This window comes from Geothrix rubra (genome assembly GCF_030268065.1).
GTDB classification, from domain to species: Bacteria; Acidobacteriota; Holophagae; order Holophagales; family Holophagaceae; genus Geothrix; species Geothrix rubra.
On sequence record NZ_BSDD01000003.1, the window covers coordinates 329,255 to 551,522 of the forward strand.

The window sequence follows — 222,268 nt, forward strand, 5'->3', positions numbered from 1 at the left end:
GATGTGGTTGAAGTACGGGCTGCGATAGCGCACCGGGATCTCGGGGATCAGCCCCCACTTGGCCAGGGAGGCCTTCTCGAAGGCAGCCGTGTCGCGGGGCTTCGTGTCCGCCAGGGTGTGCCAGTCCATGTCCAGCAGGGCCGCGGCCATGTACTCGGTGGTGGCGAAGCCCTGGCCGTAGGTGCCCGCCCGCCGCAGCCTGGCCACCAGGTCGGCGGGGATGACCTCGCCCGTGTGGTAGTGGCGGGCGTAGACCTTCAGCACCTCGGGCTCCATGGCCCAGTTCTCCATCACCTGGCTGGGCAGCTCCACGAAGTCCCGGGGGGTGCCGGCGGTGCCCCGGTAGCGGCCCGCGTAGAAGAGGCCGTTGAGGGCGTGGCCGAACTCGTGGAAGAGGGTGCGCACCTCGTCGTCCGTGAGGAGCGCCGGCCGGTCCCCGGCGGGCCGGGTGAAGTTGCAGACGTTCACCACGACGGGATCCACCTTCCTCCCGTCCTTCACCCAGGGGCTTCGGTAGGCGCTCATCCAGGCCCCGCCGCGCTTGCCGGGCCGCGGGTGGTAGTCCACGTAGAGCAAGCCCAGGTGCCGGCCGTCCTTCTCCTTCACCTCGAAGGCCCGCACCTCGGGGTGGTAGACGGGCACATCCTTCTTCTCGGTGAAGGTGATGCCGTAGAGGCGTCCGGCCACGTAGAAGGCGCCCTCCCGCACCCGGTCGAGGGGGAAGTAGGGCTTCAGCGCCTCCTCGTCCAGGTCGTACTTCGCCAGCTTCACCTTCGTGGCGTAGTAGCGCCAGTCCCAGGGCTGGAGCGCCTCGCCGGGCAGATCCTTCGCCATCAGGGCCTGCAGGTCCGCCCGCTCCCGCTTCGCCACCGCCAGGGCCGGCTTCCACACCTGCTCCAGGAGGCCGTAGACCCCGGCGGGGGTCCTGGCCATGTTCTCCTCCAGACCGTAGTCGGCCCAGGTCCGGTACCCCAGCAGCTGGGCCTTCTCCGCCCGCAGGGCCGCCACGCGGCTGACGATGGTGTTCGTGTCCGTGTCGCCGCCCTGGTTGCAGCGCTCCAGGTAGGCCGTGAGCATGCGTTTCCGGAGTTCGCGGTTCTCCGCGTTCTCCAGGAAGGGCCAGAGGCTCGGCGCATCGAGGGTGAACAACCACTTCCCCTTCAGGCCGGCCTTCTCCGCGGCGGCGGCCGCGGCCAGCCGGGTGCCCTCGGGCAGGCCCGCGAGATCGGCGGGCGTGTCCAGCACCATCCGGAAGGCCTTCGTGGCCTTGAGCAGCCGATCGCCGAACTCGACCCCCAGCTTCGACAGCTCCGCGTTGAGGGCCCGCATGCGGACCTTCTGCTCCGGCGTCAGGGCGGCTCCGGCGCGGACGAAGCCCTTGTAGGTGCGCTCCAGCAGCCGGGCCTGCTCGCGGTCCAGCCTGCCTGCTTCGCGGGCGTCCCACACCGCCTTCACCCGCTGCCAGAGGCGGTCGTTCAGCTGCACGTCGTCCCGGTGGGCCGCCATGAGGGGTGCCACCTCGCGGTTCACGGCCTGCAGCTTCGGGTTCGTCTCCGCGCCCGTAAGGTTGTAGAAGACGGCTCCCACGCGCTCCAGGAACTGGCCCGAAGCGTCCAGGGCCTCGATGGTGTTGGCGAAGGTGGCGGGTTCCGCCGATCCAGCGATGGCCGCCACCTCGCGGTCGTGCTGGGCGATGCCCTCCCGGAAGGCGGGGAGGAAGTGTTCCTCCCGGATCTCCGCGAAGGGGGGCACGCCGAAGGGGGTCTTCCACTCCGAGAAGAAGGGGTTCACCGCCGCGGCGGGATCGGCGAGGACGGGCAGGGCCAGCAGGGCCGCGAAGGCGGGATGGGGGGTCATGGGCCGCTCCGGAAGAGGTCCGACCACCATAGCATCTTCATACGATGGTAGCGCGCAAACCCCTGCCAGGACTGGATCTAGCGAGTCTGCGTCTCAGGCGGCGCCCTGCGGGGTGGACGGCTTTCCCCCCCCACGGCCAGCGCGGGATCGCCAGCTTCCGGCGGTGGGGATCAGGCCCCCATCCGCTCCTCCTCATGGGTGTTGACCGGGGCGAACCGGTCCCTGAGCTTCTGGCCCAGGCCCTTGATGTCCCCCCGCAGCTCGGGCCCGGTCTTGGGCGTGGTCAGGGCGGCGACGGCCGCGCCCACGGCCGCGCCCGCCAGGAACACCAACAGGGACGTGCCAAACATGCCGCTTTCCTCACGCACGGGAACCCTCCTCCGGCGGCCCTGCCTTCCGGCCGCGGAGCAAATGTACGGCGCTTTGGATCCCTGTCAGGAGGGCTTCGAGGATTCGTCCGGTCGGCCGTCGCCGCACGAAGAACGCGGGCATTCCCCGGACGACCCCCGCCACCACCTGGGTCAGGGTGGAGGGAAGCTCGAAGACCCCGCGGGCGAGGTCGGCGACCTCCACCACCTTCAGGCGGAGCTCGTGCACATCGCCGGCCATCCGGTGGAGATCCTGGGCGGCGCTCTCGGCGAGCCGCTCCACCGAGGCGGCCGTGCGGCGCGCCTGGACCAGCAGCATCCCGAGCAGGATGGTGACGGTGACGATCGATAGGGAAAGGACGATCTGCAGCAGCATGGACATGGCCGCCTCCCTGGGTGTCCGCAGTATGGACGCGTTCCCGGCCGGGGGGTACCAAGCATCCGGGGCGGCGCTGGCGCCGCCCCGGATGTCGGACCGGATCGCCTAGAAGGAGAGGCGGGCGCCCAGCTGGACCTGGCGGGTGGGGAACAGCGTGTCGTCCACGTGGGTCAGGGTCGTGAAGTACTGCTTCAGGACCGGCGCGGCGTCCGTGCCGTTGTAGCCGATGCGGTAGTAGGTGTCCGCCCGGTTGAACAGGTTGAACACGTCCAGGGACAGGTCCAGCCGGGTGCGGGAGAGCTGCCATTCCCGGCTGATCCGGAGGTCCACATTGGTCTGGCTGGCCGTGCGCAGGCTGTTCCGGTCGGTGCCGATGGGACGATCCACGCGCATGGTGTCGCCGTTCAGGTCGTTGGAGAAGTACGGGGTGTAGGGCAGGCCCGAGTAGTAGCGGAAGGTCATCCCGACCTGGACCTTGGAGCGGGGGTCCAGGTAGGAGGCGTTCCCGACCACCACGTGGCGGCGGTCGTTGTCCCCGTAGCTCCAGTCCTCGTTCAGCCGCAGGGGGTTCTGGGTGCCCCAGCTGTTGTAGTTGCGCTCGTTGGAGTCATTGTCCTTGGCCTCGGACCAGGTGTAGTAGACCTGGGCGCTGAGGGGGGAATCCGTCTTCTGGTACTTGGCAGAGAGGGTCAGGGCCTTGTACTTCGACTCGGCGTCGCTGATATAGGCCTTGATGGCGCCGTAGTTGGGGTTGGGACGCGTGAGGAGCACCCGCCCTTGGGGATCCATGCCGGTCTCGGCCAGGTTCAGGTCGGTGATGCGCTCCAGGTGCTCCGTCTTGGCATAGGTGCCGGACAGCCCGAGGACCCACCCCAGGCGGAAGGCCCGTTCCACGCCCAGGTTGAAGCGGTTGGTGGAGGGGTTCTTGAAGTCGGGACCGAAGGTGGACACCTGCAGCGTCCCCGCGAGGGTGGCCAGCTGGGACGCGCTCAGCGTGGAAAGGGCCGCCGGGTCGATGGTGGCCGGGGCCGCGGGGTTGAAGGCCGCGCCGTACCCGATGCCGAGCTGCTGGGCCAGCGCCAGCTGGGCGGCGTTGTTGGCGTTGAAGGTGTAGGCCCCGACCCGGGCACCGTTCCCCGTGTAGACCTGGTAGAGGAAGATGGCGGGCGTGCGGCTCACGAAGCGGCCCGCGGAGGCCCGCACCACCGTGTTGCCCTTGTCGGCCTCGGGGGTCCAGACCAGGCTCAGCCGGGGGCTGATCGCATCGGAGGCGGGAATCTTCGCCGTGAGCGGGAGCGTGGCCGCCATGGGGTTGGACACGTCCAGGATGGGGAAGTCCGGGTGCTCCTGCTTGTCGTAGCGGAAGCCCAGGCCCAGCTTCACGGAGCTGGTCACGTGCCAGTCGGTCTGGAGGAAGAGGGCCAGGTCACGCTCCTTCTGGTCGAAGCGCCCCGCGTCATAGCCGGAGAGGCCGTTCAGGCCGAAGTTCTGCTGGTACGTGGTCCAGGTCCCGGCGCGGAAATTGGTCAGGCCCGGGGTGTTGAAGGTGTAGGCCCCCTCCACGAAGGGCGCGAACACCTCGAACACATCGTGGAGGATGAGGTCCACCCCGCCCTTCACCTGCATGGTGGGCGTGAAGTAGGTGACGGCCTCGGTGATCTGGGTCTTCTTCAGCTCGAAGGCGCGGGTGTAGGGCACCTTCCCGTAGGTGCCCACGGAGCTGATGGTCACCTGGGGACCGTAGCTCTCGGGCACGCGGGGCTGCTCGTCCTTGTTCCAGTTCAGCTTGAACTCGCTCAGCCAGTTCGCGCCGAGGGTCCAGTTCCACTGGAGCCCGAGGGCCGTGGTGTTGTACTCGTCGTGGGCGATGTTCTCCCGGGAGTTGGTGAGGCTGGCGTTGTAGATGCTCTTCACGCTCGACTTCGTCACCCGGAACTGGAGGGTGTGGTCGGTGCTGAGGTTCCAGTCGATCCGGGCGAAGAGGTTGTCGCCGTCGTTGGGTTTGGTGTACGAACCGGCCTTGGAGAGGAGCACGGCATCCGAGGCGTTGGCGGGGTCCAGGGCCACGGGGTTGCTGCCGCCCCAGACGAAGCTCTGGGGCCGGCTCTCCCGCTGGAAGTCGAAGGCCACGAAGTAGAAGAGCTTGTCCTTGATGATGGGGCCGCCGACGGAACCGCCGTACTGGATGGTCTTGAAGCTCACGATGGCGTTGGCCCCCGGCGCGCCGGAGACGTTGACCTCCTTCTCGACCCAGCTGCTGGGGCGGTAGTAGTAGAAGAGGCCGCCCGTGAGGTCATTGGACCCCGACTTGGTGATGGCGTTCAGGTAGCCGCCGCCCATGCGGCCGAACTCGGCGGAGGCGCCGTCCGTCACCACCTGGAATTCGCGCACCGCTTCGAGGGAGACGGAAAAGGGACTGCCGGCCACGGTGCTGGTGCCCGTCGCGCCCGCGAAGAAGGAGGAGTTGTAGTCGCCGCCGTCGATGTTGATGGAGGTGTTCACGCCCCGGGAGCCGGCGATCGCGACCTGCCCGCGGCCCGTGACGCTCACCTGGGGCGTCAGGCTCGAGTAGTCCAGCAGGCTGCGGCCCTTGATCGGGAGGTTCTCCAGGTCGGAGGGCGCCACGGTGGCGGCCACGGTCGACCGGTCACTGTCCACTCGGGACTCGCCGGCCACGATCTCCACGGTGGCGCCCGATTCGGGGGCGAGGCGGACGGTCAGGGGGGCCGCGTCACCCAGGTTCAGGCTCACCTTGACGTTGGCGGCCGACTGGAAGCCGGGCTTGGTCACGCCGACGGCATAGGGCCCCACCGGCAGGGCCAGGGCCAGGAAGCGCCCCCGCGCATCGGTGCGGACGGTGCGGATGAACCCGGTCTCCTCGTTGCGGATGGCCACGGTGGCGTCCGCCAGGGCCTGCCCCTGGGTGTCCAGGACCCGTCCGCTCAGCTGGGCGGACACCCCCTGGGCGCAGAGGGGGACGGCGGCCACCAGGAGCGCCAGGATGGTTGAACCGCGGTGGTGCTTTCGATGCATGAAAAGTTCCTCCTGAGACTCAGGATAGCCAACGAACCCGGCCTCCATGAAGCCCCAAGCTGAACGGAGCCCAAAAGTTACGAGACTCACCCGGATGTCACATCTGCGTCAGGGCGGGCCGGGGGCCACCCGGCGAGGCCTGGTCCAGCGCCTCGCCGGGGGTCGCAGGGACGGGGAGCCGAAAGCGGGTCCCACGTCCTGGGCGGGACTACTTCCCGGCCTTCCCGAAGACCAGGTTCCGCACCAGGTCCTCCGTCTTCCAGGGGGCGGCGCCGCCGCCCAGGTACTTCTGGAACCATTCGAGGTGGGCGTTGTAGTAGACGGGCATGGACTTCAGGGCATCGGGCCAGTGGCCGTCGTTCTTGAAGACGAGCAGGCGGCTGGGCACCCCCATCTCCTGCAGGTCCGTGAAGAACTCCAGGCTCTGGGTGTAGGGCACGCGGTAGTCCCGCTCGCCGGTGATGACGAGGCAGGGCGTCTTGAAGTCCTTCACGAACTGGTTGGGGCTCATCCGGTCGTAGGTGGCCGGGTTCGTCCAGGGCTGCCCCTTCAGGTCCCACTCGGGGAACCACAGCTCCTCGGTGGCGCCGTGCATGGCCCGTAGGTCGTACACGCCCATCATCGAGGCGATGGCCTTGAACCGGTGGGTGTGCCCCTCCAGCCACATCATGGCGTAGCCGCCCCAGCTCCAGCCCATGACGCCCATGCGGTCCTTGTCCACGTAGGGCAGGTTGGCGAGGGCATCCGTCACCTTGGCGATGTCGGTCATCACCTTGCCGTCCCAGTCGCCGGAGATGGCATCGGTGAAGGCCTGGCCGTAGCCCGTGGAGCCGTGGGGATTGGGGAAGGCCACCACGTAGCCCGCGCCGGGGTACACCTGCCAGTCGCCGCGCAGGGTGTCGGACCACATCATCTGGGGGCCGCCGTGCACGTTCATGATGAGCGGGTACTTCTTCGCGGGGTCGAAGCCGTGGGGCTTCACGATGAAGACCTCCACCTCGGCGCCGTCCGCGCCCTTCACCCACATGGTCTCAGCGGGGCGGATGTCCACCTCGTCGGCCACCTTCTGGTTGAAGGCCGTGAGCCGCTTCAGGGCCCTGGCGGCCACGTCGTAGCGCCAGATCTCCACGGGCTCGCCCACGGTGGTGCGGGTGAAGAGGACGGACGTCTGGTCGGGGCTCACCACGAACTCGCGGATGGACTGGCCGTCCAGCACCCGCTCGACCTTCCCGGTGGCCACGTCCACGCGGAAGAGGGGCCAGTGGCCCTTCTCCTCCACCGTGAACCAGAGGGCCTTGCCGTCGGCGGACCACTGGAAGCCGTCCACCCAGTTGTCGATGGCCTCCGTCAGCACACGGGTGGCGTGGGTGGCGCGGTCGTAGACGGCCAGGCGGAAGCGGTCGGACTCGAAGCCCGGCTTGGTCTGGAACCGGTAGGCGATCCACTTGCCGTCCGGCGAGTACTTGGGATCCACGTCCGCCGCCTTGTTGCCGGCGGTGATGTCGCGGGGCGTCCGGTCGCCGTCGAGGCCGATCAGGAAGAGGTCCTGGTTGGTGGAACGGGCCGGCACGGCGTCAGGATTGGTGACGACGCACAGCTCCTTCCCGTCGGGGCTCACGTCGTAGGTCTGCGCCATGGGCGTGGTGGCCGCGGCGGGGTAGTCCTGCTTCCCGGCGGTGAGGGCCTCCACCTTGCCGTCGAAGGTGGCGCGGAAGAGGTGGGTGTACTGGAAGTCCTGCCACTGGGTCCAGTGCCGGTAGAGCAGCGCATCCGCCAGGTGGGCCTGGACCGGGCCGTTCTCCAGCTTATCGGCCAGCTCCTTGTTCTTGGCGCCATCGGCCATGGCCTCGGGGAACACGGTGGCCTCGAACACCAGGGACCGGCCGTCCGGCAGGAGCCTCGGCGCATCCACGCCGGGTTCGAAGCCGGTGACCTTGCGGGCCTCGCCGCCGGCCGGGTCCATGGCCCAGAGCTGCTGCCCCCCCTCGCGACCGGAGAGGAAGGTGATCGTCTTCCCGTCCTTGGACCAGGCCGGCGAGCTGCAGGACTTGGGGCCGAAGGTGAGCTGCCGCGTGATGCCCGTGGCCAGATCGAGCATCCAGATCTCGGTATTCCGCGTGCTGGCCATCAGGTCCTGGCTGGACACGTCGAAGAGCAGCTTCGAGCCGTCCGGGCTGAGGGCGAGCTGCTGCACGCCCTTGAGGCGGTACAGATCCTCGATGGTGAAGGCCCGCTTCTCCGCCGCCATCACCGGCAGCGCGAGCAGAAGGGCGGGGACCAGGAGCCGGTTCAAGCCAGGCATGGGACCTCCAAAGGCGACCCCCAGGATCGCACGGAGGCCGCCCTCAGTCCCCCAGGGCCTCGCGGAGGGCGCCGAAATCGGCGCGGGAGGTGGCGTCCAGGCTGAGGGGGGTGACGGCCACCACGCGCTCGCGCACGAGGGCGTGGACGTCGGAATCGGGTTCGAGGGCCGCCTGATCCACCTGGACCGTGATGCGGCCGTCCCGGAGGCGGCTGTGGAGCCCGGGGTCGTCCAGCACCATCTCGAAGTAGCGCTGGCGGGACAGGCGGCTCAGGCGCCAGGGGGTCGCCGGGGTGGCGTCCTCGGGCACGTCCAGCTTCACCAGGTCCACGTCCTGGGGCAGTCGGGCGGCCAGGAGCTTCCGCGCGAAGAGCCGGAGGAAGTGCTCGGAGGCGCTCCAGTCCTGGGCCTCGTGGCGCATGAAATGGTCGGGGTGCATCTGCTGCGAGGCGGCCAGGGCGGGGATGCCCCGGGCGGCGGCCTCCATGGCGGCCCCCACGGTGCCCGAGGCGCCGATGCTGATGCCCACGTTCTCGCCGTAGTTGATGCCCGACACCAGCAGGTCCGGCCGGCGGTCGCGACAGAGCACCGAGAGGCCATGGCGCACCACGGAGGCCGGGGAGCCCTCGCAGGCATAGGCGCGGAGGGCGTGTCCGTCCACCTCGAAGGGCACCGGCTCGAGGGCCGCGTCGGGCCGCCCCGTGAAGCTCCGGCCCATGGCGGTCTGCTGCGTGGCCGGGGCCACCACCAGCACGTCGCCCAGGTCCCGCACCGCCCGCGCCGCGGCTCGCAGGCCCGGGGAGTGGATGCCGTCGTCGTTGGTAAGGAGGAACAGGGGGCGGTGCGTCATGCGCGGACTCCACCCTCCAGCCTGCGATGACCAGCCCGGGGCGTCCACCCACGATCCCGCGCCCCACCCGGCCGTCACGGCTCCGGCATGGCCCCTTGGTATGCTGCCAGGGACATGGACGACGCGAGCTCCCTCCCCACCCCGCCCCGCGGCCGCGGGATCTTCTGCAACCGGACGCTGAACCTGCGCTCCGTGAGGGCCGTCGGCTACGACATGGACTACACCCTGGTGGACTACCGGGTGGCGGCCTTCGAGCAGATGGTCTACGCCCAGGCCCGGGAGCGGCTGGCCTCCGAGGGCTGGCCCGTGGCCGACCTGGCCTTCGATCCGCGCATGGTGGCCCGGGGCCTGGTCATCGACACGGAGCTGGGCAACCTGGTGAAAGCCAACCGCTTCGGCTTCGTGAAGCGGGCCATGCATGGCACGCGGATGCTGGAGTTCGCCGAGCAGCGGGACGCCTACGCGGAGACCCTGGTGGACCTGGGCGATCCCCGCTGGGTCTTCCTCAACACGCTGTTCTCGCTCTCCGAGGGCTGCCTCTACGCCCAGGCCGTGGACCTGCTGGACCGGGGCGCCCTGCCCCGCCCCTTCGAGTACGCCAGCCTCTACCGCCATGTGCGGGCCCGGGTGGACGCCCAGCACCTGGAAGGCCACCTCAAGGCCGAGATCGCGGCCTCGCCCGAGAAGTACGTCGTGCTGGATCCCGAGGCCGCCCTGGCCCTGCTGGACCAGAAGGCCGCAGGCAAGAAGCTGCTGCTCATCACCAATTCCGAGTGGGGCTTCACGGCGAAGATGATGGCCTACGCCTACGACCGCTTCCTTCCCGAGGGCATGACCTGGCGCCAGCTCTTCGACCTGGTGATCGTCGCCGCCCGCAAACCCGCCTTCTTCACCGAGCGCAGCCCCTTCTTCCAGGTGGTCACGGAAGACGGCCTCCTGCGGCCCATGGACGGCCCGCTGGCGCCGGGCCAGGCCTACCTGGGCGGCAGCGCGGCCCAGGTGGAGCGGGACCTGGGCATCTCCGGCGACGAGATCCTCTACGTGGGCGACCACATGTTCGGCGACGTGCACGTGAGCAAGCGGGCCCTCAGCTGGCGGACGGCGCTGGTGCTGCGGGAGCTGGAGGGCGAGGTGGCGGCCCTGGAGGGATTCCAGGAGACCGAGCAGCGCCTGGTGGCCATGATGCGCGAGAAGGAGGCCATGGAGGCGCGGCTCTCCCGGACCCGCCTGGCCCTCCAGCGCCTCCGGGCGGGCTACGGCCCCGCCCCCACCGGGGACGCCGCGAGGCTGGAGGCCCGCATCCACGACCTCCGGGGCCAGCTCGTGGCCCTCGACGCGGAGATCGCCCCCCTGGCCAAGTCCGGCACGGAATTGGTGAACCCCCGCTGGGGCCTGCTCACCCGCGCCGGCAACGACAAGAGCCACCTCACGCGGCAGATCGAGCGCTACGCCGACATCTACACGTCCCGCGTGTCGAACTTCCTCTACGCCACCCCCTTCGCCTACTTCCGCTCGCCCCGCGGCAACCTGCCCCACGATCCGGGCCTCGCCGCCGCGGCGCCGGAACCCGGCACCTGAGGGCCGGATTCACGGAGTCCCCCATCCATTGAGTCCGGGGCCGAATTTGTCCCACCCGCCTTGCGCCGGGCCGCGGGCGACCCATCGTACCTCTGCCGTTCAAGGGAGGTCGCCATGCTGACCCTGCGTCCTGCCGTCGTCGCCGGCATGTTCTACCCGGAGGATCCCGAGCGCCTGCGGGAGGAGGTGGACCGTCTCCTCGACGCGGTGCGGGTGCCCCTCGACGAGCCCACCCCCAAGGCCCTGATCGTGCCCCACGCAGGCTACGCCTATTCCGGCCCCGTGGCCGCCAGCGGCTATGCGCGCCTCCTGCGCGAAGGTCCGAACCTGACGCGGGTGGTCCTCCTCGGCCCCAGCCACCACGCGGCCTTCCCGGGCCTGGCCCTGCCCGAGGCCGAAGCCTTCGAGACCCCCCTGGGTCCCCAGTCCATCGATGCGGGGGCCACCGCGCGGATCCCCTGGGTGCGCCACAGCGAGGCCATCCACCGCCCCGAGCATTCCCTGGAGGTCCAGGTGCCCTTCCTGCAGCGGGTGGCGCCCCAGGCTGAGCTCGTGCCCCTGGCCGTGGGCCAGGCCACGCCCTTCCAGGTGGCCGAGGTCCTCGAGGCCCTGTGGGGCGGTACCGAGACGGTGATCATCGTGAGTTCGGATCTCTCCCACTACCTGCCCTACCGCCTGGGTCGGGCCGTGGACGAGGAGACCAGCCGGATGATCCTCCGGCTGGACACCACCCTGGACTCCGAACGCGCCTGCGGCGCCGCGCCCGTGGCAGGCCTCCTGGAAGTCGCACGGCGCAAGCAGCTCCATCCCGCCCTCCTGGACCTCCGGAGTTCGGGCGACACGGCCGGAGGCCAGGAGGAGGTCGTCGGGTATGGCGCCTTCGCCTTCTTCGAAACCGGCGCCGGCCATCCCTGAGCGGGACGGCCTCCGCCTGGCCCAGCTGGCCCGCGGCGCCCTCGAGGCGGCCCTGGGCGGTCCCCCGTGCGGCCATCCCGAGGATTGCGGCGAGCCCGGCGCCAGCTTCGTGACCCTCACCCTGGACGGGGAGCTGCGCGGCTGCTTGGGCAGCCTCACCCCGAACGGTTCCCTCGTGGAGGACCTCCTCGATCACGCCCGGGCCGCGGCCTTCCACGATCCCCGGTTCGACCCCCTCCGCCGGGAGGAGCTGCCGCGTCTGGGCGTGGAAGTGTCCCTCCTCTCCCCTCTGCGTCCCCTGGCCTGGTCGGACGAGGCCGACCTCCTCCGCCAGCTCCGCCCGGGCGTGGACGGGCTCCTCCTGGAATGCGAGGGCCGCAACGTCACCTTCCTGCCCCAGGTCTGGGAGGAGCTGCCGGACCCGGCCGCCTTCCTCCTGGCCCTCAAGCGGAAGGCCGGGTGGCCCGCGGGCTTCTGGTCCCCGCACCTCCGGGCCTGGACCTACACCGTCGAATCCTGGCGGGATGAGCCCCGCCCCCGGCCCCCCACGGCCGCGGACCTCGCCGGCCCTGCGGGGGCGGGTTTCCTCTACCCGGCCCGCCACTGGCACAGGCTCGCCGACGGGCGCCTGCGCTGCGACGTCTGCCCCCACGGCTGCACCCTCCGGGAGGGCCAGGCCGGCCGCTGCGTCCTCCGCCGGCGGGAGGGGAACCGCCTCGTCCTCGCCGCCTACGGCCGCACCAGCGGCTTCTGCGTGGACCCCATCGAGAAGAAGCCGCTCCACCACTTCCTGCCCGGGTCGAGCGTCCTCTCCTTCGGCGCCGTGGGCTGCAACCTGTCCTGCCGGTTCTGCCAGAACTGGGACCTCTCCCGGTCCCGGGACCTGGACCGCCTCCGCGAACGGGCCGCCCCGGAGGAGGTCGCCGCCGCCGCCCGGCGCCTGGGCTGCCGCAGCGTCGCCTTCACCTACAACGAGCCCGCCATCTGCCTGGAGTACGTCTCCGACGTGGCGGAGGCCTGCCATGCGGCGGGGGTCGCCACCGTGGCGGTCACGGCGGGATACCTGGAGGCGGCCGCCCGGCGGGATTTCTTCACCCACATCGACGCGGCCAACGTGGACCTCAAGGCCTTCAGCGAGGACTTCTACCGGCGCGTCGCCGGCGGCAGCCTCCAGCCCGTGCTGGACACCCTCCGCCACCTCGTCCACGAGACCGACGTGTGGACGGAGATCACGACCCTGCTGATCCCCGGCCTCAACGACTCCGACGACGAACTCCGGCGGCTCACCGCCTGGATCGCCACCGAGCTGGGGCCGGAGGTCCCCCTCCACTTCAGCGCCTTCCATCCCGACCACCGCATGCTGGACCGGCCCGCCACACCGTTCACCACCCTGCGCCGCGCCCGCGGCCTCGCCCGGGAGGCGGGACTCCAGTTCGTCTACACGGGCAATGTGCGGGACCCCGACGGCGAGGCGACCCGCTGCCCCGGCTGCGGGGCGACGGTGATCCGCCGGGACGGCTACCGCCTGCTGGGCGAGGACCTGGACGCGGAGGGACGGTGCGGGCCGTGCGGCACCCGCCTCCCGGGCCGGTTCGCTCCCGACCTCGTTCTCCCCACCGCCCGGAGCCCGGGCAACCCGGCCTGAGCGCCCTTCGAGAACCCCCATGTCGCCCCATCCCACCCGCCAGGACCTGGAAGTCCAGCTCGAGGCCCTGAACCGGCGCCTGGAGCGCATGGACCCCGGCCCAGAGGCCCGGTTCCGGATCTGCCTGGAGACCCTCCTGGACGGCTTCGCCATCCTCTCGTCCGTGCGCAATGCCGCCGGGGAGATCGAGGATTTCCGCTACGACTACATCAACGACGCCGGGTGCCGCCTCAACCAGCGGTCCCGGGAGGAGACGCTGGGGCGGCGGCTGCTGGAGCTGCTGCCCGGCCACCAGGGGGACCTGCTGGAGGCCTACCGCCACGTCGTCGAAACGGGCGAGCCCCTGGCCCGGGAGACCCTGGTCTACGAGGACGTGTACGGCGGCCGGCGGCTGCAGCGTGCCTTCGATTTCCGGGCCACCCGGCTGGGGGACGGCTTCGCCGTCACCTGGCGCGACACCACGGAGCGGTGCCGCATGGAGTCCCAGCTCCGGGAGGAGGAGTTCCGCTTCCGGGCCATCTTCGAGAACAGCGCCGAGGCCATCCTGCTCACCTCGCCCGGGGGCGCGATCCTGGCCGCCAACCCCGCCGCCTGCCGGACCACCGGCTTGACGGAGGCCGAGATCTGCGCCCGGGGCCGGGAGGGGATGGTGGTCACCTCCGACCCACGGCTCCAGGCCTTCCTCGAGGAACGCCGGCGGACCGGCCATGCGCGGGGCGAGCTCGCCTACAGGCGGCGGGACGGGACCACCTATCCCGCCGAGACGGTGTCCACCGTCTTCACCAACCTGGCCGGCGAGCAGATGACCGTGATCCTCTTCCGGGACCTGTCGGAGCAGAAGCGGCTCGAGGCCCGCAGCCGCCGATTGACCGCCCTCGTGGAATCCACGGAGGACGCCATCTACACCGCGGACATGGACGGCACCATCACCGACTGGAACGCCGGGGCCGAGGCCCTCTATGGCTACCGCGCCGACGAGGCCATCGGGCAGCCGCCCTCCCTGATCGTACCCGAGGACCTGCTGCCCGCCTCCGGGGAACTCCTGGACGCCCTCCGCGAAGGCCGGCGCTTCCGCAACCACGAGACCCTGCGGCGCAGGAAGGACGGGGCCCTGATCCACGTCGCCCTCACGGCCTGCCCCGTCGTCCTCGGGGACGGCACCCTGTCGGGCATCTCCGTGATCGCGCGGGACATCACGGAGCGGGTCCGGGCCACGGAGGAGCGGGAGCGGCTGATCCAGGAGCTCCGGGCCGCCCTGGCGGAGGTGCAGACCCTCAGCGGCCTGGTGCCGATCTGCTCCTGGTGCAAGCGGATCCGGGACGACCAGGGCTACTGGACGCAGCTGGAGCACTACATCCAGGACCGTTCGTCGGCCCAGTTCACCCACGGCATCTGCCCCGAGTGCGCGGCGCGGTTCCACCCCGAGACGGCCATCCGGGGCGGAGAGGCCCCGTCCGACCCGGCGAAGCGGCGGGTCACTTGACCCCGTACACCGTGGCGCCGTAGTGCTCCGGGTCCCAGGGCCGGGCAGCGTTCCAGTCGCCGAAGGCGTGGGAGCCGTCCGTGCGGACCCGGAGGGTGTAGGTCCCCTTCGGCAGGGTGACCAGCTCGTCGACCTGGCGGTTCTTCGAGGCCCCGCCGGCGGGTTCGCTGCGCAGGGCGTCCAGGCGCCAGACGGTCTTTCCCGAGGCATCCTCGATCCAGGCCCCGTCGGCCATCTCGTCGCCATCCCGCTCGCCGATGGCGTAGACGCGCACGGCCTGATCGGCCTTCAGGACGAAGCCGGCCCGCAGGTCCTGGTCGTCCTTCACCCGCACCAGCTCGGCCAGCACGGGCCCGGGGGCCGGTTCCGGGATCAGGGACACGGCCGCGAGGTCCCCGTCGGCGGGGGTGGAGAGGGTCAGGCCGTACAGCCCGGGATCGCAGGGGGGCTGGGCGTTCCAGTCCGCGGGCGAGTGGGAGTCGTCGGTCACGAAGGTGGCGACATAGGTGCCGGCCGGGAGCTGGACCACCTCCACCTGCCGCCGGTTCTTCTCGGCGCCGCCCGCATACCGGGCCTTGTCCGGGGTCATCTCCCAGACGGCCTTCCGGGTGCGGGCGTCCTGGATCCAGCCCGTGTCCACCATCCGGCGGCCGCTGGCTTCGCCCTCGGCATAGACATGCACGGCGATGGGCCGGCGGACCAGGAAGGCCTGGCTCCAGCGGCCCCCGTCCCGGTCGGCGGCCAGGATCAGGAAACTGTTCTTCCAGCGCAGGGGGGCGGCGAAGGCCGCCACCGAGGCGGCCTCGGCGGAGGGCACGCTCACCTGCAGGCCGTACCGGCCCACCCGGCGGCGCCATTCCTGCGTGACGCCTTCCCGGCTCAGGCCGAGGGCTCCCAGGAGGCTGTGGCTCCCCCGCGGCCCGGTCCCGGGCCCCAGGTCCCGCCGGTCGATGTTGCGGATCCAGCCGGCGAAGAAGAGGTTCTCGCCGAAACCGTAGTCGGCGAAATAGGCCTCGTAGCGTCCCGCGGGCAGATCCAGGTACCGGTCTGCGACCCGGTCGGAGCCGTCCCGCCGGCTCGTGACGCCATCCATCTGCCAGACCACCTCCCGGGTGGCGGCGTCCAGGATCCAGCCCGAGGCGAAGAGCTGGGTCCCGGCGCGCCCCTCCCACCAGAAGCGAACGCCGGCCCCCCGGGCGAACACGTGGACCTTCATGGGGCGCGGCAGGGTGAAGCCCTGCTGGCGGACTTCGGCGGAGGCCAGGTCCCCCAGGGTGGCCACGGGCGTCTCCTGGGCCCTCAGGGCCGCGGGTCCGAGGCCCGTGGCCAGCAGGGCCAGGCAGACGGCCTGGAGGAGGCGGATGGGAAGGGCGGCGGACGGGGTGAGGGCCATGGGAGCTCCCGGAGGACGTTCCCAAGGTAGGCCGGAGGGACCCCCCGGAGGCGGGGAGACCGGCGAACGGCGGCCCCGCGCCGGCGGGTGGGTTCAGCGGTCCCGCGTGTAGAGGATCTCGGAGACCTTCACGGGCCGCCCGTCGATCCCCTGGCCCCACCAGGCCACGGCATGGTGGTCCGGGTCCCACCACGTGTCCGTCACCCGCCAGCCCGAGGCGGCGTGTCCGCCCACCGAACCGGCCGGGGACGGGCCCAGGAGGGTGAGCACATGGCCGGTGCCGTCGAAGGTGCCCTCCAGGGAGATGACACCGGTGCCGAAATCGTCGAGCCACTCGGCCACATAGGCGTTCCGCTGGCGGTCGAAGCCGGTGAGTCCCAGGCCGTGGAAGGGATGGCCGTCCAGGGTGGTGGCGTAGTCCTCCTGCAGGAAGCGCCCCCCCAGGACGAGCCGGCAGGTGGCGGTGCCGTCGGCCTCGTTCCACTTCTCCCCCGTGGGCAGCCAGTCCGTCTGCCGGGTGGTCCAGGCCCCCACGTAGGCCTTCAGCCGGGCGTGGGCCGCCGTGGGGGCGGCCGAGTCCAGCCAGGCCTGGAAGGCCTTGGGGTCCATGGCCGGGGCCTTGGGGGGGCCCGCGGCCAGCAGGACCGGGAGCATCAGGAGGGCTGCGGATCGGGAGTACAGAGGCATGGCGGACTCCGGGGCGGAATGCCGCTCCTGGGATGCCGCGGGGGCCTCCCATGTTCCATCCGGCTCTCCGCGGGCCCCCGTGCCATCCTGGAAGGCCTCGCGCCGAGCCCGCGAGCCTCTCCGGGAGTCCCCATGTCCCCGCGCCATCCCTGGAACGCGTCCCTCCTCGCCCTGGCCCTGGTGGCCGGACCCCTGGCCGCCGGCGCGCCCGCCGCCGCCCCGGCCAAGGCGGCCACCCCCGGCCTCGACCTCGCCGGCATGGACCGCACCGTGAAACCGGGCGACGACTTCTTCGCCTACACCAACGGAACCTGGTTCAAGCACACCGTCATCCCGCCGGACCGCAGCGCCGACGGCCCCTTCGCCCACCTCTTCGACCTCACGAACCGCCGCACCGGCGGGATCATCCTCGCCGCGGCGAAGGCCAAGGCCCCCGAGGGCACCGAGCTGCGGAAGATCGGCGACTACTACCGCGCCTTCCTGGACACCGCCGCCATCGAGCAGGCGGGCCTGAAGCCCATCCAGCCGCTCCTGGCGCAGGTCCAGGCCCTCGGCGACCGGAAGGCCCTCTCCGCCTTCCTGGGCGGCACCCTGCGGGCCGACGTGGACGCCATCAACGCCACGAACCTCTACACCGACAACCTGTTCGGCCTGTGGGTGGCCCAGGACCTGAACGATCCCAGCCACTACTCGGCCTTCCTGCTCCAGGGCGGCCTGGGCATGCCCGACCGGGACTACTACCTGGATCCCTCGCCCCGCATGCAGGCCGTCCGCGACCAGTACCGGGCCCACATCGCCCGGGTGCTGGCCCTGGCCGGCGAGAAGGACGCGGAAGCCAAGGCCGCCCGCGTCCTGGATCTGGAGCACCGCATCGCCGAGGCCCACGCCACCCGCGAGGACTCGGAGGAGGTGAAGAAGGGCGACAACCCCTGGAGCCGCGCGGACTTCACGACGAAGGCCCCGGGCATGGACTGGGAGGCCTTCTTCGCCGCCGCGGGCCTCGGGGCCCAGCAGACCTTCGTGGCCTGGCAGCCGGGTGCCGTCACCGGGCTCTCCGCCCTGGTGGCCGGCCAGCCCCTGGAGACCTGGAAGGACTACCTCGCCTTCCACGCCCTGGACCACCACGCCGCCGTGCTGCCCAAGGCCTTCGGCGACGAGGCCTTCGCCTTCTACGGCAAGGTCATCCAGGGCACGCCGCAGCAGCGGGACCGCCAGAAGCGGGCCGTGGACGCCACCAACGCCGCCCTGGGCGATGCCGTGGGCCGCCGCTACGCCGAGAAGTACTTCCCCGCCGCCGACAAGGCCCGGGCCCAGGCCATGGTGCAGAACATCCTGGCGGCCTTCCGGGCGCGCATCGACCAACTCGACTGGATGGCCCCCGAGACGAAGGCCAAGGCCAAGGCCAAGCTGGCCGTGCTGAAGGTGGGCGTGGGCTACCCCGACCGCTGGGAGGACTACGGCGCCCTCGAGATCAAGGCCGGGGACGCCTTCGGCAACGAGGACCGGGCCGAGCGGTTCCAGCTCCACCAGGCCGTCGCCAAGCTGGGCCGGCCCGTGGACCGCGGCGAGTGGGTGATGACGCCCCAGACCGTCAACGCCGTGAACCTGCCCGTGATGAACGCCCTGAACTTCCCGGCGGCCATCCTGCAGCCCCCCTTCTACGATCCGAAGCGGCCCGAGGCCATGAACTACGGCTCCATCGGCGCGGTCATCGGCCACGAGATCAGCCACAGCTTCGACAACCAGGGCGCCCTCTTCGACGACCAGGGCCGCCTGAAGAACTGGTGGACCGAGAAGGACTTCGCCCACTTCGAGGCCTCGGCGGACCAGCTGGCCCGGCAGTTCGACGCCTACCGGCCCTTCCCCGACGCCCACGTGAACGGCAAGCTCACCCTCGGCGAGAACATCGCCGACGTGGCGGGCCTCGCCGCCGCCCTGGACGCCTACCACCTGTCCCTGAAGGGCAAGGCTGCGCCGACGGTGGGCGGGTTCACCGGCGACCAGCAGTTCTTCATCGCCTTCGGCCAGAGCTGGCGCACCAAGATGCGCGAGGCCGCCCTGCGCCAGCGCCTGCTCGCCGACGGCCACGCCCCCGCCGAGTACCGCGCCGACACTGTGCGCAACCTCGATGCCTGGTACGCCGCCTTCGCCGTCAAGCCCGGCGAGAAGCTCTACCTGGCGCCCAAGGACCGCGTGAAGATCTGGTAGAGCCCCGCCGGAACCCCGTCCGCGCCTTCCGAGCCGGGAGGCGCGGACGCTTTCCGGCCCGGCGTCGCCTGCCCCACCACCGGGGCCCGCTCCCCCGGAAGGGCGGGTCAGGCCGGAGCGGCTACCGAGGCGAATCCCCTGATCAGACCCGGGGATCCTCCTGGCCTGGACTGCAAACCGGACGAGGTCTTCAAGCCATTGCAGGCAGGAAGATCTTGAAGGAGGCGCCGCTCCCCGGCTCGCTCCGCACGCAGATCCCGCCGCCGTGGCTGCTGAGGATGCCGATCACGGCGGCCAGGCCAAGGCCGCGGCCGGCGAACTTGGTCGAGAAGAAGGGGTCGAAGGCCCGCTCCGCCACCTCGGGGGTCATGCCCAGCCCCGTGTCCATCACCTCCACGGTGACATAGCGTCCCGGCGCCATGGGCAGGACCGATAGTCCGGACCGGGTGGTGGCCTCGACGATCGCCTCCGATCGCGTCAGGACGTTGATCACGCCCTCCCCGCCCTCCGGGATCGCCTCCAGGGCGTTCATGACCAGGTTCATCAGGATCTGGAAGATCTTGGTGGAGTCTCCCACCACGGAGGGAAGGCCCTCCCCCAGGTCACAGTCGATGCGCACATTCCCGGGGACGGAGGCCGAGATGATCTGGAGGATTTCGTTGACGACGACGTTGATGTCCACCTGCCGGGGGATGATCTTCTCGTTTCCCGCATAGGACAGGAGCTGCTGGGTGAGATCCGCGGCCTTCAGGGAGGCCTTCTCGATGGCCTCGAAGTAGGGTGCCAGCCGAGCCTCCGGGCCCGCCACCATGAGGGCCAGGTTCGCGTTGCCCAGGATGACCGTGAGGAGGTTGTTGAAATCATGGGCTACGCCTCCCGCGAGGAGGCCCACCGTCTTGAGCTTCTCGACCTGCTGAAGCTGCTCTTCGAGTTTGGCCTTCAATGCCTCCGCCGCCTTGCGCTCGGTGATGTCGCTCACCACGACCCGGTCCACGGGCGCCTGCTCGTCCTCCTGCCCATGGCCCGAGAACGAATCGCGGGCGGAGGTGGCCGCCAGATGCGCCCAGAAGACCGATCCGTCCGCCTTCACCATCCGCAGGTCGCACGCATAGGGTTTTCCCGTTTCGAGGAACCGCTTGCGCTGGAGGTAGTAGGTGTCCTGGTCCTCCTTGTGGATGAACCGCGTGATCGGCTGCTTGACGAGAGAGGCCCTGGGGACCCCCAGCAGGGCCACGGCGGTGAAGTTCGCTTCCACGATCAGCCCTTCCGTGGAGACGACAAAATAGCCCACGGGCGCCAGGTCATAGAGGTCGAAATAGCGCGCTCGGGCCGTGTCGAGCTCGGCCTGCACGCGATTCAGCTCCTCGTTCTGCATCTCCAGTTCGATCTGGTGCACGCGGAGTTCGTGGAGGCTCTGGCGCATGTCCCGTGGGGAGATCACCTCATGGTGGTCGTCCACCAGGACGCCCTTCCCGTTGGCGATCTCCTCGGCTCGCCAGCGCAGCTCAGCCATTTTCCGGGATGCTTCCTGCTTCCTTTTCATCGGGCACCTCCCTCGATTCCCTGCGACGTGCCGCCGCCGCCTGGGCGGACGATCCACCTGGCATGGGGTCCGGAATGCCCCTGCTCAGGCCGAACCACTTCACGATCTGCCCCGCGGGGTTGCGCAGGGGGGTCACGCGTGTGTCGAACCACTTGAAGTCCCCGCCGTGATGGCACAGGCGGAATTCGGCCGTGAAGGGCTCCCCCGTCGCCACGGCCGTGTCCCACGCCGCCTTCAGCGCGCCCCGGTCCTCCGGGTGGACCTGGTCCAGCCAGCTGGAACCCAGCCGATGGGACTCCGGAATCCCCGCGTACTCGATCCACTGGGGACTGAGGTAGTCGTAGAGGCCATCGGGTCGGCACATCCAGAGGAGCTGCGGCAGGGACCCGGCCAGCTCCCGGAAGAGGGATTCGCTCTCCTGCAGCGCCGCCCGGATCCCCTTCATGTCCGTGATGTCGACGAACGTGAGGACCGCTCCCTCGATCACGTTGTCCAGCGTCCGGTAGAGCTGGATGCGCATCGTGTACCACCTGCCGTCCAGCGTCTGGACTTCCCGCTCCTTCGTGACCAGCGTGTCCAGCACTTCCTGCACGTCCGCCACGAGCTGTTCGCACCCCACCAGGTTCGACACGATGTGGCCGACCGGGCGGCCCACATCGCCGAGGATCAGGTTGATGATCCGCGTGGCGGCGGGTGTGAAGCGCAGGATGCGCAGCTGGTGGTCCACGAAGATGGTGCCGATGCCAGTGCCGGCCAGCAGGTTGTTCATGTCGTTGTTGGCCCGGGTGAGGTCGGCCACCTTCATCTGCAGCTCCGAATTGACCGTCGCCAGCTCCTCGTTCACGGACTGCAGCTCCTCCTTCGAGGTCTCCAGCTCCTCGTTGGTCGATTGCAGCTCCTCGTTCACCGACTGCATCTCCTCGTTGGAGGACTTCAGCTCCTCGTTGGCCGTCTCCAGTTCCTCGTTCGAGGCCTTGAGGTACTCCTCCTTGGCCTGCAGCTCCTGCTTGAGGGCCTCGACCCGGGCCTCGGTCTCCGTCGAGGAGCCGCCGTCCCCCGGGGAAGGACCAAGTCCCGCAGCCTCCGCAGGCAGGGGCTCATCCAGGATGATCAGGTACAGGGGCACCCCGGACTTGGCGGCGGGTCCGTTCGTCACCGGGCTGGCCGTCAGGTTGACCCTGACGTGGCCGCCATTCGTCCTGATCGTGAGCCCCTGGCGGCGGACGACCGCATTCGAGCCCACCGCCTGATGGAGGGCGGTCGTCAGTTCCCGCCGCAACCCCTCCCGGGCCATCTTCAGGATGTTGTGGATCCCAGGCTCCCCGGGAGGAAGTTCCAGGTACTGGCCGGTGCGGCCGTGGAGGTAGAGGATGTCCCCCCGCCCGTTGACCAGCGCACCCGCGGGCACGGCCTGCCGGAGCAGCGCCTGTTCGGCCAGCTCCCGCAGGGGTTGCTTCCCGGAAGGACCGGCACTGCCCGCGATGTGCGGGAGGGGGGTGTCCATGCCGACGGCGGTCGGGTGGATCCGGGTCAGGGTCGCGAGGTGCCCGCCCTGGGCAGCATCCCTCCGCTGGTACAACTTGGCCTTGCGATCCAGCACGACGAACAGGTCGCCGAATTCTCCCACGGTCTCCGAGGTCCCCTGGAACAGGAATCCACCGGGATTCAGCGCGTAGTGGAAGAGGGGAATCAGCTTCTTCTGCAGCTCCCCTCCCATGTAGATGAGGAGGTTGCGGCAGCTGATCAGGTCGAGCTTCGAGAAGGGCGGGTCCTTGATCAGGTCCTGCTCGGAGAAGACCAGCATGTCCCGGATGGCCTTGTGGATGCGGTAGTAGCCGCCATCGGGCTCGGCCGTGAAGAAGCGCGACAGCCGCTCCGGCGTCAGGTCGGTGGCGATGCTGGCCGGGAACACGCCTGCCCGGGCCGAGGCGATCGACTGGCCGTCGAGGTCGGTGGCGAAGATCTGCACCGGGAAGCTCTGCTTCAGGGCATCCATCCCCTCCCGCAGCAGGATCGCGAGGGAATAGGCCTCCTCGCCGGTGGAGCAGCCCGCCGACCAGATGCGGACCGGGCTGCCCTCGGATTTGCCCGCCAGGATCCTGGGGATGACCTGTTCCCCGAGCGCCTTGAAGGCGGCTGGATCCCGGAAGAAGCTCGTCACCCCGATCAGCAGGTCGCGGAAGAGCGCCCCCCCTTCCGTTGGCGTGCTGTGGAGGTACTTCAGGTAGCCCTCCATGGTGTCGATCTGGTGGATGGCCATCCGCCGCTCGATGCGCCGCTGGATGGTGCTGGGCTTGTAGTTGGAGAAATCGTGGCCCGTCTGCGCCCGCAGCAGGACGAAGACCTTGTTCAGGGCGTTCTCCGACTTCGGCGGGGCCGCCGAAGCCGCGCGAGGGGGCTTGCCGAAGGCGTGGGCCACGTAGCCGATCAGCTGGGCGGCCATCTCGGCTGGCGGAAGTTCATAGTCCACCAGGCCCGTGCCGATGGCGCTTCGCGGCATGCCGTCGTACTCGGTGGAGCCGGGGTTCTGGGCCATGACCATGCCACCCTCGCCCTTGATGGCCCGGACGCCCATGGTGCCATCGCTGCCGGTGCCGGAGAGCACGATGCCGATGGCCCGCTCGCGCTGGTCCTGGGCCAGGGAGCGGAAGAAGAAGTCGATGGGCAGCCGCTGGCCGCGCGGAGCGCCCGGCTCCATCAACTGCAGGGTGCCATGCAGGAAGGCCATGTCCTTGTTGGGCGGGATGATGTAGATGCAGTTCGGCTTGACGGACATCCCGTCCTCGACCTCGAAGACCTGCATGCGGGTGCAGCGCCTGATGAGGTCGGTGAGGATGCTCGCATGGTCCGGGGCGAGGTGCTGGACCAGGACGAAGGCCATGCCTGGGTCGGTTTCAGCCGGCATGCCGGAGAAGAAGGCCTCGAAGGCGGCCAATCCCCCGGCCGAGGCCCCGATGCCGACAATGGGGAGCGGGACATCCCGCCTTCCGCCCGACCGTCGGCCCCGCTTGTCCAGGGCGGCAGGATCGGCTTCCGGAACAGCTCCCTGGGGCTCGGCCGCGTCGACCGCCGGCGCCTGGATCGCCTGTTCCTTGGGGTCCTTTCTCTTTCCTGCCATGGTGTCCGTCCCCTCCTCGATCCGAACGGCGCCTGTGCCGCTTCCCTTCCATGCCTCCGGTCCGGGTCACCCGCGACAACCGCCGCGCGGGTGCGAGCCGGGCGTCGCTCAGGGGGCGGGGGGTCTCCCCCTGAGGCTGGCTCCCAGCCGATGGGGCTGTTCCTCCGGAAGGTCGCGCCGCTCGGACATGAGGCTGACCTCGCATCCGTACTCGGCGAGGTGCCGTGCCACTTGCCCCGCCCGCTCACGCGGGGCCCCGCGGGGCACACCCGTCAGCTTCGATCCGATCTCATCTGGCTTGTGCATGGGGGCCTCGATTCGGGAGGGACTGGATGGCTCCGGCCCCGTACCTCCCGGGAGACGGCCCCCTGTCGGGGCCGACTCCCATGAAGGCAGAACGCTGTGGATCCCCGGGGCTGTGGGGGCCAGACCCGGGCAGGTTGGGAAGGATCACAGTCCCGGGGATCACGGTCAGTTCATCCGGATGGAGACTGAAACGGCGATGCGGTCCATGGGGTGCTGGTGGTTGTAGAGGTAGTAGCCATCCCCAGCGTAGTCGATATACACATCGTCGTCGTCGTACCAGGTGTCGGACCAGTATTCAGGCCAGGGATCCAGGACACTGAACCAGAACCCGCCGAACTGGAAGCGCGGGTGCCCCTCGAACACGATCAGGGGCTGGCTGTAGATGCGGAAGACACGGCTCGGACCGAAATGGGATCGATACCGATCCTCAGGAATGCGGTAGCCCTGGTATCCCCCGCGCTGCTGCCAGCTCCGGTGCTCGACGCGCCAGTCCAGTGCTCGATGTCCCTGCCAGATGCCCCGGCGCTCCGCCACGGGCCCACGGGGCTCCGGCCGAGGCGGCCGCTGGGCCCGGCGCTCGTGCCGCTGGTCCCGCTGGCGGGCGGCCTGCTGCTGCTGGTCCCGCTGCCGGTCGGCCTGCGCCCGCCTGGCATCCTCCTGCCGCTGGCGCGGCTGCTCCTGTGGGTTCCGGTCGGAAGGCTCCCTGGGTGGCCGCGCCGGCCGGGCCTCTTCTCTCTTCGCCTTCTGGGGCTTGTCCTCCCGTTCCTGCCGATCCCGCTGCCCATAGGCGGGAATGACCGCCCAGAGGAGCAGCGGCAGCATTCCCGCACGGATGAGCTCGACTCGTTTCATGTGAGATTCCTCCCTGACAGACCTTCCATGTGTCCCTCCCGGATGCCGCTCAGGTGCCGGTGACCAGGGCCTTCAGGGCCCGCTCCTCCAGGGCGTGCTGGCGCCGGATTTGGCGCTTCAGGAGGCTTCGGGGCGGCCCCGGGTCCTGGCGTCCCATGCTTCCGAGCCATGGGCGATCCCGATGGATATGGCGGCCATCATGGCCGATCCGCGCGGATGGCCGCTGTTCCGGGGTATGCCGGTGTTGCGCAGGCCTGCTGCAGAGGCACCCCGTCCATCGGCCGCCCCCACGCCCTCCCTGGCTCGGACGTCCCGGCCCGCCGTCGGGCTGGACACGGCGCGGGAGCCGGTGGCGGGAATGGCGGAAGAGGCTGACCCTGGGGGTACGCCCCAGGACGCGCCCGGCCGGCCCCGGCCCGCCCGGCGGCCGCCGGCGAAATCGGAACCGACGCGCGGGGACTCCGCGAGGTGCCTGCCTGCATCGCGGTGGGAATCGCAGATCCCGGTTGCGCTCGAGCAAGGTTCATCCTCCTTTGGATTCAGGCGACACGCCGACCAGCTCGGCGGGCTGGTCCTGGGTCGAATCGAAGGGGCCGGCATCCATCCCGGCCCCCGGCCTGGCCAGCCAGTCCCGCAACGCCTCGTTGAAGGCCTCCGGCTGCTCGAAGGCCACGAGATGACCAGCGCGAGGGATGAGCTTCAGCTGGGCGCCGGGGATGGCCTTCGCCAGGGCCTCGGATTCGAGGGTGGGGATGATGGCATCGTCCTCCCCCGCGATCACCAGGGTCGGCACCCGGATTCCCCCCAGCCACTCCCGCGCATCAGGCCGCTCGGCCATTCCCAGGAGGGCGCCGACGACCCCATCAGGCCGGGAGGATGCCATGAGATGCCGCACGGCCTGGGCCATGGCGGCGTCGGTGTTGGCGGCGGAAAGCATCTTCGGCGCCATGGCCTCCACCAGGCTCTGGGTGCCCTCGGTCCCGACCTTCGCCGCGGCCTCGCGGCGCGCGGCAGCAGCTTCAGGCGAGTCCGCACCGGCCTTCGTGCCCACCAGCACCAGCCCTCTGACGGCCTTGGGGAAGGCCCTCGCGAAAGCCAGGGCCACGTAGCCGCCCATGGAATGGCCCAGGAGGATGACGGAGGGCGCATTCAGCTGCTGGACCAGGGCCCCGAGATCCTCCGCGTAGCGGCTCATCGGCACGGGACCGGGCAAGGCCCCGCTCCTTCCGAACCCCCGCAGGTCCGGCACGATGACCCGACAATTCGACCGGAAGGCCCCCACCTGGCCGGCCCACGCACCGCCGTTCAGCGGGAATCCGTGGACGAACAGCAACGGGAGGCCCTTGCCCAGGTCCGTGTAGGCGATCTGGATTCCATTCAGGTTGGCACGCATGGCTGACCTCCACCTCCTTCCTGGACCATGGGCTTGTCAGGCATGGACAACCTCATGGGGTTTCGAGACTTCCTGGTGCGCCTGCAGCATCCAGAGCGCCTTGTCCATGGCGCGGCTGATGCTCGTATAGAGATCGGCCGTATCCGGATCGCCGAGCTCGCTGGCCTCCTGGACCGCATGCCGGGTGTGCCGCGTGTAGTTCCGGTAGCGGTCCACCATGGCCTCGACGTGCAGCCTGCTGTCCCGCGCGTCGAGGGGGTACTCGTCGAGGCGGGAGACCCGGGCCGCGGCCCGGATCGTTCCGAGGGCCTGGCCGCCCATGCTGACCGCGCGTTCCGCGAGGTCGTCCCCGAAGGCGGTCAGCTGCACGTACAGCGAGTCGAACAGCAGGTGCAGCCCATAGAAGTTCGGACCCTTCACGTTCCAGTGGGCCTGTTTGGTCTGGTACGCGAGATCCAGCGTGTCGGCCAGGGACTGGTTCAGCAGCTCGACCAGGTGCTTCGTCGTCTTGGAATCGAACATCATCTTGCTCATCAGGAGTTCCTCCAATAAGGGACGACCAGAGGCGAGTCAGATGACCATGACCCCCGCCACCGGCCAGACTTGGGCCCGGGCCTCCGCCCGTTCAGCCCCGCAGGTGGTCCGCCGCATCCGACAATCCGCGCGAGAGATCGCTCGAGGCCAGCACGGTGCGCTCCCGAAGACCGTCCCAGGCCGTTCCGGCCGCATCAGCCAGGTTTCCCGCCTCCCGCTTGGCGCGGCGCGCGAGATCCTTGAGGTCCCCACGGAGTTCGGGTCCTGATTTGGGAGTGGTCAGGGCGATGATGATCCCCCCGACAGCGGCGCCTGCGATGAAGGTCATCAGCATGGGCATCATGGAGGAAGGGTTTTCCTGGCTCATGGTCAGTACTCCTTTGGATGTTCCGGTTGGGATGCCCCGCGATCGGGGAAGGCCGGCACGATGCCGGTACCTGCGGGGTTGGCACTGGGATTCCACGGCGCCCGATCGGGGCCCCCGCGACCCTGCGGCCGGATGGGAAGGCCCCGTTCACCGGTTCGATGCCGGGGAGCAGGACTAGAGGGCCCGCCTGCCCTGGATGATCCGCACCAGGACAATGATGATGGCGAGCACGAGCAGCACATGGATGAAGCCGCCCAGGGTGTAGGCGCTGACGAGGCCCACTGCCCAGAGAACGATCAAGATCACCGCGATGGTCCATAACATAGAGCCCTCCTGGGCCAGGCCTGAGTACTTCCGAATGGATGGCGAATCATGGTTTTCCCGAAGATCCATGGAACATGCCCTCGATCTCGAGCCAGGACTGTTCGATCCCGGCCTTCAGGCTTTCCCATGTGTCGTCGCTGGCGACCTTCAGGCTGAGGAGGTGATTCTGGGCCTCGTCCCGTTTGCGCTGCAGGGCCTCCACAGCCAGGTCGGCCCCGGCCCCCGCAGCGACCTGTCCGGACTTGATGTTCGCCCTGAGGGCGTCGAGCTCGGCTGTCCGTCGCGCCAGTTCCGCTTCCAGCTTGTCTTCAAACGCTTTCCTGCTGTCCGGCATGGATCCCCCCTTGCGATGGCCTTCCGCACCTGGACGAGGCGCCCGGGAACGACGTGGGCGCGACGCCCAGCCGCGATGCGGATGTGGGTTCCCTTGCGCCTCGGCCGGCGTGCCGCAGCGACGGGGTCGCTGCGGGATTCCAGGCGCGGGTCCTCGGCTCGGGGCCCCTGTTCGATGCGGTCCCCGCCTGGACCCCTGGACGGGCCAGGGATCCAGGCGGGAAGGGCATCAGGACTTCGGGACGTACATCTTGTTGTTCACGTGCCTCACGCCCTTGATGTCCTCGGTGAGCTTGCCCACCAGGTCCTTCTCGGCGGCGTTCTGCGCCTCCCCGTGCAGGGTCACCACGCCATCCTTGGTGGTCACCTTCGTGGCCATGGCGTGGGTGGACTTGTGGAAGAGGAGGGTCGTCTTGACCTGGGCCGTGATGGAGGCGTCATCCACCTTCTCGGCCATGGTCTTGGGAGCCGGCTTGGCGGGCTTCTGCACGGTCATCTCGTTGCGGACCTGCATGACGCCGTCGATGTCGTTGACGTATTCGCTCGTCAGCTGCTTCTGCGCCTCGGAGTCCGCCTCTCCCCGGAGGGTGACGATGCCATCCTGGGTGGTCACCTCAGTCCCGGTGGCACTGACATTCCTGTGGAAGGCCAGTGCGGTCTTGACCTTCAGGGTGATCCAGCTGTCCGAATGTTCGGCGGGCTGTTCACCGGCCAGCGCGAGCTGGTTGTTCACGCTCTTCACCCCCGGCAGGCCGGCGACCGTCTCCTCCGCCAGGGTCTTGTGGTACTCCGTGGCCACGGTGCCCGTGAGCGTCACCACACCCTCCGAGGAAGCCACCTTGATGGCGTCATTCTTCAGGTAGGTCTTGAAGTTGTAGCTGTCCCTGGCCGTGGCCTCGATCCGGTCGTCCGGCTGGGAGGCCTGCACGATGCCTGCGCCCATGACCAGCGCGGCCGGGATCAGGATCGAGGCGTAGGAATTCAATTTGAAGGTTCGCATGGTTCATCCTCTTGTTCTGCCCCGTATGGGGCGACGTGGTGGGAGGGGATTGCAGCTGAACCCGCCCCGACCCGAGCCGGGCCAGGGAAGGCGTGGAAGCGATGGGCCATCCGGACACCGGGGGTTCCGAACACCCGGCGGCTCCGGATCGGCCGATCGCGACGGTTGAAACAGCGAAAGCGGGTCATGGGACGGATTCGCATGCTACTTCTTCATGGTTCGGGGATGGTGCAGCCCAGCCTTGGGCTGGTGCATCCCGGGCCGGGTCTCGTCCTCTTCGTCCGGTTTGGCGTCGCGCTTGGCAGCGTCAGCCCCGGTCTTCGGCAGGGCGTCCGTGGGCGGAGGGAGGTACAGGCCGGGCTTGGCCGTCTGCGGGTTCTGGGGCGGCCGGGCACCCTGGCTGGAAGGGGCGGGTTGGACCTCCCGGCCGGGCCTCGGGCTCAGCTCCGGCGTGGGACGCGGAAGCTCCGGATCCGGTTTGGGTTCCCCCACCGGGAGGGCGGGGTTGCGAACCTTGCCCATCTTCGGTTTCGGCTCAGGGTGGTGATGGATCGTCATGAAGGTCTCCTTTGCGGACGTGGCGAGGCCGCGACCGCGGATGGGCCCACGGCGTGGGCGTGAAAAGGAGCCGGGCTGGAGCCTGCCTGCAGGAGCATCCGGGGTGGACCCGCCGTCATCCGGGGGAGCCGCAGCCGTTCCAGGGATGCCGCGTCCTTCCGAAGGCGGGGAAGCGGCCTGGGGCCTCGATCGCCGGAAGGACTTCCCGGCTCGGGGACGGAAGGCGGCGTGACACCCACAGAAAAGCCACGCCGCGTGGCCAGCGTTCCTGCTCTCATGGTCGGGATCCTTTCCAGCACCTGGATGAAGCATTTTTTATTCCGAATCATAAATATATTTATTTTAATATATTTAAACGCAACCCGGCCGAGGACCGCCCTGGCTTTCCAGTCGGAATGACCTACCCTTCCATTCAGTTCGAAAGGAACGAGGCTCCGATTGGGAATTGATCAGCTGGATCATCGAGAGCTGCTGGAATTGGACTCGGAGGGCGGCTTGATCCGCTTCGCCGGGCAGCGTGCCCTGCTCATCGATGCCGTCGCGATGGGGCTTCTCCGGAAGTACCTGATCGAGAACTTCGGCCACACGGCCGCCCGCACCGTGCTCACCCAGTTCGGCTTCGCCCATGGCTGGCGCATGGCCGAGGCCATGCGCGCCGAGTTCAAGTGGGACAACGACCTGGAATGGCAGGAGGCCGGCATCCGGATCCACGCCCTCGAGGGCCTCTTCCGCGTCGATCCGCCAAACCAGGGCCCCCTCTCCAAGGAGGGCATGGTGGCCTTCGGGTCCTACGAGGCGGAGCAGCACCTCCTGCACTTCGGCCGATCGGACGTGCCGGTGTGCTGGACCCTCTGTGGGCTCCTCAGCGGGTACCAGAGCCGGAGCACGGGCCGGGAGATCTATGTCCTCGAGGACCGTTGCGTCTGCAAGGGACACGCCGCCTGCCATTTTTTCGGGAAGACGCGCGAGGAGTGGGGCGAGGAGAGGACCGCCGATCTCCGCTACTTCGTGCCCAGCCTCCTCAAGGAGTGCCTCGAAGTCTCGCTCCATCGGGTCACCGAATCCCTGAAGTCCTCCGAGCGGAAGCTCCGCGATCACCGGCGCATGCTCGTCCGGGTGGCGCGCGATGTCGAGGAACCGCTGGGGATCGTCGCCAGGAGTTCCAGGATGCGTCAGGTCGTGGACCTCGCCCGCCGGGTCGCCAAGGTCGATTCCACGGTCCTCATCACCGGCGAGAGCGGTTCCGGCAAGGAACGGGTGGCGCGGTTCATCCACGACGAGTCGATGCGCGCCTCAGGCCCCTTCATCGCCCTGAACTGCGGGGCCATCACCGAGACGCTGCTGGAGAGCGAACTCTTCGGGCATGCGCGGGGGGCCTTCTCCGGGGCGACCCAGGACCGGCCGGGCCTGTTCGAGGCGGCCAACCGCGGGACGCTGCTCCTCGACGAGGTCGGCGAGGTCTCCCCCGGCATGCAGGTCAAACTCCTGCGGGCCATCCAGGAACGGGAGATCCGGCGCGTCGGGGAGAACAAGAGCCGTCCGATCGATGTGCGGATCCTCGCCGCGACCAACCGGGACCTTGCCCTCGGCGTCACCTCGGGTGCCTTCCGGCAGGATCTCTACTACCGGCTCAAGGTCGTCGAGCTGCACGTGCCCCCCCTCCGCGAGCGCCTGGAGGACATCCTGCCGCTCGCCAGGGTCCTGCTCGCCGGCTCGGCCCTGGCCATGAAGCGCACCATCACGGGCATATCGCCGGTCGCGGCGGACCAGCTGATGCGCTACGCGTGGCCCGGCAACGTCCGCGAGCTCGAGAACACCATGGAACGCGCTGTCGCGCTGGCCCCTGGGGACCGGGTGGAACTCGAGGATCTTCCCGAGGAGATCCGCAACGCCTTCCCCATCCCTCTGCCCAGCATGGGCGCCGTGCGGCCACTCGATGAGATCGAGAAGGAGTACATCCTGTCCGCGCTCGATCTGAACGGCGGCAACCAGACCCGCACGGCCGAGCAGCTGCAGATCGGTTCGACGACGCTGTACCGCAGGCTCAAGAGCTATGGCGCAACCAGCGGAGAACGTGGAATCCGGAAGGTCCCCCTGCCGGAACCCGACCCGACGGCATCCCTCTAGGGCGCCCGCCCCGAAAAAAATGCAACCAGGGGGTTGCATCAATCTCCGAAGCGCTTAACATGCAACTCGGAGGTTGCCCATGACGGCATCAAGCACCGACAGCATCAGGAAGGAGATCCATCTCCGCGCCCCCCGGACCCGGGTCTGGAAGGCGCTGGCGGACGCGGACGAGTTCGGCACCTGGTTCGGGATGAAGCTGGAGGGGCGCTTCGTGCCCGGCCAGCCGGTCTTCGGGCGGATCACCCATCCGAACTACCAGCACATCCACCTGGAGATGCGGATCGAGCGCATGGAGCCCGAGTCCCTCTTCTCCTACCGGTGGCATCCCTACCCCATGGATGCGGCGAAGGACTATTCGCAGGAGCCCATGACCCTCGTGGAGTTCCGGCTCGAAGCGGCCGAGGGCGGCACCCTGCTCCGGGTGGTGGAGTCCGGCTTCGACCGGCTGCCGCCCGAGCGGCGCGACGAGGCCTTCCGCATGAACGAGGCCGGGTGGGCGGGCCAGCTGCCCCGGATCGAACGCCATGTCACGGCCTGAGGCCCTCTCCCCCGCGCGGCTGAAGGACGCGGCGCCGCTCTTCGCCGCGCTGGGGGACGCCACGCGCCTGGGCCTGCTCGTGAGCCTCTGCGCCAGCGGGCCGCTCACGGTCACTCGCCTGAGCGGCCAGTTCGACGTCTCCCGGCAGGCCATCACCAAGCACCTCGACGTGCTGGCCGAGGCGGGGCTCGTCACGAGCGCCCGCCAGGGACGGGAGCGCATCTGGACCTTCGAGCCCAAGCGCCTCGAGGACGCCCACCAGTACCTGGCGCGCCTCTCCCGGGAGTGGGACGTCGCCCTGGGCCGCCTCAAGGCCTTCGTCGAAGACTGATTCCCGACCGGCCCCGATGGCCCCGATAACCTGCACGAAGCGGGCGGAGCCCCGTCCGCCTTCCATCCCCAAACCGCGCCCCGGCGCCCCTCCCAAGGAGGATCCATGTCCCAGCCCTGGACCACGCTCTTCTCCCTCAACCGCCAGGTCCTGATGGCCCGGAACCTGGCCGACGTCACCCAGCGCCAGGCGGACCAGCCGCCGGCGCCCCACGTGAACAGCGTCACGTGGATCCTCACCCACCTGGTGGAGAACCGCCGCTGGCTCCTCGGGACCCTGAACCCGTCCGGCGAGCACCCGGCGGCGACCGGACCCCGGACGCTGGCGCAGCTCGAGGCGGCCATGGACGAGACGCAGGCGGCCCTGGCGGAGGCCTTCGACGCCGTCGCCGACTGGACCGAACCGCGGCTCCACCCCGCCATGCAGGCCGCCATGCCCCTGGACCAGATCGTGGGCACCTTCCTCATGGAGGAGGCCTACCACCTGGGCCAGATCGGCACGGCCCGGAAGCTCCTGGGCCTGCCCGGCGCGATGAAGGCGCCGGAGGCCGCCAAGGTCTAGCCGGAGGTCCCCGCCGCCGGCGCGGAGATGTCCCCGCCGATGCGGGCCACCCTTCCATCGACACGAGGAAAGAAGATATGACTCATCCCACGATTGGAATCATTGGCGCTGGGAGTATGGGAGGGGTCCTTGCGCACCACCTTGCCAAACTCGGCCATCCTGTCCTGATCGCGAACTCGAGGGGCCCTGAGAGCCTGGCGGCGTTCGCGGCCGATATCGGAGTGACGCCCGCTCCCGTGGCTGATGTCGCACATGCCGGAGACATCATCATCCTTGCGATTCCAACGAAGGCCGTCCCCAATCTTCCACCCGGGTTGTTTTCAGCTCTCCCTAGCAGCATTGTCGTCATCGATATCGGCAACTACCATCCCGAGCTCCGCGATGGCCGCATCCACGCGATAGACCAGGGGCTGCTCGACAGCCAGTGGGTCGCGCGGCAGATCGGCCATCCCGTGATCAAGGCATTCAACAATATCTTCGCCGGAAGCCTCGCCAGAAAGGGGGCTCCGAAGGGAACAAGGGGGCGGAAGGCCCTCTCGGTGTGCGGCGATTCTGCGGAAGCCAAGGCAACCGTACTCTGCCTCGTCGACGACCTCGGCTTCGATCCCGTCGATGGTGGCGCTCTGCACGACTCCTGGAGACAGCAGCCCGGAACGCCAGCCTACTGCAACGATCTTGACGCTGCCTCCCTCCGGCATGCACTCGCCGAGGCCGACCAGAGCCGAACCGTCCAATACCGCGCCGAACAGGAGGCTCGTATCAGGCGATCCTTGTCATGCAGCGAGGGATAACCGGACCGCTACGAACGGCGATCGCGGCGACAACCGGAAACGTCATCTGTTGACGCATCGGGCTTCGATGGGCCTCACTTCACCATCCCCGCCCACGCCGCCAGCACGCGTTGGGCCTGCATCACGGGGCCGCCTTCGCTGGGCGGCATGAGCAGGAGGACGGCGCCGTCGGGGTTGAGCTGGGCATCCTTCTGGGCGCGCACCCAGGCCATGAGCTTCGCGGGGTCCACCGGCGTCTGGGGGCTGAGGCGCAGCTTGAGCCGGCCCCTGTCCACGGTGACCTCGGAGACGGCCAGGGCCTGGGCCCGCAGCTTCACCTTGAGGATCTCGAAGAACCGCTGGGTGCCCTCGTCGTCCTCGGGCACGTGGCCGAAGCGGTCCTCCAGGTCCAGGCGGTAGAGCTCCAGGTCCTGCTCGCTGCGCAGGCGGGAGAGGCGCTTGTAGGCCACCAGGCGCTCGCTGGCCTGGTCGATCCAGCGGCGGCTGAGCTGCGCGCCGCCGGCGAGGCCGTCCAGCTTCACCTCGAAGGTGCCGCTGGGCTGGCCCTGCAGCTCCTGGAGCGTCTCCTCCAGCAGCTTCACGTAGAGCTCGAAGCCGATCTCGTGGATCTGCCCGCTCTGCTCGCCCCCCAGCAGGTTGCCTGCGCCGCGGAGTTCGAGGTCCATGGCCGCCACGCGGAAGCCCGAGCCCAGTTCGGAGAAGTCCTCCAGGGCCTGCAGCCGCTTGCGGGCGTCCTCGCTGATCTCGTGCTTGGCGGGGATCAGCAGGTAGGCGTAGGCGGGCACGTCGCTGCGGCCCACGCGGCCCCGGAGCTGGTAGAGCTGGCTGAGGCCGAAGGCGTCGGCCCGGTGAACGATGAGCGTGTTGGCGTTGGGCACGTCCAGGCCGTTCTCCACGATGGTGGTGGCCACCAGCACGTCGAGGCGGCCCTCCATGAAGGCCAGCATCACCTGCTCCAGGCCCTCGTCCGTCATCTGGCCGTGGCCCACCCCCACGCGGGCGTCGGGCACCAGCTCGCGCACCCGCGCGGCGATGGCCGTGATGGACTCCACCCGGTTGTGGACGAGGTACACCTGGCCGCCCCGGCGAAGCTCGAACTGGATGGCGGTCTGGATCAGCTCGTCCGACCACGGCGCCACCACGGTCTCGATGGCGAGCCGGTCCTTGGGCGGCGTCTCGATGAGGCTGATCTCCCGCAGGCCCGTGAGGCTCATGTGCAGGGTGCGGGGGATGGGCGTGGCGCTCATGGCCAGCTGGTCCACGTTGAGGCGCAGCTTCTTCAGCTTCTCCTTGTGGGCCACGCCGAAGCGCTGCTCCTCGTCCACCACCACCAGGCCCAGGTCCGCGAACTTCACCCGGGCGCCCAGCATCTGGTGGGTGCCGATGACGATCTCGATCTTGCCGTCGGCCAGCTCCTGCTGGATGCGCTTCACGTCCTCCTTGTCCACGAAGCGGTTCAGCATCTCGATCTTCACGGGGAAGCCGGCGAAGCGTTCCTTGAAGGTCCGGAAGTGCTGGAAGCAGAGGATGGTCGTGGGACAGAGCACGGCCACCTGGCGGCCCTCGAGGGCCACCTTGGCGGCGGCCCGCATGGCCACCTCCGTCTTGCCGAAGCCCACGTCGCCCACGAGCAGGCGGTCCATGGGCCGCGGCGACTCCAGGTCGGCCTTCACCGCCTCGCTGGCCTCGATCTGGTCCGGCGTGGGCGTGAAGGGGAAGCTGGCCTCGAAGGCCGCCATCTCCGGCCCGTCGGGCGGATAGGCGTGGCCCTGCTCCAGCTTGCGCTGGGCGTAGAGCTTCAGGAGTTCCTCGGCCATGTCGCGGATGGCCTTCTTGGCCCGGCGCTTCACCTTGGCCCAGGAGGCCCCGCCCAGCTTGTCCAGGGGCGGCAGGTGGCCCTCGGCGCCGGTGTAGCGCTGCAGGAGGTCCGCCCGCTCCAGGCTCACGCTCAGCTGGCCGCCGTCGGCATAGCGGAGCTGGAGCACCTCCTGCTCCTCGCCCCCCGCAGTGAGGGTGGCGAAGCCCACGAACTCGCCGATGCCGTGGTCCAGGTGCACCACCCGGTCGCCGGGCTTGAGGTCCCGCAGGTCGGAGAGGAAGGCGGCGCTGCGGGATTTCTTCGGCGCGGCCTGCACGGCCCGGCGCCCGAAGACCTCGCGCTCCGTGAGGAGCACCAGGCCGGGTTCCTTGAGGTGGACACCCGCGCTCAGGATCAGGTGGATGGCGCGACAGCCGCTATCGGTCCCCGTGGCCAGGGGCAGGTCGTGCTCCCGGAGGATCTCGGACAGCCGGTCCCGCATCCCCTGGGTGGAGCCCGCCAGGAAGACGCGGTGGCCCGTGAGGGCCAGGTCCTTCAGGTACTCCGCCAGCTCCCCGGCCCGCCCCTGGAACTCCCGCACGGGCTGCGCCGCCAGGGGCACCGTGGCCTCGCTCTGCCACTCGGTGAGGTGGAGGGTCGGGCGGCTGGGATCGGCGGGCAGGAAGCGGTCCTCGAAGTCCGGGCACACCACCCCGCCCCGCCGGAGCACCGCGAGGCCCTCCTCGATCCGGGCCCGCTCGGCCTCGCGCAGGGCCTCCTCCCAGGCGGGATCCAGGCGCAGGCGCAGGCAGGGCGGCACCCAGTGGACGAGCTGGCCCGCGGGCTGACCCGCCAGCTGCCCGGCCAGGGGATAGAACAGCTCCTCGCCCGGGAAGTGGCCGTGGGAGGCCAGCCGGGCGCGGCGGAAGGCCAGGTCGTCGCCAGGCTCCGAGGTGCGGTCGCCCCGGGCTTCCGTCGCCTCCAGCAGCAGCCGGCGCTCGGCCTCGTAGCGGGGGTAGAGCGTGAGTGCCTCCAGGGCTTCGCCCGTGCGGCGCTGGGTGTCGGGATCGAAGGGGCCCAGGCGCTCCAGCTCGTCCCCGAAGGTCTCCAGGCGCAGGGGCTGCTCCAGGTGATCCGGCCAGAGGTCCACCACCATGCCCCGGGCGCTGAACTCGCCCGGCGCCGAGGCCATCTCCGTGCGGCGGTAGCCCAGGGCCACGAGGGTCTCCAGCAGCAGCTCCCGGGGCACCTCCGCCCCGAGCCGCAGCTCCAGCTTCTGCCGCTGGAACCAGGTGGGATGGGGCAGCCGCTCGCAGGCCGCCAGGGGCCCGGTGACGAGCACCTGCACCCGTCGCTCCAGGAGCCCCACCAGGGCCGACAGGCGCTCCCGCAGCACCATGCCCGGCGGGCTGCTCTCGCCGCCGGCGTAGGGTGCGAAGCCCGGGAAGTGGGCCACGCCCACGCCCGGCAGCAGGGCCTGGAGGTCCGCCGCCAGGGTGCGGGCCTCGGCCTCGCTGGGGGCGTCCACCCACAGGGAGGTGCGCCGGCCGTCCCGGGTGATCCACCGGGCCAGCACCAGGGCCAGGGCCGGCGGCGAGGTCCAGCGGAGCTTCGCGCCCGGCGCGTCCAGGACTCCCGCCGGTACGTCGGCGAGGCGGAGGAGATCCTTCAGGTCTTGGGACAGCGCATCCATGGACCTTCCAGAGTGCCGCAATCGATGGCCGGAGACGAGGCCCAATCCGGAAGGTCAGGGCTTCAGAGCTCCCGCACGACCCAGTCCCGGGGCATGAGCACGCGGTCCCACCACACGCCCCTGTCGCTGCGCTTCCCCACGGCGAGGAACATGTTCACCTCGGCGCCACGGGGCAGGCCCAGCAGCTTCGCGGCACGCCAGGGGTCGAAGCCCTCCATGGGGCAGCTGTCGTAGCCCTCGGCGCGGAGGGCCAGCATGAAGGCGGCGGCGGCCAGGGCCGTGCTCTTGTGGGCCATGACGCGGATGTCGGAGCGGGACATGAAGTTCGGCGTGGGACGGAAGAGGGAGATCAGCCGGCTGACGCCCCGCTTCAGCGGCCCCAGGAGGCCGAAGGGGCCCGTGGTGTAGATCGCCGGGATGATCTTCCGGTAGTAGGCCGCCTGGCTCTTGCGGAGGGGCCCCCGCGATTCGAACACCCGCAGGATCTCGTCCCGGTTGCGCCGCCAGGTGTCCCGGTGCATCACCAGGGCCACCAGGACCGGCGCGGTCTTCGCCGGCAGCTGGTCCAGGCAGGCGGCGTTGGCCGCGCGCCGGGCCTCGGGATCCCGGATCACCACGAACTCCCAGGGCTGGAGGTTGCTGGAGCTGGGGGCGAGCCGGGCCGCGTCGAGGCAGCGGTCCAGCACGTCCCTCGGCACGGGGTCGGGCAGGAAGTCCCGCACGGTGCGCCGGGTTTCGACGGCCTCGAAGAACTCAGGCAATGGGGGCCTCCTCGACGGGGGCCTCAATGGCTGTTTCCTCGGGCCGACCCAGGCGGCGGCGGATCCAGGCCCAGCCCTTGGCGAGCGTCATGTCCTCGATGATCTCGAAGAACACGGGCACCACGATGAGGGTGAGCAGGGTGGAGGTGATGATGCCGCCCACCACGGCCCGGGCCATGGGGGCCCGCATCTCGGCGCCGGCGCCCAGGGCCAGGAAGAGGGGCAGCATGCCGCCGACCATGGCGAAGCTCGTCATGAGGATGGGGCGCAGCCGGACCATGCCCGCGCGGATGATGGCCTGGCGGCGGGGGATCCCCTCCTCGCGCTGCAGGTGCAGGGCGTGGTCCACCAGCAGGATGGCGTTCTTCGTCACCAGGCCCATGAGGAGGATCTGACCGATGCTCGTCATCATGGACATGGAATCGCCCGTGACCAGGAGCATGAGCACCATGCCCACCATGGAGAGCGGCAGGCTGGCCATGATGGCCACGGGGATCTTGAAACTCTCGAACTGGCTGGCCAGCACGAAGTAGATGAAGAACACCGCGAGGAGCAGGGCCTGGCCCATGAATCCGGCGGTCTCCTTGCTGTCCCGGGTCTGGCCCAGGAACTCCACCCGCACCCCCTCCGGGAGCTGGCCGCCGGCCTTGAGGGCGGCTACCTTGGCGGCGGCGGCGGCGCTGACCTCGCCCAGGGTGGACCCCTCGAAGTTGGCGTCCACCTCCACCTCCTCCATCAGGTCGTGGCGCTGGAGCTTGGCGGGGGCGATGCCCTCCTCGAAGCGCACCACCTGGTTGAGACGGACGAGGGGATGCTTGCCGCCACCCAGGTCCTTGGTGCTCTGCACGGTCATGTTCGCCAGCTGGGCCGCGAAGCGCCGCTCCTGGTCCGAGAGGCGGATCCGCACGTCGCGCTGCTCGCCGCCCTCGTCCTCGTACTTGGCCACCTTCTCGCCGTCCACGAGGGGACGCACCATGGAGGCCACCAGGGCCGGGCTCACGCCCAGGTCCGATGCGGCCTTGCGGTCCACCACCAAGCGCAGTTCGGGCTTGCCGCTGTCGAGGCTGGTGGTGACGTCCACCGCCCCCGGCACGCTGCGGAGGGCCTGCTTCACCAGGGGCACGGCCTGGATGACCGCGTCCCGGTCGGGACCCTGCACGGCCACCATGATCGGGTAGGCCACGCCCCAGTCGTTCACGGGACCCACCGCCGCATCCACGCCGGGCACCGAGCGGAAGGCCTCGCGGATCTGCCGCCGGATGGCGATCTGGCCGGGCCGACGACCGTCGGCGAGCTTCACGTAGATGCCGCCGGACTCCACGGTGCCGTTCAGGCCCGTGCCGATGGTGGTGTAGGTCAGCTGAACCCCCGGGACGGCGCGGATGGCCTTCTCCAGCTCGGCGGCCTTCTCCCGGGTGGTCTGGAGGCTGGAGCCGGGCTCGGTCTTGAAGTTCACCTGAAGGTCGCCCCGGTCGTAGTCGGGCATGAAGTTGTTGCCGAGCAGGCCCGAGAGGCCCATGGCCAGGATGAAGCTGCCGAAGCCCGCGATCATCACGGTCTTCCGGTGGGCCAGGGCCCACTCGATGGTCCGCTGGTAGAGGCCCTCCCAGCGGTCCAGCATCCGGCTGAAGGCCTCCACGGCCCGCATGATCGGGTTCCGCCCCTGGTAGTGGACGTGGCCGTCGGCGCTCTTCTCGTGCTCGGGATCGGGCCACACGGCGCTGAGCATGGGGTCGAGCGTGAAGCTCACGAACAGGGACACGGCCACGGCGAACGCCACGACGATGCCGAAGGGGAAGAAGAACTTCCCGACGATGCCGCCCATGAAGGCCACGGGCACGAACACCGCGAGGATGGACAGGGTGGTGGCGATGACGGCGGGGCCGATCTCGGCCGTGCCCTCCCGGGCCGCGGTGACGTGGTCCTTGCCCATCTCGGCGTGCCGGGTGATGTTCTCGCGCACCACGATGGCGTCGTCGATGAGGATGCCGATGGCCAGCGACAGGCCCATGAGCGTCATCACGTTCAGGGTGAAGTCCAGGGCCCGCATGATGATGAAGGTGGAGATCACCGACACCGGCAGGGTGAGGCTGGTGATGAGGGTGGAGCGCCAGCTCTTCAGGAAGAAGAAGACGATGAGCACTGTGAGCGCACCGCCCAGGTAGATGGAGAGGTTCACGTCCTCCACGTTCTGGGTGATGAACCGGGCGTTGTCCTTGGCGGTGACCACCGCCACGCCCTGCTGGGCGAGTTCAGGCTTCAGCTCCTCCAGGGCCGCCCGCACGGCCTCCACCATGGCCACGGTGTTGCCGCCGGTCTGCCGCTGGATCTCCAGGGCCACCACATCCTTCCCGTTGAGCCGGGCCAGGCTGCGCTGCTCCTTGATGCCGTCCACCACCGTCGCCACTTCCTGCAGCTCGATGGGACGCCCCTCCTTGTTGCCCACGATGACGTGCTGGAAGTCCGCCACGGCCTTGGCCTTCGCGTCCACCTTCACGGAGACCTCGCGGTCCCCCTGGAGCAGGTTGCCGCTGGGGATGGCCAGGGTGTCGTTGGCGAGGGCGCTCTTGACGGCCGTGAGCGAGAGCCCCATGGCCTCCAGCTTCTGGGGATCCACCTGGATCTCGATCTCGCGGGTGCTGCCGCCGGCCACGTCCACCTTTCCCACACCGGAGACGTTCTCGATGCGGCGCTTGAGGAAGTCCTCGGCGATGCGCGTCAGCTCGCGGGGGGTCATGCCCTGGTGCTTCGCATCGGGCACCAGCACCAGCGACAGCACGGGCAGCTGGGCCGGGTCGAACTTGGAGATGACCGGTTCCTCGATGTTGTCGGGCAGGTCCCGGCGGATCTGGCCGATGCGGGTGCGGACGTCGTTGAGCGCGTTGTCCACGTTGCGGCCCAGCTGGAACTGGATCACCAGGGTGCCGAGGCCCTCCTGGCTGGTGGAGCTGATCTCCTTGATCTTCTCGATGGGGTTGACCGCCTCCTCGATCTTCTTCACCACGTCCTGCTTCACGGCCTCGGGGCTGGCGCCCGGGTAGACCACGGACACGGTGACGGTGGGGATGTCGGTGTTGGGGTACTGGTCGATGCCCAGGTGCTTCACGGACACGAGGCCCAGCACCACCAGGGCGAGCATGATGCAGACCGTGAGGACGGGCCGCCGGATGGAGAGGTCGGACAGGAACATGGGTCACTTCCCTCCGGCCGGGGCGCCGCCCACCACGCGGAGGCGGGTGCCGTCGCTCACGAGATCCTTGCCCTCGTCCACCACCTGGGCGCCGGCAGCGAGGCCGTCCACGGGACGGAAGCCGTCCTGCTCGGGTCCGAGCACCACCTTGCGGCGGCGGGCGACGCCGCCCTCGTCCACGTAGAGCTCCGCGTCCCGGTCCTGGGCCTTCAGGAGCGTGGCCGGCAGGGCGGGCTTCTTCAGCTCCCCGTCCGCGAGGATCACGCCCTCCACGAAGAGGCCGCCCTTCAGCTGGCCGTCGGCGTTCGGCACTTCCATGCGGACCCGGAGGGTGCGGCCGTCCTGGGAGAGGCTGGGGCTGACCTGGGTGACCCGGCCCTCCACCAGATGATCCAGCCCCATGGCCCGGAAGGTGGCCTTCTGGCCGACCTTCACGCGGGTCATCACCTCGGCGGGCAGGTCGGCGTGGATCTCCAGCTTGCGGTTGTCCACCACCTCGAAGGCGGGCTGGCCGGGGGCCAGCATCTCGCCGGGCTGCACGAGCCGCTGGGAGACCTGCCCGGCGAAGGGGGACGTGAGCCGGGCCTTCCTCAGTCGCAGCCGGGCCATGCCCAGGTTGCTCGCGGCCGCCTGGGCGGCGGCCTGGGACGCGTTGAGGGCGGTCTCGGCCTGCTGCTCGGCCTGGCGGGTGATGCTGCGCTTCGACAGGAGCATCTCGGCCCGGTCGTAGTCCCGCTTGGCTTGGAGGGCCTGGGCCTGGGCCTGGGCCACCTGGGCCTCGGCCGCCTGCACCCCCAGGAGGTAGTCGTCCTCGTCGATGGCGCCCAGGAGGGCGCCGGCCGCCACGCTGTCGCCCTCGTGCACCAGCACGCGAGTGACGCGGCCGGTGATCTCGGCCTTCAGGGTGGCGCGGTTCACGGCCAGCAGGTTGCCCGTGAAGGCCACCGCCGGACGGAAGGTGCGTTCCTGCACGGGCACGAGGGTGACGGGCACCAGCCCCTCGGCCTTCACCTCGGCCTGGCGGTTCAGCTCGGCGTTGCGCTGGCCGCGGTGCCAGGTGGCGGCGCCGGCGATGACGAGCACCGGCACCAGGCTGTAGAGCAGCGTCTTCTTCTGCATGGGCTTCTTCCTTTCCCGGATCTCGGATTCGAAGGGGTTCACTGGGGGGGCAGGCCGAGGGACCGGCGCTGGTCGAAGAGGGCGGACCACACCCCCAGCTCGGCGCGCCGACGCTGGCTCTCGGCCTGCCGCTCGGAACGTTCCGTCTGGAGGAGGTCCAGGGAGGTGATGAGGCCTTGGTCGAAGGACTCGCGGCTCACGCGGAGGGCCTCGGCGGCGGCGTCATGGGCCTTCTGCGCGGCGTCGTTGAGGGCCACGGCCTTCTCCAACTCGCGATCCGCCGTGCGCATTTCCACGGCGACGGCTCGCTCCCGGTCGATGCGGGCCTGCCGCACCTGCTCCAGCTGCGCCTCGTTCTGGGCGCGCTTGCCGGCGCTGCGCAGGCCGTCGAAGAGCGGGAACTTCATGGTGACGTTCACGCGCCAGGTGTCGTACGGCTCCTTGAAGAGGAGGTCCGTCTTGCCGGCCTGGTAGCCGTAGCTGGCGTTGAAGTCGAACTTGGGCCGCAGGTCCGACTTGAGGATCTTGTCGTTCTCGCGGTACATCGCCTCCTCCTGCCGGAGCTGGGCGATCTCGGAGCGCTCGCGGCCCTCGGGGCGGGTCCCGAGGGGCGGCTGCCCCATGGGGGCCAGGGCCAGTGGGGTCTTCGGATCGAGGCCCAGCTGGCCGTCCAGCACCTCCACCGCGCGCTGCAGGTTGGCCTCGGCCTGGAGGTTCTCCGGCTCCACGGAGAGGAGCTCGCTCTGGGCCCGGAGCAGGTCCAGTTCCGTGGCGGACTGGGCGTCCAGCTTGGCCTTCACGTCCGCCAGGAAGGTCTCGGCGGCCTGCTTGCGCACCTTCACCACTTCCAGGTCGGCCTGGGCTCCGAGCACCGCGAGGTAGGCCTTGGCCACGCCATGGAGCACGTCCAGCTCGGCGGTGGTGTAGGCGTAGCGGGCCTCGCGTTCGCCCATCCTCGCCACCTTGATCGCGGTGCCCAGCTTGCCCCAGTAGAAGAGGGGCTGGGAGAAGGTGGCCTGGCTGGTCCAGACGTTGCGGGCACCCACCAGGGAGGCGGGGTTCAGCCCGAAGGCCGCGGCGGAATCGCCGAAGCCGCTGTTGAGGAGGGAGACGTCCCGCACGCGGGTGAAGTCGCCGACCAGCGCGATCTGGGGCAGGGCGTCGGCGCGGGTGCTGGTGATGAGGCCCTCCCGCTCCTGGACCCGGGCCTTGGCCGCGCGGATCTGCGGGTTCTCGGCCCGGGCCCGGGCCAGGGCCTGGGTCAGGTCGAAGGCGAGGGGCGCGGCCGGGGACGGCGCGGCCGTCGGCGCCGGCGCCTGGAGGGCGGGGGGAGCGAATGGAACCATGATCAGGGCCTCGTCTGCGGGAAGGCCTCGGGGACGCCCAGTCCCCGCAGGCTGAAGTCGGTGAAGTGCTGGATCAGGACCTCGAGGTCCTTCGGGAAATCCGGATCCCCGCTCAGGAGCCGGATGAAGCCCAGCGAATTCCGGAAGTGGAGGATCTGGCCCTGGATGCTGAGGGTCATGCGGAGGTGGGCGTCGGGGTCCAGATCGGGACGGAGCACCCGCAGCAGGGCCAGGACCCGCTCCATGTAGGGACGGGCGAACTCCAGCAGGACCGGTGCCGAGACCGGATGGGGCATCTGGATCTCGCGGCCGATGAGGGCCATGGCCGCCGCATCCACCTCGCTCTCCGCGGGACAGGACATCAGGTCCGTCACGAAGGCCCGGATGTAGGCCTTCATGCCCTGGAGGGCGACCTCGCGGGCCCCCGGGCTGCCCGGTTCCGGCGGCGGCGGCAGCGAAGCCACCTCCGAGGCCTTGCGGTCGCTGATGTGGTGGAGCGCCTCCCGGTAGAGCCCCTCCTTGCCCCCGAAGTGGTAGGTCACCAGGGCCGAGTTGGCCTGGGCCCGCTGGGCGATCTCCCGGATGCCGGCCCCGTCGTAGCCCTTCTCCGCGAAGGTCAGGATGGCGGCCTCGATCAGCCGGTGCCGGGTGTCCTGGGGGAGATCAGGGGGCGGAGGGGTCATGGGCGGGGCCTCAATCAATCGATTGACCAATATTAATCAATCGATTGATTCAGTCAAGCCAAATCCCCCCTCGAGCTCTGTTGATAAACGACTTGACGGTAGTAATTGAAATTCTAAATTCGGAATGCCGGTTCGGAGGTCCCATGACCGTGTCACGGAAGGACCTGGAGAGGCGCCAGCGGCGGGACCTGCTCCTGGAGGCCGCCAGCCGGGTCTTCGGACGGAAACCCTTCGACGAGGCCACCATGCAGGAGGTGGCGGCCGAGGCCCAGATCGGGATGCAGGGGCTCTACGAGCAGTTCCCCTCCAAGCAGGCCCTCTACGAGCAGGTGATCCTCGACCGCGCCCTGGCCTTCCAGGCCAAGATCCAGACCCTCCTCGATCGGGAGCTGCCGCCCCTGGAAGCCCTGCGGCGCCTGGCCCTGGCCTATGCGGACCAGTTCCGGGAGCGCCCCATGCACCTGCCCATGTTCATCCAGAACCGGGTGCACTTCGACTGGGGCTTCGATTCCCGCTTCGCCCCCCGGCTGCGCGAGATCTACGAGGAAGAGCGGACGCACCTCAGGGACCTCATGGTCCGCGCCATCCAGGCGGGCCTGGTCCGCGACCTCGAGCCGGATTTCCTGGCCCAGCTCTGCCTGGACGTCCTCCAGTCCTCCCTGCACCACGGCCATGTCAGGCACCCGGGGGAACCCTCCGAGGTCAGCGTGGATCGCGCCCTGGACTGCCTCCTGGAGGGCGTGGGGGTGGCGCCGTGAGACCTGCGGCCGCCCTCCTCCTCCTGGCCCTGCCCGCCCTCGCCGGCGAGCCCCTCACCCTCGTCCAGGCCCTCCGGCAGGCGGGATCCGCCTCCCTCCCCGCCGAGTCGGCCCGGCTGTCCCTGGCCGCCGCCCGGGAGGACGAGGCCCGCGCCCGGAGCCCCTACTGGCCGGACCTGCAGGTCCAGGGGGGCTACCGCCTGCTGGACGAGCGGCCGGGGCTGATCTCCCAGCCCATCTCGCTGGGCGCGATGCAGCTCGGCCCCTTCACCACGCCGCCCGTGGTGGTGCCGCCCCAGGTCTTCCCCACGGAGGACCGCCATGCCTGGCAGTACCGCATCTCGCTGCAGTACCTCGTCTGGGACTTCGGCCGTCGGGACCGGGCCCTGGCCGCCGCCCGGGCAGGCGTGGCCGGCACCGGCTTCCAGGGCGGGGCCGAGGTCCGGCGGGCCCAGGGGGAGGCGGCGGCCCGCTACGTCGCCCTCCTCGACCTGGAGGCCCAGCGCCGGGTGCTGCGCCAGCGGAAGACGGCCCTGGAGGGCCACCGGGCGGCGGTGCAGGCCCTCTTCGAGCACGGCGTCGTCGCCCGGAACGACCTCCTCCGCACCGAGGTGGCCCTGCGCCGGGTGGAGGACGCGGACCGGGCCCTGGACGCCGCCGGGGCCTCGGCCCGGGAGGCCCTGAACCTGGCCCTGGGCCGCCCTGCGGCGGAGCCCCTCGCCCTCCCCGGGGATCTCGCGGGCCCGCCGGAGCTGCCCTGGGACGAGGCCGCCTGCCGGGCGAAGGCCGCCGAAGCCAACGACTCGGTGCGGGCCCTGGCGGCCAGGGTCCGGGCCCTGGAGCAGCGGACCTCCGCCCTCCGGCGCGATCAGCTGCCCGTGGTGGTGGCCGAGGCCAGCCACACCTACGCCCAGAACCCCTATCTCGCCCATGAGCACGAGAACGCCCTCTTCCTCGGCCTCTCCTGGAAGGTCTTCGATGGCGGCGGCCGGCGGGCGCGGGCCGACCAGTCGGAAGCGGAGTCCGCCCGGGCCCGCCGGGAGCTGCTGGAGGCCCGCCGCCAGGCGGAGAGCGGCGCCGCGACGGCCTTCCGGGCCTACCGCCAGGCCCTGCGCGAGGCGGAGACGGCCGGGACCAATGCCCGCGCCGCCGAGGAGAACCTGCGCATCGTGAACGACCAGTACGCCGAGGGCCTCCTCCGCACCATCGACGTGCTGGACGCCGAATCCGTGCTGGCCGAGAGCCGCAGCGCCCAGGCCGAGCGCCGCTACCGCGCCTTCGCCCAGCAGGCGGCCCTCCTGGCCCTGCTCGGCGAGGACCTGCCCGCCTTCTACGAGCGGAAGCCTTCCGCACCGGAGCCCTGACATGGCCGCCCCCTCCCTCAAGAAGGGCCTCTCCCTCGCCGCGATCCTCGTGCTCGCCGCCGCCGGCGGGTTGTGGGGCCTCCTCCGCTGGCGCCACGCCCAGGTCTTCGTGGCCACGGACGATGCCTACGTGAGGGGATCCATCATCACCGTGGCCTCCCGCATCCCGGGCCCGCTCCAGGCGGTGGCCGTGCAGGAGAACCAGCCGGTGACGGCCGGCCAGGTCCTCGCCACGGTGGATCCGCGCGACTACGACGCGGCTGTGGCCCGGGCCCGGGCCTCCCTGGGGGAGGCGACCAGCGCCCTGGCCCTCAACGAGGCCCAGATCGCCCAGGCCCGCGCCCAGCTGCAGGCGGCGGAGAGCCAGCGGGAGCTGGCCGCCCTGGAGAAGGCGCGGCTGACGGCCCTCCACGCCCGGCAGTCCATCCCCGCCCAGAAGGTGGACCACGCCGTCACCGCCGACGCCGTGGCCGCCGCGCAGGTGGCGGCGGCCCGCAAGCAGGTGGCCGCGGCCCAGGGCCTGCTCGGCGTCAGCCGCAGCAAGGTGGGCGTGGCCCAGGCGGCCCTGGAGCAGGCCCGGCTGCAGCGTTCCTACTGCGACGTGACGGCCCCCGTGGACGGCGTGGTGAGCCGAAAGCTGGCCGAGAAGGGCATCGTGGTGGCCGCGGGCCAGCCGCTCCTGGCGGTGGTGCCGCTCGGGGCCGGGCAGCTCTGGGTGGAGGCGAACTTCAAGGAGACCCAGCTCCGTCGCGTGCGGCCCGGCCAGTCGGTGACCCTGCGGGCGGACCTGGACGACGGCCGCGAATTCCGCGGCACCGTGGAGAGCCTGGCGGCGGGGACCGGCTCGGTGTTCAGCCTGCTGCCCGCCGAGAACGCCACGGGGAACTGGGTGAAGGTGGTCCAGCGCTTGCCCGTGCGCATCCGCCTGGAACCGAACGCCGACCCGGAGCGCCGGCTGCGGGTGGGGCTGAGCGTCACGGCGGAGATCGACACCCGGGAGGCGAGGTGAGGCCGTGACCGCGCCGGGCCCGAACCCCTCCCTGAAATGGATCGTGGCCTTCACGACCATGCTGGGGACCTTCATGGAGGTGCTCGACACCTCGGTGGCGAATGTGGCCCTGCCCCACATGAAGGGCAGCTTCGCCGCCGGCACCGACGAGATCACCTGGGTCATCACCAGCTACCTGGTGGCCAACGCCATCATCCTGCCCATCACGGGCTGGCTGGGTGCGGCCTTCGGCCGCCGGCGCCTCTACCTCCTCTGCCTCGCCATCTTCACCCTCGCCTCCTTCGGGGCGGGCGCGGCGCCCACCCTGGGGTTCCTCATCCTCATGCGCGTGGTCCAGGGCCTCTCCGGCGGCGCCATGGTGCCCATGAGCCAGGCCATCACCCTGGAGGCCTTCCCGAAGGAGGAGCAGGGGATGGCCTCGGCCCTCTTCGGCATCGGCGTCATCTTCGGGCCCATCGTGGGACCCCTCGTGGGGGGCTGGATCACGGACCACTGGACCTGGCCCTGGATCTTCTGGATCAACCTGCCCGTGGGCGCCCTGGCCTACGCCCTGGCCACCGCCTTCGTGGAGGACCCGGACTACCTCAGGCCACCGGAGGGCCGGGCGGACCTGTGGAGCCTGCTCTTCATCGCGGTGGGCCTGGGCTGCCTGGAGATCTTCCTGAACCGGGGCGAGCGCCTGGACTGGCTGGCCAGCAACTCCATGAAGGTGGCCATGGGCCTGGCCATCCTGGGGCTGGCGCTCTTCGTGTGGCGCAGCCTCACCGCGGAGCATCCCCTGGTGGACCTCCGCATCTTCCGAATCCCCGAGTTCGCCTCGGGCATGCTGCTCATCTTCATGGTGAGCTTCGGGCTCTACGGGGCCTTCATCCTCCTGCCCCTCTTCGTCCAGCACCTGCTGGGCTTCACCCCCACCTGGGCCGGCATGATCCTCAGCCCGGGCGGCGTGGCCTCGATCCTCGCCATGATCCTCGTGGCCCTGCTCATGAAGCGGGTGGACGCCCGGATCTTCGTGGCCGCCGGGGTGGCCTCCATGGCCTACTCCGCCTGGCTGCTCACCCGCCTGAGCCTGGCCACGGACTTCTCCTACCTGGTGGTGGCCTGGATCTTCCACGGCATCGGCATCGGCTTCATCTTCGTGCCGGTGGCGACGGTGGCGGTCCGCCGCATCCCGCCGGAATCCATGGGCGTGGCCAGCGGCATGTTCAACCTCATGCGCAACGAGGGCGGCAGCGTGGGCATCGCCGTGGCCACGACGGTCCTGAGCCAGCGGGCCCAGTTCCACCACGCCCGCCTGGCGGAGCACATCAGCGCCACCAGCGGCCCGGTCCAGGAGGCCTACACCCGTCTGGGCCAGGGCCTCTTCCCCTGGGCCGGGCTGGATCCTGTCTCCGTGAAGGGCCTGGCCGCCGGGCTCATCGGGGCCGAGGTCACCCGGCAGTCCTTCGTCCTCGGATTCGTGGACGCCTTCGGGTTCCTGGTGGTGGTGTTCCTGGTCGCCCTGCCCTTCGTCCTGGCCCTGAAATCCCCCCCTGGAGGCGGAGGCCTCGTGCTGCATTGATCCGCCCTCCCCGAGGCCGCGGTCCGGCCTCACCCCTGAAAGGAGCTCCCATGACCCTCCGAACCCGCGTGGCCAGCCTCGACGACGCCTCGGGCGAACTGGCCCTCAGCCTCAGCAAACTGGAGATGGAGGCCGCCCGGGGGGTCCCCAGCAGGGAGGAGCAGATCGACTTCCTCCACGACCTCCACCGGGCCGTCGTCCGCAAGGAGATCCACCCCTGGCGCCTCCGGGCGCGCCACACGGCCGTGGGGGGCATCGTCCTCGGGGTGGCCTCGCTCCTGCTGCCGGCGGAGATGCCCTACCGGGAGGTGGCCTTCCCCGCGATCCTCGCCCTCGGGGCCCTCGCGCTGCTGGGGGCCGCCGCCGAGCTGGTCATCTACGTGCGGGCCCTCCGGAAGGAGCGGCAGTGGCTCCACCACGAGGAAGCCGCGGTCCTGAACGGCCGCCCGCTCCTGGGCGGGCGGTAGCGTTGTGACCCCCTGCCCGAATTCCGCCCGGGGGTCGCCGAATCGTGATAGGAAAGGAAGGCGAGGGTCCGTCCATGCTCTTCCTGGTCTTCTATTTCATCCTCAGCGCCGTCCTGGTCTTCCAGGGCCTGCACCTGGCCGCGGAAACCACCACCCCCCTGGGCACCCTGCCCGAGGAGGTGGCCCAGGACGGTCCCACCAGCCGGGGCTGGGGCGGCCTCCTCATGGCCTACGGCGCCTTCAGCGCCCTCATCGGGGCCCTCGGCTTCGCCTACCCGGACCTGGCCCCCGCCCGGCCCATCCTCTTCCTGCTGGGCTGGATCTTCCTGGCCCTCTTCGGCCTCTGGGTGCTCTTCCTGGGCCGCCAGGCGGAGTTCATGGGCAAGCCCACCCTCACGGACGACCACGGGCACCACTGAGTCCGCCTCGCCCTGAACACGAAAAAGGCGGCCGTTTCCGGCCGCCTTTCCGTTCTGCGGAAGCTGCTGGTTACAGCTTGACGACGTTGGTCGCCTGGGGGCCCTTCTGGCCCTGGGCGACTTCGAAGCTGACGCGCTGGTTCTCGTCGAGGGTGCGGAAGCCGCCGCCCTGGATCGCGGTGTGGTGGACGAAGAGATCCGAGCCGCCCTCGTCGGGGGTGATGAAGCCGAACCCCTTCTCAGCGTTGAACCACTTGACGGTGCCTTGAGCCATGATTGTTTCCTGCGTGTGTCTGGTGATGCTGATGCGATGACATCCCCCAGACAAGGCCGTCATAGCTTGGGCGTGGTACCTGCACTTCGCAGGCCACGCGCATCAGGATGACAGGATTATCCATTTGCAATCTATTTTTTTCGGGAGGTCAGAACCGGACCACCGCCCCGAATCCGGCGCCCTTCCGATCCAGCTTGAACTCCAGGTCATCCTTGATGGAGCCCTTGGGCACGTCGAAGGTGCCCCCCTCGTAGAACGCCCTGAGCCCCAGCCACTTCACGGGGAACACCCGGACGTCCAGGCCCAGCAGCGTGTACTTGGCCCCCTTGTAGGCCAGGTAGTGGAGGTAGGCCTTGGACTCCAGGACCCCATCGAAGGCCCGGGTCCCCCCCGAGAGGCCGACCTGGGGGATGGGCGCCGATACGGAGGTGCTGGCATAGGTCGCGGCGAGGGGGGACGGCGGGACGTCGTGGATGTCCATGTCGATCTTCCAGGCCTGCACGCCCAGGTCGAAGCCGACCCAGCCCTCGGGGTAGCTGAAGAACTTGATGGTCCAGGTACCGTCCACGCTGGCCAGCTTCACGTGGGACAGGACCCGGTCGGCGGCACTGTAGGTGGTCCCGTTCAGGGTGATGTTCCGGGTGAGGATCCGGTCGCCCCGGTACTCGGCGGAACCGGTGGAGACCTGGAACCCGAAGCGCGGCCCCTGGTAGTCCATGAAGAAACCGGGCGTGGTCTTGTCCTTGCCCAATCCCAGGTCCGAATCCAGGTCCAGGGCGATGGGCTGGCCGTTCTGGGTGCCCTGGAAGTGGCCCGTGAGGTCGGGGCCGTAGACCTGGCCGCCGACGGTGAAGGAGCGGTTCGAGGGGGCGGGGCCCTCCGTCCGGCCCATCTGGGCGAAGACAGGAGTGCCGCACAGGATCAGGGCCAGGGGCAGGGCGCGCATGGATCCTCCGGAATGAGCGATGCCCTGCTCTATCGGCAGACGCTCAGACCTTCATCAACTTCCGGTAGGCCTCGAGGAAGTCCTTGGGCTGGGGGAGGATCTCGTCCTCCAGGGCGGGCTGGTAGGCCACCCAGGTGTCCTTGGCCGCCACCCGGCGCACGGGGGCATCCAGGTGGAAGAACAGCTCGTCGGCGATGCGGGCGGCGAGCTCCGATCCGTAGCCCCAGCTGAGGGTGTCCTCGTGGGCCACGATCACCCGGTGGGTCTTCTTCACGGTGCGCTCGATGGCCGACCAGTCGTAGGGGTTCAGCGTGCGGAGGTCGAGGATCTCCACGGAGATGCCCTCCTTCTCCGCCTCCCGGGCCGCCTGCACGGCCCGATGCACCGTGTTGCCGTAGGTGATGACCGACAGGTCGCGGCCCTCGCGCACCGTCCGGGCCTTCCCGAAGGGGATCATGAACTCGGGGCCCGGGTCGTTGCCCTTGTTGTGGGTCTGCCGGTAGAGGTGCTTGGGCTCGAGGAAGAGCACCGGGTCCTCGCAGCGGATGGCCGTGCGCAGGAGGCCCGCGGCGTCCAGGGCCGAGCTGGGGCAGACCACGCGGAGGCCGGGAATGTGCGTGAAGGTGCTCTCGCCGCACTGGCTGTGGTAGGTGGCGCCGCCCATGAGGTAGCCCGCGATGGGCACCCGCACCACCACCGGCGCGGCGAAGGTCCCGTTGGACCGCCAGCGGATGTTGGCCAGCTCGTCGCGCAGCTGCTGCATGGCGGGCCAGATGTAGTCGAAGAACTGGATCTCCACCACGGGCTTGAAGCCCCGGGCGGCGAGGCCGATGGCCCGGCCCACGATGGTGGCCTCCGCCAGGGGCGAGTTGTAGACGCGGTGGCCGCCGAACTGCTTCTGCAGGCCGTGGGTGGCCTTGAAGACGCCGCCCTTGCCCTTCACCTCCTCGAGGATCTCGGCCCGGCTGGCGTCCGCCACGTCCTCGCCGAAGACGAGGATGCGGGGATCCCGCGCCATCTCGTGCTTCAGGGTGGCGTTGATGAGGTCGATCATGGTCTTCGCGCCGGTGGCCTGGTCGCCCGCTGCGTGCTCGGTGTCGAAGGCCGCCGAGGTGGGATCCACGTCCTCGCTGTAGAGGTGGCGGTAGAAGCTCCCGCTGGCCGGCGGCGCCGCGGCCTCGGCCTCGGCCCAGGCCGCATCGACCTCCGCCTGCACCTCGTCGCGGAGCATCTGGAGCTGGGCCTCGGTGAGGTCGCCCTGGGCCACCAGGCGCTCGGCGAAGGTCCGCACCGGATCTCGGCGGGCCTCCTCGTCGCGCTGGGCCTTGGACTTGTAGAGCTGCTCGTCGTCGGACAGGGAGTGGCTGTAGGGACGGATGACTCGCGCCCGCACCAGGGCCGGGCCCTTGCGCGACCGGGCGTGCGCCACGGCCGCCTGCAGGGCCGCGTGGCTGGCGACGGGATCGCACCCGTCCACGTCGTCCACGATGAGCAGCCCGTGGGCCTCGTAGCCCTTGAGGAGGGCGGCCACGTTGCCGCCGGGGTACTGCACCTCGCTGGGCACGCTGATGGCATAGCCGTTGTCCTCCACCAGGAAGACCACGGGCACCTTGAGGTTGACGGCGTTGCTGACGCCCTCCCAGAACTCGCCCTCGCTGCAGGTGCCGTCGCCGGTGGTCACCAGCACCACCTCGTCGGACTTGATTCCCAGCTGCTCCTGGAGGCCCCCCTGCTCAGCCCGCAGGATGGCCTCGGCGGCGCCCACCGCCTGGAGGAACTGGCTGCCCGTGGGGCTGGAGGTGGTGAAGATGTTGAGGGCCCGGTGCCCCCAGTGGCTGGGCATCTGGCGGCCGCCGCTGGCGGGATCGGCCTCGGCGCCCACGGAGCCCAGGAACATGTCCTTCGCCGTATAGCCCAGGCCGTAGGCCAGGGCCCGGTCGCGGTAGTAGAAGAAGAACCAGTCGTGGCCCGGCCGCAGGCACATCGCGGCGGCGGCCTGCAGGGCCTCGTGGCCCACCCCGTTGATCTGGAAGAACACCTTGTTCTGCCGCTTGCCCGTGATCTCCTTGTCGTCGATGCGGCGGGCGGCGTAGATCGTCCGGTACAGCGCCACGCGCTGCTCCCGGGTGAGGGGCTCGGCAGTCGCGGTCTGGGGGGGGGTGGCAGCCACGGTCACTCCTCGCGCCGGATGGCGTTCGAAGGGACAATCTAGCACGCCCGGAGGGGGGACTTCGGCTGTCTCCACAGCCGTCCGCAGACCACCTGCGACAGACCGGCCCCCTTGGCCTTTAGAAGGCGGCCCCCAGGCTCACGGTGGCCGACAGGCCCTCCCGGAAGGTCCGGCCCTGGGCATCCTGCAGGTCCCGGTTGAGACGGTCCTGCCGCACCTCGACCCGGGCGAAGGCCGGCCCATGCTTCTTCTCCACCCCGAGGCTCAGGGACCGGGCCACGAGATCGGCCCCGGTCCGCCCGGCGTAGGCGAGGCCACCGGCATCCAGCCCCAGGCTGGCCCGGATGGTGGAATCCAGGGACAAACGCACGCCCTGGTCGTCGCCGAGCCGCTCGGCCCGGGCCACCAGGCTGATGCCCCGCCCCAGGTCCCGCTTCAGGATCAGGCCGAGGCCCCGCCACCGCGCCCACTGGGTGTCCCGGGCGCCCAGGAGGCTCCCGGCGGCGAAGGACTCGCGCCCGAGGGACACCTCGCCCTGCAGGGTGGTCCGGCCCCAGACGCCCTGGCCCATGAGGCACACCCGCTCCCGGGGACGGCCCTCGGCACCCGTGCCGGAGGCCTCACCGAGCCCATCCTGCTCCGGCCCGCGGTAGGCGTGGAGGGATAGGTAGGTCTCGGCCGAACCGCCGGGATTCCAGGAGAGGCCCAAGCCCACGGTCTTCCCGTGGTTGTTGTCCTTCAGGCGGTCCTCCCCGTTGAAGACCCAGAGGTCACCGCTCCACGCGGGGCTGAAGGCGTGGTGCCAGTGGACGCCCACCTGGCCGAAGGGGTCCGAGAAGGTGAAGAGCAGGCCCCGGCTGGCCGTGAGGTTCTGGGCGCCGTCCAGGTACTCCATGCCGATGAAGGTGATCATCCGCCCGATCCGGAAGGTGTCCCGCTCTCCCGTCCAGACCAGCATGGCCTCCACGGCCGCGATGGTGCCCGTGTCGCCCGTGGTCGCCTGGATGGTCTTGCCCGTGTTCCCGGCCAGGAGCGTGGCCTTCGCGGACCAGCCCTGGGCGAAGGCGGCATCGACCCCCAGCATCAGGCCGTCCAGGGAGAACTGGCTCTGGCCCGCCTCCAGGGGACGGAAGACGAGGGACCCGTCCCGGGTCTCCCGGTCCTGGGTGACCGCCGAGGCCCAGAGGGACCCGTGCCACTTGAGCGTGGGCACGGGAACCTGGGCCGCCAGGGAGGCGGTGAGGAGACCGGCCAGGGGGATGGATTGCAGGCAACGCACATGGACCTCCGTCGCAGGGCCGCCCATCGGCCCCGCGGAACCGGTTGGAAGCCGGGTTCAGATCCCCTGGGGGTAGGCCTCTTCGCCGTGGAGTTCCGTGTCGAGGCCCTTCTCCTCGGCCATGGGGGCCACCCGGACCGGCGTGATGCGGTCGATGATCCAGAGCATCCCGTAGGTGAACCCGAAGGCCCACACGGAGGAGATGGCCACGGCGGCGCACTGCTTGCCGAAGAAGGCCACGTTCCCCAGGAGGAGGCCGTCGGAACCGGCGGGGTTCCAGGCCTTCGAGGCGAACACGCCGAGGAAGATCACACCGATGAAGCCGCCCACGCCGTGGACGCCCCAGACATCCAGCGCGTCGTCCCAGCCCAGCTTGTTCTTCAGGGCCACGGCGTAGTAGCAGATCACGCCGGCCAGGATGCCGATGAGCGCCGCCGTGCTCAGCGAGACGTAGCCGGCCGCCGGCGTGATGGTGGCCAGGCCCGCCACCGCGCCTGTGAGCAGGCCCACGAACTTGGGCTGCCGGGCGTTCATCCACTCCACCAGCAGCCAGGTGGCGGCGGCGAAGGAGGCGGCGATGTCGGTGTTCAGGAAGGCCGAGGCCGTGACGGAATCCACGCGCAGTTCGGAACCGGCGTTGAAGCCGTACCAGCCGAACCAGAGCAGCCCGGTGCCCAGGGCGATGAGCGGCACGTTGTGGGGCACGTTCTCCACCACCTTGCGGCGGCCCACATAGAGGATGGAGGCCAGGGCCGCCAGACCGGCCGTGTTGTGCACCACGATGCCGCCCGCGAAGTCCAGCACACCCCACCTGGCGAGGATGCCCTCGGGGCTCCACACCATGTGGACGAAGGGGAAGTAGACGAAGATCAGCCAGCCCGTGAGGAACAGGAAGTAGGCCTTGAAGGTCACGCGGTTCGCGAAGGCCCCCGTGATGAGCGCCGGCGTGATGATGGCGAACATCATCTGGTAGGCCACGTGGACCATGAGGGGGATGCCCGCGTCATTGCCCGTGAACATGCTGTGCAGGGTGATCCCCCGGAGGAAGGCGTAGTGCGTGGGATCGCCCACGATGCCGTGCCAGGTGGGGCCGAAGCACATCGAGTAGCCGAAGGCGAACCACAGCACCGTGGTCCAGCCCAGCGAGACGAAGCTCTGGGTCATGATCGTCAGCACGTTCTTCCGGCCCACGAGGCCACCATAGAAGAAGGCCAGGCCGGGGGTCATGAGCATGACGAGGCTGGCGCACAACAGCATGAAGGCCGTGTTGCCAACGTTGATGGGCATCGGGGACATAAAGACAACCTCCTCATCCGTAAACGACGAACGCCGGAAGTATGCGCGGGGGACGGCCGTCACGGATCGCCCGGACGCGACTTTTTACGCGGTTTTTATGCAGGGCCCCTGGGTACTCTGGAGCGCCCATGGACGCCTCCTCCCGTCCCATCCTGGTGGCCCTCGGCTCCGAGGCCCGCGCCCTCCGGCTCATCCAGGCCGCCTCCCGCATGGCGCGGGAACGGGGCGCCCCCTGGATCGCCGCGCACGTCCGGACGACTGCGGGCCCGGCCGCGGAGGACGAGGAGCAGGCCCAGGTCTGGCTGCAGGAGGCCCAGCGCCTCGGCGCGGAGGTCCGGGTGGTCCGCGCCCCGACCCTGGCGCAGGGGCTGGCGGACCTGGCCCGGACCAGCCACGCCCAGGCCCTGATCCTGGGCCGCTCCCGGGACCGCTGGCCCTGGGCCCGCCTGGGCCATGCCACCGCCGACGAACTGCAGCGCCGCGGACTGGACGCGCGCCTGGAGGTGCTGGACGATCCGCCGGGCGCGCTCTCCGAGCGGGCCCCGGGCACGTCCTTCGGCGCCACCGTCGGGACCTTCCTGGTCCTGGGCGCCTGTACGGGCCTGGCCTGGCTGGTGCCGCGGGAGGGGAACCTCTCGCTGGTGCTGCCCATCTACCTGCTGGGCGTGGCCGTCATCGCCCACCGCTGGGGCCAGGGCCTGGGGGTGCTGGCCTCCGCCCTGAGCGCCCTGCTCTACAACTTCCTCCTGGAGACGCCCCGCTTCAGCCAGGCGACCGGACACTGGCCCAACCTGCTCTTCTTCCTCGCCATGCTGCTGGCCGCCCAGCTGGTCATGGGCCTGCTGCGACGGCTGCGCCACCAGGCGCGGGAGGTCCAGCGCCGGGAGGTCCACACCGCGTCCCTGTACCTCCTGGGCCGCGCCCTGGCCCGGAGCCGGACGCCGGAGGAGGTGGCCACGGCGGCCGCGGAGCACATCGGGCGGGCCTTCAAGGCCACGGCCTGGCTCCTCCTGCCGGAAGGGGACGCCTGGCGTTCCCTTCCCACGCCGGTCGAGGACCCGGCCCTGCCCGCCCCGTCGGAGCTGGGGCCCGGCCTGGAGATCGGTGATCGCGAAGGCGACCCCCTCGAGCCGCTGCCGCGAGGCGGCGCGTTCTACCTCTCCCTGACCGGCACGGACCGGAGCGAGGGCGTGCTCCGGATCCTCCCCCGGGAGCCGGGGGGGCTGCCCCCGCGCACCTGGGAGCTGCTCAAGGCCTTCGCGGCCCAGATCGCCCTGGCCCTGGAGCGGCTCCGCTGGCTGGAGGAGGCGCGCCGGGCCCAGGTGGAGCGGGAGACCGAGCGCCTGCGGAGCACCCTGCTCGGCGCCATCGGCCACGACCTCCGCACGCCCCTGGCCGCCATCCACGGCGCCGCGGGCACCCTGCTGCTGCCGGGCGACCTCACGGAGGCCACGCGCCGCGACCTCCTGGCCATGATCCAGGACGAGAGCGAGCGGCTGGCGCACCTCCTGGGGAACCTCCTCGACCTCACGCGGCTGGAGAGCGGCGTCCTCCAGGTCCAGAAGGAGTGGCAGCCCCTGGAGGAGGTGGTGGGCGCGGCCCTGGGCCGGCTGGAACGCCGGGAGGGGGCCGTGCCCGTCCGGGTGGACCTCCCGCCGGACCTCCCCCTCGTGCCCCTCGATGCCGCCCTCATGGAGCAGGTCCTCATCAACCTCCTCGCCAACGCCCGGCGCCACGCCCCCGGCCGGGACGCAGACCTGCGGGCCTGGACCGAGCCCGGCCGCCTCTGCCTGGAGGTGGCCGACCGGGGGCCCGGGGTGCCGGAGGCCTTCCTCGAACGGATCTTCGACAAGTTCTTCCGCCTCTCGGAAGCCGGAGAAGGCGGCGTGGGCCTGGGACTCGCCATCTGCCGGGCCATCGTCCAGGCCCATGGGGGCGAGATCCGGGCCGAGGCCCGCCCGGGGGGCGGCACGGCCTTCCGCATCGGCCTCCCGCTCCCCGGCGATCCGCCGTCGCTGCCGGAGGGCGCGCCATGACGGCCCCTCCGGGCGGGGCCCATCCGCCCCGCATCCTGGTGGTGGAGGACGAGCCGGCCCTCCGCCGGTTCCTCGTGCCCACGCTGACGGGCCAGGGCTACCAGGTGCTCACGGCCGCCACCGCCACGGAGGGCCTGGCCCAGGCCCGCAGCCACAACCCCGACCTGGTGCTGCTGGACCTCGGGCTCCCCGACCTGGATGGGATGGAGGTGCTATGCCGGCTCCGCGCCTGGAGCCGCCGCCCCATCGTGATCCTCAGCGCCCGGAACCAGGAACACGACAAGGTGCGCGCCCTCGACCTGGGTGCCGACGACTACCTGGCCAAGCCCTTCGGCGCCGCCGAGCTGCTGGCGCGGCTGCGCGTGGCCCTGCGCCGGACGATCCCCACGGAGGCCGGGGACACGGTGGTGGCCGGAGGGGGGCTGCGGGTGGACCTCGGCCGCCGGGAAGTGAGCCTGGAGGGGCGTCCCGTCCACCTCACGGCCCTGGAGTACCGATTGCTGGAAGCCCTCGTCCGCCGGAACGGAAGGGTGGCCACCCATGCGCAGCTGCTGGCCGAGGTCTGGGGGCCCGGCGGCGAGGGAAACACGCACTACCTCCGCATCTACATGGCCATGCTGCGCCGCAAGCTGGAGGCCGACCCCACCCGGCCGAGACACTTCATCACCGAGCCCAACGTGGGCTATCGCCTGCACCTGGACGGGCCCGGCTGATTAATCGTCTTCTCCGGTACAATGGACGCTTTTCGGGAACGCCCATGCCCCTGTCCCCCGCCGAGATCCGCGACATCCACGACCTGCCGGTGCCCGAGCTGCTCTACCGGGCGGCCACGGCCCACCGCGCCCACTGGAACGCGGAGGAGATCCAGTTCTGCACGCTGGACTCCATCAAGACCGGGGCCTGCCCGGAGGACTGCGCCTACTGCCCCCAGAGCGCCCGCTACAACACCGCCCTGAAGGTGGAACCCCTCAAGGACGTGGAGAAGGTCCTGGCCGGCGCCGCCGAGGCCAAGGCGAACGGCTCGACGCGCTACTGCATGGGCGCGGCCTGGCGCGAGGTGAAGGACGACGCCAACTTCGACGCCGTGCTGGAGATGGTGCGGGGCGTCTCCGGCATGGGCATGGAGGTCTGCGTCACCCTCGGCATGCTCGACGAGGCCCAGGCGAAGCGCCTGAAGGCGGCCGGCTGCCAGGTCTACAACCACAACATCGACAGCAGCCGCGACTTCTACGAGACCATCATCCACACCCGCACGTTCGACGAGCGGCTGGAGACCATCGCCGCCGTGCGTGCCGCGGGCCTGGAGGTCTGCTCCGGCGGCATCGTGGGCATGGGCGAAACGGTGGATCAGCGCATCCACTTCCTGCAGGAATTGACCGAGCTGGAGCCCGCCCCCGAAAGCATCCCCATCAACCAGTTCGTGGCCGTGGACGGCACGCCCCTGGCCGGCGTCCCGCCCCTGCCCCCGCTGGAGCTGGTGCGCATGATCGCCACGGCCCGCATCCTCTTCCCGAAGAGCCGCATCCGCCTCAGCGCCGGCCGCACCCAGATGAGCGACGAGCTGCAGGCCCTCTGCTTCTTCGCAGGCGCCAACAGCATCTTCACCGGCGAGAAGCTGCTCACCACCCCCAACCCCGGCGGCAACCACGACCACTGGCTGCTGGACGCCCTGGGCATGCGGGTGGAGGGCGCCCCGGCCCGCGTCTGACCCCCATGCAGCTCCTCGACGACCTCCGCCGCGAGCACGACCTCATCGACCAGGTGCTGGGCTCCCTGCGGGCCTTCGTGACGGCCCGGCTCGCGGGACAGGGCGACCCCGCCGACGGCGCGCGGTTCCTGGCCTTCTTCCGGGACTTCGCGGGCACCTTCCACCACGACAAGGAGGAGGCCGTCCTCTTTCGGGCCCTCGTGGAGAAGGCCGAACTGCCCGCGGACCGCGGCCCCGTGGCGGCCATCACCGGCGAGCACCAGCGCATGGCCGGCCTGCTGGAGGCCCTGGCCGGGCTCCTGGGTAGTCCCCTGGCCACTGAAACCGATCGGGCGCGCCTCCAGGAACTGGCCGTGGCCTACAGCCACGCCCTCTGGCGTCACATCGACGCCGAGAACTCCGTCCTCTTCCCCGAGGGCGAGGAGCGCCTGCGCCGGGCCCATGTCCGCGAGCTGCCCTCCCGCCCCATGACCGACGCCGAGCATGCCGCCCGCGAGACCGGGCTGGCCCTGCTGACGGCCTATCCGCCCCAGCCCGATCCCCAGGCCCCGCGCGGCGACGGCTGCGTCAACTGCGCCTCCTTCGGGACCACCTGCGAAGGCCTCGAGGCCGAGTGGTGGACCGACCTGGAGTGGGAAGACCACTGGGACCGCATGCAGAGCGACTAGGCCACCGGCTTCCCCCTCGCCGCCTCCAGCAGCCCGAACCAGGCCTCGCGGTCGAGGATGCAGGCCATCGCGGCCACGGCCTCGCGGAGCCGGTCGAGGCGTCCCGTCCCCACCACGGGCAGGAGGCCCGAGGGATGCCGGGCCAGCCAGGCCAGCGCCACCTGGGCGGGCGTCAACCCGAGGGCCTCGCCCAGCTTCGCCAGGGCCAGGGCCAGCGCCGCGGAGGGAGCCCGCCCGCCGCCGAGGGGCGACCAGGCCATGACCTGCATCCCGCGGACCTGCGCGTGGTCGAGGGTGCCATCCAGCAGGGGCTCCGGGCGCCAGAGGGAGGCTTCGATCTGGTGTGCGGCGAGGGGGAGGGTCAGCCGGGCCTGGAGCAGGTCCGCCTGGGCCGGGAGGAAGTTGGAGACGCCCAGGGCCAGGACCTTCCCCTCGGCCACGAGCTCCCCGAGCGTGACCGCCAGGCCGTGGGCGTCCATGAGGGGATCGGGCCGGTGGATGAGCAGCAGGTCCAGGCGGTCCGTGCCCAGGGCCCGGAGCGAGCCCTCCACCGCCGCCCGGACATGCGACCGGGAGGTGTCGTAGTGCTTCACCGCCACCCGGGGCGAGGCCTCCGACACCAGCCGGATGCCGCACTTCCCCACGATCCGGAAGCGGTCCCGCAGGCCCGGCGCCGCCCGGAAGGCCGCACCGAGGGCCGGCTCCACGGCCCCGGCACCGTAGATGTCGGCGCTGTCCAACACGGCGAGACCCAGATCGGCCGCCTGGGCGAGGAAGGCCGCCAGCTCACCGGGGCTGCGTCCCCCATCCAGGAGGCGCATGGTGCCGAGGGCCAGGCGCGACGAGCCCTCGGGCACCAGGGTGGGAACGGGGGCGGAGGCCATCCCCGGATCCTGACAGATTCCCGGGTCCCTGGCCCCCGCCGGGACCGGACCGGGGGGCGACATCCATCCCGCGGTCCGCGGTGTATCTATCCGTGGAGGGCCCTCTCCCGGCCCCCGAAGGAGCCGCCATGTGCGCGTCCATGGATCGCAAGGCCTTCCTCACGCTGCTGGGCCTGGGAGGGGTGGCCGTCGCCTCCCGGCTGAGCGGGTTCGCCGCGCCCCTGGGCGTCCTGGCCCCCGGGAAGCCGGCCCCGTCCGACTTCCACTTCGTCCAGCTGAGCGACACCCACTGGGGCTACCACGGACCGGCCAACCCGGACGCGGCCGGCACCCTGCCCCGGGCCATCGAGGCCGTGAACGGGCTGGCCCACCCGCCGGATTTCATCGTCTTCACGGGGGACCTCACCCACGACACGGACGATCCGAAGGAGCGGCGGGCCCGGATGGCCCGTTTCAAGGAGCTGGTGGCGGGCCTTGCGGTGAAGCGGCGCTACTTCCTCCCGGGCGAGCACGACGCCGGCGCGGACCAGGGCGAGGCCTTCCGAGAGCTTTTCGGACCCACCCACTACACCTTCGACCACGGGGGCTTCCACTTCATCGCCCTGGACAACGTCTCGGCCCCGGGCTCGAAGCTCGGGGCGGCCCAGCTCAGCTGGCTGGCGGAGGACCTGGCGCGGCTGGACCACGGCCAGCCCCTCGTGGTCTTCGCCCACCGCCCCCTCTTCGACCTCTACCCCGACTGGGACTGGGCCACGCTGGACGGCGCCGACGCCCTGGCCCTGCTCCAGCCCTTCCGGTACGTGACGGTGTTCTACGGGCACATCCACCAGCAGCACCACGTCATGACCGGACACATCGCCCACCACGCCGCCGCGTCGCTCATCTTCCCCCTGCCCGCGCCCGGCTCCCAGCCGAAGCGCGCCCCGGTCCCCTGGGATCCGGCGGCGCCGTACCGCGGCCTGGGCCTCCGCGACCTCGATGCCCGGGCCGGCTCGAAGGCCCGGCCCGCGGCCGAGGTCCCGTTCACCGACCTCCCCCTGGTGCAGCCATGAGCCCCGGAGACGCCAGGCCCGGGGCCCTCCCCGGTCCCGACCGCCGGACCTTCGTCCAGGGCCTGCTCGGCGTGCTGGCCGCCCTCGCCGTGTCCCCGCGCGCGGCCGCGGCCGGGGACCCGCCGCCACCTGACGCGGCGCCCATCCTGACCCCCGAGACCCGGGCCTCCCTGGCGGCCGGCCAGGTCCGGGACTACCGGAAGCAGGGCGACCTCTTCCTCCTGGCCGACGCCGGAGGCATCTACGCCCTGACCTCCATCTGCACCCACCGGGGCTGCAGCGTGCGGTGGTCAGGGGAAGGGTTCACCTGCCCCTGCCACGGCAGCGAGTACGACCGGCTGGGGGCCGTGACCCACGGCCCGGCCCGGCTTCCCCTGCGTCACCTGGCCGTCCAGGAGGTGGAGCCGGGCGGCCCCCTCCGGGTGGACCCCGCCGTGACCGTCCCCCCCGGGACCCGCCTGTGAGTCTCGGCTTGCGGGACCCGGGGGGCCGGGCGCACCCTTCCTGCGAGGTCCCGGTACCCGTGTCCGAACCACTCCTGGCCCAGCTCTCCGACGAGGCCCTCATGGGCCGGGTGGCGGCCGGGGACGCGGAGGCCCTTCAAGTCCTCCACCAGCGCCATGCCCCCATGGTCTTCCACCGGGCCCGCCGCAGCCTGGACCGGTCCGCCGCGGAGGAGATCACCCAGGAGGCCTTCCTCGCGCTCTGGACCAAGGCCCCCACCTACGATCCCGCCCGGGGGCCCCTCCGGCCCTGGCTTCTCCAGATCACCCACCACCTCATCGCCAACGAGCTGCGGGCCCGGTCCCGCCGGCCCCAGGCCGGGCCCGACCTGGTGGAGGACCTCTCCGATCTGTCCGCCTCCCCGGAGGAGGAGGTGTGGCGGGAGTACCGGCGGACGGCCATCCGGGAGGCCCTGCGCGTGCTCCCGCCCTCCCAACGGCAGGCCCTCTCCCTGGCCTTCTTCGATGAGCTGTCCCACGAGGAGGTCGCCCATCGCCTGCGGGTGCCCCTCGGCACCGCCAAGACCCGCATCCGCGCCGGGCTCCAGAAGCTGAACGCCCGCCTCGCCGTGCTGGTGGCCGTGGGGCTGGGCCTGCTGCTGGCCGTACCCGGAGCCTTCGCGCTCCGGCGCGCGGGCCGGCAGGATCGCGCCCTCCGCATGCTCACCAGCAGCCACGCGAAGGTCCTGAGGATGGAGCCGTCGCCGCCCGCGGCCGATCCCGAGCAGGCCCTCCACGCCGCCTGGCGGAGCGAACCCGGGAACTCCACGGTGGTCCTCACCCTGGCCCACTTCCCGCCGGCCCCCGCGGGCCACCGCTATGCCGTGTGGATGGCCCAGGACGGGGCCTGGCGGCGGATCGGCACCCTCGCCCCCGATGCCGACGGTCGGGCCCGCGTCATCCTCGAGGATCCCCGCTTCGCCCGGGCGCCCGAGGGCCTGTGCCTCACCCGGGACGACGCGAAGGGCCCCGAGCCCGCCGTCGTCGCCTGGCCCCGGCGGGACCCCCGCTGATCCGCCGGAACTGGCCGGGGCCCGGCCGCCATGCAAAAATGGATCCCTGGACACCAAGGCCCCTCAGCCTGGCTCGGCTGGTCTTGGTGTCCTGGTGTTTTCGGCTCCCTGTTCCGGGTGACCCATGCGCGAGATGGACAAGGCTTTCGATTTCCGGACCGCCCAGACGCGGTGGTACGAGGTGTGGGAGGCCGCCCGGGCCTTCGAGGCCGCGCCGGACAGTGGCAAGGAGCCCTGGTCCATCGTCATCCCGCCGCCCAACATCACGGGCAACCTGCACATGGGCCACGCCCTGGTGAACACCCTCCACGACGTGCTCACGCGGTTCAAGCGGGCCCAGGGCTACGACGCGCTGTGGGTGCCGGGCACGGACCACGCCGGCATCGCCACCCAGATGATGGTGGAGCGCCAGCTCAAGGCCGAGGGCACCGATCGCCACAAGCTCGGCCGGGACGCCTTCGAGCGGCGCATCTGGGACTGGAAGGAGAAGAACCAGGGCGCCATCGAGCACCAGCTCAAGCGCCTGGGCTGCTCCGTGGACTGGACCCGCAACCGCTTCACCCTGGACCCCTCCCTCAACAAAGCCGTGCGCAAGGTCTTCGTGGAGAGCTACAAGGCCGGCCGCATCTACCGCGGCCCCCGCATGATCCAGTGGGATCCAGCCCTCCAGACGGCCCTCAGCGACCTGGAAGTGAAATACGAGGAGCGCAGGGGCAAGCTCTGGTATCTGCGCTACCCCATGTCTGACGGGCACGGCGAAGTGGTGGTGGCCACCACCCGGCCCGAGACCATGCTGGGCGATACGGCGGTGGCCGTGCATCCGGAGGACGCGCGCTACCAGCACCTCATCGGCAGGACCGTGGACCTGCCCCTCACGGGCCGGAAGATTCCCGTGGTGGCCGACAGCTTCGTGGATCCCACCTTCGGCACGGGCTGCGTGAAGGTGACCCCCGCCCACGATCCCAACGACTTCGCCGCGGGCCAGCGCCTGAAGCTGGACAGCATCACCATCCTCGGCTTCGACGCGAAGATGACCGCCGCGGCCGGCGCCTACGCGGGCCTGGACCGCTTCGAGGCCCGCAAGCGCGTGGTGGCCGACCTGGAGGCGCAGGGCTTCCTCGTGAAGGTGGAGGACTACGTCCACAAGATCAGCCTCAGCGACCGCAGCGGCGCCGTGCTGGAACCCCTCGTCAGCGAGCAGTGGTTCATGGACGTGAAGGAGGCCGCCGCGAAGGCCCTGGCCGCCGTGCAGGACGGCCGCATCGCGTTCACGCCCGAGCACCACGCGGCCGTGTGGCAGCACTGGCTCACCAACATCCAGGACTGGTGCATCAGCCGGCAGCTGGTGTGGGGCCACCGCATCCCCGCCTGGACCTGCGCGGCGTGCGGGGGGCTCCATGTGGAGATGGAGGCGCCCTCCGCCTGCGGCGCCTGCGGAGATAAAAAACTGATCCAGGATCCGGACACGCTGGACACCTGGTTCTCCTCGGCCCTGTGGCCCTTCAGCGTCTTCGGCTGGCCCGACGAGACCGCGGACCTGAAGCGCTACTACCCCACCAGCGTCCTCATCACCGGCTACGACATCCTGTTCTTCTGGGTGGCCCGCATGGCCATGGCCGGCCTCACCTGGATGGGCGACGTGCCCTTCCGGAAGGTCTACTTCAACAGCCTGGTGCGCGACGCCAGCGGCCAGAAGATGTCGAAGACCAAGGGCAACGTCATCGATCCGCTGGAGGTGATGGAGGAGTACGGCACGGATGCCCTGCGCTTCGCCCTGGCCATCATGGCCGCACCCGGCACGGACATCGCCATGAGCCCCGCCCGCCTCGAGGCCAGCCGCAACTTCTGCAACAAGCTGTGGAACGCCTCGCGCTTCGTGCAGATGAACCTGGACGCCTCGATCACGCTGGAGACCGAGCCGGTCTTCGGCGAGGCCGAGTACTGGCTGATCGGGCGGCTCCGGGACGAGCTGGGCGCCATCACCGACGCCCTCGAGGCCTTCCGCTTCCACGATGCCGCCGACCGCCTCTACCACCTGGTCTACGACGACTTCTGCGCCACCTACATCGAGCTGGCCAAGGTGCAGCTCCAGAGCGGCACGCAGGCCCAGAAGGCGGCCATCCTCCACTTCCTGGACATCCTGCTCCGGGCCCTGCACCCCTTCGTGCCCTTCCTGACCGAGGAGATCCACGAGGACGTCATGGCGGAGCGCCTGCCCGCCGGCGAGCCCACCCTGCTGGCCCTGCGGTCCTGGCCCATCGGCGAATGGATCCTCCGGGCCAGGGGCGGCGACGCCGCCCTCATCCCCCGCTTCCAGGAGGTGCTCTCCGCCTTCCTGCGCCTCAAGGCCGAGCAGGGCGTGGATCCGGCGAAGCGGGTGGCCGCCTTCTGCTCCCTGTTGGAGCTGGAACCCTTCGCCGAGGCCCTGAAGGCCATCGCGCGGCTGGAGTCCGTCACCTTCACCTCGGCCGACCTCGCCTCGCCCACCCGCGCCGTGGCCGTGGTGGCGGGGGGTGCCGTGGCACTCGAACTCGCGGGCCTCAAGGATCCCGCCGCCGAGAAGGCCAAGCTGGAGAAGGAGCTGGCCAAGCTGGAGAAGGAGCTGGAGCCCCTCCGCGCGCGCCTCGCCGACGACAGCTTCGTCACCAAGGCCCCCGAGGCCGCCGTGGCCAAGCTCCGCGGCCAGGCCGAGGAGCGCGAGCAGCGCCTCGCCCAGGTGAAGGCCCTGCTGGGATGAGCCGCCGCGCCGGCGCGATCCTCGTCCTGGTGATCCTGGGCGCCGCCGGGACCCTGGCCTGGCGGCACCGGAGGATGCGGCGCCCTGCCCCGGCCCCCCTGGCCGTGGCGGCGGTCTTGGCCGAGGCGGCCGCCCACCCGGAGCGTCCCCAGGCGGCGGACCCGCTGCTGGAGGGCCTGCGCTCGGAACTGCGGCTGCATCGCCAGCTCCTCGTGCTCTTCGCCGACGAGGCCGGGATGCAGGGGTCCCGGCGGGAGGCGGCCCTGGCCGTGGGCCACCGGCTCCATCACGAGGAGCGGGACCTGACCCACCAGCTCAACGGGGAGCTCACCCGCCTGGCCGCCACGCCCTCCCCGCAGCGGGCTCCGGTGATCCTGGCCCTGCTCGCGTGGATGGACACCGATCCCGACCTGCTGGAGCCCGATCGCCTGGCCTTCCGCGACCCGCTGCGGGTGCTGAAGCGCGCCCTGGCCCACGACGCCTCGCCCGAGGGCGCCGACCTGAGGACCCGGCTCGCCGCCCACCTGGCCGAGGTGGACCGGGTGGAGGCCTGGGTCGAGGCGGAATACCGCCAGGCCCGGGGTGGCCGGCGGCCCCGCTGGGAGGCCTACCTGGCGGAACTCCAGAGGCGCATCCCCCTCGACCAGCTGCTGGGTGCACCGGGCATCCCCGCGCCCTCGCCAGGGGCGGCGGAGGGCGAGATCTCCGGCGCCGCCTTCCCCGAGAAGGTGCTGGTGCTGAGCTTCGACGACGGCCCGCACTGGATCTACACGGAGGAGATCAAGGCCCTCCTCCAGACCGAGAAGGTCCCAGCGCTCTTCTTCGAGGTGGGGCGCAACCTGGGCACCGTGGACGCCTCCGGCCAGGCCCGCCTCGGCCCCATGGCCGCGTTCACGGAGGACCTGGTGAAGGCCGGGTTCGTGGTGGGCAACCACAGCTACACCCACGCCCAGCTCAGCAAGGAGACGGGCGCCCCGCTGGACCTCGAGATCCGCGAGACGGACCAGCTGCTGCAGGCCATCCCCGGGGCCCACAGCCACCTCTTCCGCTTCCCCTACGGCGCCCGTACGCCTGTGCAGATGGCCGCGCTCCAGCCCTACCACCTCCGGTCCGTCCTGTGGACCATCGACAGCCTGGACTGGGCCGATCCCGTCCCCAGCTCCGTGGCCGACCGTGTGCTGAAGGCCGTGGCCCGGGAGAAGCGGGGCATCCTCCTCTTCCACGACATCCACGACCGGGCCGGCAAGGTGCTGCCGATGATCCTTCCGAAGCTGCGGGCCGAAGGCTACGTGTTCGCGGGCCTGAACCGCGAGGGGCGGCTGGTCCTTCCGTAGGCCTGCGGGAGGGCACGAACACGGGGACGGGCCCCGGAAGGCCCGTCCCCCCTCCTTGCGACGACTCAGTCCCCGCCGCCGGAACCGCCGCGGGCCTTCCACTGGAACTGGTGGGGCCACTTGGCCTGCTGGGGGTCCAGGAACCCGGTGTGGCAGACGTTGCAGGCCGAGGCCTTGCCGCCGGTGCCGTGCTCGTGGGCCCACTCGCTGAAGCCCTCGCCCCGGTTGGAGCTGTGGCAGGCGGCGCAGCTGGCGATGGCCTTGGCCTTGCCCTGGTACTGGATGGCCTGGGCGTTGTCGGAGGCCTGCCGGGTGGGCACCATCGCGTGCGGGCTTCCGTGGCAGGCCGAGCAGTAGAGGTTGCCGTGGCCGCGGGCATTCCGGTAGAGCGCGGTGCCCGTGTCCACACCGGCCACGCCCGTGTGGCAGGTCGCGCACTTCGGCTCGTTGGCCCAGGGCACGCGGGTGCCGTTCTTGATGGTGGCCGCCACATTGGCCATGTCGCCGTGGCAGGCCGTGCAGTTCCCGTCGGCGGCGGTGTGGGCCAGGCTGCGGCTGCACTGGGTGGTGGGGCCGGGGTGGCAGTCGTAGCAGGAGGCGCCCCGGGTGGCGTGGAAGCCGTGCACGGCCTGGGAGAGGTACATCCTCGAGGAGCCGGGGCCGGTGGCGCCCAGGGCCGGGCTCCCGTGGCAGCTGGCGCAGAGCACGGGCTTGCTGGCGAAGAGCTGGGTGCCGTGGGCCGCATCATGCTTCTTCAGCACGTCGTTCAGGGCGTCCTTCCCGTGGCACTTCGAGCAGTTGATCTCGTCGGAGGTGGGCACCGTGGTCGTGGTCTTCGCCACCACCTTGCCGCTGGCGTCCTTCACCGTGATCTCGCCCACCTGGTAGGGGTTCCACACGCCCTTGTCGTCGATGGGCGTGAGGGGGATGCCCGAGGCCAGGAAGTGGTCGCCCTTGGCCAGCATGGTGCCCGACAGGCCGTTGTTCACGGCGGGGTCGTCCAGGTTCAGGCCCTTGTCCAGGGGCAGCGTGACGCCGAAGAGCTTCTGCACGTTCACCCAGAACTGGCCGAAGGTCCCCTTGGTCGAGGACTTGGTGTTGTTGAGGATGCGGTAGCTCACGGTGAGCCCCGAGGTGACGGGCTGGGGCGGGTTGCCGCGCTTGACCACCTGGGCCACCACCGTGTTGTAGGGCGGGAGGATGACCGCCGCGTCGTAGCTGGGGTTCAGGCAGTGCATGCCGAGGTCGTTCCAGGCCAGCACCACGTAGCTGGACGAGGTGGTGGCGCTCGGCAGGCTCCCCGGCTCCGCGGGCAGGGGGGGCGTTCCCGTGGTGGAGGCCGCGGCCGCCTCCGTCTTCGAACCGCCCCCGCAGGCGGCGAGCAGTCCGGCGAGCGCCAGGGCGCTGGCGGCGCCGGCAAGGGTCCTGGGGGCATGGCGTGTCATGGGGCCTCCGTGAGGGTGGGGGTGGCGGGTGGGGGACGGCCGGGGCCTGACAACCGACGTCCAGGTGATTGAAGGTGCGACCTCCGTCACGGGTTTGCAATATGACTTAAATCACATATTATCATATAGTTAATAATATCTGCCCTCGCCTACACCCATCGGCCTACGGTCCGCTCCGACGGAGGGTCCCCCCGGGCCAGCCCAGAGCCTGGACAGCGTCCGGTTCCACGGACGGGTGCTAGGCTGGTGGGATGAGCAAGATCTACTACGCCGGCCAGGATGTGGACGCGCCCTGTGGGCGCTGCGGAGGGGAAACCCGGCACCAGATCCTGACGGTCACGAATGGCGTGCCCGACAAGCTGATCTGCGGGAACTGCCGCTCCGTCCACAAGTTCCGCGCCGCCAGGCCGGCCCCCGAGCCCCGGGCGCCGCGGATTCCCGCCACGGCCAAGGCCGGCGGGCCCCCGCGGTCCGGCGGTTCCACCTCGCTCTACCAGCAGCTGGTGGCCCAGGAGCAGGGCGGCGGTCAGTCCCGGCCCTACGCGGTGTCCGAGCGCTGGGAGGAGGGGGCCTGGATGGACCACCCCTCCTTCGGCCTGGGCCGCGTCCAGCGCCGGCTGGGACGGAAGGTGGACGTGCTGTTCAAGGACGGGCTCAAGACCCTGGTCAGCGCATGACCGACGGCCCCCTGCTGGAGTCCCCCTCGCCCGGCCTGCGGGAACTGCGGTTCGCGGTGCTGGACCTGGAGACCACGGGAGGCAGCCCCAAGGCCCGCTGGACCCGGGATGGGCGCTTCAGCCCCGCCTCCGAGATCACCGAAGTGGGCCTGGTGCGCCTGGCCGGCACCGTGGTGGAGGACCGCTGGTCCAGCCTGGCCGCCATCGAGGGGTTCCTCCCCGAGGAGATCCAGCGGCTCACGGGCATCAGCCTGCCCATGCTGGCCGGCGCACCGCCCTGGGAACGGGTGGCACTCCAGCTGGCGCCCCGCCTCGAGGGCCGCGTGTGGGTGGCCCACCACGCCCCCTTCGACGGAAGCTTCCTCAAGGCCTGGCTGCCCGAGGGCGTCTGGCGCCGGCATCGGCTCGTCTGCACCCGCCTGCTGGCCAAGAGGCTCATCCCCGAGCTGCCCCGCCGCAGCCTGGCGGAGCTGTGCGAGTTCCTGGGCATCGTCAACACCCGGGCCCACCGCGCCCTCCAGGACGCCGAGGCCACCGCCGAGGCCCTCCAGCACCTGCTCCAGCGCGCCGAGGCCCAGGGCCTGGACGGCGAGGCCTTCCTCGCCGCCGGCGAGGTGCCCTGGTCGAAGGTGTAGCCGGTCGCGAGGGTGGCCATCCCCGGACTGCGGGCTCCTCCCGAGCCGATTCGTTCCGTTGAACCTTCCCGACCGGGGCGAAGGGTTGGGGTCGGAACCGGGGCCCCCCGAGCCTATGGAGCCGCCCTCCGGTTCGCCCTCCGTTCACGAACGCCAGGCGTGGTTCTCAAAGGTGAAGGCAGGCGGGATCTTCATGACAGCTTCCCGGGAGGTCCGCGGAGGGTTGAACCGCCGGACCTGGAAGACTGTCCAGACAACCTGTCCCTCGGAGCATGCATGCTATTCGAGATCCGGAAGATCTCCTTCCACACGGTCCAGGAGTTCGGGCAGGAATACCTGATGATCGCCGTGGGCATCCTCGCGGCGCTGGGCCTGGAGCACCTGGTCACCCATCACCTGCGCATCCGGGCGGCCGAGCAGGCCAGGCAGAAAGGCATCGAGCAGCTTGCCGACACCCTGAAACGGGACATCCGGGCTGGGAAGTCCCGGGCCACCCTCGGCCGCGAGGGCTGGGACGTGGCCGTGGCCAACCAGTCCGCCGCAGACATCGCCTCGGCGGTGCCTCGGCGCTTTTCCGCCGCCCATGCGGCCAAGCGGGAGTCCAGCGCCCTGGGTGCCCAGGGCAGCCTCTTCATCCTGGACGCCCCCGGGGTGCTGGATGCCATGGCGGATGTGGATCTCCCGCGGGCAGATCCAGTGGAAACCCTCAAGGCGCTGAGGAACATCGCCCGGGGCAACCCTGACCCTCATCCCGGTCAAGGTGGGACTCAGGACCTCGACCGCGGCATCCCTCCTGGGCCGCCGGCGCCTCCTGCTAGACCCATGGATGCTTGCGCGTCAGCAGGTGGAGGATGGGCGTGGTCATCAACGTGGTCGTCAAGGCCATGATGACGAGCATGGCGAAGAGGGTGGGCGAGATCACGCCAAGGTCCAAGCCGATGTTCAGGGCGATCAGCTCGACCAGGCCGCGCGTGTTCATGAGGATGCCGAGGGAGGAGGCGTCGCGCCAGTTCAGGCCGACGAGCTTCGAGGCGATCGCCGATCCGCCGAATTTGCCGGCACAAGCGCACAACACGATCAAGCCGCAGACGGCCCACGCCTGCGCGCCGCTGATGAGGGCCACCTGGGTTCGCATGCCGGTGAACGCGAAGAAAGCAGGCAGGAACAGGACGGAAATCACGTCGTGCAGGCGATGGGTCAACCCGGCCGTGACCTTGCTGTCATGGGGAATGACGGTACCGAGAAGGAAGGCGCCGAATATCGCGTGAATACCGATGAATTCCGTGGCCATGGATGACATCAGCATCGCCACGAAGATCACGGCCATGCCGGTGCGGGTCAATTCCGGCGTCTTTTCCAGCCAGGGGATGCCCCGGCGGACCAGTGGGCCGAGCAGGATGAACACGAAGGCAATGTACCCGGCCGTCAACCCCCAGGTGACCAGCGCACTCGAGACGTTGGCTTTCGCGAGGCTGATGACCAGCGCGAGCAGGCACCACGCGGTGACATCGTCCACGGCGGCACAGGCCAGGGCGATGGACCCCATGCGGGTTTTGCTGACGCCGCGGTCCGTGAGGATGCGGGCCAGCACGGGAAACGCGGTGATGGACATCGAGATGCCCAGGAACAGCGCGAACATGGTGAAGCTGACGTGACCCTCGGCCATGATCGGGTAGATTCCCAGCGCCACCAACGCGCCGAGCAGGAACGGTACGAGGATGCTGGCGTGGGAGATTGCTAAAGCGGCATGCCCGCTGCGGGTGACGACCTTCAGATCCAGTTCCATCCCCACCAGGAACATGTAGAGGATCACGCCCAACTGAGCGATGACGTTGAGGAACGGAGCGACCGAATGCGGAAGGAGGTAGCGGAACATTTCCGGAGCGATGCGGCCGAGCAGGGAAGGCCCAAGCAGGATGCCTCCGATCACTTCGCCGACCACGGGCGGCTGCTGGAACCACGCGAACAGGTTTCCGATGGTCCGCGTGGTAAGGATGATGACCGCCAGCGCGAGCAGCACATGAAGGACGATGGGGATTTCTGCCTTGAGGTGGGCCGGCGCGGCTGTGCCGGAAGAATGGAGCGCCACCGCACGCACGCCCCAGTAGTCGATCAAAAGGAACAGGCCGATGGCGATCCCGATCATGCCCAGGTAGAACGCCAATACCCGCAGCCGGTTGGGTTTCGCCAAAGTCGAACTGGAGGGGGGAACCTCTGGCGATAACATCTCTCCAGCGAAACCAACCACGGGGCACCTCCAAGAGGACACGGGGCCGAGACGGCACCTGGAAGGAAGGTCGGACCCCTGACGGGGTGAAGGTCGATCCCAATTCAGTCGAGATGTGGCTGGACAACCTGCTTTCCGGACTTTGGATTCAACCTGGGGCGAAGGGGGGGGGGCAGGATCGCCCCAGAAAAGGAGTGGGCCCGCAGTCAGACGTCGGCTGCCTCGCGGCGCTCTCAGCGCTGAAACCTGGTGATGAAGCGGCCGTACTGGATTTCGGCCAATCCAGCCTCTGCGAACAAATGGAATGGAAGTTGCTTATCCAACATGGGCGCCTCCATTGCAGCAGAGTCTAGGTCGCAGAGCGGCCCTCGCCAATCGCAAATCCCCCGCGAGAACCTAAAGCTCGTGTTCCTTCGATCAGATCGTTGCCAGGTCCAGTCCGGCCCCCAAACGGGGCATGTCTGGCTGCAAACCGCCTGATGGGGGCAGGTACACTCCCCTCATGGATCTCGCCCGCTTCCTCGAACTCGTGCATACCCAGGGCTGGCAGGGCTGGGCCCTGTGGCTGGTGCTGGTGGCCCAGGCCCTGCTCTGGGTGGGGCTGGTGCGCCTGCACCTGGCCCTGCGCCGGGAGGAGGCGCCCTGGGAGGAGTGCGTGGGGAAGATCCGCAGCGCCTTCCTCCGCAAGCTGAACGGCGAGGAGGAGATCCAGGAGCTCAAGGTCCACCGCTACGCGCCCCTGGTGGACCAGCTGGTGGCCTTGCACTTCGCGGAGGAGAAGAGCGACCGCTTCGACCGCTGGCTCCTGCTCCGCTGGAAGGCCAAGGAGGGCCTGCGTCCCTACTGGATCCGCTGGGGGCACCTCATCATCGGCTTCGGCGTGGTGGTCTGGTTCCTCCAGGGCCTCCGCCTGGACATCGGCACGGAGGTGCTGAAGCGGACCCCCGCCGACCCGCGCCTGCTCTGGGTCTGGCTGGGCTACGCCATGGTCCTTGCCTGGAAGCAGGTGCGGCTCCACGGCAACCTCGAGCGCGTGCAGCGCAGCCTGCTGCTGCCGAGGCGGGACGAGTAGCCCCCCATGGCCTTCCGCATCCAGCCCTTCCGGCCGGGCCTCGAGAGGCAGGTGCTCGACCTGATCCTGCCCATCCAGCAGGTCGAATTCGGGGTGCCCATCACGGCCGGGGACCAGCCGGACCTGGTGCGGATCCCCGAGGTCTACCAGGCCGGTCGGGGCGGGTTCTGGGTCGGCCTCGACGGCGACCGGGTGGTCGGCACCCTGGGCCTCCTGGCCTTCGGCCAGGCCCCCGGCGGCGGGGGCGCCCTGCGGAAGATGTTCCTCCACCGCGACGCCCGGGGCGGCGGCCTGGCCCAGGCGCTGCTGGACACCGCGCTGGACCATGCGCAGCAGCAGGACCTCCCGGGCCTCTGGCTCGGCACCCTGCCCCAGATGGGCGCCGCCCACCGCTTCTACGAGCGCAACGGGTTCCGACGGATCGGGGCCGAGGCACTTCCCCCGGCATTCCCCCGCATGGCCGTGGACACGGTCTTCTACGCCCTGGAGCTGCCCCGTGTCGCGGCGCGGTGAGGCCGCCCGCCGCCTGGGGGCCCGCACGGAGCGGCTGACGCTCTGGCTGCTCTGGCTCCGGGGCTGGGACCTGGTGGCGTGGCGCCAGAAGCTCGGCCGCTGGGAGCTGGACCTGCTGGTGAGCCGGGGACCCGAACTCCGCGTGGTGGAGGTCAAGGCCCGCCGCCCGGGCGCCTGGACCGGCGCCGACACCGCCCTGGCCCCCGACCAGCGCCTCCGGCTCCAGCGGGCCCTCCGGAGCTGGCTGGACCGGGTCCCCTGGCCGGGCGCCGTCACCTTCCAGCGGGTGAGCTGGGCCGGCTGGCGCTGCCGGTTCCACCCGCCGGAACGGTGGGATTCGCTGAAGATCCCGAGGTAGGAGCGCCTTTCCCCGCGCACCGCCGGCGGTTGGCATACCCCTCGCCCCGCACCCACCGGGTGTCGGTATGTTGACCTTCCTGGACCGTCTGCTTCCGTATATGGGCCGCCTGGCCAAGCGGTCGGACCTGGCTGCGCCCCTGTTCGTGCTGATCGTCCTGGTGGTGATGATCCTGCCCCTGCCGGCCTTCGCCGTCGACCTGCTCATCGTCCTGAACATCACCCTCAGCCTGCTGATCCTCATGGTGGGCATGTATGTGCCCCGGCCCAAGGAGTTCAGCTCCTACCCATCGGTCCTGCTGGTGGTGACGCTTTTCCGTCTCTCCATCAACGTGGCCACCACCCGGCGGATCCTGCTCTATGCCGGGGACCAGGGACCGGCCGCCGCCGGCCACATGGTGCAGTCCTTCGGCCAGTTCGTGGTGGGCGGCAGCTACGTCATCGGCCTGGTGGTGTTCCTGGTGCTGCTGGCCATCCAGTTCCTGGTCATCAACCACGGCGCGGGCCGCATCGCCGAGGTGACGGCCCGGTTCACCCTGGATGCCATGCCCGGCAAGCAGATGGCCATCGACGCCGACCTGAACGCGGGCTACATCGACGAGCAGGAAGCCCGCCGCCGCCGCAAGGACCTCCAGGAGGAGGCGGGCTTCTACGGCGCCATGGACGGCGCCGTGAAGTTCACCCAGCGGGATGCCGTGGCCTCCCTGATCATCCTGGCCGTCAACATCGTGGCCGGCATCATCCTCGGGGTGGTGCAGTACAACCTGCCCGTCATGCAGGCTTTGCAGACCTACACCCTCCTGACCGTGGGCGACGGCCTGGTGACGGTCATCCCCAGCCTGCTGGTCAGCGTGGGCGGCGCCATCCTCACCACCCGCACGGGCGCCGACTCGGGCGGCCTGGGCAGCGAGGTCCTGGGCCAGCTCGGCGCCGACCCCCGCCCCCTGGCCATCGCGGCCTCGGCCCTGTTCCTCTTCGGGGCCATCCCCGGCCTGCCCCTGTTCCCGTTCTGGGCCATGGGCTCGATCTTCGGGATCATGGCCTACGCGGCCTGGAAGCTGCCCAAGCCCACCCCGGCCGCCCTGGCCGCCGAGGCGGCCGCCGCGGAAAAGGCCAAGGCCGCCGCGGAGGCCGGCGAGAAGGTGGAGGGCCTCCTCAAGGTGGATCCCCTGGGCCTGGAGGTGGGCTACGGCCTCATCCCCATGCTCGACGTGAACCAGGGCGGCACGGTGCTGGAGCGCATCAAGGCCGTCCGACGCCAGATGGCCCAGGAGCTGGGCATCGTGGTGCCTCCCGTACGCATCCGCGACAACCTGCAGCTTCCGCCGAACACCTACCGCATCCTGCTCCGGGGCGAGGAGATCGCCCGGGCGGACCTCCAGCCCACCCAGTTCCTGGCCATGAACCCGGGCACCGCCACGGAGGAGCTCGCCGGCGTCCCCACCAAGGAGCCCGCCTTCGGCCTGCCCGCCTACTGGATCGGCGAGGGCCTGAAGGACCGGGCCCAGATGATCGGCTACACCGTGGTGGAACCCGCGACGGTGCTGACCACCCACCTCTCGGAGCTCATCAAGCAGCACGCCCCGGAGCTGCTGGGCCGGGTGGAGGTCCAGCACCTCCTGGACACCCTCAAGGAATCCAGCCCGCGGCTGGTGGACGACCTCATCCCCAACGTGATCACCGTGGGCGTCCTCCAGAAGGTCATGCAGAACCTCCTGCGGGAGCGGGTGCCCGTGCGGGACCTGGGCCGCATCCTGGAGGCCACCGCCGACACCGCGACCATGACCAAGGACGTGGGGATCATCACCGAGTACGTCCGGCAGGCGCTGGGGCGGGTGCTGACCGGCCCGCACCTCTCCGACAACGGGGAGCTGGGCGTGCTGGTGCTGGATCCGCAGATCGAGCAGACCCTCCAGGGCGGCATCGAGCACACGGACCGGGGCAGCTTCCTGGCCCTGGAGCCCGTCCGCAGCCAGGAACTGCTGGCCCGCATCGCCAACGGCATCGCCGCCATGCTCCCGGGGGCCCAGCCCGTCCTGCTCACCAGCCCCGTGGTGCGTCCGCACCTGCGGCGCCTCCTGGAGCGGGCCCTGCCCCACCTGGTGGTGCTGAGCCACAGCGAGATCCCCGCGGACATCCGCGTGGTGAACCTGGGAACCGTTTCATGAAGGGTGACCCATGCGCGTGAAGACCTTCGAAGCCGCCTCCATGCAGGAAGCCCTGGACATCGTGAAGAAGGAGATGGGCGAGGAGGCCTTCATCCTCTCCACCCGCACCCGCCGGCGACCGGCCGCCCTGGGCCTGGGGGAGGAGACTGTCATCGAGGTCACCGCCGCCGTGGACGAGGCCGCCCAGGCCCCGGTGGCCCGGGAGCAGGCCGTCGGCGCTCCGCCCCTCACCTACGGGCTCCGGCCGCCCCTGGAAACCCCCGCCCCGAAACCCGCCGCCCGGCCCGCCCGCGAAGCCAGCCGGCCCCAGGGCGCCCCCCCGCCCCCGCCCGTGGACCTGCAGCCCCTGCGCCGGGAGCTGCTGGAGATCAAGGGCGCCGTGGCGGCCCTGAAGGACAACGATTCCCGCAACGCCTCCATCCTGGAGGAGCTGGACCACCTGAAGTCCATGCTCAACCGCCTCCAGCGCCAGGGCATGCCCCCCGCCCAGCTGCAGCTGCCCCCCAGCCTGCTGGACCTCTACGGCGACCTGGCGGCCAACGACGTGGAGCCCATGATCGCCCTGCGGCTCTGCGAATACGCCCAGCGCGCCCTCACGGAGCAGGACGGCGACACCGCCTCGGGCAACGTGGATCCCGAGCGGGCCCGGCTCTTCCTCCGGCGGGTCATCGCGGATTTCATCCCCGTGGCGCCGCCCATCCAGCTCGACCCCGGGAAGATGCGCGTGGCGGCCCTCGTGGGCCCCACGGGCGTGGGCAAGACCACCACCCTGGCCAAGCTGGCGGCCTACGCCCAGCTCAAGCTCAAGCAGAAGGTGGCCCTCCTCACCCTGGACACCTACCGCCTGGCGGCGGTGGACCAGCTCCAGCAGTACGCCCAGATCCTGCAGGTGCCCATGCACGTGGCGCTCACGGTGGAGGACCTCCGCAGCGCCTTCCGCTTCTACCAGGACCGGGCCCTGGTGCTCATCGACACGCCCGGCCACAGCCCCAAGGACACGGAGGTGCTGGGCCAGCTCCGGAACCTGCTGGACGAGCTGCCCGAAGTGGAGACCCACCTGGTGCTCTCCGCCACCACCAAGCCCCGTGATCTCTCGGAGATCGCGGCCCGGTACGAGCCCCTGCGCCCCACCCGGCTGCTCTTCACCAAGCTGGACGAGACCTCCACCTATGGACCCATCCTCAGCACCCTGGTGCGGGTAAAGCGGCCCCTCAGCTACCTCGGCACGGGCCAGGAGGTGCCGGAGGCCCTGGAGCTGGCCACCAGCCGGCGGGTGGCCGATCTCATCCTCCCCGGCGTCAAGGAGGTCCAATGAGCGACCAGGCCGCCCGGCTCCGCAGCATGGCCCAGGGCCAGCGCGCGGAAGCCCCCCTCTTCGCGGCCCGCGTGCTGGCCATCACCTCCGGCAAGGGCGGGGTGGGCAAGACCAACGTCGTGGCGGGCCTGGCCCAGGCCCTGGCCCAGCAGGGCCAGCGGGTCGTCGTCATGGACGCGGACTTCGGCCTCGCCAACCTCGACATCCTGCTGGGGCTGACCCCCAAGTTCACCCTGGAGCATGTCCTCCGGGGCGAGAAGGTGCTGGAGGAGATCCTTGTGGAGAGCCCCTTCGGGGTGCGGATCATCCCCGCCAGCAGCGGCATCCAGGAGCTCACCCGCCTGGATACCACCTCGGAGCTGCGCCTGGTGCAGGGCCTCCAGCGCGTGGCGGAGACCGCCGACTGGCTGCTCATCGACACCGCCGCCGGCATCCACGATTCCGTCCTGAAGCTCCTCATGGCGGCCCAGGAGGTGGTGCTGGTCACCACGCCGGAGCCCACCAGCCTGGTGGACGCCTACGCCATGGTGAAGGTCCTCCATCTGCGGGACGCCGCGAAGCCCCTCTGGCTGCTGGTGAACAACGGGCAGAGCCTGGAGGAGGCCCAGGAGACCGTGGACCAGCTCCAGGCGGCCACGGAGCGGTTCCTGGGCAAGCAGGTCCGGGTGCTCGGCATGATCCCGTCGGATCCCCACATCCTGCAGGCCGTGCGCCAGCAGAAGGGGGTGGTGGACCTCTTCCCGAGGAGCCCCGCGGCCCAGACCTTCCAGGCCCTGGCCGGCCATCTGCTCGGGCAGGTTTCCTTGCAGCCCGGCGGCTTTGCGGCATTCTGGAGGCAGCTCGCCTCCGACGACGCCCCCTAGGAGCCCGGATGCCCCCGACTCCGAACCAGCCTGCCGATCCCGGCCAGCCGCTGAGCGGCGAGGACCTGCGTGCCGCCGTGGAGGCCGCCCCCGCCGCCCTCCGGCCCTGGGCCGCCCTGGCCGCCGCCAAGGCCTACGGCAAGGGACTGCCCCTTCCCCTGCCCCTGCCCGTTCCCCAGGGACCGGCCGCCGGCCAGCCCCCCGCGCCGGCCGGTGAACCCGCCGAGGCGCCGGAGCCCTTCGACCGGGAGAACCGCGAACAGATCATCAAGGACTACGTCCCCCTGGTGAAGTTCGTGGCGCACCGCATCTCCTCCCGCCTGCCCTCCCATGTGGAGCTGGACGACCTCATCCACAGCGGCATCCTGGGCCTCATGGACGCCATCGAGAAGTTCGAGCCGGCGCGGAACATCAAGTTCAAGACCTACGCCGAGCTGCGCATCAAGGGCGCCATCCTGGACGGCCTCCGGGACCTGGACTGGGTGCCCCGCAGCCTGCGCCGCAAGAAGAAGGACATCGAGAACGCCTACCACCTGCTGGAGCAGCAGATGGGCCGGGCCGCCACGGACGAGGAGGTGGCCGTCCACCTGGGCATCCCCCTGGACGAGCTGCACAAGAACCTGGACGAGCTGAAGGGCGTCACCCTGGGCACCTTCGTGGAGGTGGGCGAGGACGGCGAGGGCGAGAGCATCATCAGCTTCGTGCCGGATCCGGACGCCGAGGATCCCCACCACACCTTCCAGGCCGCCGAGCTGAAGGAGATCCTCCAGGTGGCCATGGATGTGCTGCCCAAGAAGGAGAAGTTCGTGGTCCAGCTCTACTACTTCGACGAGCTGACCATGAAGGAGATCGGGACCCTCCTGAACATCACCGAGTCCCGGGTATCGCAATTGCATACCAAGGCCATGCTGCGGCTCCGGGGCAAGCTCCTGGAACAGCGCATCGAAGGGTAGTCCATGGCCAAGATACTGAGTCAGGAAGAGGTTGATGCGCTGCTGAAGTCCCACAGCCGGGGCGGGGCCAAGGCCCCGGCCGGGGGGGCGCCGGAGCGGGGGGCGGCCCCGGCCCCGGCAAAAAAAGCCCAGGTCCAGCGCAAGGTCACCCTCTACAACTTCCGCCGGCCCGACCGGGTGAGCCGGGAGCAGATGCGCTCCCTGCACTTCATGCACGACCGCTTCGCCCGGAATTTCTCCAGCTCCCTCAGCGCCTACCTGCGGACCATCACCGAGGTGAACCTGGTCTCCGTGGAACAGCTCAGCTACCAGGAGTTCCTGCTCTCGGTGCCGGACCCCACCTGCTTCAACGCCATCTCCATCAAGCCGCTGGAAGGGGCCCTGGCCCTGGAGGTGAACCCCACCCTGGTGTTCCCCATCATCGACAAGATGCTCGGCGGACCCGGCGAACCCCTGAAGCAGCTCCGCACCATGACGGACATCGAGCAGAGCATCTTCGACGGCGTCCTCAAGCTGGTGCTGGAGGACATGCGCGAGGCCTGGCGGGGCATCATCGACCTCGATTTCCGCATCCAGGCCCGGGAGACCAGCCCCCAGCTCATCCAGATCGTGGCCCCCAACGAGGTGGTGCTGCTGGTGGTGTTCGAGGTGAAGATGGGCCCCGTGAGCGGGATGATCAACCTCGCCATCCCCAGCATCATCCTCGAGCCCATCTCCACCAAGTTCGACCAGGAGATGTTCACGGGCTACAAGAAGTCCTCCACCTTCGAGGAGGCCCGCCTGCTCATGGCCAGCCTGAAGCGCTGCCCCATGGAGGCCGCCGCGGAGATCCGCGGCACCAGCCTTCGCATGGAGGAGGTGCTGCAGCTCAAGCCCGGCGACGTCATCCCCCTCACCAAGCGCTTCGACGCCGAGCTGGACCTGGTGGTGGACGGCTTCCCCCGCTACACGGGCTTCGTGGCCCTCGACTCCAACGAGAAACGCGTCTTTCAAGTGACCGGCAGCCGGTCCGAAGGGTGAACCATGGATGCCCGCGACACCGAGTTCTACCAGAAAGTGGGCGGCGCCTTCTCGGAGAGCATGGCCTCCGTGTTCTCCATGCTCACGGGCCGCGACTTCCAGATGAGCGCCGCCCCCGGAGAGCTGCTCCAGCTCCCCGGGATCGCCGCCCTGCACGGGGGCCCGACCATCGTCGTGAAGGCCCACTACCAGAAGGGGCTCAGTGGCGCCCTGGCCTTCACCCTGCCCCTCCCGGAGGGGACCATGCTGGTGGATCTCATGCTGGGCGGCGACGGCGCCCCGGCCGATGAGCTGGTGGGCGACTCCAAGGACGCCCTGGCGGAGACCTTCAACCAGGTCATGGGCAGCGCCAACCAGACCCTCTCCGACCTGGCCGGCGAGACCTTCGCCATCGCCAACGTGGAGATCAGCGCCGTGGCGCCCGAGGCCGGCCCCCTGGGCGAGCTGCTGGGCACGGGCGGCTTCCAGGATGTGGCCCTGGCCACCTCCCAGGACACCCTGAAGACCACCATCCACATGCTCCTCCCCGACATGCTGCTCCAGCAGATGAAGCGCAAGCTCGGCCTCGCGGAGGCCCCCGCCGCCCCAGCGGAGCCCCCTCCGGCCTCCTCCGTCGCCGCGGCCCTGACGGCGCCCCCGCGCCAGGCGCCCGCCGCGACCGGGCCCGTGGTGGATGCCGGCAACCTGGACCTGCTGCTGGACATCCAGCTGCCGGTGGTCGTGCGCATGGGCCAGACGGAGATGCAGATGGGCGAGCTCCTGAAGCTCACCCCGGGCTCCATCCTGGAGCTGAACCGCAGCGCCGACGCCCCCGTGGAGCTGCTGGTGAACGGCAAGCTCATCGCCAAGGGCGAGGTGGTGGTGGTGGACGGCAACTTCGCCTTCCGCATCACGGAGATCGAGAGCCGGGCCAACCGGATCCGCAGCCTCGGCTGAATCCAGGAAGGATTAAACCGTTCCCCCGCTGGGGGCATCTCATCCTGAAGCCCATCATCTCCTGGAGGATGAAGTGTCCCAGCCCCGCCCGACCCGTCTCTGGCTCCTCGCAGGAGCGGCTGTCCTCGCCCTGGCCTGCGGCGGCGGAGGCTCCTCCAGCGGCTCCACCGGCACCCCGGCATCCGATCCCTGGGCGCCCGTCACCGGCGCCATCCAGGCGGCCCAGTCCCAGTTCCCCAATGGCCTCTGCGTGGAGGTGGCCACACCGGCCGGGGTCGTGTACTCCCACGGCTTCGGGGGCTTCACCAACCAGGATGCGGTGCTGGTGGCCTCCGCCTCGAAATGGGTGACCAGCACCGTCATCCTCCGCCTGGTGAACGCCGGGGCCTTCCCCCACGGCCTGGACACGCAGGCGAAGGAACTGCTGGTGGACGCCGGCGGGAGCCCCTGGACCGGCAACATGGGCGACATCACCCTGCGCCAGCTGCTCAGCTTCACCTCCGGCATCAGCGGGGACGACAGCGCCTCCGAGAACGTGTTCATCACCCTCAAGGCGGCGGTGGACCAGATCTACGCCGACGACGCCGCCACGGCCTCCGTGCCCGGCAGCTATTTCTACTACGGCAGCACCCACATGCGGATCGCCGCCCGCATGGCCGAAGTGGCCACGGGCAAGACGTGGGCGCAGCTCTTCGCGGAGCAGCTGCACGATCCGATGGGCTGGTCGGCCACGAGCATCTACAGCGGCGGCGGTCCCAACCCCAATCCGGCCGGGGGCCTGAAGTGCACGGGGCTGGAGTACATGCGGTTCCTGATGATGCAGCTCCGCGGCGGCCTGGACGGCACCCGGACCTTCCTGCCCGCGGCGATGATCACGGCCCAGCGCACGGACGGCTACGGTCCCGCCACGACGCTCTCGTACAGCCCGTACTACGACCGGATCGGGAAAACCTACCACTACGCCCTGGGCAACTGGCTGGAGACCGCCGGGGGCGGCGGGCCCACCGCCTCCGACCCCGTCATCCGGTATTCCAGCACCGGCACCTTCGGGTGGGCCCCCTGGGTCACGGCGGATGGCGTCTACGGCGGGATCCTCATGACCCAGCAGTCCACCCAGGGCGACACGATCCCCTCCGAAAACCTGAAGGCCCAGCTGGATCCCCTCATCCGGGCCGCCCTGGCCCAGAATCCTCCGGTGATCCGCGCCGTGCCCTGAGCATGGACGCCCCCGCCCTGCGGCCGGTACACTGAGCTCATGTCGCTGAGCCTCCTCCTGATCGGTCTGCTTGTCGGCTTCGCGGGGGGGCTCTTCGGCAAGGGGGGCAGCGCGGTGGCCACGCCCCTGCTCCAGCTGGCGGGCGTTCCCGCCTTCTTCGCCGTGGCCTCGCCCCTGCCCGCCACCATCCCCGGCACCCTGGTGGCCAGCCTGGCCTACCTGAAGGAGGGGCTCTACGACCGCCAGGTGGTGCTCTGGAGCGTGATCGTGGGGGTTCCCGCCACGGTGGCCGGGGCCCTGGCCAGCCACTGGGTGGGGGGAACGGCCCTGCTGCTGCTCAGCAACCTCGTCATTGCCGGCCTGGGCCTGTCCTTCCTCCTGCATCCCACCACGGCCCGGATCGAGGAGGCGCCCCTCGCCCCCGGGAGGAAGCGCACGCTGAGCGCCGCGGTGGGCCTCGTCGTCGGCTTCCTGTCCGGCCTCCTGGCCAACGCCGGCGGCTTCCTGCTGGCGCCCCTCTACGCCCGGATCCTCCGCCTGCCCCTCAAGACCGCCTTCGCCTGCTCCCTGGTGGCCTCCGCCGCCCTGGCCGTGCCGGGAACCATCGTCCACGTGGCCCTGGGCCACGTGTCCTGGCACATCGTCCTCGTCTTCGGGCTGGGCTCGATCCCCCTGTCCTACCTCGGGGCCCGCACTGCCGTCCGCATGAACATCAAGGTGCTGGAGCCCATCTTCGGCGTCGTCCTGCTGGTCATCGGCGCCCTGGGCGCGGCCGACAGCCTGGGCTGGCGGATCCACCTATAGCCGCACCGCCGTCGCGTAGGTCACCTCGAAGCGAAGGTACGAGCCCGGCGCGCGGCCCGTGTAGGCATCCCCGGGGCTGAGCCGCTCGTACACCACGTGGCCCTTCCAGTGGTCATCCAGGGTCACGTCTCCGCGGAACTCCCACAGGTCGCCGCGGCGGGTGCCCGCCCCGAAAAGGGGGCCTGCAGCCGCCGGCGCTCGGAGGGCCGCCATGCGGTACCAGGTGGCGCGGAGGTCCAGATGCTTCAGAGGCGCCAGCCGGGCCTCGGCTTCCCACAGGCCCAGGTTCGTGGCGTAGGCCACGCCCCGCTCCGGCACCTGAGAGTAGATGTAGAGCTCGCTCCACTTCGGCCAGCGGGAGAAGAGGGGGTCCCAGCCCTCGATGCGCCGCGTGCGGGGATCGTCGCCCGAGAGGCCGATGTAGCCCAGCGACAGGGAGGGCCTTCCTGCGGTCTCGAAGGCCTTGCGGAGCCGGGCGTAGCCGCCCCAGGCTGCGATGGGCCGGTCGCCCTCGGAGGTTCCCGGCGCAGGGTCCTGCGAGCCCCACTGTCCGGCGGCTTCCGCCATGGCCGTCCATCCGCGGCCCAGGTCCCGGACCCCGCGGCCGCCCAGGGTCCACACCCGCCGATCCGGCTGGAACTGCGGGTTCGAGACCGGCCGGCTGTCGTGGGTTTCCGTCTTGAAGAAGCCATAGGCCTCCAGGGTGCCGCCCTCCCACTCGCGCATCGTGGCGTAGACCCCCAGGGCCCGTTCGTCCCACTCGTTCAGGCGCTGCACCTCCGCCGGAGAGGCCGCCTCGTTGAGTCGCGGCAGGTACTGGTCCTTGCCCGGGTCCGAGATGGCCAGGAACTCCACGGTGGACTTCCCCGGGGACCAGGCCAGGTCCACGGCGTTGAAGTAGGCCGAGCGGGAGCCGTCCAGCGCGCTGCCGTCGAAGAGGACGAAGCCCTCGCCCCGCATGAGGTTCTGGCGGCCCACCTTCAGGGACCAGCGGGGGGCCAGGCGCCAGTCGGCGTAGAGGGTCTCCACGAAGACCTCGCGGCCGTTCGCGGCCACATCCGGGTGGGTGATCTTCTTGTTCTCGTTGGCCACGCCCGCCACGATCCGCAGGTCCTCGGAGGCCCTCCAGTCGGCCCAGAGCCGGCTGCGGAACCGGACCTGGGTCCGCGCATCCTCCCGGGCGGCGTCGTGGTCGAGGATGTCGTTCCACCGCTCGGAGCGGATCCGCTCCTCGAAGCCCACCGTCAGGGTGCCCGGGGCGGGCGCCTGGGCCCGCAGGGCCCCGGGGGCGAGGGTCAGCAGCAGCGCGGCGGGAGCGCGCCGGATCAGGGGGTTCATGCCGTCTCCAGGGACCGTCCCGGCCGGAGACGGCCGGAGGAATCTCCCAGCCTCCCAGGATCGGCCCGTGATCTAGGACAAGCTTCGCGGACTCAGTCCCCGGGCGGATTCCACCAGACGGGCCCCTTGCCCTCGATGGCCGCGGCGGCGGCCCGGCGGGTGGCGGCCAGTTCCGCCTCCCCCTGGGGCCGGAAGGCCTCGGCCGCGGCGAAGGCGGCCTCCTGCTCGTTCTCGAAGGAGAGCCCCAGCAGGGCCACGTCCGGATCCCGGGTCAGGGTGTAGTGCAGGCAGTCGGCCACCGTCAGCCGCGGCAGGCGGGGTTCGGCCCCGTCCGCGCCGCCGGAGGACACCTTGCCCCGCGGCCGCGCGGCCAGGGGCCGGCCGTAGCCCTCGGTGTCTCCCAGCAGCTTGCCGGCGCCGAAGGTCTTGAAGCAGACCGTGCCCACGCCCAGCGCCTTCGCCCGGGGCAGGATCTCCGCCTCGTAGCGGGGATCGGCGAAGGGCCCGACGGGGAACATCACCACGTCGCAGAGGCCCGAATCCAGGGCCGCCGCCAGCACCTCGGGATGATGGCTGGAGATGCCGCGGAACCGGGCCCGTCCGCGCAGGATCTCGTCCGCCAGCTCCCCCATGCCGCCGTCCGGCGCCGCCAGCCGCTGCCAGTCCGCCAGCGCCGACACTCCGTGGAAGACGAGCAGATCCACCGCGGGCAGGCCGAGGCGCGCCAGGCTCCCGTCGAGCTGGGGCGCGACGGGACGGTCCAGGTAGTCGATCTTGTCGATGAGGAACACGCCCTCGCGGCGGCCCCGGAGGGCCTCGCCCACGATCTCCTCGGAGTAGCCGTCCTCGTAGGCGGGCGCCGTGTCCACCACGTTGAGCCCCGCCTCCAGGGCCCGGCGGAGGGTGCCCACGCAGGATTCCTTCGGCACACTCCGGTCGGCCAGGTCCCCCTGGCCCAGGCGCGTGGCCAGGAATCCGGTGCGTCCGAGGGGTCGTCGAGGCTGGAAGCGGGCCATGCGGCCCAGTCTAGCCCCCTGCCGCGGTGGAATCGCCACAGGCTGTGGCAGGCCCCTCGCCGCAGGCCGTGGCCCTTCCACCACATTGGCCCCCGGCCCGGCCCCCGCTACCTTGGAACAAACCTGGATCGGAGGTCGGCATGTGCGGCATCGTGGGATACATCGGCCAGCAGGGCGCGGCCTCCATCCTGGTGAACGGCCTCCGCAGCCTGGAATACCGCGGCTACGACAGCGCCGGCCTCGCCCTCGCCGGGGACGGGGGCCCCCTCCGGGTGGTGCGCGCCTCCGGCAAGCTCGCCAACCTGGCCGGGAAGGTGGACCTTTCCGATCCCGCGCCCCTGGGCATCGGCCACACCCGCTGGGCCACCCACGGCCGGCCCACTGAGGAGAACGCCCACCCCCACCGGAGCGGGGATGGCCGGGTGGTGGCCGTCCACAACGGCATCTTCGAGAACTTCCTCGAACTCCGGCAGGAGCTCAAGGCGGCGGGGGAGACTTTCCAGTCCGAGACGGACACGGAATGCTTCCCGGTGATGGTGGCCCACCTGATGAAGCAGGGCCGGCCCTTCCCCGCGGCCTTCCGGGAGGCCGTGGGCCGCATGCGGGGCATCTACGCCCTGGCCTGCCTCCACGCGGAGGACCCCGACCGCATCCTGGCCGCCCGCAGCGGCCCGCCCCTGGTCATCGGCCTCGGCGACGGCGAGACCTTCCTGGCCTCGGACGTGGTGCCCCTGCTGCCCCACACCCGCCGCGTCATCTTCCTGGAGGACGGCGACCTGGCGGAGCTGACGCGGGAGGGGGCGCAGATCACCGACCTCGAGGGGAACCCCGTCGAACGGGCGGTCCACACCATCCCGTACGACCCCGTGGCCGCGGAGAAGGGCGGCTACAAGCACTTCATGCAGAAGGAGATCTTCGAGCAGCCCCAGGCCCTCTCGAACACGCTGCTGAACCGCCTGCCCCTGGATGCCGAATCCATCCCCCTCGACCTGCCCTTCAGCGACGCGGACCTCCGCGGCCTCAGCCGCATCCACATCGTGGCCTGCGGCACCAGCTGGCACGCGGGGCTCGTGGGCAAGTTCCTCATCGAGCAGCTCAGCCGCGTGGCCGTGGAGGTCGACTACGCCAGCGAGTACCGGTACCGGGAGCCCGTGATCCAGCCGGGCACCCTGCTCATCGGCATCACGCAGAGCGGCGAGACCGCCGACACCCTGGCCGCCATGAAGGAGGCCGCGGCGCGGGGTGCCCGCACCCTGGCCATCTGCAACGTCATGGGCTCCACCGCCACCCGCCAGGCCGAGGCCACCCTCCTCACCCACGCCGGGCCCGAGATCGGCGTGGCCTCCACCAAGGCCTTCACCACGCAGCTGGCGGTGCTCACGCTCCTGGCCCTCAAGCTGGGCGAGGTCAGGGGCACCCTGGATCCCGATCTCAAGGCCGGGCTGCTGCAGGGACTCCGCGAGCTGCCCGCCCACCTGGAGCGCATGAACGCCCTGGAACCGCGGATCCTCCAGTGGGCCCAGCGCTGGAAGGACGCCGACGACTTCCTCTACCTGGGCCGGGGCCCCTGCTATCCCATCGCCCTGGAAGGCGCCCTGAAGCTCAAGGAGATCTCGTACATCCATGCCGAGGGCTACCCCGCGGGGGAGATGAAGCACGGGCCCATCGCCCTCATCGACAAGAACCTCCCGGTGGTGGCGCTCATGCCCCACGACGCCCACCGGGAGAAGACCCTCAGCAACCTCCAGGAGGCCGCCGCCCGGGACGGCCGCATCCTGGCCCTGGTGACCGAGGGCGATACCGGCCTGGCCGCCATCGCGGAGGACGTCCTGGAGATCCCCGCCGTCCACCCCTGGCTGGCCCCCATCCTCTACACCGTGCCCCTGCAGCTGCTGGCCTACCACATCGCGGTACTGAGGGGCTGCGACGTGGACCAGCCCAGGAACCTCGCCAAGAGCGTGACCGTCGAGTGAGGGTGATGGCCCTCCTCGCCGGGGTCCGGCGCCGCAGGCTCCCCCGGAGCCTGCTCTGCCACCCGGCGGTCGGTCCGGCTGCGACGTGGACCAGCCCAGGAACCTCGCCAAGAGCGTGACCGTCGAACAGGCCCGAAAAGTCGCAGGAAGTCCACGGCGGCCCCCCTCCCGCCGGCCCAAGCTGGTACCGGGAGATCTCCCGACCGGAGGCGCCCATGGCCGCCGCCCTCCTCCTCCATGGCCGATCCCTCGCCACGACCAGAAGCCCCGTCCTCGACTGGCTCCTGGCCCTGCTGGGCGCCGCCCTCGCCTGCCTGCTCTCGCCCGGGACCGTCGACTAGGCCCGCCCGCCCCCTCCTAGCCGCTCGACAGACGCCCCCGATCCGCTAGAATGGATCTTCGCGCTGGCGCGTAGCTCAGGGGTAGAGCACTACCTTGACACGGTAGGGGTCGGCGGTTCGAGACCGCCCGCGCCAACCAAGACCGGCCGCCGAAAGGCGGCCTTTTGATGTACCTAACTCCGGTCGATCTCGGACCGCCGAGAATGTCCGACGGGCAAGTAGGGGCCCGGCGGAGGCGCTCCAGTGGAGCGCCGGAGATGATAAGGCCCCATGCCCAGCCGGACGCATGCTGACTCAGGGCTCCGCCCTTCGCCCCTCCGGGGCCGCCTCCTCAAGTCCGCCTGTCGCGATCGTCCTCCCATGGTCGACCTCACCAACGGGTCGGGAACAGGCCAGGGAACCCTGGAAAATCCCACGGACATTTCCTGTCCAAAGGCCTGTGGCAGGATGAACGGGAACCGAGCCCGTCCTTGAGATGCCTGCATGAGCTACGACCCCTTTGATGGTGTGCTGCTGGACGACCCCCGACCGCCTGTCTCGGGTGCCGTCAGCCTCATGCTGCACCTGCGGGTGGCCCGGAGGCTGGCCAGGGCCCAGGGGCGCCCCGCAGGCCCCAGCCTGGAGGCGCTGAAGGCACGCGCCCAGGCCTGCCGGGAACTGCTGGCGCAGGGCCTTCTGCCGGCCACCTTGCGGGCGCTGCAGCATCATGGGCTGGAGCTGGGCCGTCCAAACGCCGCCCACAGCCTGGCCAGCGTGCTGGCCCACCTCGAGGCCTACCTCAAAGAGGTGGAAGGGGGCGGCTACCTGGAGCCTGACCAGGCCCTCTGGCAGGCCGTGGACCTGGAGCTGGCCGGGAAGCGGGGGCTCTGGATCGAACGGAGCGAAGTCGATGGACCGCTCGAGGCCGGGCTGCGCGACCTGGTGCCCTCGCGCCTGCGGGCCCTGGCCTGCGTGCCGGGCCTGGGGGGCGCCACGTTCAGGCTTGCAGCCCAGAAGGGCGGCGAGGCCTCCGGCCTCTTCGGCAGTGCCCAGCCCCTGGTGGCATGGTTCCTCGATGGGCTCGAAGCCCACGGCGAGGCGCTCCCCAATGAGCTCGCCCTCGCGGAGCCGGAGGGCTGGGGTTCGGCACCCTGGTCCCCCGCCCTGGAATCGCTGTTCGAGGGACCGCTGGATCTCAGGGATCACGCCGACACGTTCCAGCGGGGCCTCGTCGAAGGCCCACTCGACCTGCTGCGCCATGCCGTCGAACAGGTCTGCGCCTGGCTCGACGCCGGGATCCCCCCGGCCGACATCACCCTCATCCATCCCGAGCCGCAGGCTGTGGCCGCCTTCCTCGCGCCCCTGCTCGCGGAGGAGGGCGTGGCCCTCCATGTGCGCGGCGGCCTGCGGCCCCTCCTCGCCAGCGAGGCCTGGAGCCCGCTCTGGACCCTGCTCGTGGGCGTGCAGCGGCTGGACCCCTGCGCCGTGTCCGCCGGGCTCCGCGCCTCGAGGCGCGACGATTTGCGCCACTGGGCGGATGCGCTGGCGCTTGCCGACCAGAGTGGGGCGCCCGCGTTCGAAGGCAGCTTCATGCACCTGAGGGACCGCGTGAAGGAGTACGCCCAGGGCATCTGGCTGGAGCTGGCCGCCCTGCGGGAAACCACCCAGGCCGCCCACCGGTGGGCCGAGCGTCTGGAATCCCTGGCCACCACCCTGCGGCTGCCCATGGATCCCGACGATTTCTATGCGCCGCTGGGCCTGCTCAAGGAAGCCTGGGGGCGCGAGTCCTGGACCTTCGCCGACATGCTCCTGGCGCTGGAGGCCTTTCTGGAAGCGGCCCGCAGCAGCGAGATCCCCCGGGCCGTCGAGGGCCTTCGCCTCGTGACCCCCGGCACGGTCCTCGAGGACTGGAACGGCGCCCGCGCCACCCTGATCCTCGACCTCTCCGAGGGGGCCTGGCCCAGCCGCCCCGCCGAGAACCCCGACCTGGACAACGACCGGAAGGCCGCCCTCAACCGCGCGCTGCTCGCCTGGAGCCAGGCGGAGCCGAGGGCGGCCTTCCCTCCGGCCCTGCAGCGTTTCTGGCTGCCCCGCAGCGAACAGGGCGACCAGATCCCCCGCGCCTTCCAGCGGGACGCCTACGCCTTCAACAAGGTGCTGGCCATGACCCGCGAGCGCCTGGTGGTGCTCAGCCCCGCCCAGGATGAGCATGGCCGCCTGAAGTCCCAGGGGCCCTTCTGGACGGCGCTGGAAGGTGCGGCGCCCTGGCGTCCTGAGGCCGCGCTGCACAGCCGCCTGCGCTGGCGCTGGGAGGGCCACGACCCGTCCCCTCGCCCTCAAGCCCGGGCCGCCGCCGCCCAGGCCCGCCCGGCCAGCGAGGCGCTGCTGGCGGCGGCGCCCACCTTCGACCTGGCGCCGGGGCTCCGGGCCGCCTGGCTCAAGGGCCAGGAAAGCGCCAGCCCCACGGCGCTCGAGGGCCTCGCCAAGTGCCCCTTCCGCTCCCTCGCGGAGCGGGTGTGGGGCCTGCAGTCCTTCGATGCACGCACCCGGATGTCCATGGCCGTGGGCATCCTCGTCCACCACCTCCTGGAGGAGGCCCTGGCGCCCTTCGTGGGGGTGGAGGACTGGCCTGCCGCCTTCCAGACGGCCCTCGCGCTGGGGGCCGAGGCCGGGGCCGAGGACCTCATCCCCCACCTGCAGGCCCTCTGGCTGGCGAACCAGGATCGGTGGCTGGAGGAACTGGACCGCCACATCCCGCAGGAGCAGTGGCCCCAGGCCGTGCTCCGCCTGGAATCCCTGCTGCCGAATCTGGCCGCGGCCCTGCTGCAGGATGTCGGGGCCGAATCCCCCGAGAAGGGGGAACTCGCGCTGCTCGACCCTGCGCGTCTCCCGGTTCCGAAGGCCAAGAAGCAGGCAGCCCCCCCGCCCGAGACCTGGCGAAGGACCCTCCTGGCCCTCGAAGGCACCCTGGGTCCGGTGGCCCTGGAGCTGGGCGGAGGACGCACCCTCGCCGTGAGCGGCAACGTCGATCGCATCGAGCGCTGGACCAGCGACAGCCTCACCTTCCTGCGGGTGGTGGACTACAAGACGTCTAAGAAGTCCTACCTTGAAGCCTACGCCGAGGGCGACGCACCCTTCTCGTCCCACCTCCAGACCCCGCTCTACATGCTCCTCGCCGAGCAGGTCTTTCCGGGCGATCGGGCCACAGCGGTGCTCCTCCCCTTGCGCGATGAGGATCCGAAGCCCTTCACGAAGCATCTCGTCACCTTGGCCGGGGCCGGATCCGACGGAGCCTGGCGCGAGAAGTTGCTGGCGAACCTCGCCCGCTTCGACGCGCGGCTGGAGTCCGGGGATTTCCCACCCACGCCCGGCGAGCACTGCAGCCAGTGCCAGCTGGCGGCGCTCTGCGGGCGGCCCGTGGACGTGACCCTCGAGACCGAAGGGGAGGGGGAGTGACATGCGCACCCTCGACCTGAGCGATCCCCGCATCCTCGACCAGTCGCTGGTCGTGAGCGCCAGCGCGGGATCCGGCAAGACCTTCACCCTCACGGTGCTGGTCACCGCCCGGCTGGGTCGGGGCGACATCCGCCCCTGGGAGGTCCTGGCGACCACCTTCAGCGAGGCGTCTGCGGCGGACCTGCGCGAGCGGCTGCTCCGCCCCCTGGACCTGCTGTCCGCCCTCGATGAAGCCGCGTGGCAGCACCTGCTGCCCCACCTCGGTGCGCCGGTGGCCAAGGACCTGGAAGGCCTCCTCAAGGACCTGCCCACCATCCAGCACGTGAAGAAGTCCGCCGGCGAGGTGGCCCAGGCCGCCGCCCACTGGCAGGGCGCACCCTGGCTGGTGTCGCCCGCGAAGGCCCGCACCTTCTGGCGCCGTGTGCGGCGGGAAGCCGAGCTGCTGCAGGTCTCCACCATCCACAGCCTGGCCATGCGCGTGCTCGGCCAAGGCGAGGGCAGCAGCGACACCATCCTCGATGTGCGCCATCCCGCCCTGCTGCGGCTGCTGCGGCGGACGGTGCGGGAGTCGTTGGCCCTGTCCGCCGGCCATCCCGATGAGGTACCCGCCCGGTTGCTGCTCGCCTGGGCCGAGCAGAACTGGGAGGAACTGTCCCAGGGCTTCGACAACCACCTGGATGCCCTGGGACACCTGAAGGGGGAAGACCCCCTCCCCTGCCGCGAAGCCCTGGCCCGTGCCCTGACCGAGGCCCGGACCGCACTGGCGCCCTTCGCGGCAGATCCCGAGCTGGCCAAGCACCCCAGCGGCAAGGGGCTGCACCATTTCAAGCAGGAGAACCTCCTCCCGGTTCCAGCGGACGGCACCGACCTGCACAAGAACCTGCGCTGGGCCCAGGCCCAGAGCGGACGCGTGCCGAATCCGCCCCCTGCCTACTACTCCGACGCCTTCTGCGACGCGATGGCGACCCTCACACCCGTGGCCAGCGCGCTCGAGGCCTGGCTGCGGTGCCTGCTGGTGAACGCGCTGCAGCGCTTCGAGGCCGAGAAGCAGGCCCAGGGATTGGCCACCTTCGGCGACCTGGTCCGCCAGGCCTGGGACAGCCTCAAGGCCCACGGACGGGAGACCCCTGCGCCCAAGCTGCTCCTGGTGGACGAGTACCAGGACACCTCCAAGGTGCAGGATGCCTTCCTGGAAGCCCTCGGCGCGGAGCGCATGGTGCGCGTGGGCGATGTGAAGCAGGCCATCTACGGGTTCCGCGGCGGCGATCCCGACCTGCTGCGGGATCGGCTGGCGGCAGCGGGCGCAGGCGCCTTCCGCCTGCCCGCCAACTTCCGCTCGTCTCCGGAGGTGGTGGCCTTGGCCAACACCTATGTGGAACAGGTCTGGCCCCGACTCGATCCCACGGTCGGAGCCCTGGATGGGGCCCAGGAGCCGGTGGCCGCTCCCGGGCCTCCGGTGGGGTTGGTCCGCACGCCCGCGCCGTCGACGTCGGGCGACCTTCCGGCCCTGGCGGATTGGATCTCCGCCCTCTCCCGGGAGGCCGGCTGGACCGAGTCCCTCGGCGCTCCGGCGAAGGCCGGAAGCCGCACCCGGGCACTCCTGCTCAAGCAGCGCACCCGCCTGCCGGGCCTCCTCCAGCGCCTCAAGGCCCAGGGCGTCCAGCCCTATGTGGTGGCCAAGGAGGGTTTCTGGGACAGCCCCGGCGTACGGCTCGTCCTGGCGGCCCTGGAGGCCGTGGCCCACCCCGAGCGACCCATTCCCTGTGCGGCGCTGCTGCGCCAGGTGGTGGGGCTGACCGATGCCGAGCTGGCGGCCCTGGCCCTAGGCGGCGAAGGCCGTCCCGGCCTGCGCGGCCTGGGTCACCTGGATCCCGAGCGGCTGCCGGATGCGCACCGGGACGCCGCCCGTTTCCTCCTCGACCTGCGGCAGGCCTCCACCCAGACCATCGCAGGCCGCCTGCTGCGGCAGGGCGCGCTGCTCCGGGCCCTCGGGGCCCTGGACGTTCACGGTGCGCTGGAGCCCCTGCGGGCGCGGCGCAACCTGGCCGGACTGCTCGCCAGGTTGCAGGATCTGCCCGCCTCTCCCTCCGTGGCCTACGCCCTGCTGGATGACGAGCGGAATGGCCTGGAGCGGGGCGACCTGCCCGCCTCCGTGGAAGACGCCGACCTGCTCATCCAGACCGCCCATGGCAGCAAGGGACTGGAATACGACGACGTCATCCTGCCCCTGCTGAATGTGAATCCGCGCAGCTTCCGCAAGGGTGACCTGCGGACCTGCCCCTCGACCGGTGCGCTCCTGCTCGCCTGGAAGCTGGGGAACCACACCGGGCGCGCCTATGACGACCTCAAGCCTCTGGTCGAGTCCCGCCAGAAGCGGGACGAGCTCAACCTGCTGTACGTGGCGCTCACCCGGGCCAGGGAGCGGCTCTGCCTGCTGCTCCAGGAGCCGAAGGATCCCAAGGAGCCCAAACCGCCCAGCGAGCTCAAGACCTGGGCGACGTGGGGCCAGGTGCTGGCCAGCACCCACGCGCCCTGGAAGGCCCTGACCGCTGCGCCAGCCCCTGTCCCGTTGCCGCCCCGGGTGGCGGTGCGGCTTGATCAGCCGCCCGTCCGAGCGGCCCTGGCTGAAGCCTCCGTTCCGGTCGATGTCCATGACGACCTCCCCGGCGATACCCGCAGCAAGGCCCGCCAGGAAGGGGAGGCCATGCACGCCTTCCTCCGTGATCTGCTGGTGCGCTGGGAGGACCCGGCGGCCTTCCAGGCCTGCCTCGCCGCCGCCCCGCCCGTGGCCCACGCCCGGGACCATGCCCTGCGCTTCCTGGAGCAATTCGAGGCCAAGGGCTGGCGCCACCTCCGCCGCCGCACGGAGTTGCCCCTCGCGGGCGCGGCCAGCAGCGGCGGGCTTGGACGGGCCGATCTCGTCGTCTGGGAAGGGGGCTGCCTCCATCTCCTGGACTTCAAGCACTCCAGGGCCTTCGGGGAGGAGGAGCTCGCGACCTACCGGGACCAGCTCCACCGGTACGCCGGCGTGTTGGCGGAACGGGAGCGCCTGCCCGTGGTCTCCTGGCTTGTGCCGCTTCGCGGCGATGCCTGGTTCCGTCTGGACTAGTCACGGGAGGGTCCAGGAAACGGGCCCGGTTGGACTATGATGCGGGGGCCACCCCCCCCCGTCTCGGCTTCCGGTCCTGGAAGCCTCCCCTCAGGAGCCCGCCATGCCCCTCCGCGCGCTGCTCGTCCTGGCCCTCACCCTGGTCCTCCGGGCCGGGGAGGTGCCCCTGCTGCTCCAGAACCCGACCCTCTCCCGGACCCGCATCGCCTTCGACTACGCCGGGGAGATCTGGGACGTGCCCCGGGAGGGCGGGGAGGCCCGCCGGATCGTGGCGGGGGCCGGGCGCTGCACCCATCCCGTCTACTCGCCGGACGGCACCCACCTCGCCTACACGGGGCGCTACGACGGCAACGACGATGTCTATGTGGTGCCCGCGGAGGGCGGCGAGCCCCTGCGGCTCACCTACCACCCCGGCCCGGATGAGGTCCTCGGCTGGTCGCCGGACGGGAAGCGGGTGGTCTTCAGCTCCACCCGGACCACGGCCCGGGACCTGCCCCAACTCTTCACCGTGGCGGCCACGGGCGGGCTGCCGGAGCCCCTGCCCCTGCCCTCCGGCAACGAGGCCTGCTACTCGCCCGACGGGAGCCACCTCGCCTACTCGCCCTTCAACCAGTGGCAGCCGGCCTGGAAGCACTACCGGGGCGGCCAGACGGCGCGGCTCTGGATCGCCGACCTCGTCGACTCCAGCATCGTCCGCATCCCCCGCGAGCATTCCAACGACCGCGATCCCATGTGGGTGGGCGGCACGGTCTATTTCCTCTCGGACCGCGAGGGCCCCGTCACGCTCTACGCCTACGACACCGCGGCGAAGACGGTCCGGAAGGTCCTCGCCAACCCCGACGGGTTCGACATCGTCTCGGCCTCCGCCGGTCCCGGCGGCATCGTCTTCCACCAGTTCGGCTCCCTGCACCTCTACGACTTCGCCACCGGGAAGGCCGCCCGGGTACCGGTCACCCTCACGGCGGACCTGCCGGAGCGCCGCCCCCACTTCGAGAAGGTGGAGCCCCGGCAGATCCTCCATGCGGCCCTGTCTCCGAGCGGGAAGCGGGCCCTGTTCGAGACGCGGGGCGAGATCCTCTCCGTGCCCGCCGAGAAGGGCGATGCCCGGAACCTCACCCGCAGCCCCGGCGTCGCGGACCGGGACCCCGCCTGGTCGCCTGACGGGAAGTGGGTGGCCTGGTTCTCGGACGAGTCCGGCGAGTACGCCCTCCACCTGCGCGCGCCCGACGGCCTCGGCCCGGTGCGGAAGGTCGACCTCGGCCAGCCGCCCTCCTATTTCTACGGCCCCCGCTGGTCGCCCGACAGCCGGAAGATCGCCTACACGGACAAGCGCCTGAACCTCTGGGTCGTGGACCTGGAGCATCCCGTGCCGGTGAAGCTCGACACCGATCTGTACGACACCCCCGTCAGCGACCTGGATCCGGCGTGGTCGCCCGACAGCCAGTGGGTCGCCTACGCCAAGCAGCTGCCCAACCACCTCCACGCGGTCTTCGTCTGCGACCTGACCGACCGCAAGCCCCACCGCATCACCGACGGGATGAGCGATGCCACCTCCGCGCGCTTCGACCGCAGCGGCAAGTACCTCTACTTCCTCGCGGGCACGGACACGGGCCTGTCGGCGGGCTGGCTGGACATGACCAGCCTGGGCCATCCCGTCAGCCAGGGCGTCTACGCGGCGGTCCTGCGGAAGGGCCTGCCCTCGCCCGTGGCGCCCGAGAGCGACGAGGAGACGGCCGCGGCCCAGGACAAGGACAAGAGCCCGGAGAAGGGCGACGGGGCCAAGCCCGCCAAGGCGGATCCGGAGCCCGTGCGGATCGACTTCGACGGCCTGGACCAGCGCATCGTCAGCCTGCCGCTGCCGCTGGCCAACTACACCACCCTGGAGGCGGGGACCGCCGGCGTCCTCTTTCTCGCCTCGGTCCCCACGGCCTTCACGGACGAGGAGAGCCTCGAGCTCCAGAACGTCCCCGCCGAGGTCACCCGCTTCGACCTGAAGACCCGCAAGGCGGAGAAGCTCGCGGAGGGCGTCGACGGCGGCCGGTCCTCGTACGGGGGCATGCCCACCTTCCGCGTGTCCGCGGACGGCACGAAGCTGCTCTTCGCACGGAAGGGCAAGTGGTTCCTCGCACCCAGCGACAAGCCCGCCAAGGCCGGCGAGGGTGCCCTGCCGCTGGAGGCCGTGCGGGTCGAGGTGGATCCTGCGGCCGAGTGGCGCCAGATGTTCCGCGAGGTGTGGCGCATCGAGCGGGACTTCTTCTACGACCCCCACCACCACGGCCTCGACCTGGCCCGGGCGGAGCGGCTCTACGAGCCCTTCCTGGCGGGCATCGGCAGCCGCGAGGATCTCAACCGGCTCTTCGAGGAGATGACCGGGTGGCTGGTGGTCGGCCACACCTTCATCCGGGGCGGCGACTCGCCCCGGCAGGAACCCCTGGGCGTGGGCCTGCTGGGGGCGGACTACCGGATCACGGAGGGCCGCTACCAGTTCGCCCGGATCTACCGCGGGGAGAACTGGAACCCCCGGCTCCAGGCACCCCTGACGGTGCCTGGTGTGGATGTGAAGGAGGGCGACTTCCTGCTGGCCGTCAACGGGGAACCCCTCAGGGGCGGCGAGGACGTCTCCCGCCTCTTCCAGAACACCGCCGGCAAGCAGACGGTCCTCACCGTGGGTCCGAAGGCCGACGGTTCCGGTGCCCGCCAGGTGACCGTCGTCCCGGTGCCCTCGGAGGCCCAGCTGCGGCTCCGCTCCTGGATGGAGGCCAACCGGCGCCGGGTGGACGAACTGTCCGGCGGCCGCCTGGCCTACGTCTACATTCCCGACACCAACCTCGCCGGCTTCGCGAACTTCAACCGCTACTACTTCTCCCAGGTGGGCAAGCTCGGGGCGGTGCTCGACGAGCGCTTCAACCACGGCGGCCAGATCGCCGACTACATCATCGAGAACCTCCAGCGGACGCCGCAGATGGCGAACGCCGGCCGGGAGGGGGCGGACGTGGTCGAACCCGCGCAGGCCATCTTCGGCCCCAAGGTGATGATCATCAACCAGATGTCCGGATCCGGCGGCGATGCCCTGCCCTGGCTCTTCCGCAAGGCCGGCCTGGGTCCCCTGGTCGGCACCCGGACCTGGGGCGGCCTCGTGGGCATCAGCGGCTACCCGCAGCTGATGGACGGCGGCTCGGTCACCGCGCCCCGCTGGGGCCTCTACGGGACGAAGGGCGCGTGGGAGGTGGAGAACGTGGGCATCGGCCCCGACATCGAGGTGGACCAGGATCCGGCCCTGGTGCGCCAGGGCCATGACCCGCAGCTGGAACGCGCCGTGAAGGAGGCCCTGGCGCTGCTGGCCGCGCATCCCGCACCCACCCTGAAGCGGCCCGCCTACCCCGACTACCACCAGGCGCTGCCGAAGCCGGTGCAGTAGGACCCACCCGGCGTCCCCGTCCCCGTCCCCGTCCGTTGCGGGGGCGGGGGCGCCGGCCTACCCTCGGCTGGGAGGGGCCGTGCCGAGGTTCGATTTCCATCTCAGCATCCCGGCGGAGGACTACTTGGCGTACTACCGGGGCGCCGCCCGGCAGGTGCTCGCCCGCACGGAGGAGGGGACGCCGGTGCTGTTCCCGGCCGCGCTGCTGAAGCCCTTCGTCACCCCCGCGGGCATCCATGGGGACTTCGTCCTGACCTGCGACGAGCGGAACCGGGGCGCCCGCCTGGAACGCCGCTAGGCCCCAGGCAGGGTCATCGGCCTCCGGTCCGACCGGTCCGGAACCCGTCCGCCAGGGTGCCGAAGGTGCCGGTGGTGAGCTGGTAGCCGAGGTAGGCGAAGGTCTGGCGTTCGCCGCGCACGTTGCGACCGGCACTGAAGAGGAGGTGGTGCTTCTCGCCGAGGTTCACCTGGCCGCCGAGGTCGAACCCGCTCGAGGCCTGTCCGTCGAGGGTGGAAGCCGTGGTGTGGAACAGCTCCGCGCCGAGGGTGAGCCGCTCACCGAAGTCCCGCTGGAGCAGCCAGCCCGCATAGGTCCAGTTGCGCTGGACCTCGCCCGGATTCCGCCACCAGCCCCAGCCGCCATAGGTGGTCCAGGGACCCCAGCCCTTCTGGATCCAGACCGGGAGGTACACCTGGGTATGGCCCGCGCCCAGCCCCCTCGCGGCCTCGCCGGTGGGCAGCTCCACCAGGGGGAAGACCCCGATCTGGGGCCGGTCGTCCGTCTCGTGGAGGAGGCGGACCTTCACGCCCAGTTCCGTGTCGCCCCGCCCCGACTGGGATGGTGCGTCCCGGGGGCGGTCGTAGGCCCAGGGCACCACCACGTGGAACTGGGTGTCGGGCAGGATGCCGTAGTTGAACTCGAGGGCCGGGCCCACCCCCGAGCTGTCCCCCGGGACGCGCTGCCCGGCGCCGAAGACGTAGAACTCCAGGTGCCCCGGCTCCACGGGCTCGGGGTCGTCCGTGCGGAACGGCGGACCGGCCAGCGCGGTGAGCGTTGCGAGGAGGAGGCAGGCGGCGCGGCGCTTCATGGGACTCGATGCTAGCCCCGATCCATGGGCCTCAGAACTGGAACCCGGCGGAGATGAGCAGGCTCTTGAGCTGGGTGTCCTGTTCGTCCGCACTGCGGGGCCGGCCCATGATGCGCTTCCAGTCGGCGGCGTATTCCAGCTTGAGGGGGAAGCCCAGTTTCAGGATGAGGCCCAGGCCCAAGGATGTCCGCATGGCCGGAAACGGGGCGGCAGTGTTCTTGTCCGGATTGAGGCTGCGGTATACCTGGCCGGAATCGGCGAAGACCTCGCCCCACACGCTCTGGCCGATGAAGGGGAAGCGGTACTCGAGGCTCACCAGGGCCAGGCCCTGCCCTCCCAGGGGGATGATCTGCGGGAGCAGCGTGCCGGTCTGGCTGGTGGGGCGAAGGATCTCGCCAAGCATGTCGGGCTCCACGCCACGCACGGAGTAGGGGCCGCCCCCGAAGAACCGCTCGGAAAGGGGGAGGTCCTCCGCGGACTGGGCGGTGGGGCGGGCCAGGCCCACCCGGATGCCCGCGCTCACCACGCCGTGCTCGGCGCGGAAACCCACGGGCCAGTTCCACTGGTGCCGGACATCCAGCTTCACGAAGCTGCTGTTGGCGCTGGTGCCGAAGAGCTGGTTGGCCAGCTCCAGGCGGGCCACGAAGAAGGCGCCCTCGGTGGGGTCGTAGGGCTTGTCCCGGCGGTCCACCACCACCTGGAGGTAGGGGGCCGAGATGATGCTGCGGGGCGGGGTGCGGGCGAGGTAGAACAGGTCCTGGTCGGAAATGAGGGGATTGTTGTTGGCGTCGGTATTGGCGCCCACCTCCACGCGCTCGAATCGGTAGCCCAGGCTCACGGACTGCACCGGCCCGAGTTTCCATTCGAAGGAGGTGGTGAAGCGGCGGCGGCGGGCGAAGAAGGCCGCCTGGGCCTCCTCGATGTAGGCGCCCTCCATGCGCAGGCGGGTGCGGCTGGGCAGCCACGAATCCAGGGTGCCGGGCAGGAACCAGGGATCGGTGTAGCCCACGCTGTAGCTGTCCAGGGAGCGCTTGACGTCACCCGTGGGGAAGGCCCGGCGCAGGGCGGGGATCCGCAGGGTCTGGTCGCCGGCGCGGGCCCCGAAATCCAGGGTCCGGCCCATGCCACCCACGTTCAGGCGCTGGGTGTTCAGCCCGAAGTGGTAGCCCTGGGTCTTGTCGTAGCCGAAGGATTCGGTGAAGACCCAGGGATTCCGCTCCTGGAGCTGGAGGGCCATGTCGCCACGGCGCCAGCCCTGGTCCTTCTGGCCCGGCAGGTCGGAGACACCCAGGAAGTCCACCCGCTGGAAGGCCCCCAGGCCGGCGATGCGCACCTGGGATTCATCCAGCTTGAGGGGATCCAGCGGCGCCTCTGCCGGGGCGGCGAGCTCCCGGAGCACCGCCTCGGCGCGGGTACGGTCACTGCCCTGGACGACCACCCGGTGGAGGTGGTCCAGGGGCTGGGGAGGCACCTGGATGCGCACCAGGGACTGCGCATCGTCGTCCTCGAAGGCGATGCGCACCTGGGGGTTGGCGGAGCCCAGGGAGGACAGCCGCTGCCGGAGGTCGGAGACCACCAGGGCCAGGTCGTTCCGCACCAGGGGCAGGGGCCGGTCGAACACCAGCCGCACGCGGCCCGGGGTGGATTCCAGGGTGCCGCGGCTGCCCAGCAGGTGGAGCCGGTCGGATCCGAAGCGGCGTCCGGGTCCGTCCTTGAGGGGCACGGGATGATCCGAGAGGGCCAGGAGGAGGCTGCCCTCCAGCCGCTCGGGGGGGAAGCCGGGATCCTGCGGGAGGTCGAGCACCAGCTCGCGGAGGAACCGCTGCCGGCCCTCCCGCACCACCAGGCGCACGTCCACGGAGCCGTCCTTGTTCGCCTCCACCCGGCGCCGCACCCGCACCTCGGGGAAGCCGCGCTGGAGGTAGACGGCCGTGAGGCGGTCCTCCAGGGCCCGCATGGTCTCCCCCTTGGCCTGGGGAGCGAGGACGAAGTAGCGCCTGGGCAGCTGCAGGGCCGGCCGGAGCTGCGCCTCGGAGAGCTCGCGGTTGCCCTCGACCCGGACGTTCCGGATGAGCCGCTGCGGCCCGGGCACCACGTGGTAGGTGATGGTCACCGCCTCGGGACGCTCCGCCGTGCCCCCGGTGACGCGGCGGTCGAAGGTGACGCGCACCTCGGGGTAGCCCTGGTCGCGGAAGTAGGTGGCGATGCGGCCGCCGCCCTCCTCCAGGAGGCTCGGGGAGTACCGGTCCGCCCGCGCCAGGGGAACGAAATCCGTGAGCCGCGGGCGACCGAAGAGGGGGCCGAGGAGGCTCAGCCCCTCCGCCTTCAGCTTCACCTTCGGCCCGGGCTCCACCTCGATCAGGGCCTCGCCACCGGCCCCGTCCGCGGGCCGCACCGTCGCCAGGCCCTCGAGGTGCCCATCCTTCACGAACTTCGCCCGCAGCCGGCGCTCGGCCTCCCGGGGGAACCCCGCGGTCCAGAGGCTGCGGCCGGGCTGGATCCCCGCCACCTTCAGGAGGGTCTCGGGCTTGTAGGGGGCGGGATGCCCTCCGATCCGGGCGGACGGGATGAGGGCCGCCGGCCCGAGGGCCACGGTGAACCGCAGGGTGCGGCCGCCCTCCCCGGACTGGGCCCGGACCTCGGCCCTGGGATAGCCCCCCTCCCGCAGGCGCTGCTCGGCCAGGGCCCGGAAGGCCTCCAGCCGCAGGGGCCCCAGCCGCTGGCCCTTCTCCAGCTCGGGCAGGATGGTCTTCCGGAAGGACCTCGGGAGCGGGTTCCCCTCCCAGGTCCAGGCGGCGAGGGGAACCAGGGGGACCAGCTGGAGGCGCGCCGTGCCATCGGGGTCCAGGTGGCCGTCCACGGACTGGAACCGGTCCACGAGGCGCACGGCCTCCAGGGCCCTCCGGAAGGCGGCCGGGTCCACGGGACGGCCCGGTTCCAGGCCAAGGGCCGCCCGGGCGAAGCGCTGGTCATCTTCCGACCCGCCCTCGACCCGGATCGAGCGCAGGGACACGGACGTGGAAACGCCCTGCGCCCCGGCGTGAACCAGGGCCAGCAGGGCGCATCCGAGGGCGGCGCGGGCGCGCACCGCCTCAGAACCCGGCGAGGGCCTCGTCCTCGGTGTCCTTCACTTCGAAGACCGAGTGAAGGCTGGTCATCTTGATGAGTCCGAAGATCTTGGGGCTCATGCCGCAGATGCGCAGCTCGCCACCCTTGCCCTTGATGGAGGTGTAGCAGCCCACCAGCTCGCCCACGCCCGAGGAATCCAGGTAGCTCACCTTGCTGAAGTTGATGACGATCTTGCGGGAGCCGTTGGACAGGGCCGTGCGGACCGCCTCGCCCAGCTCCTGGTCCCCGTCCCCCAGGGTGATCTTTCCCTCCGGTTGGAGGATCAGGACATCGTTGTGCTTGCGACTGTTCATGATCATGGGGGCCTCGAAATGAGGACGCCAGTGTAGCAAGGGACGGCCAACTTCCCACAAGGTCCCCACTTCGGTGCCGGCCACCCCCCGGGAAGGCCCCCGGATTCCGATCCGGCACGGGGACTGCATCCCCTCTCCCGGAGGCCGGGAGGACCCGGCCCAATCTGCAGGGTGCTCCATGTTCGATCTCGTCAGCGGCAATGCCATGATCCAGCTCATGGACCGGAGCATGACGTTGGCCTCCCAGCGCCAGACCCTCATCGCCTCCAACCTGGCGAACATCGACACCCCGGGCTACCGCACCCGGGACTTCGACTTCGAGGGGGCCCTCAAGGCCGCCCTGGCCGAGGGTGATGGGCAACAATCGCCCGCTTCCCTGGCCCGGACCAGCCCCATGCACCTCCAGGGCAGCCCGGGCGCGGAGTTCCCCGCCACCACCGATCCCGTCCGCCCCGATTCCGAGCGAAACGACGGCAACGACGTGAGCCTGGACCGGGAGAACATGCTGATGGCCCGCACCCAGATGGCCTACCAGAACGCCTCCAACTTCATGCAGGTGGAGCTGCGGAAGATGTACTTCCTGATCCGCGAATCCGTCGCCCACTAGCCGGAGGGATGACCATGAGCATCAACCAGATCCTCGACATCGCCAGCAGCGGATTGGCCGCCCAGCGCCTCCGGGTGCAGCTCATCGCCTCCAACATCGCCAACAGCGAGACCACGCGCACCAAGGAGGGCGGCCCCTACCGGCGCCGGGATGCGGTCTTCCAGGCCCAGGACCAGGGGGGCTTCGGCGAGGCCCTGTCCGCCGCGGGGGTCCGCGTGGCCAGCATCCAGACCAGCCAGGAGCCCTTCCTCACCCGCTACGAGCCCGGCCATCCGGACGCCGACGCCAACGGCGTGGTGAGATACCCCAACGTCAATCCCGTGGAGGAGATGGTGAACCTCACCGAGGCCAGCCGCTCCTACGAGGCCAACATCGCCTCCGTGCGCACGGCCAAGAGCATGGCCTCCTCCGCCCTGGAGATCCTGCGCGTGCAGTAGCCTGTCGGATTTTCGACTGGCCCCCCTTCCCCGTCCGGCCGATAGTTGAACGGGCCCCCTTCCCTGAGCCGATCCCATGGACCCCTTGAACATCCCCTCGATCCCCCCCCTCGGACCCGTCTCCCCTGCCAGCCAGACCGGGGCGGGCGGCGTGGCCGGCGGCGCCCAGGGCGAGGTCGGTTTCGGCGACCTCCTCAAGCAGGCCCTCCAGGAAGTGAACCAGGCTTCGGCCCAGGCGGACGGGGAGGCACGGAACTTGATGACTGGGGAGAGTGCAGACATGCACACGGCCATGCTGGCAGTCCAGAAGGCCGATCTCAGCTTCCAGATGATGATGGCCGTGCGATCCAAGCTGATCGACGCCTACCGCGAGGTCATGCGCATGCAGATGTAGCGCTGGCCGAGCTCCCGGGCACGGCCGATTCCCTGACGAGGAACGCCTATGGCCGGGGAAACCAACCTCGCTGACCAGTTCGTCAACGCCTTCAAGAGCATGAGCGCCACCCAGCGCGTGATGGTGGCCGCCATTTCCCTGACAGTGCTGCTGGCCCTGGCCGGCCTGGGCCTCTGGGCCGGCCAGGAGTCCAAGGGCGTCCTCGCCTCCAACGTCTCCCCCCAGGACGCCAGCACCATCGTGGCCCAGCTGGACAAGCAGCAGATCCCCTACGAGCTGAGCTCGGACCAGCGGACCATCCTGGTGCCCCAGAGCCAGGTGGGGCCGCTGCGCCTGAAGTTCGCCGGGGACGGCACCCTCTCCGGCGACAAGCTGGGCTTCGAGAAGCTGGAGAACGCCGGCATCGGCACCACGGATTTCGCCCAGAAGGTCATCCACCGGCGGGCCATGGAGGCCAGCCTCGCCCAGACCATCAAGTCCCTGAAGCAGGTGGCGGACGCCTCCGTCCACATCACCCCGGCCAACGACAGCCCCTTCCTCTCCGACAAGGAGGACGCCAAGGCCAGCGTGCTGCTGAAGCTGCGTGGCACCCAGCCCCTGCCGGACGAGAACACCCAGGCCATCGTGAACCTGGTGGCCGCCAGCGTGGAGGGCCTCAAGCCCGAGCAGGTGGTGGTCATCGACCAGTACAGCCGCATCCTCTCGCGCACCGGCCGGGATCCCATGGTCGGGGCCAGCGACGCCCAGAAGAAGGCGGCCCGGGAGGAGGAGGACTACCTCGTCCGCCGGGTGAGCGACCTGCTCGAGCCCGTGGTGGGCATCGGCAAGGTGCGGGCCACGGCGCACGTGGACCTGGACTTCGACAAGGTGAAGATCAACTCGGAGACCTTCGATCCCCAGGGCCAGGTGGAACGCAGCGTCCAGCAGAAGGAGGAGAAGATCCAGAAGCGGGACGGCGGCGCGGGCGTCCCCGGCACCGCCAGCAACGTGGCCCCGGCCAATGCCGCCGCCGCCGGCGGGAACCTCCTGGAGAACTCCGAGAAGAAGGAGACCACCACCAACTACGAGATCAGCAAGACGGTCCGGGCCATCGACCAGGCCACCGGCTCGGTGAAGCGCCTGACCCTCGCGGTGATCGTGGACGACGCCTCCACCTGGGAGAAGAACGACAAGGGCGAGCCCGTGCTCAAGCTCATCCCCCGCACCCCGGACGAGCTGAAGAAGATCCGCGACCAGGTGGCCGCCGCCGTGGGCATCCAGCCCAAGCGGGGCGACGAGCTCACCGTGGAGAACATGGCCTTCGCCGTGCCCCAAGTCAACCCGAAGGAGGAGGCCGAACAGCGGCGCCAGCAACTGTGGGATCTGGGCATCAAAGCTCTTCCCTACGTTATTTGGGCAGCCGTGGGCCTCATCCTCTTCTTCATGGTTGTCATGCCCGTGCTCAAGCGCCTCTCCTCTGCCCTGAACCGGCCCACGCCCCTGCGGGTGGCGCCCTCCGAGGGCGAGGCCGCGGCGGCCGCGCGCAAGAGCACGCCGATCCGCTCCATGGCCGAGGTCGAGGCGGAGATCGAGGCGGAGCTCAACGCCGACGCGGCCTTCTCGGCCCCCGAGGCCCGCCGGCGCGAGGTCATCCGCAAGCGCCTCCAGGAAGGGTCCGCCGAGGACCCCGAGACGATGGCCTCCCTGGTCCGGTCCTGGCTCCTCGAAGAAGGGAGGTAGGCCATGTCGAAGCTCAGCGGCGTCCAGAAGGCCGCGGTACTCATGGTCACCCTCGGGGACGACACCGCCGCGAACATCTTCAAGTACCTCGAGGAGGACGAGATCCAGACGATCTCCCGGGAGATCGCCATCACCAAGCACGTGCAGCCCGAGACGGCGGAAGAGGTCATGGAGGAGTTCCACACCATGGCCCAGGCCCGGAGCTACATCAGCCAGGGCGGCATCGAGTACGCGAAGAAGCTGCTCATCAAGTCCGTGGGGCCCGAGGTGGCCCGGAAGATCATCGACCGCCTGGTGAAGGCCCTGGAATCCAGCGCCGGCTTCACCAGCCTGGAAAGGGCCAATCCCCAGCAGCTCTCCAAGTTCATCCAGAACGAGCATCCGCAGACCATCGCCCTCATCCTCGCCCACCTCAACGCCTCCCAGGCGGCGGAGCTCATCTCCAGCCTGCCCGAGGCGCTGCGCAGCGACGTGGCCATGCGCATGGCCAGCCTGCAGGAGATCAGCCCCGAGGTGGTCCGCCGGATCAGCATGATCCTCGAGCAGAAGCTGGAGGCCCTGGGCTCCTTCGCCACCGAGGCCTACGGCGGCGTGCGGGCCGTGGCGGAACTCTTCAACCGCATGGACCGCAACACCGGCCGCGCCGTGCTGGAGAAGATCGAGACGGAGAACCCCCAGCTGGCCGCCAGCATCCGGGACCTGATGTTCGTGTTCGACGACATCCTCCTCATCGACGACACCGGCATCGCCGAGATCCTCAAGCGGGCCGACCGGAAGGTCCTCACCATCGCCATGAAGGGCACCAGCGAGGAACTGCAGAACCAGTTCTTCCGCAACATGTCCACCCGCGCCGTGGAGCTCATCAAGGAGGAGATGGAATTCATGGGCCCGGTGAAGCTCAAGGACGTGGAGAAGTCCCAGCACGAGATCGTGGAGATCGTCCGGCAGCTGGAGGAGGAGGGCGTCATCAGCATCGGCGGCGGCGGAGGCGAGGACTATGTCACGTAGGGTGGAGGCATGAGCCGCAAGGGCTACATCAAGTCCGAGGACCTCCGGGACACGCGCCTGGACGCCTTCCCCTACTTCCCGGTGGACACGTCCCTGGCCCGCAGCGCCGCGGCGGAGGAGGGCGAGGGCTCCATCGCCGACGACCTGGAAGGCACCGGACGCCCCCAGCGCTCCCCCGAGCAGCGGGTCATCGACCGGCTCCAGGAGGCGGAGCGGCAGGCCCAGGAGATCGCCCGGAAGGCCTACGAGGAGGGCTTCGCCTCGGGCGAGGCGGAGGGGCGCACCTTCGGCGAAAGCCAGTACGTGACCTACATCCAGCGCCTGGAGGCCCACCTCCGGGAGCTGGCCGCCGCCACCCTCACCCTCCGGGAGTCCCTCAACGACCAGCTCACGGCCCTGGCGCTCGCCGTGGGCGAACACCTGGCCGTCCAGCAGATCGAACGCTCCCCCCGCGCCGTGAAGACGCTCATGGAGCGGGTCCTGGAGGAACTGCCCTTCCCCCTGCCCCGGGGCACCCGGGACGGGGAGCTGCCCCTCCACGTCTACCTGAACCCCCTGGATCTGGAGCGGCTGGGCGACCACTTCATCGGCCACGGGGGCCTCGCCCTGGCCGCGGACCCGGCCCTCTCGCGGGGCAGCGTCCGGATCGAGGCGCCCCAGGGCATCCTCGACGCCTCCCTGGAGCGGCGCCGGGACCACCTCATGGAGATCCTCGGCCGCATGAAGGAGGGGGAGGGCCGATGAGCGGCCCCGCCCTCGATCCCACCTCCCTGGCGGACCAGGTCCGCGCCCTCCCGAAGGGCGCCTGGATGGGCCGGGTGGCCAAGGTGGTGGGCCTCGTCGTGGAATCCACCGGCCCGGACTGCTCCGTGGGCGAGCAGATGCTCATCCACGGGACGGACGTGACCGGGCGGCCCCGCCTCATCCACGCGGAGGTGGTGGGCTTCTCCGGGGACCGGGTGCTTCTCATGCCCATCGAGGAGACCGAAGGCATCCGCCCCGGCCTGTGGGTGGAGGGGACCGGACACCAGTCCGAACTCCCCCTCTCCGAGGCCCTGCTGGGCCGGGTCATCGATCCCCTCGGCCGGCCCATCGACGGCGGGCCGCCCATCGAGGCCACGGCCCACCTCCCACTCCAGGGCGCCCCGCCCAATCCCATGCGCCGGAAGCGCATCCACGAGGTGCTCTCCACCGGCGTTCGGGCCATCGACGGCCTCCTCACCCTGGGCAAGGGCCAGCGGGTGGGCATCTTCTCGGGGTCCGGCGTGGGCAAGTCCACCCTGCTGGGGATGGTGGCCCGGAACACCTCGGCCGAGGTGAACGTCATCGCCCTGGTGGGAGAGCGCGGCCGCGAGCTGCGGGAGTTCATCGAGAACGACCTGGGCCCCGAGGGCCTCAAGCGCAGCGTGGTGGTGGTCTCCACCAGCGACCAGTCCCCCCTGCTGCGGCTCCGCTGCGCCATGGCCGGCACCACCGTGGCCGAGTACTTCATGCGCCGGGGCCGGGACGTGCTCCTGATGATGGACAGCGTCACGCGCTTCGCCATGGCCCAGCGCGAGGTGGGCCTCAGCGCCGGCGAACCGCCCTCCTCGCGGGGCTACACGCCCTCGGTGTTCGCCCTGCTGCCCCGGCTCATGGAGCGGGCGGGCACCTTCGAGGGCATGGGCTCCATCACCGGCGTCTACACCGTCCTGGTGGAGGGCGACGACATGAACGAGCCCATCAGCGATGCCGTGCGCGGCATCCTCGACGGGCACATCATCCTGTCGCGCAAGCTGGCCTCGAAGAACCACTTCCCCGCCATCGACGTGCTGCCGAGCCTCTCCCGGCTCTTCGGCGCGCTGGCGCCACCCGAGCAGAAGCAGCTGGCGAGCAAGGTGCGCGACCTCATGGCCACCTACCAGGATGCGGAGGACCTCATCCAGATCGGGGCCTACACCAAGGGCTCCAGCCCCGCCATCGACCAGGCCATCCAGTTCCAGCCGGCCATCCAGTCCTACCTGCGCCAGGCCACCGCCGAGGCCGGGGACCACCGCCAGGCCCTGCTGGCCATGGGCCAGATCTTCGGCCTCGACCTCACGCCCTTCCTCAAGGACCAGCCCTGATGGCTGCCCGGTTCCACTTCCGTCTCGAACCGCTGCGCAAGCTGCGGGAGGCCCTGGAGCGCGAAGCCGAGCGCGCCCTGGGCCGGGCCCTCGAGGCGGAGCGGCTGGTCCGCGAGGAGATCGAGGCCCTGGCGGCGCAGCGGAAGGCCGTCTTCGATTCCCGCCGCATCGCCACGGGCGGGACGCTGGACCTGGCCCTCTGGCGGGCCGGGGAGGCCTTCCTGGTGGCGCTGGAACGCCGGCAGATCGAGGCCTTCGAGCGCCTGCGGGAGGCCGGCCACCGGGTCGCCGCCGCCCGCGAGGGCCTCACCGTCGCCCACCGGAACCACCTCATGCTCGTCCGCCTGAAGGAGCGCCGCGCCCTCCAGCACGCCCGCGAGCAGGAGCTTCGCGAGGCCATCGCCCTGGACGAGCTGGCGGTGCTCCGCCATGCCCGCCAGACCGCCTGACCGTCGGAAGGAGTCCGCCATGAACGCCCGCTACCTCCTCTGGATCTCCGCCCCCCTCGCCCTCAGCGCCGGCGTCCTCTGGCTGTCCGCCCAGGAGCCCAAGGCCGATCCCAAGGGCGCGGTGGAGGGCATCAAGGTCGCCGAGCTGGCCAACCAGCTCCAGGCCCGGGAGAAGCAGGTGGCCCAGAAGGAGGCGGAGCTGCGCCAGACGGAACAGCGGCTCACCACCCTCCAGGCGGCCCTGGACAAGGACCGCATCGACCTGGCCGCCCGGGAGAAGGCCGTCCAGGACGCCCTGGCGAAGCTGGAGAACCTCAAGGTCCGGCCGGTCATCGATCCCCAGATCATCCGCACCTACGAGGCCATGGACCCCGCCTCCGGCGCGCCGGCCATGAAGGAGCTGGCGGGGCAGAACCTGGACGTGGCCGTGGCCCTCCTGGCGGGCATGACCCCGAAGAAGGCCGCCAAGCTCATGGACCAGCTGGCCCTCCTGGACGCCAAGCTCGCGGGGAAGCTCTCGGAGCGGGTGGGGCTCTCGAAGCCGAAGGACCCGGCAGCCTGACGAATCTGCCCAGAAGGAGGCGGCACGATCCTGGCGCAGGGGGATAACCCGGATGCTCCGGGCGCGAGGTTCCCATGCTCCCCTCGGGCGCAGCGCTGGTCCCCCCCCTTCCCAATGCCCCCGCCGACCGGCCGGAGGCCCCGGAACCCGACGCCTCCGACAGCCGTTTCGCCAGCCTGGTGGCCCAGTTCACCCTGCCCCCGGCCCAGCTGCCCGCGGTGGCCCATCCTTCCCAGGCGTCCCCGCAGCCGGGCGCTGCGGCCGCGGCGCCTGCCGGCGGATCCCCGGCGGCCGGCAGCCAGGCGGACGCGGCCGCGGAGGCCGGCAAGGCCGGATCCGCCACGCCCTCCGCCCCGACCGAGGGGAGTCCGGCGGCCACGAAGACCACCCCGGAACCCTCCGCCCCGGAGGCCCCCGCGCCCCCCACCGATCCGGCCCTGGCCGCCACCCCGGCCCTCGCCGGTGGGGCCCCGTCCCCGGGCCCCCGGACGATGACCGAGCCCCTGCTCCCGGCCGGGGCGCAGGCCTCCGACGGCGCGGCGCCGCCGGTGCCCGCGGCGGCCACGGCCGTCCCGGCCCGCGGGGCCGTCCAGCCCCTTCCGGCCCCGCAGGGCCCCGCCGGCACCGGCGAGGCCGGACTTCCCGTCCCCGAGCCTGCCCCGCGAGCGGCCGCCCTGGCGGACGAAACCATCGGCGGCCTCGCCCCCCTCCTCCGCACCGCGGCGGTCAAGCCCCCTGCGGTCCACGCCCCGGAGCCGGCGACGGCGGCCGCGGCCCCGGTTCCCTCCCAGCCTCCGAACGTAACGGTATCTTTTGCCGGCATGGCCTCGCCCGGGGTCCCCACCCCGCCGGCCGCCGCGCCCCGGGTCCCGGTGATCGCCGCCCCCGGGGCCCTCCAGGAACCCGCGCCGGCGCCCCCCCTCTCCAGCGCCACCCCCACCGGCTCCGACCGGCCCCTGACCGCCGCACCTGCCCCCCCCGGCGGCAGCGCCTCGACCGGGTCGGAGGCGGGCGAGAGCCTGGCCGAGGAGACCGCGGCCAAGGCCGAGGCCACCGCCGCGGCCCTGCCCGGCCACCTCCACCCCGATGCGGGAACGCCGGGCGCCGCGGTGGCGTCGGCCCGACCGGCCCTCGCCCCCGACCCCTCCGCGGCGCCGGCCGCCCCGCCCCCGGCACCCGCCGCTCCGCCCCCGCTGACCGCGCCGCCGGTGGCCCAGGTGGACAGCAGCATGAAATGGATGCTCCGGAACGGGGCACAGGAGGCGCGGCTCCAGCTCCATCCGGATTCCCTGGGCCAGGTCACCATCCACCTGCGGGTGGAGGGCGGCGAGGTGCACGCCAAGCTGTGGGTGAGCGAACCGGCCTCGGTGCAGGCCGTCCAGGAGGGGCGACCGCACCTGGAGCTCTCCCTCAAGGAGCAGGGGCTCCAGCTGGGCAGCTTCGATCTGCACCAGGGGCACCGCCCCTTCCAGGAGGCGACCAGCACCCCGAATCCCCTCCCCGCGGACACGGTCCCCGTCGTCCCCGCACGGCAAGAACGGCCTCCTGCCATCGTCCCGACCCTCCAGAACCCGCACCAGATCGAGCTCTACGCCTGAGTGGCACAGTTCCTGAACCCACCCTTCCGGAGGTCCCCATGGAAACCGGCATGATCACCGCGGCCACGACCACGGCGAGCACCACCCCAAGCACCAGCAGCACGGCCAAGAACACCCTCAACCAGGATTCGTTCCTGCAGCTGCTGGTGGCCCAGCTCAAGAACCAGGACCCCACCTCCAGCTCGGCCATGGACCCGAACCAGATGGTCCAGCAGCTCACCAGCTTCTCCAGCCTCGAGCAGGCCACGCAGACCAACTCGCTGCTCCAGGGCCTGCTCGAGAAGAACCAGGCGCTCTTCCAGGCCCAGGCGGTCTCTATGGTGGGCAAGACGGTGAAGGTGGACGGCTCCGGATTCTCCCTGAAGGGGGGCCAGGCCTCCATGGGCCTCAACCTCTCCGCCGCCGCCGACGTGACCCTGACCGTGACCGACGCCAACGGGAACATCGTGACCACCCTCCCCGAAGGCAACCTGGGCAAGGGCGACCAGACCCTCACCTGGAACGGGACCGACGCCAGCGGGAACCAGCTTCCGGACGGCGACTACAAGGTGACCGTCACGGCCAAGTCCCTCAGCGGCGCCGCGGTCCCCTACACCACCAGCCTGATCCGGAAGATCGATTCCATGGCCTTCAACACCGACGGATCCATCTCGCTGTATTCGAACGGACAGGCCTTCTCCCTCGCCAACGTCATCCAGGTTCTTTCCTGACAGGAGCCGATCATGAGCCTCTACTCCGCCTTCTACTCCAGCCTCTCCGGCCTCTCCACCAACGCCAACGCCCTCAACGTGATCGGCAACAACCTGTCGAACATCAACACCGTGGGCTTCAAGGGGTCGGCCACGACCTTCCGCGACATCTTCAGCACGAGCCTGGGTGGGATCTCCACGCAGGGGAACGGGAACCCCATCCAGTTCGGCCTGGGCGTGCAGGTCAACGGCGTCAGCCAGGACTTCTCGCAGTCCTCCTTCCAGAGCACGGGCAACGCCCTCGACATGGCCATCCAGGGCAACGGCTTCTTCACCCTCCAGACCGTGGACGGCCGCCAGGTGTTCAGCCGGGCGGGCAACTTCACCCGGAACAGCGGAGGCTACCTGGTGGCCAGCGACGGCTCCAACGTCATGGGCTGGAACCGGGATCCCGTCACGGGCAACGTGAACACCTCGGCCGCCCTGGCCCCCATCCGCATCGACGCGGGCACCACCGCCAGCGCCTTCGCCACCCAGAACATCCGCCTGGGCATCAACCTGAACTCCGCCGCGGCCATCGGGGACACCCTGACCACCCCCATCCAGGCCTACGACAGCCAGGGCAACCCGCAGAACATCATCGTCACCTACACCAAGACCGGCGCGAACACCTGGAGCTACGCAGCCAGCGTGACGGCCCCCGCCACCATCGGCGCCGGAGCCACCGGGACCCTCACCTTCAGCTCCAGCGGCAACCTCACCTCGCCCACCACCAATCCCGTGTTCAGCAACATCAACTGGGGCAATGGCACCGCCGCGCAGAACATCACCTGGGACGTCCTGAACGCGGACGGGTCCCCCAACCTCACCCAGTTCGCGGCCTCCAGCAGCACCAACAGCACCTTCCAGGACGGCTACGGCGCCGGCACCCTGCGGGACCTCTCCGTGGACCAGAACGGCATCATCAGCGGCACCTTCACCAACGGGCAGGTCATCTCCCTGGCCCAGGTCTCCCTGGCCACCTTCAACAATGACAATGGCCTGGTGCAGACCGGCAACAACCACTGGGGCCAGAGCCTCGCGTCGGGCTCTCCCACCATCGGCCTCGCCAACCAGGGCGGCCGCGGCGGCGTGCTGGGCTCCAACCTGGAACTCTCCAACGTGGACATGGCCGGCGAGTTCACCAAGCTGATCCTGAGCCAGCGCGGCTACCAGGCCAACTCCCGCGTGGTCACCACCACCGACCAGCTGCTCCAGGAGACCCTGAACCTCAAGCAGTAGTCCCTCTCTCCACCCCCTGCGCGGCCCGCCCGGGCCGCGCGGCGCGTACGGCCCCCATAGGCGGTTAAACTGGATTCTTTGAACCGAGGCCCCATGTCCGACCTGGAACTCCAGCCCCTCGCCCCCCGCCGCCGCACCCGCCAGATCCTGGTGGGCAAGGTGCCCGTGGGCGGGGACGCTCCCATCACCGTCCAGAGCATGACCAAGACGGACACCCGCGATGTCGAGGCCACGGTCCACCAGATCTACGACTACGCCGGCGCCGGCTGCGAGATCGTCCGCGTGAGCGTGCCCACCAAGAAGGCCGGCGAGGTCTTCCACGAGATCTGCGCCCGCAGCCCCATCCCCGTGGTGGCCGACATCCACTTCGACTACCGCCTGGCCCTGGTGGCCGCCGACGGCGGCGCCGCCTGCCTCCGGATCAACCCCGGCAACATCGGCGGCCAGGACCGCGTGCGGGCCGTCGTGGACAAGGCCGGCGAGAAGGGCATCCCCATCCGCATCGGGGTGAACGGCGGCAGCCTGGAGAAGGACCTGCTGGAGAAGTTCGGCACCGCCACGCCGGAGGCCATGGTGGAGAGCGCCCTGCGCCACATCGAGGTGCTGGAGCGCGAGGGCTTCCACGACATCAAGATCAGCCTCAAGGCCAGCGACGTGGTCCGCACCGTGCAGGCCTACCGCCTGCTGGCGAAGCAGGTGGACTACCCCTTCCACCTGGGCATCACCGAGGCGGGCACCCCCTTCGGCGGCACCATCCGCTCCAGCGTGGGCATGGGCATCCTGCTGGCCGAGGGCATCGGCGACACCATCCGCGTCTCCCTCACCGGCGACGGCGAGGACGAGTGCCGTGTCGGGCACGAGATGCTCCGCTCCCTGGGCCTGCGCTCGGGCGGGTTCCGCATGGTGAGCTGCCCCAGCTGCGGCCGGGTGCAGATCGACCTCAACCGCGTGGCGAACGAGATCGAGGAGGGCCTCAAGGCCATCAACCACGAGAACATCACCTACGCGGTGATGGGCTGCGTGGTGAACGGCCCCGGCGAGGCCAAGGACGCCGATCTCGGCGTGGCCGGCGGCGCCGGCGAAGGCCTCATCTACCGCAAGGGCGAGCTCATCCGGAAGGTGAAGGAGGAGGACCTCGTCCCCGCCTTCCTGGAGGAGGCCCGCAAGGTCAAGGCCGAGGCCGATGCGGCGAAGGCCTAGCATGATCGGCTGGGCGGCGGCGCATCCCCTCCTGGCCCTCGGCCTCTACCTGCTGCTGGAGGCCCTGCTGCCGGTGTGGCTCCAGCCTACCGCGTGGGTGCTCCGCGGCTCGATCCGGGTGTACCAGCTGACCCTCTCCAGCCACCTGCCCACCCAGTGCAAGTTCACGCCCACCTGCAGCCACTACGGCCTGGAGGCCATCCGGAAGTACGGCACCCTGCGCGGCGGCCTGCTCACCACCTGGCGGCTCCTCCGCTGCTCGCCGCTCACCCATGGCGGTGTGGACCCCGTTCCCTGATCTGTTCACCGCGCGGGGACATCAAGGCAACTGATCACCGCCAAGGCGCCAAGAAAAGCGAAAACGGCCGTTCTTGGCGTCCTTGGCGACTTGGCGGTGGATCTTTCATCCTTCCTCGGTTTGAAGGATTCCGGGAAACACACCAAGATGGTCGTTTGGACCGGCTCCGCGCCGGCCCGATGGAGCCGGCCATGTGCGGAATCGTGTCCCTCTGCTACGGAACCCCGAACCCCGCCCTGGGGCAGGAGGCCGGCGAGCTGCTGAAGCGGCTGGAGTACCGGGGCTACGACTCCACCGGCGCGGCCTTCATCGGCGCTGATCTGGGCATCCGCCTCCTCAAGAAAGTGGGCGCCCCCAGCCGCGTGGTGCCCGAGCTGGGCATCGACCGGGAATCCGGCCAGCGCTTCATCGGCCAGGTCCGCTGGGCCACCTACGGCGCCGTCACGGACGTGAACAGCCAGCCCCACCACACGCCCTGCAAGCTGCCCTTCGTGGGGGCCCACAACGGCAACATCTCCAACACCGACGCGCTGAAGCCCTACCTCTCCGCCCGGGGCCACAAGGTCGTGTCCGACAACGATGGGGAGATGATCACCCACCTCGCCGAGGACTTCTACGCCGCCAACCTGGCCGATCCCGGCCCCGCCCTCGCCGCGGCGCGGAGCGCCCTCGCCTCAGCGGGCCTGGGGCTCGCCGTCCCCGACCAGGTCCTCCTGCTCATCGACGGGGCGCGGAAGGCCGATGCCAAGGCCGAGGGCTCCTACGCCGCGGCCTTCTCCGATCCGGCGGTGCCGGGCGTGGTGGCCGTGAAGTCGGGATCCTCCCTCTATGCCGGCATCGGCACGGACGCCCACGGCGACTTCGTGGTGGTGAGCAGCGACCTCACCTCAGTCCTCTCGAAGACCCGCATGCTCATCCCGCTCACCGAGGGCGAGGGCCTCTGGTTCACCGAGCGGGAGTACCTGGTGTTCAGCCTCGGGAAGGAGCTCACCTTCTCCGTGCCCCGGCCCAAGCGCTCCAAGCTGAACGTAAGGGACACGGGCCTCCGGCCGCCCTTCCGCTACTTCATGGAGCAGGAGATCGCCTCCTCGCCCGACAACCTCGACGAGGTGCTGCGCTACTACTTCCGCTCCCCCGAGACGGACGGCCTGTTCGCCGCCTTCGAGGACCGGAAGGACCTCTGCAAGGCCCTCCTCGGGAAGGTGATGGCCCTCTACGAAGTGCCGGCCGAGGCCTCCCTGGGCGCCGCCCTGGCGGCCCTCCTGGCCGATCCCGTGTACCGGGAGCTGGCCAGCCGCGTGAAGCCCCACCAGGACGTGCTCCAGGCCTGGCGCGGCCATCCCGTCTCCGACGAACGGCAACTGCTGGCCGATCTCGCGCGGCTGGATCCCTCCGCCGGCGAGGCCCTGGCCCTCTTCGACCTGCTGCTGGTGTGGAAGAAGCGCCGCCGCGTCACGCGGCACCTCATGGAGCTGGTGCAGGCGATCCGCGAGTCCGGCAAGGAGGGCGGCCGGGTCTTCCTGGTGGCTTCCGGCACCTCGTACCATGCGGCCCTGGTGGCGGCCACCTTCTTCAACAGCCTCGCCGGCGTGGCCGTCTTCCCCTGCAATCCCGGCATGTTCCGGTCCATGTACCTGAACGCCCTCAGCGCCCGTGATCTGCTCATCGGCATCACCCAGTCCGGCGAGACGAAGGACCTGGTGGACATCTTCCAGGACGTGCGCACCCGCGTCCCCGGCCTGCGCCGCGTGTCGCTGGTGAACAACGAGAACAGCCGCATCCCCCAGGAGCTGTCGGAGTTCTACCTGCCCATCCTCTGCGGCCCCGAGATCGCCGTGGCCGCCACCAAGAGCTTCCTCAACCAGGTGGCCATCCTCTACGTGCTGGCGGCCTCCTTCTCGCTCACCGAGCGCAAGATCGCCGAGAACCTGGGCCGCGCCAAGGACCTCATCCGCGAGACGCTGCGCCTGTCCGGGCCCGACATCGAGGAGGCCGCCCTCCGGCTCCACCTGGAACCCTCGCTCCACATCCTCGGCACCGGCCTCATCGGGCTGGCCCGCGAGGGCGCCCTGAAGATCCGCGAGGTGGTGCTCAACCATGCCGAGGGGTACGACGCGGCGGAGTTCAAGCACGGCCCCAACACCATCCTGGGCAAGAACACGCTCTTCTCCGTGCAGGACCTGGCGGGCCTGCTGGAGGTCTACGAGCAGCACCGGGACGGCCGCCCCTTCGCGGGCGGGCTCGAGTCCCTGAAGGCCTGGCCCGAGCTTGTCGAGACGCGGTTCTCCAACTACCCCCTGCTCTTCGTGTGCCCCAGCGAGGAGCGCGACGTCCGCATCACCATCAGCCAGATCCACACCCACAAGATCCGCGGCGCGGACATCCTCCTCATCGCCGAGAAGAACCCGGAATTGGCGCTGGCCGTCTCCGGCAGGCCCATGGGCCAGGACCGCTACTGGTCGAAGGTCCTGGAGGTGCCCTTCTCGGGGGACCCCAACCTCTTCGTCTTCACGGCCTCCGTGGTCCTCCAGCGCCTGGCCTTCCGCATGTCCGTCCTGAAGATGGAGTACCTGGACGGCCTCGGCGTGGCCGACCACGGCGTCCATCCCGACGCCCCCAAGAACGTCTCCAAGTCCATCACCGTGGACTGAAATCAAACGACTTGTAGGGTCGACGGCCCGGGGCTCCACTTTATTTAGGAAAACCAGACCGTTTTAGTATGACTTGTGACCCCCGCCACCCCCCGCCTGCCCCACCTTGAGGTCGGGGCCCTGCCCCGCGAGGAGATCCCATGACCCCGGACCTGCAGACCAAGCTGGGCGAGCTGGTGCTCGAGCGCCCCGAGACCATGCGCTACTTCGAGGGCCTCGGCCTCGACTACTGCTGCGGCGGCCACCGCAGCCTGGGGGAGGCCTGCGCCAGCGCCGGCCTGCAGACCGAAGCCGTCCTGGCGGGCCTCGCCACCCTGGAGGATCCCGCCGCCGGAACGCCCTCGCTCCAGGCCTGGACCCAGGCCACCCTGGCGGCGCTCATCGGCCACATCGTGCCCACGCACCACGACTACCTTCGCCGGGAACTGCCGCGCCTGAAGGGGCTCCTCGACAAGGTGCAGGCCGCCCATGGGCCCCGCCACCCGGAGCTGGAGCGGGTGGGGGAGATCTTCGCCGCCCTCTACGCCGACCTGCTGCCCCACCTCATGAAGGAGGAGCAGATCCTGTTCCCCTTCATCATCCGCATGGAGCGGGGCGAGATGGGCGGAGCCTGCTTCGGCAGCGTCCAGAGCCCCATCCGCGTGATGGAGGTGGAGCACGAGGCCGTGGGCGTCCTGCTGGCCGAGCTGCGCCAGCTCACCTGGGCCTACACGACCCCCGCGGACGGTTGCGCCACCTTCCGGGCCCTCTACCTGGGCCTGGAGGAGCTGGAACGGGACCTGCACCTGCACATCACGCTGGAGAACCAGATCCTCCATCCCCGGGCCCGCGCCCTGGAAGCGGCCCTGCAGGCCTGATCCAGCGCGGCGTCAGCCCGCGTCCTGCACGGACCAGCGGTCCGTGCAGCCGTGGCTCTCCACCACGTGCCGGGCCCGGCGCAGCTTCAGCGTGTGCTGCACGGTCTGCATGACGGTGAAGAGGGCATCCTGGATGCCCAGCCGGGCCAGGTCCGCCGCCGTGAACCAGGCCACGCCGTCGTGGTCCTTCCGGGACGCATGATCCGCCAGGATCCGATCGGTGATGCCCACGGGAACCTCCCTGCCTTGATAGCCTGGATACCACAGGGGGGGACGCGTGGCCAACTGGCGGAATACGAGGCTCGGCGGATTTGTGATGGCGGTCTGGGCCGGACTGATGGTCCCCTGCACCGTCATCGGCATCCTCCTGGCCGTTCCCTTCCTCGGTCCCCGGCGCGCCTTCTTCACCGTGGGCCCCTGGTATGCCCGGAGCGTGGGCTGGTTCTGCCGCGTGCCCATCACCCTCCACGGCTGGGACCAGCTCCCGGCGGACATCCGGGAGGGGCGCCAGCCGGTGATCTTCATGTCCAACCACGAGAGCCAGCTGGACCCGCCTGTGCTCATCGGGGTCCTGCCCCTGCCCGCGGTGTACATCGCCAAGAAGGAGGTGAAGTACCTCCCCTTCGTCGGCTGGGCGGCCATGGTGGCCGGCGTCATCTTCATCGACCGCCGGGACCGGGAACGGGCCATCCGGAGCATCCACGCGGCGGCCCTGGAGATCCGCGGCGGCAAGAACGTGGTCATCTTCCCCGAGGGCACCCGCAGCCCCACGGGGCGGCTGCTGCCCTTCAAGAAGGGCGGCTTCGCCCTGGCGCAGGAGGCCGGCGTCCCCATCGTGCCCCTGGCCACCCTGGGCGGCTTCCAGGTGCTGCCCCGGGGAAGCGCCCTGATCCGGCCTGGCCGCTACGAGGTGCATGTGGGCGCGCCGGTGGAGGCCTCGGCCTACGCGGAGCGGGACGCCCTCGCGGAGGAGGTGCGCCGCCGGATCGAGGTGCTGATCTCCGGAGCCCGGTAGCCCGGGGCCCGCTCAGCGGAAGATCGGATCCTGCTGGGCCACCCGCCGCTTCCCGGGGTGCAGGCGGTCCGCCAGGTCCACCAGCTGCTGGGCCTCGGCGGCGGCACCCAGGCGCGCGGCGGCCCGGGCCATGAAGTAGAGGTTCACGGAGAGCACCCGCTTCTCGTTGTGCTTCTTGGCGGCGAGATCCGAGGCCAGGGTGCGCTGACGGAAGGCCTCGAACAGGGCCAGGGCCCCCGGACCGTCCCCCGCGGCGGCCCGGCCCAGGCCCGCGAGGAGGACGGCGCTGGAATGCTCCGGCGGCCAGGCGCCCGCCAGGGCCTTCACATCGGCGACCACCTCGGCCCGGTCGCCCTGGTCCCAGGCGGCCACCGCCAGGAGGCTGCGCAGCACGTTGGAATTGGGGACCTCGCGCAGGCCGGCGCGGAGACGGGCCTCGGCCTCCGCGGGCCGCCCCATCCAGAGCAGCGCGTCGGCGGCGGTGACGTAGGCGTACTCCGCCGCGGGGCGGAGGGCGATGGCCCGGTCGGCGTGCAGCAGGGCGGGCGGCAGGTCGCCGTCGTTCTGCAGCAGCACGCCATAGCGGTGGTGGGCCTGCCAGTCGTCCGGGAAGAGGCTGAGGGCCTTCTCGAAGTAGCGGCGGGCGGCCTGGTGGTTCTCCTCGCCGTCGAGCCCCGCGAAGACATCCGCCAGCACGTCGTAGGCCTTGTGGTCCGCCGGATCGAGGCGCACCGCCTGGAGGGCCATGCGGCTGGCGCCCTCCAGGTCACCCAGGCGCAGCAGGATGGAGCCCAGGGCGCGGTAGGAGTTGGGCGCGCTGGGATCCAGGGCCAGGGCCTCCTGGGCGGCCTGGCGGGCCTGGCGGAGGAGCGCCTGGCCCTCCTCGAAGCGGCCCTGGCTGAGGGCCTTGGTGACGCCGAACTCCGCCAGGGTCCAGGCGTACTCGGCCCGGGCGGGGGCGTAGTTGGGCTCGATCTTGATGGCCGAGGCCAGGAGGTTGTGGGCCAGCTCGATGGAATCCTGGTTCCCCTCCGTGAGCACCTCCACGGCCTTGGTGTACAGCTCCCGGGTCCGGGGGTCCTTGGCCTGGGAACCCGGCGCGGGGGCCGGCCCCTCCAGGCCCAGCTCGCGGGGGAGCCGCTGCTGCAGCTCGTCCTCCAGCTTCAGCTGGTCCGCCAGGGGGCGGTCCAGCTGGAACTGGCGCTGGGTGTTCCCGGACCGCGCCTCCACGACCCGGACGTTCATCCGGACCTGGCCGCCCACCACCTGGTAGCTGCCCAGGATCAGGGTGTCCGCCTTCAGCTCCCGGCCCAGGGCGCCCAGGGACCGCGGGGCCCGGCCCGGCGCATCGCCCAGCTGGTGCATCGCCTCCACCACCCGCAGGCGGTCCACCACCAGCAGGTCGTCCCGGCGCACCAGCCCGAAGGCCATGGCATCGGCGAAGCTGTTGCTGAGCCAGGCCTGGTCGGGGTTGGGCTGCAACTGCTCGAGGGGGAGCACGGCCACCACCCGCCGGCCCTGGGTGAAATCCATCGTGGAGGCGCGACGGGCCTCCCCGAGGGCGGTGCGCTCGCCCCGCCGCAGGAGCCAGGCGCCGCCCAGCCCACCGGCCACGAGGAGCACGGCGGCCCCCGCCCCCAGGACCAGGGGGCGGCGCAGGCGGGAGGCCGGCTTCAGGTGGCGGACGGTGGCGGTGGGGATGTCCTCCGTGAGGCCGCCCCAGAGGGTCTGGAGGTTGGGGAACCGGTCCTGGGGCCGCTTGCTCACCAGGCGGTGGATGGCGTCCTGGAGGGTCCGCGGCAGGTCGGGCCGGACCTCCGACAGGGGGCGCGGTTCGTCCCGGGTGACGGCGTAGAGCGTGTCCACGAGGCTGGCCCGCAGGAAGGGATGGGTGCCCGTGGCCAGCTCGTAGAGCACCACCCCGAGGCTGAACTGGTCCGACTGGCCGGTGAGGGCCTGCCCGTTGGCCTGCTCCGGGCTCATGTAGGCGGGCGTGCCCTGGGAGTAGCCGGGGGCGGTGCGCTCCACCAGGGTGGTGTGGTGCGACGTCGCGCCCACGGGCAGGTCGTCGCCCCCCCGGCGCGCGATCCCGAAGTCCAGGATCTTGAGCTGGCCGTCCTCCGTGAGGAGGAGGTTCTCGGGCTTGATGTCCCGGTGGACGATGCCCTTCTGGTGGGCGTGCCAGAGGGCCGACGCCGCCTGCCGGGCCAGGGCATGGAGATCGGCGGCCTCCATGGGCGGTCCCACGAGGGAGCGCAGGGTGCGTCCCTCCACCAGCTCCATGGCGATGTAGGGCAGGCCGTCGACCTCCCCCGCGTCATAGATGTGGGCGATGTTCGGGTGGTTCAGCTGGCAGGCCAGCTTGGCCTCGCCGATGAGGGCCCGGCGCCGGAGGTCGTCGGCGTCCTTGAGGATCTTGAGGGCGACCTCCCGCTCCAGGCGCAGGTCCAGGGCCTTCCAGACCTCGCCCATGGCCCCCTCGCCAAGGCGGGCCAGCAGACGGTAGGAACCGAAGTGCGAGGAGTCGGGGGACAAGGGCCTGCCTGTGCGAGTGCGCCATTGTATCCGTCACCACCCCTGAGTGGACCGGGAAGGCGCTTGACCCCCGATCTCGACATATCGAGAATCAACCCGAGGCCGACCATGCCCATTCCCGATCTCGAAGCCGCCCTCACCGGCGCCCGCCTCGTGGAGGAGGCCGGGGCCCTCCTCACCCATGGCGGCGACCCCGAGGCCATGGTGGGCCACGCCTTCGAGCGCCTGGGCGAGCTGGTCCCCTTCGACCTGGCCACCGTGCTGCTCCGCGAGGGCGACGGCCTGCGCGTGGCCCATGCCATCGGCCCCCTCGCCACCCCCGCCCTGGCCGGGGCCCACATCCCCGTGCGCGGCAACCCCCGACTCATCAGCGCCCTGAAGCCCCGCTCCCGCCCCGCCACCTTCGAGGAGGAGGATCCCGGCGAGGACACCTTCCACGGCCTGCTGGAGATGCCCCACGGGCACAGCTGCCTGGTGGCGCCCCTGCGCAGCCGGGGGGAGACCTTCGGCCTGATGACCCTCGACGCCATGGTGTGCCGCCAGTACCCGGAGAGCGTGCTCCACCACGTGGGCGTCTTCGCCTCGCTGCTGGCGCTGGGGCTCAAGCAGGCCGAGCACCTGGCCCGGCTGGCGGAACGGGAGCGCAGCCTGGCGGAGGAGGTGAGCTACTTCCGGGAGGTCCAGCGCCGGGACGTGCTGCAGGAGCCCCTGCGCGCGGGCAGCCCCGCCATGCGGGGCATCCTGGACCAGCTCGGGCAGGTCGCGGCCACCACCACCACGGTGCTCATCACCGGCGAGACGGGCACCGGCAAGGAGAAGGTGGCCCAGACCCTCCACCACCTCTCGCCCCGTCGCGAGAAGCCCTTCATCAAGGTGAACTGCAGCACCCTCCCCGCGAACCTCATCGAATCGGAGCTCTTCGGCCACGTGAAGGGGGCCTTCAGCGGCGCCGCCACCGCCCGCAAGGGCCGCTTCGAGCTGGCGGACGGGGGCACCCTCTTCCTCGACGAGATCGGCGACCTGCCCCTGGACCTCCAGCCCAAGCTGCTGCGGGCCATCCAGGAGCGGGAGATCGATCCCCTGGGTTCGGAGAAGCCCCGCCGGGTGGATGTCCGCCTGGTGGCCGCCACCCACGTGGACCTGGCCCGGGCCGTGGCCGAGGGCCGCTTCCGGGAGGACCTCTACTACCGGCTGAACGTGTTCCCCCTGCACCTGCCGCCGCTGCGGGAGCGGCCGGAGGACATCGCCGCCCTGGCCGAGGGTTTCCTGGAGCGCTTCGCCCGCGAGAACCGCCGCCCTCCCCTCGCGCTCCCGCTCTCCGTGCGGGAGCAGCTGGAGGGCTACGCCTGGCCGGGCAACGTGCGGGAGCTCCAGAACGTCCTGGAGCGGGCGGCCATCCTCTCGACGGGGCGCGAGCTGCGGCTGCCGCCCGGGGCCCTGCCCGCGCGCCCGGGCGGCGGGAACCGCCCCATCCCCACCTGGGAGGCCCAGGAGCGCACCTACCTGGAGCGCCTGCTGCGGCACACGGGGGGCAAGATCTCCGGCGCCGACGGGGCCGCCGCCCTGGCGGCGCTGGCCCCCTCCACCCTGCTCTCCCGGCTGGAGCGGCTGGGCCTCCGGCCGAAGGACTTCCGCGGGGCGTGATAGCGTAGAGGCCCCCCCGGAGTCAGCCATGAGCGAGCCTTCCGCTCCCTTCGAACCCACTCCCCTGGCCCAGCCGCCCGCGCCGCCGATCTGGGAGCCGCCTTCCATGGCAGCCCCGTCGCCCTCCCTCCGGCCCGTGCCCTTCGAGGACCTGGAGGCCATGCCCGGCTTCTGGGAGCGCGTGGGGGCCATGTTCCGCCTGGTCTTCACCCAGCCCTTCGAGCTCTTCGACCGCGTGCCCGTCACCGAGGGGATGGGCGCACCGTGGCGCTTCCTGCTCCTGCTCTCCGTGCCCATCTTCCTCATCATGGCGGCGGTGTTCCTCTTCGTGGGCATGGGCGCCGCGATGGCCACCCTGGAGGCCAAGGCCGGGGCGGAGGCCCACACCTTCGCCGCCCTCGTGCCCGTGATCTTCCTCGTGATCCTGCTCCTGATGCCCCTCTTCAGCTTCCTCGGCATGGTCATCGGCGGCGCGCTGAACCACCTCTTCCTCTGGATGTGGGGCGGCCTGAAGCCCGGCGTCGGCGCGGACCAGAGCATCCGGGCCTACGGCTACGCCTCGGCCTTCCTGCAGATCGGGGGCCTGGTCCCCTACCTGGGCATCCTGATCCAGCTGGCCGGCATCGTCGTCATTGGCATGGGCCTGGCGCGCATGCACAAGACCGACACCTGGCGCGGCGTCTGCGCGGCCCTGACGCCCCTGGTGCTCGTCTGCTGCTGCGGGGGGATCCTGGTCGCCATGCTCGTCCCGGCGATGATCGCCGCCGGGCATCACTGACCGGAGAGCCAGCCTTCCACTTCGGGCCGAACCCTGGCCGGCGCCAGCCGGCGGTGGACAGCACCGGCGGCGAGGGCCGTGGCCCCATCCCAGGTCTCGAAGTGCCGGAAGAGCCGGTCCGCGCCCCCGGCGCCCAGCAGCTCCGGCAGGCGCACGGTGCCGCCGAAGCCCGTGAGGATGCCGTGCTTCGCCGCGGGATGCGCCAGGCGGAGACCGCCGCGGCCGTCGGGCCCCGCGTCCACGGCCCAGCGTTCCTGGCCGTGGAGGGCCAGGTCGCAGCCGCCCCCCATGGCCACGCCGGAGATCACCGTGAGGGTGCGCCAGCCGGGCCAGAGCAGGTGGCCCATCACCCGCTGGCCGCGCCGGGCGAACGGATCGGCGGCCACCGGGTCCAGGGCCCCCACCTCGTGCAGGTCCGCCCCGGCGGAGAAGTGCCGTCCGTGGCCCGCCATCCAGCTCGCGCCGCTCAGCGCTACGCGGCGGATCCCCGCCCAGCGCAGCTCGAGGAACAGCCGGTCCAGGGCCACCAGCAGGTCGCTGTGGAGGCGGTTCAGGCCGTCGCCGGAGCGCAGGCCGATCCAGGCCCAGTCCGCGCCGCGCAGCAGGTCGAGGGACGTCCGGCCCTCGTACCAGGGGACGGGGGTCACGGTTCCAGCCCCAGCCGGGCGAAGGCCGCCGCCAGGGGCTCGGTGTCCGGATCCCATTCGGGCGCGTCCGGCAGCTGGTGGCGGAACCAGGTGACCTGCCGCTTGGCGTAGGCCTGGGTCTCCTTCACCACCTCGGCCTGGAGGGCCCCGGCGGGTCCGCCCGCCATCCAGGCGCCGTAGCCCAGGGGTCGGAGGGCCTCCAGGTCGGCGCGGTGGCCCTCCGCCAGCAGGCGTGCCACCTCCTCCGGCCAGCCGGCGGCCACCTGGGCGGCCACGCGGGCCTTCACCCGCGCCTTTCGAGCCTCGCGGCCGGGCGAGACCACCAGCACCCGCCAGCCCTCCGGGATGCCCGGGGCCATGCCGGTGAGGAGGGCCGAGGGGCGCTGTCCGGTGGCCAGGTGCAGGGCCAGGGCCCGCTGCACCCGGGCCCCGTCGTTGGGATGCAGGTCCGCGGCCCGGGCCGGGTCCACCGCCGCCAGGAAGCGGTGCAGGGCCGGCACGCCCAGGGCCGCCGACCAGCCCCGCACCCGCGTCGCGAGATCCGGGGGCACCGGGGGCAGCTCGCTGAGCTGGTTCCAGATCCCTCGCAGGTAGAGCCCCGACCCCGTGACCAGGACGGGTTCCCGACATGCCGCGAGCCAGGCGCGCACCTGGGTTCCGAACTCGGCCGGGTTGGGACGGGCCGAGAGCGGCAGCACCCCGTAGCCCAGGTGGGGCACGCCGCCCTGCTCGGCCGGATCGGGCTGTCCGGTACCGATGGGCAGGCCCGCCAGGGCCTGGAAGGGGTCGCCGTTCACCACCGTCCCCCCCACCTTGCGGGCCACCGCCACCGCCAGGGCGGACTTGCCGGAGGCCGTGGGACCGAGGAGCGCGATGGGCATGGATCCACGCTATCAGGTGTCGGCGGCCGGCCGCCGGCCCCGGGAAGGGAACCTGGACGCGGGGTGGGATCATTAAAGGTCATGCGCCTCGTCTGCCTCCTCTGCCTCGGCACGGCCCTCGCGGCCCAGTCGGCCCGCGCCCTGCCCGAGCCGGGACGGGACGGGGCCTTCCTGGCCCGGGTGATGGAGCCTCCGGCGGAAGGGCAGGCCCGGCCCTGGCATACCTTCCGGGTCCCCGCCGAGGGGGCTTCTGCGGTGGTGGAGGTCGTGGGCGAGCTCACCGCCGAGGAGCTCCGGCAGGTGAAGTTCAACGACTTCCTGGCCTGGTTCCGGGAGGATCTCCGCAAATTCATGCTCGAACACGCGGGCGTGGAGATGGCCGCCGGTGCCCCGGCCGCCGGACCCGGTCCCCGCCTGGTGCCCCTGGGCCGGGTGGGCTTCTAGGAGCCCGTCCCCCGGGGCCACTCCCCGAGGAGCCTCGGCAGGATGAGCGCGGCCTGGTCCCGGGCCAGGAGGGCGGCCTCCAGGGCGTGCCGGGCGGCCTCCTCGGGGGACTGCCGGGGCGTGAGCAGGGCCTCCAGCTGGCCCCGGAGGCGCGCGGTCGCGCGCTCCGGATCCGGCAGGTGGCACCTCGCGGCGGCCTCGAAGGTGACCATGAAGCACTGGATGGCATCGCAGGCGGCGGTGACGATGGCGGCGCTGTTCCGGTGGTCCGCTTCCAGGGCCAGGGCCGCCGCCAGGAGGCGGAGGCCATCCTCGAACGTGGCCTGGGGGGAACCGCTGGGGCCGGAGCCGGACATGCCTCCAGCTAACCATGGGACTGAACCCGGAGTCCCCTCCCTCCGTAGACGAGCCATCCCGGAGGTCCCATGCGCCCTCGCCTGATCGTTCCCTGCCTGGCCCTGTTCTGCGTCCCGGTGCTCCGGGCGGACGGCCTGTCCGACCTGCGTGCCGCCCTCAAGGCCCTTCCCGCGCACGAGACCGTGCGGGCGAAGGTCGAACACGACAGCCTGGAGCGGGAGGAGAACGGCGTGACCCGCAGCCACCGGGTCACCCTGGTCGAGGACGGGCCCGAGGGGGTGAAGATCCTGGAGGACACCGGCGGCCCCGCGCACGCCGGCCGCGGCGGGGAGCACGGGAAGGTGCCGGGGACCGACACGACGGAGGGGTTCCGCGGCGAGCTCCGGGCCCAGGAGGAGCTCCTGGAGATGCTGGAGAAGGCCCGCCTCCTGGAGGACCGGATGGACAGCTTCGACGGGAAGCCGGCCCGCCGCCTGCGCCTGGCGCTCAACCTGGACCTGGACAAGGAAGCGCAGGGGTACATCAAGCGGTTCGACCAGGACCTGGTCGTCTGGCTGGATCCCCAGAACCTGCCCCTGGCCCTCGACCTGAAGATGGAAGTGCGGGCTCGGGCCATGCTCTTCTTCAGCGTCCGGACCGGGATCCGTGTCCACGAGCGGTTCCAGCGGTGCAAGGACCGCCTCCTGACCGCCGAGGCCCGCACCGAGGTGGAGGGCGTGGCGGTGGGCAAGGCCTTCGGCGGCACGGAGACCACCCGCTGTTCCCTGGTGCCCTGACGGAGGCGGCTATTCCCCGGACGGGGCCACGGGATAGTCCCCGTTGAAACAGGCGTAGCAGAAGCCCTGGCCGTCGTCGCCGACGCTGGCCTGGAGGTCCTCCATGGCGAGGTAGCCGAGGGTGTCGGCCTCCACGAAGGCCGTGATCTCCTCCACGGGCATGTACGAGGCGATGAGGTGCTGCCGCTTGGGGGTGTCGATGCCGTAGAAGCAGGAGTGCGTCGTCGGGGGACAGGCGATGCGCAGGTGGACCTCCCGGGCCCCGGCCTCCCGCACCATCTGGACGATCTTCTTGCTGGTGGTGCCGCGCACGATGCTGTCGTCCACCAGCACCACGCGCTTGCCCGCCAGCAGGTGCCGCACGGGGTTCAGCTTCACCTTCACGCCGAAGCTGCGGATGGTCTGCTTGGGTTCGATGAAGGTGCGGCCCACGTAGTGGTTGCGGATGATGCCGAAGTCGAAGGGGATGCCCGACTCCTCGGAGTAGCCCAGGGCCGCGCTCACGCCGCTGTCCGGCACGGGCACGACCAGGTCGGCCTCCACGGGGTGCCGGCGGGCCAGGAGCCGCCCCATCTCGCGCCGGGCCGCCATCACGCTCTGGCCGTAGACGAGCGAATCGGGACGGGCGAAGTAGATGTGCTCGAACACGCAGGGCCTCGGCTGGACCCTCGGCAGGGGGAAGCGGGAGCGGGCCTCCCCGCCCTGCCGGGGGACGATCACCATCTCGCCCGGCTCCACGTCACGGACGTAGGCGGCCCCCACCAGGTCGAAGGCGCAGGTCTCGGAACTGAAGACGGTGGTCCCGCCCATGCGGCCCATGGCCAGCGGGCGGAAGCCGTGGGGATCTCGCGCCGCCAGCAGGGCGTCCTCGGTGAGGATCAGGAGCGAGTAGGCCCCCTTCGCCTCGCGGAGGGCCGCGACCACGGCATCCTCCAGCGTGTCCGCCTGGGCCCGGTTGATGAGGGCCAGCAGCACCTCCGAATCCGAGGGGCTCGTGAAGGTGTGGCCGTCGGCGATGAGGCGGGCCCGCAGCGCCTCCGTGTTGGTGAGGTTGCCGTTGTGGCAGAGGGCCACCTGGCCGAAGCGTCCGTGGATGAGGAAGGGGTGCGCCGCGGAGGCCACGTTGCCCCCGGTGGTGGAGTAGCGGGTGTGGCCGATGGCGGCGTCCCCGGGCAGGGCGTCCAGGACGGTCTCGGAGAACACGTCCGCCACGTAGCCCTGGGCCTTGTGGAGGTGGAGGCCTTCCGCATCGCCGGAACAGATGCCGGCGGCCTCCTGCCCCCGGTGCTGGAGGGCGTAGAGCCCCAGGTAGGTCTGGCGGGCCGCCTCGGCCTGGGGGGCGATCCCGAACACCCCGCACTCGTCCCTGAACGGCATGGCCCCTCCTAGGGTCTGTTTTCAAGGTCCCACGGCGCCGCGGTGGCGTCCAGCCGCGTGGTCTGGCAAGGAAGCGGGCGAAGGGCGATGTGGGTGCATCGTTCGAGGCCGGTGACGCCGCCAGGCGCGCGGCTGGACCCACCCCGGAGGGCAGGGGCCGGCGGCCGTCGCCATCCGGCGTTAGGCTCGCTCGACAGACGCCCAGTCTGCCTTCGCTCGCCTGCCTGGGCTGGCTCCGCCGGCGGCCCCTGCGCGGCATCGCGCGACTTTGAAAACAGACCCTCGTCCTCCAGGATAAGCCCCGGGGGATGAATGCCCTAGCGGACGGTTTCCACCGCCGGGGTGGCCTCGCCCTGGGGGTTCCGGGACCAGAGGCCCAGGGTGCTCAGGAGGGCCGTGCCATCCTCGGCGGGCTTCAGGGAGGCGGTCCCGTCCAACCCTTCGAGATGCAGCTCCATCCGGGCCACATCGCCCTGCGCGAACCGCACGCTGAGGTCGCACAGGGCCAGGAGGTCCGGCGCCACCTCCACCATCACGCCGGAGGCGTCCAGGCCCTGGGGCAGGCGCAGGCTCCAGACCGGGAGGCTGCGGGTACCGAAGCGCAGCAGGATGGGTTCGCGGCGGGTCTGGGGCGCCGGGCCCGACAGGTAGAGCAGGCGCTCGGCCCGCGCCAGCAGCATGGCCTGGGCGTAGGGCGTGCCCTGGTCCCGCAGGGCCTCCAGCCGCCAGGCGGCCATGCGGGGCCGCTTCACGTGGTTGTGGCTGGTGGTGCCGGGGGCCGGGCGGAGGCTGAACCGGGTCTCCAGGGGCCCCGCCCCGCCGCGCATCCACACCTGGAACCGGTAGCGGAGCCCGTCCGCCGCCGCGGCGGGCAGGGTGCAGGCCAGGAGGAGGACGAGGAGCCGGAAGCGCATCAAGGAACACCTTCTCCTTCGAGCATGCCATCCCGTGCGATCCTGGGCCATGCCGCTCTGCTTCGACCTGGACGGGACCCTCGGCCACTTCAGCTCGGGTTTCGTGCTGCTCCGGGAGGCCCTGGGCGGCCTCTGGGGCGGGGCGCCCACGGCGGAGGAACTGGGCCGCTGCGGGGGCTCCACCGACTGGGAGATCGTGGACGAGCTGCACCGGATGCGGTTCGGCCTCCCCCTGACCGAGGCCGGCTACGCCGACTACGAACGGGCCTGCGTGGCGCGGTTCCAGGCCGCCTTCGCCCCCGGCGGCCTGGCCCCGGCGGCCTACGCCGGCATCCTGGCGGGCCTCCACCGGCTGGCGGCCCGGCACCGGGTCTGGCTGGTGTCCGGCAACGCCCCGGCCCTGCTGGCCTTCAAGGCGGAGGCCCTGGGGATCGACCCGGCCATCCCCCGCCTGGGGTCCCTGCCCGGCCATGACCGCGCCGGGCTCATCCGCCGGGCCCTGGAGGGCTGCCCCGGACCGCACCTCTACGTGGGGGACCGTCCCCACGACCTGGCCGCGGCCCGGGTTGCGGGCGTGCCCTTCCTGGGCATCGGCGGTGCCGTGCCCGGAGACCACCCCCTGCTCGACGCCGCCGCCGAGGCGGACCACCTGGTGCAGGCCGTGGAGGCCCTCCTCAGCGGGCCGTGACCTCGAAGCCGTCCAGGAAGGTACGGGTGTCCGGATCGTCGGCCCTGGGCATGATGGCCTGGGCGTGGTACATCCGGCCGGAGCGGTAGACGACGATGCCCTCGGCCACCCCGCCGTTCACCAGGTTCACCCGGTAGCGGAAGCCGGGACCCTTCGCGGCGGGCAGGTCCGTCCGCGCCAGGGGGCCCAGGCGGTAGGTGAGCCAGTTCTGGAAGGTGCCCAGGATCTCCCGGGGCATGGCCCCCCCCTGGTCTCCCGGGGGGAGGTTGCCCACGGCCACGGAGAAGGTCTCGTCCAGCCGCCCGGCCGGGTTCATGGCCAGGTCGAACCACTCGACGTCCCCATAGGGCCCGGCCTCCGTGTGGCGGTGGAGCTTCGGTTCGCCGGGGAAGGTGGCGGCGATGCCCAGGTTCGCGTTCTCGACGCGGCGGGGCTCCTCCCGGCAGCCCAGCAGGGCGGCGACCAGCAGCAGACCGGGCCAGGCGCGGGACATGGGGCCTCCGTGACTCCCCATCGGATCACGGCGTCCGGAAGTTGAACCGCGGCAGGGATCAGGTCCGGGCGGCCTCCTCCCAGCGGGCGGCGGCCCGGGGATCCCGCACCACGCCGTGGCCCCCGCGGTAGGCCTCCGCCAGGGCCAGCATGGCCTCCCGGTGCCCCGCCTCCGCGGCCTTCCGGAACCACAGGACCGCGCTGAGATCGTCCTTCGGCCGGTGCGCATCGCCGCGGAGGAAGGCCAGGCCCAGCCGGTAGCTGGCTCCGGGGTCGCCCGACTCCGCAGCCGCCAGGAGCCGGTCCCGCCCCCGCCTCGGCCCCTCCCGGCGCAGCCGCCAGGCCTGCCAGGCCAGCGCCAGGACCGGCGGGGCGAGCATGAGCAGCGGCAGGTGGTGGAGGCCCGACGAACCGGCCCAGAAGAAGGCGCCCACCGTGGCCAGGGCCCCCCCGGCCAGCAGGACCAGGCCCAGGAGCAGGATCCAGCGCCCGGCGGGATGGGACACGGCCGGCTCCGCCACGGCCTCCACCCGGCCGGCGAGGCGCCCGCCCAGGCGAACGAGGGGATCGTCCGGGGCCGCGTCATGGCGCAGGGGGCTGCGGCTCGGGGACGGGTGCGGCGCAAGACGGGCCGCGATCCCGGACCAGCGCCGGGCCTCCTCCGGGTCCACCGCCAGCCCGTCGCCCGCCTCGCAGGCCCGGGCCAGCCAGGCCGCCGCGGGGCCGAAATCCGCGGACGCCGCGCGGCGGTACCAGACCCCGGCCTCCACCGGATCCGCGGCCACCCCGTGGCCCGTCCGCAGGGCCTCGGCATAGCGGAAGGCGGCCTCCGCATGGCCCCGTCGGGCCGCCCGCCCCATGCGCTGGACGCCGTCGATGACGCCGCCGGGGCCGAACCCGCCCTCGAGGTAGACCAGGCCCTCCTGGAAGATCCCTTCGGAACCGCCCAGGCGCACGGCCCGGTCCAGGCACCACCAGGCCTGGTCGGGGTGGTAGGCGTGGCGGGTCCAGTGCAGCCACAGGGCCTCGGGGTCCGGCGCGAAGCGGGCCACCCAGAGCCTGAGGCCCCGCTCCAGCAGCGCCAGGGGCGGCGTGTTGGCCCGCGCCAGGAGGCCGACGAAGGCGGCTGCCCCATAGCACCAGGCGGCCAGGAGGAGCAGCCCGGCCCAGGCCTCCGCCAGCCGCCCGAGGGGCGTCGGGAACAGGAGGAGGGGGCCCAGGAGGAGGGCCAGGAGGGAGGCGATCCCGAGCCCCCAGGCCCGCCCGGCCCCGGGGATCCCCCGTGCCATGTCAGCGGGCCTTCAGGGCCTCGTCCAGGGCCCGCTTGGCCATGCCCTCGCCGTAGCCGGACCAGCGCCGGATCAGCCGGCCCTCGCGATCCACGACGATGCTGGTGGGGATGCCGGCGATCGGTCCGAAGGGATCCAGGGCCTTCGCGCCATCCGGCACGTAGGCCGTGAGGCCCAGTTCCGGGTGCTGCGTCAGGAAGGGCCGCACGTCGCCCCAGCCCCCGTTGTCCACGGAGATGGGCACCACGACGTAGGCCTGGCCGCCGGCCTTCTGCAGGGCCGCCACCTCGGGCAGGGACTTCCGGCAGGGCGGACACCAGGTGGCCCACACGTCCACCAGCACCACCTTCCCCTTGAACTCGGCCAGGGTGTGCCGCTGGCCCAGGGCATCCGTGAAGGCCACGGCGCTCACGTCCGTGCCCGCCTGGGCGCCCTCGCCCGAGCCGCCGATGCCCAGCCCGCGCATCAGGGCCACGCCGCCCAGGAGGAGGCCACCCACCACCAGTACCCCGGCGGCGATCATCCGCCAGCGGGATTCAGGAACCTGGGCCTCGGCCATGGGAGCCTCCTCGTGCCGGGACCCGGCGCGGGGTCCCGCACCAGAGTACCCGGGTCCGGCCCCATAATCCCTCCATGCCGATCCTTGATGCCGATGCCCTCGCCGCCCGCCTGTTCTCGGTGCGCCTGCTGGACACCCGCCAGGACCCTGGCGAGTTCGCCGCGGGCCACCTGCCCGGGGCCCTCCACGCGGACCTGAACCGCCACCTGAGCACCGCCTCGGACCCCGGCTTCGATCCGGCCCGGGGGGGCCGCCATCCCCTGCCGGACCCCGCCCGCTTCGCGGCCCAGCTGGGGGCCTGGGGCATCGGGCCGGACACCCCGGTGGTGGCCTACGATGCCAGCGGCGGGGGCAACGCCGCCGCCCGGCTGTGGTGGATGCTCCGGGCCCTGGGCCACGAGCAGGCCTACGTGCTGGACGGAGGCCTCCCCGCGGCCCTGGCGGCGGGCCTGACCCTCACGACCGAGGTGCTGCCGGTGGCGGCCCTCCCGCCCTACCCGGCCGCCGCCTGGGCCCGGCCCCTGGCCAGCCTCGAGGAGGTGGCGCACCGCCGCCGGGATCCGGCCTTCAAGGTGCTGGACGTGCGGGCCCCCGAGCGGTACCGGGGCGAATCGGAGACCCTCGACCCCGTGGCCGGGCACATCCCCGGAGCCCTGAACGCCCACTGGATGGACAACCTGGGGCCGGACGGGCGGTTCAGGGAGCCCGGGGCCCTGCGCCGGGACTTCCTCGACCTCCTGGACGGCACGCCGGTCGATCGCCTCACCGTCCATTGCGGCAGCGGCGTCACCGCCTGCCACACCCTGCTGGCCCTGGAGCACGCGGGGCTGCCCGGCGCGGCGCTCTACGTGGGCAGCTGGAGCGAGTGGTGCCGCAGCGGGCGCGACATGGACCTGGGCGGCCGCGCCGGGGAAGGCACGCGATGAGGCATCCCTGGCAGGGCCTGAAGGGCCTCCCCTCCGACGTCTGGCTGGTCTGCGCCAGCACCCTGGTGAACCGGCTGGGCACCATGGCCCTGCCCTTCCTGGTGCTCTACCTCACGGCGGGGCGCCACTGGACGCCGGGCGAAGCGGGCATGGCCATGATGGTCTACGGGGCCGGCGCCCTGGTGGTCGGGCCCTTTGCGGGCCGCCTGGCCGATGCCCAGGGCCACGCGCGCATCCTCAAGGCCAGCCTCTGGACCTCCGGCACCCTGCTCCTCCTGCTGCCCTTCGCCACGACGCGTCCCCTCCTCCTCGTCCTGATCTTCCTGTGGGCGAGCCTCACCCAGGCCTTCTGGCCCAGCGCCATGGCCCTCCTGGCCGGCCTCGCCGCCCCGGAACAGCGCAAGGCCGTCTACGCCCTCCATCGCCTGGCCATGAACCTGGGGATGGCCGTGGGCCCGGCCCTGGGAGGCCTCATCGCCCACCGCAGCTTCAGCTGGGTGTTCTGGACGGATGGCCTCACCACCCTGGCCGGCGCCGCGGTGCTGACCCTCTTCCTGCGGTCGCACCCCGCCCCGGTCCCCCATCCCGACGCCCCTCCCAGCGGCAGCGCTTGGCGCGACCGGCGCCTGGCCTACCTGCTGCTGGCCTTCCTGCCGGTGCTGATGGTCTTCTTCCAGATCGAGGGCGCGCTGCCCCTCTGGGTGACCCGGGACCTGGGCTTCGACACCCGGTTCTTCGGCCTGATCTTCACCATGAACACCCTCCTCATCGTGGCCCTGGAGGTGGCCCTCAACCTCGCCATGGCCCACTGGCCCCACCGCCGCCAGCTCCTGGTGGGCTCGCTCTGCTACGCCGCGGGATTCGGCCTCACGGGCCTGGTGCGCACCAAGGCCGGGCTCCTGGGCACCGTGGTCATCTGGACCTTCGGCGAGATGATCCTGCTGCCCGCCATGGCCGACGCCGTGGCCACCCTGGCGCCCCCGGAACGGCGCGGCGAGTACATGGGTCTCTACAGCACCACCTTCGCCGCCGGCCTCGCCCTGGGCCCCTGGCTGGGCGTGCTCGCCTACGCGAGGGTCGGCCCGGCCGCCCTCTGGGCGGGCTGCTTCCTCACGGCCGTGGTGGGGGGAGTCCTCCTGGGTAGGTTCCGGATCCCGCCCCCCGCCAGCTCCCTGGGCTGATCCGCCGGTTCCGCGCCAGAGATCCACCACTCCAGTCAGGTCCTGTTTCATGTCATAGTCAATGAAAAAACAGGTGGGGCAGGACATGTACGGATTTTCCCGAATCGAGGTCCAGGGAGCTCTGCATCATCTAGACCTGGCCATCGAACGGCACCAGCAGTGGTACGAATCCATCGTCAAGGTCCTGGTCTGCCGGCTCCCCTTCGACCCCGTCGAGACCTCCGACGACGCGCACCGGTGCTGTGAGTTCGGCCAGTGGTACTACGCCGAGGAGTCCCGGGAGCTGAAGGAGCGGCCCGGATTCCTGTCCCTCGAAACCGAGCACGAGCGCATGCATAGGATCGCCTCGAGGCTCCTGCGGGGGATGGACAAGGGCCAGGCGGTCCAGGTCGAGGAATACGAGGCCTTCGCCCGTTCCCTGACCGACCTCCATGCCCAGTTCCAGACGCTGAAGCGCGAGATGGAACGCGCGATCGGCAACCTGGACCCCCTCACGGGGGCCTACAACCGGATCAGCATGCTCACGTGGCTCCGCGAGCAGCAGGAGTTGGTCCGGCGCAGCATCCTGGCCTGCGGACTGGCGATGATCGACCTGGACCATTTCAAGTCCGTCAACGACAGGTACGGCCACCCCGCGGGCGACCAGGTGCTCATGCACGCCTCGTCCTACCTGATCGAGCATGTTCGACCCTACGACCGGGTCTTCCGCTACGGCGGGGAGGAATTCCTCCTGTGCATCCCCGATGCGGACCTCGGCACCTGTCATGCCCTCGTGGATCGGCTGCGGGAGGGCCTCGCGAATGCCCCGGTCATCATCCAGGGCCGGCCCCTCCACTGCAGGGTGTCCTGCGGAGTGGCCCAACTCCAGGCGGATCTGCCCGTAGAACAGGTCATCGGGCGGGCCGACCAGGCGATGTATGCCGCCAAGAAGGCCGGCCGCAACTGCACCCGCACCTGGGAGACCGGCATGCTGCAGGCCTAGCCTCCCCGGGGGGCGTCCCGACCTCGCCACCACCGCCACCACCGCCCTGGAGGGACCCTGAGGCTCCCCACCCCCGTGGGCGTATGATGGCCCCCTCACAATGAGGAGTCGACCATGGGCTTGATGGATCTCGCAGGTTCCCTTCTCGGCGGCGGACAGGATCAGCAGGGTGGGTTGATGGGGATGGTGACCGGCCTCCTCCAGCAGCAGGGCGGCCTCCAGGGCCTGCTCGGCAGGCTCAACGAGAGCGGCCTGGGCGAGCAGGCGGCGTCCTGGGTGGGGCGAGGCGAGAACCTGCCCATCGGGGCCGATCAGATCCGGGCCCTGCTGGGCAGCGACACGCTCCAGTCCCTGGCCTCCAAGGCGGGGCTGGGCCACGAGGAGGCCGCCAGCGGCCTCGCCGCCCTCCTGCCCCAGGTGGTGGACAAGCTCACGCCCGACGGCCAGGTGCCCCAGGGCGAACCCGACCTCCTCAGCACGCTGAAGGGCCTGCTGGGCTGATCCCTCCGCCTCAGTCCCGCTGGAGGTCCCGCCGGTCCACCAGGCGGAAGAGTTCCCCCTGCCAGCGGGCGCCGGCCGGATCCACGGTGAGCTCGGCGGGGGGGATCGCCCGGCCCTTCGGGACCGGACCCGACGTCACCCTCGGGTAGAGGAAGACCTGCTCGATCTCCCGGAAGGCCTCGTCGCCCTCGGGCAGCATCACGTAGCGCACCAGCCAGCGGTCCTTCCCGGCATAGGCCTCGTAGACGTAGTGCCGGCAGTCGGGATCCGCCGCCGCATGGGACGCCTTCCGGAGCCAGCCGGGGGGCGCGGGCTCCCCGTGGAAGGGCGGGACCACGCCCACGGTGTGGCTGCCGTCGGGTTCCTGGATGCCCGGAGAAGTCGCCGGCAGCGTGGACAGGAGGAGGGCCAGGAGGGGCGTCAGCATGGGGGATCTTCCGGGGGCGGGATGGGTATTCCCGCAGGCTCGGGCCATTTTCTCACCCGCTCCCGGACGCCGAGGTTGCCATCCCGCGGGAATCCTGTGAATTCCCGGCGGCCGGGTTGTGTCCCTCCCCTCCCGGGACCTACCCTGGTCCGATGCCGGACGCGCCCCCTCCCCACCGCCGCCGCGTGCGCTACCAGGGCACCCATCCCCGGCACTTCCGCGAGAAGTACAAGGAACTGGACCCGCTCGCCTACGCGGACGAGGCGGAGAAGGTGCGGGCCCGGGGGCAGACCCCCGCCGGGACTCACCGTTCCATCATGGTGGCGGAGATCCTCGCGGCGCTGGACCCGAAGCCCGGCGAGCGCGCCCTCGATGTGACGCTGGGCTACGGGGGCCACGCCCGGGAGCTCCTCCGCCGCCTCCAGCCCGGCGGCTTCCTCCTGGGCCTGGACGTGGACCCCCTGGAGCTGCCCAGGACGGAGGCCCGCCTGCGATCCGAGGGCTTCGGCGCGGACGCCCTGCAGGTGCGGCGGATGAATTTCGGCGGGCTGGCGGGCCTGATCCCCCAGACGGGGCCCTTCGATCTGGTGCTGGCCGACCTGGGCCTGTCCTCCATGCAGATCGACAACCCGGACCGGGGCTTCACCTTCAAGACGGAGGGTCCCCTCGACCTCCGCCTCAATCCCCAGAAGGGTCGGCCCGCCTCGGAATTCCTGCGCTCGCTCAGCGAAGGGGACCTGGCGGACCTGCTGGCGGAGAACGCCGACGAGCCCCTGGCCGGCCCCCTGGCCAGGGCCCTCGCGACGCACCCCGGCCCCCTGGACACCACGACCCGGCTGGCGGAGGTCCTACGCGCGGTGCTCGCCCGCGACCACGGCCTGACGCGGGACGATCCGGAGACGCGGCGCACCCTGCAGCGCACCTTCCAGGCGCTGCGGATCGCCGTGAACGAGGAGTTCAAGGTCCTGGACCAGTTCCTGGCCTGCCTTCCCCGGGCCCTGCGCCCCGGCGGCCGCGCGGCCATCCTCAGCTTCCACTCGGGGGAGGACCGGCGCGTGAAGAAGGCCTTCCAGGAGGGCCTGCGGACCGGCCTCTACGCCGAGGTCGCCGACACCCCCACCCGCGCCACCCTGCAGGAGCAGATCGACAACCCCCGCTCGAAGCCCGCCAAGCTGCGGTGGGCCATCCGGGCCTGAACGGGCCCTGATCGACACACCGAGGGCCAGGGCGCCGGATGGCTCCGGCCCCCTGGCCCTCCGATCGCGGTGCGCTCCAGCCTAGGCCAGCACGGCCTCGAGCTGGTCCACGGCCCAGTCGAGCTGCTCCTTCGTGATGACGAGGGGCGGAGCCAGGCGGATGGTGTGCTCGTGGGTGTCCTTGCAGAGCATCCCGCGGTCCTTGAGGGCGTAGCAGTACGTGCGGGCGCCGCCGGCCTCGGGCTTCAGCTCCACGCCGGCCCAGAGGCCGATGCAGCGGATCTCCTTCACCTTGTCGGTCTTCAGGCCCTTGAGCCGGGCCTCGAAGTGCTTGCCCAGCTCGGCGGTCTTCTCCACCAGCCGCTCGTCCACCAGGACGTCCAGGGCGGCGGAGGCCACGGCGCAGGCCAGGGGGTTGCCGCCGTAGGTGGAGCCGTGGATGCCGGGGGTGAAGACGTTCATCACGGCGTCATCGGCCAGGAAGGCGCTCACCGGGTAGTAGCCGCCGCTGAGGGCCTTGCCGATGGTGATGCCGTCGGGGCGGATGCCCTCGTGCTCGAAGGCGAACAGCTTGCCGGTGCGGCCCAGGCCCGACTGGATCTCGTCGAGGACCAGCAGGCAGTGGTGCTTGTCGGCCAGCTCGCGAAGGCCCTTCAGGAAGCCCTTGGGCGGGATCACCACGCCGCCCTCGCCCTGGATGGGCTCCATGAAGATGGCGGCGGTGTTCGGCGTGATGGCGGCCTCCACGGCCTTCAGGTCGCCGTAGGGCACGATCTTGAAGCCCGGGGTGAAGGGGCCGAACCTGCTGGTGCTGTCGGGGTCGGTGCTGAAGCCCACGATGGTGGTGGTGCGGCCGTGGAAGTTGCCATCGGCCACGATGATCTCGGCCTGGCCGTATTCCACGCCCTTCACGTCGTAGGCCCACTTGCGCATGGCCTTGAGGGCCGTCTCCACCGCCTCGGCCCCGGAGTTCATCAGCAGCGCCTTCTGGAAGCCGGTCAGCCTGCAGAGCTTCTCGAGGAGCGGGGGGAACTGGTCGTTGCGGAAGGCCCGGCTGGTCAGCGCCAGGGTCTTCACCTGGGCGATCATGGCCTCGCCGATCCTCGGGTGGTTGTGGCCCTGGTTCACGGCGGAGTAGGCCGCCAGGAAGTCCATGTACTTCTTGCCGTCCACGTCGGTGAGGAAGACGCCCTCGCCCTTGGTGCAGACGACGTCGAGGGGATGGTAGTTGTGGGCGCCGTACTGGTTTTCCTGCTGGATGAGCGCTTCGGACTTGGCGGCGACGGTGGCCATGGAACCTCCAATGGGCCTCGAGGGCCGGAAGGGCCCATTCTAGTCCTCCACCCCGCACCCCGGCACCCAATCCCCCGATCGCCTTGACGGATCGTCAGGATCCGGCCACCCAGCCCCCTCCACCGCCCGGCGGAAGAATCCGACCGCTGGCCGGGTTGATGGGACAATGGACCCGCCCCTCATCTACCGTGGAATCCCCGGAGGTCCCCATGACCGACTCGAACCCCTCCCTGTACGGCGAACAGCCCCAGGCACCCAATCCGAAGGCCCCCGGCCTGATGGACCAGATCGTGGGGGTGTTCACGGAGCCCTCCGTGCTCTTCGAGAAGCTGAACCGGGCCCCGAGCTGGGGCTGGGCCATCGGAATCCTGACCGCAGCCGGCGTGGTCCTCACCGTGATCTGGGGCCTCAAGGTGGACGTGGACGAGATGCTGCGCCCCATCCTGGAGCGGAACCCGCAGATCGCCTCGGCCCAGATCGACACCCTCATCGAGATGCAGAAGAAGTTCATCATGCCCTTCGGCGTGCTGGGCGCCCTCTTCGGCACCGTCGCCGTGGCCCTCCTCGCCGCCCTCTTCTACTGGCTGGTGGCCAAGGGCGCATCGGAGGGCGAGCAGCCCAGCTACCTCCAGGCCCTCAGCGCCGCCACGGTGCCCAGCCTGGTGCGCCTGCCCTCGATGCTGCTGATCGCCCTCATCTGCCTCCTGAAGCCCATCGGCGGCCTCACCCCCGAGAAGATCAACCCCACCTCCCTCGGCTATTTCGTCCACGTCGAGAACCTGAAGCTCCACGCCCTGCTCTACGGGGTCGAGCTCTTCTACATTGCGGATGTGGTGCTGACCTACCTGGCCCTCCGCAAGATCCTGCGGATGAAGACGGGCGGAGCCATCCTTTGCGTGGTGGTGTCGGTCCTCGTCGCCGTGGGCGGCCGGGCCCTCGGAGCCCGCTAGATGGCCTCCCGCAAAGCCAAGTTCCTCCTCTTCGGCGGCGCGGCCCTGGTCGTCCTGATCGGCCTCGGCGTGGCCATGGGCGGCAGCCGGGACGACGAGAGCGCCTACTCCTGGGATGCGGTCTCCCGCGGTGACATCCGGGAGACCATCTCGGCCTCGGGGGAGATCCGGGCCAAGACCCAGATCAACATTGGCACCTCCGTGGCGGGCGAGATCAAGGCCATCCACGTGAAGGACGGCCAGGACGTGAAGGCGGGGGATCTCCTCGTCACCATCGACCAGGTGCGCCTGCGGGAGCAGGTGGCCCAAGCCGCCGCTGCCCTTGACGCCGCCCGGAAGGACGCCAACCGCCTCCAGTTCGCCATGCAGCGGGCCCGGGAGAGCTTCGGCCGCTTCGAGGCCCTCCGCCAGCAGGGGCTGATCTCCGACGAGGACTACCGCCAGCAGAAGCTGAACCGCGAGAGCACCGAGCTGACCTACCAGTCGGCCAAGGCCAACGTGGCCCAGAGCGAGGCCAACCTCAAGGCCATCCAGGACGGGCTCTCCAAGGCCACCCTCCGCGCGCCCATCGCCGGGAAGGTGACCAGCCTGAAGGCGGAGAAGGGCGAGACCGCCATCCCGGGCATGAGCAACCTGCCCGGCGCCGTGCTGATGATCATCTCCGACATGAGCGAGATGCAGGCCGAGATCAAGGTCAACGAGAGCGAAGTGGTGCGCACCAAGGTGGGCCAGACCGCCCAGGTGAACGTGGAGTCCCTGCCGGGCACGGTGTTCCAGGGCACGGTCATCGAGGTGGCCACGGGCACCGAGGGCACCGGCACGGACGCCAACCTCTACAAGGTGAAGGTGCTCCTGAAGGGCAACCGGACGGATCTCGACAAGCTCCGCCCCGGCATGAGCGCCCGGGCCGTCATCCTCACCCACGAGGCGAAGAACGTCCTGCGCGTGCCCCTCCAGGCCGTGCTGGAGCGGGAGGGCACCCTGGAGGACGCCCAGAAGCAGGGGCTCCTGGCCCCGGCCACCCGCAACGTCGTGATGCGGTTCAAGGACGGGAAGGCCCAGGAGCAGGCCGTGGACGTGGGCATCGCCAACACCCAGTACTTCGAGCTGAAGGGCGGGCTGGCCGAGGGGGACAAGGTCCTCACGGGCCCCATCCGGAAGCTGAAGACCCTGAAGGACAAGGCCACCGTCACCCTGCGGGCGCGGTCCGACACGGACCTGGCCAAGACGGCGAAGAAGTCCTGATGGACGTCCGCGAACCCCTCTCGGCGGCCGTGCGGGCCCTCAGGACCAACAAGCTCCGCTCGGCCCTCACCACCCTCGGCATCATCATCGGCGTGGCGGCGGTCATCGTGGTGGTGAGCCTCGTCCAGGGGCTCAAGACCAGTGTGCTGAAGCAGGTGGAGCGGGCCGGCAGCCAGACCCTCTTCGTGCGGCCCGTCTTCCCCATGGACATGCCCTTCGCCGAGTACACGAAGATCAAGAACAAGGACCTGACCCTGGACAACATGCACGCCCTGGCCCGGGCGGTGCCGCAGATCACCCAGGTCACCCCGCTCTTCTTCAACGGCACGGACGTGAAGTTCGACGGCCGCAGCGCCAACGTGAACCTCATCATGACGGACGAGACCTACCTGGAGCTGAACAGCATCAACCTCACGGCCGGGCGCAACTTCGTGCCCTCGGACCTCCGGCTGGGCAACAAGGTGGCCATCATCGGCCCGCGCGTCATCGAGAAGCTGGGCATCAAGGGGAACCCCCTGGGCCGCATCATCAGCACGCCCACCCTCAGCCTCGAGGTCATCGGCGTGCTGGAGGAGCAGGGCGGGCAGCTGGGCAACGACCCCGACCAGAACATCCTCATCCCCCTCAGCACGGGCATGGCCCAGCTCACGGAGGCCCAGCGCCGCCAGCTCTTCTTCCAGGCCCGCATCGACCCCCGCCTCTCCGCCGACGACGGCGCGGAACTGGTGGAGGACGCCCTCCGGCGCATCCGCGGCCTCCGCGGCAACGAGCCCAGCGGCTTCAAGGTGTTCAGCCCCAAGCAGATCACCGGCATCATCAGCGGCATCACGGGCACCATCACCGCCGTGGCCGGGGGCATGGTCTCCATCGCCCTGCTGGTGGGCGGCATCGGCATCATGAACATCATGCTGGTGAGTGTCACCGAGCGCACGCGGGAGATCGGCGTGCGCAAGGCCGTGGGCGCCAAGCGCCGCGACGTGCTGCTGCAGTTCCTCATCGAGGCCTCCTTCCTCTGCATCCTGGGCGGGGCCATCGGCGTGGGCTTCGGCTTCCTCGTCGGGGCCGCCCTGGGCAAGGCCCTGCTGGGCACCATGGGGGCCGTCCCGCTCTGGGCCGTGGTCAGCGCCTTCGCCGTGCCCGCCGCCATCGGCCTCATCTTCGGCCTCTACCCCGCCGCCAAGGCCAGCAAGCTCGATCCGATCGAGGCGCTTCGGTACGAATAACCTTAGACACCCCACAAGTCTTTTTATCTACCGGACCAGGCCGGAATCTTCCATACTGGGGCCATCCCTCCCGCCCTGTTCTGGTTCTGCGACTTCGGACACGGGCCCTGCCGCAGGTGGACCATGAACCGAAGAACCCGGTGGATCCTCGCCGTCGCGGGCGTGATGACCGCGGCCCTGACCGCCTGGGCGGCCTTTGGACGCTCGCCGGGGGCCGATGCGGCCTACACCGTCGAGACCGTCCGTCGCCAGGACCTGAAGGACAGCGTGACGGTGAATGGTGAGATCCAGGCCCGCACCCGCGTCAATGTGGGCACGTCCGTGAACGGGGAGATCAAGCAGATCCACGTGGCGGATGGCCAGTGGGTCAAGGCCGGGGATCTGCTGGTGACCCTGGACCAGGAGCGGCTCCGGCAGGATCAGGTCCGGGCCGAACTCTCCCTCGACGCGGCCCGGCAGGACCTCGGCAACGCCAAGGCCACCCGCGACAAGCAGGCGCGGACCCTCCAGCGCCGCTCCGAGCTCTTCGCGCAGGGCATCGTCTCCAGCGAGGACTTCCAGCAGGAGAAGCTCAACCTCCAGAACGCGGAAACCCAGCTCCAGCGGGCCCGGGTGGCCGTGCAGCAGGCCGAGGCGGCCGTGGCCCAGGCCCGGGACATGCTCTCGAAGACCGTCCTCCGCGCCCCGATGTCGGGCCAGGTGACGGGACTCCGGGCCGAGAAGGGCGAGACCGCCATCGCCGGCCAGACGAACGTGGCGGGGGCCGTCCTGATGGTGATCTCGGATGTCTCCGAGATGATGGCGGAGCTGAAGGTCGGCGAGCTCGACGTGGTGAAGGTGCGCGTCGGCCAGCCCGCGGAGGTCAGCGTGGACGCCCTGCCCGGCCGGATCTTCACGGGGAAGGTGGTCACCGTGGCCTCGGGCACGGACCGTCCGGCCAACACCAGCTTCGGGGGCGGCCTGCAGGAGGTCCAGAGCTACAAGGTGCGCATCCAGCTCGACGGATCGCCCGTGGAGCTTCAGGCCCTGCGGCCCGGCATGAGCGCCCGGATCGCCATCCTCACCGCCGAGCGGAAGGCCGTCCTGGCCGTGCCCCTGGCGGCCATCCAGGAGCGGGAGTCCAAGTCGGCGGGGCTCGGCCTCATGACCCTCAGCCGGAGCGTCGTCTTCGTGGCCCGGAATGGGAAGGCTGAGGAGCGCGTGCTGGGCACGGGTCTGAGCACCCGGCGGGCCGTGGAGGTCCTCCAGGGCCTGCAGGAGGGCGACCAGGTCATCACCGGGCCCACCAAGCTGCTCTCGGCCCTGGCCAACGGGAAGGCCATCACGGTCAAGCCCGAGGCGGGAAGCGGAGCCCGTCCGTGAAGCTCAGTTCCAGGTTCCAGGAGACCTTCCGCTCGGCCCTGGCCAGCCTCTGGGCCCACCGCCTCCGGAGCGCCCTCACCACCCTCGGCATCATCATCGGCGTGGCCTCCGTCATCACCGTGGTGGACCTCACCAAGAGCCTCGAAGGCCGCATCATGGCCGACGTCCGGCGCGAAGGGAGCCACACCTTCTTCCTCAGCTCCTACGTGCCCCTCCTGAAGCGGACCTCGGCCAAGATCAAGCGGATGCCGATGGACGCCCAGACCGTCCGGGAGCTGCGTGAATTGGCCCCGGAGATCACCATCGCCAGCCCCCAGACCAACATCTGGAACCAGCAGATGATGGTGAAGGCCGGCAGCCTGTCGCGCCGGATCACCTACCTCACGGCCATCGACGAGAGCGGCCTGGACCTGGCCAACCTGGACCTGGAATGCGGGCGGGGGTTCACCGCCACCGACCGGATCACCCGGGCCAACGTGGCCATCCTGGGCGCGCGGGTGGCCGAGGACCTGGGCTTCTCTGAGGCCTCCCTGGGAAAGTCCTTCACGGTGAATGGGCAGACCGCCGAGCTCATCGGCATCCTGAAAAAGCACGGTGACATCCCCTTCATGCCCCAGGAGGAGGACGAGGAGCAGGCCGCCATGTGGGGCCCGGACGCCATGTTCTACGTCCCCTTCGGCAGCTTCCGGGAACTGGCCCGTCCCGGGGCCTTCGACAACCCCTTCTGGCGGCTTCAGGTGGACGGGAGGATCCCGGTGAAGGAGGCCGAGGAGTCCCTGCGCCTGGCCCTCCGCCGCATCCGCGGGCTCCAGGGTGGGGACGCGGACAACTTCATGCTGGAGAGCAACAGCCGGGCGGTCGAGCAGGTGGAGAAGATCAGCCGCACCCTCATGCTCGCCAGCGGGGCCATGGTCGGCATCAGCCTCCTGGTGGGCGGCATCGGTGTCATGAACATCATGCTGGTCAGCGTCACTGAGCGCACCCGCGAGATCGGCGTCCGCAAGGCCCTGGGGGCCCGGCGGAAGCACATCCTGGTCCAGTTCCTCATCGAGGCCGTGGTGCTCTGTATCCTGGGCGGCCTGATCGGGCTCGCCCTGGGGCTGGGCTTCGGCACGGTGCTCAGCCAGGTCCTCATGAAGCACCTCGGCAGCGTGCCCCTCTGGGCCCTCGCGGCCTCGCTCCTGGTACCCGCCAGTGTGGGGCTGACCTTCGGCCTCTACCCCGCCGCCAAGGCCAGCAAGCTGGATCCCATCGAGGCGCTGCGCTACGAGTAGACTGGGGGTCCGTCTCGATCGGAGTCCAGCATGTCCAAGCTCGTGCGCATCGCCAACGGCCAGGGTTTCTGGGGGGACAGCATCGACGCCCCCGTCCGCCTGGTGGAGGCCGGGGGGATCGACTACCTGACCCTGGACTACCTGGCGGAGGTCACCCTCTCCATCATGCAGAAGCAGCGGCGGAAGGATCCCCAGCTGGGCTACGCCACCGACTTCGTGGACCTCATGCGACGGACCCTTCCGCAGCTCAAGGGCAAGGGCATCCGGGTGGTGGCCAACGCTGGCGGCGTGAACCCCGAGGCCTGCCGTACCGCCGTGCTGGAGGTGGCGAAGAAGCTCGGCGTGAAGGGCGTGAAGATCGCCACGGTGACCGGCGACGACGTGCTGGGTCGGCTCCCCGAGTTCAAGGCCCAGGGGTTGAAGCTAGGCAACATGGACACCGGCGAGGGACTCTTCGACGCGCCCCGGGACATCCTCAGCGCCAATGTCTACCTGCAGACCCAGGCCATGGTGGAGGCCCTGGACACCGGCGCCGACATCGTCCTCACGGGCCGCTGCACGGATCCCGGGCTGACCCTGGCACCCCTGATCCACGCGTTCAAATGGGCCGCCGACGACTGGGACCGCCTGGCGGCGGGCACCGTGGCCGGACACATCCTGGAGTGCGGCGCCCAGAGCACCGGCGGGAACTTCAGCCGCTGGTGGGAGGTGCCCGAGCTCTGGAACGTGGGCTACCCCATCGCCGAATGCTCCGAGGACGGAACCTTCGTCATCACCAAGCACGCGGGCACCGGCGGCATGGTCACCGTGGACACCGTGAGCGAGCAGCTGGTCTACGAGATGGGCGACCCGAAGAACTACATCACCCCGGATGTGGTGGCGGACTTCACCAGCATCCAGCTGGCGCAGGACGGCCCCGACCGGGTACGGGTCTCCGGCGTGAAGGGCAAGCCCCGCACCCCGTTCCTGAAGGTGAGCGGGGCCTACCTGAAGGGCTACAAGGCCACCGGCCAGCTGGTGCTGAGCGGTCCCCGGGCCCTCGACAAGGCCCGGCTCTGCGCGGACATCGTCTGGAAGCGCCTGAAGGCCGCGGGCTTCGAATACGAGCACACGGACGCGGAGTTCCTGGGGGCCAGCACCGTCCACGCCGGCATCGCCCCCGCCCCGGCCGAGCCCACCGAGATCGTCCTGCGCCTCAGCGTGAAGGATCCCGATCGGAAAAAAGTGGAGCGCTTCGGTCGTGAGATCGCCCCCCTGGTCACCGCCGGCCCCGCCGGTGTGACGGGCTTCGCCGGGGGCCGCCCCAAGGCCCAGGAGATCGTCGCCTACTGGCCGGCCCTGATCCCCCGGGAGCTGGTGACCTGGCGCGTGAGCGTCGAGGAGGTCTGAGGGAACCTCCCCTCCGGGTCGCGCCATCCCAAGGGGGTCCCTCAACGTTCCGCCCCGGCACCGGGTCCAACATATGCCTCTTGCCGGTCACGACAGAGATCCGCACCCTTAGAACCGCCCCCGGAGTTCGCATGCGGCGCCCCACCCTCCTCCTCCTCGGTTCCCTCGGTCTCGCGGCCCTGATGGGCTGCTCGGGCTCCGACTCCAGCTCGGGCCCCACCTACGGCTACCTCGTGAACGGCATCGCCGTGGCCGATCTCGACGGCAACGGCCTGCCGGACATCCTCGGCCTGGTGTCCAACAGCGTGGACGGGAGCCCCACCCCGGGCTACCTCAGCACCCGCCTCCAGACTTCCGCGGGGGCCTTCGCCCTGCCGACGCGCTTCGGCGTGGGTGCGACCCCGGCCAACTTCGTGCTGGCCGACCTGAACGGGGATGGCCGTCTGGACCTGGTGGTGGCCAACGCCAGTGACGCCTCCGTCACCGTGCGCCTGGCGGATCCGGCCCATCCCGGCGCCTTCCTGCCCGCCACCGTCCTGTCCACGCCGGGCCGCACGCCCCTGGACGTGGCCGTGGGCGACCTGAACGGGGACGGCCTGCCGGACGTCGCCGTGGCCGCCAGCGGCGCCAACAGCGTGCTGGTCTTCGACCAGACCACCGGCGGCGCCTTCGCGGCCCCGGTGGCCATCGCCGTGGGGGGCGACCCCCAGGCCGTGGCCGTAGGCGACCTCGACGGCAACGGCCTCCCGGACCTCGCCGTGGCCACCTCCTCGAACGCGGTCTCCGTCCTGCTCCAGACCAGCGCCGGAACCTTCGCCCCCGCGGTGGACTACGCCACCGGCGTGAACCCCTCCGCCCTCAAGGTGGTGGACCTCAATGGCGACGGGAAGCTGGACCTGCTCACCGCCAACTACGGCGCCACCGCCGGTCCCAACACCCTGGGCCTGAGCGTGCTCCTGCAGGGGGCCACCGCGGGCACCTTCCAGGCCGCGACGACCTATGCCACCGACTACCGCAGCGCGGCCCTGGCCGTGGGCGATCTCGATGGTGACGGCCGCCTGGACGTGGTGGTGGCCAATGCCGGCCTGCCCGGGTTCCCCGGCAGCGTCTCGGTGCTCCGCCAGGATCCCGCGAACCCCGGGAATCTGCTGCCGGCCTCGAACCTCCTGGGACTCTGGGGCCCCCTGGGCGTGGCCATCGCGGACATGGACGGCGACGGCCACCCGGATCTGGTGGTGGCCGACGGCGACATCACCGTGCGCTACCAGTCCGCCACCACGCCCCTCACCTTCGGTCCGCCTCAGGCCTTCTACAACTGAGGCGCCGCGGTACGGAAAGGCCCCGCCGGAGCGGGGCCTTCCTGCGTCCCCCCGGGGCTCAGCCCAGGCTGACGGAGATCTTCTTGGGCCGCACCTCGGGGCGCTTCGGCACCATGAGGGTCAGCACGCCGTTGCGCAGCTCGGCCACCACCTTCTCCGAGTCCACATCCTCGGGGAGGGTGAAGGTCCGGCTGAAGCTGCCGTTGCTCCGCTCCGCCAGGTGCCAGCGCTCGCCCTCCTTGACGGCCTCGGATTCGCGCTTCCCGGCGACCGTGAGCCGGTTGCTCTCGAGGCTGATCTCCAGGTCGGCCTCCAGGATGCCCGGCAGGTCAGCCTTGAACTGGTAGGCGTCCGGCCCCTCCTTCACGTCGAAGCTGGGCATGAAGGCGGAGGCGGGGGCGCCGAGGTCGTAGTCCCGCAGCGGATCCCAGCGCAGGAAGTCGCGCATGAGGCGGAAGGGTTCCAGGCTCGCGGCCGCGGGGGGCAGGACCTGGGGTTCGCGGGTGCGAAGGATGGTCATGGGGTCCTCCTAGAAAGGTGGGAGTGAGGGGAGATTCATCCCGTGGGCCGCCCGTTGGCGGGGGGGATGAATTAAATTGCGAATAAAATCTTAGTCAAAGTTAATCACCTGTCAAGCTCCCCGAATCATTCAGGTTGATGACAGGAGATTCCAGAGTCTTGTGAACTGAAATCAACTCTTCCCCTCCTTGGCCGAAAAGCAGCCACCTACCTGGAGTCAGTCATGGCCAGCACTCGGTTCCAGTTCCGTTCCCTCTCCGGCAAGGTGCTCGCCCTGGCCCTCCTGCCGGTGGGCCTGTTCCTGCTGTTCTTCGCGTTCTATGTGCTCCCGACGCTCCACCGGGCCGTGATGTCGGCCAAGCAGGAGGGCGTGAAACAGGTCGTGGAGAGCGCCCTCAGCCTGCTGGAGGAGCAGCAGGCCCAGGTCCAGGCCGGGAAGCGGTCCCTGGAGACCGCCCAGGCCCGGGGGAAGGAGATCATCGAGCACCTTCGGTACGACCAGACCAACTACCTCTGGATCCAGTCCCCCGGCCCCCGCATCGTGGCCCACGGGACCCACCCGGACTGGGACGGCAAGGCCACGGACGACCTGGGGGACCCGGTGTTCGTGAAGCTCTTCAGGGACCTGGACCGGGTGGCCCAGCATCCGGAGGGCGGATTCCACAGCTACGAATTCACCAAGCCGGGCGAGCAGGGTCTCTTCCCCAAGGTCAGCTACGTGCGGACCTTCGCCCCCTGGGGGTGGACCGTGGGCACCGGCGTCTACGTGGACGACGTGGACCGACAGGTGCGCACCATCGCCCTGGTGATGTTCGCGGGCATGCTCGCCGTGTCGGCCCTGGTGTACCTGCTGGCCAGGACCATGGCCCGGCGCATGGTCCGGCCCCTGCACCACCTGGTGGAGGGGCTCCGCCACAGCGACCTGTCCAGGCAGATCCGGGTCACCGTCGAGGACGAGGTGGGCGAGGCCGCCCGGGCCTTCAACGACTACAACGGCGGCATGCGGAAGACCGTCCTGGATGTGTCCGAATACGCCACCCGCGTGGCCTCCGGCAGCACGGAACTGGCGGCCTCCGCCGAGCAGATGTCCCAGGCCGTGGCCGAGATCGCCCGCGTGAGCGAGGACCTGAAGACCGCCGGGGAGCAGGTCAGCGAGGCCATGCGGAGCCTCGGCACCAATGCCGACCGGGTGGCCGGCCGCACCCAGGAGGCCGAGACCCGCAGCCGGGACGTGGTCCAGGAGACGGACCGGAGCGCCGAGGCCGGCCAGGGCACCGCCCGGGGCATGGCCGACATCCAGCAGGTCACCGGCCAGATCGTCCAGGCCGTGTCGGTCATCCAGGAGATCGCCCGCCAGACCAACCTCCTCTCCCTCAACGCGGCCATCGAGGCGGCCAAGGCCGGCCAGCAGGGCAAGGGGTTCGCCGTGGTGGCCGAGGAGGTCCGGAAGCTCGCGGAGCGCTCCGCCACCGCCGCCCGGGAGATCGAGGCCCTCATCCTGCGGACCCAGGAGGTGGTCTCCGGCGGCGTCCAGAGCGTGGACGCCACCCTCGCCAGCCTGGAGGCCATCCGCGAGCGCATCGGCGGCATGGCCCAGAGCATCACGGAGATCGGCGGGCTCTCCCGCCAGCAGGCCGCCACGGGCCAGGAAGTGGCGGGGATGATGGCCCAGACCACCGGGCGTCTGGCCCAGAACGCCTCCGCCACCCACGAGCTGGCCTCCACCGTCCACGAGATCGCCAAGACCTCCGACGAGCTGGCCCGGGTCGCCGAGGGCCTCCGCGCCGTGGTGCAGGGGTTCAAGCTGTAACCCGGGCCAGGTCGGAGGCATCCTCTGAGGAGCAGACACGCTCCCCCAGGGGTCCCCGATGCGAAAAGCCGTCCTCATCCTTGGCATCCTCTCCGCAGGCATGCTCGTGGCCTGGTGCGGGCACGCCCTGGCGCCGGCCCTGGCGCGGCCCCGGCCCGTGGATCCCCGCGGCCCCCTGTACGAATGGGAGCAGGTCTCCATCCAGCGGTTCAAGGAGGCCGCCCCCAGCGTCGTGTACATCACCACCACGGAGGAGCGGGCCCGCGACTTCTTCGGCTTCGACGTGGTGGAGACCCCTGCCGGCGCCGGCACAGGCTTCATCTGGGATCCCCAGGGCCACGTGGTCACCAACTTCCATGTGATCCAGGGCGCCGCACGGGCCTACATCACCCTTGCCGACGGCAGCCAGCACGAGGCCACCTATGTCGGCGGCGCCCCGGACAAGGACCTGGCCGTGCTGCAGATCCTCAAGCCGCCCGCGAAGCTCCGCCCCATCCCCATCGGCACCAGCGCGGACCTGCAGGTGGGCCAGGCGGTGCTCGCCATCGGCAATCCCTTCGGCCTGGATGCCACCCTCACCACGGGCGTCGTCTCCGCCCTGGGCCGGGAGATCCAGAGCGTGACGCGCCGCCGGATCTCCGGGGTCATCCAGACGGACGCCGCCATCAACCCGGGCAACAGCGGCGGCCCCCTGCTGGACAGCGCGGGCCGCCTCATCGGCGTGAACACGGCCATCCAGAGCCCCAGCGGCGCCAGCGCCGGCATTGGCTTCGCCATGCCCGTGGACATCGTGAACCGGGTGGTGCCCCAGCTCATCGCCCGGGGGCGCCTGGAGCGGCCGGATCTGGGCTTCGAGCCCCTCTCGCCCCGCATGGTGGAACGGGCCTTCGGGCCCCAGAAGGGCGTGATGGTGGGGAAGGTCTACCGGGGCGGCGCCGCGGCCCAGGCGGGCCTCCGGGGCGTGGGGGCCGAGGGCCGCCGCGTGTTCCCCGGCGACCTCATCCAGGCCGTGAACGGCCGCCCCGTGGCCGACTGGGACGCCCTCCTGGACGCCATCGAGGCCCTGCCCCTGGGCAGCACGGCCCAGCTCGACCTCGAGCGGAACGGCCAGCGCCTCCGCGTGCCCATCCGGGTGGAGGCCGGGCGGGAGTGAGGGTCGCCCGGCGCTGCCAGAGCGGTGGCTAATCCCTGACCAGCTCGACCCGCCGGTTCCGGCCCTTGCCCTCCTCGGTGTCGTTGGAGGCCACGGGGGCCAGGGGGCCCACGCCGTACCCCTTCAGGCGGGCGGCGGCGATGCCGTGCTGGCTGACGAGGGCCTGCACCACGGCTTCGGCGCGGGCCTGGGAGAGCTTCAGGTTGGCTTCCAGGTTGCCCGTCATGTCGGTATGGCCGACCACCTTCAGCTTCAGGGCCGGAGACTGCCCGAGCAGCCGGGCGATCTCCGCGAGGGCGGGCCTGGACTCCGGCTTCACCTCGGCCCTGTTGGTGTCGAAGAAGATGCCGTAGACCGCCACATGGCCGGTGGCGGCGAGGCCGCCCCCCAGGGCCGCGGCGTCGGCCACGATGTCCTGGGCCATGGCCTGCTTCTCGACGATGCGCAGCCAGATCGTGCCGTTCCCCCGCTCCGCCTGCACCCAGGCTTCCCGGCCGTCCTTGGTGATCTGGCCGTTCACCCACCAGTCCGCCCGCTTGTGGAGCACCTTGCCGCCGGCCTGGAGGATGGCGTTCTCGTAGTTCCGCACCACGGCGACCGCGGAGGGCTCGTTCTTCCGGTCGGCGAGGGTGTAGGTCAGGAACGTGAACTTCCCCTCGACGGGCACCTTCTCCCTGGGGTTCGTGGTCCAGAATTCATAGCGCCCGAAGGCTTCGGTCTTGCAGTCCCGGAGGGCGTAGCCCGGCATGCGGGTGGGAAAGAGGGGATGGTCCCGGCAGCCGGCCTTGTCGGCCTGGGCCAGGACCGGCAGCGCGGCGAGGAGGGTGGTGAGAAGAAGCGCGACTCGGCTCATGGCGGATCCTTTCGGGGCTAGAAGCGGTACCTGGCCAGGTTCTCGAAGGTCTCCCGGGCCGCGGCGAGGGCCGCCTCCGCGCTCATGTCGCCTTCGATCTTCACGGTGATGCGCGTGCTGTCCGTGTGGGCCACCCCCACGAGGCGGACGACGGGGATGGGGGGCGGCTCCTTCCGGTGGTCGGCCACGCCGCCCCAGGGGCAGCGGCGGGTCCGGGTGGAGAGGATGACCGTGCCGCCCGCCACCTGCTCGAGGCGGACGGAATCACCCTGGGCGGGGTTTCCCGCCTTGCCCCGCCGGCGCTCCACCTCGCCCTTCTCGTTCTCGATCACCTGCTGCTCGAAGCCGGCCACCTGCATCTGGAGCAGCTGCACCCCCTCGCCTGAGTAGTGCTGGAGCTCCAGGCTCCACTTCGCCGGGAACTTCTCCGTGAGGCAGGGGTGCGGGAAGGGCAGGTCGGCGGTCCCGCCGCCCAGGGCCATGGGGCCCTGACCCTGGTAGCTCCCGGTCGTGCGCACCGCGCCCTTCGGTGCCAGCGCCGCGATCACCGGAGGACAGGGCGGGGCCTTCGACCGCGCCGGGAACGCGGCCCCCAGGAGCGCGAGGCAGACCAGCAGGATCCGCCAGGCCGACCCCCCGCCGGTGTCCCTCTGCATGGCGGGAAGATCGAATCTCCTGAAACGCATGGCACCCTCCGCGGGGAAGCCGGGCCATCAAAGATGAGCTCAGGATCCCCATTCAAGACCCGCGGGCTACTCGGATCAAGCGGAAGTTGGGCCGCCGGCGCACCCGTAGCGCCGGGTCAGGCTGAGGGTGAGTCCGGGGCCGGGGAGCGTGCCCTTCCCCGTCGATGCCTTGTCCTGCGGGGCCGGGCCTCAGCCCTGGATCCACACCGGCTCGAGGCCCAGCAGCTTGCCCACGGCCTCGCGGCCGCGGGGGCCGGGATCCACGGTGAAGTCGTTCACCCAGGCGTTCACGTAGCGGCCCACCATCTCGCGGTCCATGCCGCGGCCGAAGGACTGGCTGTAGTCCACGCTCTCCCAGTGCCGGGCCCGGGCCAGCTCCACGCTCTTCCGCATGAGGATGGCGAAGCGCTGCTTCACCTCCGCGGGCAGGTCCTTCCGGATGGCGTTGCCGCCCATGGGTAGGGGCAGGTCGAAGGCCCGCTTCCACCAGTCGCCCAGGTCCGCCACCAGGTGCAGCCCGGCGTCCTGGTACATGAGCTGGCTCTCGTGGATGAGCAGGCCCGCCTCGAAGCGCCCCGCCGCCACGGCGGGCATGATCTCGTCGAAGGGCACCAGGTGCACCCGGGGCTCGAAGCCCAGGGCGGTGCACCACTTCCGCATCGACAGGTAGGCGCTCGTCCGCTTGCCGGGGATGGCGACCAGCACGTCCTTCAGGGCCGCGGGCTGCAGGGGCACACGGCTCACCACCAGGGGGCCCGTGCCCTCTTGGATGCTCGACCCCGCCGTCAGCAGGTCGTAGCGGTCCTTCAGCTCCGGGTAGGCCCCGAAGCTGATGGCCGTCACGTCGTACTTCGCCTCGAGAGCCTCCGCGTTCAGCCGCTCGATGTCCTTGCGGACGAACGCGATCTCGAAGTCCTCGGGGTCCAGCCACCCCAGCGCCAGGGGGGCCATCATGTAGGCGTCGTCGGAATCCGGGCTGTGGGCGATGGTGAATCTCATGGCGAACCTCGCCTCCAGTTCACCACAGTTCAGAGTGCCCAACAAAACCCCAACCAGGCCGCGAGAAAGTCAGGTGGGATGCACCGCAAGGAAGGGCCCGCAGGGCGATGCGGGACATCGTTCAAGGGCCGTGACGCCGCGGGGCGCCCACCTGGCTTTCTCCCTCCGGGCGAGGGCCGGCGGGGAGGCTCCACCTCCGCGAGCTTGCGAGCGGGAGGGCCCTGCGAGGCAGGGCCCGTCAGGTGGAGGGCGATGCCGCTACGCCCTCCGTCTGACGGCACGCTTTGCGTGCCTCCCACTCGCCCGCGGCTCGTGGAGCCGGAGCCTCCCTCGCGTTCCTCGCCTCGCTCGCCCGGCGGCCCTCGCGATGCCGCGTGGGGGTTTTGTTGGGCACTCTTAGCCGATGGCCTCGGGATCCTTCGGCGCCAGCTTCCCCTTCACCCGCTCCACGGCCCGGACGGCCAGGGTATAGCGGGGGTTCTCGTCCAGGGCCTTCCGGTAGTGCTCCAGGGCCAGGTCGAACTGACCCTTCGCCTCGAAGACCCGGCCCAGGTTGAAGTGGGGGAAGCAGTAGCTCTCGTAGCGCTGGGCCTTGAGGGCCATGCGCAGCCAGGGGATGGCGTCGTCGGGCTCGCCCTGCTCCAGGTAGTAGGCGCCGATGTCGTTGTAGGGGTTGCCGAACTCGGGATCCAGGTCGATGGCCCGGTGGCAGTCCTCGATGGCGGCGGCGTAGTCCTTCTCGGAGGACCGGGCCCAGCCGCGGAAGGTGTAGGCCTCGGCGGTGGGGTGGATCTCCAGGGAGCGCGTGTAGAGGGCGACGGCCTTCTCGATCTCGCCCTTCATGTGGAGCTGGTAGGCCTTGCTCACCCACTCCATGGCTTCCTGCCGCTTGTCCTGGCCTTCCCGTTCCTCGTTCATGGCGCACCCTCGAGGCTCCCCAGCATACGGCCATCGGGCCCCCGGGGGGACAGGGCCGGGAAAATCCCGCTCAATCCCCCCGGCGGGGCGATCCCTCCTATCCTGGTGCCATGGTCAGCGAAACCCCCGGTTCCTATTGCCAGAACTGCCTCACCTGGAACACCGGGGACCGGGAGACCTGCCGGAAGTGCGGGACCCGCCTGCTCATCCTCGCCGGCGACCAGACCTGGGAGGACGAGCCCGAGGAGGCCGAGGAGGGCGAGGACCTGGAGGAGCACCTCCTGGAGCGCATCACCGCCCTGGAGGAGACCCTCCGCCGGGTGGAGACCTACCTGGAGACCGTGTCCGACCAGCTGGGCAAGCTGGAGCGCAGCGAGGTGATGCTCCGCAACGGCCTCATGGCCCTGGTGCAGGAGATGGAGCAGAACCGCCAGCTGGATGCCCACAGCTTCTCGGAGCGCTGGGAGCACCTGGTGGAGGACAACCTGCACCTCATCGGGGCCCGGGAGCTGTTCACCCGCTACCGGGCGCGCATCCTGCCCATCGCCCGGCCCAAGTCCATGTCCCAGCTCAAGCGGGCCCTGCTCGAAACCACGGCCCTGCTGGAATCCGGCAGCCTGCCCGAGGCCGCCCAGCGCCTGGGCCAGGTGCTGCCCCTGGATCCCAAGAACTACGAGCTGATCTTCACCGTGGCCTCCCTCCATGAGGCGGCCCAGAACTTCGAGGAGGCGGAGGTCCTCGCCCGCCGGGCCGTGGGCCTGAGCCCCCGGCACTTCGAGGCGTGGATGCTCCTGGCCAAGCTGCTCCAGGAACTGCCCGAGCACGCCGACCAGGCCATCGAGGCCCTCCACCAGGCGGCCGACATCCGGCCGGAGGATCCCGAGCCCCGCATGATGCTCGCCGAGCTGCTGCTGGACCAGGAGGACCTCCAGGGGGCCCTGGAGGCGGCCCAGGAGGCCGTGAACCGGCGCAAGGACGGCGAGACCCTGCTGCTCCTGGGCCAGGTCCACCTGAGCCGCGGCGACGGCGCCCAGGCCGTGCCGGCCCTCAAGGACGCCAGCGCCTTCCTGCCGGGCGACCTGCACGTGCGGGAGGCCCTGGCCGAGGCCTACCTCCTGCTGGAAGAGCGGGCCAAGGCCTTCGCCATCCTCCAGGAGCTGCTGAACCAGAACCCGGGCGACCCCCAGCTCCTGCTGCTCCTGGACGCCGAGGACCATCTCCAGCTCCGGGAGGCCCGGGACGGCAAGCCCGCCACCCACCACCTGCTGGACGAGGCGGAGGACCTGCTGGACGCGGACCAGCCGGAGGCAGCCGAGGCCCTGCTGAAGCGGGTCCGCCGCAAGGGCCGCAGCCAGCGCTCCGAATGGCTGGAGCTGCGCCTGGCCTTCGGCCGGGATCCCGAGAAGCAGATGAAGGCGGCCCTGGATTTCGCCTGCTCCGACCGCCACCCCCGCCTCTGCTTCCTGGCCCTGCGCCTGGCCCTGGAGCACCTGATGGAGCGCAAGCGGGAGGTCGAGATCGCCCGGGCCCTCGACGCCTTCCTCACCCGCCACCCCAAGAGCTCCGGCGCCTGGGAGGCCGCCCTCATGCGCCAGGCCTACCGGCTCATGAACGGGCAGGCCACCGAGCAGGACCTGGTGGAGGTCCAGCGCCTCCACGCCCACCCCCTGCCGGGCCTGGAGCCCCGGGCCCGGACCCTGCTCGGCCAGTACCTCCTGGCCCTCAAGCACCACCAGGCCGTGCTGGACCTCCTCGATCCCATCCTGGAGCGGGAGCCCACCCTCGTGAACCACTTCCAGCTCGGGGCCGCCCTCGCGGGCCTGGGCGAGCGGGAGGAGGCCCGGGCCCTCCTCCAGGCGGGCCTCGACGCGGATCCCGGCGACCTCAACGAGGGCCAGGCCAAGGGCGTCCAGGGCCAGATCCGCACCCTGCTGGAGGAACTCGAGGCGGAGGCCCCCCGCGCGTGACCGGGATCACCTCCCGGCCTATTAAGTTGACAATTTTGGTCGGGATTCCAGAATGGAACGACGTGGGAGCGGACGATGAACTCGACCTTCAATGTGGTCACCAGCCAGGAATACAAGTACGGCTTCGTGACGGACATCGAGGCCGACAGCGTCGCCCCCGGCCTCAGCGAGGAGGTCATCCGCTTCATCTCGGCCAAGAAGGGCGAGCCCGACTGGCTGCTGGACTTCCGCCTCAAGGCCTACCGCCACTGGCTGACCATGGCCGAGCCCGACTGGGCCAAGGTGGCGTATCCGAAGCCCGACTTCCAGAAGATCGTCTACTACAGCGCGCCCAGGGCCAAAGCCCCCAAGTACGCCTCCATGGACGAGGTGGATCCTGAGCTGAGGCGCACCTTCGAGAAGCTGGGCGTCCCCATCCACGAGCAGGCCGCCCTCGCGGGCGTGGCGGTGGACGTGGTCTTCGACTCTGTGAGCGTGACCACCACCTACAAGGAGAAGCTGAAGGCCGTCGGCATCATCTTCTGCAGCTTCAGCGAGGCGGTGAAGGAGCATCCCGACCTCGTGAAGAAGTACCTGGGCAGCGTGGTGCCCTACTCGGACAACTTCTACGCGGCCCTCAACAGCGCCGTGTTCACGGACGGCAGCTTCGTGTTCATCCCCAAGGGGGTGGCCTGCCCCATGGACCTGAGCACCTACTTCCGGATCAACAACAAGGAGTCGGGGCAGTTCGAGCGCACCCTCATCGTCGCCGAGGAGGGGGCCAGCGTGAGCTACCTGGAGGGCTGCACGGCCCCCCAGTTCGACACCAACCAGCTGCACGCGGCCGTGGTGGAGCTGGTGGCCCTGGACCACGCCTCCATCAAGTACAGCACCGTGCAGAACTGGTACGCCGGCGACAAGGACGGGGTGGGCGGCATCTTCAACTTCGTCACCAAGCGCGGCCTCTGCAAGGGCCGGGCCTCGCACATCAGCTGGACCCAGGTGGAGACGGGCAGCGCCATCACCTGGAAGTACCCCAGCTGCATCCTGCTCGGCGACGACAGCATCGGCGAGTTCTACTCCGTGGCCCTCACCAATCACAAGCAGCAGGCCGACACCGGCACCAAGATGGTGCACATCGGCCGGAACACGAAGAGCACCATCGTCAGCAAGGGCATCAGCGCCGGGGACAGTTCCAACAGCTACCGCGGCCTCGTGAAGGTGCAGCCGAAGGCCGAGGGCGCCCGGAACTTCAGCCAGTGCGATTCCATGCTCATCGGGCAGACCTGCAGCGCCAGCACCTTCCCCTACATCGAGGTGCAGAACCGCAGCGCCCGGGTGGAGCACGAGGCCACCACCAGCAAGATCGGCGAGGAGCAGCTGCTCTACTTCCAGCAGCGCGGCATCCCCGCCGAGGAAGCCATCAGCATGATCATCAACGGCTTCTGCAAGGACGTCTTCCGCGAGCTCCCCATGGAGTTCGCCGTCGAAGCCACCAAGCTGCTCTCCCTGAAACTCGAAGGAAGCGTGGGCTGAAGAACAATGAACACCGCCAAGACGCCAAGAACGCCAAGGAATACCAGGAAAAACCTTTTCTTTCTTGGCGCCTTGGCGTCTTGGCGGTGAATCTTTTCTGTTTTGGAGTTTCGATGCTTTCGATCAAGAACTTGACCGCCTCGATCAACGGCACGCCGGTGCTGAAGGGGATCGACCTGGAGATCAAGGCGGGGGAGATCCACGCGATCATGGGCCCCAACGGCTCCGGCAAGTCCACCTTGGGCAAGGTGCTGGTGGGCCATCCCTCGTACGAGGTGACGGGTGGCGAGGTGACCTTCGAGGGGCGGGACCTCTTCGCCCTGGAGGCCGATGAGCGGGCCCGGGCGGGCCTCTTCATGGGCTTCCAGCACCCCATCGAGGTGCCCGGCGTGAGCAACGCCGCCTTCCTGCGCCTCGCCTACAACAAGAAGGCCGAGGCCGAGGGCCGGGACGAGCTGGACCCCCTGGAATTCGACGACTTCATCCGCGAGAAGATCAAGCTCGTCTCCATGAAGGAGGAGTTCCTCGACCGCAGCCTCAACGAGGGATTCTCGGGCGGCGAGAAGAAGCGCAACGAGATCCTGCAGATGGCCGTGCTGGAGCCCAAGCTCGCCATCCTCGACGAGCTGGACAGCGGCCTCGACATCGACGCCCTCCGCGTGCTGGGCGACGCGGTGAACCAGCTCATGCGACCGGAGCGGGCCCTGCTGGTCATCACCCACTTCCCCCGGATCCTGGAGACCATCCGCCCCCAGTACGTCCATGTGCTCTCCGGCGGCCGCATCCTAAAGAGCGCCGGCCCCGAGCTGGCCGTGGAGCTGGAGGAGCGCGGCTACGACTGGGTGCTGGAGGAAGCCGCCGCCGGGGGCCGCCGATGACGCCTGCGGTCGACGCCAGCCCGCTCTCCGACCTGCTGGCCGGGGCCCGTCCCGAGGGCTGGGAGGCCCTGCGGGCGGCCGCCGAGGCCCGCCTGGCCGGCCAGGCGCTGCCCGACACGGGCATGGAGGACTGGAAGTACCTGGATCTCGCACTCCTGCACGGTCCCGCCTTCCGCCCGGCCGCACCGGCCGTCCCGACCACCGCCTCCGCCGACATCCAGCCCTACATCCACCCCGAGATGATGGCCACCCGCCAGGTGTTCGTGAACGGGTTCCACGCCCCCCACGCCAGCTGCGCGACCGGCCTGCCCCCCGGCGTCCGGTTCTTCCCCATCTCCGCCGCCAGCGAGGCCTGCCGCCTCCTGGGAACCCTGGGCGAGGGTGCCCCCGATTTCTTCGAGGACCTGAACACCGCGCGGTTCACGGAGGGCGCCGTCCTCCTCGTCCCCCAGAACGTCCGCGTGGAGGTGCCGCTCCACCTGCTCTTCCTCAGCCGGTCCGCGGGCGACGGAACCGTGCCCACCATGCTCCCGCGCCTGCTGGTGGCCCTGGACCGGGGCGCCGAGCTGGAGCTGGTGGAGGAGCACCACGGCGAGGGCACCTACCTGAGCTGCCCGGTGGTGGAGATCCGCGTGGCCGAGGGCGCCATCCTTCGCCACGAGCGCATCCAGCGGGAGAGCACCGAGGCCTTCCACTTCAGCGCCCTGAAGGCCGAGGTGGCCCGGGGCGGCCAGTACCACTCCCGCACCCTGAGCTTCGGCGGGCGCCTCTCCCGGCAGCGGCCCCGCATCCGCCTGGCGGAGGGCGCCGAGGCCACCCTCGACGGCCTGGCGCTCCTGGGGGGCAACCAGGTGGCGGACACCCACAGCTTCCTGCACCACGCCGAGCCCCACGGCACCAGCCGCCAGCTCCACAAGTGCGTGGTGGACGGGCAGGCCCGCGCCATCTTCAACGGCCAGGTCCGCGTGGCCCCCGGGGCCCAGGTGACGGATGCCCAGCAGCAGAGCCGCAACCTGCTCCTCTCCGAGAAGGCCCGGGTGGACACCAAGCCCCAGCTGGAGATCTACGCCGACGACGTGAAGTGCAGCCATGGCGCCGCCGTGGGCCAGCTGGATCCCGACGAGCTGTTCTACCTCCAGAGCCGCGGCCTGGATCCCGAGGACGCCCGCAACCTCCTCACCTACGGCTTCGCCGCCGACCTGCTGGCCCGCATCCCCGTGGCTAGCCTCCGCCGCAGCCTGCGGCACCTGGTCCTGGCCCGCACCCAGGCGGCCTCGCTGGGAGACCTGGCATGACGACGACCCTCCAGCCCCTCGACATCCAGGCCATCCGCAGGGACTTCCCCCTGCTCTCCCGGGTCTTCCACGGCAAGCCCGTGGTCTACCTCGACAGCGCCGTCAGCGGCCAGATGCCCCTGCCCGTCATCGAGCGCATGTCCCACTACGAGCGGGAGGAGCACACCAACGTCCACCGGGGCGTGAGCACCCTCAGCCAGGAGGCCACGGACCGCTACGAGGAGGCCCGCGAGAAGGTGCGCGGCTTCCTCGGTGCCGCCTCCACCCGCGAGATCGTCTGGACCCGGGGCACCACCGAGGCCCTCAACCTGGTGGCCCAGAGCTTCGGCCGCATGGTGGTGCAGGAGGGCGACGAGATCCTGCTCTCCGCCATGGAGCACCACGCCAACATCGTGCCCTGGCAGATGCTGGCGCAGGAGAAGGGCGCCACGATCAAGGTCATCCCCATGAACGATGCGGGAGAGCTGATCCTGGACGGGCTCGACGAGCTCATCACGGCGCGCACGAAGGTCCTCGGCCTGGTCCACGTCAGCAACGTCCTGGGTACCATCAACCCCGTGAAGGAGATCATCGCCCGGGCCCACGCCAAGGGGGTTCCCGTGGTGGTGGACGGCGCCCAGGCCGTGCCCCACCTGGCCGTGGACGTGCGCGACCTCGACGCCGATTTCTACGCCTTCAGCGGCCACAAGCTCTCGGGCCCCACGGGCATCGGCGTGCTCTACGGCAAGCTGGCCCATCTGGAGGCCATGCCCCCCTGGCAGGGCGGCGGCAGCATGATTCGCTCCGTCTCCTGGGAGAAGACCACGTACATGCCGGCCCCCGGCAAGTTCGAGGCGGGCACGCCCCCCATCGCCGCCGCCATCGGCCTGGGCGCGGCCCTCGACTACGTGCAGGCCCTGGGCCTCGACCGCATCGCCGCCCACGAGCACGAGCTGCTGGCCTACGCCACGGCGAAGCTCTCCGCCCTCCCGGGCCTCCGGGTCATCGGGAACGCGAAGGAGAAGGCCAGCGTCCTCTCCTTCGTGGTGGACGGCATCCACCCCCACGACATGGGCAGCCTGCTGGATGGCGAGGGCGTCGTGGTCCGTGCCGGCCACCACTGCGCCCAGCCCGTGATGACGCGCTTCTGCATCCCCGCCACCACCCGCGCCTCCTTCGCCTACTTCAACACCCGCGAGGAGGTCGACATCCTGGTCTCGGCCATCCAGAAGGCCATCGAGTTGTTCAAATGAGAACAAATCACCGCCAAGACGCCAAGAACGCCAAGCAAGGCAAAGGTGCGTTTTCTTTCTTGGCCCCTTGGCGTCTTGGCGGTGGATCTTTCCTCTCCTCCCTCGGATGTATCCGATGACCGACCCCCGCGAGCTCTACCAGCAGGTGATCCTGGAGCACAACAAGAAGCCCCGGAACTTTGGGAAGCTGGAGCCCTGCACCCACCACGCGGAGGGCCACAATCCGCTCTGCGGCGACCAGCTGGACCTGACGCTGATCGTCGAGCATGGCCTGGTCCAGGAGGTGAAGTTCCAGGGCAGCGGTTGCGCCATCGACGTGGCCAGCGCCTCCCTGATGACGCAAGCGGTGAAGGGCCGCCCCGTGGCCGAGGCCGAGGCCATGGCCGAGCAGTTCCGGGGCATGGTGCGCGGCGAGCTGGACCCGGCCACCCAGACGCCCCTCCTCGGCAAGCTCGTCCTCTTCCAGGGCGTCAAGGACCTCCCCAGCCGGGTGAAGTGCGCCGTCCTGCCCTGGGCCACCCTCCACGCCGCGCTCAAAGGCGAGGCCGAAGCCTCCACCGAGTAGCCCATGCCCAAGATTGCCGAAATCGAGTACACGCCGAACCCCAACGCGGTGAAGTTCGTGCTGAAGGAGCCCGTCGCCGTGGGCTTCCCCAAGTCCTTCCCCAACGCGGAGACCGCCGAGCATGACGAGCTGGCCAAGGCCCTCTTCGCCGTGGGTCACGTCACGTCGGTCTTCATGCAGGACAAGTTCCTCACGGTGAGCAAGACCGAGGACAAGGGCTGGCCCGAGATGCTGCCCCTCCTGGCCGCGCCCATCCGCGCCGCCGCGGGCGCGGGCGGCGCCTCCGGCGCCCCGGCCGCGCCGCGGGTCTTCAGCAAGATCGACGACGCGGACGACCCCCTGCTCAGGGACATCCGCCTGGTGCTGGAGAGCGGCATCCTGCCCGCCCTGGCGGCCGACGGCGGCGGCCTGGAGCTGGTGGGCCGCCATGAGAAGCAGGTCATGATCCGGTACATGGGTGCCTGCGGCAGCTGCCCCGCCAGCCTCACCGGCACCCTCATGGCCATCGAGGGCATGCTCCAGAAGGAAGTGGATCCCGAGCTCGTGGTGATCTCGGTCTAGACTCCCTGGCGATGGATGGCGAGGACTGGAGTTCGTCGGCCGGCGCGAGAAGCAGGTCATGATCCGGCCGATGCTCACCTGGGGGCGCCTGCGGCAGCTGCCCCGCCAGCCTCACCGGCACTCTCATGGCCATCGAGGGCATGCTCCAGAAGGATGTCGATCCCGAGGTCGTGGTGATCTCGGTCTAGCCCCTACTTCCCGCCCTCCGGCGGCTTTCCGACCAGCTCGGTGAGGGCCCGGCTCGTGGCGTCCTCGGCGTTGTCCGAGAAGGTCAGGTCCCATTTCCACGCGTGATGCCGGCGGATGAGGTGGGCCCGGCCCCGGAAGGTCACCTTCTGCCCCCGCAGGGTGATCGTGCAGGACGTCGGCAGGGTGGCATAGTCCCCGCGGATCTCGGCTTCGCCCACGGCCACGTCTGACATGCCCCCGAACACCTCGTCCACGGCCGCCTGGTTCCTGCCGATCCCCTTGCGCACGTCGGCGGCGAAGTCCTCCGCACGGGGCGGAAGGCCGTCCGTCGCGCCTTCGGAAAGGGCCACGGTGGCGTAGAGGGCCACCCAGTCCTGCCGCTGGAGGATCTTGAACACGGCGAGGGCCGTCTGCCGGGCCTCGGGGGCCCCGGCGGAGGGACCCGCCTGGGCGAAGGCACCCGCCCCCGCCAGGCACAGCATGATCAGGACCCTGCGAATGCCGACCACGGGAGCCTCCGGGAGGAATGCCTCCCAGCCTAGCACTCCGAGGGTGGGCCGGACCGGGGGAACGCCACCGCCGTACGCCCTTCCCGGCCGCTGGCCGTGAACCGCTGTTCGAGGACGGACACGGTCTCCCGACCCAGGCGGAGGAGGGTGGATGCCCGGGTGCCGTAGGTCGGCGTCTTCACGAAGATGGGCGAGAGGGCCCGCTCCCAGGCGAGCGGAACGCCCGTGCGGGGTAGGTGGGCCTCCTCGAAGGGGCGGTCGTCCTCCAGCAGCGCCAGCAGGGCCGCGTCGTCTCCGGGATCCACCGCCGCCAGGCGCTCCCGGAGGGCCTCGGCCTTGGGCCAGGGCTCGTCGAAGTCCCCGTTGGAGAGGACGTGGAGGCCGGGGTCGAAGGCGATCATCCGGTCGTCCCGGCTCTGGTAGCCCACCAGCTCGCCCCCATCGAAGAGGATCAGGTTGAAGGGGTTGTACCGCCCGGCTTCCCCGCGCAGGGCCGCCAGGAAGGCCCCCGCGGAAAGCTCCCCCTCCAGGAACCGCGCGGGGAGGTGGCCCCGGCTGGGCGCCTCCGGTCGCGGGGGGCCGGCCTGCCGGAAGTTCGTGATCGCCGCGCACCGCCCGTCCCTGGCCACCCCCAGCCAGGTGCCGCCGGCCCGCAGGTCCCGCCCCGCCAGAAGCCGGCCCCCCGCCCACCAGGCCAGGGGGGCCGTCGGGCGGTCGTAGGACTCGTCCCGGTTCCCCAGGAGGAGGAGCGGCTCGGCGGTCCCGGGTTCCCATCGGAAGGCGATCAGGCACATGCGGCACTTCCTGTGCCGCACCCTGCGGGCTTCGGCTGCGCCAAAGTGGCCCTTCGCTCCTGCTCTGGGCTCATGCGGCACTTCCTGTGCCGCACCCTGCGGGCTTCGGCTGCGCCAAAGTGGCCCTTCGCTCCTGCTCTGGGCTCATGCGGCACTTCCTGTGCCGCACCCTGCGGGCCTGGCTCGGGCTGCGCCCTCGGGCCCATGGCCCCGCCATCGGCTACGCCGATGCGGCCCTATCCCGCCTACGCGCTGCTCCGGCGAGATGGTCGGCTGCGCCAAAGTGGCCCTTCGCTCCTGCTTGGTGCTCATGGGCCCATTGTGACCCGATCGGGCGGATTCCTCCGCTGGCCTCCCCGGGAGTTCCAGGGTAGTCTGTCCGTTCTGCCGGACTTCGTGTGCCGGGATTCCAGCGCACCGCCAGAGCGCGGGCGCAACCAAACGAGGTGGACTTCATGTCCAAGCTAGAAGCAATCATCAGGGGCAAGGCCTCCAAGCAGATGGGCCGCATCACCGTGCTGGACGCGGGATACGTCGAGGACGAGAGTCCGGAGGGCCAGGAGTTCATGGCAGCCCTGCAGGGCGAGACCCGGGGCCTCCGCGAGGAGGAAGTGGTCCGCGGCGTCGTCGTGGAGATCCGCGGCAAGGACGTCATCGTCGACATCGGCTACAAGGGGTCGGGCACCGTCAACCTGGACGAGTTCAACAACCCTGACGGCACGCAGGGCGTGCAGGTGGGCGACGTCGTCGAGGTCCTGCTCGAGATGCTCGAGGACGCCAACGGCAACGTGCGCCTCAGCCGCGAGCGCGCCGAGAAGATGAAGATCTGGGACGAGGTCGAGAAGGCCTTCCGCTCCAACATGACCGTGCACGGCACGGTGCTCGAGAAGGTCAAGGGCGGCCTGGCCGTGGACATCGGCATCCGCGCCTTCCTGCCCGGCAGCCAGGTGGACATGAAGCCCGTCCGCAACCTGGATCCCTACCTCGGCAAGTCCTTCGACATGAAGGTGATCAAGGTGAACCGCCGCCGGGGCAACATCGTGCTGTCCCGCAAGCTGTTCCTCGAGACCATCAACGCCAGCCTGAAGGAAGAGACCCTGGCGGGCCTCGAGGAAGGCAAGCTGGTCGAGGGCACCATCAAGAACATCACCGAGTACGGCGCCTTCGTGGACCTGGGCGGCGTGGACGGCCTGCTGCACATCACCGACATGAGCTGGGGCCGCCTGAACCACCCCTCCGAGATGTTCCAGGTGGGCGACAAGGTCGAAGTGGCCGTCCTCAAGTACGACAAGGACACCGAGCGCGTCAGCCTCGGCTACAAGCAGAAGTTCCCGGATCCCTGGCTCTCCGTCGAGGAGCGCTACCCGATCCAGGCCACGGTCAAGGGCAAGGTCGTCTCCATCACCGACTACGGCGCCTTCGTGGAGCTGGAGCCCGGCATCGAGGGCCTGGTGCACGTCTCCGAGATGAGCTGGACCAAGAAGGTCAAGTCCGCCAAGGGCATGGTCAACCTGGGCGACCAGGTCGAGGCCGTCATCCTGCAGGTGGACTCGGACAACCGGCGCATCAGCCTCGGCATGAAGCAGATCACCCCGAACCCCTGGATGGCCATCGCCGAGAAGTACCAGCCCGGCCAGATCGTCACCGGCACCGTGCGCAACATCACGGAGTTCGGCGCCTTCATCGAGCTGGAGGAGGGCATCGACGGCCTCATCCACGTGTCCGACTTCAGCTGGACCAAGAAGATCAAGCACCCCGGCGAGATCGTGAAGAAGGGCGACAGCGTCACCGCCAAGGTCCTCAGCCTGGACCCCCTGGCCCAGCGCATGAGCCTCGGCGTGAAGCAGATGGAACCCAACGTCTGGGAGATCTTCTTCGAGAACCACAGCGTGGGCGCCGTCCTCACCGGCAAGATCGCCCGCCTGACCGACTTCGGGGCCTTCGTGGACCTGGGCGACGGCATCGAGGGCCTGGTGCACGTCTCCGAGCTCTCCCGCCGCCGCGTGGAGGACATCCAGAAGGAGTTCTCCGCCGGCCAGGAGCTCACCATGAAGATCGTGAAGCTCGATCCCACCGAGCGCCGCATCGGCCTCTCCGTCAAGCAGCTGGAGCAGGACATGGAGCGGGGCGACATGGAAGCCGCCAAGGCCCGCCAGCCCGAGTTCAAGAAGGCGACTCTGGCCGACGCCTTCAACAAGGCGGAGCGGGAAGATTAACCTCTCCCGATCCCAGACAAGGCCCCCGCAAGGGGGCCTTGTCGTGCCTGGGGTCACAACCGGACCGGACGCCTGCGGCCAAATGTTGACCTGGGAGGGATTTTTGATGCCCCTCCCCCTGGCCCCGGAGAAGCGGACGGGACGCGGGATTCCGGGCCGGGTACCCTTGCAAAGCGCCGTGAATTCTGTTGATGGCGCCTCGCGGCGTTGGATAAACTCTGACGCAAACATCGGCAGGCCAAAGCCCCTCCAGCAATGGCCGTGATCTGCCCCTTCCCCCGCCCCGGCCCCGCCGGCACCCCGGGGGTGCTGCGGGGGATTCCGCCACCAGCCACCCCGCACCCGAAGCCCGTCACCCAAAGGAAGCTCCATGAGCGAACTTACCCGGAAGGAAGTGGTCTTCATCCTCAAGTCGGGGAAGAACTTCCAGCGCAATGATCTGAGCGGCCTCGACTTGAGGGGCTTCGATTTCTCCGGGGCCAACCTCTCCGAAGCCAACCTGGCGGGTGCCATCCTGAACCAGACCCAGCTGCGGGGCGCCAACCTTGCCGGGGCGGATCTCCGGCTCGCCAACCTGGACGAGGCCGACCTGGAGGGCGCGAACCTGTCCCGGGCCCGCATGGCCGGCGTGAACCTCTCCGGGGCCAACCTCGCGAAGTCCGACCTCACCTTCTTCGACATCCAGCAGTACGAGCCCGCCACCATCCCCAACTTCGCGGGTGCCAACCTCGCCGGCGCCGTCCTGACGGGGGTGACCCTCACGGGGGTGGACCTCAGCGGGAAGGACCTGCGCGGCGCCAACCTCAGCGGGGCGGACCTCCGGCAGACCGTGCTCGAGGGCGCCAACCTGGAGGGCGCGAACCTCGCCCAGGCCAACCTCGTGGGCGCGAACCTCGCCAAGGCCAACCTCTCCGGCGCGACGCTCCAGGGCAGCACCCTGGGCGGCGCCAACCTGAACCTCGCGAACCTGGCCGGGGCGAACCTCGCGGACGCGGACCTCCACTGGGCCAGCCTCACGGAGGCGAACCTCCAGGGCGCGAACCTGAGCCAGGCCAACCTGAAGGGCACCAACCTCTCCGGCGCGAACCTGCAGGGCGCGGACCTGCGTCACCTGGACATCCTGAAGTACGAGAAGGGAGACGTGCCCAAGCTCAAGGGCGCGAACCTCAGCGGTGCGAACCTCAGCGGCACCAGCCTGCGGGGCATGGACCTGGGCCACACGAACCTGAGCCGGGCGGACCTCGGCGGCGCCACCCTCCGGCAGACCAACCTCGAGAGCGCGGACCTCCGCGAGGCCAACCTCAAGGGTGCGGACCTGGGCGAGGCCAACCTCAGCGGCTCCGTCCTCGCCGGCGCCAACCTGGGCGCGGCCCAGCTGGGCGGGGCCATCCTGAGCCAGACGGACCTCCGCAGCGCCGACCTCACCGGCGCGGACCTCCGGGAGATCAACCTCAGCGGCGCGAACCTCAGCGGCGCGAACCTCAGTGGCGCCAGCCTCACCGGCGCCCAGCTGGAGGACGCCGTGCTGGCCGGGACCGTCCTGGTGGGGGCCAACCTCAGCCGCGTGGACCTCTCCCGGAAGAACCTGAAGGGGGCCGACCTCTCCAAGGCCGATCTGTCCCAGACCAACCTGGACGGCGCCAACCTCGCCGGCGCGGTGTTCAGCGGCGCGAAGTTCTCCGAGACCCACCTGGGCGGCGCGAACCTCCGGGGGGCCCAGCTCAGCGGCAACGATCTGCGCACCGCCAACATCTGCGGGGCGGACCTCAGCAGCGCCGACCTCGCCGGTGCGGACCTGCGGGACAGCATCCTCAGCGCGAACTTCCACGGCGCGAACCTCCAGGCCGCCAACGTCCAGGGCGCCACCCTGGACCGCGCGGTCCTGACCGCCGCGAACCTCTCCGACGTGGACCTCCGGGGCCTCGTCCTCGAGGGCATGGACCTCAACCATGCCGTGCTCGACGGCGCCAACCTCTCCGGCAGCGCCATGCGCGGCGCCATCCTCCGCTCCGCGCGGGCCCTGGGGGCCGACCTGAGCGGCTGCGACCTGGCCAGCGCCGATCTCCGCAATTCGGACTTCAGCGGCGCCAACTTCTTCGGCTGCGACCTGGAGGGCGCCAACCTCCGCGAGGCCAACCTGGCCTCCCTGCCCACCGAGTCCCGCGGCGAATACCGCACCAACCTGAGCAACGCCAACCTCACCCGGGCGAACCTCGGCGGGGCCAGCCTCTACCAGGCCAACCTGAACGAGGCCATGCTCGTGAACGCCGACCTCACCAGCGCCAGCCTCGTGTGGGCCGACCTCCGCGGCGTGGACCTGCGCCAGACCACCCTCAAGGACACGGACCTGCGCCAGGCCAACCTGGACGGCGCCAACCTCTGCGGGGCCGACCTGCGGGAGACCATCCTCCAGGACGCCTTCCTGGACGGCGCCAACCTCTCCGGCGCCAACCTCTCCGGCGTGAAGCTCGCGGGTGCCGACCTGCGGCACACCAACCTCATCGACGCCAGCCTGGACGGGGCCGACCTCAGCGGCGCCAACCTGGTGGGCGCCAACCTGGTCTGGACCAACCTCAGCGGCGCCAACCTGGGTCGCGCCAACCTGAGCCGGGCCAAGCTCAGCGGCGCCAACCTGGGCGGAGCCGACCTGCGCGAGGCCAACCTCGCCGAGACCAACCTCGACAACACCAACCTCCAGGGCGCCAAGCGCTGAGGCCCGGGACGGGCGGCGCGCGGCGCCGGCCTCCTAGAACCGGCTCTTGTCGAAGGAGCGGACCGGCGGCGTGAGGTCTGCGAAGCGCTCGTCCCGCCGCGGCGCGAGGGGGGCAGGCTCCTTCTCCGCGGGGGCGCCGGTGCGGTGGACGCAGGTCCCCTGCAGGATGCCCCCCTCGTCCACGATCAGGGTGCCCAGCTCCACCTCGCCCTCCACCCGGCCCGATTCCAGGATCTCCAGGCAGGTCTCCACCTTGAGGACGCCCTCCACCCGGCCGAGGACCGTCAGGCGACGGGCCTGGACGGTGCCCTTGACGAGGCCGGTGGCGGCCACCAGCACATCGCCCTGGCACTGGATGTTCCCCTCCACGGCCCCCTCGACCCGCAGGCCATCGGCCCCCGCGAGGATGTCCCCCGTCCAGCGGGTGCCCTCGCCGAGCACGGTGCGGAGGTGCTGGGATCCCTGGGATCGCGCGGTGCCCTTGGCGTGGCTGTGACTGAACATGGCGTCCCGGAATGGAAGGTCGGCAGCTGGCTCGGGAAGGGGCAGGCCCCTCCCCACTCCAGTATCGGTCCAAAGCGCGGCCGCACTTGAGAACCGCCTCGAGGAGGGAGGGTGCCCAAGGTCCCCCCTTGGAGCCACACTGGAGGTCCATGCGATTCCTCCACACCTCCGACTGGCACCTGGGGAAGACCCTCTGCAATGCCGACCTCCTGCCGGACCAGGCCCACGTGCTGGATCAGGTCGTGGGCATGCTGAAGGCCACCGGCGCCGAGGCCCTGGTCGTCGCGGGCGACATCTACGACCGGGCCGTGCCGCCCAAGGAGGCCGTGGGCCTCCTGGACGACCTCCTGAACCGTGTCGTGCGCGGGCTGGGCGTGCCCGTGCTGCTCATCGCCGGCAACCACGACAGCCCCGAGCGCCTGGGCTTCGCCTCGGGCTTCCTGCAGGCCCAGGGCCTCCATGTGGCCGGCCCCCTCACCGCCGAAGCGGAACCGGTGGTGATCGGCGGCGCGGCCTTCCACCTGCTGCCCTATGCCGATCCCACCCTGGCCCGCGCCGCCTTCGGGGATCCCGCCCTACGCACCCACCAGGACGCCCTGGCGGCCCAGGTGAGCCGGGCCCGGGCCCGCCACCCGGAGGGACTGCCCTTCTTGGCGGTGGCCCACGCCTTCGTCACCGGCAGCCTGGTGTCCGACTCCGAGCTGGGCCTCGGCGTGGGCGGTGCGGGCGAGGTGGACGTCCGGGTCTTCGAGGGCTGCGACTACGTGGCCCTGGGCCACCTGCACCGGCCCCAGGAGGCCGGCCGCCCCGGCGTGCGCTATGCGGGGAGCCCCCTGAAGTACAGCGCCTCCGAGGCCGCCCACGTGAAGGCCGCCACCCTGGTGGAGCTGTCCGCCACGGGACCCGCCCGCACCGAGCCCCTGCCCTTCTCGCCCCGCCGCGACCTCCGCCGCCTCCGGGGCCGCTTCGAGGACCTGATGCAGGGCGCCGGCGGCAGCCGCGAGGACTACCTCTTCCTGGAGCTGGTGGACGACGGTCCGGTGCTCGACGCCATGGCCCGCCTCCGCGAGGTCTACCCCAACATCCTCGGCATCCAGCCCGCCCCCCGGGACGCGGCCCTGGAGGACGGCACGGAGCTCCTCGGACCCGACCCCCGGGACCTCGACCCCGAGCGGCTCTTCGAGGCCTTCGTGCGGCAGAGCGCGGGCCGGGAGCTGGACGAGGCCGAGCGGGCCCTCTTCCGCGAGGTGGCGGCCCGGGCCCTGGATCCCCAGGAGCCGGCATGAAGCCCCTGTTCCTCGCCCTCGAGGCCTTCGGCCCCTACGCGGGCCGGCAGGAGCTCGACTTCGCCGACCTGCGCGGCCAGGACTTCTTCCTCATCCACGGGCCCACAGGCGCGGGCAAGACCAGCCTCCTCGACGGCATCAGCTATGCCCTCTACGGCGTCACCAGCGGCGGCCTGCGGGAGGCCCGGGACCTGCGCAGCCACTTCGCCGCACCGGGGACGCCCACCCGCGTCACCTTCGACTTCGCCCTGGGCGACCGGACCTTCCGCGTCGAGCGGATGCCGGAGCAGATGGTGCCCAAGGCGCCGGGGAAGCGCGGGAAGGTGGAGGACGCGTTCAAGAAGCAGGCCCACGCGGCGCGGCTCTGGGAGCTGAAGGGCGACGAGGCCCTGCCCCTGACGGGCGGGAAGGCCTCCGAGGTGGACGCGAAGGTGGCCCAGCTCATGGGCTTCAAGGCCGACCAATTCCGGCAGGTGGTCCTGCTGCCCCAGGGGCGCTTCCAGGAATTCATGCTCGCCGACGCCCTCAACCGGCAGGCGATCCTCCAGACCCTCTTCCAGACGGGCCGCTACGCCCGCATCACCGAGCTGCTGGCCGAGGAGGAGCGGGCCCTCAAGGAAGCCGGCCGCACCACCCTGGCGGAGATCCGGCAGCTGCTTTCCCAGGCCGATGCGGATTCCGTGGAGGAGCTGCCGGGCCGCATCCGGACCGCGACGGAACGGGCCGACGGGCTCCGCGCCGAGCAGGCCGCGGCCCTGGCGGCCCTGCGCGCCGCCGGCACGGCCCTCCAGGCCGGCCGGCAGGCCGCCGGGTTCCTCGCGGACCGGGACGCCGCCCGCACCGAACTGGGGGCCCTCCAGGGCGCCGTCCGCCGCATGGAGGCCCGGCGCACCGAGCTGGACCGGGCCCGCCGCGCGGAGGCGGTGCGGGCCGAGGCCCTGGCCGCGGAAGCCGCGCAGAAGCGCCTCGCGGACCTCGCCGCCGCCGAGGAGGGCCTCCAGCGCGAGGTCCGGTCCCGCGAGGCGGCCCTGGCGAGGGCCACCGAGGCCATGGCAGAGGCCGAAGGCCACGAGATCCGCCGCGAGGAGCTGCGCCGCACCCTCGCCCGGCTGAAGGAGCTCCAACCCCGGCTGGCGGCCCTCGAGGCGGCCCGGGAGGAATCGAAGGCCACGGCCCTGGAGCGGGGCCGCCTGGAGGACCGCACCGGGGAGGCCCGGCGGGCCCTGGACCGGGCGCAGCGCGACCTGGCCAGCCGGCAGGCGGAGCTGCAGGAGCTGAAGACCGAGGCCTCGCAGGCCCTGGGCCGCGAAGGCCTCCTCTACCTCATCAAGAAGGTGCGGGGCCAGCGCCTGGAGCTGGACCGCCACCTCGCCGACACGGCGCGGGCCCAGGCCGCCCTCGACGAGGCCCTGGCGACCCGCGAGGCGGCGCGGACCCTGGCCCTCGCCTCCCGGGAGCGGCTGCAGGCCCTGGTGGCCCGGCGCCTGGAGGGCCATGCCGCCCGCCTGGCGGAATCCCTGGTGGACGGCCAGCCCTGCCCCGTCTGCGGCAGCCCCGACCACCCCCAGCCTGCCCGGGGCCTGCCCGGCGGAACCGAGGACGTGGAGCTGGCCGAGGCGCAGGCCCGGGAGGCCGCCGACGCCAGGGCCCTGACCCAGGCCGAGGACGCCCTGCGCAGCCGCTCGGGCATCCTGGAGGCGGCCCGCGCCCGGCGGGACCTCCTGCAGGAGACCCTCGGCGAGCACGCCGCCAGCACGGCCGAGACGCTGACCGAGATCGAGGCGCGCCACCGGCGGGACCTGGACCGCAGCCGCACCGCCCTCGCCCGGCTCCCGGAGGTCGAAGCCGCGCTGGCCCAGGCCGAGCAGGCCCGGGAGCGCGCCGAGGGCGGGGCCGGGGAGGTGGCCCGGGAGCTGTCCGACGTCCAGCAGCGGGAGGCCGCGGCGCGGGAGCGGCTGAAGGTGCTGGAGGAGGGCCTGCTCGCGGAACTGCGGGTGCCCGGCGCGCTCTCCACGCGGCTGGAGCAGGCCGAGCGCGAGCTGGCCGAGGCCGAGGCGGAGCTGGCCCAGGCCCGGGAGGCGCGGGACGCGGCCCTGGCTGCCCTGGGAGAGGCCCGGACCCGGCTCCAGGCCCACCTGGAGCGCGCGATCCTGGCCAGGACGGACGCCGAAGCCCGGGAGGCGGCCTTCGACGAGGCCCTGGCGAAGGCCGGCTTCCACGGCCGGGAGGACCATGGCCTCGCCCGGCGCACGCCGGAGGAGACCGCGGCCCTGGCCGCCGAGCTGGAGACCCACGACCGGGCCCTGGCCGTGGCGCGGGACCGCGCCGCCCAGGCCGAGGCCCGGGCGGAGGGCCTCGAGGCCCCGGACCTGCCCGCCCTGGAGGCCGCCGAAGCCCAGGCCCAGGCGCGGGCCGCCGCTGCCGGCGAGGCCCTGGGGCAGGCCCAGTCCGAGGAGGCGGCCCTGCAGCGGCTCGAGGCCGACCTCACCCGCCTGGTGGCCGCCCGCGACGCCCAGGACCGGCGCTACCGCCTCGTGGCCGGCCTGGCCCGCCTCGCCAAGGGCGGCGAGGGGGACCGGGTCTCCTTCGAGCGCTACGTCCAGGGGGCCCTGCTCGACGAGGTGCTGGCCTCGGCCTCCGAGCGCCTCCGCCGCATGAGCAAGCAGCGCTACGCCCTCCGCCGCGCCGCCGGCAGCGGCGACCTGCGCAAGGCCGGCGGCCTGGACCTGGAGATCACGGACACCCACACGGGCCGCGCCCGGCCCGTGAGCACCCTGTCCGGCGGCGAGGGCTTCCAGGCCAGCCTGGCCCTGGCCCTGGGCCTCTCGGACGTGGTGCAGCGCCACGCGGGGGGCATCCGCCTCGACACCGTCTTCATCGACGAGGGCTTCGGCAGCCTGGATCCCGAGGCCCTGGACCTGGCCCTGCGCACCCTGGAGGATCTCCAGCAAGGCGGCCGCCTCGTGGGCCTCATCAGCCACCTGGAGGAGATCAAGGCCCGCATCTCCGCCCGCCTGGAGGTGGTCCCGGGCCCCGGCGGCAGCCACGCCGCCTTCCGGGTGGGCTGACCCAGGATCCACGCAGATTTCAAGCAAAGCGGGAACGCAAAGGACGCAGAAACCCGCAGAGGGCACAGAGGATAACCCCGGCCTGCTCCACCGGGCTGGACTCTGGCATTCTCGTAGGCATGTCCCGGATCGCCGCCCACGCCCTGCCCGGCTCGACCTCCCAGTCGCCCGGCGAGGAACTGGCCAACAGCATCACCCACGGCCTGGGCGCGGCCCTGGCCATCGCCGGGCTGGTGGTGATGGTGGTGGAGGCGGCCCTGCACGGCACGGCGCGGGACGTGGTGGGGACGGCCGTCTTCGGGTCCACCCTCGTCCTGCTCTACCTCATGTCCACGCTGTACCACGCCTTCCGCGGCCCCCGCGTGAAGCTGGTCTTCAAGGTCTTCGACCACTCGGCCATCTTCCTGCTCATCGCGGGCACGTACACGCCCTTCTGCCTCTCGGCCCTGGGCCGCGTGAGCCCGGGCTGGGGCTGGACCGTCTTCGGCCTGGTGTGGGGCCTCGCGGCGCTCGGCATCACGTTCAAGGGCGTGTACTACAGCCGCATCGCCCGATACGCCCTGCGTCCGCCTCCGGTCGACCACCTCCACGCCCTGCCGGGAAACCCGGGGCTGGATCTCGCCTTCGTGCGGCGCATGGGCTGGATCTCCACGACCATCTACCTGCTCATGGGCTGGATCATCGTCATCGCCGCGCGTCCCCTCGGCCACGCCCTCTCCACCCACGGCCTCTTCTGGCTCTTCGGGGGCGGCGCCTTCTACACCGTGGGCGCCCTGGTCTACAGCCTGAGGCGGCTGCCCTTCCACCACGCCCTGTGGCACCTCTTCGTGGTGGGCGGCAGCGCCTGCCACGTGTTCGCGGTGCTGTTCCACGTGATCCCCGGGTGAGGCCGTCGCCGTGATCCCCGCCGCGCGCCTCCCGGGCTTCGCCCGCTGGGGCGCCCACCTGGACACGCTGCTGGCCCGGCCCGAGGGGCTGTGGATCCACGGCCCCGCCGGATCGGGAGCCTCCACGCTGGCCGAGGATCTCGCCGCGCGGCGGGGGGTGCCGTGGATCGAAGCCGCTTCCCCGGAGGCGGGCACGGCCTGGCTGGGGGCCCACCCCCGGGGCGTCGTGGCGGCCCGGGAGGCCCCGCCGGGCACGGCGGACGCCCTGGCCCTGCGGTTGCCCGGGCTGGACGAGGAGCCTGCGGCCATCCCCGGCCTCCTGGCGGCCCTGGCCGAGGCGGAGGGCCTCGAGGGTCCCCTGCCTCCGGCCCTGGGGATGCTGCCCTGTCCCGGGAACCTGCGGGAGCTGCGCAACCGGGTGGTCCGCTGGAAGCTCCTGGGCCAGCTGCCGGAGCCCGAGGCCGGCGGCCCCCCCCGCTTCGAGGCGGAGGACCTGGCCACCAACCTGCATGCCCTGGAGCGGTTCCTGCTGCACCGGTCCCTCCGCCGCGCCTACGGCAACCGCTCCGAGGCCGCGGCGCGCCTGGGGGTGAGCCGACCCCAGCTCTACGCGCTCATCCGGCGCCACGGGGATCCCGTGCGCGGGGAGGCCCCCACCGGCGAGGAGCCCGCCCGCCTGCGCCGGAGGAAGCGGCGGGGCTGACCGGCCAAAACTCCAGTCGGAACCGCCGGTCCCGATAACGTCTCCAACGGCCCCTCGGCCGCGCGGATGGACTGGTTCGGTATGGCGACTCCCCTTCGGGTGCTGGTGGTGGACGACGATCCCGGGATGCGGGATGGCATGGCCATGAGCCTGAAGCGGTCCGGTTTCTTCGCGGAGCAGGCCCGCAGCGGCGAGGAGGCCCTGCGCATGGTCCGGCCCGGCGCCTACGACGCCGTGGTGACCGACCTGCGCATGCCCGGCATCGACGGCCTGCAGCTCACGGCCCGCCTCAAGGCCGTGGATCCCGCCCTGCCCGTCCTGCTCATCACGGCCTTCGGCAGCCTGGAGGCGGCCCGGGAGGCCATGCGCCTGGGCGCCTTCGACTTCCTCTCCAAGCCCTTCAGCCCCGAGGAGCTCACCGCCGCCCTGAACAAGGCCCTGAAGGCCGAGACGCACCTCAAGGTGGAGGAGCCCGCCGACGCCCCCGTGATCCTCACCCAGGATCCGGCCGTGGGCGAGACCCTGGCCCTGGCCCGGCGCGCCGCGGACAGCCGCGCCACCATCCTCATCCAGGCCGAAAGCGGCACCGGCAAGGAGCTGCTGGCGAAGCTCATCCACGGCTCCAGCCCCCGCCGCAACGGCCCCTTCGTGGCCATCAACTGCGCCGCCATCCCCGAGAACCTGCTGGAGTCCGAGCTCTTCGGCTACGAGAAGGGCGCCTTCACCGGCGCCACCGGCACCAAGGCCGGCCGCTTCGAGCAGGCGGACGGCGGCACCCTGGTGCTGGACGAGGTGGGCGAGCTGCCCCTCGGCCTGCAGGGCAAGCTGCTCCGGGCCCTGCAGGAGCGCACCGTGGACCGCCTGGGCGGTACCCGGCCCATCCCCGTGGACGTGCGCCTCATCGCGCTCACGAACCGCGACCTCCAGGCCGAGGTGAAGGCCGGGCGCTTCCGCGAGGATCTCTACTACAGGCTGAACGTCATCCCCCTGGACCTGCCGCCCCTGCGCAACCGCCCGGGGGACCTGGAGCTTCTGGCCGCCCATTTCGCCGAGCGCTACGCCCGGGAGAACGACCGGCCCGTGCCCGAGCTGGCCCCCAGCTTCTTCGCGGCCCTGACGCGCCATGGCTGGGCCGGCAACATCCGCGAACTGGAGAATGTCATCCAGCGCTGCGTGGTGCTGAGCCAGGGCCACCGCCTCAGCCAGCGCGACCTCCACTGGCTGCTGCCCCCCGAGAGCCTGGAGGGCCTGCCCGAGGATCCGCCCGAGCGCCCGGCGATGCCCCCGGTCCGCGAGTCTGGCCGGCGCGAGGGCACGGGCTCCCTGCCTGCGGTTCCCGAGGCCGAGCTCCCGCCCGGTGCCGTCCTCGCCGATCCCCGGACGCCCCTGGCGGGCATGCCCCTCGGCACCCCCGTGGTGCTGCCCCTGGGCCTCAGCCTGCCGGAGCTGGAGCGCTTCTGGCTGCTCAGCACCCTCAGCGCCCTCAAGGGCAACCGCACGCATGCCGCCGAGCAGCTCGACATCGCCCTGCGCACCGTGCGCAACAAGATCAACGAGTACCGCGCCGACGGCTTCGAGATCCCCGCCAGCCAGCGCGGGCGGGACGAAGACTGAACGATCCCAGGATCGCCCATGGAGTGGAGCGTCGACATCGATCCGGAAGCGGCGCTGGTCCGGATCAGGGCCTGGGGCGCCGCGCGCCTGGAGGGATTCGTCGGCTATGCCCGCGAGGTGCAGGAACATCCCGCCTGGCAGCCCGGCATGGCGATCCTGGTGGACCTGCAGGACCTGGACCTGACCCCGATGAAAGCCGATGACATCAACCGGCTGGTGGCCATCCAGAAGACCTACAGCAAGGACGCCGTGTCGGGCCCCATCGCCACGGTGGTGAGCCGGCTGGTCGATTTTGGCATCGTGCGGATGTGGGAGGCCCACGTCTCCAGCACCGGAAGGAATCACCGCGTGTTCACCGACCTGGACGAGGCCAGGGCCTGGCTTCTGCAGCAGACCGGCCGGAGCCGGCCCTGACGGACGCCCCTAGGGCCTCCGGGGCTCCAGGGGCTTGAGTCTGAGCCAGGGCGGGATGGTGATGGCGCCGGTCTCGTGACGGTAGAAGGCCGCGGTGATCTCGGCGCCCAGGAGGAAGATGGCGCTGCTGTAGTACAGGAACGTCAGGCCGGCCACGATGCCGATGAGCGAGCCGTACATGATGCCCCAGGTCAGGGTGTGCTTCAGGTAGATGCCGAAGCCCCACTTGGCCACCCACCAGAGGGCCGTGGACACGGCGGCGCCCAGGAAGGCGTGGCGGAACTTCACGTGGAGCCTCGGGAGGTGCTGCAGCACGATGGTGGACACCACCAGCACCAGCAGGGGCGGCATGAAGGGCAGGAAGTCCGTGCGCGGCAGGGGCAGGTGCCGGTGCACCGCGCCGCCCACCAGCAGCGCCAGGAAGAGCACCATGGCCAGCACGCCGCCCACCAGCAGCGCAACCCGGCGCAGGAGGTGGTTCTTTCGGGTCTGGCGGTGCTTCTTGATGCGCAGGCCGAAGACGTGGGCCAGGCTGGTGTCCAGCTGGCCGATGCCCCAGTAGCTGCCGAAGAGCAGCACGATCCAGGAGAACCCCATGCCGCCGATGCGCTGGCTGTTGGCCACGGCGTCGGCCACGAACTCCCGCGGGAGGTAGGGGATGATGTCCTGCAGGGTGCGCAGGGTGGCGAGGCCGTAGGCCTTGCTGCCCAGGATGACGCCCAGGAGCTTGAAGAGCAGGGTGGAGAGGGGCACGAGGCTCACGATGAGCCAGAAGCTGAGGCCTGCCGCGTAGCTGAAGCAGTCGTCCTTCTGGTACTTGCTGAGCACCTCCGCCGTGAAGGCCCCGGCCCGGCCCAGGGGCGGCACCGCATGGGCCACGGCCATCCAGGCCTCCTGGAGGCTGGCTTTCAGCCGCGCCCAGTGGCCCAGGACCTGCTCCACCATGGGACCCCCTAGAAGCGGACGGGGTGGCGCGGCAGGAAGTACATCAGCCAGGCGAGCGCCAGGCCGATCCCGATGAGCCCCGCCGCATGCTTGAGGATCGAGGCCCGCGTCCGCTCCGGCCGGGTCGTCGGATGCAGCAGCCCGAGCACCAGCGAGATGCCCAGGCCCATCACGAAGAAATGGATGACGTGGCTGGAGAGAAAGCGCATGGCAACAGGCTATCAGCTAACGGGCCCCGGCGGCCGGCTGCCCTACTGCGCCGTGGCCTCGTTCTCCCGGCTGGGAGCCTGGGTGGGCGCCGGGATGCCTTCAGGCTGGAGGGGCTCGGGCATCCGGGTGAGGGCCAGCTGGATGACCTCGTCCATGTGGCCCACGAGGTGGATGCTCAGCTGCTCGCGCACCTCGGCCGGCACCTCCTCCAGGTGGCGGGCGTTCTCGGCGGGGATGAGCACCGCCTTCCGGCCCTGGCGGTGGGCCGCCAGCAGCTTCTCCTTGAGGCCGCCGATGGGCAGCACCCGGCCGCGGAGCGTCAGTTCCCCGGTCATGGCCAGGTCGGCCCGGGCGGGGATGCCCGTCAGCACGGAGATGAGCGCCGTGGCGAGGGTGATGCCGGCGCTGGGGCCGTCCTTCGGGATGGCGCCCTCGGGCACGTGGACGTGGAGGTCCACCTTGTCGAGGAAGTCCGGCTTCAGGCCCAGCCGCTCGGCCCGGGCGCGGACGTAGCTGAGGGCCAGGTTCGCGCTCTCCTGCATGACCTCGCCCAGCTTGCCCGTGAGCTTCAGCACGCCCTTGCCGGGCAGCACGGCCGCCTCGATGGTGAGCAGGTCACCCCCCGTGGGCGTCCAGGCCAGGCCGTTCACCAGCCCGGGCGGGGCCGTGTCCTCGGCGCGGGTCTCCAGGAACTTCTCGGGGCCCAGCAGCTTGGGCACCCGGTCGGCGGTGATGAGCGGATCGAAGGCCTCGCCCCGGGCGGGCTGGAGGGTGTGGCGGGCCAGCTTCCGGAGGATGTTGGCGGTCTCCCGTTCCAGCTGCCGGACGCCGGCCTCGCGGGTGTAGGCCTGCACCAGCTTCTCCAGGGCCGCCGGCTCGAAATGCACGTCCAGGCCCTTCATGCCGTGGCCCTCCAGGGCCCGGGGGATGAGGTGCTTCTCGGCGATGGCCAGCTTCTCCTTCAGCGTGTAGCCGCTCAGCTCGATGACCTCCAGGCGGTCCTCGAGCGGCTCCGGGATCTGGTGGCGCACATTGGCCGTGGCCAGGAAGAGCACCTGGCTGAGGTCGAAGCCCACGTCCAGGTAGTGGTCCTGGAAGCCGGCGTTCTGCTCGGGATCCAGCACCTCCAGCAGGGCGCTGCTCGGGTCCCCGCGGAAGTCCGAGGCCATCTTGTCGATCTCGTCCAGCAGCATGAGCGGGTTGCGGACCTTGGCCTTCTTCATCAGGGCGATGATGCGGCCGGGCATGGAGCCGATGTAGGTGCGGCGGTGGCCGCGGATCTCGGCCTCGTCGCGCACGCCGCCCAGGGACAGGCGCACGAAGGGCCGGTTCAGGGCCCGGGCGATGCTGCGGGCCAGGGAGGTCTTGCCGACGCCCGGGGGGCCCACGAGGCAGAGGATGGGGCCGCGGAGCGGGGTGCGGTTCCCGTCCTCCCCGTCCCCCGCAGGATGCTGGCGCAGCCGCGCCATGACGGCCAGGTGCTCGAGGATGCGGGCCTTCACCTTCTCCAGGCCGGCGTGGTCCTCGTCCAGCACGCGCTCGGCCTCCTCCAGGTCCAGGCGCTCGTCGGCCCGGGCCTGCCAGGGCAGGGCCAGCAGCCAGTCCAGGTACGTGCGGCTGACGGTGGCCTCGGCGCTCTGGGGCGGCATGGCCTCCAGGCGGTCCAGTTCCTCCAGGGCCTTGGCCCTGGCCTCGGGACTCATCCCCGCGGCCTCGATCTGGTCGCGCAGCCGGCCCGACTCGTCCTTCTCCTCCTTCTTGCCCAGCTCCTGCTGGATGACGCGCATCTTCTCGTTCAGGACGTACTGCTTGTGGTCCTGGTCCAGGCGGGCCCGGGTCTTCTCGTCCACGGCCCGGTCCACTTCCGAGCGGGCGGCGTCCAGCTCCAGGAGCTGCATCACGGCCTCCAGCCGGGGCCCGATCTCCAGGAGCTCGAGGATCTGCTGCTTCTGCTTGACGTCCGCGGGCACGAGGCCGGCCACCGTGTCGATGGCCTTGCCTAGGGGCAGCTCACGGATCTGGTCCATGCTCAGCAGCCGGGACGCGTCGGGGTTGCGCCCCAGGAAGGCCTCCACGGCGGCGTGGAAGGGCTGCAGGGGCTCGGAGGCCGGATGGGCGGGCTCCGGCAGCAGGTAGGCCTCGGCCTGGATGACCTCGCCGCTGTCGTCGTACTGGCGCAGGTTCACGCGGGCGATGCCCTTCACGCCCACCTTGTAGTAGTCCTTGGGCAGGGCGATGACGGACTCCACCAGGGCCAGGGTGCCCGTGGGAAAGAGGTCCTCCTGCCTGGGGCTCTCCACCTTGGCGTCCTTCTGGGTGAGCATCAGCAGGTGGTCGCCCGCCTTGATGGCCAGCTCCAGCGTCCGCACCGAGGCCTGCCGGCCCACCACGAACGGCACCCGCGCCCCGGGGAACAGCACCATGTCCCGGATGGGGATGGCGGGCAGGGTGATGGTCTTGGAGGCTTTGCTCAAGGGGGGACTCCGGACGACCGCGGGGAAGGGACCCGGGAGGGTACTGCAAAGTTTACGCCGCCTGCGAGGGGCTCCCGGGGCGGGCCGGGATCCCCGCGCGTGGGACAAATTGTCGCGCGGCCAGGGCGGATTCGTCCGGTAGGTTTTTTCCTTCGGCCGGTCCCGCCCTCCTCGCTGGAGGGCCCGTGGAACCCGACCCGCAGGTGATCTTCCCGGCCCGCCCCAGGGCCCGCCGGTGCCCCGCCCACGCCCCCTGAAAGGCCACCCCCGTGACGCATCCCGCCTTCTCCCGCGCCGCCCTGCTCCTCTGCGCCCTGCCCCGCCTCGCCGCCGGGGAGGCCGAGGGTCCCACCCCGGAGAAGGCCCGCCCCGTGCCCTCCGCTGTCGTGGAAGTGGCCGCGCCCCTGCCCCAGGAGCCCCTGGTGACGGTCACGGACCCCAAGGCCCCCCGGCAGCCCGTCCCGGCCCACGACGGCGCCGAGTACCTGAAGACCATCCCCGGCTTCGCCGTCATCCGGAAGGGCGGCACGGACGGCGATCCGGTGCTGCGCGGCATGGCCGGCTCCCGCCTGAACCTGCTGGTGAATGGCGAGCAGGTCCTCGGCGGCTGTGGCGCCCGCATGGATCCGCCCACGGCCTACGTGTTTCCCGAGTCCTTCGACCGCATCACGGTCATCAAGGGGCCCCAGACCGTCCTCTACGGCCCCGGCAATTCCGCCGGCACCGTGCTGTTCGAGCGGACCAGCGCCCGCCTGGCCCGGCCGGGCTGGCGGGGCACCGCCAGCCTCCTGGGCGGCAGCTGGGGCCGCAATGACGAGGTGCTGGACGCCACGGGCGGCACGCCGGAGGTCTACGTCCGCGGCGCGGGCACCCGTTCCCACCTGGGCGACTACCGGGACGGGAACGGGAACGCCGTCCATTCCGGCTACACCCGCTGGAGCGCCTTCGGTGCCGCGGGTTGGACGCCGGACGACGACACGCGCCTGGAGCTGTCCGGCAGCCGCAGCGACGGCCGGGCCGCCTACGCCGACCGCAGCATGGACGGCGCGAAGTTCCTCCGCGAGAACCTGGGCCTGACCTACGATCAGCGGCACCTCTCGCCCCTCCTGGATCGCCTGGAGGTCCAGCTGTACCGGAACGACGTGGACCACGTGATGGACAACGCCACGCTGCGCACGTTCACGCCCACGCCCATGGCGCCGGAACCGGCGGCCATGAATCCCGGCCGCACCACCGAGGGGGGGCGGGTGGCGGCCACCCTCCGCCTGGCGGAGGCCACCCAGGTCGTCCTCGGCGGCGACGTCCAGGCCAACCGGCACACCTTCCGCATGAGCCTGCGCCAGTGGTCGCGGCCCGAGGAGACCCTGCCCCGCCTGGACGACGCCTTCTTCCGCAGCATCGGCCTCTTCGGGGAGCTGACCCACGCCTTCACGCCCGCGGACCGGCTGGTGGCGGGCTTCCGCGCGGACCGCTGGCACGCCGAGGACCGGCGGAGCCAGGTGCAGCTCACCATGATGGCCAGCGCGCCCGATCCCACGGCGGGCCAGCGCCGGGACACGACCCTGGAAAGCGGCTTCGCCCGCTACGAACGGGACGTGGCCGACGGTGCCATGACCCTCTACGCCGGCCTCGGCCACGCGGAGCGCTTCCCCGACTACTGGGAGGCCATCAGCAAGGAGAGCCTCGCGTCTGTGAGCGCCTTCGGCACGCGCCCCGAGCGCACGACGCAGCTGGACCTGGGCCTGGTGAAGCAGACCGGCGCGCTCCGGGCCTCGTTCTCCGCCTTCTACGGCGAGGTGCGGGACTTCATCCTCATCCAGTCCAACGTGCCCAAGCCGGCCATGGGCGGCGCCACCCGCATGGCCACCGTGGCCCGCAACGTGGACGCCACCACCTGGGGCGGGGAGGCCGCCGCCACCCTGGCCGTGACGGCCCGCCTCAAGGCCGAGGGGAGCCTGGCCTACGTCCACGGATCCAACGACACCGACCACCGGCCCCTGGCCCAGATGCCGCCCCTGGAGGCCCGGCTGGGCCTGACCTGGGACACCGGCGCGTGGTCCGTGGGCGGGCTCCTCCGGGCCGCGGCCCGGCAGGACCGCGTGGCCGTGAACCAGGGCAACATCGTGGGCCAGGACCTGGGCCCCACGGGCGGCTTCGCCGTGGTCTCGCTCAACGGCGGCTGGCGTCCCCGCCGGGGCCTCCTCGTCACCGCGGGCGTGGACAACCTCTTCAACCGCGCCTACGCGGAGCACCTCAGCCGCAACGCGACGACCGTCCCCGGCTTCGTCCTCCAGTCCCTCCGGGTGAACGAGCCCGGGCGGATGGCCTGGCTGAAGCTCACGCTCACCTTCGGCTGAGCCCCCCCATGTGGCGCGGTTACCCTAGCCCCATGCCCCCTCCGCATGAGCCCTTGTCGGGCGGCTCCCTCTCCTGGCTGGTCCGCTTCCGCTGGATCACGGCGGTGATGCAGGCGGCCACCATCCTGGGGGCGGTGTGGGTCCTCGAGGACGAGCTGCCCCTGGGCCCCCTCTTCGCGCTGGTGGCCATCGGCGCCCTGAGCAACCTGTTCCTGGCCCGCCGGCTCCGGGGCGGGGGCCCCGCCACCGCCTCCCTCCCGGGCCTGATGCTCGGCCTGGACATCTTCCTGCTCACGGGGCTCCTCTACTTCAGCGGCGGCCCCTCGAACCCCTTTACCGCCATCTACCTCGTGCACGTCACCCTGGCCGCCGTGGTCATGCGGGGCGCCTGGGCCTGGGCCCTGGGCCTCCTGTCCACCCTCGGCTTCGGGCTCCTGTTCTTCTGGCACGTGCCCGTGGAGTCCCTCAGCCACATGGCCCACCGCGGGGGCGGGTTCTCCCTGCACCTGCTGGGCATGTGGCTGGCCTTCGCCGTCACCGCCACGCTCATCGCGGCCTTCGTGGGCCGGGTGACGGACGCGCTTCGCCAGCGCGAGGCCGAACTCACGGCCCTGCGCGATCTGGCGGCCCGCCAGACGCGGCTGGCTGCCCTCACCACCCTGGCCGCCGGCGTCGCCCACGAGCTGGGCACGCCCCTGGGCACCATCGCCGTGGCCGCCAAGGAGCTGCAGCGGACCGCGGAGCGGCTGGGGGCCGACGGCTTCGCCGTGGGCCAGGACGCGGCCCTCATCCGCCAGGAGGCGGACCGGTGCCGGCGGATCCTGGACCAGATGGCTGGCCCGGCGGGTTCCCCCCCGGGGGAACAGCCCGAACCCCTCGCCTGGGAGGAACTGGCCTCGGCCCTGAGGGCGGCCCTCGGCCCCGCGGAACAGGCGCGCCTGGACCTCCGCCTGCCCCCGGGCGCCAGCGGCCCCGTGCCCCGGGAGGGCCTCCTCCGGACCCTGCGGGCGCTCCTGGGCAACGCCTTCGAAGCCACCTCCGCCCAGGGCCGCGTGAGCCTGTCCGCCGAAGGCACCGACGGGGGCTGGCGCATCCGGATCCAGGACCAGGGCGTGGGCATGTCCCCGGAGGTGCTCGCCCGCGCCGGCGAGCCCTTCTTCACCACCAAGCCGCCGGGCGGGGGCATGGGCCTGGGCCTCTTCCTCGCCCGCACCTTCGCCGAGGAGCTGGGCGGCACCCTGACCCTGGATTCCGCCCAGGGCCGAGGCACCACCGTCGACCTCGCCTGGCCGGAGGCACCCCATGGCTGAAGCCCTGCCCTCCATCCTGCTGGTGGACGACGACGCCGTCTTCCGGGGACGGCTGGCCCAGGCCCTGGAAGCGCGCGGCCTGGACGTCTGGCCCGCCGCCTGCGCGGAGGAGGCCCTGGCCCGGGCGCGGGAGGAGACCCCCGAGTACGCCCTGGTGGACCTGCGGATGCCCGGGGGCTCGGGCCTGGACCTGGTGCAGGCCCTGCACGCCCTCGACGCCACCACCCGCATCGTGGTGCTCACGGGCTACGGCAGCATCGCCACCGCCCTCTCGGCGGTCCGCCTGGGGGCCGTCCACTACCTCACCAAGCCCGCCGACGTGGACGAGATCCTGGCCGCCTTCCAGGCCCCCGAGCTCGCCGAGGCCCCCGCGGCCCCGGGCGAGACGCCCTCCCTGGCGCGCGTCGAGTGGGAGCACATCCAGCGGGTCCTGGGCGACTGCAACGGCAACCTCTCCGAGGCCGCCCGGCGCCTGGGGATGCACCGCCGGTCCCTGCAGCGCAAGGCCGCCCGGCGGCGGCCCCTGCGGTGAGCGTCCGGCCTGCGACCCTTTGACGCAGGCGGAGCCGGCCCCGTCCGCGCTACTCCTGTCCTGACAACCTTGAGGCCCCCGTGATCCGTCCCCGCCCCGCCCTGGCCCTCCTCGCCCTTCTCCTGACGGCCGCCCCGGCCGAAGCCTGCGGGGCCTGCGGCTGCACGCTCAACGGGGACTGGGCCAGCCAGGGCATCGCCACCCGCCCGGGGCTCCGCTTCGACCTCCGCTACGACGCCTTCACCCAGGACCAGCTGCGGTCGGGGACCGGGGCCGTGGATCCCGCCTCCCTGCCCCTGCCGAACGAGCAGGAGGTGCAGCGGAGCACCGCCAACCGGAACCTCACGCTGACCCTGGACTGGAGCCCCAGCGCGGCCTGGGGCCTGAGCCTCCAGGCGCCGGCCTACTGGCGGAACCACGAGACGGTGGCCGCCGGCGACGTGGATCCCTCCTTCTCGCGGAGCACGGGCCTCGGGGATGTCCGTCTGGTGGGCCGCTACCAGGGCTTCCTGGACGACTTCTCCCTCGGCGTGCAGGCGGGGCTGAAGCTCCCCACCGGCCGGTACCACGACCCCTTCGGCTCCGGCCCCCAAGCCGGGGAGCCCGTCGACCGGGGGCTCCAGCCCGGCACGGGCACCACGGACCTGCTGCTGGGCCTCTACAAGTTCGGCGATCTCGGCCTGGCCTGGGGCTGGTTCGCCCAGGCCCTGCTCCAGCTGCCCCTCGCCAGCCGGGAGGGCTTCCGACCGGGGCGGGCCGTGAACGCCAACGCGGGCCTGCGCTACGGGGGCCTCGGCCCCCTGACGCCCCAGCTCCAGCTGAACGTCCGGGCGGAGCAGCGGGAGTCCGGCGCGGCGGCGGACGTGGCCAACAGCGGCGCCACCCTGGTGTACCTCAGCCCCGGCCTCACCGCGGACCTGGGCCGCGGCGTCCAGGCCTACGCCTTCGTCCAGGTACCCGTCCACCAGCGCGTGAACGGCCTCCAGCTCGAGCCCCGGTCCAGCGTGTCGGTGGGGCTCCACGTCGCGTTCTAGCCCCGAAGAAGAAAGGACTCCACGAAGGGCACGAAGGAAGGCGGGCCAGCCCAGGCCCTGATTCGTGGGCTTGGTGTCCTGCTTCGTACCCTTCGTGGTGAGCCTTTCAGGCCCTGATGCTCAGCCCGCGGCGGAGATGGGGGAGCTGGGCAGGCCCAGGACCTCCTCCACCTTCTGGCGGGTGATGCGCAGGGTCTCGCGGGTGGTTCGCTTGTCCGAGGGCAGCTCGTACATGGGCTCCAGGAGGATCTGCTCCACCAGGCTGCGGAGGCCGCGGGCGCCCAGCTTGCGGGTGAGGGCCTGGTCGGCGATGGCCTCCAGGGCGCCCTCCTCGAAGCTCAGGTCCACGTCGTCCATGTCGAACAGCTTCACGAACTGCTTGGTGACCGCGTTCTTGGGCTGGGTGAGGATGGCCACGAGGGCCTCCCGGTCCAGGGGGGTGAGGCCCGCCACCACGGGCAGGCGGCCCACCAGCTCGGGGATGAGGCCGAACTTGATGATGTCCTCGGGCTCCACGAGGCCCAGCATGTGGTCCTTGTCGCCCTTGGAGGAGGGCTTGGCGCCGAAGCCCACGGCCTTGGCGCGGATGCGCTGCTTGATGATGTCCTCGATGCCCACGAAGGCGCCGCCGCAGATGAACAGGATGTTGCTCGTGTCCAGCTGGATGAACTCCTGGTGGGGGTGCTTCCGGCCGCCCTGGGGCGGCACGTTGGCCACGGTGCCCTCCACCAGCTTGAGCAGGGCCTGCTGCACGCCCTCGCCGCTCACGTCGCGGGTGATGCTGGGGTTCTCGCTCTTCCGGCCGATCTTGTCGATCTCGTCGATGAAGACGATGCCCCGCTGGGCCCGCTCCACGTCGTAGTTGGCGGCCTGGAGCAGCTTGGTGAGGATGTTCTCCACGTCCTCGCCCACGTAGCCGGCCTCGGTCAGCGTGGTGGCGTCGGCCATGGCCAGGGGCACGTCCAGGAAGCGGGCCAGGGTCTGGGCCAGCAGCGTCTTGCCGGTGCCCGTGGGGCCCAGGAGCAGGATGTTGCTCTTGGACAGCTCCACCTCGCCCGACCCCAGGGCCTTCCGGGGGCTGAGGATGCGCTTGTAGTGGTTGTAGACGGCGACGGACAGGCGCTTCTTGGCGGCCTCCTGGCCGATGACGTAGTCGTCCAGGAAGGCCTTGATCTCCTTGGGGCGGCTCAGGCGGGCCTCGTGCTTGCCCAGGGGCTTGCCCTGGCGGCTCATGCGCAGCTGCAGCTGCCCCGCCTCCAGGCACTCGTTGCAGATGAAGGCCTCCGGCCCGGCCAGGAGCTGCTCCACCTCGTGGGGCTCCTTGCCGCAGAAGGAGCATTTCTGGTCGCGCTTGTATTTATTCACTGAACCCCCTCCTGGGGACGCCCTAGGCTACATCGTGGATGGTCTTCAGTTCCAGGATCTCGAAGCGCCGGATGCCGGCGGGAATCTGGACGCGCACCTCGCTGCCCTCTTCCTGGCCCACCAGGGCCGAGCCGATGGGGGAGCTGATGCTGAGGTGGTGGGCGTGCCCGTCGAGCTCCTCCGGCAGCACCAGCTTGTAGGTGAACTCCTCTTCGGAATCCAGGTCCAGGATGGTGACTTCGGAACCGTAGGCCACGCGGGTCTTGGGCAGGCGGCTGATGTCGAGGCTGGCCACCTCGGCGATGCGCTTCTCCAGCGTCACCATCTTGTTCTGGAACATGTCGCGCTTGGCGAGGGCCTGCTCGTACTCGGCGTTCTCGGACAGGTCGCCCTGGCCGGCGGCCCGGGCGATCTCCTGGGGGATGTCCACCAGGAGGGCCTGCTTGATGTCCTTGAGTTCCTTCTCGAGCTTGACGAGGACGTGCTTGGGCATGGGACTTCCGGAAAAAGGAAGGGTCGGGGACCCGGTTACAAGGTGGGAGAAGACAACGATTCTAGCCAGTCTGAGGGCGGGAGCGGAGCCGGCAGGGGATTCCCCTCGCCGGGCCGGGTCTTGAAGCGGCGGTGCATCCAGAACCACCAGCGGGGGTCCTTCCGGATCTGGGCCTCGATCCGGGCGGTCATGAGCTGGGTGGCCACCCAGGCATCCCGGGCGGCGTCGCCCGTGACGGGCACCTCGAAGGGCGGCTCGAAGCGGACGGTAAAGGTGCCGTCCCCGTTGGGCCAGCTGAAGACCGGCAGCACCGGCAGGCCGTACCGGGCGGCCAGGCCCCCGGCCGTGCCAAAGGTGGAGGCCCACTGGCCCAGGAACTTCACCCAGAGGCCCATGGTGAGGGCGTCCTGGTCCAGCAGGAAGCCCACGCCCTCGCCGGCCTTGAGGGCCTTGAGGGTCTCCCGCATGGCCCCGTCCTTGAGGATCACGCGGTTGCCGAAGCGGGTGCGGAAGGCCAGGGAGACCGGCTCCAGCAGCGGGTTGTCCAGCTCGCGGCCGATGACGGCCAGGGTCCGCCCCAGGCGGCTCTGGCCCAGGGCGATGGCCTCCCAGTTCCCGTAGTGGCCCGTGAGCTGGATGAAGCCCTTCCCCCGGGCCTTCACCGCGTCGAAGTGTTCCAGGCCCTCGACCTTGACCCAGCGGTCCAGCTCCTCGGGGGTGGCCCGGCGCAGGCGCAGCAGGCCCACGAAGAGGGCGCCGAAGTGCTTGAAGCAGGCCCGGGAGAGGGCCCGGGTGCCGGCCTCGTCCAGGCCCAGGTCCGCGAAGCGGAGGTTCTCCCGCACGATGCGGCGGTGCCGGGGGTCCGCCCAGTAGAAGGCCAGCCCGGCGGCCTCGCCGATCGTCTGGACCGTGGCCCAGGGCAGGTGGCCCAGCACCCCGTCCAGCGCCCGGAAGACCCCGTACTCCAGGCGGTGCCGGAGGGTCGGGGCGGTCTCGGGGATGCGGGTGGCCAAGGGCGGGGTCCCAAAAAAAAGGGGCGCCTCGAAGGTTCGAGGCGCGAAGGGGAAGTCTAGCAGCAAAGGGCGGTCGTGCTTCTAGACCCCTGTTTGCTTTACTTGGATATCAACGTCCGGTGCGGGAGAGGGGCATGGTCATGCACCGCGGGCCGCCCCGGGCCCGGCTCAGCTCGGCGCTCTCGATCTGGATGAGGTATTTCCTCCCGTCCAGCAGGTCGAGGGACGCATCGGCCAGGAGCTGCCGTTCCGTGAGCACCCGGTAGCCGGCCTTGGCCAGCTCGTCGGCCGTGGCCAGGTTCCGGCGGTAGCTGGTGATGACCCCGGGGGCCAGGGCGAAGGCGTTGGCGCCGTCCGTCCACTGCTCCCGCTGCTGCCGGATGTAGTCCTGGCCCCCGCAGAAGATGGGCCGGAGGTCGATGCCCAGGCCCTTCAGGGCCGCCAGCAGGTTGGGCTGGGTGGTGAAGCGGAGCTCCTGGTGGCGGAGGTCCATCACCACCACGTTCAGCAGCTCCCGGCTGCCGTCCGTGAAGTAGGGCGGGTAGACCAGGCACTCGTCCTCGCTGATGCGGGTGAAGATGGTGTCCAGGTGCATGGCGGCGCGCTTCTTGGGCATGAGCACCATGACCAGGTGCTCGAAGCGCCCCTCCCCCGCCACGTGGTCCGCCCGCAGGCTCTCGGCCAGGCAGGTGATGGCGTCCGTGGTGCTGCGCTCGGAGCAGCCCACCACCAGCACCTTGTCGGACACCACGAGGATGTCGCCGCCCTCCAGGCTCACCGGGGCCTTGATCTCGCCCCGGATGAGGGGGTTCACCTGGTCGAACCACTTGTCCTGGTCCGTGAGGTGCCGCAGGCGCGGGTGGTGCCGGAAGATGGTGCTGAGGATGAGCGGCTCCCGCTCCCGGGCCCAGGTGGCCATGGCGTTCACGCTGTAGCCGTCGCCGATGACCGAGGCCGGGTCCCGCATGAACAGCAGGTTGGGGATGGGCCGCAGCCGGTAGTCGAACTCCTGCTCCCAGGGGGTGTGGCTGGGCATGTCGTCCCAGGGCACGCCCGTGATGACGCTGCGGGCCGCCTGGGCCGAAGGCATGTCCCGCAGCAGGTTGCAGGTTTCGTCGGGAAGGCCCGCCAGGCGGCGCAGGTCCTCGATGAAGGCCAGCTTCACCCCCTCGTCCGCCAGGGCCTCCACGAAGAGGTCCTGCACGTCCAGCACCTCGTCCGCCACCCGGGCCAGCACCTGGCGGAAGAGGGCGTGCTCCTGCCGGGCATGGTCGCCGAAGAGGATGTCGTCGAAGAGGAGCTTCTCCATCATGCCGGGGACCATGAGGTCCACCTCGGGGCCGGGGTCGTGGACCACCACCTGCTTGAGGCGGGCGATCTCCGAGAAGACCGAGAGCTGGATGGGCTGCATGCAAGTACCCCGTGGGTCCGGAATCGTCCAGGCTAGCACGCGGGCCCTGGCCTTCCGAGGCCGCGTACCCGTCAGAGGACCCCGGGGTTCCTTATTCTTTACCAATTTAGTCGGAATTTTGCTTGATGCCCGGGGAGGGCCGTCTTAGCCTGTTTATTCCCACACAATTCCGGGGCGATCCCCGATCGGAGGCAATCCCATGGCCGCATTCGTCACCCAGCCCGCGCCCGACTTCAAGGCCAAGGCCCTCGTCAACGGCGAGTTCAAGGAGATCTCCCTGTCCGACTACAAGGGCAAGAAGGTGGTCCTCTTCTTCTACCCCCTCGATTTCACCTTCGTGTGCCCCACGGAGATCCTGGCCTTCGCCGACGCCATCAAGGAGTTCGAGGCCCGCAACACCCAGGTCATCGGCGTGAGCGTGGACTCCCACTTCAGCCACTGGGCCTGGGCCAACACCCCCCGCAAGGAGGGCGGCATCCAGGGCGTGAGCTTCCCCCTGGTCTCCGACCTGAACAAGACCATCGCCCAGGACTACGGCGTCCTGCTGCCCGCCGGCATCAGCCTGCGCGGCCTCTTCATCATCAACACCAAGGGCGAGCTGAAGCACATCACCGTGAACCACAACGACCTGGGCCGCAGCGTGGACGAGGTCCTGCGCCTCCTCGACGCCATCGACTTCACCGAAGAGCACGGCGAAGTCTGCCCCGCCAACTGGCACAAGGGCGAAAAAGCGATGAAGCCCACGTTCGATGGCCTCAAGGCCTATGCTTCCGCCAAGTAATATCGGAACCACCGCGATGGAGGGGCGCCGCAGGGCGCCCCTTCTGCTTCATCGCTTTTTTGGGCCATGACCATCCGACAGCAGCGCAGCGGATGGAGGATAGGACCGCATCGGCGCAGCCGATGGCGGGGGCAAAGCCCCGAGGGCCGGAGCCCCGAGTCACCATCCGACCGAAGCGCAGCGAAGGGAGGATAGGACCGCATCGGCGCAGCCGATGGCGGGGGCAAAGCCCCGAGGGGCGGAGCCCCGAGTCAGGCCGACCTTCGACGGGCTGAAAGCCTAAGCTTCCACCAAGGCGCCCGCTTCGCGTACGCCCCCGGACTCCGGTTAGTCTGGCTGCTCTCCCGGAACCGCCCATGCCGCCCCCCCCTTCCCTTCCCGCCCTGCCGCCCGGCCTGCACCAGGCCCGGGGCTGGTTCTGGCGGGCCTTCGGCCACGCCTACCTGCGGGTGGGCGGCTGGCGCTTCGAGGGCGCCTTCCCCGAGGAGCCCCGGTTCGTGGCCATCGTGGCCCCCCACACCTCGAACTGGGATTTCACCCTGGGTGTGGCGGCGGTGTGGGCCCTCGGCCTGCGGGTCTCCTGGCTGGGCAAGCACACGCTCTTCAAGGCCCCCTTCAAGGGCTTCCTGGAGCGCCTGGGGGGCATTCCCGTGAACCGGCGCGCCCCCCACGGCGTGGTGGAGGGCTGCATCCGGGCCTTCGAGGCGGCCCCGGCCCTCATGCTGGCCCTGGCCCCCGAGGGCACGCGGAAGGGCGTGAGCCAGTGGAAGACGGGCTTCTACCGGATCGCGGTCGAGGCCGGGGTGCCCATCTTCCCCATCGGCTTCGACTTCCGGACCCACGCCATCCGCCTCATGCCGGTCTTCCATCCCAGCGGCAGCCTGGAAGCGGACCTGCCCCGCCTCCAGGCCCTGTTCCGCGAGGTGCACGGCCTCCGCGAACGCCCCGGGAAGGTCCCGGCCTAGCCCGCCAGGTCCTCCTTCAGGGCCCGGGCGGTCTCCCGGGAGAAGGGCACCTCCGCCGCCAGGCCGGGGAAGGTGATCTGGATCCCCACGGGCTCCCCGCCGCCCACGGGGAAGCGGAGGAACTGCACGGAGGAGAGCCGGTCCTCGTCCATCTGCGCCTCGTCCCAGCGGGCGGGCACGGCGCGGCCGTCGGCCAGGAGCAGGAGCACCTGGCCCGGCAGGCCGCGCCAGGCCCGCAGGAGCCGGGTCCGCTCTGCCGGATCGTCGATCTCGATGAGGAGGGTGCAGCCCAGATCCCCCGCCTCGCCCAGCAGGGCGTTGTAGGTCTCCAGCTCGTGGCGGATGTCGGCTTCGCGCACGAGCTGCTCGGCCCGGACCATCTCCTGCACCTGGTAGCGGACGGTCTCCGGGTTCTCGAAGAGGAAGGTGAGGTGCTCGCCCACGTGGACCCGGCGCAGGTCCTTGGCCTTCATGGCCGAGGCGCGGAGGGCCTCCCGGCGCTCGCCGTAGGTGACGAAGTCGAGGATCTCCTCGCGGGCGACGGGTCTCACGGCTGCTCCTGCTTCGGCGGCACGGGCGTGGGGAAGCCGTCCCTGCGGTAGGCCCGGGCCAGGATGGTCATGGGGTGGAGGGCGCGGCGCCCGGCGTGCTGCTCGAACTGGAGGCCCGCCAGGGGGCACTCCGTGGCCCAGACCTCCGCGGCCTCCTGGCCCTGCATGCCCTGGAAGGCCTTGGCCCCGACGCGGGCGCTGGCCTCGAAGGAGTCGGACTTCATGGCGTAGGTGCCGTCGTGGCCGCAGCACTCCATCACCGTGCCCATCGTCACGCCGGGGATCTTCCGCAGCAGGTCGCGGCCCTTGAAGCCGATGGCCTGGGCCCGCAGGTGGCAGGGGGCGTGGTAGGCGATGGGGCCCGGGGTGGATTCGAAATTCCAGTCGGCCCGGGGCTCGTTCCGGATGCTCCAGAGGAACTCGCCCGTGTCGCGCACGGCCTCCGCCAGCTGCTTGGCCCGCTCGCGGTCCTCTCCCTCCAGCAGCTCCGGGTATTCCCGGCGCAGCATCATGGCGCAGGTGGGGTTGATGACCAGCACCTTGGAGCCCGCCGCCACGTGGGGCATGAGGACGTCGAGGTTCTGCTTCGCCTGCTTCCGCAGGGTTTCGAGGTCACCGTGCTCCCAGGCCGGCATGCCGCAGCAGACCAGGCCGCCCACGCACTTGGCCTGGCAGCCGTTCTTCTCCAGCACCTCCAGGGTGTCCTTCCCGATCTGGGGCTCGTTGTGCTGCACGTAGCAGGTCTGGAAGAGCACCGCCTCGTGGCCGGTGTCCGCGGCTAGCTTGCCGCTCTTGCCGGCCCAGGCCTCGAAGGTGGCGGAGGCGAATTCGGGCAGGTGGGCCTTCGGATGGATGCCCAGCACCTTGTCCATGAACCAGCGGTGGACGGCCACGCGGTTCATGACGTTGGCCATGCCGAGGCTGGCCCGGGCCATCGTGCCCGCCAGGTCCGGGTTGCCGAGCACCCGCTCCTGGAGGCTGAAGCCCTCGCGGCGGTGGCGCACGGCCTGGTAGCGGTGGACCAGCTTGGGGAAGTCCAGGGCGAAGGCGTGGCCCTCCCGGGGCGTGTACGGGCACTGCACCTCGCAGAGCTTGCACTGGAAGCAGTCGTCCATGATGCCGTCGCGCTCGGCGGCGCTGAGGGCGCGGACGTCGCCCTCGTGCTTCGCGTCCAGGAGGCCGAAGAGCCCCGGGAAGCTGTCGCAGTACTTGAAGCACATGCGGCAGCCATGGCAGATCTCGAAGGCCCGCTCCACCTCCGTCTTCAGGAGGCCCTCGTCCCAGTAGCCGGGCTCCCGGGGGTCGTAGATCGTCCCCGGCCCGGCCTGGTAGCTGATGCGCTCGCCGGGGGTGGTGTCCGGACGGGCGTGGTCGCCGACCTCGTAGCGCTCGGCCATGGCTCACCTCGAAGGAAGGAACCGCGAATGACGCGAAGGCTCGCGAATGGAACCCTTCGCGCCATTCGCGGTTTCGTTTCTAGCTGATGCTGTCGAGCATCTTCTGGAAGCGGCCGGCGTGGCTCTTCTCGGCCTTGGCCAGGGTCTCGAACCAGTCGGCGATCTCGGGGAAGCCCTCCTGCCGCGCGGCCTTGGCCATGCCCGGGTACATGTCCGTGTACTCGTGGGTCTCGCCCGCGATGGCGGCCTTCAGGTTCAGGGCCGTGTCGCCGATGGGCAGGTCCGTGGCGGGGTCGCCGACGGCCTTCAGGTAGTCGAGGTGGCCATGGGCATGGCCCGTCTCGCCGTCCGCGGTCTCCTTGAAGTTGCCGGCCACCTCGGGGTAGCCCTCGATGTCCGCCACCTTGGCGAAGTAGAGGTAGCGGCGGTTGGCCTGGCTCTCGCCCGCGAAGGCGTCCTTCAGGTTCTGGTGGGTCTTGGTCCCCTTGAGGTTGGGCATGGGCGCTCCTGTGGGATGCGGAGGGGGATCCTCCGAGGGATGGGAACCTCAGGACAGCAGGGGGCGTGCCAAATGATTTATTTGTTTCATTTCAAATTTTACAGAAATACACAAGCCCCCATTCAACCGATATTTCGTTGAAATTCGATCGAATTCAACGAATCCACCCTCATTTCGGTGACATCCGCCCTCCTCCACCCCGCCCGGACCGGTCTGTCCCCCTCTCCGTCGCCTGAAACCCACGGCTTTTCTCGTCCTGGACAGCCTCCACGGATCACGATATATCGGTGTCACCATGGAAAACGCCTCCCCGGATCTCGTCTCGGCCCTGAAGACCCTGGCCCATGTGGCGGGGCGCCTGCCCCAGGGCCCCGAGTTCCTGCCCACGGCCCTCGATGCCCTGGCGGGGGTGGTGCCCTACGACCTGGCGGCGGTGCTGCGGCTGGACCGGGGGCGGCTGCGGGTGGTCTGCGCCCGGGGGCCCCTGGCGGACGAGCGGGTGAAGGCCCACAGCATCGCCCTGGCCAGCTTCCCCAGCGTGCGCGAGGCCCTGGACAGCGGCCTGACGCGGGTGATGCTCGAGGCCGACCACCGGGAGGGGGACGGCGATCCCTACGACGGGGTGCTGGACCTGCCCCACGGCCACAGCTGCATGGTGGTGCCCCTCCAGGGCGGCGGCCGGCCCCTCGGGGCCCTCACCTTCGACCGGGCCAGCTGCGGCCCCTTCGACGCGCTCACGGTGATCCTGGCCACCCTCTACGGCCAGCTCATCGCCCTGGCCTGGATGGCCTCGGAGCAGCGGACCCACCTGGAGCACCAGCGGGACCAGCTGGAGGCGGAGAACCGGCTCCTGCGCACGGAGGTGGTGGGCGCCGAGGACGCCGGCAGCCTCATCGAGCGCACCCACAGCCCCGCCATGCAGCGCACGGTGCGCCTGGCGCGGCAGGTGGCCCCCACGGATTCCGCGGTGCTGCTCAGCGGCGAGACAGGCACGGGCAAGGAGGTGCTGGCCCGGGCCATCCACGAGTGGAGCCGCCGCGCCGACAAGCCCTTCCTCAAGGTGAACTGCGCCGCCCTACCGGAGAACCTGGTGGAGAGCGAGCTCTTCGGGCACACGAAGGGTGCCTTCTCGGGCGCCGTGCAGCCCCGGCCGGGGCGGTTCCAGATGGCCCACGGCGGCACCCTGCTGCTGGACGAGGTGGGCGACCTGCCCCTGGCGGCCCAGGCCAAGCTCCTGCGGGTGCTCCAGGAGGGCGCCTTCGAGCCCGTGGGCTCGGACCGCAGCGTCGTGGTGGACGTGCGCATCCTCGCCGCCACCAACGTGAACCTGGAGCAGGCCGTGGCCGAGGGCCGCTTTCGCGCCGACCTCTACTACCGCCTGAACGTGTTCCCCCTGCACCTGCCGGCCCTGCGCGACCGCCGGGAGGACCTGCGCCTTCTGGCGGAGGACTTCCTCTACCGCCGGGCCCGCCGCACGGGCATGGGCCCCTGGCGCCTCTCGGAGCGCGGCGCCGCGCGCCTCCAGGCCCACCCCTGGACCGGCAACGTGCGCGAGCTGATCAACGTGCTGGAGCGGGCCACGATCCTCGCGCCCCAGGGCGACCTGGACCTGGAGGATGTCCTGGCGGACGCGCGCCCCGCCGGCGAGGAGCCGGCCGCCGGCGTCCCGGCCCCACCCGAGGGCAGCCTGCGGGCCGTGGAGCGCCGCGCCATCCTCCAGGCCCTGGAGGCCAGTCGCGGCAAGGTCTATGGCCCCGGCGGGGCCGCCCAGCGCCTGGGCCTCAAGCCCACCACCCTCCAGAGCCGCATGAAGAAGCTGGGCATCGCGCGGGTGCAGGGTTTCCGCTGAGCGCGGGCCCGTCCGTTCGAAAGGCGCTCCACGAAGGGCACGAAGGCTAATAAAAGAACACGAAGTTCCTCCACCCTCCCCGCCTTGATGGAGCCACCTGACAGGGGCGCGCGACGGCCTCCCCTTCGTGCCCTTGCCTTTCCCCTTCGTGTCCTTCGTGGAGATCCTTGGCGCCGGGAGGGAACCTTCACTTCAGCGTGAACACCACGGCCGGTCCGGCGGCGGGGGCGCCCTCCCGCACCTGGAAGACGCGGGCGGGGTCGGCCTTGCCGGTGTCCAGGAGCCAGGCGATCACCCGCTTGGCGCGGGCGTCGGCCAGGGCGTCGAGGGCCACCGGATCCACCTTCACGGTGTCCAGGAGCCGGTTCTCCATCTCGGTCGGCGGCGGCGGGGGGGCGGGCTCGCTGCCCTTGGCCGGCGGGACCGCGGGGAAAGCAGCGTCGAAGGCCGCCTTCACCCAACGGTCCCGCTCGGCGGCGGGCACGGCGCCCGTGGCGTCCGGCAGCTTCAGGGCCGCGGCGCGGGTGCGGCGCAGCAGGGCCTCCAGCCCCGCCTTGCGGAAGGCGGCGGCGTCCGCCGCCGGATCCGCCACGCCCTGGGCCTCCAGGGTGAGAGTCGGCCGCTCCGCCAGGGCCTTGGCCAGGGCCTGGAGCTTGGCGGTGGCGGCGGCATCCAGGGCGTCCGAGGCCGGCGCGAAGGCCACCTGGCTGAGGTCGCCCGCGTCGCCGCCGAAGAGCTTGCCGACGAGGGTGAAGGGCGAGGTGGCGATCTTCCCCAGCACGTTGAAGATGGCCTGCCACACGAGCTTCCCGTACCGGATGTCGGGATCGTCCAGGCTGCCCTGGATGGGCAGATCCACGGCGATGATGTCGTGGCGGTCCCGCAGCAGCGCCAGGCCCAGCTTCACGGGCAGGTGGGTGGCCTCGGGGCTCGCCACCTTCTCGCCCAGGTAGAACCGGTCGAGCTTCAGGGCATTCTCGGAATCGAGCTTCCGCTGCTGGATGCGCAGGCGGGCGTCCACCTCGAGCTTGCCCTTCTGCACGGTGTAGCCCAGGTACTTGCCCGTGTAGGGGGTGAAGTCCGTGAGGTCGGCGCCATGGATCTTCAGGGTCACGTCGGTGTCGAGGTCGTGGCGCAGGGGCATGGCATGGCCCTGGATGGTGACGGGGGCCAGGCCCCCGGCGCGGCCCGTGAAGTCCACCTTCGAGCTGGCCTCGGGCCGGCTGGAGAGGCCCAGGTAGCTGCCTTGCAGGTCGCTCAGCAGCAGGGCGGCGCTGGGCTGCACGGAGCGGTCCACGAAGCTGAGGCGGCCCCCGGTGATGGCCAGCTTGGCGATGGCGAGGTCCGGCGCCGAGGCGGGCGTCGCCGGCACCGCGGAGGCCGCCACGCCGGTGGGCTTGGCCTCCGTGCCCTGGCGCAGGGCATGGGCCACGTTGGTGGTGCCGTCGGGGGCCACCACCAGGCGGCCCTCGGGATCGGTCCAGAGCACCTGCTTCACGGAACAGGCCAGGGGCCAGGTCCGCAGGTCGAGGTCCGCCACCTGCAGCCGCGCCCAGCGGATGAAGGGCTCGTTGAAGGCCGTGTCATGCATCTGGAAGTCGCGCACCACCACGTTGCCCTTCACCGAGGTGCCTCCCTGCCCCGGGCCGGGGAGGCCGAAGGCCACCTGCCCGTCGAAGCCGAAGGTGCCGCGGTCCACCCGGGCGTCCAGGGTGCCGTCGAGGTAGGGATCCCAGGGAGCCAGGTCCAGGGCGTCCACCTTCAGGGCCAGGTCCCCCGCGGGCTTCAGGAGCAGGACCTTCCCATCGGCCTTCAGGCTGCCGTTCCCCAGGCGCAGCGCCAGGGACAGGGTGGAAACGGCCGCCGGATCCAGGCTCAGGGCCCCCAGGTGCAGGGCGACGTCCTTCGCCTCGGCCGCCACGGACCGCGCCGGCAGCTGGTCGTCCCAGCCCACGGTGAAGCCCGTGAAGTCGAGGGTCCGCACCTTCAGGGCGAGGGGCTTCTCGTCCGGCGATGTGGGCTTCGGCCTGGGCGTGATCATGCGCGAGAGGTTGAAGACGCCGTCCTTCCCCCGCCGCAGGCGCAGGGTGCCGCCCTGGGCGGTGATGGCGCCGATCTCCACCGAGGGCGCCAGCAGGTCGGCCCGGCCGTCCTTGAGGTCGAGGGCGGGGATCTCCACCGCGGGCCGGGCCACGCCGGACTCGGCCACGGCGACGTTCCGGAGGGCCAGCCCCAGGTCCGACAGCTCGAGCCGGTGGCGGCCCGGCGCCCACTCGAAGCGGTACGCGGCGCCGAAGGTGGCGGTGCCGCTGCGGATCTCCGTGGCCACCTGCTCCTGCTCGTAGGGGCGGTACTTCGGCAGCTGGAGGTTCTCCACGGCCAGGTGGCCCGTGGACATGAGGGGAGCGAAGCCGATCTCGCCCTTCCAGACCAGGTGCTCCCGGGCCTCGGTCCAGGCATCCAGGGCGTAGGCGCTCTGGTGGCCCACCTGGGTGCGGATGCCGTCCACCCGGAGGTTCACGGGGCCGAAGGCCGTGCGGAAGGGCGCGGCCATGCTGTGGTCCTCGAAGGCCAGGCGGGCCCCGCGCAGCTGGAAGGTCCGGATGGCCACGATCCAGGCCGTGGGTTTCGCCCCGGGCTCCGGCTTCGGGGCGGGCTCGTCCAGCAGATCCTGGAAGTTCAGGTGTCCCTGGGTGTCGAGGACCGTCCGCACCTCCAGGCCGTCCACCTCCACCACCGAGAAGGCGGCCGTGCGGGTGAGCAGGGGCCAGAACCGCGCGTTCACGTAGAGCCGCCGCAGGCTGATCCACTCGCCGCCGTTGCGGTTCGGGATGCGCAGCCCCTCGAAGGTCATGGCGAGGTTGAAGGGGTTGAACCGCACCGCCGCCAGGGTGGCCTTCCGGTGGGTGGCCCCGGCCAGGGCCCGCTCGAGGCGCGGCCGCACCAGACGGGGCACCAGCAGGAAGCCCGCCAGGATCCACAGCGCGTAGAGGCCCGCCAGCCCCAGGATCAGGGGTCGCCGACGCCGGAGGAAGGCCGCGAGGGAGGCTGGACTGGGCATGGGAAAAGCATAGACCCATCCCGGGTCTGTGATCCAAGCCACAACCCATCCCGGCACCCCGCTGGAACAGGACTATCCTCCCCTCGTCGCGGGGCCGCCAGGACTGCCACCCATCCGAGCGTGTCGGCGCTTCGCTGGACCGAAAGGCTCGTGTCATGTCCGCACGCCGCGTCGTCATCCTGGGAGCCGCCGGGCGCGACTTCCACAACTTCAACACCGTGTACCGGGACAACCCCGCCTTCCAGGTGGTGGCCTTCACCGCCACCCAGATCCCCGATATCGCGGGCCGCCGCTACCCGGCCGTGCTGGCCGGGAAGCTCTACCCCGCGGGCATCCCCATCGTGGACGAGTCCGAGCTGGTGGCCCTCATCCAGCGCGAGAAGCCCGACGTGGCGGTGTTCTCCTATTCGGACGTGCCCCACGCCACCGTCATGCACCTGGCCAGCCTGTGCATCGCCCTGGGCTGCGACTTCGAGCTGCTGGGCGCGGATAAGACCATGATCCAGTCCAAGAAGCCCGTCATCGGCATCACCGCCGTGCGCACCGGCGCGGGCAAGAGCCAGACCACGCGCTACATCAGCAATATCCTCAAGAAGCTCGGCAAGAAGGTGGTGGCCATCCGCCATCCCATGCCCTACGGCGACCTGGCGAAGCAGGCCTGCCAGCGCTTCGCGACCTACGCCGACCTGGACACGCACGAATGCACCATCGAGGAGCGCGAGGAGTACGAGCCCCACATCGACAACGGCTTCGTGGTGTACGCGGGCGTGGACTACGAGCAGATCATCCGCAGTGCCGAGCAGGAGGCCGACGTCATCCTCTGGGACGGCGGCAACAACGACCTCCCCTTCTACCGGAGCGACCTCCACATCTGCATCGCCGATCCCCTGCGCCCGGGCCACGAGCTGGGCTACCACCCCGGCGAGGCCAACTTCCGCCGGGCCGGCGTCATCCTCATCAACAAGTGCGACAGCGCCAAGGAGGCGGACATCAAGGCCATCGAGGAGAACGCGGCGAAGGTGAACCCCTCGGCCCGCGTCATCCGCGCCAACAGCCCCGTGAGCTGCGCGGATCCCGACAAGGTGAAGGGCCGCCGGGCCCTCGTCATCGAGGACGGCCCCACCCTCACCCACGGCTCCATGACCTACGGCGCCGGCGTGGTGGCCGCCAAGGCCATGGGCGCCCACGAGATCGTGGACCCCACCCCCTACGCCGTGGCCTCCATCGCCGCCACCTACCGCAAGTACCCCAACGCCCGGGGCATCCTCCCGGCCATGGGCTACGGCGAGGCCCAGGTGAAGGACCTCGAGGCCACCATCGAGGCGACGCCCTGCGACGTGGTGCTCAGCGCCACGCCCATCGACCTCACCCGCGTCCTCAAGGTCACCAAGCCCATGACCCGCGTCCGCTACGACCTCGCCGAGATCCGCGAGGGGCAGCTGGAGGCTGAGGTCCGGAAGGTGCTGGGGCTGTAGGCGGCACGGCCCGGAACGCTGCGCGCCCCGGGTCAGGAAAGGTAAGGCGTGCTGGATTCGTGGACGGCCCAGTGGATGCGCTGGGCCGTCTTCGTTCCGGCCACCCGCCCGTTGAAGATCCGTGACGGGGTCGGCCCAGGATCGCCCTACCCTATCCCTGAATGGGGCAGAGCCCCCGGAGTCCACCCATGTCCCGCCTCTTCCAGCCCCTCGCCCTCCGCGGCCTCACGCTGCCCAACCGCATTGCCGTCTCGCCCATGTGCCAGTACCAGGCCGTGAACGGCGTCGCCCAGGACTGGCACCTCGTGCACCTGGGCGGGCTGGCCCAGGGCGGCGCGGGCCTGGTGCTCACCGAGGCCACGGCGGTGGTGCCCGAGGGGCGCATCAGCCCGGACGACCTGGGCCTGTGGAACGACGCCCAGGCCGAGGCCCTGGGCCGCAGCGTCCGCTTCATCGCCTCCCAGGGCGCGGTGCCGGGGATCCAGCTGGCCCACGCGGGTCGCAAGGCCTCGAACCCCGCGCCCTGGAAGGGCAGCGGCAGCCTGCCCGCCGGCATGGGCGGGTGGGTGCCCGTGGCGCCGAGCGCCCTGCCCTTCGACGCAGGCTGGACCGCACCCACGGCCCTGGACGAGGCGGGGATCGCGGGCGTGATCCAGGCCTTCGTGGACGCCGCCCACCGGGCCCTGGCCGCGGGCTTCCAGGTGGTGGAGGTCCACGCGGCCCACGGCTACCTGCTGCATCAGTTCCTCTCGCCCCTGTCCAACCACCGCGAGGACGGCTACGGCGGCGGCTTCGAAGGCCGCACCCGCCTGCTGCGCGAGGTGGTGGCGGCGGTCCGGGACGTGTGGCCCGGGCGGCTGCCGCTCTTCGTGCGCCTCTCCGCCACGGACTGGGTGGAGGGCGGCTGGAACCTGGACCAGTCGGTGGCCCTGGCCAAGGCCCTCAGCGACCTCGGCGTGGACCTGGTGGACTGCTCCTCCGGCGGCCTGGTGCCCCGGGCCGACATCCCCCTGGGGCCCGGCTACCAGGTGCCCTTCGCCGCGCGCATCCGGGCCGAGGCCGGCCTCGCCACGGGCGCCGTGGGCCTCATCACCGACCCGGAGCAGGCCGAGGCCATCCTGGCCCAGGGCTCCGCCGACCTGGTGCTGCTGGGCCGCGAGCTGCTCCGCGATCCGCGCTGGCCCCTGCGCGCCGCCCAGGCCCTGAAGGCCGAGGTCCCCTGGCCCGCCTCCTACGCCCGCGCCGCCCGCGGGTCCGTGGCGGTCCGGTAGCGGCTCACAGTGCCCGGAACAGGGTCAGGACGCGCACCTCGTCGGCGCCGCCGTCGCGCAGGGCCTGGGCGCAGCGCAGGAGGGTGGTGCCGGTGGTCCACACGTCGTCCACCAGGAGCACCGTCCCTCCGCCCAGCGGCGCTCCGCGCAGCGTGACGGCCTTCCGGGGCAGGCGACGCCGCTGGCTTTCGGTGCGGGCGGCCTGGGCGCCGCTGTGCCAGGCCTTGGCCAGGAGGGCACGGAAGGGCCGCCCCAGCCGGCCGGCCAGCAGCCGGCCCGTCTCCTCCGCCAGGTCGAAGCCGCGGACGAGGCGCCGGTGGAAGGCCGTGGGGGCGGCCGTGACCAGGTCCGCCTCCGCGGCCCAGGCGGGCAGCGGGGCGGCCGCGGCGCGCGCCAGCAGGGCCCGCCGCCAGCCAGCCTCCCCGGCCTTGATGGCGGGCAGCAGGAGCGCCCCCAGCGCCGGACGGCCGCCGTGGTAGTCCCAGAGCGCGTCCCCCAGGCTCCAGGCGGTGGCCTCAGGGCAGGCCTCCTCGCCGTGGACCAGGGCGCAGCGGGGGCAGCGCGCCTCGGCCAGGGGCCGCAGGCCGGACCAGCAGCGCCCGCAGAGCCCCGCCTCGGCCCCGTCGTCCAGGGGCCCCAGGCAGCCGCGGCAGAGCAGGAACGCCCCGGCCAGCCGGCCGGGGCGTGTCCGCAGGGCGGTCATGCCGGTCAGGCCGAGGTGCGCTCGGCGCGCAGGCGGCTGTGGCTCCGGCTGTAGCCGAAATAGATGCAGAAGCCGATGATGAGCCAGACGATGAGCCGCAGCCAGGTGTCCCGGGGCAGGCCGGACATCACCCAGAGGCAGGCGCCGGCCCCGGTGAGGCCGATGATCCAGGCGCCCGGGGTGCCGCCGGGCACCTTGAAGGGACGGGCCACGCCGGGGTTGTTCATGCGCAGGATCGGCACCCCCAGGCACACCAGCACGAAGGCCAGCAGGGTGCCGATGGACACCAGCTCGCCCACGAGGCTCATGGGCATGAGGCCCCCGCAGGCCATGACGAAGATGCCCGTGACGACCGTGGCGAGATGCGGCGTGCCGTAGGTCTTGTGGGCCCTGCCGAACCAGGGGAGCAGCCCGTCCTTGCTCATGGCGTAGAAGACGCGGGTCTGGCCCATCATCATCACGAGGATCACGGAGGTCAGCCCCGCCAGGGCGCCCAGCTTCACCAGCAGGGTGAAGGTCTTCGCGGCGGCCGGCGTCCAGTGGCGCAGCTCCACGATCCGGTCGATGCCGACGGCGATGGGATCCGCGACGCCGAGCTGCTTGTAGGGCACCACGCCGGTCAGCACGAGGGCCATGAGGATGTAGAGGATCGTGCAGATCACCAGGGAGCCCAGGATGCCGATGGGCAGGTCCCGGGTGGGGTTCTTGCATTCCTGGGCGGTGGTGGAGACGGCGTCGAAGCCGATGTAGGCGAAGAAGACGACCCCCGCGCCCGTCAGCACGCCGGCCTTGCCGTAGCTGAAGAAGCTCACCCCGTTGCGCATGCTGGGCCCCGGGGGCGGGATCAGGCTCATCAGCCCGTGGGCGCTGGGATCGCCGATCCAGTTGGCCTTGGTGATGACGGCCCAGCCCAGGATGATGAAGAGCAGCACGATCGTGACCTTGGTGACCACGATGAGGTTGTTCACCAGGGCGCTCTCCCGCATGCCCCGGTAGAGCACCGCGGCCACCACGAGGGCCACGAAGGTGGCGGGCAGGTTCCAGTAGCCGTGCACCTGCTGGCCGGTGGAGAGCGTCACGAGGTTGCCCCAGGGCCCTTCGGTGAAGCGCAGGAAGGTGTCGGACAGGTGGATGCCCAGCGTCTTGGACAGCATGGACATGAAGTAGCCCGACCAGGACACGGAGACGGTCACGGCGCCGAAGGCGTACTCGAGGATGAGGTCCCAGCCGATGATCCAGGCGATGAACTCGCCCATGGTGGCGTACGAGTAGGCGTAGGCGGAGCCCGCCACGGGCACCATGGCCGCCATCTCGGCGTAGCAGACGCCGGCGAGGGCGCAGAGGATGCCGCCGATGACGAAGCTGTAGACGATGCCGGGGCCTGCGTAATAGGCGGCCGCCGTGCCGGTGAGGGAGAAGATGCCGGCACCGATGATGGCGCCGATGCCCAGCGTGGTGAGGTTGAAGGCGCCCAGGGTGCGCTTGAGCTGGCCGCCGCCGTGCCCGCCCTCGCCGGCGTTGGGGTCGTTGGCGTCGGCGATGAGCCGGCCCAGGTCCTTCTTGACGAACAGTCCACCCATGGGGAAAGCCTCCAGGACAGGCAATACGGGAATTGGCGATCGGAACACCATACCAGCCCCTTGGCCTCCGATCACGATGTAGAGAAATTCCAACCCTTCGGGCAGGCTTGAGGGGAATCATCCGAGGATCCCCATGACCGCCGCCCCCTGGGACGACCGTACCCCCTCCCGCCGTTGCGACTGGATCGACCAGCTCCGGGGCTGGGCCGTGATCGTCATGATCGAGGTCCACGTGGTGAACGCCTGGCTCCTGCAGGGCCTGCGCCCGGGGTGGCTCAACTACCTGAACGGCCTGGTGGCCCCCAGCTTCACCATGGCGGCGGGGTTCAGCCTGGTGCTCTCCACCTTCCGGACCGACGGCACCCTGCGCCCCTTCTGGCCCGACACGGCCCGGCGCCTGGGCTTCATCCTCCTCTGCGCCTACGCCCTGCACGCCCCGGGCCTCACCGCCGCGGACTGGACCGTGCTGAACACCGCCCAGAAGGCCCGGGAGCTCTTCAAGATCGACGTCCTCCAGTGCATCGTCTACTCGCTGCTCATCCTCCACGCCCTGGCCCGGCTGGTGCGCAACCCCCGGCTCTTCACGTTCCTGGCCCTGGCCCTGGCCCTCTACATCCCGATCGTGTCCCCCTCCCTCTGGGCCCGGGGCGTGGCCGACGGCCTCTGGCTGCCGGTCCGCGGCCTCTTCAACGGCAACGTGGACCGCGGTGTGCAGGCCCTCTTCCCCCTCTTCCCCTGGCTGGCCTTCCCGGCCTTCGGCGCCTTCTTCGGCGGCCTCTACCGGTGGCTCCGGGTGGAATCCACCGAGGGGAAGGCCCGCTGGTCCGAGGCCCGGTTCCTGGTCCTGCTCGCCATCCTCGGGGCAGCCTGCCTGGCCTGGGGTCGCGCCACCCAGCACCCCTGGCTGTGGGGCGGCACCTGGATTGAGGAGAACGGGGTGTGGCTGCTGCACAGCCGCTCCGGCGCCTTCACCTACGCCGAGCTGACGGCCCTCTCCAACACCACCCTGCCGAGCGTCGTGGACCGCCTGGGCTGGATCCTCCTGGGCGGCGCGGCCATGGGCGCCGTGGACCTCCTCCGCCCCCGCTGGCGGGGGCCGAACCCCGTGGAGGCCGCCAGCCGCGAGTCCCTGCTCCTCTACATGCTCCACCTGAACCTGATCTTCGGGGTGCTGCTGACGCCGCCGGTGGTGGCCCTCACGGGCCACGGGTGGAACAGCCTGGGCTGGGCGGGCACCCTGTCGGTGACGGCCGCCCTCATCACCCTCACCCTGGCCGTGGGGGTCTGGTGGCAGGGCGTCCGCCTGACGCCGGAGCGCATGCGCGGCCTCCAGCGGAAGGGCTTGGCGGTGCTGGGCATCTGGTTCGTGGTCGGAGGCTGGTGGACCGTCCGCCACTTCCTGCGGAGCCCGGAGCTGGCCCGCGAGCCCTACGCCTTCCTGAACGCCGCCCGGGTCCGGAAGGGCCTGCCGCCCACGCCGGACGGCCTCTGCCGGGACCCCGAGGAATACTTCCGCGAGGCGGCCCGCCGCGGGGTGAAGCTCTCCCCGGAGGCCCGGGCCCAGGCCGAGACCCTCATCCTGGCGCGCCGGGAACCGAAGTAGGCGCGACTCGAGGTAGGATGGGGATCCGACCATGATCGACCCCAGCAGTAGCACCCCTTCCCACTGGCTCCTCGTCGCGGCCGGGCTCCTCCTGGCCTACCGCCTCACCCTGGTGGCCCTGCTCGCCGCCTTCCACGCCCTGCCCTCGCTCCAGCGGCGGCGGCTGCTGGAGGAGGGCGCCATCGCCCACCCGGGCCTCGCGGCCCTCCTGGAGCGCCCCCGCAGCCTCGGCATGGGCCTGGAGTTCGCGGTCCAGCTCCTGCTCCTGGCCTTCCTGGCCCTCCTGTGGCCCTTCCGCACCGCCCTCCCCGGCGGCGGCTGGGTGCTCGGTCCCCTGGTGCCCCTGGCCCTCTGGGCCCTGGACCTGGCCGCCCCCGCCCTCCTCACCTCGGGCGATCCGCCCTTCTGGCTGACCCGCCTCTTCCCCTTCTACGCGCCCCTCCGGCCGCTCATGGAGCCCCTGGTGGCGCCCCTGGCCCGCATCGTGGAACGGCGCCAGGCCGAGGAGCGGGAGGGCGCCGCCGAGGAGGACCCCACCGAAGAGGCCGTCACCGCCCTGCTGGAGGAGGGCGAGGCCGAGGGCATCCTGGAGGCCGAGGACCGCGAGCTCATCCGCAACGTGGTGACCTTCGGCGACACGGTGGTGCGCGAGGTGATGACGCCCCGCACCCGCATCGTGGCCCTGCCCCTGGAGGCCACCATCCCGGACGCCTGGCGCACCTTCACGGAGACCCGCCACTCCCGGCTGCCGGTGTACGAGGGCGGCATCGACCACGTCCGCGGCGTGCTGCTCCTGAAGGACCTCATGCAGCTGCCGGACCAGGCCCAGCCGCCCCTGGCCAGCCTCCTCAAGACGCCCCTCTTCGTGCCCGAGAGCAAGCCGGTCATGGACCTGCTGCGGGAGATGCAGCGGGCCCGCACCCAGCTGGCCGTCGTGGTGGACGAGTTCGGCGGCGTCTCCGGCCTGGTCACCGTGGAGGACCTGCTGGAGGAGGTCTTCGGCGAGATCCAGGACGAGCACGAGGCCCCCGTGGACCTCGTGGAGCAGGCCCCGGGGGTGTACCTGGTCTCCGGCCAGGCCCACGTGGAGGACGTGGCCCAGCGCCTGGACCTGCCCTGGGAGCGGGACGGCTTCGACACCCTGGCCGGCCTCGTGATGGCCCGCCTGGGCCGCGTCCCCCGCCCCCAGGAGTCCGTGGCCGTCGAGGGCGCCCGCCTCACCGTGCTGCGCATGGAGGGGACCCGCATCAGCCAGGTAAAGGTCGAACGGATGTAGGCAGTGGGATGTAGGCAGTGGGCAGCGGGCGGTTAGGCTGGATCCTGGAGCCCTGCCGCATGCCCCGTCGCCTCCTCGCCCTGATCGCCCTCCTCGGCCTGCCCCTCACCCTCTGGCTGGTCCACCGGATGCAGCGCCGCGCCCTGGTGCCCCAGCCCCGGGGCATGGTGCTGGGCCTCTACGCCGGGGAGCCGGACTACGACTACCACGAGGAGCTGGACCGCATCGCCGCCACGGGCGCCACCTGCGTGAGCCTGCAGGCCATCTACCGCATGGACACCTACCACAGCGACGAGATCCGGCGGCACCCCACCTCCAGCCCCACGGACGCCGCCCTGCTGCACACCTTCGAGGAGGCCCGGGTCCGCGGCCTCCGGATGATGTTCTTCCCCACCATCAACCTCCGGGACGAGGCCGAGAACGCGACCTGGTGGCGCGGCAACATCGCGCCCGACGACTGGGACGCCTGGTGGCGGAACTACACGGCCTTCAACGTGCACCTGGCCACCCTGGCCCAGCAGGGCGGCGTGGAGTGGTACTCCCTGGGCACGGAGATGGCCTCCACCCACCGCTTCCCCGACCGCTGGCGCGCCCTGGCCGCCGCGGTGCGGAAGGTGTTCAAGGGGAAGCTGGTCTACAGCGTGAACTTCGACAGCCACGACAGCTTCACCTTCGGCGACTGCCTCGACGTCATCGGCATGAACACCTACGATCCCATCGCCAAGTACGACGAGTACCCCTCGCCCGACCAGATCCGGGACGCCTGGTGGTGGATCGTCTACAAGGCCCGCACCCTCACGGCCCGCTTCAACCGGCCCGTGATGATCACCGAGGTGGGCTACCCCTCCGTGGCCCACGCCCACGTGGGGCCCTGGGACTTCCGCTCGGACAAGCCCGTGGACCTGCCCCTGCAGACCCTGCTGCTGAAGGGGGCCTTCGGCGTCCTCCGCAACTGGAGCGACGGCGAGGCGGTCTTCTACTACCTCTACGGCGAGAACCTGAACCGCAAGCCCATTGGGGGCCCCCGGGACCGCACCTACGCCGTGTGGGGCAAGCCCGCCCAGGCCGTCCTGGAGCGGTACTTCCACGAGCCCATCTGGGAGGGCCACATCCCGCCCCGGGCCGAGGACATCCACGAGGCCATGGTGCAGTCCCTGGTGGCCGCCCACCGGAAGGTGCGGGACTACGAGGACGCGGAGCTGCCCCCCTGGGTGGCCGCCTGGGAGGGCGCCCATCCGGCGGACCTCGCCGAGGCCCGGGCCATCCTGGCGAAGGAGCCCGTTCCCGAGCACAAGATCCCCAAAGGATCCGAGCGCTGACATGGACGAGGGGGGACCGCCTGCTCACCTTTGGTTCGCGATGTCCCCCCTCGTGCACCCCCACGCGGTCTCCCGGCCAAGCCGGGATACCACGCCTGTCGGGTATCCTTGACCTGGATCCGCCATGTCCCTGCCGCCCCGTCCCCGCCCCCTCGCCCACACGGATGCCCCCGCCAAGACCCTCCTGGTGGTGGAGGACGACCGCGCCACCCAGAGCCTCTACCGGCAGGGCCTGAAGGGGCTGCCGAACTTCCGGGTCCTCATGGCCTCCGACGGCGCCCAGGCCATGGAGATCCTCCGTTCCGAGCCGGTGAACGTGCTGGTGACGGACCTCAACATGCCCGTCATGGACGGCTTCAACCTCATCGCCCGGGTGAGCCGCCTCTACCCGCAGATCCCCATCATCGTGATGACGGGCCTCGGGGAGAGCCAGCACCTGAACTCCCCCCTCCAGCTCGGCGCCGTCCGCATCCTCACCAAGCCGCCCCGCCTCACGCTCCTCATGGAGGAGATCAAGGCCGCGGCCCTCTTCGAGCCCTCGGGCATGGTGCGGGGCATCGGCCTGAACAGCCTCCTGCAGCTCCTCAACTGGGAGAACAAGTCCTGCACCCTCACCGTGAAGTCCGAGGCCGGCATGGGCCTGCTCTACCTCAAGCGGGGCGAGGTGGTCCACGCCGCCTACCGGGACCAGGAGGGCCTGCCGGCGGCCTACGAGATCCTCACCTGGGACCGTCCGGACATCGAATTCGTGGACACCTGCCGGGTGGAACCCACCATCGACCTGCCCCTCACCGAGATGCTCATGAACGCCGCCATGATCACGGACCACCGCAAGCCGGGGGCCGAAGGCCCTTGACGCTCCGTCAGGCGATCTGGGACTTTCGTCAAAATCGCAGACCAGGGGCATGAAAAGGGGCTTCCCTTTGGAATAATGGCGCCTGTGTCCCCTTTCCCGGGTCCCCCTCCCATAGGCAGGTGTCCATGTCCATGCTGAAGCCCTTCCGAGCCCACCGCCCCCGGCCCGAGCTGGCCGCCCAGGTCGCCGCGGTGCCCTACGACGTGGTGAACACCGAGGAGGCCCGGGCGCTGGCCAAGGGCAACCCCCACTCCTTCCTCCACGTGGGCCGCCCCGAGATCGACCTGCCGGACACCGTGGACATCCACGACGACGCCGTCTACGCCAAGGGCGTGGAGAACCTGCGGAAGCTGATCCAGGAGGGCACCCTCTTCCAGGACGAGGCCCCCTGCTTCTACGTCTACCAGCAGCGCATGGGCGACCACGTGCAGGCCGGCCTGGTGGGCCTCTGCTCCGTGGAGGAGTACGAGAACGGCCTCATCAAGCGCCACGAGTTCACCCGCAAGGACAAGGAGGACGACCGCACCCGCCACGTCACCGCGCAGGCCGCCAACGCCGAGCCCGTCTTCCTCGCCTACCGCGCCGTCCCCTACATCGACCACATCGTCAACGACATCCGCAAGCTGCCCCCGGCCTACGACGTCGTCACCCCCGACGGCATCGGCCACACGGTGTGGGTCGTCTCCGGCGAGACGGTGATCTACGAGCTGGTGCACCTCTTCAACGGCGTGCCGGCCCTCTACATCGCCGACGGCCACCACCGCACCGCCGCCGCCATCCGCTACGGCCAGGCGCGCCGTGCGGCCACGCCCAACCCCACCGGGGACGAGCCCTTCGAGAGCTTCATGGCCGTGGTCTTCCCCCACGACCAGCTCAAGATCATGGACTACAACCGCGTGGTGAAGGACCTCAACGGCCTCACCCCGGACGCCTTCATGGGCAAGGTGAAGGAGAAGTTCGAGGTGGCCCTCACCGACGACCGCAGCCCCAAGGCGCCCGCCACCTTCGGGATGTACCTCAAGGGCTCCTGGTACGAGCTGAAGGCCAAGCCCGGCACCTACCCCGCCGCCGACCCCGTCCGCGGCCTGGACGTGAGCATCCTCCAGGAGAACCTGCTGGCCCCCGTGCTCGGCATCCAGGACCCCCGCACCGACAAGCGCATCGACTTCGTGGGCGGCATCCGCGGCATGGACGAGCTGGAGCGCCGCGTGAAGGAGGGCTACGCCGTGGCCTTCTCGCTCTTCCCCACCTCCCTCGACCAGCTCATGAGCGTCGCCGACGCCGGCGAGGTGATGCCCCCCAAGTCCACCTGGTTCGAGCCCAAGCTGCGTTCCGGGCTGCTGGTGCGCATGTACGAAGGCTAGCGAACCATTCACCACGAAGACGGAAAGACCACGAAGAAAGCACTTCCGGCACCCATCATCGTCGATTCTGTTCTTCGTGGTCCCTCTGGCCTTCGTGGTTCATCTTCTGGAGATCCCATGCACATCCTCATCGCCGACGCCTTCGACGCCAAGCTGCCCGAGCGCCTCGCCCCCTTCGGCGAGGTGAGCGGTGACCTGGCCCACCTCGGGAAGGCCGAGGTCCTCCTCGTCCGCTCCAAGACCAAGGTGAACGCCGACCTCGTGGCCCAGGCGCCCAAGCTCAAGCTCGTCATCCGCGGCGGCGTGGGCATGGACAACGTGGACAAGAAGCTGTGCGCCGAGAAGGGCATCAAGGCCGTCAACACCCCCAAGGCCAGCAGTGTGGCCGTCGCGGAGATGACCATGGCCTTCATGCTGGCCATCCCCGCCCGGCTCATCGAGGCCCATACCTCCATGAAGGAGGGCAAGTTCCTCAAGAACGAGCTGAAGCGCACCGAGCTCTTCAGGAAGACCCTCGGCCTCATCGGCGCCGGCGCCATCGCCACCGAGGTGGCCAAGCGCGCCCAGGCCTTCGGCATGGAGGTGATCGCCTTCGATCCCTTCCTCAAGGAGCACCCCGTCGCGAAGCTGGTGAGCCTCGATGAGCTGGCGGCCAAGGCCGACATCATCAGCCTCCACACGCCCCTCACGGACGAAACCAAGGGGATGATCAACGCCGCCTTCCTCGCCAAGATGAAGGATGGCGTCATCCTCATCAACACCGGCCGGGGCAAGTGCGTGAACGACGCCGACCTCGCCGCCGCCCTGGAGAGCGGCAAGGTGCGGGCCTACGGCACCGACGTGTGGCCCAGCGACCCGCCCCCGGCGGACTGCCCCCTGCTCACCGCCCCCAACGTCTTCATGGCCCCCCACCTGGGCGCCAGCTCCAAGGAGAACCTCGGCCGCATCGGCGACGAGGTGGTGGCCATCCTGTCGGATTTCAAAGCATAAAATTCACCGCCAAGACGCCAAGGGCGCCAGGAAAAACAATAAAACTTGGTTTCTTGGCGTCTTGGCGTCTTGGCGGTAATTCTTTTCATTGGTCCCTCGGAGGCACCCATGACCCATCGCGTGATCAACTTCTACGCCGGCCCCGCGGGGCTGCCCCTGCCCGCCCTGGAGCGCGCCCAGCAGGAGCTGCTGGACTTCGCCGGCACGGGCATGTCCGTCATGGAGGTCAGCCACCGCTCCAAGGAGTACGACGCGGTGCACGAGGAGGCCCTCGCCCTCACCAGGGAGCTGATGGGCCTGCCCGACAACTACAAGGTGCTGCTGCTCCAGGGCGGCGCCCACCTCAGCTTCGGCATGATCCCCCTCAACCTGCTGCGCGGCGGCCGCAAGGCCGACTACATCGTCACGGGCAACTGGGCGGAGAAGGCCACCAAGGAGGCCAAGCTCGTGGCCGGCGACCACGTCCGCGTGGCCGCCTCCACCAAGGACGAGAAGTTCGCCCGCCTGCCGAAGGCCTCCGAGCTGAAGATCGGCGAGGACAGCGCCTTCGTGCACTTCACCTCGAACAACACGGTGGAGGGCACCCAGTGGAAGGAGTTCCCGAAGACCGACAAGCCCTACGTCTGCGACATGAGCTCCGACATCATGTGGCGGCCCTTCGACGTCAGCCAGTTCGGCCTCATCTACGCCGGCGCCCAGAAGAACCTCGGCCCCTCGGGCGTCACCCTCACCATCATCCGCGAGGACTTCCTGGAGATGTGCGAGGCCTCGGACCTGCCCAGCTACCTGCGCTACAAGCTCCACGCCGAGAAGAACTCGCTCTACAACACCCCGCCCACCTTCGGCATCTACATCCTGCGGAACGTGCTGGCCTACAACAAGAGCATCGGCGGCCTGAAGGCCATCGAGACCGCCAACCGGAAGAAGGGCGAGCTGCTCTACGGCTGCATCGACCGGCACGCCGGCTTCTACAAGGGCTTCGTCACCGAGAAGGCCGACCGCAGCCTCATGAACGTGGACTTCTTCCTCCCCACCCCGGAGCTGGACGACACCTTCGTCAAGGAGGCCAAGAAGGCCGGCATGGTGGGCCTGAAGGGCTACCGCGACATCGGCGGCATCCGCGTCAGCACCTACAACGCCGTGAGCGTGCAGGACGTGGAGACCCTCGTCGGCTTCATGGACGAGTTCGTCCGCAGGAACGGCTGAGGCCGTTTCCCCTCCCAGAAAAGGCGCCGGAGCGATCCGGCGCCTTTTCTTGGGTCGGGCGCCCCCCCGGCCGATGAACCTCCATCGCGGGCGGACCCCGCGCCGGAAAGGATCGCCTTCCCCCCCATGCATGAACACGGCCGGACCCTTCTCCTGAGGCTCGCCGGGGGCGGCACCCTCCGTCTGGCCGCCGGGGAGGAGGCCCTGCTGGCCGAGCTGGGCCAGGCCGGGCTGGTGCACCGGGTGGACACGGCCCCCCGGCAGGCGGACCTCCAGGCCCGCTACGAGGCCCTCCAGGAGACCCACCGGCGCTTCCAGGAGGCCAAGGGCTGCCTCGAGCACCTGGAGCGCCGGCTGGCCCCCCGTTCGCGCCTGGGCGGGCTCCTCCCCGCCGGGAAGCCCCTGGCGCCCACGGAGCGGGATCCCGACCTGCTGCGCCTCCACGAGCTCCTCCAGGCCCTCGACATCCGGGTGCCGGGGGTGGAGGCCCCCAGCGACCTGCCGGGCCGCCTGGAGAAGCTCCGGGACCGGCTCCTGGTGGACAGCCGCTCCTGCCTGGACCGCCTGGCCCTGGTGGACCGGGAGCTGGACGCCCTCCAGAAGGCTCCGCCGGCCGGGGCCCAGGTCGAGGGCCTGGGCTCCTTCGCCCTCACGGGGGCCGGCGAGCGGGCCCTGCCCGAGGCCGGGGCCATGGAGGACCTGGAGGCCGCCTTCCACGCCGTGGCCGGCTCCAACCGCCACCGCATCGACGACTACGGCCTGTTCCGGGACGACCCCGCCAACCTGCTGGCCTTCATCCTGGAGGGCCAGGCCCGGGGCGACCGGCCCTCGCGGGTGGTGTCCGAGTTCGAGGCCCTGGCCGACGCCTTCGAGCACATGACCCCCTTCACGGACGTGCGGTCCATGCGCGTGAAGAACGCCTTCCTCATGCGCCTCGTGCGGGCCTACCCCGGCCAGCCCCAGGCCCCCTACCTCTGGTGCAACCGGGAGCGGCTCCAGGGCCTGCTCGCCCGCATGGCCGACCTGGCCCCCGCCTCCGTGGTCAGCTCCCGGTGGCATCTGCTGTACGCCGCCGACCTCCTCATCGCGGGCCACGGGAACGCCCCGCCCCTGCAGGAGGACGAGCGGCGCCTCCTGGTCTTCGAGGCGGTCCAGCGGCGCCTCATCGACCAGCTGCAGGGCATCGATGTCGGCGACGGCCAGTTCCTCCGCCTCACCATCGCCCTCCTCCACGAGGTGCTGCCCCGGAACTTCACCAATCCCCTGCTGCTGGACCGCGCCGTGGCCCAGATGGTGGAGGCGGCCTTCGACGGCATGGTCCATGCCCCCGCCGACCTCGCGGGCGCCGGCACCCGGCTCCTCTTCGGCTACCACCTGGCCCACCACGCCCGCTTCGTGCGGGCCCGGGTGGACGCCGCCGCCCAGGCCTACAGCCGCGTGGAGGCCCCCTTCCAGGAGGAGCGCGGACGCCTGGCCCCGATCCAGGTGGTCCTCCACGCCCTGGTGGCCCTGGAGCGCTGCGCCCAGGCCGGTCTGGCCGTGGCCCCCGAGGAGTACGCCGGCACCTACCTCCGCCTCCGGCGCCGCATCCAGCAGCACAAGGGCCTGGCCCGGGCCTTCGACGGGGAGCAGGTCATGGCGGAGGACGAGCCCTTCCTCGCCGCCAACCTCACCGCCCGCGCCTACGCCGCCCAGGCCGCCCGGGCCGGGAACGGGACCGGCGCCCGGCGCCTGGCGGACGTCGGCCTGGCGGGCCTCTACGAGCCCCAGGACCACCGCGGGGCCCCCCTCCTGGGCCTGCCCTTCGGCACCCTCATGTTGTCATGACCAACTCCCCACGCGGATCCGGTACCCTGGGTGTGGAGATCGCCGCCTTGTTCCAGCGCCTCGGTTCCACCCTCAAGGCCAGCCTCGCCGGGTCGGTCCTGGTGGCCAACGTCCTGGCCATCTTCTCCAGCATGATCCCCGTGGCCCTCCTGAAGCTGGCCATCCCCCGGGGGGCCGTGCGGCGCGGCACGGACCGCGTCCTCAACGCCCTGGCCGAGGCCTGGATCGCCGTCAACGGCTGGTGGATGGCCCTGGTGCAGCGCACCCGCTGGGATGTCCGCGGCGTGGAGGGCCTGCGCCGCCGCGGCTGGTACCTCGTCAACGCCAACCACCAGAGCTGGGTGGACATCCTCGTGCTCCAGAAGGTCTTCCACCGCCGCGTGCCCTTCCTGAAGTTCTTCCTCAAGCGCGAACTGGCCTACGTGCCCGTCATGGGCCTCGCCTGGTGGGCGCTGGACTTCCCCTTCGTGCGCCGCAAGGGCGGAGGGAAGGGCCGGGGCCTGGACCTGGCCACCACCCGCAAGGCCTGCGAGCGCTTCAAGCAGATCCCCACCTCCGTCATCAACTTCCTGGAGGGCACCCGGTTCACCCGCGCCAAGCAGGCCGCCCAGGGCTCGCCCTACTGCCACCTCCTGAAGCCCCGGATCGGCGGCCTCGCCACGGCCCTCGGCGCCATGGGCGAGCGCTTCGACGCCATGCTCGACGTCACCATCCACTACCCCCAGGGCGTGCCCACCTTCTGGGACCTGCTCTCCGGCAAGGTGCGCGAGGTGGTGGTGCGCGTCCGGGAGCTGGAGATCCCGAAGGACCTGCTGGGCGGCGACTACGAGGGCGATCCCGCCTTCCGCGCCCGCGTCCAGGCCTGGGTGCAGGAGCTCTGGGCCGAGAAGGACCGCTGCCTGGACGACCTCACCCGCCAGTTCGCCCCCGCCACCGAGCCCACGCCCTAGCCCCAGCCCAGCTCCTCCAGCCGGTCCTCGCCGATGCCGAAGTGGTGCGCGATCTCGTGGATGACGGTGGTGGCGATCTCCTCCCGCAGCTCGGTCTCGTCGTGGCAGTCCTCCAGCAGGGGACCCTTGTAGAGCGTGATCCGGGGCGGCAGGTCGCCGGTCTGCGGCCCGCCCTCCGTCAGGGGGCGGCCCGAGTACAGCCCGTAGAGCGTCTCGTCCTCCGGCACCCCCAGCTCGTCCAGCAGCGCGTCCGGCGCCCAGTCCTCGACCACCACCGGCACCCCCGCCAGGTGCGGCCGGAACTCCGCCGGCACCAGCGCCAGCGCCTCCTCCACCAGCCTGCGGAACGTCCGGTCCGACACGTGCATGGGAGGATCCTACGCCGGCCGCCCGGCTCAAGGGCGGGGAGGATGCCGGCCCACCGGGGTCGAGATGCGGAGGACCGTCCTCAGCGGAGGTGCCGGTCCCCATTCCCAGGCCTTCCCTCTCGGCACGGAGCCCGGGAGACGCCCGGCCCCGCCGTGGACGCCGGGGGAATCAAAGCCCGTCCAGGGGACTCGGCACCCCCCGTCCGCCCCGGTTCAGCACATGGGTGTAGATCATCGTCGTCGCCACGTCCTTGTGGCCCAGCAGCTCCTGGACGGTGCGGATGTCGTGGCCCGTGGCCAGCAGGTGCGTCGCGAAACTGTGGCGCAGGACATGGGGCGTCACCGGCTTGACGAGCTCCCCGGCCCGGGCGGCCAGGCGGATGGCCTTCTGCACGCTCTCCGGCTGGAGGTGGTGGCGCCGGGTGAGGCCGGAGCGGGGATCCACCGAGCGCAGGGCCGAGGGGAAGACCCATTGCCACCCCCAGGCCCGGGCGGCCGACGGAGCCTTCGCCGCCAGGGCGTCCGGCAGCCAGACCTCGCCGAAGCCCTCCCGGAGGTCCCCCTCATGCAGGGCCCGCACCCGCTCCAGGTGCGCGCGCAGGGGCCCCACCAGGCTGTCGGGCAGCATGGTGACCCGGTCCCGGCCGCCCTTGCCCTCCCGCACCACGATCTCCCGCCGCTCGAACTCCAGGTCCTTCACCCGCAGGCGCAGCCCTTCCATCAGCCGCAGCCCCGTCCCGTAGAGCACCCGGGCCACCAGCCCCATGCCGCCCTCCATCTGGTCGAAGAGGGTCCGCACCTCGCCCGGCGTCAGCACCACGGGCAGCCTCGGCTGCCGCCGGGCCTGGACGATCTCGGACAGCCAGGGCAGGTCCGCCTCCAGGACGTGCTGGTAGAGGAACAGCAGCGCCGCCTTCGCCTGGTTCTGGGTGGAGGGCGCCACCCGGCGGTCCACCGCCAGGTGGCTCAGGAAGGCCTGGACCTCGGGAGCCCCCAGGTCCCGCGGATGCCGCTTGCCCTGGAAGAGGATGAACCGCCGGACCCAGTCCACATAAGCGTCCTCCGTCCGCAGGCTGTAGTGCCGCACCCGCAGCTGTTCCCGGAGCTGATCAAGGAGCCGGGGCGGCTGCCCTTCAGCCCCCACGATCCGTCCGCCACCGGTCTGCCTAATCCCGTCCCCCATGGCGAACGCTCCGATCCCCCCAGTTCGCCCATCACGCTAAGATCAGCAACGAACTTCCAGCAAAACAAGCAGGGGTAGACTGAGGTTATCGCCTTTTTTTCGCCCGTCAACCCCCCGCCTCAGTTCGCCTATCCACCTCCAACCCCGAACCACCCCACCCCCCCAACACCACCCCACTCCCCCGACTAGGCGAACTACGAACACCTCCGTACTCGCCGTCCAATTCTTGTTAGGCCGACGTGGGCGGGCTCGGCCAAATCCGCTTCTGGTATGACTTCCCCGAGGTCCCGTCGCGCTAGAGTTGGTCATTCCATCTCCGTCACTTCCCGCTGACCCTGGTTTTTCGTTCGTCCGCTCTTTCCCATTCTCAGCGCTTGGGCCGGTAGATCCGGCATGGTGGCCTTACCCGCCCACCTCCGCCTAACGTGCCCGTCTCATGGGCTCGGTTCATCCGGCGGTCGGCGTTCGGCCTAACCTGGCGCTCAACTCGGACCCAGCCTGCTTTGTCATTCGCTCTCTCTCATCCACCCGCTTCCTCGGCTCCGCTCTGCGCCTCGCTGCAGGCCGGGCCGGTTAGCTTCGTTCGTTAGGCTCTCCATGAAGCCCCTCTTCCGATCAGTCCTCCCGCTGCTTTTGCTTGCACCTATCTCGACTGTGCTCATGAGCCAAGGCACTCATACGGATGTGTCTGAAATTGCTCCCGAGATCCTCAAGGAAAACGAGTTGAATACGAGCGGTGGATTCTTCTACTACCTCACCAAGTCAACCGCGCTTCGGAACGAATGCTTCTTTGGAACACTCGATGATAGTTCTGATATGGGTATCCGACTGAACGGCAGCCTTCATCGCCTCAAACTGGTATCAAATTCGTCCAAGAAGAAGCTGAAGATTGGTGATGATTCTCCAGGCGACCAGTGGGTTGAAACCTATTCCGATCATGAATTGAAGGTTCGCATTGAAATGACCCTCGATCAAATCGGCAAAGAAACAATGTCATTTCACGGCACAATGACGATCACACGTGGTCAAACTTCTAAGGTTCTTCAAGTGGTTGGGGCTGGTCTTGGGTAGCGTTCACAGCCTAACCCTCGGCTCAACTCGGACCCCGCCTGCATTGTCTTCCGCTCTCTTTCAACTCCCTGCTTCCTCGGCTTCGTTCAGCGTCTCGGCGCAGGCGGTGCCGGTTAGCCTGGTTCGTTAGGGCTCACATGAACCCCCTGACCATCCCCCCACATTTACGCGAAGCCAATCAGCGAAAATTCATCTGGAAAACCATTTTTTCTAATCCATTTTATGATTTGAAAAACAAAAACCTATTAAATCTTTCTGGCATTACTCAAGAATCAGCTAAAGACACCATAATGTACTCTTTGATTTTATCCATCATCTGTACTGCTCTTATCATGTATTTATATCTCAAACTTCTCCATCCTACATCACCTGAACCGCCATGGTCCTTCATAATAACAATTCTTATTAGCTTTTCGGTATGTCGATTTATTTTTACCAAATACTTCTTACGCTATTTCGAACGCCACAATCAAACATCGCCCTAACCCTCCGCTCAACTCGGACCCCGCCTGTATTGTCTTCCGCTCTTTCTCTTCGTCCCGCTTCCTCGGCTCCGCTCATCGCCTCGGCGCAGGCGGGGCCGGTTAGCTTCTTTCGTTAGGCCGACGTGGGCGGGCTCGGCCAAATCCGCTTCTGGTATGACTTCCCCGAGGTCCCGTCGCGCTAGAGTTGGTCATTCCATCTCCGTCACTTCCCGCTGACCCTGGTTTTTCGTTCGTCCGCTCTTTCCCATTCTCAGCGCTTGGGCCGGTAGATCNGTCTCATGGGCTCGGTTCATCCGGCGGTCGGCGTTCGGCCTAACCTGGCGCTCAACTCGGACCCAGCCTGCTTTGTCATTCGCTCTCTCTCATCCACCCGCTTCCTCGGCTCCGCTCTGCGCCTCGCTGCAGGCCGGGCCGGTTAGCTTCGTTCGTTAGGCCCTACCATCCGAGGTCCACATGCGCCAAATCGCCGAAAAACTCAGAGCTTTGGCTGATGAGGTCGAATCCCATGAGGCCACGGGTGATTCCCAAACCTGGGAATCATTCGATTCATTTTTTGAACTTCCATCAATTGTTCAAGAGATCGCAACATATTTACAACCAATATTAACGCCATATGAGGCCGCGTTCTATTGGCATATGTTTTCAAAATGTGTAATTGAAAACCACACTCAATTTGGTGTCTTTTCGACTTATAAGTTTGCTACTGGTGTAGTTCTACCCTCTAGGTCAACACAGACTCTATCTGTGCCAACCAGCCAAGTCTCGGTTGTGCTGGCAGCACTTGAGCAGAAAGGCGCAATATCGAAAGCAGGTGAGCCAAGGCGCGATGGAACGCCCTATCGCATCAACCTCCCTGAAGAGATTTCGTCATGCATCGAGGCAATGAAAAAGGCCCAACTGACACCGATCGAAATCTCAGATCCTGTCGATGAAAGAAAACGCCTGGATTTCTACAATGTAAAATCCAATCGAATCAGGGTATTTGAGCGTGACGGTTATAAATGCTATAAGTGTGGCAAACAGCTCACACGCTTTGATGCCACCCTGGACCACCTGATACCCGTTTCAAAAGGTGGAGACAACTCCTTTGAAAATTTGGCTACATGTTGCCTTTCATGTAACTCAAAAAGGCGAAATCATGAACTCTCTGATTTCATGCCCGACCAGGCCTAACCCTCCGCTCAACTCGGACCCCGCCTGCATTGCCACCCGCTCTCTCTCAACTTCCCGCTTCCTCGGCTCCGTTTAGCGCTTCGGTGCAGGCGGGGCCGGTTAGCTTCATTCGTTAGGCCTCCAATGAAACGGCTCCTTCTTCTGGCACTCCTCGCCGCACCGATTAAGGCGGAAGATTGGCGTGTGCTCACTGATACAAATCGAGTGAAAGTCCTCGAGGATGTGGAGCCAAAACCCGTTTCAATCTCGGGAATGCAGATCGTTTCATTTCAGTCCAAAACGATCTTCACTGACGGCAAACATGGGCTCACAACTTATTACTTCAGGCGTTCTCGCAATGGGTTCGAATGGGCATTGAAGCGCGAGATCTGGTACTTTTCTGACGGCAGAATCGCCAAATCGAACACAATTGAGGACCCTCAGCTTAAATGGTTGCCATTCCAGGAATCCCAGAATCCGATCGATAGAGCGCGTGTAGAGCGTGCAACCAAGCTATTGAAATCCCCTCAATGAACCCGGTCGGCCTAACCCTTAGCTCAACTCGGACCCCGCCTGCATTGCCTTTCGCTCTTTCTCTTCCCCCTGCTTCCTCGGCTCCGTTCAGCGCCTCGGTGCAGGCGGGGCCGGTTAGCTTCCTTCGTTAGGCAGGCCGCAAATCCCGGCCTTCTGGTCAATCTGGTACGCTGATTCCACTCTGCCTCTCCGATCTTTGGCTTTCACGGAATGGCGTTGGTGCTCATGGCACGGCCCTCCGGCCCATGGCCTCGCGTTCTGCCTGGTGCTGGCCTTCGGCGGCTCGGCCATCGTGGCTCGCGCACCAACTCCGGTCTTTCAGCTTTCGACTCGGCGCCCTGGTCGTACCACTCGATCGCTGGCCCCGCGAAACCCGGCATTCCGCAGCTCGGGTTGGCTTCAACCCCATCGCCTGCCTAACCTCGCGCTCAACTCGGACCCAACCGCCCGTGCCTTCCGCTCTCCTCCGTTCATTCAGATTTCCGTCCTCCACCCTTCGTCCGGCTGCGGTTGGGCCGGTTAGCTTCGTTCGTTAGGCAGCCATGAATAGGCTCACCATACTCCTCGTTCTTACAGTATTCCCAATCATCGGTTGCCAGGCTCCTGAGACTAATGCACCGAAGTTCGAGGCAGTCGAATCTCATCCCGAGCAGATGCC

General features: G+C 70.5%; 188 protein-coding genes and 1 tRNA gene (1 of these 189 only partly in view). 117 read left to right on the plus strand and 72 right to left on the minus strand.

Annotated features, from left to right (window positions below):
• The 6 genes from QSJ33_RS09595 to surE all read right to left on the minus strand — a co-directional run.
• A protein-coding gene (locus QSJ33_RS09595) for a M3 family metallopeptidase (protein ID WP_285725004.1) crosses the window boundary here: on the minus strand, window positions 1-1,857 show its 5' portion. 237 nt of this gene lie to the left of the window's left edge; 1,857 of the gene's 2,094 nt are visible here — the first part of the coding sequence; its start codon is at window positions 1,855-1,857; its stop codon lies off the left edge, out of view.
• A 170-nt stretch (window positions 1,858-2,027) separates the two neighbouring features.
• Window positions 2,028-2,207 carry a YtxH domain-containing protein gene (locus QSJ33_RS09600; protein ID WP_285725006.1) on the minus strand — a complete coding sequence of 60 codons (180 nt, stop codon included), beginning with the start codon at window positions 2,205-2,207 and terminating at the stop codon, window positions 2,028-2,030.
• Window positions 2,208-2,217: 10 nt separating this feature from the next.
• Complete coding sequence (locus QSJ33_RS09605; RefSeq protein WP_285725007.1) at window positions 2,218-2,607, minus strand: hypothetical protein; 390 nt, start codon at window positions 2,605-2,607, stop codon at window positions 2,218-2,220.
• Window positions 2,608-2,709: 102 nt separating this feature from the next.
• A complete protein-coding gene (locus QSJ33_RS09610; protein ID WP_285725009.1) occupies window positions 2,710-5,637 on the minus strand; it encodes a TonB-dependent receptor in 2,928 nt (975 codons plus the stop codon).
• 208 nt (window positions 5,638-5,845) lie between these two features.
• Window positions 5,846-7,939, minus strand: coding sequence for a S9 family peptidase (locus tag QSJ33_RS09615; protein ID WP_285725011.1), 2,094 nt, complete (start codon window positions 7,937-7,939; stop codon window positions 5,846-5,848).
• Between the two features lie 43 nt (window positions 7,940-7,982).
• The gene (gene surE, locus QSJ33_RS09620) at window positions 7,983-8,789 is read right to left on the minus strand and encodes a 5'/3'-nucleotidase SurE (protein ID WP_285725013.1); all 807 of its coding nucleotides are present in this window, start codon (window positions 8,787-8,789) and stop codon (window positions 7,983-7,985) included.
• 114 nt (window positions 8,790-8,903) lie between these two features.
• On the opposite strand from surE, the gene QSJ33_RS09625 reads away from it, so the two are divergent.
• From QSJ33_RS09625 to QSJ33_RS09640, 4 genes are all read left to right on the plus strand, one after another.
• A complete protein-coding gene (locus tag QSJ33_RS09625; protein ID WP_285725015.1) occupies window positions 8,904-10,367 on the plus strand; it encodes an HAD-IG family 5'-nucleotidase in 1,464 nt (487 codons plus the stop codon).
• Between the two features lie 114 nt (window positions 10,368-10,481).
• Window positions 10,482-11,282: an AmmeMemoRadiSam system protein B gene (gene amrB, locus QSJ33_RS09630; protein WP_285725017.1), complete on the plus strand. Its 801-nt coding sequence runs from the start codon at window positions 10,482-10,484 to the stop codon at window positions 11,280-11,282.
• Window positions 11,239-12,927: an AmmeMemoRadiSam system radical SAM enzyme gene (amrS, locus tag QSJ33_RS09635; RefSeq protein ID WP_285725019.1), complete on the plus strand. Its 1,689-nt coding sequence runs from the start codon at window positions 11,239-11,241 to the stop codon at window positions 12,925-12,927. Before amrB ends, amrS begins: the two co-directional genes overlap by 44 nt.
• A gap of 19 nt (window positions 12,928-12,946) precedes the next feature.
• Window positions 12,947-14,410 carry a PAS domain S-box protein gene (locus QSJ33_RS09640; RefSeq protein WP_285725021.1) on the plus strand — a complete coding sequence of 488 codons (1,464 nt, stop codon included), beginning with the start codon at window positions 12,947-12,949 and terminating at the stop codon, window positions 14,408-14,410.
• Here the strand turns inward: QSJ33_RS09640 and QSJ33_RS09645 are convergent.
• Together QSJ33_RS09645 and QSJ33_RS09650 are read right to left on the minus strand one after the other, a co-directional pair.
• A complete protein-coding gene (locus QSJ33_RS09645) occupies window positions 14,403-15,803 on the minus strand; it encodes a hypothetical protein (protein ID WP_285725023.1) in 1,401 nt (466 codons plus the stop codon). The genes QSJ33_RS09640 and QSJ33_RS09645 overlap by 8 nt on opposite strands.
• Window positions 15,804-15,896: 93 nt before the next feature.
• On the minus strand, window positions 15,897-16,490 hold the full coding sequence (locus QSJ33_RS09650; protein ID WP_285725024.1) for a DUF1579 family protein: 594 nt from the start codon (window positions 16,488-16,490) through the stop codon (window positions 15,897-15,899).
• A gap of 132 nt (window positions 16,491-16,622) precedes the next feature.
• On the opposite strand from QSJ33_RS09650, the gene QSJ33_RS09655 reads away from it, so the two are divergent.
• On the plus strand, window positions 16,623-18,698 hold the full coding sequence (locus QSJ33_RS09655) for a M13 family metallopeptidase (RefSeq protein WP_285725026.1): 2,076 nt from the start codon (window positions 16,623-16,625) through the stop codon (window positions 18,696-18,698).
• A gap of 190 nt (window positions 18,699-18,888) precedes the next feature.
• Here the strand turns inward: QSJ33_RS09655 and QSJ33_RS09660 are convergent, their stop codons facing one another.
• The 10 genes from QSJ33_RS09660 to QSJ33_RS09705 all read right to left on the minus strand — a co-directional run bounded on the left by QSJ33_RS09660 (window position 18,889) and on the right by QSJ33_RS09705 (window position 29,026).
• Entirely contained in the window at window positions 18,889-20,211 is a 1,323-nt protein-coding gene (locus QSJ33_RS09660) for a two-component system sensor histidine kinase NtrB (protein WP_285725028.1), read from the minus strand.
• Window positions 20,204-23,359: a chemotaxis protein CheB gene (locus QSJ33_RS09665; protein ID WP_285725030.1), complete on the minus strand. Its 3,156-nt coding sequence runs from the start codon at window positions 23,357-23,359 to the stop codon at window positions 20,204-20,206. The genes QSJ33_RS09660 and QSJ33_RS09665 overlap by 8 nt, the downstream gene beginning before the upstream one ends.
• Window positions 23,360-23,830: 471 nt before the next feature.
• Window positions 23,831-24,517 carry a hypothetical protein gene (locus QSJ33_RS09670; RefSeq protein ID WP_285725032.1) on the minus strand — a complete coding sequence of 229 codons (687 nt, stop codon included), beginning with the start codon at window positions 24,515-24,517 and terminating at the stop codon, window positions 23,831-23,833.
• Window positions 24,518-25,040: 523 nt separating this feature from the next.
• On the minus strand, window positions 25,041-25,910 hold the full coding sequence (locus tag QSJ33_RS09675) for an alpha/beta fold hydrolase (protein ID WP_285725036.1): 870 nt from the start codon (window positions 25,908-25,910) through the stop codon (window positions 25,041-25,043).
• Window positions 25,911-25,946: 36 nt separating this feature from the next.
• The gene (gene dps / locus QSJ33_RS09680) at window positions 25,947-26,444 is read right to left on the minus strand and encodes a DNA starvation/stationary phase protection protein Dps (protein ID WP_285725038.1); all 498 of its coding nucleotides are present in this window, start codon (window positions 26,442-26,444) and stop codon (window positions 25,947-25,949) included.
• A gap of 91 nt (window positions 26,445-26,535) precedes the next feature.
• Entirely contained in the window at window positions 26,536-26,778 is a 243-nt protein-coding gene (locus QSJ33_RS09685; RefSeq protein ID WP_285725040.1) for a YtxH domain-containing protein, read from the minus strand.
• Between the two features lie 207 nt (window positions 26,779-26,985).
• Window positions 26,986-27,135, minus strand: coding sequence for a lmo0937 family membrane protein (locus tag QSJ33_RS09690; protein ID WP_285725042.1), 150 nt, complete (start codon window positions 27,133-27,135; stop codon window positions 26,986-26,988).
• Between the two features lie 46 nt (window positions 27,136-27,181).
• On the minus strand, window positions 27,182-27,469 hold the full coding sequence (locus tag QSJ33_RS09695; RefSeq protein ID WP_285725045.1) for a sll1863 family stress response protein: 288 nt from the start codon (window positions 27,467-27,469) through the stop codon (window positions 27,182-27,184).
• Between the two features lie 228 nt (window positions 27,470-27,697).
• Window positions 27,698-28,468, minus strand: a complete 771-nt coding sequence (locus tag QSJ33_RS09700; protein WP_285725047.1) for a BON domain-containing protein — start codon at window positions 28,466-28,468, stop codon at window positions 27,698-27,700.
• 204 nt (window positions 28,469-28,672) lie between these two features.
• A complete protein-coding gene (locus QSJ33_RS09705; protein WP_285725049.1) occupies window positions 28,673-29,026 on the minus strand; it encodes a hypothetical protein in 354 nt (117 codons plus the stop codon).
• Between the two features lie 438 nt (window positions 29,027-29,464).
• Between QSJ33_RS09705 and QSJ33_RS09710 the strand changes: the two genes are divergently transcribed.
• The 5 genes from QSJ33_RS09710 (at window position 29,465) to QSJ33_RS09730 (ending at window position 33,374) form a co-directional block, all read left to right on the plus strand.
• A complete protein-coding gene (locus QSJ33_RS09710) occupies window positions 29,465-31,153 on the plus strand; it encodes a sigma-54-dependent Fis family transcriptional regulator (RefSeq protein ID WP_285725051.1) in 1,689 nt (562 codons plus the stop codon).
• 79 nt (window positions 31,154-31,232) lie between these two features.
• Window positions 31,233-31,691 (plus strand): SRPBCC family protein, encoded by a 459-nt coding sequence (locus QSJ33_RS09715; protein WP_285725053.1) that lies wholly within the window; start codon window positions 31,233-31,235, stop codon window positions 31,689-31,691.
• Window positions 31,678-32,022 carry an ArsR/SmtB family transcription factor gene (locus QSJ33_RS09720; protein WP_285725054.1) on the plus strand — a complete coding sequence of 115 codons (345 nt, stop codon included), beginning with the start codon at window positions 31,678-31,680 and terminating at the stop codon, window positions 32,020-32,022. The genes QSJ33_RS09715 and QSJ33_RS09720 overlap by 14 nt, the downstream gene beginning before the upstream one ends.
• Window positions 32,023-32,127: 105 nt before the next feature.
• Complete coding sequence (locus QSJ33_RS09725) at window positions 32,128-32,583, plus strand: DinB family protein (RefSeq protein WP_285725057.1); 456 nt, start codon at window positions 32,128-32,130, stop codon at window positions 32,581-32,583.
• A 56-nt stretch (window positions 32,584-32,639) separates the two neighbouring features.
• Window positions 32,640-33,374, plus strand: coding sequence for an NADPH-dependent F420 reductase (locus QSJ33_RS09730; protein WP_420801392.1), 735 nt, complete (start codon window positions 32,640-32,642; stop codon window positions 33,372-33,374).
• Between the two features lie 74 nt (window positions 33,375-33,448).
• On the opposite strand, the gene mfd is transcribed toward QSJ33_RS09730, so the two are convergent.
• From mfd to QSJ33_RS09760, 6 genes are all read right to left on the minus strand, one after another.
• Window positions 33,449-36,865 (minus strand): transcription-repair coupling factor, encoded by a 3,417-nt coding sequence (gene mfd / locus QSJ33_RS09735; RefSeq protein WP_285725061.1) that lies wholly within the window; start codon window positions 36,863-36,865, stop codon window positions 33,449-33,451.
• Between the two features lie 62 nt (window positions 36,866-36,927).
• The gene (locus QSJ33_RS09740) at window positions 36,928-37,626 is read right to left on the minus strand and encodes a nitroreductase family protein (RefSeq protein WP_285725063.1); all 699 of its coding nucleotides are present in this window, start codon (window positions 37,624-37,626) and stop codon (window positions 36,928-36,930) included.
• A complete protein-coding gene (locus QSJ33_RS09745) occupies window positions 37,619-40,816 on the minus strand; it encodes an efflux RND transporter permease subunit (protein WP_285725065.1) in 3,198 nt (1,065 codons plus the stop codon). The genes QSJ33_RS09740 and QSJ33_RS09745 overlap by 8 nt, the downstream gene beginning before the upstream one ends.
• 3 nt (window positions 40,817-40,819) lie before the next feature.
• The gene (locus QSJ33_RS09750) at window positions 40,820-41,935 is read right to left on the minus strand and encodes an efflux RND transporter periplasmic adaptor subunit (protein WP_285725067.1); all 1,116 of its coding nucleotides are present in this window, start codon (window positions 41,933-41,935) and stop codon (window positions 40,820-40,822) included.
• 38 nt (window positions 41,936-41,973) lie between these two features.
• The gene (locus tag QSJ33_RS09755) at window positions 41,974-43,281 is read right to left on the minus strand and encodes a TolC family protein (RefSeq protein ID WP_285725069.1); all 1,308 of its coding nucleotides are present in this window, start codon (window positions 43,279-43,281) and stop codon (window positions 41,974-41,976) included.
• A gap of 2 nt (window positions 43,282-43,283) precedes the next feature.
• Window positions 43,284-43,964, minus strand: a complete 681-nt coding sequence (locus tag QSJ33_RS09760) for a TetR/AcrR family transcriptional regulator (protein WP_285725071.1) — start codon at window positions 43,962-43,964, stop codon at window positions 43,284-43,286.
• 143 nt (window positions 43,965-44,107) lie between these two features.
• On the opposite strand from QSJ33_RS09760, the gene QSJ33_RS09765 reads away from it, so the two are divergent.
• The 6 genes from QSJ33_RS09765 (at window position 44,108) to QSJ33_RS09790 (ending at window position 49,542) form a co-directional block, all read left to right on the plus strand.
• Window positions 44,108-44,722, plus strand: a complete 615-nt coding sequence (locus tag QSJ33_RS09765; protein ID WP_285725074.1) for a TetR/AcrR family transcriptional regulator — start codon at window positions 44,108-44,110, stop codon at window positions 44,720-44,722.
• A complete protein-coding gene (locus QSJ33_RS09770) occupies window positions 44,719-46,086 on the plus strand; it encodes a TolC family protein (protein WP_285725076.1) in 1,368 nt (455 codons plus the stop codon). Before QSJ33_RS09765 ends, QSJ33_RS09770 begins: the two co-directional genes overlap by 4 nt.
• A 1-nt stretch (window position 46,087) precedes the next feature.
• Window positions 46,088-47,095: an HlyD family secretion protein gene (locus tag QSJ33_RS09775; RefSeq protein ID WP_285725078.1), complete on the plus strand. Its 1,008-nt coding sequence runs from the start codon at window positions 46,088-46,090 to the stop codon at window positions 47,093-47,095.
• 4 nt (window positions 47,096-47,099) lie between these two features.
• Window positions 47,100-48,656, plus strand: coding sequence for a DHA2 family efflux MFS transporter permease subunit (locus tag QSJ33_RS09780; protein ID WP_285725080.1), 1,557 nt, complete (start codon window positions 47,100-47,102; stop codon window positions 48,654-48,656).
• 50 nt (window positions 48,657-48,706) lie between these two features.
• Complete coding sequence (locus tag QSJ33_RS09785) at window positions 48,707-49,123, plus strand: hypothetical protein (RefSeq protein WP_285725082.1); 417 nt, start codon at window positions 48,707-48,709, stop codon at window positions 49,121-49,123.
• Window positions 49,124-49,197: 74 nt separating this feature from the next.
• Complete coding sequence (locus QSJ33_RS09790; RefSeq protein WP_285725084.1) at window positions 49,198-49,542, plus strand: hypothetical protein; 345 nt, start codon at window positions 49,198-49,200, stop codon at window positions 49,540-49,542.
• A gap of 70 nt (window positions 49,543-49,612) precedes the next feature.
• Here QSJ33_RS09790 and QSJ33_RS09795 read toward each other — a convergent pair whose 3' ends face one another.
• The 5 genes from QSJ33_RS09795 to QSJ33_RS09815 all read right to left on the minus strand — a co-directional run bounded on the left by QSJ33_RS09795 (window position 49,613) and on the right by QSJ33_RS09815 (window position 55,498).
• A complete protein-coding gene (locus QSJ33_RS09795; RefSeq protein WP_285725086.1) occupies window positions 49,613-49,816 on the minus strand; it encodes a cold-shock protein in 204 nt (67 codons plus the stop codon).
• A 148-nt stretch (window positions 49,817-49,964) separates the two neighbouring features.
• Window positions 49,965-50,762, minus strand: a complete 798-nt coding sequence (locus QSJ33_RS09800) for a hypothetical protein (RefSeq protein ID WP_285725087.1) — start codon at window positions 50,760-50,762, stop codon at window positions 49,965-49,967.
• A 43-nt stretch (window positions 50,763-50,805) separates the two neighbouring features.
• The gene (locus QSJ33_RS09805; RefSeq protein WP_285725089.1) at window positions 50,806-52,932 is read right to left on the minus strand and encodes an alpha-ketoacid dehydrogenase subunit alpha/beta; all 2,127 of its coding nucleotides are present in this window, start codon (window positions 52,930-52,932) and stop codon (window positions 50,806-50,808) included.
• Between the two features lie 118 nt (window positions 52,933-53,050).
• On the minus strand, window positions 53,051-54,211 hold the full coding sequence (locus QSJ33_RS09810) for a porin (protein ID WP_285725091.1): 1,161 nt from the start codon (window positions 54,209-54,211) through the stop codon (window positions 53,051-53,053).
• A 57-nt stretch (window positions 54,212-54,268) separates the two neighbouring features.
• Window positions 54,269-55,498 (minus strand): ammonium transporter, encoded by a 1,230-nt coding sequence (locus QSJ33_RS09815; RefSeq protein ID WP_420801393.1) that lies wholly within the window; start codon window positions 55,496-55,498, stop codon window positions 54,269-54,271.
• 137 nt (window positions 55,499-55,635) lie between these two features.
• On the opposite strand from QSJ33_RS09815, the gene QSJ33_RS09820 reads away from it, so the two are divergent.
• From QSJ33_RS09820 to QSJ33_RS09835, 4 genes are read left to right on the plus strand one after another with little or no spacing between them, the layout of a single operon-like run.
• Window positions 55,636-57,543, plus strand: coding sequence for an ATP-binding protein (locus tag QSJ33_RS09820; protein ID WP_285725095.1), 1,908 nt, complete (start codon window positions 55,636-55,638; stop codon window positions 57,541-57,543).
• The gene (locus QSJ33_RS09825; RefSeq protein ID WP_285725097.1) at window positions 57,540-58,256 is read left to right on the plus strand and encodes a response regulator; all 717 of its coding nucleotides are present in this window, start codon (window positions 57,540-57,542) and stop codon (window positions 58,254-58,256) included. Before QSJ33_RS09820 ends, QSJ33_RS09825 begins: the two co-directional genes overlap by 4 nt.
• 44 nt (window positions 58,257-58,300) lie before the next feature.
• Window positions 58,301-59,251 carry a biotin synthase BioB gene (gene bioB / locus QSJ33_RS09830; protein WP_285725099.1) on the plus strand — a complete coding sequence of 317 codons (951 nt, stop codon included), beginning with the start codon at window positions 58,301-58,303 and terminating at the stop codon, window positions 59,249-59,251.
• Window positions 59,252-59,256: 5 nt separating this feature from the next.
• The gene (locus QSJ33_RS09835; RefSeq protein ID WP_285725101.1) at window positions 59,257-59,919 is read left to right on the plus strand and encodes a hemerythrin domain-containing protein; all 663 of its coding nucleotides are present in this window, start codon (window positions 59,257-59,259) and stop codon (window positions 59,917-59,919) included.
• Here QSJ33_RS09835 and QSJ33_RS09840 read toward each other — a convergent pair.
• Window positions 59,916-60,803, minus strand: coding sequence for an aldo/keto reductase (locus QSJ33_RS09840; RefSeq protein ID WP_285725103.1), 888 nt, complete (start codon window positions 60,801-60,803; stop codon window positions 59,916-59,918). The genes QSJ33_RS09835 and QSJ33_RS09840 overlap by 4 nt on opposite strands.
• Window positions 60,804-60,931: 128 nt before the next feature.
• Between QSJ33_RS09840 and QSJ33_RS09845 the strand changes: the two genes are divergently transcribed.
• The 5 genes from QSJ33_RS09845 to QSJ33_RS09865 all read left to right on the plus strand — a co-directional run bounded on the left by QSJ33_RS09845 (window position 60,932) and on the right by QSJ33_RS09865 (window position 67,442).
• Complete coding sequence (locus tag QSJ33_RS09845) at window positions 60,932-61,855, plus strand: metallophosphoesterase (RefSeq protein WP_285725106.1); 924 nt, start codon at window positions 60,932-60,934, stop codon at window positions 61,853-61,855.
• A complete protein-coding gene (locus tag QSJ33_RS09850; protein WP_285725108.1) occupies window positions 61,852-62,319 on the plus strand; it encodes a QcrA and Rieske domain-containing protein in 468 nt (155 codons plus the stop codon). Before QSJ33_RS09845 ends, QSJ33_RS09850 begins: the two co-directional genes overlap by 4 nt.
• Window positions 62,320-62,378: 59 nt before the next feature.
• A complete protein-coding gene (locus QSJ33_RS09855) occupies window positions 62,379-63,371 on the plus strand; it encodes an RNA polymerase sigma factor (protein ID WP_285725110.1) in 993 nt (330 codons plus the stop codon).
• 124 nt (window positions 63,372-63,495) lie between these two features.
• Window positions 63,496-66,108 carry a valine--tRNA ligase gene (locus QSJ33_RS09860; protein ID WP_285725112.1) on the plus strand — a complete coding sequence of 871 codons (2,613 nt, stop codon included), beginning with the start codon at window positions 63,496-63,498 and terminating at the stop codon, window positions 66,106-66,108.
• The gene (locus QSJ33_RS09865) at window positions 66,105-67,442 is read left to right on the plus strand and encodes a polysaccharide deacetylase family protein (RefSeq protein WP_285725114.1); all 1,338 of its coding nucleotides are present in this window, start codon (window positions 66,105-66,107) and stop codon (window positions 67,440-67,442) included. The genes QSJ33_RS09860 and QSJ33_RS09865 overlap by 4 nt, the downstream gene beginning before the upstream one ends.
• Window positions 67,443-67,507: 65 nt before the next feature.
• Here QSJ33_RS09865 and QSJ33_RS09870 read toward each other — a convergent pair whose 3' ends face one another.
• Window positions 67,508-68,887, minus strand: coding sequence for a cytochrome c3 family protein (locus tag QSJ33_RS09870; protein WP_285725117.1), 1,380 nt, complete (start codon window positions 68,885-68,887; stop codon window positions 67,508-67,510).
• A gap of 251 nt (window positions 68,888-69,138) precedes the next feature.
• On the opposite strand from QSJ33_RS09870, the gene QSJ33_RS09875 reads away from it, so the two are divergent.
• The 3 genes from QSJ33_RS09875 (at window position 69,139) to QSJ33_RS09885 (ending at window position 71,087) form a co-directional block, all read left to right on the plus strand.
• Entirely contained in the window at window positions 69,139-69,564 is a 426-nt protein-coding gene (locus QSJ33_RS09875; RefSeq protein ID WP_285725119.1) for a hypothetical protein, read from the plus strand.
• Window positions 69,561-70,199, plus strand: coding sequence for a 3'-5' exonuclease (locus QSJ33_RS09880; protein WP_285725121.1), 639 nt, complete (start codon window positions 69,561-69,563; stop codon window positions 70,197-70,199). The genes QSJ33_RS09875 and QSJ33_RS09880 overlap by 4 nt, the downstream gene beginning before the upstream one ends.
• A gap of 276 nt (window positions 70,200-70,475) precedes the next feature.
• Window positions 70,476-71,087 carry a hypothetical protein gene (locus QSJ33_RS09885; RefSeq protein WP_285725123.1) on the plus strand — a complete coding sequence of 204 codons (612 nt, stop codon included), beginning with the start codon at window positions 70,476-70,478 and terminating at the stop codon, window positions 71,085-71,087.
• On the opposite strand, the gene QSJ33_RS09890 is transcribed toward QSJ33_RS09885, so the two are convergent.
• A complete protein-coding gene (locus tag QSJ33_RS09890) occupies window positions 71,014-72,447 on the minus strand; it encodes a cation:proton antiporter domain-containing protein (protein ID WP_285725125.1) in 1,434 nt (477 codons plus the stop codon). The genes QSJ33_RS09885 and QSJ33_RS09890 overlap by 74 nt on opposite strands.
• A 481-nt stretch (window positions 72,448-72,928) precedes the next feature.
• On the opposite strand from QSJ33_RS09890, the gene QSJ33_RS09895 reads away from it, so the two are divergent.
• The 11 genes from QSJ33_RS09895 (at window position 72,929) to QSJ33_RS09945 (ending at window position 83,643) form a co-directional block, all read left to right on the plus strand.
• A complete protein-coding gene (locus QSJ33_RS09895; RefSeq protein ID WP_285725126.1) occupies window positions 72,929-73,498 on the plus strand; it encodes a hypothetical protein in 570 nt (189 codons plus the stop codon).
• A 6-nt stretch (window positions 73,499-73,504) separates the two neighbouring features.
• Complete coding sequence (locus tag QSJ33_RS09900) at window positions 73,505-74,011, plus strand: GNAT family N-acetyltransferase (protein ID WP_285725129.1); 507 nt, start codon at window positions 73,505-73,507, stop codon at window positions 74,009-74,011.
• Window positions 73,995-74,369 (plus strand): YraN family protein, encoded by a 375-nt coding sequence (locus QSJ33_RS09905; protein ID WP_285725131.1) that lies wholly within the window; start codon window positions 73,995-73,997, stop codon window positions 74,367-74,369. The genes QSJ33_RS09900 and QSJ33_RS09905 overlap by 17 nt, the downstream gene beginning before the upstream one ends.
• Window positions 74,370-74,436: 67 nt before the next feature.
• On the plus strand, window positions 74,437-76,536 hold the full coding sequence (gene flhA, locus QSJ33_RS09910; protein WP_285725133.1) for a flagellar biosynthesis protein FlhA: 2,100 nt from the start codon (window positions 74,437-74,439) through the stop codon (window positions 76,534-76,536).
• Window positions 76,537-76,546: 10 nt separating this feature from the next.
• Entirely contained in the window at window positions 76,547-77,851 is a 1,305-nt protein-coding gene (flhF, locus tag QSJ33_RS09915) for a flagellar biosynthesis GTPase FlhF (RefSeq protein ID WP_285725135.1), read from the plus strand.
• On the plus strand, window positions 77,848-78,714 hold the full coding sequence (locus tag QSJ33_RS09920; RefSeq protein ID WP_285725137.1) for a MinD/ParA family protein: 867 nt from the start codon (window positions 77,848-77,850) through the stop codon (window positions 78,712-78,714). The genes flhF and QSJ33_RS09920 overlap by 4 nt, the downstream gene beginning before the upstream one ends.
• Window positions 78,715-78,722: 8 nt before the next feature.
• A complete protein-coding gene (locus QSJ33_RS09925) occupies window positions 78,723-79,667 on the plus strand; it encodes a FliA/WhiG family RNA polymerase sigma factor (protein WP_285725139.1) in 945 nt (314 codons plus the stop codon).
• Window positions 79,668-79,670: 3 nt separating this feature from the next.
• Window positions 79,671-80,687 carry a flagellar motor switch protein FliM gene (gene fliM, locus QSJ33_RS09930; RefSeq protein ID WP_285725142.1) on the plus strand — a complete coding sequence of 339 codons (1,017 nt, stop codon included), beginning with the start codon at window positions 79,671-79,673 and terminating at the stop codon, window positions 80,685-80,687.
• A gap of 3 nt (window positions 80,688-80,690) precedes the next feature.
• Window positions 80,691-81,623, plus strand: a complete 933-nt coding sequence (gene fliN, locus QSJ33_RS09935; RefSeq protein ID WP_285725146.1) for a flagellar motor switch protein FliN — start codon at window positions 80,691-80,693, stop codon at window positions 81,621-81,623.
• Between the two features lie 73 nt (window positions 81,624-81,696).
• On the plus strand, window positions 81,697-82,839 hold the full coding sequence (locus QSJ33_RS09940) for a serine hydrolase domain-containing protein (RefSeq protein WP_285725148.1): 1,143 nt from the start codon (window positions 81,697-81,699) through the stop codon (window positions 82,837-82,839).
• Window positions 82,840-82,878: 39 nt separating this feature from the next.
• Window positions 82,879-83,643, plus strand: a complete 765-nt coding sequence (locus QSJ33_RS09945; protein ID WP_285725150.1) for a sulfite exporter TauE/SafE family protein — start codon at window positions 82,879-82,881, stop codon at window positions 83,641-83,643.
• Here QSJ33_RS09945 and QSJ33_RS09950 read toward each other — a convergent pair.
• Both QSJ33_RS09950 and QSJ33_RS09955 read right to left on the minus strand, forming a co-directional pair.
• Window positions 83,638-84,981, minus strand: coding sequence for an alginate export family protein (locus QSJ33_RS09950; protein WP_285725152.1), 1,344 nt, complete (start codon window positions 84,979-84,981; stop codon window positions 83,638-83,640). The two genes, QSJ33_RS09945 and QSJ33_RS09950, sit on opposite strands and share 6 nt — an antisense overlap.
• Window positions 84,982-85,073: 92 nt before the next feature.
• On the minus strand, window positions 85,074-85,997 hold the full coding sequence (locus QSJ33_RS09955) for an aldo/keto reductase (protein ID WP_285725154.1): 924 nt from the start codon (window positions 85,995-85,997) through the stop codon (window positions 85,074-85,076).
• 140 nt (window positions 85,998-86,137) lie between these two features.
• On the opposite strand from QSJ33_RS09955, the gene glmS reads away from it, so the two are divergent.
• The 7 genes from glmS to QSJ33_RS09990 all read left to right on the plus strand — a co-directional run bounded on the left by glmS (window position 86,138) and on the right by QSJ33_RS09990 (window position 98,571).
• Complete coding sequence (gene glmS / locus QSJ33_RS09960; RefSeq protein WP_285725156.1) at window positions 86,138-87,970, plus strand: glutamine--fructose-6-phosphate transaminase (isomerizing); 1,833 nt, start codon at window positions 86,138-86,140, stop codon at window positions 87,968-87,970.
• A gap of 215 nt (window positions 87,971-88,185) precedes the next feature.
• On the plus strand, window positions 88,186-88,311 hold the full coding sequence (locus QSJ33_RS09965) for a hypothetical protein (RefSeq protein WP_285725157.1): 126 nt from the start codon (window positions 88,186-88,188) through the stop codon (window positions 88,309-88,311).
• A 64-nt stretch (window positions 88,312-88,375) separates the two neighbouring features.
• Window positions 88,376-88,450: transfer RNA gene (locus QSJ33_RS09970), tRNA-Val, on the plus strand.
• 344 nt (window positions 88,451-88,794) lie between these two features.
• Entirely contained in the window at window positions 88,795-91,746 is a 2,952-nt protein-coding gene (locus tag QSJ33_RS09975; RefSeq protein ID WP_285725159.1) for a PD-(D/E)XK nuclease family protein, read from the plus strand.
• Window position 91,747: 1 nt separating this feature from the next.
• On the plus strand, window positions 91,748-94,855 hold the full coding sequence (locus QSJ33_RS09980) for a UvrD-helicase domain-containing protein (RefSeq protein ID WP_285725161.1): 3,108 nt from the start codon (window positions 91,748-91,750) through the stop codon (window positions 94,853-94,855).
• A 103-nt stretch (window positions 94,856-94,958) separates the two neighbouring features.
• Entirely contained in the window at window positions 94,959-98,273 is a 3,315-nt protein-coding gene (locus tag QSJ33_RS09985) for a S41 family peptidase (RefSeq protein ID WP_285725163.1), read from the plus strand.
• 79 nt (window positions 98,274-98,352) lie between these two features.
• On the plus strand, window positions 98,353-98,571 hold the full coding sequence (locus QSJ33_RS09990) for a DUF2835 family protein (protein WP_285725165.1): 219 nt from the start codon (window positions 98,353-98,355) through the stop codon (window positions 98,569-98,571).
• Window positions 98,572-98,584: 13 nt separating this feature from the next.
• On the opposite strand, the gene QSJ33_RS09995 is transcribed toward QSJ33_RS09990, so the two are convergent.
• From QSJ33_RS09995 to QSJ33_RS10005, 3 genes are read right to left on the minus strand one after another with little or no spacing between them, the layout of a single operon-like run.
• Window positions 98,585-99,361 carry a hypothetical protein gene (locus QSJ33_RS09995; RefSeq protein WP_285725167.1) on the minus strand — a complete coding sequence of 259 codons (777 nt, stop codon included), beginning with the start codon at window positions 99,359-99,361 and terminating at the stop codon, window positions 98,585-98,587.
• Between the two features lie 31 nt (window positions 99,362-99,392).
• The gene (locus QSJ33_RS10000) at window positions 99,393-102,449 is read right to left on the minus strand and encodes a BamA/TamA family outer membrane protein (RefSeq protein ID WP_285725169.1); all 3,057 of its coding nucleotides are present in this window, start codon (window positions 102,447-102,449) and stop codon (window positions 99,393-99,395) included.
• A gap of 4 nt (window positions 102,450-102,453) precedes the next feature.
• Window positions 102,454-102,789 (minus strand): STAS domain-containing protein, encoded by a 336-nt coding sequence (locus QSJ33_RS10005; protein WP_285725171.1) that lies wholly within the window; start codon window positions 102,787-102,789, stop codon window positions 102,454-102,456.
• Window positions 102,790-102,961: 172 nt separating this feature from the next.
• Here QSJ33_RS10005 and flgB point away from each other — a divergent pair, with 172 nt between their 5' ends.
• From flgB to ric, 16 genes are all read left to right on the plus strand, one after another.
• Complete coding sequence (gene flgB, locus QSJ33_RS10010; protein ID WP_285725173.1) at window positions 102,962-103,390, plus strand: flagellar basal body rod protein FlgB; 429 nt, start codon at window positions 102,962-102,964, stop codon at window positions 103,388-103,390.
• Window positions 103,391-103,404: 14 nt separating this feature from the next.
• Window positions 103,405-103,827, plus strand: coding sequence for a flagellar basal body rod protein FlgC (flgC, locus tag QSJ33_RS10015; protein ID WP_420801394.1), 423 nt, complete (start codon window positions 103,405-103,407; stop codon window positions 103,825-103,827).
• A 76-nt stretch (window positions 103,828-103,903) separates the two neighbouring features.
• The gene (gene fliE, locus QSJ33_RS10020; protein WP_285725178.1) at window positions 103,904-104,221 is read left to right on the plus strand and encodes a flagellar hook-basal body complex protein FliE; all 318 of its coding nucleotides are present in this window, start codon (window positions 103,904-103,906) and stop codon (window positions 104,219-104,221) included.
• Between the two features lie 48 nt (window positions 104,222-104,269).
• Window positions 104,270-105,940, plus strand: a complete 1,671-nt coding sequence (gene fliF / locus QSJ33_RS10025) for a flagellar basal-body MS-ring/collar protein FliF (RefSeq protein ID WP_285725180.1) — start codon at window positions 104,270-104,272, stop codon at window positions 105,938-105,940.
• Window positions 105,941-105,943: 3 nt separating this feature from the next.
• Complete coding sequence (fliG, locus tag QSJ33_RS10030) at window positions 105,944-106,948, plus strand: flagellar motor switch protein FliG (protein WP_285725181.1); 1,005 nt, start codon at window positions 105,944-105,946, stop codon at window positions 106,946-106,948.
• Between the two features lie 9 nt (window positions 106,949-106,957).
• Complete coding sequence (locus QSJ33_RS10035) at window positions 106,958-107,692, plus strand: FliH/SctL family protein (protein ID WP_285725184.1); 735 nt, start codon at window positions 106,958-106,960, stop codon at window positions 107,690-107,692.
• Window positions 107,689-109,053, plus strand: a complete 1,365-nt coding sequence (locus tag QSJ33_RS10040) for a FliI/YscN family ATPase (protein WP_285725189.1) — start codon at window positions 107,689-107,691, stop codon at window positions 109,051-109,053. The genes QSJ33_RS10035 and QSJ33_RS10040 overlap by 4 nt, the downstream gene beginning before the upstream one ends.
• Window positions 109,053-109,502 (plus strand): flagellar export protein FliJ, encoded by a 450-nt coding sequence (locus QSJ33_RS10045; RefSeq protein ID WP_285725192.1) that lies wholly within the window; start codon window positions 109,053-109,055, stop codon window positions 109,500-109,502. Before QSJ33_RS10040 ends, QSJ33_RS10045 begins: the two co-directional genes overlap by 1 nt.
• 19 nt (window positions 109,503-109,521) lie before the next feature.
• A complete protein-coding gene (locus QSJ33_RS10050; protein WP_285725200.1) occupies window positions 109,522-110,064 on the plus strand; it encodes a MotE family protein in 543 nt (180 codons plus the stop codon).
• Window positions 110,065-110,138: 74 nt separating this feature from the next.
• Entirely contained in the window at window positions 110,139-111,662 is a 1,524-nt protein-coding gene (locus QSJ33_RS10055; RefSeq protein WP_285725202.1) for a flagellar hook-length control protein FliK, read from the plus strand.
• A gap of 38 nt (window positions 111,663-111,700) precedes the next feature.
• Window positions 111,701-112,372: a flagellar hook assembly protein FlgD gene (locus tag QSJ33_RS10060; RefSeq protein ID WP_285725205.1), complete on the plus strand. Its 672-nt coding sequence runs from the start codon at window positions 111,701-111,703 to the stop codon at window positions 112,370-112,372.
• 12 nt (window positions 112,373-112,384) lie between these two features.
• Window positions 112,385-113,632, plus strand: a complete 1,248-nt coding sequence (locus tag QSJ33_RS10065) for a flagellar hook protein FlgE (RefSeq protein WP_285725208.1) — start codon at window positions 112,385-112,387, stop codon at window positions 113,630-113,632.
• Window positions 113,633-113,725: 93 nt separating this feature from the next.
• The gene (ispG, locus tag QSJ33_RS10070; protein ID WP_285725210.1) at window positions 113,726-114,832 is read left to right on the plus strand and encodes a flavodoxin-dependent (E)-4-hydroxy-3-methylbut-2-enyl-diphosphate synthase; all 1,107 of its coding nucleotides are present in this window, start codon (window positions 113,726-113,728) and stop codon (window positions 114,830-114,832) included.
• A 1-nt stretch (window position 114,833) separates the two neighbouring features.
• Window positions 114,834-115,130 carry a membrane protein insertion efficiency factor YidD gene (gene yidD, locus QSJ33_RS10075; RefSeq protein WP_285725212.1) on the plus strand — a complete coding sequence of 99 codons (297 nt, stop codon included), beginning with the start codon at window positions 114,834-114,836 and terminating at the stop codon, window positions 115,128-115,130.
• Between the two features lie 191 nt (window positions 115,131-115,321).
• Entirely contained in the window at window positions 115,322-117,781 is a 2,460-nt protein-coding gene (locus QSJ33_RS10080; RefSeq protein WP_285725214.1) for an SIS domain-containing protein, read from the plus strand.
• Window positions 117,782-117,921: 140 nt separating this feature from the next.
• Entirely contained in the window at window positions 117,922-118,638 is a 717-nt protein-coding gene (gene ric, locus QSJ33_RS10085) for an iron-sulfur cluster repair di-iron protein (protein ID WP_285725216.1), read from the plus strand.
• 12 nt (window positions 118,639-118,650) lie between these two features.
• Here the strand turns inward: ric and QSJ33_RS10090 are convergent, their stop codons facing one another.
• Window positions 118,651-118,869 (minus strand): hypothetical protein, encoded by a 219-nt coding sequence (locus QSJ33_RS10090; RefSeq protein WP_285725218.1) that lies wholly within the window; start codon window positions 118,867-118,869, stop codon window positions 118,651-118,653.
• Window positions 118,870-118,954: 85 nt separating this feature from the next.
• Here QSJ33_RS10090 and QSJ33_RS10095 point away from each other — a divergent pair, with 85 nt between their 5' ends.
• Entirely contained in the window at window positions 118,955-119,653 is a 699-nt protein-coding gene (locus QSJ33_RS10095; protein ID WP_285725220.1) for a lysophospholipid acyltransferase family protein, read from the plus strand.
• 12 nt (window positions 119,654-119,665) lie between these two features.
• Here the strand turns inward: QSJ33_RS10095 and QSJ33_RS10100 are convergent, their stop codons facing one another.
• On the minus strand, window positions 119,666-122,188 hold the full coding sequence (locus QSJ33_RS10100) for a protein kinase domain-containing protein (RefSeq protein ID WP_285725222.1): 2,523 nt from the start codon (window positions 122,186-122,188) through the stop codon (window positions 119,666-119,668).
• A gap of 108 nt (window positions 122,189-122,296) precedes the next feature.
• Here QSJ33_RS10100 and QSJ33_RS10105 point away from each other — a divergent pair, with 108 nt between their 5' ends.
• Together QSJ33_RS10105 and QSJ33_RS10110 are read left to right on the plus strand one after the other, a co-directional pair.
• Window positions 122,297-123,832, plus strand: coding sequence for a sigma 54-interacting transcriptional regulator (locus tag QSJ33_RS10105; RefSeq protein ID WP_285725224.1), 1,536 nt, complete (start codon window positions 122,297-122,299; stop codon window positions 123,830-123,832).
• Window positions 123,833-123,860: 28 nt separating this feature from the next.
• Window positions 123,861-124,610 carry a YIP1 family protein gene (locus tag QSJ33_RS10110; RefSeq protein WP_285725226.1) on the plus strand — a complete coding sequence of 250 codons (750 nt, stop codon included), beginning with the start codon at window positions 123,861-123,863 and terminating at the stop codon, window positions 124,608-124,610.
• Here QSJ33_RS10110 and QSJ33_RS10115 read toward each other — a convergent pair.
• Together QSJ33_RS10115 and miaA are read right to left on the minus strand one after the other, a co-directional pair.
• Window positions 124,604-125,257: an enoyl-CoA hydratase/isomerase family protein gene (locus QSJ33_RS10115; protein WP_285725228.1), complete on the minus strand. Its 654-nt coding sequence runs from the start codon at window positions 125,255-125,257 to the stop codon at window positions 124,604-124,606. The two genes, QSJ33_RS10110 and QSJ33_RS10115, sit on opposite strands and share 7 nt — an antisense overlap.
• Complete coding sequence (gene miaA / locus QSJ33_RS10120) at window positions 125,254-126,138, minus strand: tRNA (adenosine(37)-N6)-dimethylallyltransferase MiaA (RefSeq protein ID WP_285725229.1); 885 nt, start codon at window positions 126,136-126,138, stop codon at window positions 125,254-125,256. The genes QSJ33_RS10115 and miaA overlap by 4 nt, the downstream gene beginning before the upstream one ends.
• A gap of 81 nt (window positions 126,139-126,219) precedes the next feature.
• Between miaA and QSJ33_RS10125 the strand changes: the two genes are divergently transcribed.
• Window positions 126,220-126,582: a hypothetical protein gene (locus QSJ33_RS10125; protein WP_285725231.1), complete on the plus strand. Its 363-nt coding sequence runs from the start codon at window positions 126,220-126,222 to the stop codon at window positions 126,580-126,582.
• Here the strand turns inward: QSJ33_RS10125 and QSJ33_RS10130 are convergent.
• Window positions 126,579-126,938, minus strand: a complete 360-nt coding sequence (locus QSJ33_RS10130) for a hypothetical protein (RefSeq protein ID WP_285725233.1) — start codon at window positions 126,936-126,938, stop codon at window positions 126,579-126,581. The two genes, QSJ33_RS10125 and QSJ33_RS10130, sit on opposite strands and share 4 nt — an antisense overlap.
• Window positions 126,939-127,007: 69 nt before the next feature.
• On the opposite strand from QSJ33_RS10130, the gene QSJ33_RS10135 reads away from it, so the two are divergent.
• Complete coding sequence (locus QSJ33_RS10135) at window positions 127,008-127,715, plus strand: hypothetical protein (RefSeq protein WP_285725235.1); 708 nt, start codon at window positions 127,008-127,010, stop codon at window positions 127,713-127,715.
• A gap of 9 nt (window positions 127,716-127,724) precedes the next feature.
• Here QSJ33_RS10135 and purF read toward each other — a convergent pair whose 3' ends face one another.
• Together purF and QSJ33_RS10145 are read right to left on the minus strand one after the other, a co-directional pair.
• Window positions 127,725-129,092, minus strand: coding sequence for an amidophosphoribosyltransferase (gene purF, locus QSJ33_RS10140; protein WP_285725237.1), 1,368 nt, complete (start codon window positions 129,090-129,092; stop codon window positions 127,725-127,727).
• A gap of 317 nt (window positions 129,093-129,409) precedes the next feature.
• Window positions 129,410-130,006 (minus strand): hypothetical protein, encoded by a 597-nt coding sequence (locus QSJ33_RS10145; protein WP_285725239.1) that lies wholly within the window; start codon window positions 130,004-130,006, stop codon window positions 129,410-129,412.
• 34 nt (window positions 130,007-130,040) lie between these two features.
• Here QSJ33_RS10145 and QSJ33_RS10150 point away from each other — a divergent pair, with 34 nt between their 5' ends.
• A complete protein-coding gene (locus tag QSJ33_RS10150) occupies window positions 130,041-130,694 on the plus strand; it encodes an HAD family hydrolase (protein WP_285725242.1) in 654 nt (217 codons plus the stop codon).
• Here the strand turns inward: QSJ33_RS10150 and QSJ33_RS10155 are convergent.
• Genes QSJ33_RS10155 through QSJ33_RS10165 form a run of 3 tightly spaced genes read right to left on the minus strand, consistent with a single transcriptional unit; the run spans window position 130,681 to window position 133,034 of the window.
• Window positions 130,681-131,187 carry a hypothetical protein gene (locus tag QSJ33_RS10155; protein WP_285725244.1) on the minus strand — a complete coding sequence of 169 codons (507 nt, stop codon included), beginning with the start codon at window positions 131,185-131,187 and terminating at the stop codon, window positions 130,681-130,683. The genes QSJ33_RS10150 and QSJ33_RS10155 overlap by 14 nt on opposite strands.
• A gap of 58 nt (window positions 131,188-131,245) precedes the next feature.
• Complete coding sequence (locus tag QSJ33_RS10160; RefSeq protein WP_285725246.1) at window positions 131,246-132,475, minus strand: tetratricopeptide repeat protein; 1,230 nt, start codon at window positions 132,473-132,475, stop codon at window positions 131,246-131,248.
• Between the two features lies 1 nt (window position 132,476).
• A complete protein-coding gene (locus tag QSJ33_RS10165; RefSeq protein WP_285725249.1) occupies window positions 132,477-133,034 on the minus strand; it encodes a TlpA family protein disulfide reductase in 558 nt (185 codons plus the stop codon).
• 74 nt (window positions 133,035-133,108) lie between these two features.
• Between QSJ33_RS10165 and QSJ33_RS10170 the strand changes: the two genes are divergently transcribed.
• From QSJ33_RS10170 to QSJ33_RS10185, 4 genes are all read left to right on the plus strand, one after another.
• Window positions 133,109-133,960, plus strand: a complete 852-nt coding sequence (locus QSJ33_RS10170; RefSeq protein ID WP_285725251.1) for a sulfurtransferase — start codon at window positions 133,109-133,111, stop codon at window positions 133,958-133,960.
• Window positions 133,957-135,141 (plus strand): MDR family MFS transporter, encoded by a 1,185-nt coding sequence (locus QSJ33_RS10175; protein WP_285725253.1) that lies wholly within the window; start codon window positions 133,957-133,959, stop codon window positions 135,139-135,141. The genes QSJ33_RS10170 and QSJ33_RS10175 overlap by 4 nt, the downstream gene beginning before the upstream one ends.
• 85 nt (window positions 135,142-135,226) lie before the next feature.
• Complete coding sequence (locus QSJ33_RS10180) at window positions 135,227-136,123, plus strand: diguanylate cyclase (protein WP_285725255.1); 897 nt, start codon at window positions 135,227-135,229, stop codon at window positions 136,121-136,123.
• A gap of 114 nt (window positions 136,124-136,237) precedes the next feature.
• Window positions 136,238-136,624, plus strand: a complete 387-nt coding sequence (locus QSJ33_RS10185; RefSeq protein WP_476620510.1) for a YidB family protein — start codon at window positions 136,238-136,240, stop codon at window positions 136,622-136,624.
• A 10-nt stretch (window positions 136,625-136,634) separates the two neighbouring features.
• Here the strand turns inward: QSJ33_RS10185 and QSJ33_RS10190 are convergent, their stop codons facing one another.
• Window positions 136,635-137,051: a hypothetical protein gene (locus QSJ33_RS10190; RefSeq protein WP_285725257.1), complete on the minus strand. Its 417-nt coding sequence runs from the start codon at window positions 137,049-137,051 to the stop codon at window positions 136,635-136,637.
• A 152-nt stretch (window positions 137,052-137,203) separates the two neighbouring features.
• Between QSJ33_RS10190 and rsmH the strand changes: the two genes are divergently transcribed.
• Window positions 137,204-138,247 (plus strand): 16S rRNA (cytosine(1402)-N(4))-methyltransferase RsmH, encoded by a 1,044-nt coding sequence (gene rsmH / locus QSJ33_RS10195; RefSeq protein ID WP_285725259.1) that lies wholly within the window; start codon window positions 137,204-137,206, stop codon window positions 138,245-138,247.
• Window positions 138,248-138,328: 81 nt separating this feature from the next.
• On the opposite strand, the gene rocD is transcribed toward rsmH, so the two are convergent.
• Window positions 138,329-139,540: an ornithine--oxo-acid transaminase gene (gene rocD, locus QSJ33_RS10200; protein ID WP_285725261.1), complete on the minus strand. Its 1,212-nt coding sequence runs from the start codon at window positions 139,538-139,540 to the stop codon at window positions 138,329-138,331.
• A 209-nt stretch (window positions 139,541-139,749) separates the two neighbouring features.
• Between rocD and QSJ33_RS10205 the strand changes: the two genes are divergently transcribed.
• The 7 genes from QSJ33_RS10205 to QSJ33_RS10235 all read left to right on the plus strand — a co-directional run bounded on the left by QSJ33_RS10205 (window position 139,750) and on the right by QSJ33_RS10235 (window position 148,302).
• On the plus strand, window positions 139,750-140,490 hold the full coding sequence (locus QSJ33_RS10205; RefSeq protein ID WP_285725263.1) for a YIP1 family protein: 741 nt from the start codon (window positions 139,750-139,752) through the stop codon (window positions 140,488-140,490).
• The gene (locus tag QSJ33_RS10210; RefSeq protein WP_285725265.1) at window positions 140,491-141,735 is read left to right on the plus strand and encodes an efflux RND transporter periplasmic adaptor subunit; all 1,245 of its coding nucleotides are present in this window, start codon (window positions 140,491-140,493) and stop codon (window positions 141,733-141,735) included.
• Entirely contained in the window at window positions 141,735-142,958 is a 1,224-nt protein-coding gene (locus QSJ33_RS10215) for an ABC transporter permease (RefSeq protein WP_285725268.1), read from the plus strand. Before QSJ33_RS10210 ends, QSJ33_RS10215 begins: the two co-directional genes overlap by 1 nt.
• Before the next feature lie 123 nt (window positions 142,959-143,081).
• Window positions 143,082-144,320: an efflux RND transporter periplasmic adaptor subunit gene (locus tag QSJ33_RS10220; RefSeq protein ID WP_285725271.1), complete on the plus strand. Its 1,239-nt coding sequence runs from the start codon at window positions 143,082-143,084 to the stop codon at window positions 144,318-144,320.
• Window positions 144,317-145,594, plus strand: a complete 1,278-nt coding sequence (locus QSJ33_RS10225; protein WP_285725273.1) for an ABC transporter permease — start codon at window positions 144,317-144,319, stop codon at window positions 145,592-145,594. The genes QSJ33_RS10220 and QSJ33_RS10225 overlap by 4 nt, the downstream gene beginning before the upstream one ends.
• Before the next feature lie 30 nt (window positions 145,595-145,624).
• Window positions 145,625-146,983 carry an acyclic terpene utilization AtuA family protein gene (locus tag QSJ33_RS10230; protein ID WP_285725275.1) on the plus strand — a complete coding sequence of 453 codons (1,359 nt, stop codon included), beginning with the start codon at window positions 145,625-145,627 and terminating at the stop codon, window positions 146,981-146,983.
• A gap of 131 nt (window positions 146,984-147,114) precedes the next feature.
• Window positions 147,115-148,302: an FG-GAP repeat domain-containing protein gene (locus QSJ33_RS10235; RefSeq protein ID WP_285725277.1), complete on the plus strand. Its 1,188-nt coding sequence runs from the start codon at window positions 147,115-147,117 to the stop codon at window positions 148,300-148,302.
• A gap of 58 nt (window positions 148,303-148,360) precedes the next feature.
• On the opposite strand, the gene QSJ33_RS10240 is transcribed toward QSJ33_RS10235, so the two are convergent.
• Window positions 148,361-148,822 (minus strand): Hsp20/alpha crystallin family protein, encoded by a 462-nt coding sequence (locus QSJ33_RS10240; protein WP_285725279.1) that lies wholly within the window; start codon window positions 148,820-148,822, stop codon window positions 148,361-148,363.
• Window positions 148,823-149,044: 222 nt separating this feature from the next.
• Here QSJ33_RS10240 and QSJ33_RS10245 point away from each other — a divergent pair, with 222 nt between their 5' ends.
• Complete coding sequence (locus QSJ33_RS10245) at window positions 149,045-150,631, plus strand: methyl-accepting chemotaxis protein (RefSeq protein WP_285725281.1); 1,587 nt, start codon at window positions 149,045-149,047, stop codon at window positions 150,629-150,631.
• 58 nt (window positions 150,632-150,689) lie between these two features.
• Entirely contained in the window at window positions 150,690-151,784 is a 1,095-nt protein-coding gene (locus QSJ33_RS10250) for a S1C family serine protease (RefSeq protein WP_285725283.1), read from the plus strand.
• 28 nt (window positions 151,785-151,812) lie between these two features.
• On the opposite strand, the gene QSJ33_RS10255 is transcribed toward QSJ33_RS10250, so the two are convergent.
• The 4 genes from QSJ33_RS10255 to QSJ33_RS10270 form a co-directional block, all read right to left on the minus strand.
• Window positions 151,813-152,637 carry an OmpA family protein gene (locus QSJ33_RS10255; protein WP_285725285.1) on the minus strand — a complete coding sequence of 275 codons (825 nt, stop codon included), beginning with the start codon at window positions 152,635-152,637 and terminating at the stop codon, window positions 151,813-151,815.
• 17 nt (window positions 152,638-152,654) lie between these two features.
• Window positions 152,655-153,323, minus strand: a complete 669-nt coding sequence (locus QSJ33_RS10260; protein ID WP_285725288.1) for a hypothetical protein — start codon at window positions 153,321-153,323, stop codon at window positions 152,655-152,657.
• 189 nt (window positions 153,324-153,512) lie between these two features.
• Window positions 153,513-154,322 carry an MqnA/MqnD/SBP family protein gene (locus tag QSJ33_RS10265; RefSeq protein WP_285725296.1) on the minus strand — a complete coding sequence of 270 codons (810 nt, stop codon included), beginning with the start codon at window positions 154,320-154,322 and terminating at the stop codon, window positions 153,513-153,515.
• A gap of 396 nt (window positions 154,323-154,718) precedes the next feature.
• On the minus strand, window positions 154,719-155,240 hold the full coding sequence (locus QSJ33_RS10270; RefSeq protein ID WP_285725303.1) for a tetratricopeptide repeat protein: 522 nt from the start codon (window positions 155,238-155,240) through the stop codon (window positions 154,719-154,721).
• A gap of 110 nt (window positions 155,241-155,350) precedes the next feature.
• Between QSJ33_RS10270 and QSJ33_RS10275 the strand changes: the two genes are divergently transcribed.
• The 7 genes from QSJ33_RS10275 to QSJ33_RS10305 all read left to right on the plus strand — a co-directional run bounded on the left by QSJ33_RS10275 (window position 155,351) and on the right by QSJ33_RS10305 (window position 163,253).
• Complete coding sequence (locus QSJ33_RS10275; RefSeq protein ID WP_285725311.1) at window positions 155,351-157,207, plus strand: tetratricopeptide repeat protein; 1,857 nt, start codon at window positions 155,351-155,353, stop codon at window positions 157,205-157,207.
• A gap of 75 nt (window positions 157,208-157,282) precedes the next feature.
• Entirely contained in the window at window positions 157,283-158,722 is a 1,440-nt protein-coding gene (sufB, locus tag QSJ33_RS10280; RefSeq protein WP_285725319.1) for a Fe-S cluster assembly protein SufB, read from the plus strand.
• A gap of 113 nt (window positions 158,723-158,835) precedes the next feature.
• Window positions 158,836-159,600: a Fe-S cluster assembly ATPase SufC gene (gene sufC, locus QSJ33_RS10285; protein ID WP_285725326.1), complete on the plus strand. Its 765-nt coding sequence runs from the start codon at window positions 158,836-158,838 to the stop codon at window positions 159,598-159,600.
• A complete protein-coding gene (sufD, locus tag QSJ33_RS10290; protein WP_285725334.1) occupies window positions 159,597-160,895 on the plus strand; it encodes a Fe-S cluster assembly protein SufD in 1,299 nt (432 codons plus the stop codon). The genes sufC and sufD overlap by 4 nt, the downstream gene beginning before the upstream one ends.
• A complete protein-coding gene (locus tag QSJ33_RS10295) occupies window positions 160,892-162,127 on the plus strand; it encodes an aminotransferase class V-fold PLP-dependent enzyme (RefSeq protein ID WP_285725343.1) in 1,236 nt (411 codons plus the stop codon). The genes sufD and QSJ33_RS10295 overlap by 4 nt, the downstream gene beginning before the upstream one ends.
• A gap of 115 nt (window positions 162,128-162,242) precedes the next feature.
• Complete coding sequence (gene sufU, locus QSJ33_RS10300) at window positions 162,243-162,692, plus strand: Fe-S cluster assembly sulfur transfer protein SufU (protein ID WP_285725350.1); 450 nt, start codon at window positions 162,243-162,245, stop codon at window positions 162,690-162,692.
• A gap of 3 nt (window positions 162,693-162,695) precedes the next feature.
• Entirely contained in the window at window positions 162,696-163,253 is a 558-nt protein-coding gene (locus QSJ33_RS10305; RefSeq protein WP_285725359.1) for a NifU family protein, read from the plus strand.
• Window positions 163,254-163,444: 191 nt separating this feature from the next.
• Here the strand turns inward: QSJ33_RS10305 and QSJ33_RS10310 are convergent, their stop codons facing one another.
• Both QSJ33_RS10310 and QSJ33_RS10315 read right to left on the minus strand, forming a co-directional pair.
• Complete coding sequence (locus tag QSJ33_RS10310; RefSeq protein WP_285725367.1) at window positions 163,445-163,951, minus strand: hypothetical protein; 507 nt, start codon at window positions 163,949-163,951, stop codon at window positions 163,445-163,447.
• A gap of 29 nt (window positions 163,952-163,980) precedes the next feature.
• Window positions 163,981-164,745: an NRDE family protein gene (locus QSJ33_RS10315; RefSeq protein WP_285725375.1), complete on the minus strand. Its 765-nt coding sequence runs from the start codon at window positions 164,743-164,745 to the stop codon at window positions 163,981-163,983.
• A gap of 455 nt (window positions 164,746-165,200) precedes the next feature.
• Between QSJ33_RS10315 and QSJ33_RS10320 the strand changes: the two genes are divergently transcribed.
• Together QSJ33_RS10320 and QSJ33_RS10325 are read left to right on the plus strand one after the other, a co-directional pair.
• A complete protein-coding gene (locus tag QSJ33_RS10320; RefSeq protein WP_285725384.1) occupies window positions 165,201-166,961 on the plus strand; it encodes a 30S ribosomal protein S1 in 1,761 nt (586 codons plus the stop codon).
• A gap of 370 nt (window positions 166,962-167,331) precedes the next feature.
• Window positions 167,332-169,674 (plus strand): pentapeptide repeat-containing protein, encoded by a 2,343-nt coding sequence (locus tag QSJ33_RS10325; RefSeq protein WP_285725404.1) that lies wholly within the window; start codon window positions 167,332-167,334, stop codon window positions 169,672-169,674.
• Window positions 169,675-169,707: 33 nt separating this feature from the next.
• On the opposite strand, the gene QSJ33_RS10330 is transcribed toward QSJ33_RS10325, so the two are convergent.
• Entirely contained in the window at window positions 169,708-170,178 is a 471-nt protein-coding gene (locus tag QSJ33_RS10330; protein WP_285725411.1) for a bactofilin family protein, read from the minus strand.
• A 149-nt stretch (window positions 170,179-170,327) separates the two neighbouring features.
• Between QSJ33_RS10330 and QSJ33_RS10335 the strand changes: the two genes are divergently transcribed.
• The 6 genes from QSJ33_RS10335 (at window position 170,328) to QSJ33_RS10360 (ending at window position 178,150) form a co-directional block, all read left to right on the plus strand.
• Complete coding sequence (locus QSJ33_RS10335) at window positions 170,328-171,464, plus strand: exonuclease SbcCD subunit D (RefSeq protein ID WP_285725418.1); 1,137 nt, start codon at window positions 170,328-170,330, stop codon at window positions 171,462-171,464.
• Entirely contained in the window at window positions 171,461-174,532 is a 3,072-nt protein-coding gene (locus QSJ33_RS10340; RefSeq protein WP_285725424.1) for an AAA family ATPase, read from the plus strand. Before QSJ33_RS10335 ends, QSJ33_RS10340 begins: the two co-directional genes overlap by 4 nt.
• Window positions 174,533-174,651: 119 nt before the next feature.
• The gene (trhA, locus tag QSJ33_RS10345) at window positions 174,652-175,419 is read left to right on the plus strand and encodes a PAQR family membrane homeostasis protein TrhA (RefSeq protein WP_285725443.1); all 768 of its coding nucleotides are present in this window, start codon (window positions 174,652-174,654) and stop codon (window positions 175,417-175,419) included.
• A 10-nt stretch (window positions 175,420-175,429) separates the two neighbouring features.
• On the plus strand, window positions 175,430-176,122 hold the full coding sequence (locus QSJ33_RS10350; RefSeq protein WP_285725465.1) for a helix-turn-helix domain-containing protein: 693 nt from the start codon (window positions 175,430-175,432) through the stop codon (window positions 176,120-176,122).
• An 81-nt stretch (window positions 176,123-176,203) separates the two neighbouring features.
• Window positions 176,204-177,736 (plus strand): sigma-54-dependent transcriptional regulator, encoded by a 1,533-nt coding sequence (locus QSJ33_RS10355; RefSeq protein ID WP_285725472.1) that lies wholly within the window; start codon window positions 176,204-176,206, stop codon window positions 177,734-177,736.
• An 18-nt stretch (window positions 177,737-177,754) separates the two neighbouring features.
• On the plus strand, window positions 177,755-178,150 hold the full coding sequence (locus QSJ33_RS10360) for a hypothetical protein (protein ID WP_285725480.1): 396 nt from the start codon (window positions 177,755-177,757) through the stop codon (window positions 178,148-178,150).
• A 9-nt stretch (window positions 178,151-178,159) separates the two neighbouring features.
• Here QSJ33_RS10360 and QSJ33_RS10365 read toward each other — a convergent pair whose 3' ends face one another.
• The 3 genes from QSJ33_RS10365 to lon are packed head-to-tail and all read right to left on the minus strand — an operon-like array spanning window position 178,160 to window position 181,779.
• On the minus strand, window positions 178,160-179,095 hold the full coding sequence (locus tag QSJ33_RS10365) for a YihY/virulence factor BrkB family protein (RefSeq protein ID WP_285725489.1): 936 nt from the start codon (window positions 179,093-179,095) through the stop codon (window positions 178,160-178,162).
• A gap of 8 nt (window positions 179,096-179,103) precedes the next feature.
• On the minus strand, window positions 179,104-179,304 hold the full coding sequence (locus QSJ33_RS10370) for a hypothetical protein (protein WP_285725498.1): 201 nt from the start codon (window positions 179,302-179,304) through the stop codon (window positions 179,104-179,106).
• A 42-nt stretch (window positions 179,305-179,346) separates the two neighbouring features.
• A complete protein-coding gene (lon, locus tag QSJ33_RS10375; protein ID WP_285725505.1) occupies window positions 179,347-181,779 on the minus strand; it encodes an endopeptidase La in 2,433 nt (810 codons plus the stop codon).
• A gap of 269 nt (window positions 181,780-182,048) precedes the next feature.
• Here lon and QSJ33_RS10380 point away from each other — a divergent pair, with 269 nt between their 5' ends.
• From QSJ33_RS10380 to QSJ33_RS10395, 4 genes are all read left to right on the plus strand, one after another.
• Complete coding sequence (locus QSJ33_RS10380) at window positions 182,049-184,136, plus strand: TonB-dependent copper receptor (RefSeq protein ID WP_285725526.1); 2,088 nt, start codon at window positions 182,049-182,051, stop codon at window positions 184,134-184,136.
• A 32-nt stretch (window positions 184,137-184,168) separates the two neighbouring features.
• On the plus strand, window positions 184,169-185,446 hold the full coding sequence (locus QSJ33_RS10385) for an ATP-binding protein (protein WP_285725534.1): 1,278 nt from the start codon (window positions 184,169-184,171) through the stop codon (window positions 185,444-185,446).
• The gene (locus tag QSJ33_RS10390) at window positions 185,439-185,978 is read left to right on the plus strand and encodes a response regulator transcription factor (RefSeq protein WP_285725542.1); all 540 of its coding nucleotides are present in this window, start codon (window positions 185,439-185,441) and stop codon (window positions 185,976-185,978) included. Before QSJ33_RS10385 ends, QSJ33_RS10390 begins: the two co-directional genes overlap by 8 nt.
• 80 nt (window positions 185,979-186,058) lie before the next feature.
• The gene (locus QSJ33_RS10395) at window positions 186,059-187,012 is read left to right on the plus strand and encodes a hypothetical protein (RefSeq protein WP_285725550.1); all 954 of its coding nucleotides are present in this window, start codon (window positions 186,059-186,061) and stop codon (window positions 187,010-187,012) included.
• 120 nt (window positions 187,013-187,132) lie between these two features.
• Here the strand turns inward: QSJ33_RS10395 and clpX are convergent, their stop codons facing one another.
• From clpX to QSJ33_RS10415, 4 genes are all read right to left on the minus strand, one after another.
• Complete coding sequence (gene clpX / locus QSJ33_RS10400; RefSeq protein ID WP_285725558.1) at window positions 187,133-188,377, minus strand: ATP-dependent Clp protease ATP-binding subunit ClpX; 1,245 nt, start codon at window positions 188,375-188,377, stop codon at window positions 187,133-187,135.
• 22 nt (window positions 188,378-188,399) lie between these two features.
• Entirely contained in the window at window positions 188,400-188,870 is a 471-nt protein-coding gene (locus tag QSJ33_RS10405) for a GreA/GreB family elongation factor (protein WP_285725565.1), read from the minus strand.
• A 35-nt stretch (window positions 188,871-188,905) separates the two neighbouring features.
• The gene (locus QSJ33_RS10410; RefSeq protein WP_285725573.1) at window positions 188,906-189,883 is read right to left on the minus strand and encodes a lysophospholipid acyltransferase family protein; all 978 of its coding nucleotides are present in this window, start codon (window positions 189,881-189,883) and stop codon (window positions 188,906-188,908) included.
• 109 nt (window positions 189,884-189,992) lie between these two features.
• Complete coding sequence (locus QSJ33_RS10415; protein WP_285725594.1) at window positions 189,993-191,294, minus strand: arginine deiminase; 1,302 nt, start codon at window positions 191,292-191,294, stop codon at window positions 189,993-189,995.
• 199 nt (window positions 191,295-191,493) lie between these two features.
• Here QSJ33_RS10415 and QSJ33_RS10420 point away from each other — a divergent pair, with 199 nt between their 5' ends.
• Window positions 191,494-192,075 carry a peroxiredoxin gene (locus tag QSJ33_RS10420; RefSeq protein WP_285725605.1) on the plus strand — a complete coding sequence of 194 codons (582 nt, stop codon included), beginning with the start codon at window positions 191,494-191,496 and terminating at the stop codon, window positions 192,073-192,075.
• 356 nt (window positions 192,076-192,431) lie between these two features.
• Window positions 192,432-193,040 (plus strand): 1-acyl-sn-glycerol-3-phosphate acyltransferase, encoded by a 609-nt coding sequence (locus QSJ33_RS10425; protein ID WP_285725613.1) that lies wholly within the window; start codon window positions 192,432-192,434, stop codon window positions 193,038-193,040.
• On the opposite strand, the gene QSJ33_RS10430 is transcribed toward QSJ33_RS10425, so the two are convergent.
• From QSJ33_RS10430 to QSJ33_RS10440, 3 genes are all read right to left on the minus strand, one after another.
• A complete protein-coding gene (locus tag QSJ33_RS10430) occupies window positions 193,037-193,591 on the minus strand; it encodes a DUF3501 family protein (protein WP_285725622.1) in 555 nt (184 codons plus the stop codon). The genes QSJ33_RS10425 and QSJ33_RS10430 overlap by 4 nt on opposite strands.
• Window positions 193,588-194,988: a heterodisulfide reductase-related iron-sulfur binding cluster gene (locus tag QSJ33_RS10435; RefSeq protein ID WP_285725629.1), complete on the minus strand. Its 1,401-nt coding sequence runs from the start codon at window positions 194,986-194,988 to the stop codon at window positions 193,588-193,590. The genes QSJ33_RS10430 and QSJ33_RS10435 overlap by 4 nt, the downstream gene beginning before the upstream one ends.
• A gap of 79 nt (window positions 194,989-195,067) precedes the next feature.
• On the minus strand, window positions 195,068-195,487 hold the full coding sequence (locus QSJ33_RS10440; RefSeq protein ID WP_285725637.1) for a rubrerythrin family protein: 420 nt from the start codon (window positions 195,485-195,487) through the stop codon (window positions 195,068-195,070).
• 295 nt (window positions 195,488-195,782) lie between these two features.
• Here QSJ33_RS10440 and QSJ33_RS10445 point away from each other — a divergent pair, with 295 nt between their 5' ends.
• Entirely contained in the window at window positions 195,783-197,336 is a 1,554-nt protein-coding gene (locus tag QSJ33_RS10445; RefSeq protein ID WP_285725655.1) for a sigma 54-interacting transcriptional regulator, read from the plus strand.
• A gap of 187 nt (window positions 197,337-197,523) precedes the next feature.
• Here the strand turns inward: QSJ33_RS10445 and QSJ33_RS10450 are convergent, their stop codons facing one another.
• Window positions 197,524-200,397: a DUF748 domain-containing protein gene (locus QSJ33_RS10450; RefSeq protein WP_285725663.1), complete on the minus strand. Its 2,874-nt coding sequence runs from the start codon at window positions 200,395-200,397 to the stop codon at window positions 197,524-197,526.
• 155 nt (window positions 200,398-200,552) lie between these two features.
• Between QSJ33_RS10450 and QSJ33_RS10455 the strand changes: the two genes are divergently transcribed.
• Together QSJ33_RS10455 and QSJ33_RS10460 are read left to right on the plus strand one after the other, a co-directional pair.
• Window positions 200,553-201,872, plus strand: a complete 1,320-nt coding sequence (locus QSJ33_RS10455) for a cyclic 2,3-diphosphoglycerate synthase (protein WP_285725672.1) — start codon at window positions 200,553-200,555, stop codon at window positions 201,870-201,872.
• Window positions 201,873-202,060: 188 nt separating this feature from the next.
• Window positions 202,061-203,143 carry an NADH:flavin oxidoreductase/NADH oxidase gene (locus tag QSJ33_RS10460; protein ID WP_285725681.1) on the plus strand — a complete coding sequence of 361 codons (1,083 nt, stop codon included), beginning with the start codon at window positions 202,061-202,063 and terminating at the stop codon, window positions 203,141-203,143.
• 4 nt (window positions 203,144-203,147) lie between these two features.
• Here the strand turns inward: QSJ33_RS10460 and QSJ33_RS10465 are convergent, their stop codons facing one another.
• Window positions 203,148-203,846 carry a ComF family protein gene (locus tag QSJ33_RS10465; RefSeq protein ID WP_285725692.1) on the minus strand — a complete coding sequence of 233 codons (699 nt, stop codon included), beginning with the start codon at window positions 203,844-203,846 and terminating at the stop codon, window positions 203,148-203,150.
• Between the two features lie 5 nt (window positions 203,847-203,851).
• A complete protein-coding gene (locus tag QSJ33_RS10470) occupies window positions 203,852-205,426 on the minus strand; it encodes an APC family permease (RefSeq protein ID WP_285725700.1) in 1,575 nt (524 codons plus the stop codon).
• A 133-nt stretch (window positions 205,427-205,559) separates the two neighbouring features.
• Between QSJ33_RS10470 and QSJ33_RS10475 the strand changes: the two genes are divergently transcribed.
• From QSJ33_RS10475 to QSJ33_RS10515, 9 genes are all read left to right on the plus strand, one after another.
• Window positions 205,560-207,029, plus strand: a complete 1,470-nt coding sequence (locus tag QSJ33_RS10475) for a heparan-alpha-glucosaminide N-acetyltransferase domain-containing protein (RefSeq protein ID WP_285725709.1) — start codon at window positions 205,560-205,562, stop codon at window positions 207,027-207,029.
• A 31-nt stretch (window positions 207,030-207,060) separates the two neighbouring features.
• Window positions 207,061-208,305, plus strand: a complete 1,245-nt coding sequence (locus QSJ33_RS10480) for a hemolysin family protein (protein WP_285725717.1) — start codon at window positions 207,061-207,063, stop codon at window positions 208,303-208,305.
• A gap of 59 nt (window positions 208,306-208,364) precedes the next feature.
• Window positions 208,365-209,624: a glycoside hydrolase family 113 gene (locus QSJ33_RS10485; RefSeq protein ID WP_285725726.1), complete on the plus strand. Its 1,260-nt coding sequence runs from the start codon at window positions 208,365-208,367 to the stop codon at window positions 209,622-209,624.
• Window positions 209,625-209,748: 124 nt separating this feature from the next.
• Window positions 209,749-210,480 (plus strand): response regulator, encoded by a 732-nt coding sequence (locus QSJ33_RS10490; protein ID WP_285725733.1) that lies wholly within the window; start codon window positions 209,749-209,751, stop codon window positions 210,478-210,480.
• 125 nt (window positions 210,481-210,605) lie between these two features.
• Window positions 210,606-211,844, plus strand: a complete 1,239-nt coding sequence (locus QSJ33_RS10495; RefSeq protein ID WP_285725740.1) for a DUF1015 domain-containing protein — start codon at window positions 210,606-210,608, stop codon at window positions 211,842-211,844.
• Between the two features lie 117 nt (window positions 211,845-211,961).
• On the plus strand, window positions 211,962-212,834 hold the full coding sequence (locus tag QSJ33_RS10500; RefSeq protein ID WP_285725748.1) for an NAD(P)-dependent oxidoreductase: 873 nt from the start codon (window positions 211,962-211,964) through the stop codon (window positions 212,832-212,834).
• Between the two features lie 108 nt (window positions 212,835-212,942).
• Window positions 212,943-214,040, plus strand: a complete 1,098-nt coding sequence (gene serC, locus QSJ33_RS10505; RefSeq protein WP_285725757.1) for a 3-phosphoserine/phosphohydroxythreonine transaminase — start codon at window positions 212,943-212,945, stop codon at window positions 214,038-214,040.
• A gap of 126 nt (window positions 214,041-214,166) precedes the next feature.
• Window positions 214,167-215,867, plus strand: a complete 1,701-nt coding sequence (locus tag QSJ33_RS10510; protein ID WP_285725762.1) for a hypothetical protein — start codon at window positions 214,167-214,169, stop codon at window positions 215,865-215,867.
• A 47-nt stretch (window positions 215,868-215,914) separates the two neighbouring features.
• Complete coding sequence (locus tag QSJ33_RS10515) at window positions 215,915-216,817, plus strand: acyltransferase (RefSeq protein ID WP_285725770.1); 903 nt, start codon at window positions 215,915-215,917, stop codon at window positions 216,815-216,817.
• Here QSJ33_RS10515 and QSJ33_RS10520 read toward each other — a convergent pair.
• Entirely contained in the window at window positions 216,814-217,185 is a 372-nt protein-coding gene (locus QSJ33_RS10520; RefSeq protein WP_285725779.1) for a metallopeptidase family protein, read from the minus strand. The genes QSJ33_RS10515 and QSJ33_RS10520 overlap by 4 nt on opposite strands.
• Before the next feature lie 169 nt (window positions 217,186-217,354).
• On the minus strand, window positions 217,355-218,368 hold the full coding sequence (locus tag QSJ33_RS10525) for an integron integrase (protein WP_420801388.1): 1,014 nt from the start codon (window positions 218,366-218,368) through the stop codon (window positions 217,355-217,357).
• A gap of 597 nt (window positions 218,369-218,965) precedes the next feature.
• Here QSJ33_RS10525 and QSJ33_RS10530 point away from each other — a divergent pair.
• Window positions 218,966-219,439, plus strand: coding sequence for a hypothetical protein (locus QSJ33_RS10530; protein WP_285725796.1), 474 nt, complete (start codon window positions 218,966-218,968; stop codon window positions 219,437-219,439).
• Window positions 219,440-220,377: 938 nt separating this feature from the next.
• Window positions 220,378-221,097 carry an HNH endonuclease gene (locus QSJ33_RS10535; RefSeq protein WP_285725802.1) on the plus strand — a complete coding sequence of 240 codons (720 nt, stop codon included), beginning with the start codon at window positions 220,378-220,380 and terminating at the stop codon, window positions 221,095-221,097.
• Window positions 221,098-222,268 lie beyond the last annotated feature (1,171 nt).

Coding starts and splice junctions, on each gene's coding strand:
- QSJ33_RS09980 (WP_285725161.1), top strand. CDS start 91,748: ATGCGCACCCTCGACCTGAGCGATCCCCGCATCCTCGACCAGTCGCTG.
- QSJ33_RS10480 (WP_285725717.1), top strand. CDS start 207,061: ATGATCGACCCCAGCAGTAGCACCCCTTCCCACTGGCTCCTCGTCGCG.
- QSJ33_RS09785 (WP_285725082.1), top strand. CDS start 48,707: ATGACCCTCCGAACCCGCGTGGCCAGCCTCGACGACGCCTCGGGCGAA.
- QSJ33_RS09895 (WP_285725126.1), top strand. CDS start 72,929: ATGGATCTCGCCCGCTTCCTCGAACTCGTGCATACCCAGGGCTGGCAG.
- flhF (WP_285725135.1), top strand. CDS start 76,547: ATGCGCGTGAAGACCTTCGAAGCCGCCTCCATGCAGGAAGCCCTGGAC.
- serC (WP_285725757.1), top strand. CDS start 212,943: ATGACCCATCGCGTGATCAACTTCTACGCCGGCCCCGCGGGGCTGCCC.
- QSJ33_RS10420 (WP_285725605.1), top strand. CDS start 191,494: ATGGCCGCATTCGTCACCCAGCCCGCGCCCGACTTCAAGGCCAAGGCC.
- QSJ33_RS10080 (WP_285725214.1), top strand. CDS start 115,322: ATGTGCGGAATCGTGTCCCTCTGCTACGGAACCCCGAACCCCGCCCTG.
- yidD (WP_285725212.1), top strand. CDS start 114,834: ATGATCGGCTGGGCGGCGGCGCATCCCCTCCTGGCCCTCGGCCTCTAC.
- rsmH (WP_285725259.1), top strand. CDS start 137,204: ATGCCGGACGCGCCCCCTCCCCACCGCCGCCGCGTGCGCTACCAGGGC.
- QSJ33_RS09975 (WP_285725159.1), top strand. CDS start 88,795: ATGAGCTACGACCCCTTTGATGGTGTGCTGCTGGACGACCCCCGACCG.
- QSJ33_RS09945 (WP_285725150.1), top strand. CDS start 82,879: ATGTCGCTGAGCCTCCTCCTGATCGGTCTGCTTGTCGGCTTCGCGGGG.
- QSJ33_RS10170 (WP_285725251.1), top strand. CDS start 133,109: ATGCCGATCCTTGATGCCGATGCCCTCGCCGCCCGCCTGTTCTCGGTG.
- QSJ33_RS09765 (WP_285725074.1), top strand. CDS start 44,108: ATGACCGTGTCACGGAAGGACCTGGAGAGGCGCCAGCGGCGGGACCTG.
- flhA (WP_285725133.1), top strand. CDS start 74,437: ATGTTGACCTTCCTGGACCGTCTGCTTCCGTATATGGGCCGCCTGGCC.
- flgB (WP_285725173.1), top strand. CDS start 102,962: ATGTTCGATCTCGTCAGCGGCAATGCCATGATCCAGCTCATGGACCGG.
- QSJ33_RS10520 (WP_285725779.1), bottom strand. CDS start 217,185: ATGCACGTGTCGGACCGGACGTTCCGCAGGCTGGTGGAGGAGGCGCTG.
- QSJ33_RS10320 (WP_285725384.1), top strand. CDS start 165,201: ATGTCCAAGCTAGAAGCAATCATCAGGGGCAAGGCCTCCAAGCAGATG.
- QSJ33_RS10405 (WP_285725565.1), bottom strand. CDS start 188,870: ATGCCCAAGCACGTCCTCGTCAAGCTCGAGAAGGAACTCAAGGACATC.
- QSJ33_RS10155 (WP_285725244.1), bottom strand. CDS start 131,187: ATGTCCCGCGCCTGGCCCGGTCTGCTGCTGGTCGCCGCCCTGCTGGGC.
- QSJ33_RS10220 (WP_285725271.1), top strand. CDS start 143,082: ATGAACCGAAGAACCCGGTGGATCCTCGCCGTCGCGGGCGTGATGACC.
- QSJ33_RS10180 (WP_285725255.1), top strand. CDS start 135,227: ATGTACGGATTTTCCCGAATCGAGGTCCAGGGAGCTCTGCATCATCTA.
- QSJ33_RS10490 (WP_285725733.1), top strand. CDS start 209,749: ATGTCCCTGCCGCCCCGTCCCCGCCCCCTCGCCCACACGGATGCCCCC.
- QSJ33_RS09645 (WP_285725023.1), bottom strand. CDS start 15,803: ATGGCCCTCACCCCGTCCGCCGCCCTTCCCATCCGCCTCCTCCAGGCC.
- QSJ33_RS10055 (WP_285725202.1), top strand. CDS start 110,139: ATGCTCCCCTCGGGCGCAGCGCTGGTCCCCCCCCTTCCCAATGCCCCC.
- QSJ33_RS10305 (WP_285725359.1), top strand. CDS start 162,696: ATGCCCAAGATTGCCGAAATCGAGTACACGCCGAACCCCAACGCGGTG.
- QSJ33_RS09745 (WP_285725065.1), bottom strand. CDS start 40,816: ATGTTCCTGTCCGACCTCTCCATCCGGCGGCCCGTCCTCACGGTCTGC.
- QSJ33_RS10160 (WP_285725246.1), bottom strand. CDS start 132,475: ATGGCACGGGGGATCCCCGGGGCCGGGCGGGCCTGGGGGCTCGGGATC.
- QSJ33_RS09790 (WP_285725084.1), top strand. CDS start 49,198: ATGCTCTTCCTGGTCTTCTATTTCATCCTCAGCGCCGTCCTGGTCTTC.
- QSJ33_RS09705 (WP_285725049.1), bottom strand. CDS start 29,026: ATGACGATCCATCACCACCCTGAGCCGAAACCGAAGATGGGCAAGGTT.
- QSJ33_RS10435 (WP_285725629.1), bottom strand. CDS start 194,988: ATGGCCGAGCGCTACGAGGTCGGCGACCACGCCCGTCCGGACACCACC.
- QSJ33_RS10390 (WP_285725542.1), top strand. CDS start 185,439: ATGGCTGAAGCCCTGCCCTCCATCCTGCTGGTGGACGACGACGCCGTC.
- QSJ33_RS10235 (WP_285725277.1), top strand. CDS start 147,115: ATGCGGCGCCCCACCCTCCTCCTCCTCGGTTCCCTCGGTCTCGCGGCC.
- QSJ33_RS09995 (WP_285725167.1), bottom strand. CDS start 99,361: ATGAAGCGCCGCGCCGCCTGCCTCCTCCTCGCAACGCTCACCGCGCTG.
- QSJ33_RS09605 (WP_285725007.1), bottom strand. CDS start 2,607: ATGTCCATGCTGCTGCAGATCGTCCTTTCCCTATCGATCGTCACCGTC.
- QSJ33_RS10385 (WP_285725534.1), top strand. CDS start 184,169: ATGCCCCCTCCGCATGAGCCCTTGTCGGGCGGCTCCCTCTCCTGGCTG.
- QSJ33_RS09950 (WP_285725152.1), bottom strand. CDS start 84,981: ATGAACCCCCTGATCCGGCGCGCTCCCGCCGCGCTGCTGCTGACCCTC.
- QSJ33_RS09695 (WP_285725045.1), bottom strand. CDS start 27,469: ATGCCGGACAGCAGGAAAGCGTTTGAAGACAAGCTGGAAGCGGAACTG.
- amrS (WP_285725019.1), top strand. CDS start 11,239: ATGGCGCCTTCGCCTTCTTCGAAACCGGCGCCGGCCATCCCTGAGCGG.
- QSJ33_RS09670 (WP_285725032.1), bottom strand. CDS start 24,517: ATGAAACGAGTCGAGCTCATCCGTGCGGGAATGCTGCCGCTGCTCCTC.
- QSJ33_RS09700 (WP_285725047.1), bottom strand. CDS start 28,468: ATGCGAACCTTCAAATTGAATTCCTACGCCTCGATCCTGATCCCGGCC.
- QSJ33_RS10325 (WP_285725404.1), top strand. CDS start 167,332: ATGAGCGAACTTACCCGGAAGGAAGTGGTCTTCATCCTCAAGTCGGGG.
- QSJ33_RS10050 (WP_285725200.1), top strand. CDS start 109,522: ATGAACGCCCGCTACCTCCTCTGGATCTCCGCCCCCCTCGCCCTCAGC.
- QSJ33_RS09685 (WP_285725040.1), bottom strand. CDS start 26,778: ATGCTGATGACCTTCATCGCAGGCGCCGCTGTCGGGGGGATCATCATC.
- QSJ33_RS09795 (WP_285725086.1), bottom strand. CDS start 49,816: ATGGCTCAAGGCACCGTCAAGTGGTTCAACGCTGAGAAGGGGTTCGGC.
- QSJ33_RS09640 (WP_285725021.1), top strand. CDS start 12,947: ATGTCGCCCCATCCCACCCGCCAGGACCTGGAAGTCCAGCTCGAGGCC.
- QSJ33_RS10035 (WP_285725184.1), top strand. CDS start 106,958: ATGAGCCGCAAGGGCTACATCAAGTCCGAGGACCTCCGGGACACGCGC.
- QSJ33_RS10175 (WP_285725253.1), top strand. CDS start 133,957: ATGAGGCATCCCTGGCAGGGCCTGAAGGGCCTCCCCTCCGACGTCTGG.
- QSJ33_RS10165 (WP_285725249.1), bottom strand. CDS start 133,034: ATGGCCGAGGCCCAGGTTCCTGAATCCCGCTGGCGGATGATCGCCGCC.
- QSJ33_RS10340 (WP_285725424.1), top strand. CDS start 171,461: ATGAAGCCCCTGTTCCTCGCCCTCGAGGCCTTCGGCCCCTACGCGGGC.
- fliE (WP_285725178.1), top strand. CDS start 103,904: ATGGACCCCTTGAACATCCCCTCGATCCCCCCCCTCGGACCCGTCTCC.
- QSJ33_RS10450 (WP_285725663.1), bottom strand. CDS start 200,397: ATGCCCAGTCCAGCCTCCCTCGCGGCCTTCCTCCGGCGTCGGCGACCC.
- QSJ33_RS10355 (WP_285725472.1), top strand. CDS start 176,204: ATGGCGACTCCCCTTCGGGTGCTGGTGGTGGACGACGATCCCGGGATG.
- surE (WP_285725013.1), bottom strand. CDS start 8,789: ATGACGCACCGCCCCCTGTTCCTCCTTACCAACGACGACGGCATCCAC.
- amrB (WP_285725017.1), top strand. CDS start 10,482: ATGCTGACCCTGCGTCCTGCCGTCGTCGCCGGCATGTTCTACCCGGAG.
- sufU (WP_285725350.1), top strand. CDS start 162,243: ATGACCGACCCCCGCGAGCTCTACCAGCAGGTGATCCTGGAGCACAAC.
- QSJ33_RS09880 (WP_285725121.1), top strand. CDS start 69,561: ATGACCGACGGCCCCCTGCTGGAGTCCCCCTCGCCCGGCCTGCGGGAA.
- QSJ33_RS09850 (WP_285725108.1), top strand. CDS start 61,852: ATGAGCCCCGGAGACGCCAGGCCCGGGGCCCTCCCCGGTCCCGACCGC.
- QSJ33_RS09800 (WP_285725087.1), bottom strand. CDS start 50,762: ATGCGCGCCCTGCCCCTGGCCCTGATCCTGTGCGGCACTCCTGTCTTC.
- QSJ33_RS09655 (WP_285725026.1), top strand. CDS start 16,623: ATGTCCCCGCGCCATCCCTGGAACGCGTCCCTCCTCGCCCTGGCCCTG.
- purF (WP_285725237.1), bottom strand. CDS start 129,092: ATGCCGTTCAGGGACGAGTGCGGGGTGTTCGGGATCGCCCCCCAGGCC.
- QSJ33_RS10270 (WP_285725303.1), bottom strand. CDS start 155,240: ATGAACGAGGAACGGGAAGGCCAGGACAAGCGGCAGGAAGCCATGGAG.
- QSJ33_RS10215 (WP_285725268.1), top strand. CDS start 141,735: ATGGACGTCCGCGAACCCCTCTCGGCGGCCGTGCGGGCCCTCAGGACC.
- QSJ33_RS09715 (WP_285725053.1), top strand. CDS start 31,233: ATGACGGCATCAAGCACCGACAGCATCAGGAAGGAGATCCATCTCCGC.
- QSJ33_RS10240 (WP_285725279.1), bottom strand. CDS start 148,822: ATGACCATCCTTCGCACCCGCGAACCCCAGGTCCTGCCCCCCGCGGCC.
- QSJ33_RS10245 (WP_285725281.1), top strand. CDS start 149,045: ATGGCCAGCACTCGGTTCCAGTTCCGTTCCCTCTCCGGCAAGGTGCTC.
- QSJ33_RS10265 (WP_285725296.1), bottom strand. CDS start 154,322: ATGAGATTCACCATCGCCCACAGCCCGGATTCCGACGACGCCTACATG.
- fliN (WP_285725146.1), top strand. CDS start 80,691: ATGGATGCCCGCGACACCGAGTTCTACCAGAAAGTGGGCGGCGCCTTC.
- QSJ33_RS09775 (WP_285725078.1), top strand. CDS start 46,088: ATGGCCGCCCCCTCCCTCAAGAAGGGCCTCTCCCTCGCCGCGATCCTC.
- QSJ33_RS10315 (WP_285725375.1), bottom strand. CDS start 164,745: ATGTGCCTGATCGCCTTCCGATGGGAACCCGGGACCGCCGAGCCGCTC.
- QSJ33_RS09600 (WP_285725006.1), bottom strand. CDS start 2,207: ATGTTTGGCACGTCCCTGTTGGTGTTCCTGGCGGGCGCGGCCGTGGGC.
- QSJ33_RS09625 (WP_285725015.1), top strand. CDS start 8,904: ATGGACGACGCGAGCTCCCTCCCCACCCCGCCCCGCGGCCGCGGGATC.
- rocD (WP_285725261.1), bottom strand. CDS start 139,540: ATGGCCACCGTCGCCGCCAAGTCCGAAGCGCTCATCCAGCAGGAAAAC.
- QSJ33_RS10210 (WP_285725265.1), top strand. CDS start 140,491: ATGGCCTCCCGCAAAGCCAAGTTCCTCCTCTTCGGCGGCGCGGCCCTG.
- QSJ33_RS09920 (WP_285725137.1), top strand. CDS start 77,848: ATGAGCGACCAGGCCGCCCGGCTCCGCAGCATGGCCCAGGGCCAGCGC.
- fliM (WP_285725142.1), top strand. CDS start 79,671: ATGGCCAAGATACTGAGTCAGGAAGAGGTTGATGCGCTGCTGAAGTCC.
- QSJ33_RS09615 (WP_285725011.1), bottom strand. CDS start 7,939: ATGCCTGGCTTGAACCGGCTCCTGGTCCCCGCCCTTCTGCTCGCGCTG.
- QSJ33_RS10525 (WP_420801388.1), bottom strand. CDS start 218,368: ATGGGGGACGGGATTAGGCAGACCGGTGGCGGACGGATCGTGGGGGCT.
- QSJ33_RS10295 (WP_285725343.1), top strand. CDS start 160,892: ATGACGACGACCCTCCAGCCCCTCGACATCCAGGCCATCCGCAGGGAC.
- QSJ33_RS09840 (WP_285725103.1), bottom strand. CDS start 60,803: ATGGCCTCCGCCCCCGTTCCCACCCTGGTGCCCGAGGGCTCGTCGCGC.
- QSJ33_RS10455 (WP_285725672.1), top strand. CDS start 200,553: ATGTCCGCACGCCGCGTCGTCATCCTGGGAGCCGCCGGGCGCGACTTC.
- QSJ33_RS10535 (WP_285725802.1), top strand. CDS start 220,378: ATGCGCCAAATCGCCGAAAAACTCAGAGCTTTGGCTGATGAGGTCGAA.
- QSJ33_RS10365 (WP_285725489.1), bottom strand. CDS start 179,095: ATGGTGGAGCAGGTCCTGGGCCACTGGGCGCGGCTGAAAGCCAGCCTC.
- QSJ33_RS10130 (WP_285725233.1), bottom strand. CDS start 126,938: ATGTCCGGCTCCGGCCCCAGCGGTTCCCCCCAGGCCACGTTCGAGGAT.
- QSJ33_RS09860 (WP_285725112.1), top strand. CDS start 63,496: ATGCGCGAGATGGACAAGGCTTTCGATTTCCGGACCGCCCAGACGCGG.
- sufB (WP_285725319.1), top strand. CDS start 157,283: ATGAACTCGACCTTCAATGTGGTCACCAGCCAGGAATACAAGTACGGC.
- QSJ33_RS09690 (WP_285725042.1), bottom strand. CDS start 27,135: ATGTTATGGACCATCGCGGTGATCTTGATCGTTCTCTGGGCAGTGGGC.
- QSJ33_RS09985 (WP_285725163.1), top strand. CDS start 94,959: ATGCCCCTCCGCGCGCTGCTCGTCCTGGCCCTCACCCTGGTCCTCCGG.
- QSJ33_RS10485 (WP_285725726.1), top strand. CDS start 208,365: ATGCCCCGTCGCCTCCTCGCCCTGATCGCCCTCCTCGGCCTGCCCCTC.
- QSJ33_RS09835 (WP_285725101.1), top strand. CDS start 59,257: ATGCAGCTCCTCGACGACCTCCGCCGCGAGCACGACCTCATCGACCAG.
- trhA (WP_285725443.1), top strand. CDS start 174,652: ATGTCCCGGATCGCCGCCCACGCCCTGCCCGGCTCGACCTCCCAGTCG.
- QSJ33_RS10135 (WP_285725235.1), top strand. CDS start 127,008: ATGCGCCCTCGCCTGATCGTTCCCTGCCTGGCCCTGTTCTGCGTCCCG.
- QSJ33_RS10185 (WP_476620510.1), top strand. CDS start 136,238: ATGGGCTTGATGGATCTCGCAGGTTCCCTTCTCGGCGGCGGACAGGAT.
- mfd (WP_285725061.1), bottom strand. CDS start 36,865: ATGGATGCGCTGTCCCAAGACCTGAAGGATCTCCTCCGCCTCGCCGAC.
- QSJ33_RS10255 (WP_285725285.1), bottom strand. CDS start 152,637: ATGAGCCGAGTCGCGCTTCTTCTCACCACCCTCCTCGCCGCGCTGCCG.
- fliG (WP_285725181.1), top strand. CDS start 105,944: ATGTCGAAGCTCAGCGGCGTCCAGAAGGCCGCGGTACTCATGGTCACC.
- QSJ33_RS09755 (WP_285725069.1), bottom strand. CDS start 43,281: ATGGTTCCATTCGCTCCCCCCGCCCTCCAGGCGCCGGCGCCGACGGCC.
- QSJ33_RS10440 (WP_285725637.1), bottom strand. CDS start 195,487: ATGCCCAACCTCAAGGGGACCAAGACCCACCAGAACCTGAAGGACGCC.
- QSJ33_RS09610 (WP_285725009.1), bottom strand. CDS start 5,637: ATGCATCGAAAGCACCACCGCGGTTCAACCATCCTGGCGCTCCTGGTG.
- QSJ33_RS10060 (WP_285725205.1), top strand. CDS start 111,701: ATGGAAACCGGCATGATCACCGCGGCCACGACCACGGCGAGCACCACC.
- QSJ33_RS10045 (WP_285725192.1), top strand. CDS start 109,053: ATGGCTGCCCGGTTCCACTTCCGTCTCGAACCGCTGCGCAAGCTGCGG.
- miaA (WP_285725229.1), bottom strand. CDS start 126,138: ATGCCCATCGCGCTCCTCGGTCCCACGGCCTCCGGCAAGTCCGCCCTG.
- QSJ33_RS09845 (WP_285725106.1), top strand. CDS start 60,932: ATGTGCGCGTCCATGGATCGCAAGGCCTTCCTCACGCTGCTGGGCCTG.
- flgC (WP_420801394.1), top strand. CDS start 103,405: ATGAGCATCAACCAGATCCTCGACATCGCCAGCAGCGGATTGGCCGCC.
- QSJ33_RS09865 (WP_285725114.1), top strand. CDS start 66,105: ATGAGCCGCCGCGCCGGCGCGATCCTCGTCCTGGTGATCCTGGGCGCC.
- QSJ33_RS10530 (WP_285725796.1), top strand. CDS start 218,966: ATGAAGCCCCTCTTCCGATCAGTCCTCCCGCTGCTTTTGCTTGCACCT.
- QSJ33_RS09870 (WP_285725117.1), bottom strand. CDS start 68,887: ATGACACGCCATGCCCCCAGGACCCTTGCCGGCGCCGCCAGCGCCCTG.
- QSJ33_RS10415 (WP_285725594.1), bottom strand. CDS start 191,294: ATGCAGCCCATCCAGCTCTCGGTCTTCTCGGAGATCGCCCGCCTCAAG.
- QSJ33_RS10230 (WP_285725275.1), top strand. CDS start 145,625: ATGTCCAAGCTCGTGCGCATCGCCAACGGCCAGGGTTTCTGGGGGGAC.
- QSJ33_RS10445 (WP_285725655.1), top strand. CDS start 195,783: ATGGAAAACGCCTCCCCGGATCTCGTCTCGGCCCTGAAGACCCTGGCC.
- QSJ33_RS09760 (WP_285725071.1), bottom strand. CDS start 43,964: ATGACCCCTCCGCCCCCTGATCTCCCCCAGGACACCCGGCACCGGCTG.
- QSJ33_RS10495 (WP_285725740.1), top strand. CDS start 210,606: ATGTCCATGCTGAAGCCCTTCCGAGCCCACCGCCCCCGGCCCGAGCTG.
- QSJ33_RS10205 (WP_285725263.1), top strand. CDS start 139,750: ATGACCGACTCGAACCCCTCCCTGTACGGCGAACAGCCCCAGGCACCC.
- QSJ33_RS09965 (WP_285725157.1), top strand. CDS start 88,186: ATGGCCGCCGCCCTCCTCCTCCATGGCCGATCCCTCGCCACGACCAGA.
- QSJ33_RS09750 (WP_285725067.1), bottom strand. CDS start 41,935: ATGCAGAAGAAGACGCTGCTCTACAGCCTGGTGCCGGTGCTCGTCATC.
- QSJ33_RS10460 (WP_285725681.1), top strand. CDS start 202,061: ATGTCCCGCCTCTTCCAGCCCCTCGCCCTCCGCGGCCTCACGCTGCCC.
- QSJ33_RS09660 (WP_285725028.1), bottom strand. CDS start 20,211: ATGGCTGAGCTGCGCTGGCGAGCCGAGGAGATCGCCAACGGGAAGGGC.
- QSJ33_RS10510 (WP_285725762.1), top strand. CDS start 214,167: ATGCATGAACACGGCCGGACCCTTCTCCTGAGGCTCGCCGGGGGCGGC.
- QSJ33_RS10250 (WP_285725283.1), top strand. CDS start 150,690: ATGCGAAAAGCCGTCCTCATCCTTGGCATCCTCTCCGCAGGCATGCTC.
- QSJ33_RS09650 (WP_285725024.1), bottom strand. CDS start 16,490: ATGCCTCTGTACTCCCGATCCGCAGCCCTCCTGATGCTCCCGGTCCTG.
- QSJ33_RS09825 (WP_285725097.1), top strand. CDS start 57,540: ATGACGGCCCCTCCGGGCGGGGCCCATCCGCCCCGCATCCTGGTGGTG.
- sufC (WP_285725326.1), top strand. CDS start 158,836: ATGCTTTCGATCAAGAACTTGACCGCCTCGATCAACGGCACGCCGGTG.
- QSJ33_RS09820 (WP_285725095.1), top strand. CDS start 55,636: ATGGACGCCTCCTCCCGTCCCATCCTGGTGGCCCTCGGCTCCGAGGCC.
- QSJ33_RS09725 (WP_285725057.1), top strand. CDS start 32,128: ATGTCCCAGCCCTGGACCACGCTCTTCTCCCTCAACCGCCAGGTCCTG.
- QSJ33_RS10330 (WP_285725411.1), bottom strand. CDS start 170,178: ATGTTCAGTCACAGCCACGCCAAGGGCACCGCGCGATCCCAGGGATCC.
- QSJ33_RS10065 (WP_285725208.1), top strand. CDS start 112,385: ATGAGCCTCTACTCCGCCTTCTACTCCAGCCTCTCCGGCCTCTCCACC.
- QSJ33_RS10500 (WP_285725748.1), top strand. CDS start 211,962: ATGCACATCCTCATCGCCGACGCCTTCGACGCCAAGCTGCCCGAGCGC.
- QSJ33_RS10005 (WP_285725171.1), bottom strand. CDS start 102,789: ATGATCATGAACAGTCGCAAGCACAACGATGTCCTGATCCTCCAACCG.
- QSJ33_RS10110 (WP_285725226.1), top strand. CDS start 123,861: ATGAGCGAGCCTTCCGCTCCCTTCGAACCCACTCCCCTGGCCCAGCCG.
- QSJ33_RS10145 (WP_285725239.1), bottom strand. CDS start 130,006: ATGCGCTTCCGGCTCCTCGTCCTCCTCCTGGCCTGCACCCTGCCCGCC.
- QSJ33_RS09885 (WP_285725123.1), top strand. CDS start 70,476: ATGCTATTCGAGATCCGGAAGATCTCCTTCCACACGGTCCAGGAGTTC.
- QSJ33_RS09925 (WP_285725139.1), top strand. CDS start 78,723: ATGCCCCCGACTCCGAACCAGCCTGCCGATCCCGGCCAGCCGCTGAGC.
- QSJ33_RS10105 (WP_285725224.1), top strand. CDS start 122,297: ATGCCCATTCCCGATCTCGAAGCCGCCCTCACCGGCGCCCGCCTCGTG.
- QSJ33_RS10475 (WP_285725709.1), top strand. CDS start 205,560: ATGACCGCCGCCCCCTGGGACGACCGTACCCCCTCCCGCCGTTGCGAC.
- dps (WP_285725038.1), bottom strand. CDS start 26,444: ATGAGCAAGATGATGTTCGATTCCAAGACGACGAAGCACCTGGTCGAG.
- QSJ33_RS10370 (WP_285725498.1), bottom strand. CDS start 179,304: ATGCGCTTTCTCTCCAGCCACGTCATCCATTTCTTCGTGATGGGCCTG.
- QSJ33_RS10040 (WP_285725189.1), top strand. CDS start 107,689: ATGAGCGGCCCCGCCCTCGATCCCACCTCCCTGGCGGACCAGGTCCGC.
- QSJ33_RS09900 (WP_285725129.1), top strand. CDS start 73,505: ATGGCCTTCCGCATCCAGCCCTTCCGGCCGGGCCTCGAGAGGCAGGTG.
- QSJ33_RS10335 (WP_285725418.1), top strand. CDS start 170,328: ATGCGATTCCTCCACACCTCCGACTGGCACCTGGGGAAGACCCTCTGC.
- QSJ33_RS10465 (WP_285725692.1), bottom strand. CDS start 203,846: ATGACCGCCCTGCGGACACGCCCCGGCCGGCTGGCCGGGGCGTTCCTG.
- sufD (WP_285725334.1), top strand. CDS start 159,597: ATGACGCCTGCGGTCGACGCCAGCCCGCTCTCCGACCTGCTGGCCGGG.
- ric (WP_285725216.1), top strand. CDS start 117,922: ATGACCCCGGACCTGCAGACCAAGCTGGGCGAGCTGGTGCTCGAGCGC.
- QSJ33_RS09955 (WP_285725154.1), bottom strand. CDS start 85,997: ATGGCCCGCTTCCAGCCTCGACGACCCCTCGGACGCACCGGATTCCTG.
- QSJ33_RS09875 (WP_285725119.1), top strand. CDS start 69,139: ATGAGCAAGATCTACTACGCCGGCCAGGATGTGGACGCGCCCTGTGGG.
- QSJ33_RS10275 (WP_285725311.1), top strand. CDS start 155,351: ATGGTCAGCGAAACCCCCGGTTCCTATTGCCAGAACTGCCTCACCTGG.
- QSJ33_RS09815 (WP_420801393.1), bottom strand. CDS start 55,498: ATGCCCATCAACGTTGGCAACACGGCCTTCATGCTGTTGTGCGCCAGC.
- QSJ33_RS10360 (WP_285725480.1), top strand. CDS start 177,755: ATGGAGTGGAGCGTCGACATCGATCCGGAAGCGGCGCTGGTCCGGATC.
- QSJ33_RS10425 (WP_285725613.1), top strand. CDS start 192,432: ATGCCGCCCCCCCCTTCCCTTCCCGCCCTGCCGCCCGGCCTGCACCAG.
- ispG (WP_285725210.1), top strand. CDS start 113,726: ATGTCCGACCTGGAACTCCAGCCCCTCGCCCCCCGCCGCCGCACCCGC.
- bioB (WP_285725099.1), top strand. CDS start 58,301: ATGCCCCTGTCCCCCGCCGAGATCCGCGACATCCACGACCTGCCGGTG.
- QSJ33_RS10125 (WP_285725231.1), top strand. CDS start 126,220: ATGCGCCTCGTCTGCCTCCTCTGCCTCGGCACGGCCCTCGCGGCCCAG.
- QSJ33_RS09665 (WP_285725030.1), bottom strand. CDS start 23,359: ATGGCAGGAAAGAGAAAGGACCCCAAGGAACAGGCGATCCAGGCGCCG.
- QSJ33_RS10260 (WP_285725288.1), bottom strand. CDS start 153,323: ATGCGTTTCAGGAGATTCGATCTTCCCGCCATGCAGAGGGACACCGGC.
- QSJ33_RS09675 (WP_285725036.1), bottom strand. CDS start 25,910: ATGCGTGCCAACCTGAATGGAATCCAGATCGCCTACACGGACCTGGGC.
- QSJ33_RS10470 (WP_285725700.1), bottom strand. CDS start 205,426: ATGGGTGGACTGTTCGTCAAGAAGGACCTGGGCCGGCTCATCGCCGAC.
- QSJ33_RS10190 (WP_285725257.1), bottom strand. CDS start 137,051: ATGCTGACGCCCCTCCTGGCCCTCCTCCTGTCCACGCTGCCGGCGACT.
- QSJ33_RS09720 (WP_285725054.1), top strand. CDS start 31,678: ATGTCACGGCCTGAGGCCCTCTCCCCCGCGCGGCTGAAGGACGCGGCG.
- glmS (WP_285725156.1), top strand. CDS start 86,138: ATGTGCGGCATCGTGGGATACATCGGCCAGCAGGGCGCGGCCTCCATC.
- QSJ33_RS10095 (WP_285725220.1), top strand. CDS start 118,955: ATGGCGGTCTGGGCCGGACTGATGGTCCCCTGCACCGTCATCGGCATC.
- fliF (WP_285725180.1), top strand. CDS start 104,270: ATGGCCGGGGAAACCAACCTCGCTGACCAGTTCGTCAACGCCTTCAAG.